Consider the following 230,686-nt stretch of genomic DNA (forward strand, 5'->3'; position numbering starts at 1 on the left):
GTATGCGGCATAGGTACCGCGATGGGCGTTTTCACACCTGGAAGTGCGGCCTATGTGGACTTCAGCGCAGTCCAGCAATCGCAGTGGGTACGTACCACTTCGATTTTGTTTCCTTGGGGGTTACCGACCTTCAGCTTGGCCGCAACGATCACTATCCTGGCCGCATATTTGGCGTCGATGATCGAATCTTTTGGCGACTATCACGCTTGCAAGAATATGGCGGGCGGAGGAGATCCTACTCCCAAAGAAATTTCACGAGGGTTGGGAATGGAAGGCATCGCTTGTGCGCTGACGGGTGTTTTCGGAGGTTTTAGTTCGACCAGTTATAGCGAGAATATCGGCTTGGTAGGTCTAACCAAAGTCGGCAGTCGGCTAGTGGTGCAGACCGGTGGCGTGATCTTGATTGTGCTTGGAATTATCGGCAAGTTCGGAGCATGTGCGGCCGCGATTCCTAAGCCTGTGGTCGGTGGTCTGTACTGCGTGCTCTTCGGTTTGATCGCTGCAGTAGGAGTGCGTCAGTTCTCCAAAGCGAATCTGTCCAGCGACCGAAATTTGCTGATCGGTGGCTTCGCGATTTTTATGGGTTTGAGTGTTCCCTATTACTTTAGCGCAGGGACTGGCAAATCTGACATCAGTTGGATGCCAGAACTATCACAGAATTTGCTGTTAGCCATTTGTTCGACCGGCATGGCGGTAGCCGCTATCATAGGTCTGTTACTAGATAACTTGATCGCAGGCACGCCAGAAGAGCGAGGTTTGCATGAATAAGCTTCGCATGATGGGTCAGCGGCGTGAGCAGATAAGCCTGCCATCTTCCGCTCACCTTCAAGCAATACATCGCTGCATGGGGCCGCAAACAAAGCGGACTATTGGCGGTTCAGTACGCAGTTCGCTACTCAGTCAACTTTTAGCATAAAGAGAGCTCTTGTATGGCATCTGTCAGTAATCCAATTACATTGCCGATTTGTGACCATCATCCGACCCCGTACAGCGGGCCAACGAAGTCGGAGGTCATTGCACTGCGCCATCAGTATGTCTCACCTGGCGTATTCACGATCTACAAAGAGCCATTGATGATCGTCGAAGGGCACATGCAGTATTTGTGGGACGAACAAGGGACTCGCTACTTGGACGCTTTTGCTGGGATCGTCACGATCAGCGTTGGCCACTGCCATCCCAAGGTCGCGGCCAAGGTGCAAGAGCAAGTTGGCAAGCTGCAACATACGACAACAATCTATTTGCATCCCACCATCGCTCAGTTCGCTGAGAAGCTCGCAAGCAAAATGCCTGAAGGCTTGAACCGAACTTACTTTACCAACAGTGGCAGCGAAGCGAACGAAGTTGCTATTCTTTCCTCGCGGGAGTTTACAGGAAACAGCGATGTCGTAGCGATGCGAAATGGCTATCATGGCGGCACATCCGCGACGATGGGAATCACATCCCATGGGACTTGGAAATTCAAATCCAATCCTCAGGTCGCTGTCTCCCACACGCATCCCGGATACTGTTATCGATGCCCGTACAATTTGTCGTATCCTTCTTGCGAGCTGAAGTGCGCACACGACATCAAAAATGTGATCCAGTACCAAACCTCCGGCGAGATCGCTTGTTATATCGGCGAGCCGATTCAGGGCGTGGGGGGGGCCGTCACGCCGCCTAAAGAATTTTTTGAAATTGTGTATGGCATTGTTCGTGCCCACGGTGGACTGTGTATTGCGGATGAAGTCCAAGGTGGATTTGGCCGCACAGGAACACACTACTGGGCTCACCAGAACTGGGGTGTTAAACCCGACATCATTACGATGGCCAAAGGTATCGGCAATGGAGCGCCACTGGGAGCAATGACGACGACCGAAGCGATCTCGCAGATGATGAAGCACCGCATCCACTTCAATACCTTTGGTGGGAATCCAATCAGTATGACGCAAGGACTGGCAACCCTGGAAGTGATTGACGAAGATGGCATTCAAGAGAACGCGAGAGTTGTTGGTGGCTACATGAAAGACCAACTGCTGGCGCTGATGGACAAGCACGCCATCATCGGCGAAGTGCGTGGCATGGGCTTGATGCTGGGTGTCGAACTAGTCACTGATCGCAAATCCAAACAACCAGCGACAGCGGCCGCCGCCAGCGTGATGGAACTGATGAAACAACGCCACGTATTGCTAGGCAAAGGTGGCTTGTTCGGCAATACCTTGCGTATCAAGCCGCCGATGTGCATAACAAAAGACGACGCATTTTATTTAGTTAGTATGTTAGATGAAGCTTTGACAGAGGTTAGCTGCAGCCATGCCCACACTTGAAACGACCGTTGATGGAATGAAATTGCCCAATCCGTTTGTGATTGGATCTGGTCCACCGGGTACCAATGCCAACGTGATATGTAAGGCTTTCGACGAAGGCTGGGGGGCGGTAATTTGCAAAACCGTTAGCCTCGATGCCTCGAAGGTCATCAATGTCCAACCGCGATATCATCGCTTGCGCAGTCGCGAGAGCGGAGAGATATACGGCTGGGAAAACATTGAACTGATTAGCGACCGTCCGTTTGAAACTTGGATCGAAGAATTCAAGATGATCAAAGACAAGCATCCGTCCGGTTGCTTGATTGCGTCGGTCATGGAAGAGTACAACAAGGACGCTTGGCAAGAGATGATCGGTCGCTGCGAAGAGGCCGGCGTGGATGCTTTTGAGCTGAATATGTCGTGCCCTCACGGCTTGCCAGAACGAAAGATGGGAGCCGCAATGGGGCAGAGTCCTGAGATCTTGCGCGAGGTTTGCGGCTGGGTCATGGAAGTTGCCAAAAAGCCGGTTTGGGCAAAGATGACGCCGAATGTAACGCACATTGAAGACCCTTCACGCGCGAGCTTGGAAGCAGGCTGCCAAGGGCTCGCGGCGATCAATACGATTCGCAGCGTCATCGGCGTTGATCTGGAAACCCTGCGGCCAGAGCCCAGCGTGGAAGGATACACCACGCCGGGTGGTTACTCCTGCCAAGCGGTTCGTCCCATCGCATTGCGGATGTGCATGGAAATATCCACGATGATTCGCAGCGAGTTCCCTGGACGCAGCTTAAGTGGCATTGGCGGTGTTGAAACGGGCGAAGACGCAGCTCAATTTATCTTATTGGGTTGCGATACCGTTCAAGTCTGCACCGGCGTCATGAAAATGGGATACCGCTGCGTTCAGGATATGTGCGAACAATTGCTCGGGTTCATGGAAAAGCATAAGTTTGAACGCTTGGAGGATTTCCGAGGCCACTCGCTGCAATTCTTTACCACGCATGCAGATTTGGTGCGTCGACAAGCAGAAGCGCGAGCAGCCAAGAAGGCCGCCTTTGAACGCAAAGCGATGATCAAAGCAGATGCGGAGTGGGACGGAGATGACTTCGTTGACCAAAGCGACGCACTGGCTCGCGGGTAATTATCTAAGTGTAGTTCGGCGTTGGCGGACGATAGTTGGTCAGATCGATTGAGCGGAACCACTCAATCGTTTTGGCCAACCCCACTTCCAGTGGAATCGTCGGTTGCCAACCAAGGTGCTTACGCGCCAATGTGATGTCCGGCTGGCGTCGAGTGGGATCGTCCGGTGGCAAAGGTCGCTTCTCTAGAACGCTCTTCGAACCAGTCAACTTCAAAACCTGCTGGGCAAGTTCACCAATCGTGAATTCGTCCGGATTGCCGATATTGACCGGCCCTATAAAACTATCGGGACCGTTCATCAACCGAATGAAACCCTCAATCAAATCATCGCGATAGCAGAATGAACGCGTCTGCTCTCCTTCACCGAAAATGGTAATCGGTTGATTCGTCAACGCTTGTCGAATAAAGGTAGAAACGACGCGACCATCGTAGGGGTGCATTCGCGGACCATAGGTATTGAAGATTCGCACAATGCGGATATTCACCTTGTTGGATCGGAAGTAATCCATGAACAACGTTTCGGCAACGCGTTTGCCTTCGTCGTAGCAAGAACGGATGCCGATAGGATTCACGTTGCCCCAGTAGGACTCCACCTGCGGATGCACTTGGGGGTCACCATAGATTTCGCTCGTGCTGGCCAGCAAGATCTTTGCACGGCAACGCTTCGCCATGCCGAGCATATTGATCGAGCCCTGGACCGAAGTCTTAATGGTCTTGATGGGATTGTATTGATAGTGACCTGGAGCTGCTGGACAAGCCAAATGATAGATTTGGTCGACTTCAAGAAAGATTGGCAACGTGACGTCGTGACGAATCAACTCAAAGTTCGGATACTTCAACAGGTGTTCGACGTTCGATTTTTGGCTGGTAAAGAAGTTATCAAGACAGATAACATCATGGCCTTGAGCAATGAGCCGTTCGCAAAGATGCGAACCTAAAAAACCTGCGCCACCGGTTACAACGATCCGTTCGATTCTTGCCATGCGAGAGCTCCTAAAGAATTTCTCGCCAGTCTAACGCAAACTAGACGATTGTCCTACGGCTAATGGAACGTAGAAAGGACGCTGATTGCGGACAATGTAAAACTTCGTGGTCGGCAAACGTTCGAGGTCGTTATTGGATAAAACCCAATTCAAGGCCTTCCAATTGGGCGTTTGCCAGTTCAAGATCCCGACGATGGTGTCACCAACGGCAAGCTTTTGCTGTGCTGCGGGGGAATTTGGGCGTATCTCTGTGATCCTTAAGCCACCCTGGTACGATTCAGAGGAGGTGCGGACCGCGTCTGCGTTGACCTCGACCAACCGCAAACCTAATTGCTTCCAGGCAAGTTCCGATTCAATGGCCATATTTTGTTTTGGCAAAACACTGGAACCGGTTTGAGTCAGCTCCACAGTCTCAGTGACAACTTTTCCATCACGCTGCAATCGCACTTCTAATCGATCGCCACTACTGCGGCCCAGCAACGCCAGTTCTAATGCTAAGCGAGCTGGAGCCTTGCTATCAGCCACCGCCAACAAAATATCCCCTCGATGGACATTGCTGTCCCCTGGTTGCTTGAGGCTGCTAGCGGTTTCCGTTCTGCGACTGGAGGTGAGTTGGACCTCGTTGAAGCGAACATTCTTAACTTTCCAGCGGACAGTATGTTCATCAAAGAAGCGTTCTAGTTCGATGCCGTGGTCGATTGGCTCATCACGATTGGCCGCAGCTAGTTTCGCCATCACTTCCACTGCTTGGTCGATAGGAATCGCGAAGCCGATCCCTTGGGCACCAACACGAACAGCCACGTTGATCCCGATAACCTCACCATTGACATTCAAAAGCGGGCCACCAGAGTTGCCGGGGTTAATGTCCGCGCTGGTTTGAATCAAGTCGCGATATTCCTGAGACCCATTCACTGGAACATCGCGATGCAGCGCCGAGACAACACCGACGGTGACTGTGTTTTGGTAACCGAACGGGTTACCAATCGCAATGACGGTCTCCCCGCGGTATAGATCGTGGCTGGTGCCGAATGGTATCACAGGTAAATCTTCGTTGGCATCGACTTTGATCAATGCTAAATCGGTATCGAGATCGTAATTCAACATCCGAGCGATCGACGACTTGCCATTGGGCAAAGTGACCTCGATCTTGGGGACATCCTGCACGACATGCAGGTTGGTGATGATGTATCCACGTGGGTCAATGATGACGCCCGTGCCCATCCCGCTGACTTCTTGTTTGACGGTCCCTGCACCAGTCGTGGTGGTGGAAATTGTTTTGTTGCCTTGAATGTTGACGACGGCCGCTTCAGCGCGTTCGATCGCCACTACAATGGGCGAGCGGCGGTGGGCTAATCGATCACTGCCCTCTAGATTTACCGAGTAGGGTAGAACTGGCAGCACATCTTGGCTGGAATTCGAAAAAACAAAATCGTCCGCACGGCTGGTCTGCGACAGTGTTGGTTGGACCGCTAAAATACTTGCGATCGCCATACCTACCGAGGGAAGAAGGCGTCGGACTTTTCCCTGGTCGCGTAGTGAACTCATGCGTGATAGGTCTTGTTCAGGGTTCAGCCATTTTCGACCGCAATATCTGCTCTGCATGAACCGGCCATTACGCTGGTTACACAAAGTCAAAGTGCGGTAACAACTGTCCTAGCATCGGCCAGTCCTTGCCTGACTCATGACCGCCGAAAATTGCGTGGGAATAAACGACCACTCTTGCCTATCCCCCCGAATCTGCAGCCTCGTATTGCGATAAGGGTAACTGCCGTAGCCTGAAAGCGTCAGGCTACTGCGGTGTTGTGCGAAATGGACAAACTTCCTGTGTGCTTTAATGGCAGGCCAATCGCGGCCGAGTATCTACTGTTTGCAGTCATTCGCACACTTGCGGTCATCCGCTTGGTGGGGTTGTGCGGCTTGTAGGAGGCAAGAATGGGAATCGAACTGCGATTTACCGAAATCGCTTTGCTAATTCGGAGCCTTGCGCTATGGTTTCGCATCGCCAAGTCGAATGCAGGCAAATCTGCTCACTCGCAGCGAGTTCAACCCAAACAACAATGGTTCTTGCAGGGAACTTAACTGGAGTTTTCACAGATGAAGATCATCAAACTATCATTCGCCAAAATCGCGCTTGCTTTGTTGGCGTTCAGCAACGTTGCCATGGCTGCGGATAACGATTCCCAGCAAAACACCGTGACTGTACCAGAGACACTTACCATCATTGCGCCGTCAGCGCAAACGATCACGCACGATGAGACCAGTGCGGCTCAAGCGTTTGCTCCTCAGGCGTGGCAGGTTTCCGCTAACGCCGCAGCGGGCGTCACGGTGACTTTCTCGACCGCGACAGCTTTCGTTCACTCAACCAACAACGCCTATAAGCGAGACGCTCGTCTAGACCTTGCGTTAGGTGCTACCTCCGGGCCGGGCCAATGGACCGTGACAACTGCCACTGACCAAACTGATTTCGCAAGTTCGGACGAAGAAGCGTCTGTGGTCGGCGCCTCCGATGATGCAGGCAATGCTACCTTCAATTTGACGGTCACCTTCATCACCGACGAGTACGGTGTCTTCGCTGCGGGCGACTATAATATGACCGTTGTCGGAACTGTTGTTGCAAACTAAATTGCAAGCTAACAGCCACTTCTTTAGCTGGCTAACTGTGCGCAAGTCCGTTAAATGAGCGGTTGTTCGGAATTCCGAAGATCTCTCTTGCGGACTTCCGATGCATTTGGATACAGGAGCCATATTCTTCCGCCATTTTAATCGGTTTTGCAAACTAACCCGATGCGGCGGAAGCGGTTCAAAATCAAGTCGCCGACACCGGTCACTTGGTTGGTGAGGTTGTTCCTTGATCCAGCGCGCGATTCACTGCTTGCTCATGCTTGCTTTATTAAGCGATTTAAGTGGGTGCGCGCGTCGACATGAAATACGCAAGCAATCGGTAGAAGAACTATACAGCGAAGCCGTACGCGCTTCGGCCAACCGTGAGTTCCGCAATGTTCAGTGCGATGAAATGGTCGGCTCTTCCGCCTCAATGATTCTCGACAAGCCGAACTCTAACACGGCTCCGGCGGCATTGTCCGAAGAGATGCTACCGGTCCCAGTCCCCTTGAACTTGCCACTGGGAACACGAGCTAGCATTACGGATCAGGTTGAGTTGGCTAACTTTCAACAGCCGGTGAATACCAACGCGCTGATATCGGAGCTTTTTGAGCAGACCGATATTCGAGAAGCGATTCAGATTCTTGCTTCGTATACCGGCGATTCGGTTGTCATTGACGACACCATTGGCGGAGTCACTTCGGCTCAGATTCAAAACGAGCCCTTCGAGCAAGCGCTGCAAAAAATCCTGCTGCCGCTGGGGCTGGAGTACGCGAAAAACGATGGTACTTATATCATCGCCCCTCCAAACCCTGACTCTCCACTGTTTCGATATATCAGCACTCGGACCAGCTACGCTCCGAAATACCATAAGGCGACCGAGTTGGTTGAATTGTTGCCTAGGCGCACGACGCGATACTTTCAAGTTTCCGATCATCGTAATTTGATTGTGATCGATGCTCCCAAGAATGCGAGCGAAGAGATATTGAATCGACTGCGTGAGTTGGATCAACCGGTACAGCAAGTCGAACTGGAGGCGATCGTTTGCGTAAGTGCGCCTGACAAAGGCTTTCGTTTCGGTGTTGATTGGAATCATGTTGTTCAAGTCGAAGGGCTCGATTCCATGCGTCTTGGCATCAGCGGGCTCGCCTTTTCGGGCAGTGGCAGCGGGCGAAGTGCTCAGAATGCCTTTTCCGATTTCGCAGTCACCAGCGCCTTCATTCGCTTGTTAGCACAGGAAGGTTACGTCTCGATTCGGGCAGCCCCGCGCGTGACGACTAAGGACAGTGAGAAAGCAACTATTTCTATCAATCGAGAGACGTTCTTTAGTCTTCAGCCATCCAATGCGAACGTGCTGTTTCGACAAGACGTACAAAAAGTCGAAGCAGGCATCAGCCTAGATATTACACCTCGCGTTCGTGGCAATCGCGTTTCGGTCGAGATTAGCAAGGCAGAGGTCAGCGAAGACATCCGTTCCAACGAAACGGCCAGCAATCTAGCGCTGAGTCCTTACCCGATCATCAACCGTCGCGTGGTCACAACCAATGTCGATGTCAACGACGGGCAGACGATTGTTATCGGCGGCTTGGTTCAGCGCCAAACGATTGATCGAGTAAACAAAGTCCCCTTCTTGGGCGACATTCCATTGGTCGGAAATCTCTTTCGAACCGTAGACCAACAAGAGCAAGAAGCCGAAGTGGCAATCTTCATTTCACCCCGAATTGTACCGCTTGAAATTAGCGAATAAACCTTTGGCAAATCGGATAAAGACGTAATGCAATCGACGATCACTCTCAATCGACAACTGTTTCTCTCCCTGCGTTGGCCAACGTGCCAAGTGCTGCTGTTGTTGATCCTGGTGGTGCTTCCGTATGAATCTCTGCGTGCGCAGGATTCCCGTATATCGGTGACGGTTCAAGAAACCTTCAAACCCTCTTTCCGGGTCGAACCTCTTGTCCAGCGCGTCTCGGGGCGTCGCGGCGAGGTTATCCCCTTCCGCTTTATGGTCGAATCCTCTAGCCGCGATGCGGACATTGAAATTCTGCCTATTACGCTCAAGCAAGACCTTGATGGCAAAGTCCTGCACGTGGAAGGTAAGCCAGACCAGGAAATATTACAGTTAAGTCGCACGGGGATGGAGCGTGTCAAAAGGGACACACCTTATTTTATCGAAGGGGTGATTCGCGTTCCCGGAGGCAACACCGATTTTTATTCCTTGGGCATCATGATTCGCGAACTGGGACAAGGAAGCAATGCCGGGGGGCAAACCGCCGCAAACCAAACCAAAGCTGGCATCCACTTTGTGACGCAGTACATCGTGAGAGTTGACTTGGACGTGCAAGGGGTACCCGGAGAAGCGGCCACGGTGCTTCAAATCGCCGATGTCAATATTGTCTCGATTGATGGCTTGCCGCGACTCATGGCCATCGTCAAAAATGATTCAACCTCTGCGTTTGAATTCTCTATCAATGCCAGGCTGTACAGTTCTCCCACCGATCGCTCCTTCAACCGTATGAAGCTGGTGATGCCCGTCCGTGCACCGTTGGGTGATGACAGCCGCTATGTAGGTCGACTGTTTCCGAAGTCTGCGGTTCGCATGGTGGCTCCTATTGATGAAGGTGTGCCTTCAGGAGAGTACAACGTGGACTTGGAATTGATGGTCAACAACCGCATGGTGCGGCGCATCACCGTCCCGATCCAAGTCGATTCCATGCGTTTCCCAGCTCAAGAGGTGAAGACTGCTTCAGTTGGCCAGCGACTCTCGCTATCGCCTGGTCAAATCGAACTTTCTCAAGTACGCGGTGGACAACGTCGCTCGATGTTGGAGTTCATCAACTCGGGCAACCGCGCTCAAACCATCACGGTCAGTGCCATAGATGACCAAGGCGCTCCGATACCTGATGTAATGATTCAGCCTGACACGTTTACTTTAGCTCCTAACAGTCGGCGTCGAATTTCATCTAGCTTGCGCAGCAACCGTGAACCGTCGTCCAAAGTGATTTATGGCAAGCTAGCTGTTGTCAGCCGCACGGATGGCGAAGCATTCGATCGCAGCGGGCATGTACCCCTGGCCGTTATCTACGAGAAATTAGAACAGCCTAAATTGCAACTTGAAGCCCTGCGCTGGGTCATGCAGCCAGATCGACCGATGTTTCGAACGACTGTACATAATCAAGGTGAATCGCATGTGCCCGTTAATGCGAAGCTCACTATCTTGTCGGAAGCAGGACAACGCTGGTCCATTGTCGCTGGATTTGGCCGCTGGCTGGAGCCCAATTCCTCTTTGGATTTGGACTTCCCATTGCAGCAAATGCTGCCACCTGGCAACTATGAACTACACTGCGAAGTCTTCGGTAGCGGCGAGCCGGTGAAGAATAAGCAACTGATCCAAGTCGGCGAGAATGCGCCAAGCATTCCTGTCAGCAAATAGCAAATCGCTTTCAGCCCAACTCAACGCTGCGCTGCGTGGCTCGCGTGACCGCTTCGATCAACGCCGAACGCACGCCTTGCGCTTCCAAGACTCGCAGTCCTGCAATAGTAGTGCCGCCGGGAGACGTGACTTGATCTTTTAAAACCGCAGGATGCAAATTGGATTGCTGTACCATTTGCGCTGTCCCCAAGACAGTCTGCACCGCTAAGGTAGTAGCTATATTGCGAGCGAGCCCGTTGGCGACACCGGCATCGATAAGGGCTTCGATGATCAACAAGATGTAAGCTGGGCCAGAACCTGACAAACCAGTCACTGCATCCATTTGAGCGTCGCTGACATGCACAACTTTGCCGACGGTTCCAAAGAGTCGCGAGGTGGCTTGCAACTCCGCATGATCCGCTGGTAAATCCGAAGCCAAAGCGCTGACGCCGCTCGCCACTTGTGCGGGCGTGTTGGGCATGACGCGGATCACGTTGGCAACACGAAACCAAGATTGAAGTTTGGCCAAGGAGATTCCCGCGGCTATCGAAATCAGCGTGTGTTCTTTGGTGAGAGCAGGAGCGATCTTCGCCGCGATACTAGGCAACACTTGCGGCTTAACAGCCAGCAAGATCCGTTTGCTGGCCGCGAACAGATCAGCCGCTTCGGATGTTACTTGGCAACCTGGAAACAGCTCGCGCATTTTTTGCAACTGCGCTGGCACGGGATCGCAAAAGCATAAATCGGAAGCATCGATCAACTGGCCCGAAACCGCTCCGGATGCCAATGCGGTTGCCATTTGGCCAGCGCCAAGAAATCCCAGTTTGTCGCTCATTTGTCGTTGGTTCTACTTCGATATCTAAGTTTGGTCATGTGTCACATCCCGCAGTGGTCGCATACCCTATATATACACCGCCCGGATGTTGATGGAACCAGAGGCCGCATCAGGAACGTGTGTTTATCTTGCATAATTCCATTCCGGTTGGACATATCGTGAATCTAATAATTGGACCGCTTTGGATTCCACTTGTGATTTGCTAGGAAATAAAGCCCAATCCTCATCAGCCGCAAAAGCGACCCGCAGTTGTCTGACTATTTCACCGCGGCTGACGGGAATGTTGGTGATGAAATCGCCGTGGCTGCGACCGTGGCGATACTCGGGCTGACGAGCGGGCTGACCGAGCAACTTTTCCACCAGCGCAATATCCATACTGTAGAGCAGCGTGCCATGATACAGCACCGCATGCCGCTTCAATCGCAACGCGTTCCCTGAGAACTTTTTACCTTCATAAGTCAGGTCGCAGATGCCTTCGCGTTTTGCTTCAACACCACAAGCGGTAGTGGCGACCAAGAGTTTGTCCATCACATAGTTATGCGCATTGTCAATCATGGCCAACTCTGGCCTGTGGTCGATCGACAGCACGGCGGAATACATTAAACAACCAGCACCCGCCAGGATGGTTGAGCCTCCAGAGCAGCGGCGAAGAATTGGAACATCAAATGCATCGCAGTTCGGTCGATTGGCTTCTTGGTCGGCCATCGACGAACGCCCAAGGATCACGCTGTAACATGGCATATCCCACACGCGCAGCGTTTCGCAAGCTGGGAAACCGCTATTCTCGGCCAGTTCTTCGACAACGTCCAGCATTGCTTCATCGTACGCCAGGTTTTTTGCGGCGTGATCGCTGGAGAAATTCCAAAAGTACATGAACTGTGGCCTTGCGTAGTGGGGCTGATGAATGCGGCGAAAACAAGTAAACTGATGCGGCGAAGAACCGATGTCCCACACCATTTAAGGATCAACATTATGAAGGCTGCATTTATCAAGGAAACCGGCGGTCCTGAAAAGATCAACTTCGGAGAACTTCCCGATCCCATCCTCGGTGCCCAACAGGTTTTGGTGCGTGTTCGCAAAGTCGCAATCAATCCGATTGACACTTATATTCGCAACGGCGCCAACTATTGGCCACTCACATTCCCATTCATCATAGGTTCGGATTTCGCAGGCGAAGTGGTCCAAGTCGGCGAGGGAGTAGATCAAAATAAATTTGGCTTCTTGCAACCTGGAGTCCGTGTTTGGGGCAGCAACCAAGGGCTCATGGGCCGCCAAGGTGCATTTGCGGAACTGATTGCCGTCGACGCCGACTGGCTGTATGCAACCCCCGACAACGTCAGCGATGAAGAGGTCGCGGCCTGCGCGCTAGTGGGCATTACCGCTCAGCTCGGGTTATTCGAGCATGCCATGTTGCAGCCCGATGAGAGCATCTTTGTGCGCGGTGGTTCTGGCGGCGTAGGTTCGATGGTCGTGCAGATGGCTGCCGCAGCCGGTGCCCATGTGATCGCCTCCGCAGGCAGTCCAGAGAAAGCAGAAATATGCCAAGCGTTAGGTGCTGCGCATGTGATCCAGTACAAAAACGAAGACGTTGTCGCTGCCGTGCAAGCCGTTGCACCCGCCGGCGTAAACGTCTTTTGGGAAACTATGCGCACGCCGGACTTCGATCAAGCCGTTGCGATCATGAGCGAGCGAGGATGCATGGTCTTAATGGCTGGCAGAGATGCCCGCCCTGAATTCCCCGTCGGGCCGTTTTACGTCAAGGGATGTTCGCTGCTTGGGTTTGTCATGTTCAAGGCCAGTCCTGATGAGCAACGACGGTGTGCTGATCGCATCAACGAACTGCTGAGTACGAAACGTCTTCAAGCTCGCATTGACCGCGTTTTGCCACTTAGCCAAGCGGCCGAGGGCCATCGCTTGCAGCAAGCGTCAACCGTTGGTCTGACCAATGAGCTGTCAGGCAAGATTGTGCTTTCGGTCTAGCGTTTCGGCTCTGGCCAAACCTGCCGGTTCTACTGGGGCCAAGCCAATTGAGGAGCAAAATTTTCGCTTTGGACCCATCTCAGCGTAGTTCGGCGGCTCCTTTGCCGCTACAATAGGGGCTCCCGCCATCAACGGCCTGGAATCGCGATCCAGGCTTTTCTGTCCCTTCCTCTTGCGAAATCACCAACGCTCCATGAAGCTTGCAATCTTGCACTTGTTCAGCCTTGTGGTTTTGCTGCCAGCACTCGCCGCTTGCGCTTGCGCCGACGACAACGAGGCTGACTCTACAGAACTTCGTTTATCACACAAGCTGCAACAGTATTGTTCGGATTGCCACGTAGGCAGCCAAGCGTCCGGGGATTTCGACCTTGCTCAACTGCCCCAATTGGATTCTTCATCCCCTGTCGACACGACCGCTTGGGAAAAGATTATCAAACGCTTGCAAGCTCGTCAGATGCCACCAGTGGATGCAACGCGGCCGACGGAAGCGGAGTACCAGCAGTTCATCAGCGGTCTGGACCAAGAGCTCGATCAACTCGCCCAGCGCTTCCCCAACCCTGGCCGTACACCTACTCTCCGACGCTTGACCAGAACCGAGTACCGTCGCACCATCGCAGATTTGCTCGGCATCGATTTCGATGTCGCCCAATGGCTGCCCGAAGATCAAAGCAGCCATGGGTTTGACAACATCACCGTCGGTGGACTGTCACCGACGTTGATCAATCGTTATTTGACAGCCGCTCAACAGATTTCGCGCCATGCGGTGGCCAGCGTCCAGCGGGTCCCCTTCGGCTTAAACGTGCGGGTGCCAGCCGATCAAACGCAAGAGGAGCATGTGGCCGGACTGCCTCTGGGGACGCGTGGCGGTGTTCTGGTCAAACAGTATTTCACGCTTGCAGGTAAGTATGAATTCCAAATCAAGTTGGCTCGCGACCGCGATGAAATGGTCGAAGGGCTCACTCGCAAGCACGAGATCCATCTTTTGGTCGATCGCCAAATCAAGCATCGTTTTGTAGTCGAGCCTCCGAAAATCAAAGATGACTACACGCTGGTCGATGCAAACTTGATTGTGCGTTTAGACATCCCAGCCGGCTTGCACGAGATTGGCGTTACCTTTCCCAATACTTCCAATGCTTTGCTGGAAATCAAACGCCAGCCGTTTGACGCGAGCTTTAATCGACATCGACACCCTCGCCAATCACCAGCCATCTTCGAATTATCGATGGTAGGGCCATTTGAGCCAGTTCCCGGTAGCAACGCCGAGAGTCATCGGCGCATATTCGGTGATATCGTGAACACTGAAGCGATAGAACACGCCGATGCGCCGAAAGTGGCTCGACAGATTCTGTCCCGTTTGATGCGAATCGCCTACCGTCGCCCTATCCTGGAAGCGGACTTGCAACAGCCATTGAAGTTCTTTCAGGAAGCCTACGGAAGCCAGCACAACTTCGAAGCAGGGCTCGAAGCCGCACTAACGGCGATCCTGGTTAATCCAAATTTCTTGTTCCGCATTGAAAAAGAAAGCCAATCTACAGCAGACAGCACGGTCGCATCGATCAGCGATCTGGAGCTTGCCTCACGGCTTTCATTCTTCTTGTGGAGCAGTTTGCCTGACGATGAATTGCTGCAGTTTGCCGAAGCGAAATCTTTGCGTGACCAAGAGGTGCTCAACCAGCAAATCACAAGAATGCTGCAGGATCCGAGAGCCTCTGCATTGACAGAAAACTTCGCATCACAATGGCTGTACCTAAAGAATTTGGATTCGATTCAGCCGGATATGCGTCTGTTTCCAGACTTCGACCATAACCTACGCGAAGCGTTTCGAAAGGAGACTTTGTTGGCCTTCGAAGCGATGATACGAGAAGATCGCAGTGTAGTGGATTTGCTTAGTTCAAAAACGACCTACTTGAACCAGCGACTGGCCAAGCACTATGGCATTCCAGGGGTGCTAGGCAGTCATTTTCGCGAAGTTGCGTTGGCCCCTTCCATGCATCGCGGAGGCTTACTGCGGCATGGCAGCATACTGACGGTAACTTCTTATGCAACGCGAACTTCTCCAACCATTCGCGGCAACTGGATCTTGGAAAACATCCTTGGCACGCCCCCCCCTCCGCCTCCTCCGAATGTGCCCGCTTTGAAAGAAAAGCAAGACGCAGAATCGCTTTCGGTTCGCGAACGCTTGGCCGTCCACCGTGAAAACGAAGCTTGTGCGGTTTGTCATGACCTGATGGACCCGATTGGCTTTGCCTTGGAGAACTATGATGCAATCGGCCGTTGGCGTGTCTACGAGGACGAGTTGGCGATCGATGCGACGGGAGTTTTGCCGGATGGGACCCCTGTTGCGTCGGTGGATGATTTGGAGGCGGCTATCCTTCATCATCAAACGCTGTTCGTCACGACGCTGGCTGAAAAATTGCTGACCTTTGCCTTGGGCCGTGGCGTGGAAGCCCACGATGGCCCAGCCATTCGCAAGATCGTTCGTCAATCGGAACGGCAAAACCATCGTTTCTCTGCTTTGATTCAAGCCATCGTCTACAGTGAACCTTTCCAAATGCGATCCTTACTCCCCTACCCCCACGAGGCCCAATGATGTTTGGAACTCCAAAAGCATTACCACGTCGTACGTTGTTACGAGGAGCAGGTGTCGCGTTTGCGTTGCCGCTGCTCAATGCCATGGTGCCAGCTATGACGGCTACCGCCAAGACGGTTGCCGATCCGTCGCGACTCAAACGGTTAGGCTATGTTTATGTACCGATGGGCTTTAATCCTGCAACGTGGACGCCCAGCCAAGATTCGCTGGAGCAATTGCCCTTTGCACTGAATTCCTTGGAGCCGGTCAAGCGGCAGGTGACTGTCATTTCGGGGATGGAATTGCAGAATGCCTATCCCGGTTCCCACGCGACCTCGAACGCTGCGTTCTTAAGTGCTGCACGAGCGAAAAGGACGGAGAGTTCTGATTACTTTCTGGGTGTGACCGTTGACCAAATAGCCGCCAAGCATCTAGGGAAAGATTGCCAAGTGCCCTCGCTGGAGTTAGCGATGGATCTACTAACAACCGTTGGCCAGTGCGATAACGGCTACGCTTGTGTATATCAGAACAACTTATCGTGGGCTTCACCCACCACACCGTTGCCATCGGAAGCGCACCCGCGTTTGGTATTCGAAACGCTGTTTGGCGAAGGCGGGTCAAATCAGGACCGTCGACAGGCGATGCAAGCGCGAGCCAGCTTGCTGGATAGCGTCACGGAAGAATTGAAGCGACTGTCCATTGACTTAGGTGCCGACGATCGCAATCGATTGGACGATTATTTTGAAAGTATCCGAGAGGTCGAACGTCGCATACAAGCTGCGGAAGCGAACATTGACGCCAACCCGTTGCCTGATCTCGATCGACCGGTGGGAGTGCCTGCGGCATATGCCGACCATGCGCGGCTGATGTTCGACTTGCAAGCGATTGCATTCCAAGGGGACATTACACGCGTCGTGACTTTCCAATTGGCGCGAGAGGCGAGCACGCGAACTTATCCGGAAATTGGAGTTCCCGACCCACATCATCCCATCACGCACCACGGCGGCAGCAAAGAGAAACTGGAGAAGGTCGCTAAGATCAACCAGTTCCATGTTTCGCTGTTTGCAGACTTCTTGAAAAAGCTAGACTCCATTCCAGAAGCAGGTGGAACACTGCTGGATCACTCTCTGTATATGTACGGCAGTGGCATGGGCGATGGCGACGCACATGACCACACGAACTTGCCAATTCTGGTCGCTGGCGGGGCCGCTGGAAACATGAATGGCGGTCGCCATTTGCGATTTGATGAAGTCACACCATTGGCTAACTTGCACTTAACGCTGTTGAACAAGATCGGGATGCAACTTGACTCGTTCGCGGACAGCGATGGAGAGGTCGCGGCGTTGTTCAATGAAGTCTAACTTACACCAGCGGGCTCAAGCGATGATTCATTCAAGCTGGCTTACAACTTTCGGGCGCATCGCGGTGTTCTGCTGGTGCTGTATCATGCTGGAGCGATCGCCAGCGCAGCAGGTGTCGCCTTCGACAACCCACGCCAGCGACATTTTGAAGCTGGCGGAAAGTGGTCAGTGGCCGCAAGTTGCTACGATGTTGGCAGCCGACCCCGGCTTGACCCAATTGCGCGGCCCCGACGGCATGACCGTGCTGCACTGGGCCTGTTATCGCGATAGCTTGAAGGTGGTAAAGCTGTGTTTGCAAACGGGAGCGATTCCCGATGCAGAAACGGAATACGGGATCACGCCTTTAGCGATTGCTTGCGCCAGCGGACTTACCGAGACGGCGAGAGTTCTCTTGAAATCGCAGGCCGCAGTCAATAAGAAAATTGGTAGCGGTGAAACACCTTTGATGATTGCCTCGCGGTTGGGAAAGCCGGATTTGGTAGAACTGTTGCTCGCGAGTTCTGCTGACCCCAACGCTGCGGATGGCAAGGGGCAAACCGCGCTGATGTGGGCCGCGGCCGCTGGGCACAGTGAGGTAGTTAATCAACTTCTAGCGGCAGGAGCTGACCGAGATAAGACTCTACCCTCGGGTTACAATGCACTTCGATTTGCTGCTCGCGAAGGCCAGATCAATGCCGCTATGGCGTTGATCGATGCTGGTGCGGCGATTGACGAAGCGATGGAGCCTCGCAATACATCGGGCCGAGCTCCTCGCAAGGGCATGACCGCTTTGATGTTGGCTGTCGAGAGTGCACATTTTGAATTAGCAGTGAAGCTTGTGCAGCGAGGAGCCGATCCGAATGACCAACGCAGCGGTTATACTCCTCTGCATGCATTGTCTTGGGTGCGACGAGCCGCCTTGGGAGACGGCGTGGACGGCGACCCTGAACCGCGCGGCAGCGGCCACCTTACCAGCCTGCAGTTTGTCGAAGAGATGGTTCGAGCCGGTGCAAATGTGAACTGCCAATTGACGTCCGGCTCAGGTGGGCAAGCGAAGGTGAATCCCGCAGGTGCGACGCCTTTTCTGTTTGCGTCGAAAACGGCCGACCTTCCGCTGATGAAAACGCTGCTCAAGATGGGAGCCGACCCGACCATCGTCAATGACGATGGCACCAATGCAATAATCGCTTGTGCTGGCACCGGTGTGTTGGCAGTTGGCGAAGAACCCGGCGATGAAGCGGAAGTGCAAGCCGCGATCCGGCTGCTGCTTTCCTTGGGGTTGGATATCAATGCCAAAGATAAGAACGGTGAAACAGCGATGCATGGTGCCGCTTATCGTAACTACCCTGAAACGGTGGCATTCATCGCACAGCAAGGTGCTGATCCAGAGATTTGGAATCAACCCAACCGCTGGGGAAGGACTCCAATTCACATCGCCCAGGGCAAGCGACCTGGCTCGTTCAAGCCGTCCCCGGAAACGATCGCCGCCCTCGAACAAGCTTTGCAGGGCAACCGCTCACATCCATAGATATACTTGATCTCAACAACGCTTTTTCTGTTCCGCCTTGGTCCTTCAACCCCTTGAGACTGATTGATGGTTTTTCGAATCTCTGCTGCGATCTTTTTATCGATTCAGCTAACGGCCCTTTCCCTTGCGCAGTTGCCACCAGCCATTTCCTTAGTCACAGGCAGTGACCTGCCCAGTGGCGATGGGCTCGCGGCCAAGTTTCCTGGCGATGACAAGATCGAAAGTCATCCGGCGGTGATCTTTGCGGATAACTTTGAATCCGGAGCGATGGGGAAGAAGTGGGATGAGACCGGCAATCCAGGAGGCGAAGTGCTCTCGCTGGTCGATGAATCAGCGGCCCTCGATCGGCTTGGCAAACATTCGCTGAAAGTAACAGCCACGCTTGAGAAAAATACTGGCGGCGGTTTCACTAAGTGGTTTGAGTCATCGGACAAGCTCTTTATCCGTTTCTATACCAAGTTCGATGCCAATTGCGATTACGTGCACCACTTCTGCACTCTGCGAGCCAACAAATCGTTGCAGGGCAGCGAGCGTTGGAGCGGCTTTGGCGGCGCGGGCTTATTGCCTAAAGGCGACGAGCGGTTCTCAACTGCCATCGAGCCTTGGGGGAATTGGGGCCAGTGGACGCCGCCGGGACAATGGAACTTTTATAGTTATTGGCACACCATGAATGCCAGCCCCGACGGTAAGTACTGGGGCAACGGCTTTCGTCCTGAATCCCAGCCCAACATTGAACGTGACAAGTGGATTTGTGTCGAAATGATGATCATCCACAATACGCCTGGCCAAGACGACGGGCAGCAAGCGTACTGGATTGACGGTGAGTTGCGAGGGCATTGGACCGGTATCAATTGGCGCACGAGCCCTACGCTCTTTGCCAATGCCTTTACACTCGAAAGCTACATTACCGATCGTTGGACCAAGCAAAGTGTCGGTATCGTTTACTTTGACAATGTCGTAATCGCCAAAGAGTACATTGGTCCATAAGCTTCTGACTGTCCGCTGGCCTTGCATTACCAATGCTTTTTAATCGCTTTTACGAGTCGTTCATCATGAAGTGTCCCTGTGCAGTTTTTTTTGCAGCCATGTTTGTCACTGCTTTCCCTGCTCTGACAAAATGTTTGGCGGATGGTCCTGCTGATAATCAAGTCGCATCCGTACGACCCATTCCACCGCCCGGTATGGCGATCACTCAAGCGGAACGAGACTCATTACAAGCGGACTTATCGCAGTTGAAAGCCAAGCTGACGGAGTTACGCAAGCTGGGTAATCGGCCCCTGATCGAAGCTTACGGGCCTGATGTTGAGATCTTTGTCAAAGCCGTTGAGATAGCTTTAAACGAAGACGGCTTTTACGAGTCTCGCGATTTAGACCGTGCCAAAATGTTGCTGAGCGAAGGGCTGTATCGAGCGAACGAGCTCGCCGAAGGCAACCATCCTTGGACCGCTTTAACACAAAACAGTATGACGGTCCGAGGCTTTCGATCGAACCTAGACGGTTCGATCCAACCGTACGGCATTGTCATGGGGAATAATTTGCAAAGTTCTCGATCGAAACAAGTGGAAGCCAGTCAAGATAAGTTGCTTCGAGCCGACGTGTGGTGTCGTGGCCGCAGTGAGAAGGGGTTGGAACTGCAGTTCCTGGCAACTCGCATGACCAACGCTGAGCCGGTGCCTGAGCCTGGCGTGATGATGATTCATCCGTTTGGTAGGTACTGCAATGCGAACAAGCTGGCAGGCGAAGTCGATACACTGGAGGTTATTGATCATGCAATGCGGCAATACCCCATTGATCCACAACGGATTGCCATTCGCGGTTTCTCCATGGGGGGGGCTGCCGCTTGGCATTTGGCGGTTCATTATCCGGATCGATGGTTCGCTGCGAATCCTGGAGCGGGCTTTTCTGAAACGCCCGAATTCCTGCGGGTCTTTCAAACAGAAGATTTAAAGCCAGCGTGGTACGAGCAAAAATTGTGGCAGATGTATGACTGTCCGCACTGGGTTCGTAACTTGCGAATGCTGCCAACGGTTGCCTACAGCGGCGAGATTGATCGTCAGAAGCAAGCAGCCGATGTAATGGCCGCTGCGAGCTGGAACTTGCCCGAAGACGAGCGCTTTGAGCTAACGCATGTCATCGCACCCAACGTCGCGCACAAATTTGATCCGACTGCGAGAGTGGAAGTCGAGCGTCGTTTGGCCGCCGCGGATGCAGCCGGTGCAAATCGGGGCTTTCAAAGTAAACTGACCTTTACCACCAGTACATTGAAGTACAACTCAGCTCATTGGTTGACGCTCAACGGCCTGGGGGAACACTGGTCGCCAGCGACGGTTCGAGCGGAAGTGAATTCGGATCAGACTTGGTTGAAGCTAGCTGCTAGCAACGTGACCGATTTAACGATTGACATTCCGGCAGATCAAGTGCCCTTTACGCTTAGAACGCTCTATGTCTTCAATGAAGACAGCACAGAAGGCTTCACTGCTTGGTATCCACCCCATCATGGTACCAATGGTCTAACAAAGTTCTCGCCCCTCCCTCGTTCGGATGGTTCGTGGGGAGTTCGTTTGCGTCGAGTCGGCGACGCGTGGGAACAAGTATCACCAATCGAGGTCGTGTCGAGCGAGCTTGCCAAGCGGCACAATTTGCAAGGGCCAATCGATGATGCACTCATGACGCCATTCCTTTTCGTTAAACCAAGTATGGCCGGCGCACATCCCGAAGTCGACCGCTGGGTGGATTCGGAAATGCAACGCGCGGTGAAGCAGTGGCATCTTCAAATGCGTGGCGATGTGAGGGTGAAAGCATCCGAAGACCTGAAACCCGAGGATATCGCCAATTACAATTTGATCTTGTGGGGAGATCCACAAAGCAACCCTACGTTGGGCAAGATCGCCGACCAACTGCCGATCAAGTGGCAAGCTGACCAGATCTTGGTGGGAGACCGTAAGTTTGCTTCAAAGTCACACGCACCGGTGATGATTTATCCCAATCCACTGAATCCGCGTCGCTACGTGGTGCTCAATAGCAGTTTTACTTATCGCGAGTACGACTATTTGAACAACGCCAGGCAAGTCCCGAAACTACCGGATTGGGCCATTGTCGACTTGACGGTTGCTCCCGACAGCAAGTGGCCCGGCCGAATTGCTGATGCCGACTTTTTCGATGAGAAATGGAACTTGAAACCAGCGGCTCAACTGGAGTAGGTTTTCAACGGCTATTTCCATGGAAAAGTAGCGATGATTTGCGATCCTTTAGCGGCGAAGGAGCAATCTTTGTCCGTATTTTGAAATTATCGGTGGCTGTCACGAGGTCGTTTTCGGTTAGAATGAAAGGACGTTTTGTGGCTATCGGATAGCCCTTAAGCTGCTTCTTTTCATTATTCCGAACCCATGTTCCAAAGACTACTGTGCTTGCCGCTGTTGTGCGTCGCGTTTCAAGTCGCAAAGGCTCAATCTGTTGACTTCAACCGCGATATCCGCCCAATCTTGAATCTGCATTGTGTTGCTTGTCATGGTGGAGTGAAACAGGCGGGCGACGTGAGCTTTGTGTACCGTGATCAAGCGATTGCGACCATCGAACCGGGTAGCCCAGAGGATTCCTATCTTCTGGAGCGAGTCACCACGCCGGATGAAGAAGAACGCATGCCGCCGCCTGAGCATGGCCGCCGCTTGAACGAAAAAGAGATCGCTCTGATCACCCAATGGATCGAAGCAGGAGCGGAGTGGGGCGAGCATTGGGCTTTCGTACGTCCTCAAAAATCACAACCTCCGCAGATCGAAAATGACCAGTGGAGCCGCACTCGGATCGATCCGTTCATCTTGGAGCAATTGCGGCTAGCGAAGCTTTCGCCTGCGAAAGAAGCGACCGCAGAGCAATGGCTGCGACGTGTGACAATCGACTTGATTGGCGTTCCCCCAACCTTGGATGAGCGAACTGAGTTCCTTGCCGATATTCAGCAAGACAAAGAGGCGGCTTATGCAGTAGTCGTCGATCGGCTGCTAGCTTCAAAACATTTTGGCGAACGCTGGGCCAGCATGTGGTTGGATGCGGTTCGATACGCTGACTCTCGTGGCTTGGGGCAAGATGGTCGACGCGATATGTGGAAATACCGCGACTGGGTCATCAAAGCATTTAACGAGGACATGCCATACGACGAATTTACCGTCAAGCAATTAGCTGGAGATCTGTTGCCTGACCCATCCTTGGATGATTTAGTCGCAACGGCCTGCCATCGATTGACGCAGACCAATGAAGAAGGAGGTACCGATGATGAACAGTTTCGTGTCGAAGCGGTATTGGATCGAGTGAACACGACTTGGCAGACATGGCAAGGTCTCACGTTCGGTTGCGTACAATGCCATTCGCATCCTTATGATCCAATTCAACACGACGAGTACTATAAATCGGTCGCGTTCTTCAATAACACGGACGATTGGGATCTGACCGATGATGCGCCGTTCATTCGCGTCCCGATTGACGAGAAAGATTATCCCGCGGCGACTGAACTGACCAAGCAATTGGAGCAATGGAATCGCGAGGATTGGGCTTCGTCCCAACCGCTCCTGAGAGACAACAGCAAATGGAAACCGCTGCAAGGCATTGCCGTCAACTCGTCCAATTCGACCAAGTATGTGGTAGCACAAACCGATGGCGTTGATGAGTTTAGAACCGAGGGAACCGTCGCTCGCGATACCAAATTGACCGTGACGGCGGCGGTGCCTGCTGGAGTTAGCACATTGACGGCCGTTCGATTTACCGGCTTACCACAAGACATTGAGAAAGCACTTCTGGATTCCGAAGTAGGTTTTGTGATTTCTTACTTTGAAGGGCTATTGTTGCCTGAGGAAGGGGAGCCGATCGCTTTGCAGTTCGCTTATGTGATTGGCGACGAGTTGTCCCCGCCGATGGATCCTCAATCAAGCTTAAATGCTCGATCGCAAAGTGGCTTTGGGGCATTTGCGAGAATGAACCATCCACGCAGTGCCGCTTTCGTTTTGGCTCAACCGGTCGTCGTTCCCGAGCACGCGAGGTTGGAAATTTCTATCAGCCAGAACGTGTTTGATTTGGATTCGTTTCCTCTGGTGGCCAATCGTGGTCGAATCGACATCAGTGACGATACGCAGTTTACTCAGTGGTGGGAATCATCGGAACGAGTCGATCGACACGCAAAAATCAAAGAACTAAAAGAACGCTTTCGACAGATCAAAACAGTTACGCTTCCCGTCATGCGCCAGCGACCTACCGACCTAGCGAGACCGACTGCAGTTTTCGATCGCGGGGATTTTCTGGCGAAATCGGATTTGGTGCAACCGAACACTCCTCAATTTATGCCACCGTTGAAGTGCGATACGACGCCGAGTCGATTGGATTTTGCCAAATGGATCGGCAGTGCGGAAAATCCACTGACTGCGAGGGTGGCAGTAAATCGTTTTTGGGCACAATTGTTTGGCGTCGGCTTGGTGGAAACTCAAGAGGACTTTGGTTCCTCAGGTGAGACGCCTAGCCATCCGATGTTATTGGACGATCTTTCGGCGCGGTTTGCCGAGGAGATGCGTTGGAGTGTCAAATCGTTGCTGCGAGAGTTGGTATTGAGTGCGACTTATCGCCAATCGTCGTATGCATCGCAGGAACTGTTAGAGATCGATGCAAGCAATCGCTTGCTCGCGCGAGGACCACGCGTTCGTTTGCCCGCGGAGACCGTTCGCGACCAAGCTCTCGCTATTTCGGGGTTGCTAAGCGAACGAATGTATGGAACGCCAAGCCATCCGCCACTACCTGAAGGTGTGTGGCAACCTTTCCAGGGCGGTGAACCTTGGAAGACACCTCCCAAAGGTGATCCCGATCGCTATCGCCGCACGATATACAGTTACACCAAACGTTCGATTCCGCTGCCGGTGATGGCCTCCTTTGATGCGCCGTCCCGTGAGTTTTGCTCGTCGCGCCGACTTCGTTCCAACACACCGTTGCAGGCGCTGATGACTTTAAACGACACGACGTTCGTCGAAGCTTCGGAAGCACTAGCGAGTCGCATGCTAAGCAGCGCGACTGAATTGAGCCAACAGATCAAGATTGGATTCATCATGGCCACGTGCCGCGAGCCGTCGGAGTTGGAATTGCAAGAGTTGATGAAGCTACATCAACTTGGATCAAGTGCTAACGTAGATGATGTAACGCAGTCGGAAGCCACTGCTGCTGCCGCGAAAGCTCAACAACAAACAGCGATGGAGTCGGTGGCTATAGTGCTGCTGAATCTCGACGAAATTTTCACGAATTAAGACTAGGATTGCTACCCATGTTTCAAACATTGCAACAACGAATTCAGTACGAAGCACTCCAGTATCAAACACGGCGGCATTTTTTATCGGGATGCACGACCGCTCTGGGCTCGATCTGGCTTGCCTCGCAATCTTCGCTGGGAAAAGAAGCCGGTCATACGCCAAGCTTACCAGCGGGAACGACCGGGTTGCATATTCCTGCGAAAGTGAAACGCGTCATCTTCCTGCATATGCTAGGAGCCCCCAGCCAGTTGGAATTGTTCGACTACAGACCCGTGCTGGAGAAGTACAACGGCCAAGAGTGTCCGCAATCGTACTTGGACGGCGAACGGTTTGCTTTTATCAAAGGCGTTCCTCGCATGCTGGGACCGCAATACCCTTTCAAGCAGTATGGGGAAAGCGGAGCATGGGTCTCTGACCGTTTGCCTCATTTCAGTGAAGTGGTCGACAAAGTGTGTTTCATTAAGACACTGCAAACCGACCAATTCAACCATGGACCTGCGGAGTTGATGGTGCATTGTGGACAAGCTCGCATTGGCTATCCCAGTATTGGATCGTGGGTGACTTGGGGACTTGGCACTGAGAATGAAGACCTACCTGGTTACATAGTACTGCTCTCGGGTGGACGCCCCCCCCGCGTCGGTAATGCGCTCAACAGCAGCGGCTTCTTGCCCTCAGTTTACCAAGGCGTTCAATGTCGTTCCAAAGGCGACCCAGTACTGAATGTCGCGAATCCCGCGGGCGTCAGCGCTAATGATCGTCGAGCGGCACTGGACACCTTGAAACGATTGAATCAGATCAATTACGATTCGTTTGGCGATCCCGAAACGCTCACTCGGATTTCGCAGTACGAGATGGCCTTCCGAATGCAGACGGCAGTGCCCGAGGCGATGGATATCAACCAAGAACCAGAGTCGATTCATGAGCTGTATGGTACCAAGCCTGGCGAGACGAGCTTTGCGAACAATTGCTTGTTGGCACGTCGATTAGCCGAGCGCGGCGTGCGGTACATCCAGTTATTCGACTGGGGCTGGGACTCGCACGGAGCAGACAAGAACGAAGCGTTGAACTTAGGCTTTAAAGATAAATGCGCCGAGATCGACAAGCCGATGGCCGCCTTGGTTAAAGATCTGGATCAACGCGGGATGTTGGAAGACACGTTAGTCATTTGGGGCGGAGAGTTTGGCCGCACGAGTATGGCCGAGAATCGCGGTGGAACAACCATGCGAAATATCGGACGAGATCATAACCCGCACGCGTTCACCTTCTGGATGGCGGGGGCAGGTGTGAAGCCCGGCTTTACCTTCGGCGAGACCGATGAGATGGGGTACAAGCCTGCCGAGAATCCCGTGCAGTTGCGTGACTTTCATGCGACGCTCTTGCACTTGCTGGGCATTGACCATCACAAGCATTCGTTCCCTTACCAAGGACTGAATCAGCGACTGACTGGAGTGAAACCAGCCAAGGTGATCACGGATATTTTGGTTTAGGATGGCTTTGATTGGTCGTTTTTCGTAGGCTCCGTCAAGCTGCTTTGCTATGCGGTTTGAAGTCTGGGACGCTGAGGTTGAACAGTCCGAAGATTTCCTTTTGGCTTAGCTTAAGATCTCGCGGAGTGCCAGCTTGGGAAAACAGTTCGTTGAAAAGTTCGCGCTTGGCTTCGAGTACTGCGTGAATGCGTTGCTCGATGGTGTTTAAGGTCAGCATGCGAGTCACAGTTACGTGGCTCTTGACGCCGAGGCGGTGAGCTCTATTAATCGCTTGATCTTCGACTGCTGGGTTCCACCAGCGATCAAACAAGAAAACGTAGTGGCAGAATTGCAGATTCAAGCCGACTGCGCCTGCGCCATAGCTCATTAGGATAACTGATTTGGATGGATCCGATTTGAATTGATCGATCACCTTGTCGCGATGTTTGGATGGGATGCGACCGTGATATTCCAGCGGCCCGAATCGCATAATTTTGGATTTAATGCGGTCGAGTGTGTCGACCCACTGACTGAAGACGATAGCTTTCTGACCGCTTGCGACAACTTCTTCCAAGTCGGCTTCCAGGCGCTCCAGTTTGCTGCTGGAACCAGTTTGGGGATCGAAATTGCAGATCTGCTTGAGGCGGAGTACCAATTCGAAGACGTGCTGGATGGTTAGTTCTTCCTTCATGTCCGCGAGTTGGACGACGCCTTCATCTTCCGCGATTTTGTAGCTGGCCCATTGGTCGGAGGTGAGATCGAGCTCCGCGTCGCGATACATTTTGGGAGGCATTTCCGTGAGCACTTTATCTTTCGTGCGTCGCAGAATGTAGTCGGCGGTGGCTTTGCCAAGGCTCTTCAAGTGCATGTCGTCTCGCAGGTAGCCTGGCGCAAGGAACTCGAAGATACTGACGAGGTCTTCGATGGAGTTCTCGATGGGGGTGCCGGTCAATGCCCAAGAGCGTTGGCGTGGAATTGCCCGAACAATCTCGCTGGTTGAGCTGTTACGATTCTTGATGCGTTGAGCTTCATCAAGCACGACGAGGTCGAATTCCATGTTGCCTTCATCTAGCAGATGATGGTCACGCATCAACAGTTCGTAGTTCGCGATTCGAACAGGAGCGGTTGGGTGTTGCCAGCCCAGCGACCGTTTCGCTTGGTCACCCTCGATTACGGCGACTGGAATTTCAGGAGCCCATTGCGTGAACTCACGGACCCAGTTGGTAACTAAAGGCTTAGGGCAGATCAGCAGTACACGGTTGATTTCGCCAGCGAGCAGTAGCATGCGAATCGTAGTGATCGCTTGCATGGTTTTGCCTAGGCCCATTTCGTCTGCCAGGATCGCGGCAGCGCGAGGGAAGAGGAATGCGATGCCTTCCATTTGGTAGGGGAAGGGCTGGAATGGGAAGGTTAGCTTTGCGGTGGCTACGATCGATTCCAGCGGCGGTTGCAGCACATAGAACAATCGGTCTTCGAGGCGTACTAAGTCGCCGGGAGGGCGCATGCGGGTTAAATTTGATGCTGTTTTGGGAGCGATCGGAACACGAGGTTGCACCGGGTTGGAACTAGGGGTGCTGGCGGCCTCTGACGCGATAGCCGCATCATGTCCTGGACCGCTGGAGGCTTGTGCAGACGAATTGGGGGGGGCGTTGTTCGGAGCATGCTGCTGCTCTGCGTGTGCGGCATTGCCTGGGCAGGAGTTTGCGGAGGGAGTGTTGGAGGACTCTTTACTCGGCTCAGTTTTGTTCGATGAACGCCATGAGGAAGCTGCCGCGAATTGGAAGCTCACGCATTTCGGCAATTGAGAACTAATGGCAATGGGAAGCACTCGCAAGGTTCCGTGATGGAGCCAGTGCGACAATTCGTTGACTTCGACTTCGTAGCTTGACTCGACAGCCACTGCGTTCACGATCACCGGTTGGTTCGAAGACAGTGGTTCTTGCGGCGAGAGGGACTGGTTATCCATAAGGTGCTCGCGATCGATGAGGAGTACTTAGGCCGCTTTGCTGACGGGATTGGCTTCACGGAGGGCTTCGACGATTCGCAAGAAGGGTTCGTGCAAATTGAATTGTGGTGAGCAAGACTGCCAAATATTCTGCAGTGTTGATATGTCTTTTTGGAACTCGCACAAAACGGCTAGACGAGAATCGCCGAGTTCAAATCGTTGGGTGGCTGGGGACAACGAACTGGTAGGCTTGTTTAGGACGATTGCATTGCTCGTTGTGTTGGAAGCGAGTTTTGCTTGGTCAGCGTCCTCGAGCACACAGGCCATTGGTATGGAGCATACTTGGCGCAAAGGTAAAGCTGCGAGGAGATCGGTGAAGATCAGTTTGGGGGCATTGCGAATCTTGCTGACAATCGCGTACGAAATTTGCTCGCCGACTAAGAAGTCGTTCAGCGTATCGCCGTAAAGAATGGTCTGTGCTCGTGAAGGTTTGATAGGTAATGAGCAATGGAATTCGACAGGTCGACCGAGTGCATTGATAGTAAGTAGCCCGCCAAAGAATCCGACCGAATCGATGTGTCGAACCGATAAAAAGGCGAAGCAATCTTGCGTTTTCTCTTGGCTCATAGCTGTGCAAAGTGGATGAAGTAGCCCGGGATACACGTGTCTTCGGTCCAAAGGTGTGTTGGGATTGATAGGATTTGCCGGTGGTAGCGAATATGCCCCCTCTAGCCCACTTCGCGCAGATGGCCTATTTTCCACAACCCTCGACGGGCTAGTTAGTTTGACTATACTGGCGTAATCATTTGAAGCCGCGATAAACATTCGTAAGACAAAAGGATACTCCCGTGGGGCACGATTCTTCTCAGTTTTCTCCGATGTTCAGCATTGACGTTGCGGCTCAACCATCCAGCGGGGGGGCTCAAACCACCGATGTGAATTTGGCGATGGTCGCAATTTTGCGTCAAATGCTGCAGAGCCAAGAGCGTCAGAACAAATTGTTGGAGCAGATTGTGGCCGCTAATCAAGCGGCACAGAAGCAACGCAACCAAGAGTTACAGCAATGGAGAGACGCCAATCCATATTTGGCAAAGTCGTGTCGTCGCGCCGCTGAATCGTTATCTCGTGTGCAGTCCGCATTCCTTGAGCAGATCACTTCACAGATTGAAGAGAGCGAAGAGGACTTGATGGACGGCGAGTTTGTGTTGAGCGAGTTCGTGGATCGATATGGTCCAAGGTTAGCTCACTTAAATGGCGTATTGCAAGTGCTTGCCCAGTTGAGCAGCACGAATGCGACTCCCGTACAGCAATAGTTGACGCGATGATTTGGCCCAACGTAAGCTGTTACTTTTGTTTGTTAGTTGTGTTCGCGCAGCCGGCTGATTGGTCTGAGCTGATTTTTGCGGCCGAGCGAGTGGTCATAGACGACCAACCATTGGTGAAAGTGCAACTGGAGCGTGCTTTGGAGGCGGCTCAAGTGCTGGTGGGTCGACAGCCAGATTCAGCGAATGCTTACATCGATCGAGGAATGGCTTATTTTTCTCGAGGGCAGATTGTTGAATCGGTAGCTGATTTTGATAAAGCCATTGAATTGAACAAGGGCATTGAGCCGCAATTGTGGCAACGTGGAATCGCTTTATATTACCTTGGTCGATTTGCTGAGGCGGCCGCACAATTCAAAGTTCACCACGACGTCAATCCGGACGATGTGGAGAATTCTGCTTGGTATTTTTTATGTTTGGCTAAAGCCGAGGGTCTGCAAGCTGCGGAGCAAACGGTAATACCGTCGCGAGGAGATGCGAGGGCTCCGATGATGGATGTGTTGGCTATGTACAAGGGTGAGTTGACGGCCGAGCAACTTGCGACCAAGGTCGAGGCCAGAGATGCCACGACCAAATTCTATGCATATTTGTATATCGGTCTTTACCAGGAAGCTCACGGTCGGTTGGAATCTGCCGAGGGATACGTGGTAAAGGCAGTCGAGCAAGACCGCGGCGGCTACATGCTTCGAGTTGCGAAGATCGACTTAGCGATACGTCGTTCGAAGTGAGTTTTTGTAGGCGACCGCCTCGAGTCAACTTCAGGGTCTGCGAATTGATTTCAGGCGGGTATTCGCAGGTCAGTTGTTCGCGGTTGCGGTTGCGGATGCAGCGGCAGCATTGTCCGCTGCGATTTGAGCAGCGGTGCGTCGGCGGCGTCGAGTTTTGATATTTGCCCATTCTTTAGTCATAGCTTCGAAGACTTCGGGCGATTCGTATCGGACGATGTTCTTGCCTTCGGGAATGGGTCCGATTAAGCCGCGGAAGACGGGCATGCCGCGTAAATCGAGATCGGTGCTACTATCCTCGATACCGATTTGGTTATGCATCGCGATGAGGGGTTCAGCGGAGTGGAAATCGCGAATCTTCAGACTACCGTTTTCTGCACGCGTCACGATGCGAAAAGTGTCTTTTTTTGCCATGGATGAAGTTCCTATACGTTTTGGGGGGTCGATTCCCGTACGTTGGAAGATGGGGAATCGTCGACGGTGTTCAGAGATTGGCAAGCAAAGTTCACTCAAAAATTGTGAGTGAGGCCGGTTTGGAGCGGGCTTACCGTTTAGTCATCATTCGGATTTAGCCAGCACTTCCCTTCGCCAAATTGCTCCATGTCGTTACAACAGCGCCCTTCCCGCCTCCTTGCCTGACCGTCCCATCCCCAATAGGTGTCAGGCACGAATTGCATCTCCGATAGGTGCCAGGCACCTATTGTGTTGGTGAACGGGGGCTGGTACAATTTCGATCACAAGGAGACTCAACATGCCCAGACCACCTCGCGCTGAAACGTTCGAACCTAACGAAATCGCTATCGTTCATTGTGTTCAACGATGTGTCTAGCCCCGATAGGTGCCAGGCACCTATTGTGTTGGTGAACGAGGGCTGGTACAATTTCGATCACAAGGAGACTCAACATGCCCAGACCACCTCGCGCTGAAACGTTCGAACCTAACGAAATCGCTATCGTTCATTGTGTTCAACGATGTGTCCGACGCGCTTTTCTCGCCGGATTTGATGCCACCAGCGGGATTAACTACGACTTTCGACGCGAATGGATTCGCCGGAGACTCGAATTGCTTGCCAGCGTCTTTGGCGTCGATGTTTTGACCTATGCCATACTTTCTAACCATCTACACGTGGTTACCAGAACGCGGCCCGACGTCGTCGCCGCTTGGCCTGACCGCGAAGTCGCCATCCGTTGGCTGCGCGTCTTCCCCGGCAGAAGGCTTGACGAACAACTCGCTGAGCCCACTTCCAACGATGTCGACACCCTAGTCAACGACAAGAAACGCTTGGCCGAAATTCGCTTGCGATTATCGGATTTGTCTTGGTTTATGAAGGCGCTTTGCGAACCTATTGCAAGGATGGCCAACAAGTTCGACCAGTGCACAGGCCATTTCTGGGAAGGTCGCTTCAAAGCACAGAGGATCGCTGACGAAGCGGGCTTGCTGGCTTGCAGCATGTATGTCGATCTCAATCCTGTTCGTGCAGCAATTGCTCAAGGGCCTGAAGAAGCTTTGCATACTTCTGCCTACGATCGACTCAAAGCGATGCAGGGCGAGCATATCGAATCAGCGGCGGCAGACTTGGCGGTCATTGAGCATGAGGAGGCCGGACGCCAGATTCGTCAAACACCGGTGGCGGAGTTGAAGGCCCAGCGGGCTCAGAAGCATAGGGGGCTGAGCGGTCGGCGGATTCTACGTGATGGTTGGCTGGCTCCGTTAACAATCGATGGTCGCCAGGAGTTGGGTGCCAACGTGAGTAAGTCTGGTGTGCGAGCCAGCGATAAGGGCTTTTTATCGTTGAAGCTAGCGGACTATCTTTCGCTTTTGAAGTGGACTGCCAAGCAGGGGCGGGCTGATTGTCGGGAGGAGTTGCCCAAGGATCTGCGGTCGATGCTGCAAAACTTAGGGATTGACGCTTCAATGTGGTGCGATTTGGTGTGGAACTTCAAGCGTTATTTTGGCAAGAGTGCTGGTCGTCCGCAGAGCATGCAGCAGGAGGCCCAGCGTAGCGGTCGAGCTTGGCGTCGTGGCCAGCGATTGGCGGCGAGCTGTTTCGTCGGCGGTTAACGCCTGGTATTGCAAGCGGACTACCAAACTGCGACAGCCGCCGAAAAAATGACAGCCGCTGCAGAAGAGCTCCACAGGGTAAAACTCAGCAAATCCTAGACGCCAATGGAAGTGAGCGTCTGTGACGGTGTGTTGCGGACGGTGTGTTGCCATGCACCTATTGGGAGCATCACGCGGCCATTTCCCAGCTTGCAACCTGCATAGAACCTCCGCTGCTCGCGCCAGCAAACGCCGCCACCTTGCTAGCAAATCCCCAGCCAAGATCGGCCACTCGCTCCGGAAGGTGCCTGGCACCTATTTTCTTCATCCCCAGCCAAGGTCAGCATAAAAGGTGCCTGGCACCGATTGAGTCGATTGAGTCGCACTAGACGGGATTGGCTGGGCTGCTAAGTTGAGAAACTCGCGCCGCTGAAAACGGCTACCGAGTGCAATTTCCCAAACCAAATGCCACCCGCTCTTCCAATTACGAAAGGATCTGACCTATGTTGCACCTACAAAGCGAAACGGATTCGCGGTGGTTGACACAGGTCGACTCCAATCTCGAAGCAATCTTGATCGATCATGCTCACTGTGAACACAAAGCTGCCGCGACGGCGATGAGCCTGCTGGGCAGCTACATTTGTGATGCGGAACTGACGAAGGATATGACTGAAATCATCGAAGAGGAATTGGAACACTTCCATTTGGTGCTCGATTTGCTCAATCGTCGCAACATCCAGTTCAAGCTGCAACAACCGGGCAGCTATGGCCGCTTGCTGAACAATTTAGTGCGTCCGAACGAACCCCAGCGTGCCGTCGATCGCTTGCTGATTGCCGGTCTGATCGAAGCTCGCTCCTGCGAGAGATTTCGTATGCTGGCCGACCATGTCCAAGACTCTGAGTTGTCTGAGTTCTACCGCAGCTTGTTTGAGTCTGAGGCTCGTCACCATTCAACTTACACTCGTTTGGCGCGGAAGTATCAACCGTTAGATTTAGTGAACCAGCGACTCGAGGAGTTGGCTGCGAAAGAAGCAGAAATCATTTCAGCCGGCTGTGAACTGCCGCGCATGCATTCATAGACTACTTGGGCAAAGGTACCTCACGATGCAAACGAACCTGGAATTCTTGGACCAACGTCAATGGCTAATCCGAATCGGACATGATTTTTGGAATCGTGGTTGGTCTCGTGGAACGAGCAGCAATTTCAGTTGCATAGTCAATCGATCTCCGACGCAGTTGTTGATCACCGCTAGCGGCAAAGACAAAGGGGCACTCACGCAAGAGGACTTTGCCGTCGTCGACGAAACTGGAAACGGAATCGATTCTGAACAACCAAAATCCAGTGCGGAAACGCTGTTGCATACATGGGCCGCAACGCATTGCGGTGCAGGTGCGGTCCTCCACACTCACAGCGTTTGGTCAACCATTCTTAGTATGAAGTTCCAGAACCAAGGTGGCATTTGGTTGGAAGGCTACGAAATGCTCAAAGGTATCGAAGGCATTGCCACCCATGAATCGCGAATTTGGCTTCCTATTTTCGCAAACTCGCAGAACATGACCGCGTTGCAGAACCAAGTCGAGCGTCATTGGCAAGACCAAGATCATCAGCATGTCCCCGGCTATCTGATTGCCGGTCATGGCATGTACGCTTGGGGAGCGGATATTCCGTCCGCCGTTCGGCACGTGGAAGTATTTGAGTTTCTGCTGGAGTGCACCGCTCGCACGATGATGATGCGTTAGCGAGAAGTCTGACTTTCTAAACGGGATTGGCCTCGACGCTGCTCACAGTTTTCTGTATTGACGAGCCCAGGGAATTGTTCTGCCAAGGTTGCCAAAGGACCGGTCCAAAATGAAAATCAACTTGCGCTCTGTGCTGAGTTCGTCGCGCCAAATGGCCTGGCTCACCAGTTCCATCTGCTTGGTGGCAGCGGGTTGCGCTGGCGGTCCCTACGATGCCGGCTATGGATACGCTCCTAATGGTTATCCTTATGGCTACCCAAACCAGCAACCCAATGGCCAGTTCATTCCACAGCCCGGGGCGGTCGCTACGCCTAATGGACTTGCGCCGCCCAATGTGACCATCCCACAAGGCTCTGTGTTGCCGCCTGGTAGCGTTCTGCCACCTGGCAGCGTGCTGCCTCAGGGAACCTATGCACCGCCAGCGAGTGGCACCGTTCTGCCCCAAGGCGTCTCGGCCCCGCCTTCTAGCCAGGGCTTACCCTTCGGATATCCAATCGGGACCGATTTGTCGACGGTTGCGCCAGGTTTGCCTGCTGCCGGAGCCGCTCCCACCATCGCCACCCCCGTTGCAACCAGCCCCCAGTTCGCTTCGCCCCAGCCGACAGCTTACACTGCGGGAGTTCCGCTGAATCAGCTTTACCACACCAAGCCTGTGTTTAATCTCCGTTAAACCAAGGTTTGCTCCCGTAATAAATACCGTCTAAACGCTACTGGATGAATTGCATTAGCGCAGGCATAATGACGCCACCTTATGCCGCTGTTGAATTCCTCCTGTAGTCGCTCATGTTTCTTAGCGATCATGTGCGATGTACAGTTGATTCAACAAGGCTGCCGATAGCCGTTTCGTGTGTTTAGTGATTGGAAGGTTGTTTTTATCCCGTGCGAGTACTACTTAGTGAAAAACAGTTGCAAGCGGGCGTTGCTGAATTAGCGGCGAAACTGCAGAACGACTACCAAGACCAACCGATTACTATCATTGCGATCATGACCGGATCGTTGATCTTTCTGGCCGACCTTATTCGGCACCTCGATATGCCAATAAGGATCAGTTTGATCCAGGCCAGTTCCTATCGCGGAGGAACCAGCAGTGGCGATCTCCATATCTCGCAATCGATGATGTTAGATATCGCAGGACGTGACTGCCTGCTGGTTGATGACATTTTCGACACCGGCAAGACGATACAAGAAGTTGGGGCCTGCTTGCAATTATTGAATCCAGCGTCGCTACGGTCAGCAGTGCTGCTGCACAAAGTGGGGCAAAGCAAGGTTGACATGCTGCCGGATTATATAGCCTTCTCGATCCCTAACGAGTTTGTCGTTGGTTATGGCTTGGATTATGAAGACCACTATCGCAATCTTCCATACGTTGGGGTGATGGAAGAAAGTGATCTCGCTGGATAATCGTTTTCTATGTCGCAGCTCCTGATTGCTTGTCGACATTTCTGGCCGGTATGTAACGAGGCCGCGTATCGGCTTGCCTGCCTCGCTCGGTTCCTGCAGCAGCAAAGGCTAAAACCTGAGATTGTCACCACACGCTGGCATTCTCGCTGGCCTGCCACTTCTGAATTTGCAGAGGTTCCGCTAACGCGCATCTTGCCAGCGGCGACGTCTCCCTGGAGCGAAGGATTCTTTATCCGCAACTTGTGGAATTGGATTGAACGAAGTTCGGATCACTTCCAAGCTTGCTATTTCGATTCGTTGAACCTGGTTGCAAATGCCAAACTGAGCAGCGCGCTCAAACAGAAACGTTTCATCATACGGTTTGATGCGCACAACCCTCTGGATCGCGATGCCATTGCCAAACCATCTGGGACGATGCAATGGATGGGGGGAGCTGGTATTGCGAAATTCTTAGTATCCAACGCTCAAGATCATCGGACGCTAGTCGGAGCGGGCATCGATCCCAATTTTGTGTTGCGGGTTGAGCCGACGGTCGAATTGCTGCCAAGTGGGCAGCCAGTCTCACCGATGGCCACGCGTGCCATTTTGAAAAGCTTAAGCTTGGACTTTGTAGTCCCGCCAGACATGCCGCTGGTAATCGCATTGTTCACCGGCGAAGACTACGATGCAGAGAATCAAGTCTTGCGAATGTTTGCCCACGAATTTGAACGCGACAAACCCTTTCGCGCTTGGGTGTTTGGGGCCAACGATTTGGTGCGTCGTCATTACAGCTTTCTGCGCGATCGCAGCTTGCATCACGACATCCTGCTGCACAGCCCTTTCGACGATTTCCATTTACTCATGAATGCAGCGGATCTGGTGGTTTGTCCTCCGAACCGTACAGGCAGGGCGTTCTACTATCCGCAGGCGATAGCGACGGGCACGCCGACTCTTTATTCTTGTGGGAACGATCCAAGCATCCAATCGGCGGCATCAGGCTCATTTGGCGAATACTTGGCAACGATCTATGCGGACGATGCTTCTTTACCGGATCGATTTGCTCAGTTCCTGAACAATCCAGATTCCTTTCGTCAAAGTGCGATTAGAATTCAGAAATCTTTCGCTTGGAATTCGATCATCCAGAAGTCCGCTGAAACGTGGCAGCGATTGATTTCAGACACATAGATTTGCTATATTGAACTGTTTGCCTTTACCCATCTCAAGCGAAATTCCATGGATGATTCTCAACCGACGCGGCCAGTGAGTACCGCTGGGAAGGACATGCTGCGTCGCGGGCCAATTCCAATTGCATGGATCATTCCGACCTTGGATCAAGGTGGGGCGGAAAAGCAATTGGTCACGTTAGCGACTCGTATTGACCGGGTTAGGTTTTCGCCGCACGTCATCACGCTGACCAGAACGGGCCCTTATCTCAGGGAACTCCAGGCGGCTCAGGTGCCCGTCTTTGAAGTTGCTAAACGAGTGAAGTTCGATCCGTTTGCATTCCATCGACTAGGAAAAATACTCGAACAGATCCAGCCGGAGATTGTGCATACCTGGATCTTTGCCGCCAATGCGTATGGTCGATACATGGCGCTGCGAAAGTCGGTGCCCGTCATCATTGCAGGTGAACGCTGTGTTGATCCTTGGAAACGCGGTTGGCAACTCTTGATCGACCGTTACCTGGCGAACAAGACCAAACGCATACTAACCAATAGCAGTGGCATTCAGGCGTTTTATGCTTCCAAGGGGATCGATGCGGGGTATTTTACGGTAATCCCCAACGGAATCTCAGCTCAGGCGGCTTCGACCATTCCACGCGCCGAAGCACTCGCTCGCTTGGGGCTGCCTTCCGAGGCTCGCGTTGTCGGTTCCGTCGGGCGATTGTGGCCGCAGAAAGGGTATAAAGATTTGATATGGGCCGCTGGCATGCTGAATGTTGTACGTCCAAACTATCATTATGTGATACTAGGCGACGGGCCACAATTGCCTCTGCTTGAGCAGTTCCGTGATTCAACGGGGTCGGCAGGGTTCGTCCATTTTGCAGGCCATCGAGCGGATGCCGCAGATTTGCTACCTCACTTTGATATGCTTTGGAATGGCAGTTTATACGAAGGCCAGTCCAATTCGATCTTAGAGGCCATGCGAGCAGGAGTCCCTGTTTTTGCGACGGATATACCAGGCAACCGTGACTTGATTGAATCGATGCAAAGCGGAATCTTGTATCCGGTTGGCAGCGTCGATCAATTGTTGCGGATGGTCACGCGCGTGATCGAGGAGTCCGACTTGCGTGCCAGCCTAATCGCCAATGCACAACGTCGGGTAATAGAATGCTTCAGCGTCGATCAGATGGTTACCGCCCACGAAAAGTACTATCATGAAGCTTTAGAAAACTCGGATCGCTATCGTAGCAAGTAGCACCACACGAAACCAGTCAAGTGGATATGAACACCAACCGTCGCCAATTTTTGCAATCGATGAAGTCCCTTAGCTTGGGTGCATCGTTTTGTTCTGGCCTGTCGGCCTTGTCGATCTTTGCTGGATGTACCAAGTCAAGCGATGGACAATCGCTGAACTCGGATCTTGTTTTTGGACGACTGGGATTAAGTGATGGCCGATTTCAAAAGCCACGCGCTATAACGATCGATCCTCAGAATTTAATCTACGTTGCCGATAAGACAGGCCGCATTCAAGTCTTCAACACCAAGGGCGAGTTCTTGCGGGGTTGGCGCACGCCGGAGATAGCCAATGGAAAACCGACTGGCTTAAGCGTTGACAATAATGGCCATCTGATGGTAGCTGACACTCATTACTTTCGCATTCTCTTTTACACTTCGACTGGCGAACTAATTCCCGAGAAGACATTGGGAGGATCGTTCGGCCCAAACGCAGGACAGATGGCGTTTGTTACCGACTGTGTTCAACGTCCTGACGGGGTTTACTATGTTTCCGAATATGGTGCTTTTGATCGAATTCAAAAGTACTCGCCCGATGGCGAGTTTTTGCGTTGGTTTGGTGAGCATGGTGACGCTCAGCAGCAGTTTTCGCGTCCACAGAATCTGGCTTTGGATGAAGAAGGCTTGCTCTGGATCGCCGACTCATGCAATCATCGTATTCAAGTCTATGATTGGCGGGACGAGCAACCGAGGTTCGTAATGGGCTTTGGACAAAATGGCACGCAACCGGGCGAGTTTCGTTACCCTTACGGTATTTGGCTGGGTATGGATTGCGTCTACGTTGCCGAGTATGGAGGGCACCGCATCCAGAAATTGTCGCGAGACGGCGAGTTTATTACAAGCTGGGGAAGCCCTGGAGCTGCGGTGGGGCAACTGAATGCCCCGTGGTCGATCGTACTAGATTCGCAAGGGCTTTTGTACGCTGTGGACAGTGGGAACAACCGCATCCAACGGTTTTCAGTCTCGACGCATTCTGCATAATGACAATCCGGTGGTCACCGGTTATCCTATGCCCTTCCATTCCTCAAGCACTCAAACGGAATAGTTATGGCGGTTAAGACTCAATCTCACATGCGTTTCAGCCAATTGGATACGATTACAGAAATCGTACCTGGCAAATTCATTCGCGCGGAACGCAAAGTGGTCGCGGGGGAAGATTTCTTACGTGATCACTTTCCTCTGTTTGCCGTGCTGCCGGGCGTATTGATGTTGGAGTCGTTGTATCAGGCCTCTTGCTGGCTGATCGGTGAGTCGACGAACTACGCTTGCAGTATCCTGCATTTGGCGGAAGCCAAGAACGTGAAGTTCGCGGATTTCGTGGGGCCGGACGAAGTATTGCAGATCGAGTGTGAACTCATGAAGCAGGAAGGCGATCGGTTCTCGCTGAAGTGCCAGGGGACCAAGGGTGGTTCGACCGCTGTTTCGGCGCGTTTGGTCGTGGTGGCCTCGCAAAGTGACTATGGTGGCGATGAACAACGCAACCATGACCGTTTTATCGCTGCCGCGCGCCGTGAGCAATTCCAAGCTATGTTTGCTGCCAATGGGCAATGAGCGACGAGGTTCCAATTCAAACCGCTCAATCCATCTCCGGGAGGGAAGGGGCAGCTTAAAAACTATGTTCTACGGCCAGTATGCTTCATGGCTCAGGTCATCCAGCTTGGCGAACTTTGACTCCTTACGCGCGGCCTCTTCCAGCAGTCGATCACCGGTTGCTTGATATACAGCATCGGCGCTATAGAGCTTAAGGAACACGCCGCGCGACGCGACGTCAACCGCTTGATTTGCGTCCAAGTCCTGATTCAGAATCGCCAGAATCAAATCCGGCGGAAGCCTGCTTTTCGAGTACGTGGTGTTCTGTCCTTTGATACGAAACGTGAGCTCTTCGCCTTTATCCTCAATGAAGCTAATCACGTCGTTTTCCACGCTCAGGGCAACGCCCGAACGAAGCGACTTGATGCTGGTCTGAAAACTGCTCACGCCAAACTGATAGAGTTGCCCGGTACGGTCGATGGCGTTTCGTAGGTCAATCAGCGAAGCATTGTTGGTTTGCACCGCCAGCAAATCAGGAATCTTTTTCTCGAACGCTTCGAAATCTTTTGACGCAATGCTGGACCGAATTTCGGCCACCAAACGGTCCCAAGTCGCCTTGTCGAATTCGGTTTGCATGACTTCCATGGGTTTGGCCGGTGTGTTGGCCTGGTTCATGGCACCATTGTCCTTCATCCCATTGTTTGCGTCCATTTCAGTCGGGCTGTCGCTGAAAAAAGACTCGGTCCCACCGCCCAGTCGCTCGCCCAGTCTCGCGTCAAAGCCTGGCAGCTCGAAAGCGTTCCTGGTAGGTCGTGGCGACGCATCGCCGGGTGCATCTGCGGCAGCCATGTCACTGGCCTCTTGAGTGGTCGTAGTTTGCGATGCAGAGGAAATGGGCTGTGTCACCTGTGCGGTTCGACTGGATTTGCCCCTATTCATGAATTGATAGGCAGCCGTGCCCAGCAGCCCAATGGAGACCAGCGTCAACCCGCCCAGCGTCAATGAATTTTGGATCGCTCGTTTGCGGCGAATACGCTGTTGGATGCTGGCTGCCGAACGCGGCGCATCGGTCCTGGCGGCAAGATTGGTTTGGCTCAACGATACACTGCTAGAGTTTGGCTTGCGAAGCTGCGTGGATGTTCCTTGCTTAAGCAATTCAATTTCCTGCAGTCGCGATTCAACCGATTCGATTTCTGGTAATGGCGGCGCGGAGTTCAAGTAAGCTCGCATCGAAAATTCTTCATTGGGATCGCCCGCCGGCAGAAGCTCAGCGAGTGGATCGATCACTTCGGGGATAATCGGTGGGAGGCTGGCCGTCGGTCTGGTAGCCACTTCAGGTGGAACATGGGCGAGTGATTTCGTGGACTTGGGTGCATCGGTTTGTACCGGGACTGCGTTGGCCAAACGCTGTTTGAGCTGTCGATCGTAAGCAGTCTTTTTCTCGACGCTCATCAACACGGAATTGCACTGCGTCAGAATCTTCTTCACGGAATCGACTGCTTCGGGGGCCTGATTCTTGGCGGCGCTGCGCAGTTTGCTGACCGCTTTCTGCAAGGCCTCTTTAATAGCCGTGGGATCGGAGGTAAACGCCGGAATTCCTAGCAAAGAATAGTAGTTCAGTTCGCTGTCATCCAAGGTCAGCCCAAGGACCTGACAGACTGTTTCATTCACATTTGCCATAGAAAGTCGCCTATTGTAACCGCGCTAGTTTGCGAACAAGTTCTTTTTGCAGCGCCAGAATATCATCACCAAAATGCTGCTGGAACATCGTGATACGGCGTTTTGGGTCGGTCGGTGCAAAAGGTTGTTCCTGCCCGATTTCCTTCATGTAAGCTGCAAATTCTTTCGAGCGGGATTTGATCAGAAAATAGGTTAAAGCCCAGCTTTGTGCGTAAGCCAGGTTCACTGTCGCCCCATCAGTAAACAGGGCATCATCTTGAACCAGCGGCGTAATCCAATCGCGCGCTTGAAGATCGCTGCTCAAACTCTTTAAAGCGATCAGTTGATATTGATTGACGTTTCCAATCCCGCTCCAACCTCGTGAGGAGTTGAGGTCGGGTGATTCAAAGTACATGGCGATGCCTTCACTGAGCCAAAGTGGATTATCCGCCAAACGAACTTGCAGCCCGCTGTTGTACGCAAGTTGGTGCACACTTTCGTGAACAATGGTCGCGACGGTGCGTTCCCAACCAGGTTTGGAGCGGATGATGTTTAATAAAGTACTCTTGCCAACATTTTGGACGCCGGGCATCTGCTGCGATTCGGTCAAATCGTAAGAAACGGTTTGATTGGTGTGCAGGTGGTAGTAACCGATCATGGAGTTCGCGGCGTCCAAGCGATCACGTTCGGCTTGCATCAAGTATCCATTCTTGTTCGAAAACACGTTGACCACTAACGGGAATTCAGGCTCTTGCAGTTCGATTCCCAACCCCTTCCAGTAGCTGTAGAAACCTCGATAGAGTCGTTCGTACATGCCGATAATCCACTGGGCGTAAGCTGGGGAGCCGCGATAGAGCACGACATAGTGGTCGGACGTTAAAGCCTTGATTTCGGACTGTGCGGGCGCGAGCTGCTTGGCCAAATCTTGTACGCTCAACGGTTGGAATGGCTCGGAGGTTTGGTTCGCACTGGCGACTTCCGTCCACGTAACCCACTTCAAGGCCCCTTGGGGATTTTGGATCAGGCAACCTGAGTCGCGGTCGATGGCCAGTACGCGACCGCTGACTTCGCGTGGGTGGCTATCACTGGTCTTGCCGCCGGCATCGCTTGCAGATTTCAATACGAGGGTCGTAAGAGCTTTATTCGTCCAATCGCCGGTGTCGATCTCTTGAGCCAGCAGGCCCGTGGGCAGCGCACAAGCAAACGAAGCTAACCCAAAAGCGGCAGTGATCCAATCTTTGCCGAGTCTCCACATCGTTAAAAATCCTATCACAATGGCTGCTTGGGGGAATTTCTGCCAGGGAACTCTCTGGCCGAGCCGACCGCTTCGTCTCTTCTTCTACTATAGCACAAATCGCCGCAGGACCATAAAGCTTAGCCCACTGCCCAGCAAGCACAGCATGACTAACAATCCCGACTCCCGGTAGCGAACCGCGTAATGCAGCAGGTCAAAAATCCGCATCGACAACGTCGTCACGCCCGGTGGAAGCACTAGTAAATAGCAGCTTAGCTCACCGACAGCGACTGCACCGGCCACCAGGGCAGCCACCATCGCCGGTTTATAAATTCCCGGAAAAATACCTCGCATCCAAAGCGATCGCCAATTTTGAAAATCGACCTTCCAAGCATCGCCGTAGCGAGATTTCAACGCCAGCCAACTGGGCCACAGGACTAATAATGTTACGGGCACTAATCGGAACTGCAGACAAAAAACGCAAACGGCCAACGTATCACTGTAGATAAAACTCAGCCACGGTCCCTCGCGATTGAATAGATAGGTCGCGAGCCGATTGATAATTGGCCCTGGCAGGGACATCGCGACAAATGCGGCTAACGCGATAGCCGCACCGACCATGGGGACTCGGTAATGTTTGGCATAATCGGCTACAACCATGAGCATCGCCGACAAAGCGATCGCCGTTGCAGTTGCCCACAACGAAAGTTCGATCGTCCAGCCAAACTCCTCTCGAAACTCAATGGGCGAACTTAGGATGCTGGTCAAAGATCTAGTGAAATCAAACGACCAGGAACGCGCTGATTCGCCTGCTTTCAAAGCGTAACCACTTTTGTAGATCAAATTCCAGGCAGGCATTGCGACAAAGATGACCAATAGGAATGCCGCCAAAACGCCCGAGAGCATGCGTTGCGTGGGCTGCGGACTGGCGAATTGCCACCATGAGGCCGCGCCACTTTGAGATCGCCGCAGCACCGGCCAGCTTTTCCGTATCGCGACCATAGCCAGCGACGCTAACACAAAACAGTAGATGATGCTGATCGTCGTGACTTGTTCATGCGGCAAGCCCAGTAGCGAATTCAAGTAAACTTTTTCGGTTAACGTTTCGACTTGATACAAGTTCGAAATCACCATATCGCTGTGAATTAAAAGCATGCAAGCGGTCCAAAGGAAGCAGATCCAGGGCAGAAGCAACGGCAGCAGGATCCGAGTGACCGTTCGAAGCCAGCCGCGTTCCAGCAGCGATTGCTCCAGCAATTGGCGTCCAAGTCGATGGACGGCGATCGTCAACGCCAAAACTGCCAGCGGCATTTTGGCAACCGCATGAATCCACGCAACCGCGAAGATGGATTTCCATTCCGAGCCCGCAACGTCCACCGGGCTGATCGACCACCACGGGCCTGCCGTGCCGCTGCTGCTCCACGCGCCAGCCAGAGCGTACGTTGGAACCAGTAGAAAAGCGGAACTGGCGTAGATCAGAGAGCGTCCCAAGCGGCCGCCTACGATCAAGCTGGCGGTGACGAAAAGCAGCGCGGCCCCGACAGCCCAACTTGCGCCCAACCCGCCAACTAGCAGCGAGTTGCGAATTAAAACCACTTCATAAGATAGCTCGGCCATAGGATGCGTAATTGGCAGAAAAAGGTCTCGTGGTTATCTTAGGGCGTTTCCAATGGCGTGCGTCGCCTTCCGGCTACGCAGATTTTACATCCACCAAATATAGTTCACTTTCACTTACGGAGTCATGCTAGTATGTCGCGACCGGTAACTCTTTTCACTGGCCAATGGGCGGATAATGGTATCAATGAGATGGTCAAGATGGTACGCGATTTCGGCTATGACGGAATCGAGTTGGCCTGCTGGGGGGACCATTTCGAGGTCGACCGAGCGAACAAAGAGGCTAACTATTGCGATGATCGTCGCAAACTATTGGAAGATCACGGGCTGCAATGCCATGCGATCAGCGCTCACTTAGCCGGGCAAGCTGTTTGCGACATTATCGACGCGCGGCACAAAGCGATTCTGCCTCCGTATGTTTGGGGCGATGGAAATCCCAAAGGCGTCAACGAGCGCGCGATCGAGGAACTGAAGAACACTGCGCGAGCAGCCAAAAAATTCGGAGTCGAAGTCGTCAACGGATTCACCGGCTCAAGCATTTGGCACTTGCTGTATTCCTTCCCGCCAGTACCTCAATCGATGATTGATGACGGCTACAAGTTGTTTGCCGAGCGTTTCAATCCCATCTTGGATGTGTTCGCTGAGTGCGGCGTTCGATTCGCATTGGAAGTGCATCCAACTGAGATTGCTTTCGATATTTATTCAGCGCAAGCGGCACTCGATGCGCTCGATAATCGTCCTGAGTTCGGATTCAACTTTGATCCTAGCCATTTGATTTGGCAAGGCGTTGACCCAGTAGAGTTCATTCGAGCGTTCCCAGACCGCATCTATCACGTACACGTCAAAGATGCGGCCACCACATTGAACGGTCGCTCGGGAATCCTTTCCAGCCACTTGAATTTTGGTGATCCTCGCCGCGGCTGGGACTTCCGTTCGCCAGGTCGTGGCAATGTGAATTTTGAAGAGATCATTCGTGCGCTGAACGTGATCAACTATCAAGGACCGCTGAGTGTTGAATGGGAAGACAGCGGCATGGAGCGTTGCTTTGGCGCTCGTGAGGCCGCCGCGTTTGTAAAGCGTATGGATTTTGCGCCCAGCGGACGTGCGTTCGATTCTGCTTTCGAAAAAGCGTAGTTGTTGATCTCAAACTGACAAAAAAGAATTGCTTATGGCCTCTGGATTGTTCTTGCTACTCGACGACATCACCTCCGTGTTAGATGATGTCGCTACACTGACCAAAGTTGCGGTCAAGAAAACATCCGGAGTTCTGGGCGATGATTTGGCGCTAAATGCTCAACAAGTCTCAGGCGTTGAAGCTAACCGAGAATTGCCCATTGTTTGGGCAGTCGCCAAAGGTTCCTTGGTCAACAAAATGATCTTGGTTCCGTCAGCGTTAGTTCTGAGCACTTTCGTTCCATGGGCAATCACGCCGCTGCTGATCATCGGCGGCGGCTTTCTGTGCTACGAGGGCTTTGAAAAGATTGTCCATAAATTCCTCCATTCCAAACACGAAGAGGAAGAACACCTGCAAGCACATAAAGCGGCCATCCAGACACCGGAAATTGATGTGGTCAAGGTGGAGAAGGATAAGATCAAAGGAGCAGTCCGGACCGACTTTATTCTTTCCGCTGAGATCATCGTCATTTCGTTGGATGTTGTCGCTAGCGAACCTTTCTGGACCAAGTTGGTGGTGCTTTCTGCGATCGGGCTGCTGATGACCATCGGCGTGTATGGCTTAGTCGCTGGGATTGTGAAGCTGGATGATCTAGGCACGTTTATGGCTCGCGGTAGAGGCATGGTGAAGTCAACTGGTCTCTTCATCTTGCAAGCTGCCCCCTATCTCATGAAGTTTTTGTCGGTTGCCGGCACGGCTGCCATGTTCTTAGTTGGCGGTGGAATCCTCGCGCATAAAATTCCGCTGCTGCATCATTGGACGGACGCGATTGTCCGCAGCTTGGCTGCCATACCCAAGTTTGTGACCGAGATGGGTTTCCATGGACTGGTCGGTTTAGCGGCCGGTGCACTGGTGGTGGTCATTGTGCAGTTGATCAAACGAAGTCGCGTTCAGTTAAGCCGGAGTCATGCTTCGTAGCGCTGCGGTTGGTGCGACACCACGAACACAGGCGGCCAACCACACAAAAGCCGGTCGTGGAATGGTTGAATCGGGCCTCGCTGGATGCTCCGGCAGCCGCACTTAGGCAACCTAGGCAACCTGTGCTCAATTTTCCGCGTTTGCTGGATATTCCGCTTGTTTCGTTTGAAGCAACTTGTCCTCTTTTACCGATGAAGACGATCGAAGGGCGGCGCTCGATGGGCACCGCATTAGGAATTACGGACCTTGCAAAAGATAGGCAAGGACCTCTCGGCTCGTAAATGAGGTGGGCGAACGTGCTGCGTTTATTACATCAAGCTAAGAAAACAGCCTTCTTAGTGGGGCTGCTAGCGTCGACATTCGCCAGTGGTGCGCCGGCGCTGCATGCGCAGGGCCAAGGCGGCCCAATCGTAACCCCTCAAGCTCCTCTGCAAGTCAGCGAGAACATCTCGTTGCCACCGGTGGGCGCGACGCTTCGCACCTACAACCTTCCGCCGGAAATGGTCGGAACGGTGGGTGCTACCCTTCGAGTGAAATTCGCGGAGGTGCCGGGCATTTCGATCACGACTGAACCGGGCACGGATCGCCTGATGGTGATGGCACCTGAAGCGATTCAGCGTGAGGTCGCTGACGCGGTCCGACGCGTTAACTCGGAAGTGGGACTGCAAGTCAACCCCACGGGTGGTCCCGCAGTCGCTCCGGTGGAAACGCAGCGAATCTATCAGCTTCGCAATGCCACCTGGGAAAGCTTTGAAAAATCGCTCCAGCAAGCTGGTGCGCGCTTGCTATCCGAATACAAAACCACGCAAGGCGTGATAGCAGATTATCGCTTGGACACGCCTCATAAATTAGGCGGCGAGTTGCGAGTGGATCGGCGTAACAATAGTGTGTTGCTGCAAGGTTCCAGCAAAGACGTGGCAGCTTGGCAGCGAGCCATCGCGGCCATCGACAATGGCTTGGCGCGCGGTGCAGCGCCAGCTCAGATTATCTCTTTGGATCGAGCCAAACCCGAAAATGTGCAACGAGCAATTAACTTGGTCCGCACGGTCGCCTTCCAAAACAATGCCCAAGTCGACGAACTGGGCGTGGTGCAGTTGCCCGCTAACGGTGATGACGAAGCTGCGACTGCGATTGCCAGCCCGGACAGCTTGAACCAAGAGAGCGGATTGTTTGGCGACGTGCAGATCGAGTTCTTGCCTGAACTAGGTTTGGTCATCGTCCGCGGAAGCAAGCGAGATGTGCAACGCGTCTTGGAAGTCATTGACCAGATCAAGAAGCAAAGCGAAGGCACTCAGCCGGTAATCAACGTCGTTCAACTAAAACACGTCGACTCGATTGCGCTTTCGACTACCTTGTCCGATCTTTACACAGCCAACTTCGCTCAGCGTCAAGGCACCGTCAGTATCACTGGCCTTGGGCAGCCCAATGCGATCTTGTTAATTGGTCGTGAAGAAGCGATGGTCTCAATCCTTGAACTGATCGACAAACTTGACCAGCCGCTGGACCCATCCAGCCAGTTGAAGGTTTTCAAACTAATTCACACCTCGGCCGTTGATTTACAAACGATCGTACGAGACTTCTTCGTTACACGAGCTTCGGTTGAAACAACGCCACGGCCAGGATTGGGCGTTCGCGTCAGCGTCATCGCGGACTATCGCACCAATGCTTTGATCGTACAAGCTAGTCCTCGCGACCTGTTGGAAGTAGCCAAACTGATTGATGAAATCGATGTGCCGTCCACGCAGGCTGAGAGCGAGATTCGCATCTTCCCGTTGCGTAACGCATTGTCGGACACAGTTCAGCCTGTTCTGCAAGAGGCGATTAACGCACCTGCCACCGGGGGTGGGACCGATTCCGCTCGAACACCCAGCAGCAAGGTATCGATTGTTGCGCGTTTGGATGGTCAAACAGAAACGCGTTTGAATGCAGGCATCCTGGCAGGTGTCATTGTGACATCCAACCCTAGCATCAATGCATTGGTGGTCCGCGCTCCAGCCAAGAGCATGGATTTGATCGACGCTCTGATCAAGCAGTTGGACCAACCACCAAGCTTGGAATCGCAGATCAAGGTCTTTCCAGTTGAGAATAATGATGCAACCGCGTTGGCTCAAGTCATTCAGCAGTTGTTTGGCCTTCCGGTTACTGCGGGTGTTGCCACAGGTGGTGTCGGCGCGGCCTTTAACCAAAACACCGCACAAGGAACGGGCAATGACATCCTGGTACCTCTGCGGGTCTCGGTTGATACACGCAGCAACAGCATCATCGTCAGTGGTTCGCGTGGCGACTTGGAAGTCGTTGAAGTGTTGCTGTGGCGTTTAGATGAAGAAGGTGTTCAAACGCGTAAGACAGAAGTTGTCTGGCTGCGAAACAGCAATGCTAACGACGTCGCGACTGCCATCACCACTTTCCTGACAACCCAGCGACAAACCATCCAGCAACAGTTGCTGACTGGCCAAGCAATCAGCATCTTCGAACAAATTGATCGCGAAGTCATCGTGGTGGCCGAGCCGACCACCAACTCGTTGATCATCAGTGCCACACCTCGTTACTACGAACAGATCGTGGACGTGATCGATCGTTTGGATCGTCGACCGCCATTGATCATGGTGCAACTGCTGCTGGCTGAAGTAAACTTAGATGATACGTTTGAGTTGGGTGCGGAGTTTGGTCTGCAAGACTCTCTGATGTTCGATCGCAACACAGCAACCGGCGGTACGTTGAATAGCCCAGCGTTCAACTTGACCAACCCCTTGGCCGTTTCCAATCCTAATGCGGTTGGTCGATCCAACGGGCTGGCCGGCCAGGGCTTTTCCGGATTCGGTTTGACTAGATCAAACTCGACCCTTGGTTACGGTGGGCTGGTGTTGTCGGCGGCCAGTGAGTCGGTCAACATCCTTGTGCGTGCACTGCAAGATGCAAATCGCTTGCAGATCCTGTCGCGACCTCAAGTCATGACGCTGGATACCATCGAAGCGTTCGTCCAAGTCGGTCAAAACGTTCCCCGCGTGCAAAGTGTGTCGGCTGGAAACGGTTTGACTCCACCACTGGTTCAAACGGTTGATACTCCCGTTGGTTTGATCATGCGTATTCAACCACGGACCAACCAAGACGGACTGATCTTGTTGGATGTGCAAATTGAACGCTCATCGGTCGGTCCTGAAGCGACTGGGATTCCAGTTGGCTTCGGAGCGAACGGAGAAGTCATTCGATCTCCGATCATCAACACCACGCGAGCACAAACCCGTGTGAGTGCTTACGACGGTCAGACAGTTGTCTTTGCAGGTCTGATTCAGAAGACTCGCAGTTCGCGATCACGCCGAGTGCCTTGGCTGGCGGATATTCCGTTGGTTGGAAACCTATTCAAGTACGAAACCGAGCAAGAATCGCGTTCCGAGTTGCTAGTCATCATGACACCACGCATCGTTCACAGCGAGCAAGACGTTGAGATGATCAACCAACTGGAAACCGCTCGCATGAGCTGGTGTTTGGCTGACGTGGTCAATATCAACGGCGTAACCAATCTTTCCAGCGGGAATGGTTTGTGGGGGCCAGCTTGCTCACCAGTCATCTATCCTGACGTAACGCCATGCGTTGATCACGCAATTCCGTTGCAGCCAGGCGAAGTGATTATCAACGACGGCGTGATCCCCTTCTCGCCGACCGAGTTGACTCCGTCATCATCTTTCCCGGTGACTCCGGTACAGCCCGCAGTCGATCCAGCTTTGCTGCCGCAAGCGAACTTTCAGCAAATGCAAATGCAAAGCATGAATCCTAATGGCATTCAACCTGCAAACTACAACCGGTAGCCAAACGGGTGGTGGGTCAGAATCAGCACGAAGCATCGATAATTAAGCACAATGCACAATCAGAGCAATCCTATGAACGATCAGTCAAGCAATCCACTTACCGAGAGCTCCATACTGGCTTCTGTCGGCAGTCGCGCAACGCGTCGAGCGTTCGTGGCGAGTCTGTTGGCCGCGGTCCTCGTTGCTCCAGGTTGCAGCAGTTTATCCAGTGGTACTTCGAAGAAGGATTCCAAGTGGTCGCTGTTCAAGAAGAAGAGCTACCAAGAGCCTAAGTCGCTGGTAGCGATTTGGACCGAAGACAAACTGGTGATGGCAGGCAAGCCGGTAACTCGGGGTTTCGGCGGTCGAATCTACTTCTATAACGATCGCTCGCAGGCAGTGCCGGTCGATGGTGAATTGGTCGTGTACGGTTTTGACGATACCTCACGCGGAATGTCGTCGCTGGTGAAGCAGGAAGCGGATCGCAGGTTTCGATTCACTCCGGAACAATTCACCGAGCATTTCTCGCAGGGGGATCTGGGCGCATCGTACAGTATTTGGTTGCCATGGGATGCCGATGGTGAGCCCCAGCGAGAGATCACGCTGTTTCCAACCTTTATTACCAAGTCAGGCCAGTTGATCCGCGGGGAATCAGCCAAGGTTACCTTGACTGGCCCGAAGGTGTTGGATGCCAATGGAATGCCGATGCAAATGCAAGTCAACGCCGCCCAGCGAAAGCTGCCGCCGATGTTAGGTTCGCAACAACCAACCAACCAAGTCCAAACAGCGTCGGCGGTGATGCCGACCAATGAAGTTGGCTCGATTCCGAACTTCGCGGATTCGGGCAGCAGCCTTGCGGAGTCGTTGAATAGTCATCGTCAACGTTCGACGACCATTCAGATCCCGCAGCAGTCAGCCTTTAATCGCAAGTGATCCGCATTCTAGTGTGCGGACTCAGTGGGCCGAATTGGGTTTAATGCGACGAGTATCCTCCGACTGGAGCTCCAATGCTTTCTCCGGGATTGCTCGGCGGGGCAAAATCAAAATCGCTCGACATCCGCAATCGTCAGCGTTCTCCAATCGCAATGTCCCGCCGTGCGATTCGACCAGTCGACGTGCAATGGGCAACCCCAAGCCCGTTCCACGAGAACGTGTCGTAAAGAACGGTTCAAAAATGCGATCGATATATTCTTTAGGCAGTCCCTTGCCATGATCGCGGACCAAGACTTCAATCGCTTCGTTGGCTCCGATCCAGTGGTTGCGTAATGTTACGTCGATCGAAGACTGGGCTTCGCTGGCCTGAGCCGCATTTTCCAGCAAGTTGCGCAGCACTTGTTCGATAGCAAACGGGTCGGCAAGTATCTCATCATTGCTGGTTTCATCTACCACGTTTAACCGAACGCCGTTGGCATTGCCTGTCTGCAAGATATAGCTCCACGTTTGCTGTACGTGCCCTTCCAATCGCACCGATTGCAATTCCAAGCGGACTGGGCGCGCAAACTGCAAGACCTCTTCATACAGATGCAACAGATGGTCATGAGCCCGTTGAATGCGTTCGATCAATTGAATCGCGGCCGGTCGCCCTTCTAGCTCCAAGAGCAAGGTTTCCAGCGACGCTTGGCTGCGCTGGAAAGCATTTCGACTCTCATGGGCAAGCCCTGTCATGGTCTGTCCTATGGCCGCTAAACGTTCTTGGCGAACCAGCGATCGTTGGGCTTCGCGCAGATCGGTAATATCCTGCCCAACACATAGGACCATGCGCTGTAAATGATTTTCTCGAGCTAGCAGGAGCGAGCTGCTGTCTGCTACACTCGATGGTTCCTTATCGGCGTCGAAATAAGGGCTTGTGTCCCGTTGGAACGTGTTCGCCAAGAATGCCTTGGCCAACCAGCGTACACTGCGCATTTGTCCGTTGCGCAGTCGCAACTGCGTTTCCAAAGGTTTGACATTCATGCCATTGGACGCATTTTGCAAGTACAGTCGCACTTGCAAGTGTTGATCGCTGGGAATCATGGAAAAGATATTCAATGAACCGCCGTCAAATTTATGAGTCGCATAAGCTTGCGTGGTCGCGATGGGACGGTCGACAGAGACCAGATCATCAAGGAAGGCGTTGCTGCGAATCACTTCGCCTTCCAATGTCACGACCATGACGATCGCTTGCGCTGTTTCGATAACGCCTTCTGCAAAGTCGCGTTCTTGCGAAATTTGCTGCGCGACACTTTCCGCGTGATAAGCGTCCTCAATGAGTGCCAAGTCAAGATCCATCATGCGACGAATCGCCGACGCAGCCTCGGTGTATTGCTCGTCGCCGCGATTCCAATTGTGACGCAATTGCTTGAGCAAACCTTCTCGCAACCGCGTCATCGCGGCTGTAACCCAGATATGCGATAGCCCAATTTCCACGTGGCGATAGCCGACCAGCCAGCGCCGGTAAACAAATCGTTCGTCGTAGGTGCCTGCGAAAAGGTCTTTGACCCAAGTGATCAGCGTTCGCTTGAGTCGGCCGACTTGCTCTTCGCCAGACAAGATGCGGCGAGTCTCTTCATGTCGCAGAATTTCGCCATAGAAATCATCGACTAGATTGTCGACGGTCGGCTCAATCAAACTCCAACATTGCACGGCGCTGTGAATATCTGCGTCGGTCAAGTTAACATAGCTGCGAAGCTGTTGGTATCGCCTGAGCAGTTCTGCAGGCGGTGGGGAAACGGTGGGAGGCACGGTATTGTTTTTATTGTTCAAAGGAGGAATCCTTAGAAAAGGTTTGCAACATCGTGCCTCAGGCCTGCGACAGTTTAGCACTTTTGCGCAGTTGGCCAGCCAGCGCGTTCAATTTGTGGCACACAAGCAGAGCATTTTTTTTGTGAATAACCGCAAGAACGGATTCTCGAATCGATTCGCCGCGTTTGGCACTGTGTGCAAGTCGGAAATGCGTGCGGCGTAGCACAAACGATGTGTGGCGATATGGCACGCAGCGATAGGATTCGTTATAACGGACACCTTGAACTCAGGCCTCATTCATGGAAGTCTTTTTCGCTGAAACACTGGCAAATTCGAGTTGCAGAGACCTGCGACAGTCTGTTCGGCAAAGTTTCGTAGCGCTTTGGCACTAAAGATGATTAGAGGGTGAGGCTCAACTCAGGAACGCATTGCCATCGGAACTAGCTTCTGGCTGCCATGTGTTAGTTTAGCTCGTTTCGAATAACCAACCAAAGTCACGATGGCGACAGTCACCACCGAACTGAATTCGGATCTTACCGTAGATAGAAACCAAGACTCACGATCGGAAGACAAGTCAAAACTGGAATACTTCAGTTACGACGACAAGATCGTCAGATATTTTGCAACAGCGACGCTGTTGTGGGCGTTTGTGGGCACGGCGGCCGGTTTGCTGGTTGCCATTCTCTTGGTCCTGCCGCAATTGTTTGGGCCAATCCCTCTGATTACCCAATATTTGTCTTTTGGCCGCCTTCGTCCGCTGCATACCAATGCAGCGATCTTCGCGTTCGCTGGCAACGCAGTTTTTGCTGCGGTGTATTACAGTACGCAGCGTTTATGCAAAGCGAGGATGTGGAGCGACGCCTTAAGCTGGCTTCATTTCTGGGGTTGGCAATTAATTATTGTCGCTGCAGCGGTCACCTTGCCGTTGGGAATCACGCAAGGGAAAGAGTATGCGGAGCTTGAGTGGCCGATTGATATTGCCATTGCCGTTGTGTGGTTGGTGTTCTTTGGTGGCAACTTCTTCATGACGTTGATCAAGCGTCGTGAACGTCACATGTATGTGGCTTTGTGGTTCTACATCGCGACGATCGTAACGGTAACGGTACTGCATGTTTTCAATAGCTTGGTAATTCCGATCGACGCTACCAAGAGCTATTCGGTTTATGCGGGTGTGCAAGATGCGTTTATGCAGTGGTGGTATGGTCACAACGCAGTGGCCTTCTTTTTGACCACGCCTTTCTTGGGGATGATGTATTACTTTTTGCCCAAGGCAGCAGAGCGACCCGTCTTTAGCTACAAGTTATCGATTCTTCACTTCTGGTCCTTGGTCTTCATTTACATTTGGGCGGGCCCTCACCACTTGCACTACACGGCGCTACCTGAGTGGGCAAGCACCTTAGGCATGCTCTTCAGTGTGATGCTGTGGATGCCGTCTTGGGGCGGGATGATCAACGGCTTGCTCACGTTGCGTGGAGCTTGGAATAAGGTCAGTGTCGATCCCGTGTTGAAGTTCTTCGTCGTAGGCATCACGTTCTATGGGATGAGTACATTCGAAGGGCCGCTGTTGAGCATCAAAGCGGTGAACTCGCTGAGTCACTACACGGACTGGACGATTGCCCACGTACACTCTGGTGCACTCGGCTGGAACGGTATGATGACCTTCGGAATGATTTACTGGCTGCTGCCGCGTTTGTTCCAGACGAAACTGTGGAGCGAGAAGCTTGCGACTTGGCACTTCTGGTTGGGTACATTGGGAATCTTGATGTATATCCTGCCGATCTACGCTGCTGGGATTACGCAAGGCCTGATGTGGCGAGCGATGGATAGCACTGGACAATTGGTCTATCCAGATTTTGTAGAGACCGTTCAATCGATTGTTCCGCTGTGGTGGGTGCGTATCCTGGGCGGTGCGATGTATGTCGGTGGTGTTGTGGCGTTGGTGATCAACTACACGATGACTTGGACCACACGGCCTAAGGTTTACGAGGTGCCTGTCCACGCCGCCATGCCACTGAAGTATACCGAAATTGCAGAAGAAGCTGCGGAGCAAAGCGCTCTGAAGGACGCTCCTGTACTCGATGTTGCGAAGAAGTTGGATGTTTGGACGAAGATGGGTTGGCATCGCCGCTGGGAGCGATTGCCGGTTCGATTTACGGTTTGGGTAACAGTCGCCGTGGTTGTTGCGACGTTGTTTGAAGTAATCCCAACGTTCTTGATTCGTTCGAACGTGCCCACGATCGACAGCGTGCAACCCTACACGCCGTTGGAGCTAGCTGGCCGTGATATTTACATTGCAGAAGGATGCTACAACTGCCACAGCCAGATGATTCGTCCCATGATTGCTGAAACAAAACGCTATGGGCAATACAGCAAGCCAGGCGAATCGGTTTACGATCATCCGTTCCAGTGGGGCAGTCGCCGCATCGGACCCGATTTGGCTCGTGAGGGCGGCCGTCAAAGCAGTTTATGGCAGTGGCGGCACTTGGAAAATCCTGGTGCATTGTCGCCTGGCAGTGTGATGCCTTCCTACATTCACTTGTTAACCGAATCGATTGACTTCAAGAAAACGAGCGATCGAGTTTGGGCGGCCAGTCTGCTGGGTGCAAAGTATGGCGACGAACTGACCAATGCTCCAGAGATTGCTAAGAAGCAAGCCATGGAAATCGCAGCGGAGATCGTTTCGCAAGGTGGGCCAATTGCGGTTGAAAGAATTGGCAAGAGTGAGCTGCCGGTTTATGAGACGCAGGCTGTGGCTTTGATCGCCTACCTGCAACGTATCGGCGTCGATTTGTTCAGGCCAGCTCCGTCGGAGGAAGTACCCTCCGAATCGACGCCAGCCGAAGAACCAGCGCCTGTGGCCACCGACGCACCTGCCGCGACGGTCGCAAGCGTATCGGTCCAGTAAATTTGAAGTGTATGTTTTTCCAATTGGGTTAATTCAATGTTAAAAGATGTCATACGTGCGTTGGACTATAGCCTCAGTGCCGAATGGGCGCTGATCTTGTTTTGCTTCGCATTTGGGATGATGGTTTATGGTGTGATTCGGCTGAAACCGAGCAGCGCGAAACGATTTGCGTCGATTCCGTTGTCAGACCACGTAGTGGAGGATCCTCGAGATGAGTAGTGCGACTGAAAACAATGTCCAAGAGAATGAGTCTGTGTTGGTCCGCGGTTTTTCGGGCCCCGTCACGGATGAGTTGACGACGCATTGCTACGATGGCATCCAAGAGTATGACAACCCGCTGCCAGGTTGGTGGAAGTGGTTGTTCATCGGCACGGTCTTATTCGCGTTTCCTTACGTCGTCTATTACCACGGTGCGGAAGCTCCGACACAAGCGGATCGCTACTCAGCCGAAGTGGCAGAGACCGCGAAGCTTGCCTTTGCTGAGATCGGTGAGTTGTCTGGTGATGAAGCAACCATGGCAAAGTACTTGAATGAACCCACATGGTTGGCATACGGTGAAAGCGTTTACAAAGCGAACTGCGTTTCATGCCACGGTGCAACCGGCGGTGGATTGGTCGGCCCGAATTTGACTGACGAAGAATACCTGCACATCAATAACCTCGAAGATATCTATAAGATCATCAACGAAGGAGCTAACCGCGGAGCGATGCCCGCATGGTTAAACCGTTTAGAACAAAACGACCGAGTGCTTGTCTCTGTTTATGCCGCCAAGCTTCGCGGCACCAACCCAGGCGGCAATGCCAAAGGTCCGCAAGGGAAAGTCATTCCGCCTTGGCCCACAGCGCCAAAAGCGGATCCTACAAACTAACGCGTTGCGAGGCGCGATCATGTCTCAATCGATTTCCAACAATTCCAATGGCAATGGCGAATTTGCTTTGCCGCTGGTCAAAATCTGCAAGACGTCTGGCAAAGAATGCTGCGGCATCTGTCACAACAAGGCTAGCGACCACGCAGACCACGCGGTAGAGTCGGCTTCCACCGTTGCTGCGACGACCGTCCAAGCGACCGGACTTGAGCCGTCTTCAAAGCCTGACCAACACTCCGCTTTGCTGGAAGCCCCCGAACTGGTGCTCAGTACGCTGCGACGTGATGGCTCGCGGCGCTGGCTGCGCCCCAAACTGTCGATGGGTAAGTTTTGGCATCAGAGACGAATCGTCGCCTACGCACTCGTTGCTTTTTTTGTGACATTGCCTCACTTGCGTATGGGCGGCAAGCCGGTGGTCTTGTTTGATATTCCGGCCCGCGAATTCACAATCCTTGGTCACACGTTTCTGCCGACAGACACTCCGCTGCTAGCGTTCGGCATTATTGCCGTGTTTCTGACAGTGGCGTTTGTCACGTCGCTTTCGGGGCGATTGTGGTGCGGTTGGGGGTGCCCTCAAACGGTCTACATGGAATACTTCTTTCGCCCGATCGATCGTTTCTTTGAAGGGACGGTTGGCAAAGGGGGAGAAGGTAAAAAGTCGATGTCGCTGGCGATGCATGCGGCGAGATTCGCTGTGTACCTGATCTTGTCCATGTTTCTTGCACATACGTTTCTGGCGTATTTTGTCGGTACCGATCGGCTCGCATTATGGTTGCAAAGTTCACCGGTCAAACATCCATTTGCTTTCTTGGTTATGGGTGGAACAACCATTGCCATGCTGTATGACTTTATGTTCTTCCGAGAACAGATGTGCTTAATCGCGTGTCCTTATGGACGATTCCAATCAGTGATGTTGGATCGCCAGAGTTTGATTGTCGGCTACGACACCAAGCGAGGCGAACCTCGTGGAAAGAAAACCAAACAAGCAGTCGAGGGAGCAACCGTCGCTGGCGATTGCGTTGATTGTGGACGCTGCGTTACGACTTGTCCGACAGGAATTGACATCCGAAATGGCTTGCAGATGGAATGCATCAACTGCACGCAGTGTATTGATGCATGCGACGACGTCATGACCAGACTTGGTCGTCCAACAGGATTAATCCGGTATACTTCGCAAGATGAAGTGGCTGGCAAGCCACGCCAGATTGTGCGAGCGCGTCCCTTCGTGTATGCCGCTTTGCTGACAATTGTCTTGGCCGCGTTCTTCACCGTGCTTTCCACCAAGTATGCGTTTGACGCGAGACTGCTGCGAGCGGGCGGCAACCCTTATACTTACAGCCAAAGCGGTGAACTGCGGAATTCGATGCGAGTTCGCTTGGTCAATCGCTCCAATACAACACAACAGTATGCGATCGAAGCGACCAAGCCAACGGGGCTGCGAATCGAGGTATTGGACGAAGCCAAAATGACGTTGGCTCCCGGCGGGACTGCAATTGTTCCAGTGCTGATTGAAGTGCCACGCGAAATGGCCAGCAACATCAGCAGCACTCCGGCGGAACTGATCATCAAAGATCAGTCAGGTAATGTCCGTAAACTGGAGTACCGTTTGTTGGGACCTGGTCATTGATTTCAATCAATACCTGAGTTTCGTCCTGAGCCTAGATACAACCGAGCAAATTAAATGAGCATAGCACTAACCGAAGAATCCAAACGAGCGAATCGCAAGGCCGCTTATTTCTGGGTCACTGTAATCGTAGGACTGCTGGCCAGCCAAATGGCCGTGGGAGTTGTATCGGTGATTCTCGCCACGAACGACCCCTCTTTTGCGGTGGTGCCCGATTACCACGAGAAGGCTTTGAAATGGGACCAAGCCGTTGCGGCTAAACGAGCCAGCGATGAATTGGGATGGTCGATTCGTGTCGACGTATCGCCAGCCGCCGACAAGTTGGGACAACGAACGGTGGTCGTCAGCTTGGCCGACCAAGCGACCGAAGGTATTACCGATGCCCAAGTGAACTTGCGGATCTATCATCACGCTCGGGCTGGCGAGGCGCACGAGTATGCTTTGCGTCACCTGGACAACGGACACTATGTCGGACAACTTCCCATGCAACGCGAGGGGCTGTGGGAGCTGGAATTGATCGCTTTGCGAAATGGCAACGAGCGCTTTGAATGGACCAATACCATTGACACGCAGGCACTGCCGCGATGAACGGTATCTCGATAACCATTGAGCTGTTGGTGGCTGCCACAGTGGCGAGCTTCTTGGGAAGTTTGCATTGCGTAGGCATGTGTGGGCCATTTGCGCTGATGGCCACGGGCACTTCGGCTTCCAAAACACAAACCGCTTGGCGATTGAGCTTGTATCACCTCGGGCGATTGACCACTTATTTGGCAGCCGGCGCTATCGTCGGTTTGGCTGGAACATTGGTAGCCACCGGAGGTCAATGGTTTGGGTTGCAAGCGGCCGCAGCGCGACTAGCGGGAGGTTTGATGATCGCGATGGGGATCTACAAGCTGGTGCAGTACGCACGCAGCGGCAAATCGCATTTCCATCATTTGCATGGCATCTCGCAGTGGATTAGTGCAAGACTTGCTGCATTGCGTCCCATGATGGCCAAGCTACCTGCTGCGGGACGAGCCTATGCGGCTGGCGGATTGACCACGCTGTTACCCTGCGGCTGGTTGTACATCTTTTTGCTGGTCGCCGCTGGTACTGGTGCCATTACAACAGCGATGTTATTCATGGCGGCGTTTTGGATCGGTACTTTACCTGCACTTAGTAGTTTGATTTTTAGCGTCCGACAACTTGCACCGCGCATGCGAGGGTTGCTGCCCCTGGCGGGTGGCTTGTTTCTGGTACTGACAGGTTGTTACACCGCGTTGGGACGAGCGGCCGCAGACTTCAGTACGCTGACCGAGAAGGCTGCTTTAACCAAAGTGTCTGTCAGAGGCAGTAGTGACGCAACAACACACGCCAACTCGATGGAATCACAGCAAGCGATGTCTCGCTTGGAATTGCTGAAGAAGGAACCGTTGCCTTGCTGCCAGTTGCCACTGCAAACTAGTGATCGAAAGGAAGTTGCCGAAGATGTCAGCAACCCTTGATCCCCAGACGCCGGAGCGAGCGTTTGAAACAACCTGCATACATTGTGGCTTGCCTAGCCCACCAGCAGCGACCGGTGAACTCGCCTTCTGTTGCGCTGGCTGTCGCGGCGCCTACCAATTGATCCATGCGTGGGGATTGGACGATTACTATGCTCTGCGCGATCAATTAGGCACCACGAAACCCGGCGAACGTGCAGAAGAAAACGCCCAGTTTTCAGAACTGGATGACGTGGCGAATTTTGGCCAGCATCCTCCCAAGCCATTGGGCGGCGGCATGATCAGTTGTCGTTTGGCAGTGCAAGGCCTGCACTGTGCCGCGTGCGCTTGGTTGATCGAGCGAGCGTCGACGCAGAAGGCGGGCGTACTAGCTGCTCAGGTTCGCATGAATGACCAGAGCTTGGATGTGGTCTTTGACCCGGCTCAGATCCGCTTAAGTGAGATCGGTCGTTTTCTCGCTCGGCTTGGATATCGGCTGGCGCCGATGACGGCCTCTAGTGCCAAGAAAATGGTTGACCAAGAAAATCGCCAACAGCTCATCGGGATCGCGATCGCGGGTTTCTGTATGGCCAATGCGATGTGGATTGCGGTTGCGATCTACGCAGGCCATTTCAGCGGCATGAACTCAGATCACTACCGTATCTTGCATTTCGCGGGTGTTCTACTGAGTGTCATCAGCGTCGCGTTCCCAGGTCGAGTCTTCTTTCGTGGAGCGCTGGCCGCGATTCGAACACGAACGCCGCATATGGATCTGCCCATCGCCATTGGCCTAGGGGTGGGAGCAATCGCTGGATTGGTGGTTGCGATCACTGGTCGCGGCGAAGCCTACTTTGATTCGGTTGCAATGCTGGTCTTTCTGCTGCTGGTCGGACGTTGGATACAGTTTCGGCAGCAGCGCAAAGCGATTGATTCGATCGCCATGCTGATGCGACTGACTCCACGATACGCCAATCGCATTTTAGATAATGGCTCAACTCAAAAAGTGTTGGCTGATTTGCTCGAGCCTAACGATCACATTCGAGTCTTGCCTGGTGAAACGTTTCCTGCAGATGGTACGATCGTACGTGGGTCGACCGAGGTCGATCGATCGTTGGTGACCGGTGAAAGCGTGCCCGTCCAGCGAGCGGAACATGACGCGATTGAAGCCGGTAGCTGCAACATTGCGTCGATTGTAGATGTCTGCGTGATCGCAGGTGGTAACCAAACGCGGATTGGAAAGCTAGCGGGGCTGATCGAAGAAGCCGCGGTCCAGCGGGCTCCGATGGTGCAACTGGCGGATGCGATTGGTGGGCGATTTGTCATTGGAGTGCTTCTCATTTCGTTGGCGACGTTCACCTATTGGTCGTTTTACGATCTCCAAATGGCGGTGAGTAATACCGTCTCGCTGTTGATTGTTGCTTGCCCTTGCGCACTAGCCCTGGCAACGCCGCTGGCTGTCTCAATCGCTGTCGGACGCAGTGCCAAACGCGGGATCCTGATTCGCGGCGGTGATTCGCTGGAGCGGGTCGACCGAGCAGGAGTGATCTGGTTTGACAAAACAGGTACGTTAACGCAGGGTCGGATGTTGGTTCGGCATTGGATGGGCTCGCAAGATTTGCTGGCTGATGTGGCGGCATTGGAGCGTGACTCTGAACATGCGATCGCCCGAGCTCTAGTCAACTACGCCGAGCTGGAGAACGTTCCCAAGCCAACTGCCGTGGATGTCAAACGCATACCAGGGGGGGGCGTGCAAGGCTACGTCGATGGGCATTTTGTTCAGATCGGCAACTTAGAGTACTTTATCAAATCAGGCGTCGAAGTCTCTGAAGGAATTCGCCTCAAGTACCAACAGATTGCAGATTCGGGAGCGACACCCATCGTCGTGGCCCGCGACCAGTTGGCTCAAGGGATCGTAGCACTGGGCGATGCATTACGGCCGGAGTCCAAAGGGTTGATCGAACGCTTGACAGTCGCTGGCTGGCAAGTCGGCTTGCTTTCCGGTGATCATCCGCAAACAGTTGCCAAAATTGCTCGCGAACTGGGGATGGATTCGCGGCAGGCCATTGGAGGCGCATCGCCTGAACGCAAGTTGCGCGTGATCGAGGAATCGAAGGCGTCGGGGTTGCCGGTCTTGATGGTTGGTGACGGCGTGAATGACGCTGCGGCATTGGCCGCCGCGGACATTGGAATGGCGATTCGTGGTGGAGCAGCGGCAAGTTTGGATGCCGCACCGGTTTACCTTTCGGGTGGTCAATTGCAACTGGTGGAAGATTTCTTGGACGCGTCTGTTAGAACTCGGCGAACGATTCGACGTAATTTCAAGATATCGTTAAGCTACAATGCGATTGCGGTGACGTTGGCCGCCACCGGTTGGATCAATCCACTGATCGCTGCGATCATCATGCCGATTAGTTCGCTAACGGTCCTTTCAGTTATCTTGTCAAGCAGGACATTTCGATGAGCGTTTTATATGTGGCCCTCCCGATTGCCTTGTTGCTCGGCGGTTCAGCTCTTTATGCTTGCATCCGCTGTATTCGAGGTGGGCAGTTTGATGACTTGGAAACACCTGCCGTTCGCATTTTGATCGACGACGAATGACGCGGTTGACCTAGAAAATCTCGCCGTGGTGCGGTGTTGGAAGTGAATAGCTTTCTTGTGCCGCAACTGTCATTTTGCGCAGTTTCCAAACTGCAAATAGAAGCGCTGCGGAGATCGTTAGAAGCGTTATGCCAAGTAGCGGGCGCACGGCAATCCACGAAATGCCGATCGTGCAAAACGAAATGAAACTTGCGAGCAATAGGGAAGCCAGAAACGAAGCGCTTTTCGTGAGTGTCCCCAACACGGGAACGAAACTGAGCATCGCTCCCAGGGGGCTCAGTATCATTGTCATCCCTAGGGTACACAAAACAAACCCGACGCCGCGCAGAACCCAAGCAAGGACGGTATTTTGCGTCCGCAAACGCTGAATGATTTGATTACTAGTCAGTGTGCCCATGAATAAGTTTTCAATACGTTGGCCATTGCTCGTACGAAACTCGGTTAGCCCGCTGCCTTGTTGTTTGGCCAAAATGCTAACTGCCGCTGGCACGACTTCTTCGAAGCGAATGCGAACATCGCCCACTTGCGGTTGTGCAAAATCGGGCTGCACAAGATTCGGCTGAGCAGTAGCGATGTAGATCTCGTTGGGACTCACTCGGTGAAGCTGGCGGCGCGATGGAGGGATACTTTCCAGGATCGCCTCGACAGGCAAATCGATCGCTTGCCAAGCATTCATGTCATCGCGAAGAGACTCGCTCAACTGATACTTTCCGACTCGCACGTCGGCGGCAGATAGCTTACGACCTCGGATTGGCATCTCGGGATTCTGGTGACCAACGGTGTGTCGAAACCGCGAACTGTCGATTGGCGATATGGACCATTTTGTGGAATAGTCAAACGTCTCTCGGCGGCTGCCACCAGCACCGGTCTCCTTGCGATGCTCCTCCCATTGGTACATCTCAACGATCCTCTGAAGATGAATCGACGGGCGAGCTAAAAAGAATTCGGTGTCTCGCAAAATTTCTTCGGTAACTGCAACACCGGTCACATGCACTAGTTTTTGGTGATGCTCAGGACTCAGCACACTGGCATCTAGAACAGGGTGGACAATCCGTTCAGCTTCCGCCAACCCTCGAGTTCGCTGGACAGTTCGATATTCGTTCCAAGCGTGCAGGCCCACAGCAGCAGGTACCATAAGAAACCCCAGCAACATGCCGGCGAAGGAATCTCGTACACGTCTTGCATATCCGAACATTTGAATACCCTTCAGAAGTGGGCTTACTGGGGCAAAACTATCGCTCTATGATACTAGGTCGCGAAGCAATTGTGGTAGCACATTCCACGTGTCCATATAGGTCGCTTCGAGCGGGACATTGACATAGTAATCTTTGTGAAGAAATAAAGGCATATCGGGGATCGATTTGCCTACACAATAGGGTTCAACATAGGCTGTCTTGATTGGTGCTACCTGATACGCCGCGAGGGTGAGTTGGCGATCGTGGGGCAATTGAAATGGTTCGTCCGAAATCTCATCCCAGATCGCTTTGTGGATGCCTTGCGGATCTCTTGGACTTGGCGGAAATGGATCGATCACCAAGACATTGATGTTGTCATAGAGTAAATCGACGGTTTTCTCCACGAACGAACGCAACGCATGCCGCGAGTTCTTATTTCCCGGAGAGACCAATTCGACCACGGCCACTACTTTTCCCAACGAGTGTCGCACCACGACGCGATTGGGCTTCGCAGCATAACGCTCGATTTCGACGGGAATCACAAATTGCGTCTTTGGTTTAGGCAGCGTTTCGGTCATGGTCGCGACTGCACCTCCATCTCCGCCGAAAGCGATGTCATTCTGTTGCAGCGTTACTACGTCGGGCTCAGGTCCCCCAATGACCTGTTCCGCCATCGCAATCATCCCCTGCGGCAAGAGTCCTGCATTGAGACGATTAGTAATCGCGGACACCCAGAGGACGTGAAAATTATGATAGGTCCCGGATTGGACGCGGGACCAGTCGTGCATTGGCATGTTCAGTTCCTCGTGCGATGTGGATTGCTGCGAACAGCACTTTTTCTGCTTGAATCCAAGTGAGTTTACCAGGGGCCAGGCCCTTGGCCAACGCGGATTAAATTGGGAGCAGGGCAAGTCATTGTTTGAATCCAAGTCAATCAGCCGTTGAGCTGACGGTTTCCAAGAGAACCGATGCTAACGCATTCCGGCTAATCGCGCAGACTGAAAAACTGATTAGCCCTTGGACTGGGAGGCTTTGGGTCGATTGCAAATCTCCAAACTGTGTATTTCGCCAAAAGTCACATTGCCGCAGCGTTTCTATTCCTGCTAAAAGCGACGCTTCCCTCCCCCTGGAAACGCAACGAAATCCTGCTTTAACCCTCGGTCTGCGTTGTAAAACGCGATTATTTGCGGTTAAAGGTTGTGAGTTCGGCATAAAATTGGCTTTAAAGCAAATTGATTTGTCTTTACTGGCAATTAACGTAGAGTTGTGTCAGGGAATTTGACGAGTTGTGGTAAATCGCAATTCAGGCCCACCAAGATCAGCTAGAAACGGAGAAAAGCAATGTTCGCAGTAACTTTGCTGGCGATTTCATCCTTGTTTACGAGCAACGAAGCGGCTTTTTTAGACCGCGTGGACGCTTTGCGCCATACCGATGGACTTTTCTTAGATCGCAGTTCGGACCCAACGACTGTCAGTTCGGCAGCGACTGGCTTCGGCGTTTTGGCGTTAGCCGAAGGAGCCGCGCGAGGGCTGCGAAATCCCGCAGATATTGCGACGATCGCTCGGAATGCCTTTGAAAAAACAACTCAAGCCAATCCGGCGAAGAACCGAGGTTGGTTAGCTCACTTCACCGATACCGCGGGCATTCCTAAGTTACATTCGGAGGTGTCCACGATCGACACCGCGATCTTCTACGCCGGGATGTTGCGAGCCGCTGAACTGCTCCGCGATGATAGCTTTAAGCAAGCCATCCAGGCGAAACTGTCGGCTATTGACCTGAATTTGGTTCTGCGAGATGGAGTCTTTTTGCACGGTTTCTATTGGCCTGATGCGGCTTGCAGCGGCGAAGACACGAGCGATCCCGCTGCACAGTGCAAACCCGATCTCATTCCCTACACTTGGAATGATTCCTCTGAAGGGTTGATTCTGTACAAGCTGTTCAACTTGCCGTTTCCGATGCACATCACTCGTTTAGATTATCCGTTGTTCGTTTACGCTTATCCGTTGGTCTTTTTCGATGTCCCAGAATACGAAAGTTTGTTGCAAGATGCGATTCGTCAGCAGATCGACAAGTATGGATACTGGGGCGTGACGTCAACCGACGGGCCGACTGGATATGTGAGTTATAATGCGGATGTCATTTCGCCAGTTTTGATCGGCGCGATTTCGACGAAGTATCCGCAATACCTAGACCCGATCAAAACGATCGCTATAAAAGCATCTGTTGTCTCGATGCATATTCCTACCGGTTGGACGTCGGACGACGAGTTGACGATTGACTTAGCGAGCGCTTACATCCTGTATGCCAAGTGGTCGACCGAGTTCCACGCCGTACAACTCGCCTCGGAGATGACGCCGATCGTTCAGTAGCCGGGATTACTTAGTCGAACTTGCGAATGCAAAAACCGATTGTTGAACTGCGTTGCCGCCCTTTGTTTGAGGGCGCAACGGTTTCGTTTCGTGTCTGGGCTCCTCGAGCAAAATCCGTTCGCTTAATGTTCGTTCGGAGTGACGACGACGCGAACGAACTCTGGTATGAAATGCAGCCAGAAGGGGACGGCTATTACGCTTGCAAGGTGAATGCGGCCATCTCGGGCGACCGCTATGGTTACAGTTTAGACGGCGGTCCCGTGCGGCCAGACCCTTGTTCCGTTTGGCAATCGGAAGGCGTTCACAAGCTGTCCACCTTGTATGACACTTGCTTGTTTGCTTGGACCGACCGGAATTGGAAAAGCATACCTCGCGAGCGTTTCAGCTTCTACGAATTGCACGTGGGGACCTTTACGCCCGCAGGAACATTTGACGCCGCGATTGCGAGATTGCCTGAACTAGTGGAGCTAGGTATCACGGCCGTGGAAGTCATGCCTGTAGCTCAGTTTCCCGGAGAGCGCAACTGGGGTTACGACGGTGTGCATCTTTTTGCAACGCAGAACACTTATGGCGGCCCGGAAGCTTTTCAACGTTTCGTCAATGCGGCGCATGATGCAGGTTTGGCTGTTATTCTAGATGTCGTTTTAAATCACTTCGGACCTGAGGGCAATTATGTTTCTGAGTATGGTCCCTACTACTCGCACCGTTACGCAACGCCCTGGGGACCAGCCTTCAATTTTGACGATCGCTTCAGCGACCATGTGCGGCGATTTACATTAGAAAGCATCGAACATTGGATCGCCGACTTTCATTTGGATGGTCTGCGATTGGACGCTGTGCATGCGATGTTTGACATCAGCCCAAAACATATCCTGGCTGAGATCAAAGAAGTAGCCGACTTGGCTGCTGCAACCAATGGGCAAAAGGCGACTATCATTGCTGAGAGCTTGATGAATGATGTGCGTATGGTGCGTTCACCAAGTGTCGGTGGGTATGGGTTGGACGCAGAATGGAACGAAGATTTCCATCATGCCTGGTTGGCTTATATGATTGGTGAGCAACATGGCAAGTATATGGACTTTGGCGATCCCACCTCCTTGCCCAAAGTACTTGAGAAAACGTTTTGCCTCAGCGGGCGTTTCAGCCGATTCCGCGGGCGTCGTTGGGGCGCTGATGCTACCGGCTTGAGCGGTGACCATTTTGTGGTTGGAATGCAGAACCATGACCATGCTGGAAACCGAGCGTTGGGGGAACGCACCGGGCAGTTATTGACGCCCGCTCTGCAGCGACTGTCGGCGGCCTTTATGCTCCTGAGCCCTTACCTGCCACTAATCTTCATGGGGGAAGAGTATGGCGAAGACCGACCGTTTCTTTTCTTCTGTTCTTTTGAAGATAAAGGGCTGATCCAGAACGTTCGTTCGGGCCGCAGGCGGGACTATGATTTGGTTGGCGAACTGCCTGATCCCCAAGCGGTGGATTCCTATTCACGTTCAAAGATATCGTGGAGTTGGCCTGAAGGCACCTATCGATGCGGTTTGCGTAACCTCTATCGCGATCTGCTGCATGCGAGAAAAGACTGGGTTGGCTTGCAAGATTTTGTGAACCGATCGGCGCGGTTAGAACCGACTCAGTCAATGCCCCAATTGTTGTACTTTACGCGTGGCGTAGCGGAGCACCAAGTCCAAGCGATCTTCAATCTGACCGATGAAGTCATTCGATTGGAACAACCGATGCCAGTGGATCGCATAATGCTGCAAACGGAATCTGCGCGATATGCCCCCGACCAGTCGACTTCGTGCGAGACGACGATGATCGATGGCGTGTCGCACATCGTCGCGATCCGACCTTACGAATGTATCGTTAGCCAAGCATCCTCTGTCGCTCTGCATCCAACGCCTTGATCCATGGTCCGATGTAGTGACCGTGGTCGTGGTAAGTGCGTCCGCTGAACATGTGGCGGTCGATCACACATGGCTCGTTGACATAGATACCACCACAAACCTCTAGATCGAACTTGCATTTGGCAACGGTTGCCATGCGCAGTCCTTTGACGATGCCTGCGCGAGCTGGAATCTCCACGCCGTGACAAACACTGGCGCAAGGCTTGCCTTGTTCCCAGAACCATCGCGTGATTCGCAGCAAGTCTTCATCTTCGCGGATATACTCCGGAGCGCGGCCGCCACTGAAGAAGATACCTACGTACTCCTGTGGTTTGATCTCGGCAAACGTGACATCCGCGTCGATCGTATAGCCTTCCCACTCTTTGGTAATCGTCCAACCCGGTTTGACTTCATGCAGTACCATTTGGTAGCGACGCTTCTCAGGTGCGGCTACCACTGGCTGATAGCCACCTTCGATCAATCGATAGTAAGGGTACAGGGTATCCACGGTTTCGGTAGCATCGCCGACGATAATCAATACTTTGTTCTGAGCCATGAGAGTTTCCTGTTGGGAAGAATTGGATTGGTTAGTTGATGTCGAGATTTGCCCGCTGACCGCGTTGGCTGCCAAAGCAATCGCGGAAGCGGTCGTTGTCGTTTGGATAAAACTGCGTCGATCCATAGCATGTCCTGTTGGTGTGTTAAGTGAATTTAAGCGACTTCAAAACCACTGCGTTGCTCACGAGTGAGCCACCGATTGGCCTCAGTGTCAGTAGGGAATTGTTCTAAACTCGCATCCCATTGCAGTGCTCTGCCAAGTCGCATCGAAATGTTGGTCAGATGGCAAGTGGAAACGCTGCGATGCTGTGACTCGATATCCGAAATTGGCAACTTGCGGCTTTGAACACAATCAAAAAAGTTGCCCATATGATTCACGATTGCATCTAATTTCCCCATGCGAGCAGGACGGTCGAGATTGTCGTTGTCGTACAGACTCCACTGCTCTCGATCCAGCGGATTACCGGCAAGCGATTCGACTGGCGCTCCGGTCAATCGGCCCCGATTGACAAAGATCCGGCCTTGATCGCCGGTAAATAAAATTCCGTTGTCGCCGTGGTCTTTGATAGTCATCACGACATCATTGGCGTACGTTACCGTGGCCTCAAAATCGGTCGCAACATTATAGGCATTGGGCACGCTAGGCAGCTTGCAGCGGCTTTCAAATTTGACCGGCATCGCGTGGATAGCCCACTGTGCAATATCGATATGGTGAGCTCCCCAATCCGTCATCTGGCCACCCGAGTATTCATACCACCAGCGAAAAGTATAATGCGAGCGTTGCTCGATGTACGGTGTGTCTGGCGTTTGGCCTTGCCATAAATCCCAGTTCAAATGAGCAGGAACCGGTGTCGGCGTAAAGGAATCGCTGGTTTCATTTTTGCCCAAAACGACTTCGACGGATTGCAACTTTCCTATCCGACCAGAACGTACCATTTCAACCGCTAGGCGAAAGCGATGGTCGCTGCGCTGCCACGAGCCAACTTGGACGACTTGGTTACTCTGTTGAACGACTTTGCGAATAATTTTGCCTTCATCGACTGTCAGCGTCAGAGGTTTCTCACAATAGACGTCTTTCTTTGCTCGACAAGCGTCGATCACCATCTTGCTGTGCCAATGATCAGGAGTCCCGATCGTAACGACGTCAACGTCCGACCGCTTCAGCAAATCGCGATAATCTTCGCAGCTAAAGGGCGTGCTGCCAAAAGCCGCTCTGGCTTGGTCGCGAACGTTCTTGTCAACATCGCAAACTGCCACGATATCACCATGCTCTCTCGCTTTGTCGGCAACCACGCTGCCTTGATATCGCAAGCCGATGGCACCGATACCTGGTCTTGAGAGAGCCGACTGGAATGCAGCGACTGGTGTCGTCGCCATATGGTAGCCGACGGTTGCGAGGGTAGCTAAAGAAGAACTTGTTCGCAGAAACGTACGTCGATTGGGAGGCTGTTTTTGTGCAGTCATAATTGATGTGGGATGGTAAGGGGTGGGGCGGGAGAGAGGATTATGGCTTCGATGGCGTTTTGGAAGGGTTAGGGGTTTTGAAGGTACTCCAGCAGATCGCTCATCGCTTGCGGGTCCAATTCACGGTGCAAGCCTTCTGGCATTAACGACAAGCCAGTGCTCTTGATCGCTTCGATATTGTCTCGAGTCAAACTGACGAAGGCACCATTGGGTTGAGCGATCGTGATGGAGTTCCCAATCTCTTGGGCAATGGCTCCCGTGATCGTTTCATCCTGCGTCGTCAAAATAGTGTAGTTGCGGTACTGAGGGTCTACAGCACGATTGGGATCGAGAATTGCCGTCAGGAGGGCGGGCGCACTGCGATCGGTCAAATTCTTTAAATTGGGCCCCGCCGATCGGCCCGACGGGTCAGGTTCATGGCAATTGGCACACAATTTCTTGAAGTGGATTTCGCCTTGTTCGCGACTGCGGCTTTTGACCAATCGATCGAGGTAATTTTGAATCAGGGCACTGCGGTCAAGGTCCACTTCTGCCGCCAGCAAGCGGCTTGCGCGAACACGCAGCGATTGGTTGCCTGTTTGCAGTAACTGCTGAGTTGCAGCGGCTGAGATTTCGTTGCGATGGATATGGCCCTTTTCCAGTTGGTCCAAAAGCATGCTTACGCGGACGTTGTAGCGTAGCATTTGGTTAACCACGTGCGCTCGAACCGGCTCAGTTAGGCTAGGCCAGATTGCAAGGACCTTCTCGAATGCTTTATTGTCGCAATGACGACTGATCTGCTGCAACGCTTTGCTTTGAATCTCCGGTGCAAATCGCGGCGAGAGAAGCGACAGTAGTTTGGCCAAGTCATTGTCGCTCTTGTTAAAGTCTCGAGCGAGCAGTTCGATGGCTTGCAGTTTCTTATCTATAGGTTCCTCTGCGTTATCCAGTATCGCCAGTGATTGCCGATAGATCGATTCGATGGCGGAGTTCAGGTGGCTGGGCTGAGTCGACGATATGGTATGTAAATCAGCGTCCAAACAAACAGCGGCGAGCATCAGCGACAATGAACTGTTGGGCGGTACCGCTTGCAGTGTATTTGCTAGAGTTTGCGCCGTCTCAGCTCGATTTGAGCTGCCGACTTTCAGTAGGTCGTCAACTAACGCGAGTTTCTCTGATTGAGTCGTCGTGAGAGCTTCACCGTCAACTCGCAAGCATTCGGCCAGTAAGACGCCGACATGATTACTGGAAGAAGTGAGAATCGCTTGCTGGACCCATGGGTCGCTGCCGGATTGGGCGAGCACGGCGACCAGAGCTTTTCCGATTTTGTATTGCAGTTCGTTATCCTCCACAGGCAAGCTACCTAAGGAAAGGGCCGTTTGTAGATTCAACTGCGGCGAGTTTTGGTGCGCAACTGCATCTAAGAATTCGCTCATTGCCAACGGGTCTAATGGCCTGCGTTCTGCGATCTGAAGTGCATTACAAACGACGCCAGGGTGTGGATCTTGAAAGGCCATCTTCCACTCCGGTGCATTGATTTGTTCTAAGTAAGCGAGTGACCACAGGGCTTGCAGTCGAGTCTGCGGTCGATTGTCAGAAGCCAACAGACCTCGCAGCGCAACGCTAGCGTCGCCACGGCCCGGGTGATTCAGCAACGTTTGCTGCGCAAGGTCACGCAGAGCGCCGCTGTCATGCTGCAGAACTCTTGCTAATTCGACGGGGCTGGAATCATGCAGTTGCGGCAGTGCAGCGGGTTTGCGAATCGGTTTATCGCTCGCTTTAGGAACGATACGATAGATGCGTCCTCGATCGGCCCCGGCGCGCAAATCCAATTGAGACTGCCAAGCGGTAGGAATCCATTCAGGATGCTCGATGACTTGGCGATACATATCGACGATCCACAGCATGCCATCGGTTCCCTCGATCGCGCGGACCGGGCGAAACCACAGGTCGGTTGATGCGAGAAATTCGGCTGCGGCATCCTCGGCAAATCGTTCGGCGCGGTACGTCGATCCCGTCGCAACGAGTTTCGCGTTGTGGACTAGATTGTGAACCGGTTCGCAGACAAAAGCCGAACCGTTTCTTTCTGCGCCCAACGTCGAAGATCGAAAGACGATCGCACTGCAAGCCGAAGTGAATCGGTTGCTTGCGAAGAGATCATTGAATCGCTCCGTCGTTTGGCTGCGTGGAAAAACGGGCGGGGCTACCGGTGGATCGAAAAGCTGTTCGGAGTTCCGATCGAACCGGATGGCGTTGACGCGTCGTGCATAGCGTTCTTCGATCGGATAATGGAACATGGGACGACTGTTATCGCTGCCAAACCACTCACCCCAGTCGTTTTGGCTGCGAATGTATTGGCTGCGACCGCTGACAACTTCCAAGCGTCCCTGTTCGGGAAAGATTTTGACGTCACACCCCGATGCGTTGACCTTTTCTTGGCTCGCGTTGACCGTTAGCTCGCCAAGATTGTCGCCGCTGGCAAGGTGCAACGAGTGATCGAAACCGTAAGCAAAACCGTTGATGCGATGTTGAGGGTTCGCTAAATCAAAGCCGCTGAACCAAGGCGTGATGCGATCCGCAAGGCCGTCGGCATCGGTGTCTTCTGCATATAGGATGTCGGGGGCGGCTGAAATGATGGCACCATTTTTCCAAGGATGTACGGCGGTGGGAAACGCGATGCCTTCAGCGAAAAGCGTAGCAGTATCAAATTGGCCATCTTGATTGGTATCGGTAAGGTACTTTATCCTTCCGATTGGCTTACCATCCTCTGTTCCGTTGGGATAATCGCCCATTTCCACAACCCATAGTTTGCCGTCAGCTCCAAACGCGATGTTGATGGGATCGACTACCAACGGTTCAGCGGCCACTAGTTGCACTTCGAAATCCGTGTGCACTTGGATGGTCTTCAGGGCTTCGTCGGGCGATAGGGGGCTCTTTCGCGATTGCTTGTTTAAGACTTCTTGAACGCGACGAATGAGCAGATCTTCGGTTCCGCTGGCCCAAGGTCCGGGCAAGTTGTAGAAGATCGCTGATTCGCGAAACTCATAGCCCGCTTCTTGACGCATGCGTTGACTGCAGACGTACCCCATGACGTCATTGGCATACGCGGTCACCCATAGCTTGGGGTCCTGCAATTCCTTCTTCAGTCGCAGGGCATAATCGACCACGACTTCGCCGCCCAGAAAGATCATACTGAGCTGATCGCCGAAACGCCAAGTCTGGACGGGCACTGGATAAGTCGCTGGCAATCGACCCTCGCGAGCATAGACTTCCAACAGATGCTGAGCGTTTCGTAGGGCAGCGCCGGTCGCGGTTTTAGCACGCTCTTCCAGTTCATTCTTGGAAGGCAGATCGAATGGCAAGCCAGCATAATCGAATTGCGAGTTGATAGGTGCTTCGATTGACTGCATCGGTTCGGAAAGCAAACGTCGCACCTCGCCGACAATCGCTTGGCTATGTTCTTGCACAAACTCAACGCTACCACGCGGCAATGGATTTGCATCTCCTCCACAGCCAATTGTCGAAAGTGCGATTGCGTTTGGGTACTCTGCTTCTATGGCATCTGCAGCCACGCCAGCCCAGTCAGAATGAATGTTGTAGTAATCTCCGCCCAGCGTGGTGCAGTGGCAGGCGTAGTTAAAGAGGATGCCTTTTACGTCATCATTCAAATCTCGAATGGCAAGTAGGGGCAAGCTGTGATCGACTGGTCCATCGCTTTGTACTCCGAAGCCTTTCCAACGACCGTTCTCGATCAGTCGACGATTCGCAGCAAAGCCTACGGAACCTTGAGCCCAGGCGAGTGTCACTGGCTGGAGGGATTCGATCGCTTCTTTTGTGGCGCGGTGGATGGCTGCTTCCAATTGTTGACGATAAGCGAATATCGATTTTTGATCATCGGTGAAGGTCGCTGGATCTTTGGGTAAGTCACGTCCCAGCCCGGGGGCGCAATGGGTGTGGGTATTGCAGAACACGATCTGCTGGCGTTGAAGCTGGAAATCGTTTTTTAAGCGATCGGCGACGGCGGCCGTCATGTCGCCGGGCAGACCGAGCGAATCGATGGAGACGATTACATGAACGGGAGCCGAGGCGTGCTGGAGAGCCGCCGCGCGGACGTGCAATTGGGTTGCGATGCCTTGACTGGGTTGGTTCCTGGCGTCGTAGCCAGCAAGCCACATACGATCGGCGGGTGTCACATCAACTCGGGAAAAACCCGCCTTCCAAGTCACCGCAGGCGGGGTCTGCGCGTGCAAGTGTCCGTTCGTAGCTGGGACAAACCAAAAGCTGATGCAGTTGGCCAATATTAAGCCGACGGCCCAGGCGATGAATCTCATAAAAAACATGCGAACCCTCGCAGCAAAATGCGGTCTAGGGAGACGGGAAGGGAAGCGATCACGCCAGAGGTTAGCGTTTTGGGTGGGCGCAAAGGGCAGAATCGGTCACTTCTTACCCTTAGCGTGAACTTGATTGTACTCCTTTTTTACTCAGATTGCAGCACTTCGCTGTGACATTTGAAGCTTTCATGAAATCCGAAATTCATGGCACTTCGATCGAAAACTGTCCACTCGAGCCCTTGGATGTTTGCTAAAATGAGCGGGGACTCGACCACAGACGGTCGGGATGCGAACTGATTTCGTGATACGCTATGGAGATCGTGCATGGCCGGTGGCTTGCTGCTTGATAGTAGTGTGTTGGTATTAAATCGTTTTTACATGGCAGTCCGCGTTGTTGACGTGCGACGGGCGATGACGTTGTTGTATCGCGGCTGTGCCGAGGTCATCACGATCGATAACGATTTGTACTCAAACTATGATTTTGAATCGTGGTGTGAGATCTCGGAACTGCATGCCTTGGATCGTCAGGAGCATGAGGAGTTTTTGCGAACTCCGACTTCCGAATTATTGCTTCCACGCATCATTCGATTGACGCTGTATGACAAGGTCCCTAAGTCGACGGTGCGTTTCAACCGCAAGAATCTTTTTGCGAGAGATGGCTTTGCTTGCCAATACTGCGGCCAGCGTAAACCGGTCGCCCAGTTAAGCATCGATCACGTTCTGCCGCGCAGCCAAGGCGGCAAGACAACTTGGGAAAATGTTGTATGTTCATGCATGCAATGCAATGGTCGCAAAGGCGGAAGAACGCCGCATCAAGCCAACATGAAGTTGCTCAGCAATCCGGTTCGGCCTCACGCCAACCCGGCCGTGACTGCGACACTCAACGACCCTCGCTATGAGTCATGGAAAACCTTCTTGCCCAAGGTGGCTGCCGTCTAGCCCATCTCACTAGCTGTTGACCTCTGTTTCCAGTCGGGCAAGCCGACTGGGGACAAGTCGGATTCCCCGACCGGTGAGCAAGGGCAGAAGCTAGCCTTATTCCGAGCCTAGCGGTACGGCGGCGACCGATTTGGTTGCTCCGGAGGTCGACTTACTGATCCGCCAGTCGACAATATGCATTTCGACGCGTTTATAGCCGTTGAACTCATTAATGATGGGGCGAAAAGCGATATCGAGCGGCTGATTGGCGTCCTTCATTTGCTGCACCCATTCGGCTTGACCAAACGCTACACCGCGCATCGAAGCGTTGTTCTGTTTGAAGCGCCCGCCAAAATGGCGATCGCCATTGCCCATCGTTTTTGGTTCTTCTGCTAGTTCAACCCCTGTCGCCGCTAGGATCGGACGCGGGTTGCTTGAACCAAATGGGGCCATTTGATCAATCTTTTGAACGGTATCGAGATCGACCGATTGGAATTGGACTTGGGCATCAATTTTGACTTCTGGCTGAATTGATTTGCCTGACGTTTGCGCCGAGACATACTCGCAGAACGCGGCTCGAAACGCGGGCACATTCTGCTCGGTAATTCTCAAACCAGCAGCGGCCGCATGCCCACCACAAGACACCAGCAAATCGCGGCACGACATCAAGCCTTCGTGCAAATTCACAAAGCCCGGTGATCTTGCCGAACCACTCCCCGGCTTTTGTCCCATCGCATCCAGCGCGATGATGACCACCGGTCGATGGTACTTTTCTGACAAACGTCCCGATACGACGCCGATGATTCCGGCATGCCAACCCGGCGCTGCCAGCACGAACGCGGGATCGTTGTCTTCGTCGAAATGATCCTTAATCTGTTTGTTAGCCGCCAGCACCATGCTGCGCTCTAATGTTTCGCGATCGCCGTTCAGCTTTTGCAAGTAGGCTGCAAGCGCTTCGGCACGCGAGGAATTGTCGGTGGTCAAAAGTTCGACCGCCAGTTGAGCTTGCCCCAATCGTCCAGCAGCATTGAGTCGCGGAGCTAGGGTGAAGGCGATGTCTTCGGTCGCCAGCGAGCTTTTCCGCATCAAGTTCGTCGCATCCAACAGCTTTAAGATGCCGACTGTAGGCTTCGAACGCAACGTGTTCAAGCCATGTCGCACAAGAGCCCGATTCTCGTCGATCAACGGTACGACGTCGGCAATCGTACCGATGGCTGCCAGCGACAGCGCCTCTAGCAAAAACTCACGTAGGGCAGGGAGCACGCGGTTGGAGTTGCTGACTTTTTGACAGAGCCCCCAAGCTAATTTGTAGGCCACGCCGGCACCGCACAATCCAGCGAATGGGTAATTATGACCAGGCAAACTCGGGTGGACGATGGCGGCTGCATTAGGAAGCTGGTCCAACATTTGATGATGATCGGTAATGATCAGTTCAATATTCAATGACCGGCACAATTCCGCTTCTGCGATTGAGCAAATGCCGCAATCGACCGTGACGATCATCTCGCGTCCGCGTTTGTGCAACGCTTCAATTGCCTCGCAGCTTAAACCATAACCGTCTTCCAATCGATTTGGCACAAAGTACGTGACGTCGGCCGACAATAGCTTCAAGCAGTTAACCAAGATCGATGTCGAGGTCATGCCATCGGCATCGTAATCGCCATAGATCACGATTTTTTTGTTCGCGCGAATCGCCGCGTAAATACGCTCGACGGCTTCATTCAAGCCCGGCAGCAAGCCCGGTTCTCGCAGGTCGGTCAGCTTGGGTTCGAGAAAGGCGCGGATGTTGTCTGGATTGTGAATTCCCCGGGCGGCTAGCAACTGAGCGATAACGGGAGAGACGCCCGTGGATTTGATAATGTCGTGTATGATCGCTGTGTCCGCAGCAATCCAGCGCCAAATTTTCTCCATTGAGCCAGTCCATCGTAAGCGAGTTTCTTCTGTTCTATTCCGGCTCGATTGTACCGCAAGCTCGTCAATTGAACACCTCCAAGCTATACTTCACCGAATGAAACGCCGTGTCGCTCTAGTTATTGAAACATCGAGTAGCTATGGTCGTGGCTTGTTAGCCGGAATCATTCGGTTCATGCGGATGCACGATGAATGGTCGGTTTATTTGGAGCAACGCGATCTGGCGAGAAAACCGCCCGCTTGGCTAGCCAAGTGGAAAGGCGACGGCATTATTTCTCGCGCGACCACGCCACAACTTCTGAAAGCGGTCAGTGCGACGGGCGTGCCGATTGTCGAATTGACCGACCGCAATGACGATAGTGCACTGTACACCGTTCGCTCGGACGACCAAGCAATCGGGCAATTGGCCGCGGAGTATCTGCTCGAACGTGGTTTTCGTCGATTCGGCTTTTGCGGATTCAAGCAGGAAGCATGGTCAAAGCGTCGCGAGCAAGCTTTCATCGCCGGCGTAGCTACGCAGCAATGCTCATGCAACGTGTATAACTCGGTGTGGCAGGGCTCCGGCGCACGGAGCTGGGAAGATGAACAGCGTCGAATCGTCGATTGGTTGAAGTCGATTCCAAGACCGTTTGGCATTTTGGCATGCAATGACCTGCGGGGGCAACAAGTCGTCGACGCCTGCTCCAAAGCGGGGTTTGCTGTACCAGAAGAAGTCGCCGTCTTGGGGGTGGATAACGATGAATTGATTTGCCGCGTTTGCGACCCACCTTTGTCCAGCGTGATCGCCAACCCCGAACAGGTCGGATATTCCGCTGCGGAGAAACTATCTCTGCTCATGAATGGACAGCGGCCCGACCAACAAGTCGCCTTGGTCCGACCGCTAGGCATTGCCGCTCGCCAATCAACCGATGTGATTGCGATCGACGACCAAGATCTCGTCGTAGCCATGCAATACATTCGCCAGCATGCGTGCCGGGGAATCAGCGTTGACGATCTAACCAGAGATCTCGCTATCTCGCGAAGTTCGCTGGAGCGTAAGTTGCGCAAATACCTGGGCCGCACTCCCCAGCAGGCGATTCGCCAAGTCCAAGTCAAGCGAGCGTGCGAACTATTGACGACTACCGACATTCCCGCAGAAAAGATTGCCCATCTCTGCGGATTCTCGCATCCCGAGTATTTATATGTGGTCTTCAAACGCGAATTGGGAATCACACCGGGCGACTATCGCAACAAAATGGCTCCCCGCACGAAATAAATAATTGAGCAAAACTTTTACCGGCTTCCAAGATCGCAAATCCGAGTGCGAATGACCATCTATCGCAACGTTTCCAGAAGGCTTATCAAATCCGCTTTCCCGGCCGTTGCCGACACAAATTATTCGTCAATCGCTCAGCATTCATCTCTTCTAAAGGGGGAAGTAAACTATGCTCAAGAAGCTCTTATTAGGCAGCGCTCTGGTCGGTGGTGGGACCGTCGCGGTCCTCGGCACCTCGGCCTTCAGCTATGTTCGCACCGGCGTCAACACGCTTCGGCAGGAAGTCAAAAACCAAATTCCTGTCGATGTCGAGATTCAACGCTGCCGCGACATGATCACGCAAATTGATCCTGAAATCGCCAACAACCTGCACACGATCGCTCGAGAAGAAGTCGAAATTGAACGGCTGCAACGCGAGGTGGCCGCCAAAAAGGCCAAACTCGATACGGCCAAAAGACAGATCATGAAATTGCGAGATGACCTCGGCGAAAACCGCTCGCAGTACGTGTACGCTAGCCGTAAATTCACTCCGGACCAAGTCCGATCGGATCTATCAACTCGTTTTGAACACTACAAATCGCAAGAGGTTAACGTTGATCAACTGGACAAAATGCTAATCGCTCGCGAGCAGAAGTTGCAAGCGGCTCGCCACAACTTGGATCAAATGCTCGCTGCGAAGCGCAACCTCGAAGTTGAACTCGAGAACTTAGAAGCCCGTCACACCATGGTGCAGGTCGCCGCAAGCAGCACCAAACTGTCGCTGGACGCCAGCCAACTCAGCCGTACGCGGAAGTTGATTGAAGAAATCGAAACGCGTATTGACGTCGCTGAAAAAATGGCCGCTAGCGATGGCATTCCGTTGGGAGCAATCCCAGTGGACGAGCCTGTCAGCGGTGATGTTCTTTTGGACATCTCGGCCTACTTTGACCAGCAGCCAAGCGGCCGAAGTGTGAAAGCGGAAACGGTTCAAGACTCGGAATTGCGAGATCTGTAAAGTTTGCGTCCAACCCACTCAGATGGCAACGATTGACCTCGGAGAGCGCAGCGGTTCGAATATGGTAGCTATGAACCCAAATTTGGTACAAGAAGACATTTGCCTATGGATCGACGGCGTCGGCGGATACGCTTTGTGTGCCGCTGACGTTTTTCGATTCGGGTCCGCGGCTGCCGAGGATGCTGACGCGTCGGTGTTTGCTGATATCCCTGCCAATTCGTTTGTGATTTCGACGATGCAAGAATCTAGTATTCTGGAACCGTTGGCTGCGGGTATTACGATCAATGGTCGAGCGGTGGAACGGGCCAGTATCCTCAAATCGAACGATCGGATTGAAGTATTGGGACAAGTGTCTTTGTTGTATCGACGCCCCAATCCCTTCAGTCGCTCCTCGGTATTGACGCTGCTATCGCGACACCGCTGGAATCATCACGTGGACGCAGTGATCATGATGAGCCATTGCTGTATGATTGGAAATACGACGCATGCTCATATTTTCAATCCGCAATCTGATAAGGAGTGGATGATAACTCGGCAGTCAGATGCTTGGTCGATCTCCAGTCGCCCTCCGCAATGGAACGGGCGGTCATCGCACCGATTGGACAAGCAAGTGTTGACGCCAATGCGACGCTTCAAAGACGATGGAATCCAACTGACTTTGGCGGTCGAGGCGCGTAAGCCTTAAAAAATTGCTACTTTCGCATGCTTCGCTCTAATACAATGGGGCGGGGCTACCTTGTTCGCAGATCGAACCCCAAGCCCGGTGCCAATGAGTTTCACCAGGCGACTAGTACAGCCAAAGGACTCGCTATGATTATCACAAATGACTTGCGCAAAGATCCGTCCAGCAGCAATTCGGGTTTCGCTTGGTCCGCTGGTGATTGTCCTCTCGAAGGCTACACGATTAAACGCGGGCTAGGTATCGGTGGATTTGGCGAAGTGTACTTTGCGACCACAGAGGCTGGCAAGGAAGTTGCCATCAAACGCATTGTACGCAACGCTCAAATCGAAGTCCGCGGAACACGTCACTGCTTGAACTTGCGTCATCCCAACTTGGTGCAGTTGTATGACGTTCGCCAAGTCGACGAAAATCAAGCTTACATCGTGATGGAATACATCGCTGGCAACAACCTGCGTGATGTGATCGATGCCAATGCCAACGGACTGCCCGCCGATCAAGCGATGGAACTCTTTAGCCAAATCGCATCGGGTGTTGCGTACTTGCATTCACAAGGCATTGTTCACCGCGATATGAAGCCTGCCAATATCTTCTTGGAAGATGGCTTCGTTAAAATCGGGGACTACGGCTTATCGAAGTTCATCTCGGCATCGCGTAAAGCGGGACATACCGATAGCGTCGGCACATTCCACTACATGGCGCCCGAAATCTCGCGAGGGAACTATGGCAAGGAAATCGACATCTACGCATTGGGCGTTATCTTGTATGAAATGCTCAGCGGCCGCGTACCCTTTGAAGGACAAAGTGTGCAGGAGATCGTCGTTAAACATATGACGGCCAGCCCTGACATGACTGGTTTTAAGTCACCGTATCGGGAAGTGATCGAACGAGCGATGGCCAAAGACCCTGCTCAGCGTTACAGCGATGTGACCGATATGATCAAGGATCTAGGCATCCAACTGGCCAGTGTACGCCAATTCGCAGCCGCGCCAGTGCAGGCCTCCGATAACGGATCTGCAAAGACACCGCCCAACAAGCCTTTTGTAACACCACCAGCGTATGAACCAGCGCGAGCGTCTTACCCAGTCTTTGACGAACCGATTGCTGCGGCTGTAATCAAGACGTCGACTGACGTATTGAACTGGTGGAAAGGGCTACGTAGTCCATTTGCACAAGTTGCGATGTTACTGGCCGTCGCCTTTTTGATGTTTCGGTCGGCTGGTTTCTTCGCAGGCATTGCATACTGGGTCGCACTGGTCTATCCAGCGTACTACTGCGTTCGATTCTTAATCAACCGCAATCAGACTTCGACTCAGCCCCCCCCGCTGCAACCTGTGGCAGGTCGATATGGCTCACCGCCTGCCCAACCGCCGGGGTTTGTTGCGACTTCAGCCAACAATCAGTCGGCTCATCTTTCAGACCAAATGAGATATGCGGTCGATCCAGCGATGGCGACGGCTTCCTACCCAAAGCCCCCAGCGCAGCCTGTGCGATTGCCTTTCAAGCAATGGCAGGCTGCGCAGAGAATCGCTTTGGCTCAACGATCCACCACCGCGCGACTGCGTGAGTGGACCGGCAGCGCCGTGACGTCGGGCATCGCATGCAGCGTTATGGCGGTCATCGTGAGCATGGTGGTCATCGGAACCAATACGATGCCGATGGCTGTGTTTTTGCCGATTGCGATTTGGCTGACAGCAATCGTCTGGACCACCAGCGTGGTCCTGCTGGGATTAAACAAGGTGTGGGAAGGCCACTCCGAAGATGGTTTGCTGTATCGCGTCCAACAAATGGCCGTGGGCCTAGGCATCGGCCTTTTGGCTTGGAGTCTCGATGGTTACCTTTCGCTGCCCTGGCACGATGCATATCGTTCATTGGTAATGCATGACGCTGGTGCGTCGCCGCAAGCGATTGCCAAATACGTTCAGGAACATTATCGTGCGCCGTCGCAGTTCTATGACGCTGGGCGACCGCTGCTGCCTGCTTACTTGAGCTTCTTTGCGTTACTTTTAGGAGGGATCCGTTGGTGGCGATTGGGCGAACGCGTGCGTAAACACCGACTGAGCTTGGCGTCCGTGGTGTTTGCCGTGATCCTTGGATTCTTCTTTACCCACTTTTTGTACTTCCCGACCCATTTCGCCTTGGCTTTCGCAGGCGGCCTCGCCATTGCAATGCAGTTGTCAGCATATTGGACCAGTTGGAATCGTAATCCGGTCATGCCGCAAAACAACGGCGTATCGAACTAACCTAAGCGGGAACTTCACCATGCAAAATTTATCTCGTCTCGTAATCGTCGCCCTGCCATGTTTTCTGCTCGGTTGCAATGCCGATTCACCGGTCACGTATTCCGATGCCAAGTTAACTTCAGTTGCTTACACGCAGCAAGCCATTTCACTGGATGAAGAGCAAGCAGACGAAGCCGAAGCCGAAGTTTCCGATGCCGACTTCGATACGGTAGAGCAGGCCGTAGAGAACGCACTCGAGAGCGAGAAGCTACTGCCGGCTCAGCGGCCCGATTGGGTTGCTGCGGAAGATGAGCTAACCGGAGATCTGCACACGTTGATCATAACGACGTTGCCTTGCCGGTCGATGGACGAATGCGAACAGAAACTGCCTGAGATCGCTTTTCAGCGTTTTATGACCTATGCACAAAAGCAATTGGGAGTTGACATCAAAGCATTGCGTGGCGTCGATGCCCAGTGGGTCATGAATCGCTTGACAAATGATCGTGACCGTTTCTACGTAGAACGCCAAGTCGACGGGGTGATGACTTATTCCGCTTGGGTTAAAATGCAAGTTGATCCCATGACACGTGCGGAGTTGGTTGAAATGAACCAGCAATCGCAATGGCTACCACGATCGATTCGAGTCGCCAGCATGATGCTCAGTGCCATCGCGGTTTTTGGCTTGATGCATCTGGGGTTTTCCATGAAGTGTTGCAACAAAAAATGATGTTGGCCGCGGACGAGCGGTTACGAAAAGGATAATTGGATGTCGGATTCAACTGCATCGCCAGAAGCGGCTCAAAAATTTCGAACCGCCGAAGGTGTCTGGCTGCAACAGATTCGCGACGGCGATGACGCTGCATGGCAGTTGCTGATCGACCAATATGAGGGTCGCTTGTTGGCCTTTGCAACGGCCCGCGTCAACGATCGATCGACGGCAGAAGATATTGTTCAAGAAGCTTTCGTCGGCTTCTATCGCAGCCTCCCCAACTTTGATGGATCAAGGTCAATCGAAGCATACCTCTATCAGATCTGTTCGTACAAGATCACTGACCATTTGCGACGTTGCGGTAGACGCAAACTCATCTCGTTTGAAAACTCCACCAATGACCATTCCAGTGGTATGCGGCATGAACCCGCAGCCACGCAGAGGATGGCCTCGTCGATTATGCGGAGCAACGAACGAACGTTTGCTGAGCAACACGCAGTGATTGGTGCTCTGCGCGATCAAGTCGACAAATGGAAGTCGAAGCAAGACTACCAGAAGCTGATGTGTATCGAAATGCTGATCGTGTTGGGGGCTGCAAACAAAGAGGTCGCAACTCGATTGCACATGACCGAGCAGCAGGTTGCGAACTATAAAGCGGATTTTCTTAGCCGCACTCGAACGTTGCTCTCGCGCATGAATCTTTCTCGCGAGTTGTTCCCCGATCTATTTGATGATTGAGCATTCGAGTAGCCGAATGAGCCGAGTGGGATTTGGACCACGCCGCGGCGCAATCACCAACGCGAAGTTGGGCCTTGTGCCCAGTCTCCGCAACAGGATTGGTAGGCTAACGCATTAAGCTGAGTGATAGCGTGTTGCGGCTGATTAATGCAACAAGACCAGCCTATAAATAAAGACTGGTCTTGGGCATTTACTGTCAGTAGGCAGGGCGTGTGATGCTGCTAAGCGTACTCGGCATCTGGCTCGGTATTGTCATAGGAGCGAGGCCTCATTTCTTCCCGCCTGGCACAAGCGATACACATCGTAGCGTGCGGGATTGCTTGAAGACGAGCTAACGGAATCGGCTTCTCACACGATTCGCAGTTCCCAAAGTTCCCATCACGCATACGCCCGAGAGCGTCTTCGATCGACCCTAGCTCGCGGCTTTCCACTTCAGCCAACTGGCTGCTGAGCTCTTCTTGGGTCGCATCCATCGCGTAATCGGCGGAATCACCGCCGTCTTTGGAAATCTGCTGGAGGAGTGTGAGGTCGCCATTGAGTGCATTTCGAATGGCATCGCGTCGGCGGAGGAGAACGTCGCGAAGTTTCGCGAGCGCGGTTTGGCGGGACATAGTAAACCTCTTTCTACAAGAAATGGGTCTGGCCAACTGGAGGGACCGTTTCAACTGCTCCAGGAGTTTGGCTTGAGACCGCAGTCGTACTATATTACGCAACTTCGTGGGTTATGTTCTGAAAAACTATCCGCTTCGCGATTTTCTCTCAAATTTTCGTTTGTCCGAACTCTGCAAGTCGCACTTGTCTAACCTAACCACTGATTAAGTGTGATTCTACGCCGCATTATTTCGGAATCTGCCCCATTGGCCGAAGGAAGCCCTCACGAACGGAAATGTCCACCAGCGACTATCGAAAGTCATGTGCCAAACAGACTTTCTTGAGAAATTATCGAGCTAGGACGCATTTTGCTCGTCCGTTGGCCGATAGAGAGACCAAGGACCGTAAATCGTGGAAACTTGCGCGCTGCGGCTGGCCGCAACTTGCAATTCGATGTGCAGGTCCAAGTCCGGCGGCATCTGCAATCGTACCTGGGTGCGAACTTGATCGAGAAGAATGGCAACGCGAACTCACGTCAATTCGAAAATTAGCCCAGACGTCGCTCGGCAGCCGGCTCTTACCAAGGTCTACGGAAGAATCGAAGTGTTGGGCAACGATTCTGACTCCACAGGCGCTGGGTCGTGGAACATCGAGTCCCAGACTTGCCTGATTGGTTCATCTTCCGCAGATTCGGTCCGCATCGAAAATCTGCGCCCTGGCCATCTGTCCGTTGTCTTCGGACGACGCAACACGCTGGTGAAATGCCATCATGGGCAAATGTCCATTAGCGACCGCTGGGTTCGCGAATGGTTGATCGACCAACCCACCACGATCGCGGTGGGCGAAGTCCGGGTTGTAGTCCATCCAACCGCCTATGTGCGCCAGCCCGTCTACCAATCTGTCGCAGACGAGATATCGACTCCAGCAACCTCTGCCGACGCTTCGCATGACGTGGAACTGGCACCGACCGCTGAAACAATTGATCCTGCGATGGCCCCTGCGAGCGCGGCGAATGCCACGGCCGCGATCAGCGAGCAGAAATTGCAAGAATTAGTGGTGAGCAGCACGGTCCAAGCGATCAGCCTGTCCTTGGCTCCGTTGCAATCTTCGCTGGAGACTTTGTCGAAAAAGTGGGAAAGCTTCGTTCCCCCCGTCGCCACCGCAACTACCGCCCAAACGGCAGAGATCGAACAGCGTTTCGAGCAGCTTGAACGCCAATTGCCAGCCCTGAGCGCGGAAGTTGAACAACTGAATGCTCGCGTGATCCAAGCCCTAGAGGCCAGCGACTCGTCGATGCATCAGATGGCTCAAGATATGCGCCAACAGTTCGAAGCGATCGCGATGCGTTTTGACGAATCAACGCAGACACGCGAGAATGCCGTGGAAAACTCGCTCGCGTTACTCACCGAACAACTTGCGTTGCTTCAAGACCGCTTGCTCCATCCGCCTGAGCCAGAATTGCCCGTGGAATACGGATACGGAGCAGCCGTCGCCGTGCCATCACTGCCTTACGAGCAACAGGGCGTTGAATACCAACAGAGCGTTGAATACCAACAGGATAGTGCGTATCAACAAAGCGTTGAGTACCAGTCCGAAGCAGAGTACCAGCCAACTCGCCAAACGACGGACTACAATCCTTACGCCAGTTTGGGCTCGCTCGATCCGCAGCCAGCGTTGCCTCCCGAGCTCGATCCGCAAGTGCAAGCGGAATACGCGTCGACTGAATATCCTCAGTCGGATGAAGAAGTAGTTCACGCCGATCAGCCGCTGAATTATTTTGAAGGCCTCGAGCAAGTTTGGCGCGACGAAACAGACGAGCCAACGCCGTCGTTGCAGGATGCCGTCGATTCGGTCGTTGAGGATGAATCATCCGACTTGGTGAACGCAGCAACCAACGAGAGCCAATCGTTTGCCAATCGCGCGCCAGAGTACGATGCAGGGTATGAGCACACTGATGACGAAAGCGATGATTCACACTTTGATCACGAGCAGTCCAAACCGCTGACGGCCAGCTATTCTCCGATCCAACGCACAACTCGTGATTCTGAAGTTATACAAGCCAGCGACGATGCAGATGCGATAGACTCGAAATGGCAGACTTCGTATCGCTCGGATGATCCACCCAACCAACGCGAAGACTCGTTTCCCGCTAGCAGTCAAGCGCCGGCACTGCCCGCTTGGTTTACCGACGACGTCGACGACGATACCGATTCAATACGCAATGGTGGCGATCGATATAATGAGACCGTCGAACGATTGGGACAACTAGCATCGCGCACCTATTATGAGGCGGAGTCCGAGGTTGAATCTGAGGAGCCCGCTGCTGAAGATCGGCTGGATGCTGAAGTTGAGGTCCGGTATGAAGCAGACTTCGATCAAGAGCCCTATGCAAGCGACAGCCGCTTGGACTCGGCAGTCTATACGCCTGTCCGCGACTCGCAAAGCGCGTTTTTATCTCAGGCTAAAGCGGAGCAAGATGAGTTGGTCATCGAAGACGAGCAAGGCGCATCCTACACCAGCAGACCATCGGAGCTTCGTCGCGACTCGAGCTTAGCTCACTTGTCTGATGTGGCCGATGGCGGCGATGAGACCGGAGACTACCACCAGTCCGAAGATTACAACGACGAAGGGCTAAGTCGTGAGGCTGGCGAAGCGGAACAGGTTCGGCTTCAATCTCAACTATCCTCCGAGGTTCAGTCAACCGTTGGAAAGCTTTCCTCTAGCCAGGCATCGGAGCCCGCTCAAGACGACGAGGAAGAGTCGGTCGAAGAGTACATGCAGCGGTTGCTAGCTCGAGTCAAAGGGGACTCCAACGGCACCTCAGTCCCGCCGCCGATTCGAACCGCGCCGGCTCCCAAGCCAGTCGAAACCAAGGTTCAGGAGACGCTGCCGCCTACCAGTACCGTGCTGAAGTCGAAACTGGAGAAACTCGCCTTCGATTCCTCGACCCTGACTGCGGAAGATTACACGCCTCGTTCGGCTGTGCCAGAGAAAGCGGTAAATCTGGAAGCGATGCGACAATTGGCCAATGAAACGGCGAGAACTGCGATTGCCAAGAGCAATACCACCAAAGCGGCTACCCCCAGCAAGCAAAGCAATATGGGTAAGCTCGGTATTTCGGCCTTCGGTTTCGTTATTGGAACCGCCATCTTGCTGCTTAACGGCCTAGCGATGAACGTGGCATTTTTGGGAATGATTTGCGGTTACCTCATCTTTTTGATTTGGGGATTTGAGGCGACACAAAACACGGGCCTTACTTCAAAGCGTTCGTAAAAACGATTACACTAACGCAGATCAATGGTTGGAAGTATCGCAACGAACAATTATCTATATGAAACTGCGCATTGGTTTGGTTGGCCAGAGTCGCGATTGGAAAACAGTTTACGGCCCTTTGCTGATGCAGATGCGCGATCGTTTCGAAGTACGGTCGGTCTACAATTCGGTGTCGGCGCTCGCCGATCAAGTTGCACATCAGTTCGACGCAGATAGCGAATCTAGTTTCCGCTCCATGGTCGCTCGACCAGATATCGACGCCATCATTGCTTTGGAGTCTGATTGGTATGGACCGCTGCCGATTTATGCGGCTTGCGAAGCAGGAAAAGCAATCTTTTGCGGATCGGATGTGCATCTGGACCCGGTTACGATGGACGAGATCCGTCAGCGGGTAACGGCCTCAGGGGTCGCTTTTCTATCCGAACTACCTCGTCGATTCGCGCCGGCCACTATTCGATTAAAGGAACTAATCGCCACTCGTTTAGGCGCACCGCGGCTGCTGTTTTGCCATCGCCGACTGCCGAATGACTCAGTGGAGATTGAAAAATCTGCCAACGCTCTGCATGGCAGAGCGCAGCGGGAACTAGTCGAACTGGTCGATTGGTGTCGCTATTTGGTGGACGAGGAGCCCACTTGGGTACAAGCGATCCGCCATCCATTCGTCCAAAACCCGGCGGTTTCTGACTATCAAGTGGTTTCGCTAGGCTTTGGCGATCCTGAGCGCCGGAGCGATTCGGTTTTAGCTCAAATCTCCTGTGGGGCCTACATTCCGGCGCAGTGGCATGAAGCGATCGCGTTTCGTCCGCCAGCGGCCATTCAAGTATGCTGTACAAACGGGCTGGCGTTTGTCGATCTGCCTAGCAGTTTAGTCTGGTTCGACTCAGCCGGTCGCCACCAAGAAAGCCTGGAGCACGAGCCGTCGGGCTGTCAAATGTTGTTGCAGCAGTTTCACCGCTGTGTCACAAGCCCGCTTCAACGCGTGGAAAATCTCAACGACATGTATACGGCGATCAACATCGTTGCACTGGCCAGAGAAAGTATGATTGCTGCTCAGCGCATGCATCTGCCAGGATAACAGCACTAGGCGACGGCCGCCCAAAATCGCCGAAAACGCCGCTTAGAACTGGTCGGCAAAACTGCGATATAGAAACGAAAAAAGCCGCCGTCCGACCAAGATCCACAATTGAAGGGTCCTCTCCCTCCCCTCAACTGTGCAATACAAGGTACAGAGCTGGCGGCTCTAATCACTGATGCGTCAAACAATCCGGGTAGTGAGACTGAATGACGCTAGTGGTTTTTTGTTAGCTCCTTATGAACAAGCGGGTTTCATTCATCATCAGAACTGATAAGACCTAAATGCAGGTGGTGTACCATAGGTGAATCCAAAACTTGCCGCGACCGCGCCTAGGGGACTTTAGAGGCCTGCAAGGGTGCCGTCCTGGCAAAAACCGACGCGATTAGGGCGCGGATTTCGGAATTAGTCTTTGTCCGAAATTTAATGAAATCTTCGGATCGAATTCGACGTGCCCCCACCGATTGCGTTAGGTGCCTAATAAATCAGCACCCCATGCCCCAGTTTTCGTCAGTCGGTCGAACGGCAAGGGGTCCTACCGGTCTAAAGTACAGAGCCTAGAGCATCCCAATGCCGTCGTTTTTGGGACCGGAAATCTGCTTGGCCGCCTCGAATAAGAACTTGAGGCTCATCCCACCAATAGCGCTGCATGGAGCTACTGTTCGGGTGGTCAGCGGAAAACTGGGAGAATGGTATTCCATCATGACAAGGAATTTCGCTACCCTGGCCCGGCAGTGCTTACGACCATTGACATCATTTGCGGCAAGGATGGCCGATGATTCAAACTCTTTTATGTTGGCGTTACCTTCGAACACGTTGGATCGCTATTGCTTCGATCGTCTCGGTAACTCTCGGGGTCGCCACGCTCATTGTCGTCAATAGTGTGATGGACGGCTTTACCGAGGAGATGCATAACCGGATTCACGGGATCCTATCGGACATTGTCATTGAAAGTCGATCGTCCAATGGAATTTCGAATCCTCGCTTCTTCGAAGACCAAGTTCGTCGAGCTTTGGGGGACCAAGTCGAAGGCATGACGACCGTTGTGGCGGTGCCAGCAATGCTGACGTTCCAGGTACGCGGCCAATCGCATACTCAGCAGATCAATTTGATTGGGATCGATCGCGAAACCTACGCTTCGGTCAGCGATTTTAGCCAATATCTTGTTCATCCGAAGAATCGCCAAGGCATCGACTTTATTTTACGCGAAGGCGATTATGAGACGAATCGTCCAGCTTTGTTGGGTTCAGGCTGGGAACATCGTCGTCGCCGTGCACAATTAGAAAAAGAGCTTCGACGTGAGCAGCAGCATGCTCAACAATTACGCGACAACTTGAAGAGAAACTCGGGGACCGAAGTGATCTCCAGCGGAGGCACCTTCGAGTTCACTCCGCCCACATCCTTGACCGCTATGGATGCAAACTCGTCGTCCGATACGTCGATCGTCAATCCGATGGCCGCAACGGAATTTAATCCGGCCGCTGGGCCAAGTTTCGCCGCGTCAAATCCAGCCGAATCTGCGCATGTGTTTGATTCTGAGTTTGACACGCACACTGGGATTGTATTGGGAATAGGTTTGGGTAGCGTTCGCACACGTGATGAACTGGGGGACGTGATTGATTATCACTATTTGGTGCCTGGAGACGATGTCACAGTTGCCATGCCCAACGCAGGGACTCCTCCTAGGGCTTTGGACGAACGATTTACTATCGTTGACTTTTACGAAAGTCAGATGAGCGAATACGACTCGACATTCGCATTCGTGCCGATCGAGAAGCTGCAGCAAGTCCGCGGCATGATTGATCCATCCAGCGGCAGTCGAGCCGTAAGCAGCATCCAAATCAAACTGAAGCCGGGTGTGGATTTGGCTTCCGCCAGAGATCGATTACAAGCGTTGTTTCCTGCCGAGTCGATGTTTGTGCAAGTGAGTACTTGGCGTGATTCCCAGGGGCCACTTTTAGCGGCCGTTCAGATGGAAACCACGATTCTGAATATCTTGTTGTTCATGATCATTGCCGTCGCTGGCTTTGGCATCCTGGCAACATTCTTTATGATCGTGGTTGAAAAGACACGAGACATTGGCATTTTAAAAAGCCTCGGTGCTTCGGGGCAAACCGTTGCTGGCATCTTCCTGTTGTACGGACTTTTGCTGGGCATCACCGGATCGGGTGTTGGAGCGATCCTAGGCCTGTTGTTCGTAAAATACATCAACGACATCGCTGCGATATTAGAGCGTGTTACCGGACGCGAGGTGTTCGACCCGACCGTCTATTACTTTACAAAGATACCGACGATCGTTCACCCGAGCATGATCGGCTGGGTAATTTTCGGTTCAGTCGCAATCGCGGTGCTAGCCAGCGTGCTGCCATCGATTCGCGCCGCCCGCATGCATCCAGTGGAGGCACTACGCTATGAATAACGTTATCGTGAATGACCAAGAGCCAACCTTGCTTGCGGCGACTGAGGTTCCCGTACCGGGCCGAGCGGGTCGCCCCGCAGTCTTGCGATTGCATCGTATCCCTGAGCATGAGCCAGAAACTGCGGGCAGCCTATTGCACGCAACAAACTTGCATAAATCTTATCGACGCGGGCCGCTGACGGTGCCGGTGCTGAAGGGAGTCGACTTCTCAGCGAAAATCGGCGCGATGACAGCAATCATCGGCCAGAGCGGTAGCGGCAAAAGCACGCTGCTACATTTACTGGCCACGCTGGATCGGCCTGATGAAGGTGAAGTCCACTTTGATGGCAAGCGAATCGACAACATTTCACGTGCGCAGCGTGACCAGCTACGCAATCAAGACATCGGAATGATTTTTCAGTTCTATCACTTGTTGCCAGAACTGACGATGCTCGAGAACGTTTTGATGCCATCCATGATTGGTTATTCAATGTTCCGGTACATGCGTTATCGCAAAGAGTTGAAGCGTCGCGCAGAAGAAATACTTGACTTGGTCGGATTATCGCATCGCATCCACCATCGTCCGCGAGAGCTCTCGGGAGGCGAAATGCAACGCACGGCGATCGCGCGGGCACTGGTTGGCAAGCCGCGTTTGTTATTGGCCGATGAACCCACAGGTAACTTGGATCAAGAAACCGGCGAAGGCATTATGCAGTTGCTTGAGCATTTGAATAAGAAGCACGATCTCACCATCGTCATGGTAACACATGACGAAAAAATTGCTCGCCGATGCAACAATATCGTGCGGTTGGTCCACGGCCGCGTGGAAGATGCCAGCTAGATCCAATTCGTCAACCTCATGGGCTTGTCACTGGACAGCGGCCAGTTGATATGGGATTCTAGACGTCTGATCTTTACGCACTTCAGTGCCGTAGTTGGCTACGGCGTCGAAATGCGTTTGCTTTTGATTGTGACCGATGTTTCCGCTGCACGACAATATTCCGCCACGCACGAGCCCTTTCGTTACTTATGGGCTGATCGTCGCCTGCTCGGTGGTTTTTGCGATCCAGTTGTTTGCTCAAGATCGCGTGAATGAGATTGTAGAACGTTGGGGAATGGTGCCAGCGCGAGTCGTAAACGACGATGCTGGTGATCAAACGCTGCAGCGCATGGACGTTGTCCTTGTGCAGACTCCCCTGGGTTACAAGCAAGCGGCAGTCCAGCGAGCCTTGTTGCCGGCAGCGGTCCACGATTGGTTAACGCTGGTGACTTGCATCTTTCTGCATGGAGGCTGGTTGCATTTCGCTGGCAACATGTGGTTCCTGCATATCTTCGGCGACAATGTCGAAGATCGCTTAGGGCACGTTATGTTTCTTTTGCTCTACCTTGCTGGCGGTGTGTTAGCCTGTGCAGCGCAGATCGCAGTGGATCCGGCGTCCACTGTGCCGACGATTGGTGCCAGCGGCGCGATCGCGGCGGTGATGGGTGCGTACGTCATGTTGTATCCCAAAGCGGTTGTGGAGACGTTGATTCCGCTGCCGATCTTGTTTACCACTTTTCCGATACCTGCTCCCATCTTTTTAGGAGTCTGGTTCATTATCCAAGTGTACAATGGGCTCAACAGTCAAATAGCAGGTGCTGCAGGTGTGGCTTGGTGGGCCCATATCGGTGGGTTCGTTGCTGGCTTCGTCGTGGCCCTGGCAATGAACGCTGCCCATTGGGCCTCGCCTCCCGTCCCGGAAGAGCAGCGTCATCGTCATGGTTTCTTAGGTCTTTAAAATGTCGGAAGTGTTTCGTATCTCGAATCAGTCAGGTTCAGACTTAGCCGTACTACTAGATCAAGCTTGCGATCAAATGGAGGCCAACTACCGTGGGGGAAGGTACTCCAAGGTTACCGTGCTGCGACATTGGTCTAGGCATAACCCCACCATCACTGGCAAGATCGCTCGCCCAACCGCCTATCGATGGTACTTGCGCCGCGAGCTTTACAAGCTGGCTGTGAAAGGCGCTGAGATCGAAATCACGCCTTCGCAGGAACGCGTCGACCTTTCGTCCCCCAGTTTGATCAGCAGTATCGACGAATCGAACTTTGATCAAACGCGGAAAAAAGTATTCTTGTTCGGGCCCGAACGCGTCGAACTGTCTCTGGAACGATTAGAACATTACACCGGCACTCGCGCCGAAGATTTCCAACGTTATGTGCTTCTGACCAACTACCAGATGCACATGACGGCATTCCAACAGTTGCATCCCGATGCGGTGGTCTCCAATCGCATCGATGTCCAAATGCCGACCATGCACCATCTGGCATCTGATAACAATGGATTAACCATCATCAATATCGGCGTTGGACCTTCGAATGCCAAGAATCTGACGGACCATCTGGCGGTCCTTCGCCCCGATGCCATGCTGATGGTTGGACACTGCGCCGGTATCCGCAACCATCAAGAGATTGGCGACTTTGTCTTAGCGTCCAGTTATATGCGTGATGATCATGTCTTGGACGATGCATTGCCCAGATCCGTGCCGGTAACTCCTAGCTTTTTGTTGAACCGCAATCTTGCTCGTGTACTCGAAGAGCGCAGTTTGCCTTATCGCATCGGTGTCGTGTATACGACGGCCGATCGGAATTGGGAATTGGCCATTAGCCGCAAGATGGCTGACTTGAAAGCCAGTCGCAGCATTGGAGTGGACATGGAATCGGCAACGGTTGCTGCCAATGGCTTCCGATATCGAATCCCATCAGCATCCTTGCTTTGCATTTCCGATAAACCCCTGCATGGCAGTCCGAAATTGCCCAAGTCAGCCAATGAGTTTTATCAAGCGACCAAAAGCCAACATCTTCAAATCGCCGAAGCCGCGCTGAGCTATGTGCGGGCTTCTTATCCAGATGGCTTGCCGACCAGCGATTTGCGAGCGATGGATGAACCGCTATTGGGTGGTCCTGAAGATTAGTCGATCCTGCAAGCACTTGTTTTCCTTTGGATACATGTAAATGTTGCCTCAAACATTCGTCATTGCGAGCCGTGCGCTGGCCAAGAATAAAATGCGAGCAACGCTCACGATCCTAGGGGTCGTGATTGGGATTGCTGCCGTCACCGCAATGGTGTCCATCGGATTGTCTGCCAGCCAGCTAGTGCAATCGGAGTTTCAAAACTTGGGCACCAACGTCATTGTGATTCTGCCCGGTAATCAGCAAAATCGCGGCGCAGCTCAGGGAAAAACGCCGACCTTGACCGCAGATGACGTCACGGCGATCTCGCGAGAATGCCCGAGTGTTTTGGCCGCATCGCCGATCGTCGGCGCATCGGCTCAAGTCGTTTTCGGCAATACGAATGTTGCACCACGCGAAATGTTAGGTGTTGGAGAAGACTTTTTGTTGGTTCGCAACTGGCAAGTCCGACGTGGAAGTTATTTCAGTAGTCGAGACATTTCCAACTACAACAAAGTCTGTGTTATTGGCCAGTCGGTGGCGAAGAAGCTTTTCCAGACCAGCAACCCTATTGGAGCCACCGTGCGAATCAATCAAATACCTTTTGAAGTCGTCGGTGTCTTGGAAGAGAAAGGAGCCAACATCGTTGGCGAAGACCAAGACGACATCTTGTTGATGCCGTATACGACGGTTCAAAAAAGACTGCGACGCATGAACTTTAATAATATCGATGTTGCCTTGGCGTCGGCTCGCAGCATCAATGTCATGCAAGTCGCTCAACGCGAGATCGAATCGTTAATGCTAGATCGTCATAAGATTGCGATCGGACAACCGCCTGATTTCGAAGTTGCCAACACGACGGAGATCGCGGGAGTTTTTGGCATGATCACTGGCACGCTCACCGCGATGTTGTCGGCAATTGCAGGCATCTCGTTGTTGGTTGGTGGCGTTGGGATTATGAACATTATGTTGGTGTCGGTCACGGAAAGAACACGCGAGATTGGGATTCGCATGGCAGTCGGGGCAACTTCCATGAACATCCTAATGCAATTTCTGGTGGAATCGATCTTGCTCAGTGTCTTTGGCGGGTTGATCGGACTGGCGCTGGGAATCGGAGCATCCATCGGCCTGATCCATTTCATCAATACGATTTCTTCCGGTCGCGATTGGCCGATTATTGTCAGCCTGCCTGCCGCGGCCGGAGCCATCTTGTTTTCGGCTGCTGTGGGCGTCGGGTTTGGCTACTACCCCGCCTGGCGAGCTAGCCGTTTAGACCCCATCGATGCCCTGCGATACGAGTAGCAACCGCTTGCCATGAAGCGCTGCTTATTGCGCTGCGTTGAACCAATCGGTATGCTCCCACTTCGTGTTGGCTTCATCAATGACAGTAGCGGTGAATTTGAGTTGATCTCGAACATCCGAAGAGCTGTACGTGTAGGTGTGCTCGACACGATTACCGTAAAAGCGATGCTCAAGCGAGACATCGGGCGGTGGTTGAACGGTCCACGCTACCAGTTGCGGCTGGTCGAAACGTTCGACGAGAGTCACGCTGCCTTTGTTGTAGTCAGGATTGAACGAAGCAGATACCTTTACGTTGGGACTCAATGCGATTTCATCGTTCAGTTCACTGAGCGTATAGCTTTGCAGGTCTTCAAGTTCCTTACGCAGCCAAATTCTAGCAACCAACCGTTGGCGGTCGCGAGATTGTCGATCGAGGTCGGGAAAGACGCGGTTCCGATCGATGGGGATCGAGAAGACGGGTACTAAAAAGTCGCGATCCCATTGCACATCGCCGGTCCAAGCGATCGGTTTGTTTTTGGATTCGTCCAGCGCCAATTCGACTAAGATTTGTTCTGGTCGACGAGACTGCGCATAGCGATCATTGTTCTCAATAGCGACTCGCATGCGAGACTTTAACGCCATGTTGAAAATGGCCGCATCGATCTGCGTTGGTCCTTGCAACTTGGGTGGGGTTGGCACAGGCAAAATGTCAACCGCATACGTCCAATTGCCGTTGATAATTTCAACATCCTGTCGCTCACGAAAGGATTGAAACCGAAAACGACGACCGCTACGTTCGTCGCGGTCATATTCGATTTCAATCAATTCACCACCAAAAAGGGTCAAAGGAAGTTCGCCTTCGCCACCTGTTTCGCTGACCTTGATAACAAAATTGCCGGGAAGTAGACCGGGTTGGTTTCGCCCGATATCCAAAACCGGAAGTGTAAAATCAACTGGACCGAGATTGATTGAATTCCGCATTGCCAAACCCGTCTTGTCATCGACTCGGTAGACGTTGTACGAGTCGCTGTTAAGGGATTTGCGCAGAACTCGCTCAAGAGCTTCACCATCGTCCGCATTCTCTGAAATGGAGATGCGATTGTCGGAGTCCTTTAACTTCAAGAAGTCGCTCGGGAAATCCTCTCTGTTCCTATACTTGATTATGTCTAGCCGAAAAGAATCCCTCGGCAAGGCATTTTTTATACTTTGCGCCGACAGAACGAACCGTTGGTCGACCCACTCGGAAATCGGCTTATTTGTTCCGGCTTCCCTGGGAATAACATCGTCGACTCCGTCGGTGACCGCAATAATCTGCAGGTTCCCAGAGAAATTGGAGTCGGCCTGAAGCAGTTTGCAGGCTTCCAGAATGGAAAGATATAACGGTGTGCGTCCCCACGACTTTAAAGCCTCAAAATCCCTTCTTAAATCCGCATGAACGATGCCGTCGTCGATAGCTCGTTTTGAAAAATCGAAAATCACTTCTACATCGTTGTACGGACGACGACTATTCACTGGAGCGCGATTGGTACGAGTAAACCAATCGCTCTCCCGATCAGAATCCTTCTTGCTCCAATCCTTGGAGTGCCCAAATACGATCACTGCAATTTCAGTCTGAGGTTCGTTCAATTTGGAAATCACTTCAAGTAGTTTATCGCGAGCAGGTTCAAAGTATCCTCCCATTGAAGATGAGCAGTCCAAGATAAAGACGATGCGTCGAGGCTTTGCTTTCGCTTTCACAAGAATCGAAGATGCTGCTTGCTTTTCAATGTTCCAAGCCAAGACCCGCGGTGCTTCGGACTTGGGGGGCGGGAAATTAAATTGCGCCACATGACCGCGATAGGTTGCGGCCAACTGATGATAGTCGTAACTGCCCTCCGGGACGGAAACCGCTTCTCGTTCAACCGTCTGCCGCTGACGTAGCCGTGAGCCAACATCCAATTCGACATTCACTTCCGGAAGCAGTTCCCGATCCTTTAATTTCACTGGCTGCTCTGGATTGGTTCCCACATAGAAATTTAAGCGAGCTTGACCGGCAGGAAACTGCCTGGCATTCCAATTCAACTTGATCCGATATGAATCCGACGTTATCGGTGCCTGTTCATCGCTTTCGAGCATGGTCATCCAACCGGCAGCATACGCTTGATAAGTGCTCGTTTTCTGAATCGCAAGCTTTTGAGCGCCCGTTTGCGATCCTCCAAATCCCAGCATGTCCAGTCGACCTGCAGCGTCGATCCATGAACGAGCCGCTTGGTCAAAGTACCAGGAGTTCTGGTCGATTCGGGGAGTGGCCCAGAAGTCATCAAATAATCGATTGGCTTGCCACAACAGACTTTGCTGCTCAGCAATCATGCGGGCTGACACTGAAGGTGATTGAGCATGTTTTTGCAAGAGTTCACTCGGTACGAGATTGGCCGCCAAACGCGATTGCTCGTCCTTCTGCAAGAAATCAGCGACCGCGGCCTTAAACTCCAGCGGCTCTTGCGATTGGATCCGCTGGTTGGGGCGAGCTAAATCAACCAATCGTCCTTCGTGCTCGTTTAACTTCTCTCTAACCAATCCGCCATAGACGCTGGCTTGCAGTCTGAGGTCATCTGAAACCTCAGGCAGCTCCAATGATTCAGCACCAGACAATTGAAGCACAGAATTGATGTACGCAGCGTGCTCCAACAGGCTGCTGCGTCCAACTTCGGCATAAGCTCGATCCGGCGCAGGACTGGCCGAGTTGATATATTCTTGCAGCGAGTTCTCGCCATCTATCTCGTCAAAAAGTTTTTGGAGCTTGGCTTCGGTCTGCTTCACCAATTCCAGTTGATTATTATCCAGCGGCCGCAAAGCTGCTAACAGTTGCTGGTCGCCTAGATTCCTGATCGCATTGGTTTGGACATTGGTGCCTACAGGTCGTTCGTCGCGGAACTGCTTAGTCAACTGATCCAACATGTTTCTTGCAGCAGCAATGTCTGCCGCAGTTGGTACTTTGCCTTCAATCAACTTGCTCACTAAATTGTCTTGCCACGCCTCTCGCAGTTGCTTCAGTTCACTACCATTTTGATCCTGCAGATTCTTACCTGCCAATCGTAAGGGGCTATTCTGCCAGTTCCAAAGCAGAGGCATACTGAAGGCGATGGAGTCGGAAAGCTGCCAAGCTTCTTGCAATTGATCTCGTTGGACAGCCACGCGGGGAATGAGTTGTGCCACGCGTTCTAGTTGTTTGTTCGCGGCATCCACAGTGGCTGGAGAATCCGCGTTGTAGAAATAGTCGAGCATCAGGCGATACTCGTCACTCAGTTCCTGCGAAATGCTCTCGAGTGCAAAACTGGCGCGATTGTCATGCAACGTTAAAGCCATTTCATATTGCTCATGAATGTCTAGCAGCGACTTCCACGTGATGGGAGCAATTTGGTCGTTGACGCCGATCTTGCCAGCAGAAAGCCACGTATCCCGCAGTTTGATATGTTGATAAATGTTTCTTAGCAGCGCCTCTTCTTTCGTCATATCGACCAGATCGCTGGGCGGAGTCAACAGGCCTTCGACAATGTAACCAAGATCCGTGACATTAAATCGCTGTGGGCTCTGACGCAGCCATCGCAAAGCATGATAGACAACGTACAAGCGATCGTTTCGCGGATCCAATTTCGGTGCCGCTAAAGGCTTGATGGCGAATTCGGGGATCGACCGATCATGTTCCAACCAGTTGGCAATCGCATCTGCCAAAAGATAAAAACCTTTCGCATCAGTCTCCAGTTTGGGTTGGGCCGTGGCAACGCTAGCAGACTTTGATTCTGTCAAAGCTTGGTCGCCTGCGGGAGGGGGGGCTGCGACTTCGGGCGGATAATACTCGACATAGACTTTTGCGTCTGGAGCAAAGCTGCCAAGGACCATTTGTTGGTGAAGCGAATATCCAATGGTGCCACGCAGCATCGCATTGGTGCTCGGAAAGCTCGGCTGCAACCGGTCAAGCTTCGATTTATATTCCGGACCTGCCCAAGCCAATTGTTGTCGCTGATGCAATCGAGACAATAATTCCGCGTCGCGCCACGGATCGGTGCGTACTCCATTGTTGAACGCGTACTTGCTCCATTCTATCGGTTCGAAACTAGGCCTTTGAACAGGCTTGAACTTTCGTTTGCTAACCTTGGATAGTTCAAAATCTCTGCCAGCTCTACTCGCCCAACACAACACTGGCGTCTGCAACTGCCCTCGGGACTTGGCGACATAAAGTTTTGTTTGTTGGGTCACATAGTCACTTAACTCTTGCACCGTGATGCGATCATTGCCACTTTTATCCGCGGCGCCTTGCAGTCCTCGCAGCACATTGATGCCAAATACCGTTCCCCCCAGTTCAGGTGCTGTCCAAGCCACTTGATTCTCGTCTGTCGCCAGGAGCACAGCCAGATTATCGCGTTGCAGTCCCTCAATCTCCCTTTTGGCTTCCTTGGAAAATCCGAGGGTAAACAATCCCAGTCTCGCATCGGGCAGTTGTCGCGAGCAGTCCAGCAGCACCAACGCCTTGACGGGAGCTTTGTAAGCCGAGCAACGGTCACTGACTTTCAGCAGCACGTCTTTCAGCGGTACCCAAGTCGAATCATCCAGCGGGTCTGATTCTTCCAGCAGCAAGCAAGGCTGGCCTGCCTTATTTAGAACTCCATGTGTACTCAGATGAATGACCACGGCGGAATACTTGCGAAATACAAATCGTTCGCCCGGCCCACCCGGTTTGATACGCAGCGTTTCATCCGCCAGAGGATCACGGTCCGAAGTCAGTGCCCTACCAATCAAGTCTTCCAGCGCCCGGCGACTATTGACTGTTTCAGGACGCAGTTTGACATAAGCCGGATCAAAGCCACTTGATTTGTCCTTAAATATCTTTTGCTCTTCGATAGCCCAACCATTGGGCAGCAGCGGTTCTTTGAACTCGCTAACCACTATCGAGAGATAAGGGACCGGTTCGTCAGTCCGCATAAATTGCCATGAAATCAGCACCACTCCGGCGCAAAGTATCAGCAGTGCGATGAAAAGTTTTTTGACATTGCGCGGGATCAGCGATTTGGACTTGCCGCCGGTCGCCCAGTAACTGCCACTCGCGGTCGTTGCGTTCACTCCTTTTCGCCAAGAACGCTTGGGTTTTGTTCCCGAATCCACCGCGGGGGGTGGCGGAACATTTGTTGCTTCAGCCTTTGCGGCTGGCCGCGATGAGCTTGGTTTTTTCTTACCTCTCCAACCCGACATGGGACGTTATCCTCTAAAACTGGCAGTCAGTCCGATTATCCGACCCACCCTGAATAATTCGTCGTTCAGCAAAACGTGGTTGGTGGTCGAAGCTCTTCAGCGTAGAGTATATCTTTAAATCGATCCTCCATTAACCGGCTTCCAAAAAACAACCTATGCCCCGGTTCGCCCGTCTGCTACCCGTTGAAGGTCCTGCTGTTGAACATGACGCCGTCATGATTTCCAGCGATCGTGCTGTTCGTATTGGTCGGGGGGCTGACGCTGATTTTCCCGTTCCGGTCGACCTGCAGATATCCACGATCCATTTATCCCTCTCGGTCAACGATGACGGGCTGCTGGCGATTGATCTAGGAAGCACTAATGGCACGTTCGTGAACGGCAAACGCATCCAAAAAAAGGTGCTCTACGACGGAGACGAACTGCGTTTAGGTCAATCGATCTGGCAGGTGGCCATCGAACAATCCGTGAACTATGCTGCTCCTGCTCAAGAGCCTGCTGCGGAGGCGCCTTGGTCACAACCAGCCAGTCCCAGTCCAGATATTTATAATGCTCCCCCCAGCTCGCCGACACCTGCTGCTTACCCAGCTCCGGTGCCACACAACTATGCTGCAGCGCCCAAAACGGATTACTCCAGCCCGCCCTATGAACCCTCCAGCGGCATACAGCTTGAGTTAAGCACAGGCCAACAGCGTTTGCTCATCAAACCCACGGAGCGAGTCACGGTAGGTCGCACGCATGCGGCGATGATTCAGTTTGCCGATCTGTTGATGTCCAGTTGCCATTTCGCTGTCTATCACAAGTCGGGGCTATGGATCGCGGAAGATCAAAAAAGTACCAATGGGTTTTATTGCAACGAATTGCGAATCGACCAAGTGGCCCTCAAGGATGACGACATCTTGCGAGCTGGCCAAACCGAATTCACCGTCAAGCTGCTGAAGCCAAGCGTTGCACCGACTCAGTCTAGCCCCCCCCTTGACCAACCGCAGCCAGCATCACGACGTGAACCAACGCCGGTCGCTGAGGCCCACTGGGGCTCGCCGTCGGCGACGCCGCTAGAAAGCACACCGGAAAATGTGCCACCGCCCAGTCCATCGGCCGTGCCAACCGTTCCTCGTCGCAAGCTAGAAATCAATCCCACTGCGATTTCAGACCTCAAATCGCCGCCAATCCAAGCCCCCCCCTCCGTCGGGATCCGTCAATCGGTCCAGCGCAAACTTCCATCGGTCGCCCCCGACCTAAGCGCCGCCGATGCAGTCCTTGTCCAACTTACTGGCAACGGTTACACATTCCCTTTGCAAAATGAGCGAAGCGTCATCGCAGGTTCGGCTGCTGATGCAGCCGTGCGAATCCCGAACGATCCGGGGATTGCTGAGCGGCATGTTTCTATCCTGCTGACCTCCGGCATGCTTGTGCTGGAGGACCTACAGTCTTCCTCAGGTACTTACGTCGACAGCGAACGGATCACGCGTGCTTTGGTTCAAGATGGCTCCGTCATTCAAATCGGTGATTGCAAGTTGCTGTTTACCAACTCTGTGCCGCAATCGACTTCTACTCCGCTCGAATCACCGGCCCTAGCTTCCCAACCGGCTACCAAACCTGCATCGGTGCCTAATTCCACGCTTGAACCTAATCCATTACTTGAGCCTAAATCTGAGCCCGGGCCAAGTGTCATGCCACCTGTTCCCACACCGTTAGCATCTCCACCTGAAAATCCTGCAGCAGCCATTGAACCTGCAGCGGCCGCAAAGCCCACCGCGAAGGATTTTATTCCAATTGATGTGGCCGCTTTGCAATCCAAGAACGTCCCGTTGGATGAAACCATACGCTACCAAGCGTTTCATGCACGAAGCGGTCTCAAGCTGTATCGCGGTTGCTACAAGAATTTCGATCCAATCGAGATATGCCGTCGACTGCTATTTGCTGTTCCAGGTTATCTTGTCGATGTGGAAACCATTGAAAACTGGTTGGCAGAAGCGCGTCAGTCATCGGCCAAGGAACCTGACGAATGGTTATGTGCCGCCAATCCCGATGACGCTTCGTGGATGTTGCCAATGCTTGGGAAATGGTCGCATGATGCCACCTTTCTTGCGTTCAGTCGCAGCGATGCAGTGACTGTGAAACGATCATTGCTTAAGTTTCGATCTACTGAAGAAGCTAGTCGTGGATTGAATTCTCTCAAGCCCTCTGAACTGGTGAATTTTCTAACCAACGGCAAGGCGGAAGATGTCGCAGAGTTCTTTGAACCAATCGATGCAATATTCATTGAAGTGAACTCGGCCGAACTCTGGGGCATTTATGCTAGGCCCGGATTCAGCGAAGTGCTCAAACTCTTGAAATTCGCCAGACAAAGCAAATGGTGAGTATTGTCGGCACCATGCGCAGCGCCAACTTAATATCCGCATGGTCAACCTTCGATGACGCAATTCTATAGTCGTTGAATGGTACGCGCTGACAGACGCTGAATTAGCTTTCGCATCTGCAGCACACTGATGGTCGCCAGCACTTGGGAAATGGGCAGCCCACTCTTTGCCATAACTTCATCGATGTCCGTAGGCTCGGTTTGAATCGCCTGCAGCACTTTGGTTTCCGCATCATTTAGCAACATTTCTGCTGGGTGGCGAACCGTCGTTTCGTCATCCAATTGGGTTTGCTGGAAGAGGGGGCCTAAATGGTCCAAAACATCGCTGGGGTCTTGTACCAAAATCGCGCCATCGCGAATCAAACGATTGCAACCGCGCGAGGTTCGCGACTGGATGGAGCCCGGTATAGCAAAGACATCGCGTCCTTGTTCGCCAGCATGCGAGGCGGTGATCAATGCGCCCGAGCGTTCAGCGGCCTCCACGATAATCACGCCTAGGCTCAGGCCGCTGATCAACCGATTGCGTTGTGGGAATACGCCCGGTTTAGTCCTGGCGAAAGGAGGCGTTTCGCTGACAACGGCTCCGTGTTTAGCAATCTCCAGGGCTAGGTCTTTGTTTTCGGCTGGATAAATATCAGTCACACTGCTGCCCAGAAAAGCGATCGTACGACCGCCTGCTTCGAGTGCGGCGCGATGAGCCGCTGTATCGATGCCTCTAGCAAGCCCACTGACAATGGTTAATCCGGCTCGAGCAAGTCCGCGACTAAATAATTCCGCCGCCTTGCGCCCATACAGCGATGCGTGTCGCGTCCCCACAATGCCGATCGACAGTTCGTCGGCTACTTCAAATCTTCCAAGCACGTACAGCACCGGCGGCGCGTCAGGCAATTCCAACAGCAACGGCGGTATCTCGTCATCTTCCTCCGTCACAATCCTGACTTGATGCTGCTGGCAATGCTCCCACACCCGATCGACCATGTCATCTTGTCGAGAAGACTGAATTGAAGCAGCCAGTTGAGGCCCGACGTATTCGACTTCCGCCAGTTCCCTCAGAGATGCGCCCAAGACAGCTTGTGCATTGCCGAAGTGTTGTAGCAAACGTCGAAATATACGGGGCCCAACTCCATGGATTAGGCTCAACTGCACCAGAGCTCTGCGGTGTTCTTTAAAGTGCTCATTTGGAGTGATGGCAGCCTGCGGGGCTTCGATTGGTGATGGGTCCATGGCGGCGGAACAAGGGCGAAGAATGTGTGCGGTGTACACCTCTGACCAGTTGTTTCAGTCTAGCAGAAATGGGAAAAGATCGCTGTACGGTCCGCGGGCGATGTCAAACATTACCATCTGGGCAGTCTGCAGCAATCGCACTTGACCGGCACGATTGCAGTCGCCGACTATCGCTGTAGTTTCTTCGACTGGTAGCCCGATCGTAATAGCGGAGCCTATCATGTTTTCTTGCCCCGTCCCTTGACTGGATGGAGAGCGTTTCCTTGTGAAGTTCGCTTCCAAGGCTTAGCCAATGGCATCGCAACAAGCGTACAGCAATGACCGATATTTGGATCGGCGAACAGCCCTGCGCTCGCTGCTGCGCTCTAGCCTGCTGACCGGAGGAATCTTGGCTGCCTTCTTTGGCACCTCCGAATTTGCGCTGGCGCAAAAGTTTACCTATGATATGCCCACAAGATCTGGGGTAAAGAGTTTACCTGACCTGCGAATTTCGCCGCCGCCTGAACTATTGGCTCCACCTCAAGTTCAAGCCCCAGCGACAATTGCCGTCTCTGAAGCCCCCGCGCTAGCGTCGGGCGCGGAGAACCATCCGAGCCCCTTTTCGCTGCCACCTACGGATGTACCGCTGCAAGTTCCCAGCGAGTCAGGGCTGGCCGCGCCGCAACCGCAAATCGAAACCTCCTCCGAACCAACCTGGAACGGTTGGTCTGCTGGCCCCAAGTACGTGTCCAGCAACGCCGTAGACTCGCTGCCACAACCTATCCAAGCTGTTCCCCATTCGCCGGTGGAATCGATTCAGATCGACCCTTGGTGGAATGACAAAGTGCAAGAGCCATTAAGGCAAGACGGGACTCCCAGTTATCCTGTTGACCTGGATTCGATGATCTGGCTCGCGTTAGCCAACTCGCCGCAAATTCAATCGATCCTGACAACGCCCCAAATTCGCGAAGCAGAAATCAACGAGGCGTCTGGCATCTTTGATCGCAATCGGTTTGTGGAGTCGGTATTTAATGATACTTCTGATCCCGTTGGTAACCTGCTGACCACAGGCGGAGCTCCTCGCTTAAATGAACACTTCCTAGACAACAAACTAGGAGTCCGAGGAATGAACCGCTTTGGTGGCCAATCGGAACTGGCACAAGAACTAGGACTGCGAAACAACAACTCTCAGTTTTTCGAGCCCAAGCAGCAGGCGGAATCCAGAATGGTTGTGCGGTACACACATCCATTGCGACGCGGTGCTGGAACGTTTTACAACTACTCCAGCATTGCCATTGCACAGGTTGCCGCTGGCATCAGTCACTCCGAAGCCAATCGACAAATCCAAGACCAAGTTTTTGACGTCTGCCAAAGCTATTGGACCGTCTTTTATAACCGAGCCATATTGCTGCAAGGCCGAGAAGCCCTTGCGCGCCTTACCACCATTTCTGACAACATTGCTGCGAGGGCGGAAGTCGACGGCACACAAAGTCAAGCAGCACGCGCTCGTGCCGCAGTTTCCAATCAACGAGCCAGAGTCCAGCGAGCCGCCGCTGAATTGGCAAAAGCCGAAGCGCAATTGCAAAGTTTGGTTGGGGCTCAAGAACTTCGTCAAGCGGGCAACGTCGAATTGATTCCAACGGGAATGCCTCTTAATGATAAAGTCGAAAGTGACCTCAGCTACGAGTTGGGGCTCGCTCTTCAGCAACGCCCAGAAGTCATTGCCTTGCGTGATCAAATTCGAGGCAGCCGCATTCAACAGCAAATCGCCGAGAACGAACTGCGACCCACTTTGAATCTTGTTACCGAAGCCTACGTGCGTGGCTTGAACGGTGAGTATGCTGCGGCGGACTCGTTCGCTGATCAGTTTGCGCGAGGACGCCCCAGCTATAACGCTGGCGTGATCTATCAACGTCCCAGGAACAATACCGCCGCTCAAGCAATCATGCGTCAGCGCAATTTGCAAATGCGCCAGTTGCTTTTTGATCTGGATCAACAACTGTTATTCGTTTCGGCCGAAGTCGCTTCTGCAGCCGCCGAACTAAGTGCTTCCTTCGCGGAGTATGTTGCGGCAGTCGATTCGACTTTGGCGACTAACCAGGAAGTGCAGTATCTAGTTGATCGCTGGAAGAGCAATCCATTTGTTGAAAACTCCAACACGTCGTTGTTGCTGGACCAAGTCCTAGACGCCGAGTCGCGTCTGATCCAATCGGAAAGCAGTTGGGCGCTGGCACAAAGCAACTACATGATCGCCATTGCAAAAGCGAAACTCGCGACGGGCTCTTTGATCAGCCTCGACCGGGCCAGTCTCTCTTCGCTGCCTCTCGAGGTAGGTGATGCTGCGAGGCCCGAAGCCGCAAACTCAGTACTCGAAAACGCAGATCAGACGCAGCCATAAAGAAAGCGGGCTCTTACTTGCAAATAAGAGCCCGCCCATCGTATTCAAAGTAATCGTCTTGCTGGCGACAAGTGCCTTACACACCGCGCCAACGATCACGGTGACTCGTTACGAACAACCCAATGAGTTACCGCAATTGTGACACAGATAGCAATTCCCGTTGCGAACCGTGATCGAGCCACAATTATCGCAGCTTGGGGCGTCGCTTTGGAACTTCGCAAACTGACTATCGCGCTGATTGTCGCTTTGTGTCTGTGCGCTTTGTGTCGGAACGTTAGTCGATGCGTAACCGTTTGATGAAGCGGTTGGCGTCGCTAGCTTCGGAGCTCCTTGAAGCCCAACAAAACGTGCTTGCGTATAAGTGTCTGTGCCCGGCTTGGAACTCGCAATCGCGGAATCATTCCCATCGACTTTCGCGTTCGGCTTGGAATTCGGATTGGTCGCAACCGCGATCGGATGCTCGTGCGAACTGCTCAGGAACGTCAATCCCATCCAGCGGAAGATATAATCAATCACACTCTTGGCGATTCGAATATCTGGGTTGGTGGTATAACCCATTGGCTCAAAGCGAGTATGACTGAACTTGTTGACCAGCACTTCCAAAGGCACGCCGTATTGCAATGCCAAAGAAATCGCGGTCCCAAAACTGTCCATAATACCGCCGATGGTACTGCCCTCTTTGGCCATCGTGATGAACAACTCACCAGGACGTCCATCCGGGTACAAGCCCACGTTCAAGTAACCTTCGTGGCCCGCAATGCTGAACTTGTGCGTGACGGAACTTCGGGTATCTTGCAATCGCTCGCGACGCGGTTGAGAGATGATCTTCTCGATCACTCGCTCTTTGTCTTTTTCTTTTTGGTTTTCGGACTTGGTGTTCAGCGGTTGCGACTGCTTGGAACCATCGCGATAAATCGCAATCGCCTTCAAGCCCAACTCCCAACCCCAGAAGTAGGCATCGGAGATATCTTGGACCGTGACATCCGTAGGCATGTTGACTGTCTTGCTGATTGCACCGGACAAGAACGGCTGAGCGGCCGCCATCATCTGCACGTGAGCTCGCCAACCAATGCTGCGTGTCCCCTTAGCAGGCTTAAACGCACAATCAAATACCGGCAAATGCTCGTCTTTGAGCTGTGGAGCGCCTTCGATCGTATCGTTCTCGTTGATATACGCTGCGATCGAAGCAACCGTATCGTCGTCGTAACCTAAGGTGCTCAAGCCCAGCGATACCGAGCGGTTGAGGATCTTCAACATGCCACCGCCAGCCAACTGCTTGTACTTGACCAACGCAATGTCAGGCTCAATCCCGGTCGTATCGCAGTCCATCATGAAACTGATTGTCCCCGTTGGGGCCAACACGGTCGCTTGAGCGTTGCGGAAGCCATGCTTCTTGCCGCTTTCCAAAACCTTGTCCCACAATTCTCGAGCTGCGTCCTTGAGCGGTTGAGGACCTTCATTCGCGATATGTTCTACCGCATTGCGATGCATCTGCATCACACGCAACATCGGCTCGCTGTTGTACTTGTACTCGGCAAATGGACCAACAACACCGGCGATTTCGGCCGACGCAAGATTCGCCGCTCCGTGAAGCAACGCGGTGATCGATCCACACATTCCACGGGCTGCATCCGAATCATAGGGCAGGCCGCTGGTCATGATCAACGAACCTAAGTTTGAGTACCCAAGCCCCAGCGGACGGAACAGGTGACTGTTGTGCGCAATTCGCTCGGTTGGATAACTTGCATGATCCACCAAGATCTCTTGAGCGATAAAGAACAATCTCGCCGCCGCAGTAAATCCACCGACGTCAAAGGTTCCATCAGCTTGACGAAACTTCATCAAGTTAATGGAGGACAGATTGCATGCCGTGTTGTCCAAGAACATATATTCCGAACAAGGGTTACTCGCATTGATGCGACCGCTGTTGGGACATGTGTGCCAATTATTGATCGTGGTATCGTACTGGACCCCAGGGTCACCGCAGTGCCATGCGCAATCCGACATGCGTCGCAGAATGTCGGCCGCTTCATAAGTCGGCGCGTCTTGGTCGCACTTGCCACTGACCCATTTGGTCTGCCATGGCAGCTTCTTGGCGACCGCATTCATAAACTCGTCGGTAACACGCACCGATAGATTCGCATTTTGGAACATGACCGAAGAGTACGCTTCACCATTGAAGTTCGACTCGTAACCTTCACGAATCAAAGCGTGCGCTTTCTGCTCTTCCTTCCACTTGCATTCGATGAATTCCATGATGTCTGGATGCCAAACCTTTAGCGATTGCATCTTGGCCGCACGGCGCGTCTTGCCACCTGATTTAACAACCGCCGCGATTTGATCGTAGACTCGCATAAACGACAAAGGACCGCTGGGCTTGCCGCCGCCAGTTAACTTCTCACGGCTTGATCGAATCGTAGAAAGGTCAGTGCCCGTACCTGAACCAAATTTGAAGAGCATCGCTTCACTGGTGGCTAACCGCATGATGTCTTCCATGTTGTCGCCCACGCTTTGAATAAAGCAGGCTGACCCTTGCGGATACTCATAAGGGTTCTCTGGCTGTTCGACGACGCCCGTTTCGACGTTGTAATGCCAATTGCACTTCGTACCTTCGACTCCGTATTGATTGAACAAGCCGACATTGAACCAGACCGGCGAATTGAAGGCACCCACTTGATGTAGGCACAACCAAGTCAGCTCGCGGTAAAATCGTTCGCCGTCCTCGACGGTATCAAAATAGCCATCGGCAATCCCCCAGTCCGCGATCGTTCGCGTGACGCGATGAATCAGTTGCCGCACGCTGCGTTCGCGTTCGCCGACATTGCTGGGATCGCCATAAAAGTACTTGCTGACCACCACGTTGGTCGCTAATTGAGACCAACTGGCTGGGATCTCGCAATCCTTCTGCTCGAACAAAGCTTGCCCACTTTCGTCCTTGATCTTCGCACTGCGCAGTTCCCACTGCACGGTATCAAAGGGATCGGAGACATTCTCCGGACAAAAACGATTCTCGATTCGAATACCTGCTCGGTCGCCGCGAAACTCCTTGGTAGTGACGCTTCGCTCACGACGTTCACGCCCCATTTCGACTGTAGCCATCTTGGAAGACTCCTAAAGAACTCAAAGTTCGTATCCCGGAGAACTGCATGCCCGTAGGGGTCAAACGTTCAATCCGGGAACTCCTTTAAAAAGAATAAACGTTACTGCATGTCAGCCTAACGAGCAGAAATGACTAGTTTGGTCCAACGTCGAATGAAATCCTTCGCCGACCAGAGATTCTCCGCTGACTTGCTTTTACCAAAGCAAAAGCACTACGTATAGTGCATTTGGTCGCAGCGGCCACTACATATTGAGTCTGACAGTTTGGAATGATAGCGAATTGAGCTTCCCAGTCAATGGAATTTGGGCCTCATTTTTGGATTCTTGCCTGCGACAGCCCGAACCAAAAACTCGCCTCTCCGGAAAAGCCAGCATAAACCTAAATCTCCAATTCGCTCGTGCCGGTACAGCTTCAGGAAGCAGACTATCCGATACATGAGTTGCAATTGGAAGAATCGTTAAATTCGGCGCAAGCAGAACGCCGATACCGTTCAAGGGTGCAAAGCCCCTTTGTCCACCAACACCCGGCCCGATCGACCTTCATCGATCGTCCCAGCTATCGCGTAGGATTTCCCAATGAGCAGTCAAGCGAATCTCGCAGCAGATGATCATGCGGTGCTAACACCCATGGCGCAGCGTCGTAGGCATCTGCTCCAAAGACTCCTGGTTACCAGTTGCATTTGGATGCCCGTGGCCACCACGCCCTGGAACGTATCGGCTCAGGATACAAGCAGCAGATCGGGCGCGATTGTCGTTCCTGTGGCTGAACCAGTGGACCTCATGCTCACTAGAGTGCAAGGAGCGGCCCCGCCCAACTCCAGCCAAGGGCTTTCCACCAAGCTCAACTCCGAAACAACGCAACCCACTCGTGCTCGCTTGACCTCCACCAACAGTCGCCCGGCCGAGGTCTTCAAACGACCAGTAATCCGCGTCGGGGAAGGTGCCAGCACGCCGCCAACGCCCGCGAGTGAATCGACTGCGTACCACCACGATGCGCAAATGCCGCAAGCACCACACGCGGCAACTCAACGACCGACACCAACGACAGGCGTGGTGGCCGCGGAACCTATTGAGTTTGCCTTCGGAATACAACCGGTTCCCAAGACATTCGCCGTGCCAGCCCCCAACGCAGTCGAGATACCAAACAACTATCAGGCGAATCTAGCTGTTCCTGCTTCGACGGCGAATCATTCACCAGTAGCCATGCCAAGCCCAGCGATACCGGAGCTTCCTCCAACCATGCTGGCTCCAGGAACTGATACCCATGCGGTCGTGCTGAATGAGTACGCTTCACCTGCATTCAGCTTGGATGAAACCGAAGTCACTTCCGAGTCGTCAACGACCCTTCCAACGCTTAGCAGCGAACGTCTAACGCTTTCGGACAAGGACATCAATGTCTATCGTCGCAAAATGACTTCGCGTACCTTTGACAAACCCATCGCATCAGCCACAACGCAAGATGAGAAGGTCTGCAAGGTCTTCATGATTGACGCTCGCAATGTCGCTTTGCTGGGCACCAATAACGGCCAGACACGATTGGACTTGGTCTTTGCCGATGGATCGCAGATCAGTCATCTCATCAACGTCAATAGCGTGCTGGCGCAAACCGAATTCGCCCGCGATGATAACAAAGTCGAACGCATCAATCAGACGCTCAGCGAATTGTATCCCAACGCAGGCATCGAAATCGCACCTAACTCCAACGGAGGAATTGTGGTGCGTGGAAACCTGCGAAATGAAACAGACGCTCGAGATGTCATGACACTTGTGCGACAAGTGTTCCTGGTTCCGATTCAAGACAAACTAGTTGTACGCCATCGTTAACGCAGGAATACCTCGAAGAAGTATGCCCGCTTAGAAGACTCCTTTACCCAGTAGTAGATTGCCACCTGTCATAGGGTTACCAGTATGCGATTCAAAATTAACCGTTCAGTGCCAAATCTCATCTCGAAGCGAAGCCGCCATTCGCTCAGTGCATTTGCATTGACCAGCAGCTTACTGGGAGCCATGCTTGCCGGCGCGAACGCGGCCGCTCAAGAACTCCCCAGTCCCATTCGAATCCATACACCTTCTGCTACGCCGACGCCGCTGCCGTTCGGCAACTCGCAATGGCCAGTCCAACAAGCCAGCGGCTTACTCGCACCGGCCAACGAACTTAATTTGGATCCTGCGGATTCATCGACGGTGCAAGCGGCGTTTGCTGAGGACTTCAGCGTTCCTTCGGCAGCCAGCTTGCCTCCGGTCCCCGCTTTCAACAGCGCGGCCGCCAAAGCACCGGAAGACACCGCAACGAAATCGCACTCGCCTTTCCAAACGGTTTCCAATACGACTCAGTTGGGCATGCAAAACGCTCCGATGGTCATCTCTTCGGAACCGATGATGATGGGCTCCGAGTTCATTGTTGATGGAGGATATCCGATGATGTCCGATCCGATGATGATGGATGGCGGTTACTACCCTTCGCCGATGCCACAAAATTTTGGAATGGCCAAACGCGGACCGAATATTGGCTATGACCCGATGGCGATGGGCGGATGTGCTCCAGCAGACTGCCGGATCTATTACGTCAATGCGGAAGCCCTGTACTGGAAACAAGAGGAAGACCAATCCTTGACCTATTCACAAGGTCGTCGTCTGCCAGACAACGACTTCAAGTTCGGAGGACGTGTCACCATCGGTGAAATGTTTGACTGTGTCAACGGCATCGAGTTTGTTTATACAGGTCCTTTCGAGTGGAATCGTTCTCGGCTTGATACCACAGGCAACTTGAATGCAACCTTCCGCACCGTAGATCCGTTTCTGCCAGCTCCAGTTTCGCTAGATACGTTCTTCAATTCCCAGTTGCACTCGCAATCCTTGGAAACAAATCTCAGCACCTATGAGATCAATCGCCGCTGGTTCGCTAGCGATTTGTTCAGCACGCTGCTAGGACTGCGATTCATTGACTACGATGAAAAATATGGATTCGATGCGATCGCCAACGATGGCGGTATCGGTAGCATGCGCAACAACATCGACAACTTTCTCGTCGGAGCTCAATTCGGTGTCAACATGTACCGGCCGCTGACTCAACGTCTGTCCTTCGGTGGCTGGACCAAGTTGGGCGTGTATGCGAACTTTGCCAAGAACCGCACCAGCTTGACCAATCGAGCTGACATCCTAGTGGACACAGAACGATCGGATACTTCAATCGCTGGATCGGTACAGGGCGGAGTAGGTATGCGGTATCAGATTTTGCCAAGACTGATGCTGACCGGCGGTTATGAGTACATGTGCATCGGTGGTGTAGCAACCGTCGCTGACCAGCGTACGTTCCCGCTATCAACCACCAGTGCTGACAACGTGGAACAGAAAGACAATGTCTTCTTCCACGGATTGAACGCTGGTGTTGAGTTCAGTTACTGAGCCACATCTCTTCTCTAGTGGGATTAGGCTCAAGCTCTCCGGTTTGAGTCAAAATCAAAACGCCGGCCACCGAGTGCCTCTTCGTTGAACAGCACCAACGTTCAGTAGCGTGGCAGATGTGATTCATGCTCCCGCCTTTAGGCGACTGCTCGTCATCCCGCCCGTAGTAGCATTGGTATCTACGCAAGTATGGGTGACGCGGAAGCAGATCTTAGTTTGTTTTGCTACGTGAGACTGCAGGGTTTCGTTTAACGGCGTAGGCATCGCCCCGCGTTTGTTGTGTCTTTAGCAATATCGCGGCCCGTTGGGCACGCGGTTAAACGACATTTACCCGATTTCGCCTGCGAATCAAACGTAAAGATGTGTAGATACCAATGCCTTTAGTAGGCGTTTGTGCCCGCTAAGAAATGGAGAGTAATTCCGCCTGAAGGCGGGACTACGAACAGAACCGTTCCAGCCGCGGCGAATTCCAAGCCCCTCTCTTCTATTTGGGCTGTCACAACCGGCCATAAGCCCCGACGACAGTCGGCAGGGTTTGGATTATGATAAGCAACTGCAAATTCGGAATCGCCGCGATTTGTCGCCCATGAACTTGCCTGTTTAGATTCCTGCCTCCGACTCCAACTCCTTTACCACCTGCCAAATCTAATGAGCGAAAAGCAAAACCCGAGTGACGCTACGCCAGGAAGCGGACTTGAAGCCCTTGTCGAAATGAACCAGTCATGGTGGAAATACCTGACGCCTTATCACTGGTTCGTCTTTGCCATGGCGTCCGCATCGTGGGTTTTCGACTGCTTAGACCAACAGCTTTTTATACTCGCTCGCAATGATGCCTTAAAAGCATTGATGCCGAACACGGATGCGAAAGTCATCTTTCAGTACGGCGACTATGCAACCATGATCTTCATGTTTGGATGGGCAACCGGCGGTTTGATCTTTGGTTCGGTCGGTGATCGCATTGGAAGGGCCAGGACGCTGACCATTACCGTGTTGCTCTACTCACTTTCCACAGGTTTGTCGGCTTTCTCGCAAGGCTGGCTGGACTTTGCAGCCTACCGATTCCTTACCGGTTTAGGCGTCGGCGGTGTGTTTGGATTGGCTGTCGCTTTGGTCGCAGATACATTGCCCGACCGCGCTCGAACACCGGCGCTGGGAACGCTACAAGCTCTTTCGGCCTTCGGCAACATTACCGCGGGCCTTGTGTCGATGCTATTTGGGTACTTGGGGCGAGTGGAAGTCATCAACGGTGCGGACGCGTGGAAGTACATGTTCCTGGTCGGGGCCATTCCTGCTTTTCTGTGCGTGCTGATTCAAGTGCGATTAAAAGAGCCTGAGAAGTGGGTCAACGCTCGCGCCGAAGGCAAGAAGACTGGGGTCAAGTTCGGTTCGTACGCGGATCTTTTTTCCACGCCGCTGCTGCGTAAGCATGCGTTGCTGGGCATGATGTTATGCGTCGCGGGCATTATCGGCGTCTGGGGCATCGGGTTTTTCTCTCCGGAGCTAGTCGACGGCGTCATCAAGCAGTCGCTGCGTGCTGAACGAATCCCAGATCCAACCGCTTTCAGCACCGAACAACTAGCTGCGATCGAAGCACAAATCCAAAGCGAAGCGACTTATTGGAAAGGCATCAACTCGATCATTCAAAACATCGGGGCCTTCTTTGGCATGATGTTCTTCACGATGCTAGCGCAGAAGTTTGGCCGCAAGCCTACCTTTATTGCTGGTTTTCTCGCGGCGGGCTTAGTCACTATCTTCTACTTCCAAGCCTTCCGAAGTTTGGCATTGTTGCCTCTGAGCGCCTTGATGGGAGGCTGCCAACTCGGCCTCTTTGCGGGCTATGCTATTTACTTGCCTGAACTCTTTCCGCTGCGATTGCGCAGCACTGGCACGAGCTTTTGTTACAACGTCGGACGTTATATTGCAGCCTTGGCTTTGCCAGTGAAGGCATATCTGTTGGCCTATTTTGCGGCAGGAGCGACGGGACAAGCAGAAACACTCGACGCCTATCGAACGGCAGTGTCAGTCATGTGTACGACATTTCTGGTCGGCGTCGTCGTGATTCTGTTCTTGCCTGAAACCAAGGGGAAACCACTGCCAGAATAGCAAGTTGACCCCGTGCCCCCAACCGCCCGTTTACTTCCACATGCAGCGTAAACCTGTCATCGCCCTGGTTGCATGGCAAGCGATCTCGGCTGCGATTCCCCACACCGGTCGTCCCATTGGTGGCCTTGAGCTAGCCGCATGGAGTTGTGCGAAATACCTCGCCGCAGAGCGATCTTATGCACCACGCTTCGTGGTTCGATCGCCAGTTCGTTTGCCCCAGCAAACCATCGACGGGGTGGACGTACTACCGCTGCACGATCCATTCCTAGATCGCAGACGCCGGTTTTCAGCGTATCGAACGTTGCCATCCGCCAAACGCACTTTCCTGGATCACTGGCGAATGGTTTGCGATGTGGGAATCCTGGCAGCCACCTGGCCTTTCCGTCATCGCGATGCCTTGCCCATGCAGCCCGATTGGAGATTGCTGAAACTTGCCAAACCCGATCTTTGGATCGGTATGGGAACCAACCGCGATAGCGCAGCGGTCATCGCGACGGCTCGGCAACAATCGGTGCCCTCCATCCTGATGATCCAAAGCAACATGGATGTTGATCCACAACTCTTGCAACCCGGATTTGTGACGCGATACGGGGACCTTGGAACGTGGTGTGAGTTTGCTTTGCGTAACGCCAGCGCGGTGATCTGCCAGTCCCAAACACAATGCAATATGCTGCGGCAGCACTTTGATATCGGCGCTTACTTGGTCCGCAATCCCATCGAGATCGAACTTTGGAACCAAGCCTGCCCAACGCCACAACAGAAACGGCATCTACCGGTGCTATGGATCGGCCGTTTCGACGACTTCCATAAGCGGATTGATCTGGCAATGGAGATTGCAAAACGGTTACCGGACGTCCCATTTCGCTTGATCGCAAGACCGTTTGATGACGCCATCGAACGAACTGTTCGAGCTAATTTGCCGGAGAATGTTGAGCTGATCGATAGCGTCACCTTTGCAGAGATGCCGCAGCAATTCCATCGTTGCGGCGCTTTGTTAGTTACCGGCACAGCTCGGTACGAAGGCTTCCCCAACGTGCTATTGCAAGCGGTCGCTAGCCGCACGCCGATCGTATCGCTAGAAGATTTTGATGGCTACATGGCCAGCAGCGGTGGTGGCGTTGTTTGCAATGGTGATATCGACAACGCTTGCGAGAAACTGCAACACTTGCGGTCAGCCACGCTAACGCTCGACTATGATTCCGCGCAAAATCATCTGTGTGCGAACTACAGTCCCAAACAGGTAACCGCTGACTTGCATAACGCGATCAAGCAGACATTACTACAGCCCCACTCAAGTTGACCCACTCGCTTTGCCCCCTAAGGAACAAGAAGATGAACATGGCTCGAATCCTGCTAGCAACATGCATGTGCCTTTGGGCAATCGCTTACACTGGGAACAATGCCTACAGCGACGAACCGCTATTCCAGCACGAACCAGGCATGGTCTCCTACACATACCGCAATGAGTTCGCCAAAGACTTCGCTGGCACGCTAGACCGAATCTTGGCACTGGGCATAACCAATATCGAGTTCTCGAATTTGTTTGGCCAGTCGGCAGATGACATTCGAGCCATGCTTGATCAACGTGGCATGCGCTGCACCTCTTTTGGCGTCAGTTACGTTGACCTTCGGACCAAGATGGACGAAGTGGTTCGAAACGCCAAGACGCTTGGCGCGAGCTTTGTGCGTGTTGCTTGGCTGCCAGATCGCCAACCCTTTACGCTGCCGCTGGCGCAGCAAACTACGCAAGAGTTCAACGAGATTGGGCGGCGATTGCGCAAAGAGCATGGGCTCCTCTTTTGTTACCACAATCATGGCTATGAATTTGTGGAACACGACGGAGGAACGCTGTTCGATTACCTGATGGCCAACACGAACCCAGAAGATGTGTTTATCGAGTTAGACATATTGTGGGCCTATTTTCCAGGCGCGAACCCGGTCGAGATCCTGGAAAAGTACGGTGACAGAATCAAGCTGATGCATTTAAAAGACCTTAAAAAGGGTGTCGCCGGTGACTTGTCGGGCAAGACATCGACGGAAAACGATGTCGCATTAGGCGAAGGGCAATTGGATATCCCTGCCATTATCGCTGCCGCCCAAAAGGCTGGCGTCGAACATTTCTATATTGAAGACGAAAGCTCACGGACGGCTACCCAGGTCCCTCAATCGATCGCGTATCTGAAGTCGCTCAAGGCCGCGCAGGAGTAGTTCCTCCATCCCCTGTCAGCCTAGGCTCTGGAAGATCCTTGAGGCTTGCCTTCGGAGAGAGCTTGCCCCATTGCCGCCCGACAGATTTGCGCTTTGTAGCACTATAAAACATGTCGCTTGACGTCTTCTGTCGATTATATATAATACGATTAGTTTTGTGTATCAATCTAGGACACCTCCGACGTGACTAAAACAACTCAAAGCACTCACGGTGACAAGCGAGAACATGTCGTTGCGGCCATTGTCGATCGCATCGTCCGAGGGGATCTGCAAGGGGGCGATCGCTTGGTCACCCAAGAAATAGCCGATTCGTTAGGCGTTAGTTTGACGCCGGTTCGCGAAGCATTGGCGGAACTAGCAGGTGTCGGCATCGTCGACTTGTTGCCCAATCGCGGCGCAACCATCCATGCGTTTTCTGCAAAGGAAATTCGTGAAGTTTGCCGCGTCCGTCGCGCTTTGGAGTGCGAAGCGGTCCGCGGTGCTATTGGAAGGATTCCACCAAGCCAGCTTCAAGAACTGAATTCGCAGTTTGCGGCGTTGGCCAAAGCTCCCGTCAAGGGGCAACGCATGGTTCGCAGGGCTCGGCAACTAGATTCGAATCTGCATGACCTGATCGCATTGCACTGCGGTAATTCCTTCCTCTCCAAAGAACTCGCTCGGCTTTCGCGACTATTTCGTTCGCTGCGAGATGCGTCGTGGGTGGATTCCCAGTCGCGTGACGATTGCATGCGACTGGCAGAGGAAGCCCTTGAGCATCACCACATTACCAAAGCGATGCTCAAACGCGACAAAGTGGCTGCCTCGCGAGCGATGAGCCAACATATTGCCGCGTCCGCTCGTTACTGGTCACGCGGTTGCGCAAGTTCGTAACCCAACTTACTTTGCTTTAAATTTTCCGATTACCCGAAAGGCAGTGACGATGAAATCATTTGCAATCGTACCCACCGAATCCGAACTGCAGTCGCTGGAGCGTGACTTGCACTTCTATCCGACCAGCAACGACACACCGAAGTATCTCAGCAAAGCTCAAGTCAATCACTTTAATCAACGCGGCTATGTTACTCCGCTGCAGATTTACGAGAGCGAAGAGATCTTGGCCATACGCAAGTACTTCGATGATCTGTTGGGCCGCGTGATGCAAGCGGGTGGTGACAGTTATTCGATCAGTTCGGCTCACATGAAATATGGGCCGGTGCATGACATTTTAAGCAACCCAACGATTGTAAACTATGTCAGCGATTTGCTTGGAGATAATGTCATTGGCTGGGGCTCGCATTTCTTCTGCAAGATGCCTGGCGACGGCAAATCGGTCGCGTGGCATCAAGACGCCAGCTACTGGCCTTTGTCGCCATCGAAAGCAGTTACTGTGTGGCTGGCTATTGATGACGCGGATGAAGACAACGCCTGCATGAAGTTCATCGCGGGCAGCCACCATCATGGTCACATGACATATCGTCCCAGCGATTCGTCCGACCACAATGTCTTGAATCAAACTATCGATAACCCAGAGCAGTATGGCGAAGTGGTCTGGAACCCGCTGCCGGCTGGGGCCGCGTCCATCCACGCAGATTTGCTGTTGCACGGCTCCGATGTCAATCGTTCCCACCGTCGACGCTGCGCATTAACCTTGCGATATTGCGCAGCCGAAGTCCATGCGGCGCTGGGCTGGAATGAGAAAGGCGTACAAGTACGTGGGCAGGATCCCCGCGGCCACTGGGCGAACGTCCCACGACCTACAGGCTCCTAGTGCAGCGACGAGGGCGATCCCGATAGTCGCGCTTTTTCTCAGTGAAATCCGATGCGATCGCTGCTATTTGTTGCCGATGCAATACAGCGACGAATCGGTCCGAATGAAGATCTGATTGCCTACGATAGCCAAGGAAGAGTCAATCGGTTCGCCCAGAGAATTGCTGGCCAAGATTTCCAAATCCGAGCCCGCTTTGATAACGACCGTCGTACCATTGCGGCCAGTAAAGTAGACGCGGTCGGCGGCGGCGACCGGAGAAGAATAAATCGTATCCAACCCATTCACTCGTGTCGGCTTCATGACTGTCTCGCCGGTCTTGGCATCGACGGCGGCGACCAGTGCGTTGTTCTGTTTGCAAAAATATAAAACGCCTTTATACAGTGCTGGCGAAGGGACATAGGGAGCAGCGTCGTTTCTGGTCCACGCAACCTTGGATGAGCCTGTCACATCGCCTTGGGAGTCCAGTGATATCGACTGAATCATATCGCCTCGATAGCCGGTCATGCAGATCACATGGTCCCCGAATAAGACGGGCGAAGGGATTGGGTTTTGGACTTGGCCACCCGCTTCCCAGATCAGCGAACCATCTTTAAGGTCATAACTGCGGACACGCGTGCCGTTGGTGATCACTTGCACGACACCCTTGTGTTCGACGATCAGCGGCGTGGCCCAAGTCGTCGGTTCATCGCGATTGACACGCCATTTTTCGCTGCCTGTTTTGGCGTCCAAAGCCACGATCATGGATTGACCTTCATGATCCCAAGGAATGATCAGCGTGTCATCGTGGAGTGCTGGTGTAGACCCTTCGCCAAATGCATTGCGAGTTTGCATTTTGCCCAATTTGGCGTCCCAGACCAGCTTGCCGTCCATGTCATAGCAGTAGATGCCTCGCGAGCCGAAGTCTGCATAGACGAATTTGCCATCGGTAAGTGCAGAAGAAGACGCAAAGGTGTTCGTCTGATGGCCAGCTTCGTGCGGCACTTCTTCGGCAGCAATCTGGCTCCATAGCATGTTGCCGCTGGAGCGATCGTAGCACAGGACCATGAATTGATAGGGCTGGGTGGGGGCGGGACCGCCGAAGCCACCGAATCCGCCGCCGCGTCGTCGCCCGCCGCCATCCGCCGGTGGTGCTGCATCCGCCGGTGGTGTTGCATCGGTGGCAGCACCGCTGGCGTCGCCCTTTTGGACCGCTGTGAGAATAAAGATTTTGTCGCCCCAAATGATTGGGGTGGAAGAACCTTTACCAGGCACATCCGCTTTCCAAATCACGTTCTCAGTGGTGCTCCAAGTCAGCGGCAGATCGGTTGCAGAGGACGCGCCGCTGCCATCGGGGCCGCGCCATGGATTCCAGTTTTCAGCTCGAGCCCAGTCGCCGCTGGTGATACAACTCAATAACAGTGCTACAATGCTCAAATAACGCATGGCATCTCCTTTGGGATTTGCTGTAGAAGCATAAAATGTCGACTCAAAAGGCGGTTGGGACGTTGTCGCAATTGCCGACGCAGAACCAAGCAGTATAACTTTTTTGAGCGATCTTGTTACGACTGTCCTCATTCGCATGACGCTAGGTCCATCGTTTCCAAACCCATGACAGCAGTAAAACTCCCGGTTGCCGTTCTAATTTCTGGTGGAGGTTCGACGCTGAAAAACTTGCTAGACCGGACGCAAAGCGGACAACTTGCGGTCGATATACGCTTGGTCATCTCGTCGCGGGCCGAGGCGGGTGGTTTAGCGTATGCAAGCCAAGCTGGAATTCGCTCCGAAGTGATACGCCGCAAGGATTTTGCAAGCGCAGAAGCTTTTCGAGATGCTAATTTCGCATCGATCCGTCAGGCCGAATGTGAGCTAGTGGTCATGGGCGGCTATCTGCAGCACTTACTTATTCCGGATGACTACAATAACCGCGTGATCAATATCCATCCGTCGCTGATACCTGCTTTTTGCGGTCAGGGCTACTATGGGTTGGCGGTGCACCAAGCAGCCGTGAATTATGGAGTTAAAGTGAGTGGATGTACCGTGCACTTTGTCGATAATCAGTTTGATCATGGGCCGATTATTGCCCAGGCCGTGTGCCAGGTAAGCAGCAGCGACTCTGCAGACGAATTGCAACAACGAGTGGGGCAGCTTGAACGAGAATTATTGCCGCAAGTCGTACAAGCCATCAGCCTGGGACACATTGCCGTCAGCGCGGGGTCGCGCATGGTGCAGTGGTCTGGCAAGGAGTTAACTTAGACTGGGAGATCTACGCATGGGACGACGCCGAAAATCGAGCTCCGCAGGCTCTACATCCCTTTTGCTACCGCTGATTTTTTTGTCGCTGTTCTTCTGTGCTGGCGCCGCCTTTTTTGTCACGCTGTTTGCATTACCAGTCTGGCGGATGCAACAATCCAGCGGCTGGAAACAAACGACAGCGGTGATTGACCAATCGGAAATTCGCAGCAAAAGGGGCGATAAATCGGTAACCTATGCGCCGGTGGTCAAGTACCGATACTTTGTCGATGGCCAGCAGTTTACTGGCGACCAGTTGTGGTTTCGCATGGCGAACGTGAACAGCCGCAAGGAGCTGTCGGAAGTGATGCGTCCCTACAAAAAAGGGGCGGAAGTTGATTGCTTTTACGACCCCGACCAACCAGCCAAAAGCGTATTGCTCCGCACCGCCTCCCCGGGTTGGCCGGCTATCCTATTGCCGGGTATGTTCATGGGAATTCCAATTCTGATAGGCTGGAGCTTGTTAGCTGCGCGAGCCAAGCAACATTCAACTTCGCAAACTGGTCGCGCAACGCAACGCCCCACTCCTCAAACCGAGGCTTTTTCAATGAACGCATTTCGTGATGGCTTTGGCGGTACGAGCGGCCCTGCTCAACCCTCGCAAGTCTTTGAGTCACGTTTTTGTGCAACGGAAGCAAATGACCCTTTCGGAGACCAGCCGCATTTGCTGAAGTCGCAATCGGGCAGGGTATCGACTTTCGCCATCTTGATGTTTGTGGCGTTGTTTTGGAACGGTATTACTTTCGCGGTCATGTTTGGATTCCTCAGCGCAGGCAAAGTGGCGTATTTTGCATTGCTGATCTTGATCCCATTTGTCTTGATTGGACTGGGGCTATTGCTTGCTGCGGGCTACTACTTCTTGAAGATCTTCAATCCTAAACCTGCGGTCGTTTGTTCACAAAGCTTGATTTATCCGGGCAGCGAATTTGAATTGAGCTGGACGTTCTCGGGACGAAGCGGATCGTTGCGTGGCGTGAAAGTCAAACTGTCTGGCGTAGAGACGGTCACTTACCGCATGGGGACTTCCACACGCACGGAAACCAACCAGTTTCATGACCAGGAATTGATCACCACCAGCGATCAACAGGAGATTTCCGAAGGCTTTGTACTGGCCAAAATCCCCGATAACACGATGCATACTTTCACAGCCAAGAACAATAAAGTCCAATGGTATGCAGAGATTATCGGCGAAATTAAGAACTGGCCCGACGTACATGAAAAGTACGAGCTAACGATCTATCCTCCACGCATTCCTTCATAATCCTTGCTGCGGACCCATTCAAATGTTGCACCTCCAAAATCGCAAACCAATCGTTACGAAACAACCTGCCACCCGCGCGCGATTAAAGGCTTTATCAGCCGCAGCCAACACAGAATTGACGATCACCGATTCGCCGGTCGGACTATTACGCATCAAGACACAGGGGGGGGCGTTGGTTGAATTAAGCTTTCTCGGCTTTGAAAGCCACGACACCTTAGACGCTCAAGCGACGCAATCGATCAGTGCAGAGAGCGCCGTCAATCGATCGCAAACGCTGAAGGATGTCCAGGCATTTTTGGCGGCTTATTGGGCAGGCGATCACCGTGCGTTTGCAGGCACCATGGATTTGTCGTGTGGTACCGAATTCCAGCAGCAAGTTTGGCGGGAACTGTCCAAGATACCCTTTGCTCGCACCACGACTTATCGTCAGGTTGCGGTAGCCATTGGGCGTCCGACGGCCGTCCGTGCGGTAGCCAATGCGATTGGCAGGAACCCAATCGTCATCATCGTTCCGTGCCATCGAGTCATTGGCAGCGATGGATCATTGACAGGATTTGCGGGAGGGCTGGCGTGCAAGGCCGCGCTGCTGCAACATGAGCGACCCTCGCAATTGTTCTAGCAGGTCGCTTTCCCTCGACGATCGCTTAACTCTTGGCGTGACTGAAGGCGGCTGCAGCAAACCCCAGCAAGTCGCCAATCTCTTTGGATCGCACCTTCATCGGTTCAAAGTTATGAGCCAGCGAGCTCAGCTCTAGCAAGGATGGCGCGATCCCCATCGGCCGCAAACCTTGAGGCATACGCTTGAGCAGTTCTTGCAAGGCCTCGTCGTATCGTCCGATGCGAGCCAATAGATCAACGTACGTTTCAATCGCAATGGTGCCAACTTCGTCCGTCGGCAACTCTTCTGCTTTGCGCAAAAACAGTTGCAAACCTTGATCCACTTTATCGCCCAGCAGCGCACGAAAAAATGCGATAGACATTGGGTATAAAGGCTCAAAGGGCTCTTCGCTGTTGTACTGATATTGCTGGTGCAAATGCCTGCCATAGACCGCTAGATCCAAAGCAAGCTTCAGCGTATCTGGATCGTCCAGTACGCGTGCGAATCGAACGGTGGAAGCGATATGCGTTGTATCCAGGTGGTACGCTCCCCCTTGAAGCAAGCTTGGCCTGGCGATCAAGATCGACTCCAGGTCCAATTCGCTTGGCAGATTCCCTTCGCGGCGCTTGATGTCCTCGATCACGTTTTGAAGCACTTCGCGGTGCACCTGTTTGACCAGCACGCCCACGGCTGCTTGCTGGTCCGTTCGCCCGCGCATGGCAACGACGGCATCCATCATCGTGATCGTGTTGCAGGTACCGCGATGTTGTAAGCTGATTTCAGTGCCGCGACCTGGATCGATACCTTCTTGCACCAGCAGAGCCAGCATCGTGTCGAGGTTGTCGTCGGTGACGGCCACGTCCTGCAGAGCTTCGGCCGCGGCAGGCATATCTGCGACGGCTCGCATGTACATCCAGCCTTCTTCCAGTCTGCCTTGGCGCAGCATTTTAGCACCGACTTCGCGACATGCTTCTAGCAGCCCGCGCTCCAGCGCATCGTTTTGTTCTGAAGTTCCTGGCGACTCGCTTTCGGCAGCCACCGGTGACAATCCTAGCTGGATGCGGAGTCGCATTTTGATGGCTTCGAAGAGTTCGGTGAGTTGATTTGTTTTGCGATAGTGCTCCACCAGCCAATCGGCAGCCGCGAGGGGGCCCAGGTCGGCGGTGATTTGCTCAATCGTCTCAACAGGCGAACTGTTCATGGGGATGCTGCTGTTTTCGTAAAGGAAGCTTGGCTTTTCGGCCAAGTGTCGTGGGGGTTGATGATCGTGATATGGAAGTCGTAGAATCTTACGCGGTTTTCATCCATTCGACGAGCTTAGGCCGAGGGCATTTATGAGCAACGTACACAGAAAACTTCACTTTGACACCCTAGAGCAAGCGATGGCCGAAGCGGAGCGATTGGCCGCAATCGAAACCACGACCTCGGGCAGCTATTCCTTTGGCCAAATCGCTGAACATCTCGCCAGAACGCTGGATGTCGTAACAGGCACCACGGGTGGGCCGCCGGTGCCGTGGTTTGTCAAAACCCTGGCTGGTTTGATAAAAAACTCGGTCATCAACAAACCAGCCAAGCCTGGATTCAAGCTACCCAAGGGGGCTCAATCCTTCTTGTGGCCCGACCAGGAAGTAACCCAAGAAGCTGGCATGACTCATTTGCGTCAAGCGTATCAGCGATTTATGGCCACCAAGGAGTTTCCGAAGCATCCGATTTTCGGGAGCATGACTTTCCAGCAGCATCACCAATTGCAATGCCGGCACTTCGAGCTGCATCTGGGATTTGTATGCCCCAAATAGCAGTTTCCCTTGGTTTTTGAGCGACGCTACACGATTGCGATTAAGGGTAAGAGCTGCGAGGACAGGAAAACTTTATCGATCCTCGCGAAGATTCACGCATTAGCTGGCATTGCGATTAGGAAAATGTTTTTCGAAAGCAGTTTTTCCCCATTGACTAGATGGGGGCCCGTTCGTATCCTCTTCCGCTCTTGCAAAGCGAGTTGTCGCGGTCTCCCGTCATTACAGACGGGGGCGTTTCCTGGATGAGTCCTTGGGAGCTGGCAAGGCTTTTGAGTTTGTTCGCATTTTTGAAGGTAGATTTAACGTGTCTGCAGGTTCGCACGAAGTGATTCGAATTCGGATGGAAGCTTATGACCATGCCGTATTGGATCAAAGCGCTCTTGAGATCGTTGAGACCGCAAAACGCACTCACTCGGAAGTCCATGGCCCGATCCCATTGCCAACGCGTATCGAAAGATACACGGTTCTCTCCGGTCCAAACATCGACAAAAAAGCTCGTCAGCAATTTGAAATTCGCACTCACAAACGATTGATTGATATCAAGCAAGCGACGGCTCGAACGATCGAGGCGCTGAACAAGTTGAGCTTGCCTGCAGGGGTTGACATTAAGATTAAAGCAACCTCGCGCTAGATCCCGTTTGTAAGTGATTTTTTGGTTCCCGACTTCCAGTTAAATTAAACAATATGGCGTGGAAGTCTGGTGGGTAACCCTCCAGTGCCTATCGAATTAACTTCTCGATGGGGCATCGATGGAAAAGCGGCGTGTTCGTCGTTGTGTCTGTCGTTGTAAAGCATTGGTTAGGTCCCGCTAGGCAATGCGATCGACAGGATTACTGACGATGACAAAAGGTATACTCGGCCGTAAGGTCGGCATGACGCAAATATATTTAGAGGACGGTTCTGCCGTTCCTGTCACCGTTATCAAGGCTGGTCCTTGCAGTGTTTTGCAGGTCCGTACTGTTGATCGTGATGGTTACTCCGCCGTGCAGCTAGGCTTTGAGGATCTTCCTCGCCGGCTTGCCAGTCGAGCTCAGCGTGGCCATGTGGCTGCGATTGGTTCGAAGCGATCTTCTAGGAATTCTGGCGTTGAGGCTCCCGCGAAAGCTGGTTGTGAGCCCAAGCGTTTTATTCGCGAATTGCGTACCGAGTCGCCTGAAGTGGCGGTAGGTGCGGAGGTCAAGGTTGACGTTTTGGCGGGTGTCAAGGCGGTTGACGTGACTGGCATCACCAAGGGCTGCGGTTACAGCGGTGTCATGAAGCGGCATAATTTCGCTGGTCAGCGAGCAACGCACGGTGTCAAGAAGGTGCATCGTCATCCAGGGGGTACTCAAGCGGGTACGTATCCAGGGCGAACGATCAAAGGTCGCAAGATGGCCGGTCGTTATGGTGGTGATCAGATGACAGCTCGTAACCTAAAGGTGGTGCGAGTTGACGCCGAAAACAATTTGTTGCTGGTGCATGGTGCTGTGCCTGGTGCTGCTGGTGGGTTTGTGATTGTTCGCGAGACGAATAAGGTTGGTTAATCCAAAATGGTAACGCTTCCAATTTTTGATATGGCGGGAACGCAGGTTGGTGACGTGGATGTTGATCCTCGCCAAATTGCACCGAAGGTAACAAAGCAGTTGATGCACGACGCGGTGGTGATGTACTTGGCGAATCAACGCCAGGGTGGCAACAAGACCAAGACGCGTGGTGAGGTATCTGGCTCGACAAAGAAGATGTATCGACAGAAGGGCACCGGTAATGCGCGTGCTGGCTCAAAGCGTAGCCCTGTTCGTCGAGGTGGTGGTCATGCGAATGCACGGCAGCCGCGGTCGTATTATTATCGATTGCCTCGCAAGGCCGTTCAGGCCGCTACGCGAATGGCGATAGCATCGAAAATTGAGAGCGGTGCGGTGGTGTTGGTCGACAAGTTGTCGTTCGATGCTCCCAAGTGCAAAACAATGTTTGCTGCGATGCAGGCCCTTGGCGTTGCTGGAAGCACAGCGACCGTCGCGACTGCTTCGCTGGATCGAAATGTTTATTTGAGTGGCCGGAATATACCGGGCGTGACAGTTTCGCCGGTGTCCGATCTGAACGCGTTGAATGTCTTGCGTCCTCGCAAGTTGGTTTTGACTCGCGACGCTTTGGATGCGTTGTTGGCCAGATCGACCGCGAAGGCTGATGCGAAGGAGAATGGCTAGTCATGGCTGCGAAGGTACAGAGAAAGCCCTTGCCGGGCTACGAGTTGACGTTGCACCAAGTGGTGATTCGTCCGTTGGTGACCGAGAAGGGTGTGCATAAAGCATCTCGATTCAATCGATATGCTTTTGAGGTTCATCCTGCAGCGACCAAAGATCAGATCAAAGCGGCTATTGAAGAGTTGTTCAATGTGCGGGTGAAGGGTGTTGCAACCCAGAACCGGCTTGGCAAGTCTCGCCGTTACAAGATGAAGCAAGGCATGACGAAAGCTTGGAAGAAGGCGATTGTCAAACTGCATGAAGAAAGCAAATTGGAGTTCTTCTAAGCCTTACGGAATAAGTACAGCTAGTAGTTTAGTGCTGCTTTTGGGAATAAGACGATGGGTATTCGAGTTTACAAACCAACTTCACCAGGTCGCCGCAATGCGAGTGTCAGCGATTTTGCTGAATTAACTCCGGGCGCAAAGCCAGAGAAGTCGTTGATGAAGCGACTGAAGCGGCATGGTGGGCGGAACAACCAAGGTAAGATTACGGTTCGACACCGCGGCGGTGGTCACAAGCAATTGTACCGCATGATCGATTTCCATCGAACAAAAGATGGGATTGAGGCCAAAGTGGATTCCGTGCAGTACGATCCAAACCGATCGGCTCGGATTGCGTTGCTGGTGTACCAAGACGGTGAGAAGCGATATGTGATCGCACCGGACGGTATGAAGGCTGGGCAAGTAGTCCAAAACGGGGCGGATGTCGCTCCTGTGGCTGGTAACTGCATGCCTATGAAGAATATCCCACCGGGGACAGAAATTTGCTGTATCGAGATTCAGCCAGGGCGCGGTGCGATGCTGTGTCGATCGGCTGGGACATCGGCAGTGTTAATGGCTCGCGAAGGCACTTGGGCTCAGTTGCAATTGCCAAGCGGCGAAGTGCGACGCGTGCCTAATCGTTGCCGAGCGACGATTGGCAAGGTAAGCAATCCCGATCACGATGCAGTAGTTATTGGTAAAGCGGGACGTAATCGCTGGAAGGGTATCCGACCAACGGTTCGCGGTACTGCGATGAATCCGCATGACCATCCGCACGGTGGTGGTGAGGGTCGAACCAAGGGTGGTCGTCATCCTGTGAGTCCGACCGGCAAGCCAGCCAAGGGTGGTGCGACTCGTCGTCCACGCAAGCCATCGAATAGTTCGATCATTCGTCGCCGCAAGTCGGTACGCTATGGTCAGTTGATTTTGAAGTAATTTTCCGAAATGGCCTGTGGTCAACGCAGGCGGTAGTTGTTAATCGCGAGATACGAGTTCATACATGGGACGTTCAACCAAAAAAGGGCCGTTTGTTGATCCGAAGTTGTTTGCCAAGTTTAGCAAGATTGGCAATACCGCTCCGATCACCACGTGGGCTCGCCGTTGCACGATAGTGCCAGAGTTTGTTGGAGCTACTTTTATGGTGCACAACGGACGACAGCATGTGAAAGTGTTGGTTACGGAAGATATGGTTGGGCACAAGCTGGGTGAGTTTGCCCCGACGCGGACGTTCCGTGGTCATGGTGGCAAGGGCGGTAAGAAGTAGTTGTCCGACGTGAGTTGGGCTGCGGCTGATTGGTTGTTGATTGATTTTTGATTTACTGATGGGAATTTAGGGGCAAGGTAATCATGGCGTTCAAAGCGACGCATCGTTACGCTCGAATTAGTGCACGCAAGGTGCGGCCGTTGGCCAATCTGGTGCGTGGCAAGTTCGCAGATGAAGCGATCGAGATCCTGCGTTATCAACCACATCGTGGCGCACGCATGTTGGAAAAAGTGTTGCTGAGTGCAATTGGCAATGCTCAAGATCCGGATCAGAACAATGGACAGTCGTTCGCGGCTAGAGATCTGGTCGTGACCGAAGCGCATATCGATGGCGGACCGATGTTCAAGCGTTTTCAGCCACATGCACGTGGTCAGGCGTTTGGCATTTTGAAGCGTACGGCGCACATTACGGTCAGCTTGAATTTATTGGATGAAGGCGCATAGGTAAAAGTAACCATGGGACAAAAAGTAAATCCAATCAGTTTTCGCACCGGTATCGTCACTGGCTGGAAAAGCCGCTGGTATGCTGGGAAGAAGGATTTTGCGGAGCTTCTGATTGAAGACCATAAGATTCGCAACTTCATCAAGAATCACCCTACGAAACAAAATTATCGTCAGGCGGGAATCGATCGTATTGAGATCGAGCGAACTCGCGACGAAGTCCGAGTGATCTTGTTTGTGGCCAAGCCAGGCTTGATCATCGGCAAGAAGGGTACGGAAGTCGAAGTTCTGCAGGAAGAGTTGCAGAATTTGATTGGCCGACGCGTCAACTTGAAGATTGAAGAGCTGTCGCGGCCCGAAATTTATGCACAGTTGATTGCGGAAGACATTGCCAACCAGTTGGTCCGTCGCAGCAGTTTCCGTCGCACGATGAAGCGAGCGATTGAAACGACGATGGATGCTGGGGCTAAGGGCATCAAGATTCAAATGTCGGGACGTTTGGGTGGAGCAGAAATGGCTCGTTGCGAAAAAGGCAACGCAGGCGCTCTGCCGCTCAGCACGATTCAGGCGAAGATCGACTATGGTTTCGCTGAGGCTTCCACGCCTCAGGGGAACATTGGTATTCAGGTATGGGTTAATCAAGGTTCTTACGCGGGAGACGCTAACGATGGCGCTGATGCCCAAACGGGTCAAGCATCGAAAAAGCCAAAGAGGACGTATAAAAGGTAACGCAACCCGCGGTAACACGGTTGTCTTCGGTGAGTGGGGTCTGCAAAGCGAGCAAGCAGGCTGGATCAAAGCGACGACAATTGAAGCGGGACGCATTGCGGCTAACCAATACGTACGTGGCGAAGGTAAACTTTATATTCGAATTTTTCCTGATAAGCCGGTTTCATCGAAGCCGCTGGAAACTCGAATGGGTAAAGGTAAAGGCGAGCCAGATTACTGGGTGGCTGTGGTTCGGCCAGGAACGGTCTTGTACGAATTAGGTGGTGTCAGTGAGCAACAAGCGAAAGTTTGCTTTGCCCGTCTGGCAGCCAAAATGCCGATCAAGGTCCGTTTGGTTCGACGACGCCCTATGTAATCGCGGTGTGCTTGGTGCATGCTGTCAGTTCAGCATGATAAAGGTTTGAGAGAAGATGAATATTCGAGAATTGCGAGAGATGAGCGACGAGCAGTTGGAAGCAACTGCTAAAGAGGCCGCGGAAAATATTTTCCGAATGCGTATTCAAGCGCAGACGGAACGTAACGATGCGACCAATCAAGTTCGAAAGAACCGTCGACTGATCGCCAAGGTACGAACGCTGCAAAATGAGCGCACGAAGGTCTAGAGCCTCAAACGTTGCGATCATTGGTAGCAAGCCAATTGATAATTTTGATACCCGCCGAGACGGGCTTGTTGAAGTCGACAAGCTGCGTGCTGCGGGACGCGGAGTTCGCTCTGCTAGAGTTACTGTTAAGTTTTTGTTGAAGTAGACAACACTATGCCACGTCGAATTTTAGAAGGGATTGTGACCAGCGATCGCGCGAGCAAAACGCGTCGAGTGGAGATCCCTCGTTTGGTTCGTCACCGTCAGTATTCCAAGACGATCAGTCGCAAGACTGTTTGCCATGTACATGATGAGAACAACGAATCAGCGGTAGGTGATCGCGTTCGGATCGAAGAGTCCCGACCGCTTTCCAAGTTGAAGCGTTGGACACTGGTCGAAGTGCTTGAAAAGAGCAAGGCCGTGGACGTGGCAGCGTTGCGACTCGCACGAGCTCAGAAATATGACGCCAGTGACGTCACGATGGGCGAATTGAAAAACAGCGATCAACCCACACAAGAGTAAGGTCGGAGTAAAAGATTAGCCATGATCCAACAAGAATCAAGATTAGCGGTTGCTGACAATACGGGTGCACGAGAAGTAATGTGCATCAAGGTATTGGGTGGCACGCGACGCCGATACGCAAGTATTGGCGATACGATTATTTGCTCCGTCAAGAGCGTAATCCCAGGTAGTGAAATCAAGAAGAAGGCTGTCGTACGAGCGGTAATCGTGCGGACCAAGCAGCCTTGCCGTCGCGCCGATGGAAGCTACATCCGCTTCGATTCCAACGCAGTAGTGTTGATCGACAAGGACAGCAACCCGCGTGGCACGCGTATTTTCGGTGCAGTTGCTCGCGAATTGCGTGAGCGATCTTTCACCAAAATCGTCTCTCTAGCCAGCGAGGTGGTTTAAGCATGTTATTTCGAGTCAATGATACGGTCAGGGTCATCGCAGGTCGCGATCGAGGCCAGACTGGCAAGATTTTGAAGGTAGACCGCGAGAAGAATCGCGTGGTTGTCGAAGGTGTTGCGAAGACTTACAAGCACGTGAAGAAGTCGCAACGCAACCCGCAAGGGGGACGCCTGTCCCGCGAGTCAGCCATCGATGCATCCAATGTGATGTTCGTCGAAGAGGCGACTGGCACTCCGGTTCGTCTGGGTGTGCGTTACTTGGCTGATGGCAGCAAAGAGCGTTTTTCAAAGAAGAGCGGCAAGACGGTTGATACGATCGCTCCACCGCGATCGCGATACGCCAAAAGTTCATAAGTTTATTAACAATTAAGTGACATGTCGGTGGCGTGTTGAACGACACCGACCGCTGTTGTGTTTACAGGTTCTCCGATGGCACCTCGATTACAAGAACGTTACGAAAAAGAGATTCGCAGTGCACTGCAGGCGCAGTTGGGTATTGTAAACCCAATGGCGATCCCGCGCATTTCGAAGATTGTTGTCAACATGGGTGTTGGCGAAGCGATGCAGGATAAGAAGTACCTGGAAGTTGCAATCGATGCAATGGCGGAGATCACCGGTCAAAAACCTTTGACCACGATCGCTCGCAATTCGATTGCCGGCTTCAAGTTACGTGAAGGAGCTGCGATTGGTTGTAAAGTAACCCTTCGCGGGGCACGGATGTACGAGTTCCTTGACCGGTTGATTGCGGTGGTTTTGCCTCGAGTGCGTGACTTCCGTGGAATATCGCGGACGGCCTTCGATGGTCGTGGAAATTATTCACTAGGGTTGTCCGAGCAATTGGTTTTCCCCGAGTTGAATCCTGATAAGTACACTCGTCAGCAAGGCATGAATATCACAATCGTGACGACCGCCAAATCGAATGCTGATGCGTTTGCATTGTTAGAGATGGTAGGACTTCCATTCCGAGCCCCGCGTGTCAAAGCGGCCTCGTAGTGGCGGATGTTGGTAGACCATGTTTGGTCTGTTTAAATTGTTTATTTTGTTGTTACTCCTAACCTAATCGGATAATAGAAGTCGTGGCCAGCAAGAGTAAAATTGCGAAAGCGAATCGTCAGCCGAAGTTTTCGACACGACGGGAAAACCGTTGTAAATTGTGTGGTCGACCAAGAGCGGTTTATCGCAAGTTTGGCATTTGCCGAATCTGCTTCCGCAACTTGGCAGACAAAGGTCTGATTCCGGGTGTACGTAAGGCTAGCTGGTAACGTAGGAGCATTGAAAACCGATGATGACTGACCCTGTTGCGGACATGTTAACCCGCATTCGAAACGCAGTTCGAGTTGAACGCCCCTACGTTGATATGCCAGTTTCTCGCATTCGACGGGGTGTAGCAGAAGTGCTCAAGCGCGAAGGCTACATTTGGGATTACGCTGAAGTAGAAGCGACACCTGTCAAGCAACTTCGCATTGAATTGAAATACGGCCCTAACGGTGAGCGTATTATTCAGTCGGTACGCCGAGTGAGCAAACCGGGACGTCGGGTTTACACCAAGTGTGCAGACTTGCGACCCGTAATGAATGGACTAGGAATCTCCATCGTGAGTACCTCACGCGGAGTATTCAGCGATCGCGAAGCTCGACAACATAAGCTTGGCGGTGAAGTGTTGTGTGAGATCAGCTAGCCAAAAAGTCGTATTGTGCGATTGGCAGCTTGGTGGTCGAATTTCCAAGTTGGATAGACTTGCAACGTTTGTAGTAAGAAGTTTGGAATCATGTCCCGTATCGGAAAAAAACCAGTAGCGGTTCTGGATGGCGTTAAAGTAAGCGTCGCCAATCGCGTTATCAACGTGGAAGGGCCTTTAGGCACGCTGAGCTTTGAGCATCGGCCTGAGGTTCAAGTTGCAGTCGAGGAGGATGGCAAATCCGTGGTGGTGAGCCGCGAATCCGACTTGCGAACACCGCGTGAATTGCATGGATTGACCCGTGCGTTGATCAACAACATGATCGTCGGTGTCAAGAATGGTTACGAGAAGAAACTTGAAATCATCGGTGTCGGTTATTTGGCGGCCATCAAGGGTAAGGTTCTGCAGTTGCGAGTTGGTTTCGCCAACGAGCTGGAACGCGATATCCCTGAAGGTTTGCAAGTAACTTGTCCAGACCAAACACACGTGGTGATCAAAGGTGTTGACAAGCAATTGGTCGGCCAGTTTGCAGCCGAAATTCGATCGTTGCGTAAGCCAGAGCCATACAAGGGCAAGGGCGTTCGCTATCAGGGCGAAGTTGTCAAGTTGAAGGCTGGTAAGAGCGCGACCTAGTCGGGCTAGTTTCCTTATTTTTTATTGTAGTATTCGACGGTTGAAATCATGGATTATCGCAAGACGCTAGGTGCACAACGGCAGCGCCGCAAGTTTCGCGTCCGTAACAAAATTTGCGGCAGCGCAGAACGTCCCCGCATGGCTGTATATCGTTCACTGGCGAATTTGACAGTGCAAATCATCGATGACGCACAGGGCAAAACATTGGTCTCCGCGAGCACGCGAGAAAAGGCATTGCGTGACCAGTTGGGATACGGTGGCAATTGCAAGGCCGCTGAGCAACTGGGCAAGATCGTCGCTGAGCGAGCTGTTGCAGCGGGAATCAAGGCTGTTGCGTTCGACCGAGGCTCAAGCCGCTATCACGGTCGTTTGGCAGCACTGGCAGAAGCCGCTCGGGCTAGTGGTTTAGACTTCTAATTTTGATTTAGCATAGGTATTCGGAATGAGTGCAGCAGTATCCACAGAAAATAACCAAGGCGACTTGATCGACCGCGTGCTGAAGATCAAGCGATGCGCGGCAGTCGTTAAAGGCGGTCGTCGGTTCAGCTTCGCTGCACTGGTGGTCGTCGGTGATGGTAAAGGGCGCGTTGGACATGGCTACGGCAAGGCCAACGAAGTTCCCCCCAGCGTTGCGAAGGCTCAAAAGCAAGCGTCACGCGAAATGATTTCGATTCCAATCGTCAATGGCACGATCCCACACGCAGTCAAGGGACGCTACGGCGCTGCCTTGGTTCTGTTGCTACCGGCCAGCCCTGGTACTGGGATCATTGCCGGTCCAGCAGTGCGATCGGTTTGTGAAGCTGCCGGTATCCACGATATTTTGACTAAGAGCTTCCGCTCCAACAATCCAACCATCCTGGTCAAGGCGACTTTCGATGCCTTGCAAAAACTGAGAACTCGCGAAGATATCGCTCGATTACGAGGAGTTAGCTTGTAATGAATGAACACGAAGTACACGACGGCATTTTAGCCAATAAGAAACGCAAGCGAATTGGACGTGGGGTCGGTTCCGGAATCGGTAAGACTTCCGGTCGCGGACGCGATGGTCACAAGTCTCGTAGCGGTTACTCACGCCATCCAATTTTCAATGGCGGCGATTTGCCGATGGTTCGCCGGATTCCAAAACGTGGTTTTCACAACCGATTTGCGTCGACTGTGTTCGCCATTAATGTTGGCGAATTGAACGACGCGTTCGACGGTACCCAAGAGATCAATGCCAAACTGATCCGCAGCAGCGGGTTGGTGAAGGTAGTAAGCGACGAGATCAAGATTCTCGGCGAAGGGGAAGTTACCAAGCCGCTGAATGTGGTCGTCACTCAGATTTCCGAATCTGCCAAGCAGAAGATCGAGCAAGCAGGTGGCACGGTGAAAGTCGTCGCTGCCAGGAAGAGCATTCGTCAGCGAATGTTGGCGAAGAAAGCTAAGCAACAGCAAGCGTAGTGTTCCGCAGTGCCAAAGTGCTGCAGAAAACTCCACCCGTCTACGCCATTCTCTAAGGATGGCAATTGACAGCTAGCGAGTCGGCAGCTTAGCTTAACGGCTCTTGGTTGCTGCAACGCTCGCCATTAGGATTTTTGTAGTCTTCGGATAGGCACTTGCCCATGTTAGAAAAATTGCGGGTCGTTTTCACGATTCCAGAACTTCGTAAGAAGATCTTCTTGACGCTTGCACTGCTAGCGGTGTATCGCGTTGGTTACCAAATTCGGTTGCCAATCCTTAGCCCGACCATGGCCGATAACGGCAGTGATTTGGCTTCGTTTCTCGATCGCGTCGCCGTTTTCGCCGCGGTAGATCTGCGAACCTTGACCATTTTCGGTCTCGGGATTATGCCATACATCTCCGCGAGCATTATTTTCCAGTTGTTAGGCACCGTTTGGAAGCCGATTGAACAACTGAGGAAAGAAGGCCCTGCGGGCATGAAGAAGATCAACAATTACACTCGCTACCTGACGGTGGTGATTTGCCTAGTGCAAAGCTGGGTTTACTTGGGCATTATGACCCAAACCGGTGGTGGTGCACGCGTATCGGAACAATTCTTTTCCGGCAGCAGCCTGTCCTTGGGCTGGCAGATCACCAGTGTCGCCATCATGACGTGCGGAACGATGTTCCTGATGTGGTTGGGCGAACAGATAGACGAATACGGGATCGGCAACGGAATAAGTCTGCTGATCATGGCAGGGATTTTGGCTCAAATGCCGAAAGCGCTTTGGGATCTCCGCAGCAACATGTCATTCAACCTGAGCGGGATGAGCAGCGGCCAAATTGGCCCCGACGTTTTGATCGTTCTTGGAATCTTGTTTGTGGTAGTGGTCTTTGCCGTGGTCTTTATCACAATGGCCCAGCGGCGGATTCCTACGCAGTCGGCTAAGCATGTGCGTGGTCGCCGCGTGTATGGTGGCACAAAGCAGTACTTGCCACTCCGCATCAACCAGGCAGGGGTGATGCCGATCATTTTCGCGAGCAGCTTGCTGCTGATTCCAAGTGCACTGTTAGGCTTCTTGGCCAACAGCATGTATAGTGATACCGGATTTTTGGCTACATTGTCCGGCTTCTTCCGCGCTGGTGCCAACTCGCTTCAGAACCAATCCAGTTTAGCGTACAACGTATTGTTCGTTGCTTTGATTTTCTTCTTCTGCTTCTTCTGGACCAGCATTACGTTCAATCCAAAGGAAATCACCGAGAACTTGAAAGACCACGGAACGTTTATTCCGGGGTACCGACCGGGTAAGAGAACGGCCGATTATTTGGAAAAAGTAATGGTTCGCATTACCTATGTCGGCGCGTCGTTCCTCGCGCTGGTTGCGATTGTTCCGACGTTGATTACGGGACAGTTTAATGTCACGTACAACGTTGCGGCTTTCTATGGTGGAACTGGTTTGCTGATCGCAGTCAGCGTCGCATTTGATCTGATCCAAAAGATCGATTCGCACCTGTTGATGCGTAACTACCGTGGTCTGCTGGAATCCTGATCGCTTGCGATAGAAGGGCCGCCTTGGGATGCGGATCATATTCATCGGGCCTCCTGGGGCTGGCAAAGGCACGCAATGCAAGCGACTGATTGAAAAGTTTGGCATTCCGCATTTGTCGACGGGCGAGATGCTGCGAGAAGTCCGCCAGCAGGATACCGCTTTAGCGCGGTGGATCGCTTCTTATATTGACGCAGGGCGGTTAGCTCCCGACCATTTGGTAATGAGAATCGTCGCCAATCGGATCAAGCGAGACGACTGTGCGAAAGGAGCATTGTTTGACGGAATGCCAAGGACTCTGATTCAGGCCCAGATGCTGGATGATTTGTTGGCCGAGCAGAACTGGAAAATCGATGTAGCCGTCGAACTTGCGGTTGATGAAACCGAATTGATCAATCGTTTGCTCAAGCGGGCGGAGATTGAAGGCCGGCATGATGATACGTACGACACGATACGTGAACGTTTGCATGTCTTTTACACGCAAACCGCTCCCTTGACCGACTTTTACGCTCGGCAAGGAAAACTGGTCAAAATTAATGGGATGAATGATCCTGACACAGTTTTTAATGACATTCTGGCTGGAGTTCAGCCTTTTCAGGGCTAGCGAACACCTAAGTCCTTTTCATTAGGCGAGTTGCGTCTTTGCCTCTAGCCAAAAAATGAATGCAATTGCCGTTCCTCTGGACGATTAATCTATATTAAGGTGTGAGAAGTCCACGGATAAAGGAACTTCTGCGGCCCCCCTGCGTCCAAGTTTGCGTGAGGGCAGCCCAAGATTGGCAGTTCCCTTTCGTAGGTCCCCCCCGTCTCCTGTTCGCGTTTCCTTTTTTCTGCTTGTTGTGTTTCCATGAGTTCGCCCCCTACTGATATCGAAGAGCTGCTCACCGGCTTGCTGGACGGTCAGTTAAGCGATGCCGAGCGGGCGGACATCGAGAGGCGTTTGGCTGACGATAGCGAATTGCGTGACAGGTTCTCTGTGTTACGAGCCAATAGGGACTGGCTAATGGGAGCTCCCTCGGTGCCGTCACCGCGATTTCATACATCCATTGTTGCCCAAGCGCGAGCTCGCGGGGAATCCGAGGGTGAACTGCCTGTCTGGTTGGCGGTAGCCAAATCGCAGCGAACCGCATTGCCCAAGGCAACCGAGCGGCCGTCTCGCATGACTATTTTTGCAGTGGCTGCAAGCCTGCTGTGTTTGTTGGCCGGCGGTTTGGTTTACTGGCAAGCCACTCGGTCAGGTCAGCAAGGCTCGATGCAATTGGCGAGCGATCAGACTAGCGACCAACCATTGCCGAAAAGTGTTGACTCTAATGCCGCCGACCAGCTTCGTCAGCCACAGAGTAGTGTCGCGGTACAAGAGCCTGTCCCTCAGCAACGGCAAACAGTGCCTGCGCGAGAGCCAGAGCCATCCGTTTTGCCTGACCCATTGGATTGGCCGCTTGTTCCGAAGGCTCAGGATGCTGTAGTGTCCAATTCGCCAGAAGTCGACCGCCCTGATGTGCCAATGGAGGACGCTTGGGCTGGCACAGGCGAACTGATGTTGATTGTTGATATCACGACGTCATCCCAGACAGACTCGCTTGATATTCTGAATGAGATCTTGGTGCGGTACGACATTGCCACGGGCGAAGATTTGAATGTCGATACGTCGGTGGTAGCTGCTCTTGAAAAAAGCCGCTTAGTCGAAAGCACTGTCAGCGAGTTGCGTAGACAAGTCCCCGTCGATTCGACTTCGTTTGTCTTTGTGAAGGCTCGAGCGACCCGCATTGATGCTGCGATCTTCGACATCATCCGAGACGTGGAAGCGTTTCCCGAGTTTTCGTTTGATGTAGCCTTTGATGCGCCTGCCATTGACCTGTTTGATGAGTTGCGTTTGATTCAAGAGGCGGAATTGAGTCAGGACCAGCGTCAAGAGATTGCATCCAGCGTCGCAAGTCCGCTGCGGGCGAGCCAGTTCGGCAGATCCTTTGCAGGGGCAACACGTCGCCAACCGTCGATGCCGCCATCGGCGAGGGCGGAAGCAGCAGGCTCTGGACTAGGGATGTTAACCGGCGAAGCCTCTAATCCAGTATCATACGTTTTGTTTGTAGTACGCACGCCTAAATAGCTTGCCTCAATCAACGTATTGTCAGTTGGATTAATTCAGAATGCTTCCATTGCCCAAACCCTTACGCATCTTTCGTGAATGGATGCGTGACCCGAAAAACCCAGCCAAGCGTCTAGAGACGCTAACCAAGCTGGGTGAAATTTTGGTACCCGGCTATCGATTTGCTTGGCCACATTCGGATTGGTGGCAGAGCCCTAAGTTCAATGCATACTTGCAAAAGTACTCTGAGGATACAGGATATAACACCCAGCGACGTTGGATGATGGCGCAGTTGCTAAGGATGATTTGTCACGTGCAAGGGGACACAGCCGAATGTGGAGTCTATCGGGGGGCCGGTTCGCAGTTAATCTTGGAGGCCAATGCGCAAGTAGCACATCCTCGTATGCATCATTTGTTCGATTCCTTTGAGGGCATCTCGGAGCCCAATGCTGCGGATGGTACGTATTGGGAGAAGGGCGACTTAACGGCAGCTCAAGAAATTGCCGAAGCCAATCTCGCCGCATTTGCCGCTAAACGTTGCTACCCCGGATGGATACCGGAGCGATTTCCTGAAGTCGCCCATTGCAGGTTCTGCTTTGTGCACGTGGACGTCGATCTTTACCAACCGACAAAAGACTGCATCGAGTTTTTTTACCAGCGCCTGGAAATTGGCGGGATCTTCTTATGCGATGATTATGGGATGCAGTTTTGTCCCGGAGCGACACAAGCGTGCGATGAATACTTGGCTGACAAACCGGAAAAGATGTTAGCCATGCCCGACGGCAGCGGCTACTTCATCAAAGGTCAGCCGATTGGCCCCGAGTTGTATCCGTCACAATAACTTGCGGTGGCTTTGGCGCGACTTGCAGCCTGATTCCATTCCCCTCTAGTGGTCTGGGACAACTAAAAATTAGGGTTTGTCCGTAGTGGGATTCGCCAGAATTCCCCGAGTGAGAGGAATTCTGGCGAATCCCACTACCCTAAAATTAAGATGGAACAGACCACTAGCGAGTCTCGGTCTGGGCCTCAGGCGTAATTTGGCATATTTCATCCCCTTCTTTCAATGTCTTGCCACCGTAAAGTTCAGCCAATCGAGTGATGACACCGTCGATCGGCGCGCGGATCTCAAGGCGTGTCAATTCATTCAGCTTGTTCTGAATTTCAGCGCCCTCTTCTCTTAAGTTGCGTAATTCCTGTTGAGCCATCGTCAATGCGGACCGGACTCGGACCACATCGGCTTCGGCTTTCTTCCAAGCCACCACAGCGGCATCCAAGTCAGCCTGCGATTTAAGTACTCTTGCTTTTTGCTCATCTAGTCTTAAGACTCGCTCTTCTTCGGCCGTTCGGACGGACGCTTTAGCCATCTCGATATTGAGCTCTAGCTGGGCGACCTTTTGCTCCGACTCACGGAGTTCATTAGTGGAGAGTCGCCCCGTTGCGTGGAGTTCTTTCTTTCCCTTGAGTTCGGCTAGTACTGGCTTCAATTGAGCTTCGACAGCGGCCAGCATTTTTTGCTTGTCTTGCAGATTGTTCTCGGCGGAGAGCATGACTTGCCGCTCGGCGTCTACGACCTGCTGCTTGGCTGCTTCCAGAGTCTTAACTTGCGACTCGACGGCTGCAGCAATCTGCATCGCCGCCTCGAGATCATTTTCCGCGGCTACAATTTTCTCAAACGTCGCTTGCGATTGCCGCTCCAATGCGGCCAATTGCGATTGGCCTTGCGCTGCGGAGTCTGCCTTCGCCTCCTCGATGACTGCGATCGGATCCCCTTTCTTAACCTGAGCATTCAGTTTGATTCCGTCGGCCACTTTGTGTAAGACCCCTTTGGTTGGCGAGGTAATGCTCAATGAACGCACCGGAGCAAGCGGCTTATCGACGGCTTCGGACGCAGGCTGCCAAGCGAACTCGCGCAAGCGGGGAACGCCGGGCTCAACCTGCGAATCCGGATCCACCGACACAGCACCTCGCAGCAACCCGTTCTCGCCGACTCGCAATGTAATCTGCCCAGCTTCGGCTTCGCCCACTTTCCAGCGACCGTTATAACGCCGTTGCAACCGCGACCACTCCAGTCGCACTGCCCCTCGACGACCGGCAGCATCAACGAAAGACCCCGTGTACCAGTCGTTCGCCTCTTCGACCGATGTCAGGGTGACTTGCGGCCAGTCCTCTCCGGTCCAATTGCCGGCGATGTCCGCCGGTTGGGTCAACTGCATGGCTAGAATGCCCAGTAGACCAGACATTAAGATCGTGCCTGTCATTATCAACCCTCGTTTCGAAAAAAGTGTTTGTGGCAAACGCTGTTGTTGAGCTTGTTGAAGTTGCTGTTCATCTCGGTTGAGTTCAAGGGCCGGCGGCGGGCTGGTGTCGTCAACCGACGGCTGACAGCGCAGCGATTGAGGCAATTCGACTTGAAGCGGTTGCTGCAGGTGTGCCAAACAACCGTCCAGTAGCTCGACCAATTCCCCTGCGCTTTCAAAACGATCGGCAGGATGCTTGGCCAGCAGGCGAGCGATGATGAGGCACAGCCACTGCGGAATCTCTGAGTTGATTTCGCGAATCGGGCGCGGGTCGGAGTCGGTGATGCGGCGGAGGATGCCATAAGCGGCTTCGGAGCGAAATGGCGGGCGGCCGGTGCAGGCCGTGTACAGCACGCTCCCCAAGCTGAATAGATCGCTGCGATGATCGACCGTCTCGCCCCGCGCCTGCTCAGGCGACATGTACTGCGGAGTCCCCGCGATGACTCCAGTCTGGGTCATCGACGCATCATCCATGGCTCGCGCCACCCCAAAGTCGGTGATCCACAGCCGCTCGATCCCATCGCTCAGCAAAATGTTCGCCGGTTTGATGTCGCGATGCACGAGCCCCTGTTCGTGAGCTGCCGCCAAGCCGGCCGCTATCTGTCGTCCGATCCGCACCACCTCGACCACCCCTAGCGGCCCACCTTCGTCGATCCGCTTTTGCAGCGAGGGTCCCCGGGCATAAGGCATGACCAAGTAGGGCAAGCCTGCCGCTTCGGAAACAGCATAGATATCGATCACATTGTCGTGAGTGATCGCGGCTGCCGCTCTGGCCTCGCGTTGAAACCGCGTCCGAGCCGAGCCCGAGTGAGCCAGATGCGGAGCCATGATTTTGATCGCCACCACGCGTCGCAACGATTTATCAAAACCCTTCAACACCGCCCCCATGCCCCCCACACCGATCACGCCACTGATTTCATAGTCGCCGACGCGACCGAGCATTTCGGGATCGTCGGTGGGGGTGAGCGAATCCAGGACACTGGTGACGTACCGCTCACGCTTGGCGCTACTTGCCTCAGCGGTTGCCTCTTCGCCTGACGCGCGGCCATCGCTCTCGAGCCAGCGGGCACTTCCAATGCCGGTATCGACTCCCAGCAACGCGACTGCGGCACGCCAGACCTCCGGTTCAGCCGAACGCTTTTGCAACTCACTGCGGCAGCGTTCGCAGTCGCACAGATGCCGCTCGAACTCGCTGGCCAACACTTCGCTGAGTCGTTCGTCGAGATAATCATCGATCCTCTGGGGATTACAGATTGGCTCAGTCGGCTTCATCACACGTTTCCTCCTGGGAATCAGACTCTTCCAGTCTCCTGACGATGTTTCGAATGCGCCGCATCACGCGACTGCGAGCCGCGTAGACGCTGCCGGTCGAGAGCTCCAGTAGCGTCGCTGTTCGCTCAACGGATGCTTGCTGCAAAGCGGTCATCTCAAAGGCCAGCCACGTCGCCTCCTGCAGCTCGCCACGCACTTGCTGGGCAGCCCGCTGAAACAACTCCCGTCGATACTCAAAGTTGATCAAGGCATCCGTCTCTGGATCTGCCGCCGGGACCCCCGACAGGACATCCAACACGTCGGTGCCACCTCCCGCACGATCGCGAGGTTGCCGCGACAGTGCCTTGAGAATCGCATGGCGAGTGACTCGACTCAGCCAATTGCGAAACCGCGAACCGTCGCGTTGCTTCTCAAAGCGTTCGATGGCCGACGCTACCGAAATCAAAACCTGCTGAACCAAGTCGAGCGCATCGGCATGTTGCAGCCCTTTCGCCCGAGCGATACGAAAAATCACCGGACGATAAAGTTGTTCAAACTGTTCCCAAGCAGCCCGATTCGACGGATCTCGAACCTGGACAATCAGGCTTTCGCTGGTTTCGGGGAAATCTGGCAAGATAGGCTCCACTTGGGTCTATCTTACTTAATCCAAGCCGTGCGCGTTTCTGACACGAGAAATTAGCAAAAACGCTGAATACCCATCATTCTCACTGAACGCCACCTGAAAAAAGGCAAGCACAGAAACGCCCCTACAGCTTACTCTACGAGACGATTACGATAATCGATCTTGTCCTCAGTGATCTCTGCTGCTTTAAGAGCCGCCAGCAATTCTCGTTCTGCTTGAGCCGTCGCGTTTGCAGTGCGCCATATCCGGACATGGATTCCCGTTGCATCACCAGGTAGCTCGCGTGCCAAACGTATCACCTCGTATAGGGCCACTTGTTGGCGATCGCTGGCCGCTTGTGCGTCTCCCGGCGACGCCACGGGTGCTGTCAGCAACAAGTAATTGTCTCCGTCAATCAGTACATCGGCCAGTGGAACTCCAACGTAGGAATTGGCTGTCGTATCAGGCTTGGCTGGGCGAGGTGTGCCTGCCAACGTTTCGACAAACTTATCTCCCGTATCGCTGATCGCGTCGGCCGCTTGTTCGACTTTGTCTGCTACTTGCTTATCCAGTGGCGTGTTGGGGTCTCGAAGACCGACATTGAACGTCAAAAATTGACTGGCTATCAGCAGCAAGGCACCGCCAGCGACCACAACGGGAACTGTTTTCTTCATGAGTGAGTTCTTTGCAATAGTTAAGGTGTGTTCTGTGCGGGATCGTTGGTGGGTCCCAACACGGTATATTCAAATCGAATCAGGGAAGCATCTGCCCGCATGCGATCAATGGCCCGAGGCAACCCATCAATCATACCTTGATACACACCAGCGGTTGCTCGAAGATCGTAAGAAGCGAGGATAATCACCAAGCCTTTTGGTTGTCGAATCTGTTTGTACGTACCAAACAGCCGTTCGGCAAATTCGCTGGCCCTTTCGGTTTGCCGCGTCGCTTCCAGGCGAAACGATTTATTTTCTTCTCCGGCGACCAGCACGATTTCCCCTGAGTTACGAGCATGTAGCAGCCACACTTCGGCGCGCTTGAGCAATTCATCATAGCCAGTGAAGAAGCGGACAATCTTCTCCGGGCTGGCCATTGCCAAGTCCTCCAGTCGACTCTCCATATCGCGGCGGTCATCGGTGGCCGAAGTTACCGTCGCCATACTTTGCAACGCAACACGCACGGCTTTGGTGAATTGCTGCATCTGGGCTTGTTGGTCGTTCAGCGCCAACTTTGATTCTTCTAACTTTGAATTGGAATCTTCCAATGCATCTCGCAACACGACATTGGCTGCTTGCAATCGCTCGCGGCGGTCCTCGAAGTCTTGCTGCAAGTTTGCCACCGCAGCTTGTTGCCTGGCCTCTGAATCGTCTTGTCGTTGACGCAGTTCTAGGAACTGAGCGAAAACAATGATCAGCAGCAGGTCGACCAATGCCGTAAGCTGGAAGCGAAGATTGCGTTGGTTGGAGATGTATCGAAGCATTCGCGCTGATGAGTCCCTGTAAGCTAACCTGTGGTTACGTGGGAAGGCGAAGCTGGCGTTGAATCAGAACGCTCCGGCTCAGATGCTAATTCGCGTTTTGCTCGAGCAACCGTTTCACGGACATGAAACCGATTCTCAGCCAAACGGCTAAAGCCTGGCTCAAGTAGACTGTTGATAAACATCAACACAATGGCGGCGACCAAGCCAGCGAACGTGCTCCAGATCGCATCGCCAAAGCGGCTCACGATCGCCGTGACCGTGCCTCCATCCGGCCCACCCAATGCAGCTCCAATGGCACAGATAGTTCCCAGCACACCGGCTAAAGGATACGCTTCAATCATGTTACGAGCAACATTCCAGAACGTCTCGAAGCGTAAAGATTGAAGATAGTCGCGCCGTTCATCCAAAATCTTCATTCGATCATACAACTGCTTCCGCTCGTTCGTAAGCTTTGGATTATTCAGGACGTCGTTGATGTCGGCCAGAAAGCCCTCAATCTGATCAGATAAATGTGCATGCCAATCCAAGTCGCTGCGATTGGGCAAGCCATCGGTAAATCGCTTGAGTGTCTGTGCAATGGTCGCACGCTCGCGATTGGACCACCAACGCAAGACAAAGAAGCCGATAAGATGGCCAATCGCAGCTAGTGCGATAGCGGTGGTCGAGAATCGTGAGACTTGCTCAAGCATCAGTAGTCAATCAATGGATGATGGTGGGACGTTTCTTCAAGTCTAATCCGTTAGGCAGTTGAACAAAACAGGAGTTTGCGACATAGTGAGGCCTTCGACTCTACTTTCTCGACGGATGTGACGGTGGCAGATGAAGCCCGAAGTTGTCGTTTTTGATGCGGTAGGCACGTTGCTCCATCTCGCACAACCGGTCGCTCATACCTATCGCCAAGCGTTTGCAAGTGCGGGCATAGTCGCTGACGAAACTGCTCTAGAGCGACAATTCCGGCAAGCCTTTTTCGATCATTTCGAAGATGCCAAGCGAATCTACATGCCCCGAAAGAACGACTTGGTCACCTCCGCCGAGGCAACTCAGGCACTACGGACCCTGGCCAGCGGTGGATCGAAGTGCGATGACACTTCGACAGATCAAGGTACAAGCCACATGCTCCAGCGCCTTCGAAGCACTTCTTCGCCCACAGACGAGGCGCACCAACGACGCTCATGGCAAAATACCGTTGCAGCTTGCATTCAGTTTTTTGAACCAATGGCCTCCGATGCACTCAAAGATCAAGTGTTCCACAACCTGTGGCACTCCTTCACACAGCCCGATGCTTGGACGATCGATCCAGCAGCAACCAAGATGTTCCAATCGCTGCAGCACCACCGTATCCCCTGGGCGATCGCTTCGAACTTCGATTCGCGATTGCAAGCGATCGTTGCTGCATTCCCAGAGCTCAACAGTTGCAACCGTGTTTACGATTCGGCTGCCGTTGGAGCAGCCAAGCCCAGCTCTGACTTCTACGAAAGAATCGAATTGGACTTCCAGCTCTCGCCGCCGCAGATCCTTATGATCGGGGACGACTGGCTTTCTGATTTCGTCGCGCCAGTTTGCAGAGGCTGGCAAGCCATTTGGATCGATCAGGCCAGCGCTAACAACTTATCACCGTTCCGTGTGCGAACGCTGAAGGATGCAATGCAAGAGTTAGCTCGGCGTTTGAGCCACAAATGAAAAAACGCCCGCGAACAAGCTGGGCGTTGAATGTAAATTTTTATTTTTTGCCACTGGCAACTATCAGACCGGCAGACCACCGGCAGACCCGTAGCAAACTAGTTCGTCAATTCGCTCTCAAAGCCTTCAGCCTTCAACGCTTCGATTGCCTTGGCTGCGTTAAACGAACTGGTGGTTGCGATGTAGACGACTGGGTTATCAATCGTGTTTGGGTCTTTCTGCTCGGCCAACGTCACGCCTTCTACGCCAGCTTCTTTTTCTAGTGCTTCCTTGACGGCTGGATAGCAACCATGTGGACAGTGCATCGACACCTTCATGCTGACCAATTGAGTTGATTTGTCGATGGAAGGCAACGCGGCAGATGTCGAGCCACTGCTTGTTTCTGCACCACCGGTGGCAGGTGGAGTTACCGGTGCCATCTCATCGCTAGCTGGAGGCGTGCAACCAACGGCAAAAAGACTCAAACCAAGAACAAACAGACCTAAAATTCGCATCTCAAAGCTCTCATGCATTAAGGAAACCTATGGATGGCACATCCACCCGTACATATAGTGCGACTACCGCACCTCAGCTTATTATAGCCCACGGCCACCCCTGCGGACAACCTATTAAGCAAATCAAATTTCGTTTCGAGCGCAACTGGCGTTACCCGTGTAAGATTTGACGCCGCTTTTCAAACCGTTGCAAATAAAGTTCGATAAACTCGCCAAGCTCCTGAATACTGGAAAGATCTTCGATTTTCTCTGGGATTGCAAGTCGTATGCGATCCGTCAGGCTAATCAAGCTTTCATCCAATTCGACCACTTCACGAAGCTTTTGAGCATCGACAACGTTTTTACCAAACCAACCGCTATATCCCTCGTAAGCCGCCAAAGTCTTCTGTTGGGCAACGTCCAGCTCTCCATGCAAACGATCGATAATGGACAACAAGTCGAAACTGTTCTGGTTCTTCAATGCCTTCATACGAGTGGACAGATCCGATTTGCACTCGCCTAATCGCTGAGCCAGAAGTTTGCGGATTTCGCGATCTTGCGACCGACGTTGCTCGTTCTCGGCATACCCGCTGTAACCAGGAACTAATGTGGACAGAGTCCTCACCAAAGCGTTGGGCGAATCGTTTGACATAATAGGTTCCAACTTCTCTACTTGGATCGAAGGCTGCCCTAGTGGCCAGCAGGGTTTGATCATCGCTCAATCTGCCTACAAACGCAACACCCTGACCAGTCCCACATCGTTACCTCGCACGACATTGGCCCGGACCGCAACGTTGCTGCGGTTCATCACAAGCACTTGGAGCCTGTCCCAAAACCCGAGAACAGGAATGAGATTCCAGCCCGTTGAGGTTTTTGGGATAGGCACTTAATGACAACCTGTCGGCTATCCAGCCAACTATCGGCCTTTGGGCTTCTCGCCAGCATTCATGAGATAAGCGAGCAAGTCCTTGAGCTCATCAGCGCTGAGGGACTCGATCAGTCCGGTGGGCATCTGAGAAACTTTAGATGCTGTAATCTCCTCGACATCATCCTTCTTGACGACAACTGGCTTCAATTCCGAATCGACCGTGTAGACATAGTACTCATCGCCAATTTCCACGGCGCGACCGACGAGCACCTTTCCATCCGCAGTCAAGATTTGCTGCGAACCGTATTGATCGGAAATCGCCTTGCTCGGTTCGATGATCGCGTCAAGCATATCTGCGACCGAAAACTTCTTCGCAGCCGTCGATAGATCCGGTCCAATTGCGCCGCCCTCACCAGCGATGCGATGGCACTTGGCACAACTGGTCGCATGGTAAAGATTCTTGCCCGATTCGAAGTTGCGATTCTTCAAGTCCGATCCGACGGCGGCGAGCGCTTCGGCAGAAGTCCACTTGCGACCTGGACCTTTGGGTGGCGTCGACTGGAAGGGGGCCGCCAGCAAAGATTTGCCGGTTATCGGCTCAAGAACAACTCGCTCCGCCGGAGTGCAGGTTTGCAACGCATCTTCACGGAACTGCATCAAGAATTTCCCAAAGCTATTTCCGCCGGGGTGATTGGCCGCCACCGGGAAAAATTCAAAGTAACGTTTCCGCAGGTCCATCGTCCAGCCCACGGTGGCGTTGCGAAGCATGAACGCAAAGTGAATCGCTCGTACAGGTGGCATGTCGGCGAGCATCTTACCAACCGTTCCGCCGTAACCTGCATTGCGAGTCACCAGGTAACCCCAATCCGGAATCGGCTCCGCGCCCAGGTTATCCATGATCGCTAGCGTCTTGGTCACCACGTTGGGCGACTTCAGATAAACAAGCAACTGCACCAACTCAGCATTCACTTCATAAGTCGAAGCGGGGTAGCTGGCGTCGAGCCGCGTAGCGAGCTTCGTGCGCCACGCATCCGAAGGTTCACCGTGCCGCGCAAAAGCAACTTGCAGCGTTCGCAGATACGCCAACTGCTCGTCTTGTGCCATCGATTCGTAGTTCAGCTTCGCTAAGCTCTCAAGCAACGGATCGAGAGCCTTCGCGGAACCTTGTCGAGCGACAGCCAGCATGGCAGTGATGACTGGGCGAGTTTCCTTCAGTCCGAATGCGCGGTCGCGCCAAGAGGTGAAGGGTTGGCTTTCGAGAGCGATACGAGCCGCGTAGCGAATGAAGCGATCTTCGTGTCCAAGATTGGCAAGAATCAGATCCAAGTCGCCGTTGGTTTGCCCGTGGAAGGCCTCCAAGCGATCACGAAGTGCACGCTGTTCCGCTCCCGAGTTGTCGACGGGTGCTGGAGCCGTTGATTCCTTACCGACATAGCTGACCCGATAGAGCGACGACTGCGTACCACGTCCACCGGCCGCAAAGTACAACGCGCCATCATTACCAACGACTGCATCGGTAACAGGGAGTGGCGAACCGGTCACAAAGTCCGACTTGACGCCGCGATAGCTCGAACCTTCGGGGGTCAACTCGATCGAGTAGATGGTGCTGTAAGTCCAATCGAGGATGAAGAGCGAGCGTTGATACTTGGCAGGAAACCTTGCTCCCGTTCCGAACACGATGCCAGTCGGAGAACCAGGACCGATGTCGACCGCAGCGGGTAGCGAGTCTTCATAGTAGGCGGGCCATTTTCCGGTTCCACTCCGCCAGCCGAATTCGCTGCCGCTAGTCGCATGACAGACACGTGTGGGGCGATACCAGGGGGAACCAAAGTCCCACTCCATGTCCGCATCGTAAGTGAACAGTTCACCGACAGGGTTAAAGGCGATGTCATATTGGTTGCGGTATCCCATGCTGAAGACCGTCCATTGCTTGCCACTTGGATCGACATTACAAATCCATCCACCCGGGGCAAGAATACCGGCAGCATGTCCGTTTGCATCCCAACGACGTGGCAGCAAATGATCTTCGTTCCAGTTTTGAGGGATCTTACTACCAACAACTGCATCGGGGAGTTTGGTGTGATTGCCTGCGCATATAAAGAGCGATTTTCCGTCAGGGCTGAGGATGACCGCGTGGGGACCGTGTTCGCCGCCACCGGGAACAAACATGACATGTTCGCCGCTATCCACTTTGCCATCGCCATCGGAATCGCGAAGGCGATGCAAACCCGACTTGTCGCCGCCATTGACAACTGCATAGAGCGAATCGAAGGCCCACAACAGCCCTTGGGCACCGCTGAGATCCACCGGTAACTTCTCCACCGTCGTAGCTCGTGTCGCATCGCCGGGTGTGATCAGGAACAAACCGGCTCCGGCTTGGTCGCTGGCAATTAGTCTCCCTTGGGGATCGGTTGTCAGTGCGACCCACGAACCCATCGCTTTGGGAACATTGAAGATCTTTTCAATTTTAAAACCTTCAGGAACTTGAGCATTCTCAGCAACTACCGGTAGGAACTCGCCCCCTTCGTTGCTGCCGAAGGCGTTGAGCAATGCATCGCGATCGACGTTCGCCCAAGGCAGATTGCCGGCGCCGATCTTGCCAAGTTCACGCGCTGCGGCCCATTTCGAGTCGTCGAAATCAGCAGCGCGCCATTTGCCTTTGGCATCGCTGGCTACTTTCCAACTTGCATCCGTTGCAATGTCCTGTTTACCCGAATCAGTAACGATATGCAGAACTGCAATAGCACCCGCAGCACCGCCATCGTTGCGAGCTGACACGGCGATGACGTTCTTTCCCGCCTTGACGTTGCGAGTTACTTCAGCGGTTGCAAAGGCAGCCCAGTCGTCGGACGATGCAACTTTCCGGTCGTTGATGAACACTTCGCAGTGATTGTCCGCAGTCGCTGCTACAAAGGCTTGTTTGATCGTCCCTTCGACAGTGAACTCGCGGCGCAGGGAAATCCGCTCACCATCCTTCGGTTCGCCCAGCCAGACCCAGCTCGGAACCGCAGTGATCGCGGGCGCTTTCTTGGCTGCGTCTGTAGGGGGTTGGGCTGAGACGGGACACAGTCCGCAGCACAAAATCGTGAGAGAGATGCAGAGTAGCGTTGTCGTCTTGTTCACTGAAAAGCTCCGAGGTCGGTGGGGTGAGTTGCATCTCGTCGCTTGACTAAATTGCGAGAGGTGACAAACGGGGTGTGCTGGTGTGTGGAATCGTAGAATCGAGGACTAAAGTGCTGCTACTTTAGCCCCACTTGCAAGGCGGGTGGTGTCTTATCGCTGAAGGAAATTTCCATAAGTGCTCGTCTCGTAGTTTCGACTGGTATTTCCATTCCACGAGCTCGAACGACTTAGCAGGGAATCTACGACGACACCGCACTTAGTGTAATCAAATTTCACTAGCATGGACATCGGAGTTTCGATTGCTGCGGGCTTTGTCACCGGTGGAGCGACCATTGGTGCTTGCAGTGCCAACCTTGCCAGAATCGGAGTCACCGCAGCTCGTGTGTTCAACGCGGCAAGTATGATCGGTGGAGCGGGTAGTGCGGTGGGTAGGATTCAGGACATGAGCAAGAATGGATTCACCGCTGGTGGCATTGCGGGTGTGGCGCTGGACATTCTTCCATTCGCCTCAGCGGGCGTCGGTAAGGTCGCCAAGATGGCGGGCAAAGCTCAGTGGCTGAACTTCGGCGGCTGCTTTGTGGCCGGAACGCTCGTTCGAGTGGAGGCTTCAGGGCTCAGGCTTCAGGCGACAGACGGAGAAATGATAGCGGCACAGCGCGAGCTGTCCGGTGTCATGATCGCTACAGAACGTTTGGCGTCACTCAACGAGCGTTTGACGTTGGCGACGGTTTCTTCAGACCTGGAACTGAAACACGGAGCCACCGAGTTCACAGAGTTTGACTCAAGCACCATTGACACAACTCTGGCTCCCTTCGCCCCTGTCTTCAGGGGAGAAGGGCTGGGGATGAGGGGCGGCGAGAAGTTTGAATTCGGAAGTGGGAAGTTTGAAAGCTCGGCCCTCGATCAAGCGTTAATGGATTACGAAGCGGATGCTATCGAAGACTTCCTCCTCACGTCTCAAGCCTCCAACCTCCTACCTATCGAAGCTGTTCCACTCGGTGCTCGCATTGCAACGAAGAATCCCAAGCCGTGGGAGATTGATGATAGCTTCGCCGAACCAGATGCATCATGGCTGAAGATTGGCATGACGGTTGTCAAAGCCAACGGGTCTGTCGTCGATGTTGAATTGCTACGACCAAGTGATTGGCTGGGTGAGTTTGCACTGATAGAGGGTGCAAGGGTTGACCTGAAGATCACTGAACTTGATGTGGATGGATCTGCGACAATAACATCGGTCGAACCATGTCCGCCGATTGCAGAAGGTGAAGGTAGTGTTGTTATCGGTCGCTTTGCAACGCGACGAGTCGACGAGATCGTCACGCTTGTTCTAAGAAGCGAATCGGGGCGTGAAGAGGAGCTTAGCGGTACTTCGATTCACCCGATCTGGTCGATGCATCGCAACGACTGGGTTCCGATGGGAGAACTCGACGTTGGCGAAGTGTTGCTTGGTCATGATGAATCCGTCACGATCATCGCCAAACGTATCATCCAGCGACCCACGCCCGTTTACAACATCGAAGTCTTCGGCGAACATGTGTATGAAGTCGCCTCGCTCGGAGTGCTGGTGCATAATGCAGCTGATGATTGTATAAAGTTATCTTCAAGAAATCCAGTTCCAAAGCAGATCCGTGAAGCTTACGAAGAAATCAAACTTGGACGAGGTGTTCCTCGTGTAGATAGTAATACCGGACTGCAGAAAATATTTCAAGCGAATGAATTGAAGCAAGTAAGTGGTTCGGCTCGAAATCGTTGGGCTGGAAGTAAAGAGTGGGATGTTCCTGGAACTGACCACCGAATTCTGGAGCGTTTGGATGGAGTCTTTGGTTATGTCGTCCATCATCAATACCGTACACCAAGGGTGTTTCCAAAACCTTGGTACCCCGACGGTTATTAACACTACTACATGATAAGATTAACATTTGAATTTAGTTATAGGAAGAACGACGCAGAGAGCAATTTCATCGTTGAGCTTGATGTTCGCGAACATGCACATCTTGTTGTTGATGATCCACTTCGCGAAGAGTGGTGCTTTGCAATATTACAGGATGTAATAGAGGGACTTGAAACAGAAGAAGGACTCAGAGAAGAGCGAATTGCAATTCGCATCGTAGATTCGGATGGAAAGATTTATGTCGACACTTTATCGAACAACAAATAGCAGATCGATCCCCCACTTGGTTCTCGCATCGCGACGAAGAATCCGCGTGATTGGGAAGTTCAGCCAAGTGTTGGAGTGGCTGGTGAAGATTGGTACGAGATCCACGCGACGATCGTTCGGACTGATGGCAATCGCGTCGAATTTGAGCTTCTGCGGCCGGAGTCTTGGGTTCAAGAGCAAGGGCTGGCGCTGGGTGGCGAGCTGCGGCTGCACCTGGCGGAACTGAATGTCGATGGCTTGGCGGTGATCGCCAAGCTGGATCGGCGCGATGAGATTGATGCGAGCAATATTGAACTTGGTAATCTAGTCACGGGGCGCTTCAAGACGCTTGGGTCGATGAATGTCGTCAAGGCGATCTTTCGTGACGACACTAACATTGTATCTTTATCGCGGTCACAGCTATGCGCGACTCCGTAGCTGGCTGCGAAGATCGGCGGTCATCTTCTGCAACTGCTCCAGCGATTGTCCTTGTAAAGCAGTTTCGTCGCTCAATGGAACGCCAAGTATTTCCTGTAGTGTTCGAATCAACTTGATCTCGCCCTGTATGGTACCTTCCAGCCGCCCAAGATCCCTGCCTTCCTCGCGAGCATCGATCAGGCCGGATTCGAAATCGAGTGCAGCTTTTTCTCTTGAATCGTACATGTGCTTCTCCACCGTTACTTGATTGATCTCCGTCAACTGCCGCGTCGCTTGCAAGAACTCTAAGCCTTCAGCGTAAACGGATTAAGGAATTCCACGGACTGAATCGGATTGGGTAATTTGAGGATCGAATTGAGCAAACTGATGAGGCATATTTCGTTGCCTGGCTTGCCGAAAATTTTCTTAAATGCGAAATCAATCCAAGCTCGAATGCCAATCTTCATGGACACAATTTCGCTCCTCGCAGATGTCGAACTAAGGCAAAGTTGCAGTCATTGCCTGACGGACCTGGATTGTATCGCTAGTTGGGGAGGTTGCTAGTGAGGCGCTGGCCATTCTTCCATTCGCCTCAGCGGCCGCTGGTAAGGTCGCCAAGATGGCGGGCAAAGCTCAGTGGCTGAACTTCGGCGGCTGCTTTGTGGCCGGAACGCCCGTGAGAGTCGAGGCTTCAGGAGTCAGCAGTCAGGTATCAGGCTTCAGGTATCAGGCGTCCAAAGGAGAAATTGTAGGTGCCCTACACGAGCAGTCAGGTCTTGTTCAGGAGTCCGGATGGTCTGCTTCATCCGCTATGCATACAACTCTGGCTCCCTTCGCCCCTGTCTTCAGGGGAGAAGGGCTGGGGATGAGGGGCGATGGGAAGTTTGAAGTCGGAAGTGGGAAGTTTGAAAGCTCGGCCCTCGATCAAGCTTTGATGGATTACGAAGCTGATTCGTTCGAAGACTTCCTCCTCACGTCTCATGCCTCCAACCTCCCGCCTATCGAAGCTGTTCCACTTGGTGCTCGCATTGCAACGAAGAATCCCAAGCCGTGGGAGTTCGATGATAGCTTCAACGAGCCAGATGCATCATGGTTCAAGATTGGCATGACGGTTGTCAAAGCGAACGGGTCTGTCGTCGATGTTGAATTGCTACGACCAAGTGATTGGTTGGGTGAGTTTGCACTACAAGAGGGTGCAAGGATTGACCTGAAGATCACTGAACTTGATGTGGATGGATCTGCGACAATAACATCGGTCGAACCATGTCCGCTGATTGCAGAAGGTGAAGGTAGTGTTGTTATCGGTCGCTTTGCAACGCGACGAGTCGACGAGATCGTCACGCTTGTTCTGCGAAGTGAATCGGGCCGCGAAGAAGAGCTCAGCGGCACATCGATTCATCCGATCTGGTCGATGCATCGAAACGACTGGGTTCCGATGGGAGAACTCGACGTTGGTGAAGTGTTGCTTGGTCATGATGAATCGGTCACTGTCGTCGCCAAACGCACTACCCAGCGTCCTACTCCCGTGTACAACATCGAAGTCCACGGCGAGCATGTCTATGAAGTTGCCGCGGTGGGTGTGTTGGCGCATAATGCGGCTTTAGCTTGTGTACAAACTGGAAAAATTGGAGAATTAGTTGCAGGAATATCGGGTGCCAAAAAAGGAATTGCATCTCTTCTGCGGCCTGGCACTATCCGGTTTCCCGATAAACTAACGAAATCGTACTTACGCGAGGTAAAGAATGTAAAGTATCAGCACTTGTCCACCCAGCTACGAGATTACATGCAAATTGCAGCTGAAACGAATCGCAAGATGATTCTTATCGTGCGCCACAATACTGTCTTATCCTCGAATCTTCAACAGTACGTCGATGATGGAATCATTCATTTAATTAGAAAGCGGTCACTGTGAAACCCGGAATACTAATAGCAAAATTATTCTCTACAAAATCAGTTGGCTCCGCAGACTGCGCCCGAACTATACATTCTGTGTTAGATGAATCGAGCCTTCGGCCGGAAAAAATCTGCACGGATGACACAAGTAGCTTTCCTTTTGAAGACATATCGAGGTTTGAACGTGTTTGGAACACAGAAACATCTTTACCCTTTGGATCAATTTTTTCCTCCCGACAAAAGTCACCAAAAGTACGTGGGTTAGTTCTACTGTTCAACACGACGCACAAAGCATGTAAAACGCAAATATCAATATCAGAGTATCCACTAAGTCTAAAATATCGCCCAGCGCTTCAGTCCTTCCTGGAATCGCTTATGTGCGAACTGCCTCTTGAGTATGGGTTTATGTGCCAAAGCGATGAGTTTATGGAAAAAAACATGAAGTTCAATGTGAGGTTATCGAAGCAGTACACCCAAGACGTGCAAGTCAAAGGGATGGACTGGCCAAAGCAATTTCCAGGAATCTATTGGATCAATTACTTCAGCAAATCGTACTTGCGCCAGCATTTTCCCAATATCAAATTACACTCTAAGCAAATGACCGATATCGGAAAATGCGTGCGCTATGGACCGCTGCTAGACTGTTACGAATGGGCTTGTCAAGCTCGATTAGAACTAGACGCAGAATTAACTGCATCGTTTGGTGATGAATCGTTCTACAGGCCGAAATCAGGTGCTCGTCGAAATGCCAGTAGCGATTAAAATTCGTATTCGAGGTTAAAACAGTCATCGTGGGGCGACAATCGTTCGCACCGATGGCAATCGCGTCGAAGTCGAACTTCTGCGGCCCGAGTCGTGGGTTCGGAAGGAGGCGATCGAGGTCGGTCAGACTCTACGGCTGCATCTGGCGGAACTGAATGTCGATGGCTTGGCGGCGATCACCAAGCTGGAACGTCGCGATGATATTGACGCGAGCGATGTAGACCTTGGCAATCTAGTCACCGGTCGCTTCAAGACGCTGGGGGCGATGAATGTCGTCCAGGCGATCTTCAGTGATGGGACTGAGATTGTTGGTACCGACATTCACCCGGTGTGGAGCGTAGATCGTCAAGATTGGATCGCACTGGGTGAGTTGCAGGAATACGAGCGTGTGCAGACTCGCTCCGGTGCGATCCATCTGTTATCATTGCAACAAGCACTACCCGCTGACGTCTTCAACATCGAAGTCGATTGTCACCACGTCTACGAAGTCGGCAACGCTGGCGTGCTGGTGCATAATGCGTACCACCATGTGGTCTCGCATTATTCGAACGCCCGACGCGGGTGGACTCGGAATTGGAGTGCGGAAGCAAGAGACATACTCAAGAACGCAGATATTAAACTGCACGGCAAGATCAATCTCCGCGATATAAAAGACCATACCGGCCCGCATCCTGAACTCTATCATAAGCGCGTCTTTCAACGGCTTGAACAGGCAGTTGAGGATTTAACGCCTCACACTCCAGAGTACACAAAAGCAGCAACCGACGAAATCAATCGCATAGTATCAATCTTGAAGACTAACCCCAGAGACGCATTGAAAGGTATCGGTTTATGATGAAGTATTCATTTGCAGAATGGATTCCTGCTTTCCCGCCGCATGACAAGGGTGAACCGTGGAGCGCTCGCTTTGGTGTCGTCAACTTCAATGGATATCGGATGCGAGAGGGAAAGGCTTTGCCATCATGGGATCCTCAAACCCGCGCTTATACTCCGGATGGCCCTGATGTGTCCTTGGATTTTATGTTTGCGGATCATGCATGGCCGCTCTTCTCGTCGAAGTTGCGAAAGTTGCTTGAGAAAGTTTGCCCAGACGCTTTTCAGTTTTTACCGATTGTCTTTGGACCAAAGAATGATGCGTATCTAAATAGGGATTTTTCACTTGGCCAGGCCTTGCATTTGATCGACGGCTTGGATCGCGTTAATACGAAAGTTGATAATGGTGATTGGACGCCCAGGCCAAACGGTTCGTTCTATACTCAATACCCTTACTACGTCCACTACGAACGAGTTAAGGACTATCCAGTCTTTCGGCTACTAGGTAGTTCTGTTCAACTCTTCATTCGCAGCGACATTCAAAAGGCGATTGAGGATTCGGGTTACACGGGAAGTCGATTTGATCGTGACCACCCCATTTGCACATGAGAGAAGACAATGAGCGAAGAAGAGGATTTAGCCGCGCAGCAGTGGTATGACACTAAGGCACAGACGCTAGAAAAACTACTTGGCAAGCAGCACGAGATGGTGATGCACGCGGTCATTCCGTACGAAGGCGGTGGTGCGCTAGATCTATACTATTTCGAACAATCACCAACCGGTACCGCAATTGCAACGCTTGAGCTTGCCGATTCGCCTGACAGTGGGCCATCAAACGACGCGTTCGTGTCTTATGAGATGGCCATGTTCACGAAAGCAAAGCTCAACCTAGATGATGCGCACGAACCAACGACACCGTTCGGCAAGGCGCATGAGCGGATCAATGCTTTGTTAAACACGCTCGGACCATATTCGATGGAAGCAATGCTGAACCGATTCGACACGTGTGAGTTTCCGGCAGAGTTCGAGGAGATCGGTGGTTGTTGCTTGATCTTCGATGCGCTCGGTGCGCAGGACGAGCAATGCGAGTTTGGACTCATGGTACCGATCGAAATCCACCGATCCGAAATGGAATACGCGCGAAACGAAGGGGGCGGTGCATTGATCGAGAAGTTGAAGGCTGCTGGGTATCATCCGTTTTCAGATTTAGATAGAGAGCCTGTGGTGTAAGTCATTCGAGAAGCATCAAATTTGCTTTGCGAAGCGTGTTGAAGCTGAACTGTATCGACACGATGGAATCGTATTGACCGGTGAGTTGGTTGGCTTGCAAATATCACGAGAGTTAATCGGGCGGATGCAGGCCTAGTCCTGACCATAAGAATCGAAGGTCAACTAGTTGAGTACGATTCATGCGTAACAACTTGATCGTAACCAGGGCGATGTCCGTAAGCCCAACGATCAACGTACCGTTGACTGACCAATCAAAATGTTCCTTCCATCCGTCTAGCTGTGGATGGAATAATCGAGTCTCCAACCCATTATCCGCATTTCCGCTTACCCGATTTGCCTTATGCCGATTGCACATTGGGCACGCAAGACAAAGATTACTGAATTCGGTCAGGCCACCAAGAGACCTTGGAAGGATATGCTCAACTTCAAAGGTAACAACTGTCAGCGACTCGCTGGTTTGGCAGTAAGCGCATCGAGTCCGGAAATGGCGGCGGACCGTCCGCCTGAGTTCGACCGGAACGTATTCGCTCAAAGCTATTCCTCTGAGTTGATTTGGTGCAACAGCATAGCAGCGCGCGCTTTGACGAGATTGAGTTCGTCAATATTCCTCAGCAGTAGATCCAACTCTTCCGTCTCGTTTGCAGAAAGGGACCCTTCCTTGCTCCTTTGAAGGAGTTGGTCCAAACGGAACTGATTCTTCGGCGCGATTGCCATCTCTGCTAGGGCAGACAGTCCATCAGCAGTTAAGGGCAAGCTCACTTCACTGGACATACCAATTTCCTCTTGCAAGTTAGAATTTCCACCGTTGAAGGATAGCATGAAACAATCTGAGAATCCATCTCGATGTACATGGGAAATTGAGCTGAACCAGGCTTCCAGGCGTCCTGCTTTTAGGCAGAAGGCTAGCTAAGCGTCAACATTGGCAGGTCTGCACGCAAATTCAATTGCCCGACGACAGTTAAACTTTCTGGTTATGGCAGCAATGCTGGAACCTGGGATCTGAAGCTTACTTCGGCCATCCGGCGCTTACGGAGTACAACTGACCGGATTCTCCGGGTCAACGACTGTCAACCGTCAACTGCAGAATGTCTACCAGTGGACTAAGACCGGCTACTACCAAGACCCTTACTCCCCGTCCTCGGGCACCGCTACCGATACCAAGGGCTTTAAGCTAAACAACGGCACGTATAGCTTGAACTCTGCTTCCGGGAGCGTGACCTTCAGCGGGACGCGTGGCTTTTACGCCAGCGGGGGCGCGTGGGGCAACTCCAACAATACCAACACCGCCTTCAGCGAACAGGTGATGGTGAATCTTGAACCTTATGCGTACATCGGCGTCACGCAGATGGTTGTGAATGCCGCCATGGACATCTATCAGTGGATGAACGATGCGGTCACGGATTTCTTGAACTCGATGTTGCAGGACAACTCCGATCCGGGTGGTTTAGCTCAATACAATGAATGGCTAACCATGGATGCCAAAGCGGAGTTCCGCAGTAAAGTCCGAGGCTTCGTCGATGGCTTTACGGAAGGAACCGGTTTGAGTTTCTTCGTCGGCAAGTATGGTCCGGTGGCTGGTCACGAACAAGCTTACTCCAAAGGCTACGTGGCAGGGATGGTGACGGGCATTGGAGTTTCGATTGCTGCGGGCTTTGTCACCGGTGGAGCGACCATTGGTGCTTGCAGTGCCAACCTTGCCAGAATCGGAGTCACCGCTGCTCGTGTGTTCAACGCGGCAAGTATGATCGGTGGAGCGGGTAGTGCGGTGGGTAGGATCCAGGACATGAGCAAGAATGGATTCACCGCTGGTGGCATTGCGGGTGTGGCGCTGGACATTCTTCCATTCGCCTCAGCGGGCGTCGGTAAGGTCGCCAAGATGGCGGGCAAAGCCCAGTGGCTGAACTTCGGCGGCTGCTTTGTGGCCGGAACGCTCGTTCGAGTCGAGGCTTCAGGAGTCAGCAGTCAGGTATCAGGCTTCAGGTATCAGGCGTCCAAAGGAGAAATTGTAGGTGCCCTACACGAGCAGTCTGGTCTTGTTCAGGAGTCCGGATGGTCTGCTTCATCCGAGATGAATACAACTCTGGCTCCCTTCGCCCCTGTCTTCAGGGGAGAAGGGCTGGGGATGAGGGGCGATGGGAAGTTTGAATTCGGAAGTGGGAAGTTTGAAAGCTCGGCCCTCGATCAAGCGTTGATGGATTATGACGCTGACGCTATCGAAGACTTCCTCTTCACGTCTCAAGCTTCCAACCTCCTGCCTATCGAAGCCGTTCCACTTGCATCTCGCATTGCGACGAAGAATCCGCGAGATTGGGAAGTCCGGCCAAGTGTTGCGGTGGCCGGTGAAGCTTGGTACGAGATCCATGCAACGATCGTGCGGACCGATGGCAATCGCGTCGAAGTTGAACTACTACGGCCGGAGTCGTGGGTTCGGGATGAAGGCATTGAGCTGGGTGGCGAGCTGCGGCTGCACCTGGCGGAACTGAATGTCGATGGCTTGGCGGTGATCACCAAGCTGGATCGGCGCGATGATATTGACCAGTGCGATATTGAGCTTGGCAATCTAGTCACAGGTCGCTTCAAGACGCTGGGGGCGATGAATGTCGTCAAGGCGATCTTCAGTGATGGGACTGAGATTGTTGGTACCGACATTCACCCGGTGTGGAGCGTAGATCGTCAAGATTGGATCGCACTGGGTGAGTTGCAGGAATACGAGCGTGTGCAGACTCGCTCCGGTGCGATCCATCTGTTATCATTGCAACAAGCACTACCCGCTGACGTCTTCAACATCGAAGTCGATTGTCACCACGTCTACGAAGTCGGCGACATTGGCGTGCTGGTGCATAATGCGTGTGCTCCCTTGCGTGCTGAATTGATTAGCAAGTGGGGCGATAAGTTTATGGATGGCATGCAGGCGGCTCACATCATCCCAAAGAACGGTTGGAGTTGGGCTGATAAAGATCTTAAAAAGATCATCGGCCGCGTTACGAAGATGGGTTTGATCGATGATGTGGCAAACGGATTTGCGTCAACCGCCGGACATGCAGGAACGCATACCATGGCTTATGTCGATGATTTGATTGAAGTTATGAAAGATCTCAAAACCGTGGACGAAATCAAGGCAGGCATCAACATCCTTTGGTCACGTATCAAGGCTGGTAAATACGTTGATTATGCATTGGATGTCGTGGGCTAGCGGCATATGGACTTTGTTACCTGACCTACATACCCGATTGGATCTACGCCAAAGATGAAACAGACTTCAACCGTTTATGTTCTGAAGCCGAATCTTACAGACCCGAAGCTCAATGGTTTCGTCTACGCGGCTTACACGCCCTCGTGCATTGGTTTCGATGACGCGTGCGATGATTTTCATGTAGATGATGGAGAATCTCTGGATTGGAAACCGTACTCTCTGAAGAAGACATGGAAGCCTATCAACGTTGAAGGGCCCACCAAACCATTCAATGATTATCCTTGTCTTGAACTTTCTACACCCGTATTCAGCCGCCGCGCAGTCGAAGCTCTAGGGGAAATGCTAACGGATAATGGAGAATTGCTTCCACTTAAGAATGATGTCGGTGATTATTTCGCTTACGTTGTAATGACAAAACTCGATGTACTTAACATTAGCAAGTGCGTGATACATCGAACGAGTAGAGAGAAAAGAGCAATTGCAATCGACTACTTTGATTTCAAGAAGTCCAAGCTTGCAGGTGCATCGATATTCAGAGTTCGTGAGCATCCCAATATCTTCCTTGTGACAGAGCAATTTAAGGAAAGGGCGGAAGAGGCAGCACTCAACGGGTTGAACTTTATCAAGGTATGGCCATTGCCCGAAGGTAGCGATTGGGGAATGGACGAAGCGGTCCGGCGACGAACCAATAAGATCGTTACCTTAGTCGGAGAAGGATTGACCATTTGCTTTTCGCTAAAAAAGGATAAGCCAAATGCATCCGAGAAAGAGGTTGCCGGTACGCTTGTAAATTCGCTGCGAGCGAAGTTACTTCCAGCATCGGTCGAGCATAAGTATTGGGGCTCAGTTGAAAAAGCAGAGTTTGCTGATGGAGAGTTTCGACTCATCTGCAGTTGTCCAAGTTGCGATACGTTGTTTGATTACATTTCCGATTGGGTTAGCAAGTCTGGCTGGCCGAATGAAGTTACTGCGATCAAACGGTATGGCAATCTTTATTTTGGTCGACCGAAAGAGAAGCGTGTCAAGTTCGGTAGCTAGGACGGAATTGCCCGTATTCCGAAAGCTCAACGGATGAGCAAATTTTTCATTTCAATAACGATGTAAAGGTATGGCAGGCTAATGGCGAAGTATTCGGCGGAATTGATCGATTCAGACCTCCTGAAGCAATTTACAGAGTCTTCGAAGGAAGCGATGAAGATCCTGCGGCTTGATAAAAAAGCAGATTCCCGCAGCATTGTGGAAGCGATCGATCAATTCGTCTATAAATGGCAGCGAGGCACACGACCAAAGATCCCTTGTGAAGTTGACGACTTGCCTTACTACTTAGGAAGTTTATGGGGAGATCAAATCGTTCGTGAATTTGGGTGGGCTTGGCATGCGGTCACATTTCACGAGTACGATGATTCGATCGCACCGGGGGTAGTGTCTCCGGATAACTCGATGGTGATCTACCCAATCCATTTCATCATTGGTTGTTTGCAGGACGAAACGGTCGATGCAACCATTCTGCTTAGCTACAACATGTTGCATGAAGGCACGATTGCATTGGGAGCAAACGAAGCTTACATGAACGTGATGGATCACGTCTTTCGAATTGTTCCTCGCTAGAGTAGCAATCGCGTCGAAGTTGAACTACTGCGGCCGGAGTCGTGGGTGCGGGAGGAAGGCATTGATCTGGGTGGCGAGCTGCGGCGGCATCTGGCGGAACTGAATCTCGATGGCTTGGCGGTGATCACCAAGCTGGATCGTCGGGATGATATTGATGCGAGCGATATTGAGCTTGGCAATCTAGTCACAGGTCGCTTCAAGACGCTGGGGGCGATGAATGTCGTCAAAGCAATCTTCAGTGATGGGACTGAGATTGTTGGTACCGACATTCATCCATTCTGGAGCGTAGATCGTCAAGATTGGATTGCACTGGGTGAGTTGCAGGAATACGAGCGAGTCCAGACTCGCTCTGGTACGATCCATCTGTTATCATTGGAGCGAGCACTACCCGCCGACGTCTTCAACATCGAAGTCGATTGTCACCACGTCTACGAAGTCGGCGACGTGGGCGTCCTGGTGCATAATGCATACAATGCCCCAAGAGGGGCGGTACAGTCTCGGCACTTTTCAACATCTGCGCAAGGTAGAGCACTTCACGAGACAGCTCAGTCATACCGAGAGGCCGCCAAGTTGGGGCCATATCGCAATGTTGCAACGGCGGATGTCACGGTAAATGGTGTTCGAAAGTCCGTCCGATTCAAGAATGATCCGGACGGTATGCACTCAGAACAACGGCTTGTTGCTTGGTACAAAGTTATGATGGAACGCGGCAAGAGAATCGATGTACATGGAGTTTATAGCGAAAGGCCGCCATGCGGGCCGATGAGTGCGAACTGTCGTGAGACACTTGGTAATTTCTTCGGTCAATACTTGGACGTTTGGCACGGAAACAGGTAACCCATAATGACAACCGATACCTCCCAACAGATGCTCGAGTTTGTGGAAGTTGCTATTGCCAACTTAGTGCGGATTGAAAGAAATCTACTCGAACTTGGCTATAAATTTGCGTCTAAAAATGGAGCGATTAAGCAAATACGACCAAATACAAATTCGGAGTTGGAAAAGCTACGACAAAAGTATGAAGTGATTCCTTGCTTGTTTAACTTGTGGTACGAGCGCGTTGAAGTATTGGATTTTAGCCAAGACGAAAGTCAGCTCACAGAAGCTAGTGAGAGCCCGGTGGCGGGACTTGGGTTGAACTGTACTCTCGTCTTCGAATCCTTGTCGACAATACAGAATCGGCAGTCAATCCTAGAAGAGACAGGGTTCAAGTGTAATACGTTAGAAGGAAATGAGTTTATTCCATTGGGCACTTACGCGTCGAACTCAATTCCGAAAGGTATTTGGCTTCCGAACACTATGAATGACCCGATTATCTACGATGCCGGGGCCGGGCCTGTATCGATGGCGAATGAGATTACTCGATCGATTCGCGCTGGCGGCTTTCCGTTCTGGCAGTGGATGTTTGCAAAAAGACGCTTTAGCTCTCCGATTTCGAACACCCCCAGGTATCGCGAACTTCTGCCCATTTTGTTAGATGGAGTTGTCACTATGTAGTTTTAAAGGGTCGCTTAAGCTGAATGGTATCGACGTCGTGGCGTAACAAGCGCGGACCGATGGCAATCGCGTCGAAGTCGAACTACTGCGGCCGGAGTCTTGGGTGCGGGAGCAAGGGCTGGAGCTGGGTGGCGAGCTGCGGCTGCATCTGGCGGAACTGAATCTCGATGGCTTGGCGGTGATCACCAAGCTGGATCGTGGCGATGATATCGAAGCGAGCGATATTGAGCTTGGCAATCTAGTCACTGGTCGCTTCAAGACGCTGGGGGCGATGAATGTCGTCAAGGCGATCTTCAGTGATGGGTCCGAGATCATTGGTACCGACATCCACCCGGTTTGGAGCGTTGATCGACAGGATTGGATTGCACTGGGTGAGTTGCAGGAATACGAGCGAGTCCAGACTCGCTCGGGTACGATCCATCTGTTATCATTGGAGCGAGCACTACCCGCTGACGTCTTCAACATCGAAGTCGATTGCGAGCATGTGTATAACGTTGGCGACGTTGGCGTGCTGGTGCATAACGCGTGTGGCAAAGCTTTGGGTGAAGCAATGTCGGGCGTCAAAGGTGCTCGACGCATGTGGGACCAAGGCAAGGAAGCTCACCACTTGATTGCGGTCGGTTTGAAGGGTGGTAGGTGGGATGATCTTCGTGGCCTAATGACAAAACATGGCGTTGGACTTGATGATGCTGCCAACGGAATGTGGCTGTGGGGCGCGAAGGGCAAGGGAAGATTAGCACAGCTTGTTCATCGAGGTAACAACTATCATTCGCACGCGATGTCAAATCAATTATATGAACGTTTATGGGATGCTAGATCCCAGCGGGAATTCTTGAACAGGTTGGAAGGTATCAAGAAAGACATTGCCGCCGGAACGTGGTGGGTTTAGAAGAATGACAATTGTTTACAAGCTATCTCCGTCGCTACTGTATCCGGGCGTTCGACTCAAAGCGTTTGATGATTTGTTCGAAGTTCGTGATATTCTCTTTGAGAAGAAACCAATCAAGGCTGCCTGGACGCCTCCCCTGTGTCGTTATGACACGATGGATGACTTTCACGATTCAACGACGAGAACGAAGAAGGAGTCGCAAAAGTTGTTTGACCAAGGCGTCGCTGATTTGGCAACGGGTTTTGTGACAACCTTTTCCGCAAAAGCTCGCGAACTGCTGAGCAGTACAATGGAACCGTATGGTGAATTCCTTCCAATCGATGTCGAGGGCGCCCGCGATTCATTCTTTATCTATCATTGCACGAATATGGCAGATGTCGTTGACTTGAGTAAGAGTGAGGGTGCGTTCTATGAAGACGGAGAGCTGTTCTCCATTTATAGGCCTGCATTCTTTAAATCCAAAGTCAATCTCAATCCTGTCTTTCGGATAAAGGAAGTAGCGTATGAATCTAGATACTACATCAACGACCGATTGAAGAAGCAAATCGAGGTTCTGCCTTTGAAAGGCCTTGAGTTCAAAGAAGTTTGGCGTAGTTCTGATGAGCCACCACTGCCGACAAAGAAGAAAGGAACTTCTCGTGGACGATAGACAATCAGCGATGGAGGGATTGATGTATGGCAATTAATAATGCTTTTGATCGCATGCTCACACCAGACGATGATGTGATCGTTTCCACGGAGGCACTAAGCAACGAAGAAGACTTTCGCTTAGTTGAATCGAATGCGGCCTTTGTCGAAATGATGCTTCAGCGATTGGTTATGCCGGAAGAGATTTCTGCCGATGCTCTCCGCTGCTATTGTGTTTCTGAGTTTGCATTCCAACTTGATAACGGTCGCTTCTTGCAGTACGTCTATAATTCCGAGCTTGATCCGCTAGCCGTCGAGCGGTTGACAGAAGGGTTAGGACAAATTGGCGCAACGAATACTCTCCAAGCCTACTTAGCTGGGCTTGAGCAATGGGAGAAACTGCCGTTGGACCAGCAAGAGGCCTTTCTACAAGGTGACTTCTTTGGTGACGACTCGCTGGGTGATCAATTTGAAGAGGTTAACCAAGCTTTAGAGAAAGCCCGAGACGAGGAAGACCTCATCGATCTTGCAGCTCAATGGCTCAAGGAACTACCCAACTTGAAACCCGTGAGCGAGCGATCGTTTACAGGCGAAGTCAAGAAGCGGGTTTCGAAGATTGATAATCTGGAAGAACGCAAGCTGCAACGCAAACTGAATCGTGAGCCGTGAATTGAGCGGGCGTCGAAGAATCGACTGCATTTCCACACCCTCATAAAATCAATTTCGCTTTAACGAAGTAGGCGGAGCTAAGGACAAGCAGCACTACACGCCGCACTTAACAAGCAAGTATGGTCCGGTGGCTGGTCACGAACAAGCTTACTCCAAAGGCTACGTGGCAGGGATGGTGACAGGCATCGGAGTTTCGATTGCTGCGGGCTTTGTCACCGGTGGAGCGACCATTGGTGCTTGCAGTGCCAACCTTGCCAGAATCGGAGTCACCGCAGCTCGTGTGTTCAACGCGGCAAGTATGATCGGTGGAGCGGGTAGTGCGGTGGGTAGGATTCAGGACATGAGCAAGAATGGATTCACCGCTGGTGGCATTGCGGGTGTGGCGCTGGACATTCTTCCATTCGCCTCAGCGGGCGTCGGTAAGGTCGCCAAGATGGCGGGCAAAGCTCAGTGGCTGAACTTCGGCGGCTGCTTTGTGGCCGGAACGCCCGTGAGAGTCGAGGCTTCAGGAGTCAGCAGTCAGGTATCAGGCGTCCAAAGGAGAAATTGTAGGTGCCCTACACGAGCAGTCTGGTCTTGTTCAGGAGTCCGGATGGTCTGCTTCATCCGCTATGAATACAACTCTGGCTCCCTTCGCCCCTGTCTTCAGGGGAGAAGATCATCACCATACTTTGGCTCCCTTCGCCCCGCTTCGGGGAGAAGGGCTGGGGATGAGGGGCAGCGAGAAGTTTGAATTCGGAAGTGGGAAGTTTGAAAGCTCGGCCCTCGATCTAGCGTTGATGGATTATGAAGCTGATGCTTTCGAAGACTTCCTCTTCACGTCTCAAGCCTCCAACCTCCTACCTATCGAAGCCGTTCCACTTGGTTCTCGTATTGCAACGAAGAATCCGAAGCCGTGGGAGTTTGACGATAGCTTCGCTGAACCAGACGCATCATGGCTAAAGATTGGCATGACGGTTGTCAAAGCCAACGGGTCTGTCGTCGATGTTGAATTGCTACGACCAAGTGATTGGCTAGGTGAGTTTGCACTGATAGAGGGTGCAAGGATTGACCTGAAGATCACTGAACTTGATGTGGATGGATCTGCGACAATAACATCGGTCGAACCATGTCCGCCGATTGCAGAAGGTGAAGGTAGTGTTGTTATCGGTCGCTTTGCAACGCGACGAGTCGACGAGATCGTCACGCTTGTTCTAAGAAGCGAATCGGGGCGTGAAGAGGAGCTTAGCGGCACTTCGATTCACCCGATCTGGTCGATGCATCGAAACGACTGGGTTCCGATGGGAGAACTCGACGTTGGCGAAGTCTTGCTTGGTCATGATGAATCCGTCACGATCATCGCCAAACATACCATCCAGCGACCCACGCCCGTTTACAACATCGAAGTCTTCGGCGAACATGTGTATGAAGTCGCTTCGTTAGGCGTGCTGGTGCATAATGCTCATCCATTTTGTCCCGGTGGCGCACAGAGCAGGCGTCTTGGACCTGAAACATATCGCCGAGCAAATCCCGAATTTAGGGCCACACATGAGATCCATCACGCGAAAGAATGGAATTTGCAGGACCGCTTCCCTGGTCTTTACAGTCCTGCAGAACTTAATGACCTATCGAATATGCGGCCAATTCGTTACGGGCAGATTTGGAACGGTGAAAAAGTACATAGAACAATAATTCGTCAGAGCTGGGATGAATTTGAAGCAGTCTTCAAAGAACGATACCTTGAGGGAAAAATTACTCCCGAGAAAATGAGAGTTCTGATTGAGCGACATGTTGCATTCATTGATCGCATGTATCTGGGAGGTTGATATATGAGTTACTTTAAATTGAAGTTTCGAGTTTCGCCTGCGCAACTAGGCAGCGGCACTGAATACGTAACGAGACTGTTATGTGTTGGCTGTAATCGTAGAACGTTACGTTTTCTGAGCAATTATCCTGTGCCAGAAGACGAGATCATCACGCTTGCCTTAGACTGTGACGCCGAGATGCTCACACCATTATTTGAGGCGAGCGGATTACTAATTGTAAATGAAGTTACTGCTAGCGGATTGAAGGACGCACGGGTCACAGGGATAACCGAGGGAAATGTAATTCTGCGTGATATTGATACTGGTCAATTCATCAATGGTTTCAAGTGGATGAAGATTAGTGGTCGATGCAGTTTGCTACCTATTTGGAACACTATTATCGGGACTTGTCCAGTCTGCGGGGTCCCCATCACCGAGCCATTTGCATCTACTGTTAGAACCACTGTCATAACTTCTCCGAAGCCGACCATGGACTTCGTGCGGGGACGCGAAAGGCCTGCTGGCGTTCTTGTCAGTCATCAAGGAGTAAATGCATTAAGGGCTGTGGTACCTGATTTCGATTCATATGCACAAGTTTCGATTGTGGAAGAAAGAGAGATCTAGTATTGCAGTAGTATGCAACGATCGTGCGGACCGATGGCAATCGGGTCGAAGTCGAACTTCTGCGGCCCGAGTCGTGGGTGCAGGAGGAGGCGATCGAGGTTGGTCTGACTCTGCGGCTGCATCTGGCGGAACTGAATGTCGATGGCTTGGATAGGCGCGGGAGTCTCGCAGCGGTTGATCAAATTACAACTTCTGTGTATTCTATTTTTAGATAATTGCTTCATAGGCAATCAACGCAAAATGGAAAACAGCATGTCCGGCAAACTGGGAACCCTGGAAACTCAACTGCTCGCACTCAGTCAAATGAGAGGCAGGTCGGCGATCCGCTCGGAAGAAGTCATCGAGGCGATTGGGCTTACTGCTGTCCAGACGCGAGAACTTTTAAGCCGAATGGCTCGCCGCGGCTTGATCGCTCGAGTGCGGCGTGGACTTTATCTAGTACCACCGCGACTTCCGCCAGGTGGCAAATGGACTCCCAGCGAGTTCTTGTCACTGGATACTCTTATCAAAGACCGAGGAGGCGTTTATCAGATCTGTGGTCCTTCAGCGTTCTTGCGTTATGGCTTTGACGATCAAGTGCCCAATCGAGTCTATGCATATAACAATGTGCTCTCAGGACAGCGAAAAATTGGATCAGCCTCATTCACATTAATTAAGGTAGATGGCTCCCGTTTGGGCGACACCGACACCTTTACAACTCCTGAGGGAATTAAGGTGGCCTACTCATCTCGAGCACGGACGCTCGTTGATGCGGTCTATGACTGGTCGCGGTTTGGAAGCCTGCCGCGTGCCTTCGATTGGATTCGCGATGAATTGAAACGGAACCCAGAGGCAGCCAAGCTGATCGCATCTGCGGCCATCCGCTTTAGCAATATCAGCACGCTACGTCGGTTGGGCAAATTGTTGGCGCTGGAGGGAGTTGAAGATCCATTGCTCCGCAAACTCGAACGCGAGTTGCCGAAAAGATTGGCAGAGATCCCATGGTGTCCGACACGGGCGAAGCGGGGAGTTGTCGACAGGCGGTGGGGAGTGATTTTCAATGGCTGAGATTCGAATTGAATATCATCGGGATACTGAATTGTTCCGCGCAGCACTGACCTTCACGGCGGCCCGAACAGGATTCAGTGAGCGATTGATCGAGAAAGATTATTTTTGCTCCGTTGCACTTGCAGATCTCTGTACCTCAGATGCAACAGAAATTGTCTTCAAGGGCGGCACGTGTTTAAGCAAGGTCCACGCAGACTTCTTCCGACTTAGCGAAGATCTTGACTTTTCACTTTCCGCGCCGATCCATGCAACGCGCAGCCAGCGGAGTCGAAGAATCGATGATTTCAAGCGCCATTTCAATGCAATCGCCGAGCGGAACGATTGCTTTGGAATTGATCAGGCCCTTCGAGGGTTCAATAACTCACTCCAATACGGTGCCCGCCTGACATATCGCTCCATTGTTTCGGGCCAAGATGAGTTTCTTAAGGTAGAAATCAGTGTCCGCGAACTGATCGTCGAGCCGCATGTGATGCAACCGGCCCGCACCATGCTACTTAATCCATTTCGAGCGGTCGCAGCCATCGAACCGTTTGCTGTTCGCGTTCTCAGCATGCGTGAGGCATATTCCGAGAAGCTGCGTGCAGCGCTTAGTCGCCGCCAGCCCGCAATTCGAGATTTTTTTGATCTGAATCATGCGTTCACGGTCGGAACGATTAGCGAGAATGATCCTGTCCTTGTCCAATTGTTGAAGGACAAGCTGGCAATACCTGGAAACGAGCCAGTGGACGTTTCTGACAATAAATTGTTGCTCTTGAAGAGGCAACTCGAGACTGACCTTCGCCCAGTAATTCGCGATGACGATTTTCGCCGATTTGAACTGGAACGTGTCTTCCAACGGATCGCTGATTTGGCAGCGAAACTTTCATTGTGCTGAATAAAATGGTTTGCTCGCTCAGCCAAATTATTCAGCAGAACGTCCGGGGAAAGGTGTCAGGACTGGTTGATTGACCCAGGAACCGTTCTTGAAATTCGGGATAAGACGCGGAGGAAGTGTGAAGTTTGAAGTGCGAAACGTTTCAAACTTCAAACTTCATTCTTCTGTTATCATTGCAGCGAGCACTACCCGCTGACGTCTTCAACATCGAAGTCGACTGCCACCACGTCTACGAAGTCGGCCACGCCGGTGTGCTGGTGCATAACCAGTATCACCATGTCGTCTCAAAGTACTCCAATGCTGGTCGTGGTTGGACCAGGAACTGGAGCGCTGATGCTCGTCAGATTCTGAGCAACGGCGACATCAAGTTAAACGGCAGGATCAATCGACAATTTGTCAAAGACCATACTGGGCCACATCCAGAACTGTATCATCAACGTGTGTTTGAACGACTTGAAGAAGCCGTTGATACTCTAATACCGCATACGCCGGAGTACAATAAAGGGTTCTTCGTGGAATTTAGTGATTAAGGGATTTCCAAGTCGAGGTTGAGTTTACCGCAAAAGAACAGGATCCGAGTACGGTAGTTGTCGAAGTTGCGAAATCCGCGAGCTGAACTTTTGATGGATTGGATACGACTGTTGAAGCCTTCGCTGATCGCGTTGGTTATTCGATGGTCTATGTAGGCCATAAGACCCTCATAGTGCCTCTTGAGCATCTTGGCGACTTTCACCATCGGTTTGATTTGGCAGCGTGTGGCCCATCCGTACCAGCCAGCGAACGTCATCTCAGCAGTGTCTCGATCGGTACATTCCCAGAAGTGCCTGAAATTCTCCTTAAGCGACCATGCTCGACCTGTTTTGATGTCCGAATGCTGCAACTGGTAGAGATAGTTTCGATCCGCCTCCGACAATTTCTCACGTGCAAATAGCAGTAGTTGCCTAGTGCCCTTGAGTCGCTCATCACCTCTCTCGGCAAGCAATCGACTCTCCTGGCGGCGGACAAGATCAACTGCTTCTCCAAGGTACTTACTGACGTGGAATTTGTCGTGCACAATAGCAGCGTTTGGATACACTTCCCTGATGGCAGCTAGGAATGCCTTCCACATATCAGCGGCAACCGCTTTGATCTTCGCTCTTTGTGGTTCGGGCAAGGTTTTTAATAGCTTTTCTGCAGACTGCTGCGTCCGCTGAGGAACAACTTCTAGCACGCGGTGCTGATCCAAGTCGGTCAAGACCGAAACGTAATCCTGCCCTTTACCAAAGTTCTTTTCATCGATACCAACATGCTCAATTTCGTCCATGTTTCGGCGTTGGAGCCCACGCTCCACCGCACGCTGCATGATGCCATTAGTTGCCGCCCAATCTATTCCCAGTAGCTTAGCGGCCGCTGAGAGCGATGAGCAAGCTTGAATGACTTCAATGGCAACTTGTTCAAACATAAGCGTAAAACGTCCGTGCCTTTGGGCCCATGGAATCGCTATGGTCAACACGCCGCACTGAGAGCATTTGCTTCTGGGAACCAAGGCGTGGATGCGAGTCACAAATTGCATCGTATCCAAATGCCTCCAAGTTCGCTCAGGGGCAAGATCGGCTTGTGAGCAGGCGGCATCACAGCGAGGACAACGCAGAGTTGTTCCGGTATGATTGATGTGAATGTCTACGGCCTTCTCAGCAGGGCGAAAATCAACCGATTGCACGCTCCAGTTGTCGTCCAAACCAAGTAACGCATGATAGTGAGTAGTAGTTGCTTCTTTCATAGACAAAGAATACGCTAACGGCCAAATCTACGCACCTACCCACTAAATTCCACGAAGAACCCAATAAAGCAGTTACCGACGCAATTGATCTTATCGTATCAATCTTACGTACCAACCCCCGAGATGCACTGAGAGGTATTGGATTATGATGAAGTATTCATTTGCTCAGTGGATCCCTGCTTTCCCGCCGCATTATAAGGGTGAACCGTGGAGCGCTCGCTTTGGTGTCATCAACTTCAATGGCTATCGAATGCGAGAGGGAAAGGCTTTGCCATCATGGGATCCTAAAACCCGTGCTTATACTCCGGATGGTCCAGATGTATCGTTGGACTTTATGTTTGCGGATCATGCATGGCCGCTCTTTTCATCGAGGTTGCAAAAGCTGCTGGAGGAAGTTTGTCCAGATGCTTTTCAGTTTTTGCCGATTGTCTTCGGGCCGAAGAATGATGCTTATCTAAATAGGGATTTTTCACTTGGCCAGGCCTTGCATTTGATCGACGGCTTGGATCGCGTTAATACGAAAGTTGATAATGGTGATTGGACGCCCAGGCCAAACGGTTCGTTCTATACTCAATACCCTTACTACGTCCACTACGAACGAGTTAAGGACTATCCAGTCTTTCGGCTACTAGGTAGTTCTGTTCAACTCTTCATTCGCAGCGACATTCAAAAGGCGATTGAGGATTCGGGTTACACCGGAAGTCGATTTGATCGTGACCACCCCATTTGCACATGAGAGAAGACAATGAGCGAAGAAGAGGATTTAGCCGCGCAGCAGTGGTATGACGCTAAGGCACAGACGCTAGAGAAATTGCTTGGCAAGCAGCACGAGATGGTGATGCATGCGATCATCCCGTATGCAGTCGGTGGCGGGCTCGATCTATACTATTTCGAACAATCACCAACCGGTACCGCAATTGCAACGCTTGAGCTTGCCGATTCGCCTGACAGTGGGCCATCAAACGACGCGTTCATGTCTTATGAGATGGCCATGTTCACGAAAGCTAAGCTAAATCTGGATGATGCGCACGAACCAACGACACCGTTCGGCAAGGCGCATGAGCGGATCAATGCTTTGTTAAACACGCTCGGACCATATTCGATGGAAGCAACGCTGAACCGATTCGACACGTGTGAGTTTCCGGAAGAGTTCGAGGAGATCGGTGGTTGTTGCTTGATATTCGATGCACTCGGTGCGCAGGACGAGAAATGCGAATTTGGACTCATGGTGCCGATCGAAATTCATCGATCGGAGATGGAATACGCACGTAGCGAAGGTGGTCAAGAATTGATTGTGAAGTTGAAGGCTGCCGGGCATCATCCGTTCTCAGATTTAGGTAGAGAGCCAGTGGTATAAGTTATTCGAGAAGCATCAAGTTCGCCTGGCGAAGCGTGTAACTATAATGATCGGTGAGTTAGTTGGCTTGCAAATTTCACGAGAGTTAATCGGGCGGATGCAGGCCTAGTCCTGACCATAAGAATCGAAGGTCAACTACTTGAGCACGATTCATGCGTAACAACTTGATCGTAACCAGGGCGATGTCCGTAAGCCCAACGATCAACGTACCATTGACTGACCAATCAGAATGTTCCTTCCATCTGTCCGGGTGTGGGTGAAACAATCGAGTCTCCCGCCCACTATCCGCATTTCCGCTTACCCGATTTGCTTTGGGCCGATTGCACATTGGGCACGCAAGACAAAGGTTGTTGAATTCCGTCAAGCCACCAAGAGACCTTGGAAGGATATGCTCAACTTCAAAAGTAACAACTGTCAGCGACTCGTTGGTTTGGCAGTAAGCGCATCGATTCCGGAAATGGCGGCGGACCGTCCGTCTGAGTTCGACCGGAACGTATTCACTCAAAGCTATTCCTCTGCGTTGATTTGGTGAAGCAACATAGCAGCACGCGCTTTGACGAGACTGAGTTCATCAATATTCTTCAGCAGCAGATCCAATTCTTCCGTCTCGGTTACAGAAAGGGACCCTTCCTTGCTCCTTTGAAGGAGTTGGTCCAAACGGAACTGATTCTTCGGCGCGATTGCCATTTCTGCTAGGGCAGACAATACGTCAGCAGTTAAGGGCAAGCTCACTTCACTGGACATACCAATTTCCTCTTGTAAGTTAGAAATCCCATCGTTGAAGGATAACACGAAACAACCTGGGAATCCATCTCGCTGTACATGGGAAATTGAGCTGAGCCAGGCTTCAAGGCGTCCTACTTTTGTGCAGAAGGCTAGCTAAGTATCCACATTGGCAGGTCTGCACCCAAATTCAATTGCCCGACGACAGTTAAACTTTCTGACTATGGCAGCAATTCTGGGACTTGGGATCTGAAGCTTACTTCGGCCATCCGGCGCTGTCGGAGTGCAACTGACCGGATTCTCCGGGTCAACGACTGTCAACCGTCAACTGCAGAAGTGAAACATTCAGTGCCACTCATGAAGTCTCTCGCAATGCGTCCCCATGCGGCCCACTCCCTTAACATATTCACACCGCTAGAGATCAGAGAACCGCAGAAGGATCTATGATCAACTATTTTCAAGACAACTCTTGCGTTACACCCATCTTTGGCGGTGTAAACCTCTCAACCAAGTTTCGCGGGTCGCTTCGCGCTGTGCTCCCGCAATGTGCCCCCATGCGGCCCTCTCCCTTAACATATTCACACCGCTAGAGATCAGAGAACTGCAAGAAAATCTGTGATCAACTGTTTTCAAGACAACTCTTGCGTCACTCCCATCTCTGGCGGTGTAAACCTATCAACCAAGTTTCGCGGGTCGCCTCGCGCTGTGCCCCATGCGGCCCTCTCCCTCCATGTCAATTGACGCTTGAAACATTACAGGTCGTTTGCGCTTCAAACGGCACCATTTTCTGTTGTGGGTCCATCCAGCGTTGTACTGGTAGTGCTTGATACTTTACTCTTCGACCGCAGAGCCGATTGGCGCTTTGGTACTGTTTGAACTTTTTTCAGTTTTATCCAAGCAGTAACCTTTACCCGTGATCTGGATCAGCGCGGCCAGTCGTCGTCTCGTTCAAAGACAGCGGATAGGCTATAATCCGTATTTGCGCGCCGGCTTATGACGTTTTTGGAAAAGCTAGATGGCCTCAACTTCGATCAAATTGATCGCTCAGCTTCGCAGCCCTTCGGCCAGTGATGCTTGGGAGCGATTTATCGAGATCTATACTCCGCTGATATACCATTGGTCACGTCAACGAGGTTTAGATGGGGCTGATGCAGCAGATTTAGTCCAAGACGTCCTGATGACGCTTGTACAGAGACTTGGTGAGTTCGATCCTGACGGCCCGGGACGCTTTCGTGGCTGGCTGCGGACCATTACTGCCAACCGAGTGACTGATTTTTATCGCCGCCAGAATAATCGGCGCGAAACCGAAGGCGGTTCGGCACTTTCGATGATTGCCGATGTCTCGGAAGCCGATCTGTGGGACGATCGCGAGTATCAACTCTATATGGTTGGTCGAACGCTAGAGTTGTTGCGTTCGGAGTTTCAAGAAACTACGTGGCGTGCCGGCTTTGCTCAACTTGTCGAAGGCCGTACGGCAATTGAGGTTGGTCAATCGTTTGGGATCACTCTAAATGCCGCTTACATTGCCAAATCGCGTATCTTGGCCCGATTGCGCGACGAATTGGATGGACTTCTGGACTAATCGCAAAGAAATTTCTGCAAAATCTGACAGATTCCGCTGTGGTATGCGTGGTACGTAGTAAACAAGCATCGCAGCAAGTGTAAAGTTGCACGTGCCTATACGGATAGTACACCATGAAAACAAAAACCTGCCCCAACTCTCAGACGCTCCAAAGCTATCTGCTAGGTATATTGCCCGTTATTCAGCGAGGACCGATCGAGGACCATCTGCAGAGTTGTGACCAATGCATTGCCAATGCGGAAACGTTGACCACAGATGACGATTTGACGCGGCTTATGCGCTCTGCCGTTTTATCGCCTGACAACACATCGGAAGTCGTTACGTCCTTGATCGATCGCATCAAATCTGTGAGGAAGGAAAGTGAAACGTTGCGGCTGGAAGGCTTGGAAGAAACGCTTGCAGGAAGCCAGGCTTGCAGCGGAGGCCGCGCATCTGCCGAAAGTCGAATGCCTATGCTCAGCTTTTTGGCCCCAGCTCAGTTGCCCGACGAACTTGGCAGATTGGGCGACTATCGGGTGCTCGAAGTCTTGGGTGTTGGCGGCATGGGGATGGTCCTGCGAGCTGAAGACACGAAGCTTCGTCGCCAAGTTGCGCTCAAGATAATGAAGCCTTCTATTGCAGAAAGTCATGGTGCCAAAGAGCGCTTTATGCGCGAGGCCCAAGCGACTGCTGCTCTTGAGCATGATCACATCGTCTCGATATATCAAGTCGGCGAAGAGCGTGGTGTGCCATTTATTGCGATGCAGTATCTCAAGGGCCAATCGTTGAAAACGCGCCTGGATCAAGCGGTTCGACTCACTGCTATCGAAGTTGTTCGTATTGGTAAAGAAGTCGCGATGGGACTGGCCAAAGCGCACGAGCGTGGCATGATCCATCGCGACATCAAACCCGATAACATTTGGCTTGAGGAGAATTCCGACCGCGCTAAAATTTTGGACTTCGGATTGGTCCGTGCCACTGTGGAAGACGAAGCTTTAACGCATTCAGGCACTGTGTTGGGGACGCCGAAATACATGGCCCCTGAACAAGCCATCGCCCAACCAGTTGATCATCGCAGCGACTTGTTCAGCCTGGGCAGTGTACTTTATCAAGCAGCATCAGGAAGTTGTCCATTCGAATGCAGTAGCTTTACTTCGACACTAATCGCCGTCGTACATCAAGCGCCAATCGAACTCACAAGTGCAGTTCCTGACCTGGATGTTGAAGTGGCAAACTGCATCATGAAGCTGCTTGAGAAAGACGCTAACCAGCGACCGCAGTCTGCTAACGAGGTTGCAAAGCAGTTCGCCGACTTGGAGCAGAAGCTGCAGCAAGGTTCGGACACGGAAGCGACCCGAGTCAATATCGTTCCACAGCTCAAACAAACGTCGTCCGAGGGCGGTCACCTTCCGCCTCGTCGCCGCTGGCCGCTAGTGGCTGGAGCAGGTGGCGTCGCAGCCATGCTCTTAGGCATTCTTGTTATCACATTCCGTGATCAAAATGGAATGGAAACAATCGTACGCGTGCCAAGCGGTGTCGAAGTCGACATTGATGCGCAGCCAGGCAGCAAGATAACGATTCGAGAGGAAGCGGCAGCCGGGATGGCAACTACTTCGGTCGACACAATGTTGAATAGCAAAGCGTCTCTAGCGCTCGATGCCGAAGTCGCTGACGCTCATGCAAGTCCATCCAAAATGGAATCTGTTACTAGCGAAACGGCAACGGAAACGCAATCGGTTGCGCAACGCACGTTGCCAATCGATTTTGATACCGAACGCAAGATCGGTCAACGCTTGTTGAGGTTAGGCAAAGGAAGGTTTGTGCTAGGCGATCAAGACCAGAAGCCTGCCCCTCAATTGGCTCTTCACCCTTTACTTCTTTCGCCTTTCTGTATTCTCGAAGCAGACCTTTCCGGAACCGAGCTGACAAATGACGAGCTTGTCGCGTTAAAGGGCTGCCAAACGCTAAGGAAATTGAATGTCAGTGGGAATCCTGCCCTCACGCAGAGTGGATTTGACCGTCTCGGAGCCATCCCGACGCTGACCGATATCGATGTTAGCCAAACCGGTGTCATGAACAAATTTGTTGGCTGGCTGACAAGTAGCCCGAAACTTGAGTCCATTGATTTGGACAGCACCAGTGTCGAAGCGGGAGTTATGGAAGCTTTCCCGTCGCTTCAATCACTGCATATTCTGCGACTCCCAAATACAGTCAGCTTGGATGATTTAAGTTTGCTGGGTGAGCGTGCGCCAAACTTGCGAGAGTTGGATGTCATGATAACTGACCCCAAATTAGTTGATTCGCTGACTGGCTGGCCGCAACTTGTCAAACTTGGGATGTCTGGTGCTGCGTTGACACCCCAGACAGTCAAAACGCTGCAAGGCATGCCACATTTGGAATCATGCATCTTGTACCAGCCAACGTTTGAGTCGTTGTCATTGCTGAGTCAACTTGATCCGAAGCTGGTATCGCTTGAGCTGGTTCAACGAGGCGACGTCAGTGAAATGACCGCCAGCGATTTTAAACCGCTAGCGACACTGAAGCATCTGGTGAATTTGACTGTGCGAGGAGGGCTGCTTGTCGAGAAAGGTTCGCTTGACGTGATTGCAACCATGCCATGGTTGCGCTCACTTACCATCGATCACGTCAGCGAAGACGATCTAATGGCATTTCGAAATCAGCGTCCGGAGATCAACCTGTTTGCGGCCGACCGGATAATTCGCGGGCTCTATGATTGGCCTGGCAAGTCCGCTGGTGAGAAATCAATTGTCGCCTGGGATTTGCCCGCTGACGCTCCACCGCCAGCAATCGCTCCATTCTCAAAAGAGCAATCGATTGAACATCAAACCGCGTGGGCTCAATATCTGAATCTTCCAGTCGCATCCGAAAACTCAATCGGTATGAAATTTCGGTTGATCCCCCCCGGCGAGATTACGCATTACAGCTACCCCCACGTACCGCAGTTGCCGTTAGCCGCTCTACTCCGCATACCGTATGCGGTGGAAATGGCGACTACGGAGGTGACGGTTCAGCAATTTGAGGAATTTGTCAAAGCGACGGGCTATGTTACGCATGCAGAAAGAGTTGGCAGCGGTGGCGGTTGGTCTCAGTTAGATGGTGCATGGGCAAAGCGACCTGAAGCCAACTGGAGGTCGCCGGGTTATGAAGTTCAACCCACGATGCCCGTCACGTTGGTGTCAACAACTGACGCCCTCGCGTTTTGCGACTGGCTGTCAAAGTTGGACGGTAAGCATTATCGACTGCCAACGGCGGATGAGCGGAAGCACGCTTCCATAGCAGGCGTTGAATTTGGTTTGATTTATGGGGATGTGGACTACGACTGGTTCGCGGAAAATCTTCCACCCGGGGCGCATTGTCCGCAACCCGTAGGCTCTAAGCCAGATAACCCATTTGGGCTCTATGACATGCTGGGCAACGTGTGCGAGCTTGTTGGGGATGGAGCTAGCGGATACGGACGGCGAGGGCACGGTTGGTCCCATCAGGCTGTGGAGGATGAAGAATCGGTCAATGCGAAATTCTCGGGCCCCTCAGCAGATACCGGGTTTCGCGTGATTCGAACGAAGGCAATTCCCGTCGATGACCGCAAAGTAGTATTAGCGGCGCGCTACCAGCCACTTTCACCTACAGCCACCGTGACGCAACCGACACCAATCACAGGCATAAGAAGTTGGTCTGTCGAACGTATCTCGTTCGATCGAGAGGCCATTGGAATTGAGTGGAGTCCGCGAGGTGACATGATCGCTGTCTGCGCAAACGACTACTCTGTTCGCTTGTGGAATTCAGACGGAACGTTTCGGTCCTTTCTGATGGGACACACCGGCCCTGTAAGTAGCGTGTCATTTTCCAACGACGGACAGTACTTGGCAAGTATTAGCATGGCCACGGACTACCGACGTCCAGCCCCACAACTTCGAGTTTGGGATATCGATTCCGGAAAGTGCGTTTTCCAGTGGGCTCATACGCTATTTTGGCCACGCATCGCTTTCAGTCCAGATGGGCGTCAGATCGTCGCGTCAGGTCTATTGGGTGGAGTGGCTACCACATATCTGTTTGATTTGGATAATGCTATGCAACATCCGATATCGATCTCAGAAGCCATCGCATGGGAGCAAGACGGAAAGTCGCTGTTTGGATTCAACAACGACAAGCTGGTACAAGTCCGAATCGATGACAACGCTATACTCCGTGAGTTTACATTTGATGCCTCAGACGAGGAGTTGAGGCAAGCTAGGAAACTCTCCGTGTCAGCGGATGGGTCTGCGATGGCGTTGGTAACCGGGCAAACGTTGCACTTGATCGACACGAACGAATCAAATAAGGCAACCAAAATTCCGCTCAACTTCCAGTCCATCATGGAAGTACGTTGGTCGCCAGATGCGACTCGGTTGCTTGTCGTGGGCAATAATAGCGAGCGAAATAACATACAGATTCTTGATGCAGCAAGTGGGAAGGTCTTGCAACGCGTGTGCTGCTACTACGATGAGTCAATGGCATGGTCGCCCGATGGCGCAGAGATTGCAATGTATGAACGTATTCAGAACAACGTTGTCATTATCGATACAGTTGTAGGCAAAGTCAAACGACAATCGAAACCTTTGCGTGGTAGCTTAAGTCGACCGCAGAGCATGCTAGTTCCATCGGCGAATAGGGTGATATCTGACAGTAATGAGTTTGATGCTGATAGCGGTAAGTTCATTCAAACGACGAAGGCACTTCCTGGGACGCTCAAGTTGGTCGCACCAAACGATCAATGGCGCGCTTACCAGCGGAATGAAAACGAATTGGTTGTTGTGCCACGCAGTCTTGACCGCGACGAAGTCTCGCTATCGGTAAATTCGATCGGAGGCACGTGGCGTTCCAGCCCGTCGGGGGATTTGATTGCCCAAGTAAATCAACAAGAAATCGAGATCTGGAACACTGCAACTGGAGGCAAGATGGAATCCTTAAATCATCCTGCAGATGTTTGGTCATTCGAATGGAGTGCCGATGGAAAGCAAATCGCGTCGATCGCGAAGGATCAAAGCGTAAGAATTTGGGATTCACATACGTTGCAACTTATAAACAAGTTTGCATCACTGCCGTCAGGTCTTGACCCATTTTACTCCGTACGAACAGGTGCCTCAGTTTTGCAGTGGACAGCCGACGGTCAGTTTCTTTGGATACCCCAGGGCGGAGGCTGGGCTCGCTTAAATGCGAAAACCGGTGTCGTGGATCGCAGTGGCAGCAAAGGATTAAATCTATGTGCCGCTATCGCACTGGCGCCGAATGCTGAGCGATTACTCTTTCGAGAAGGCGATAATTGGACAGATTTAGTGACAGCAGCAGGCGACCAAAATGCTCTAGCGGAGCGAATTGGTTATTCGTTCCAATGGCATCCCGATTCGCGACGCGTTATTGGATCAGATTACAATGGCTTGATAGCTTATGACGTGGCCGGCCAGCGACGTTTGGGAACGTTATGGCCAGCAATGCCAGACGGGCATTGGATGTGCGTTGGTCCGACCGGACATTGTCGCGGCAGTACTGGGGTGGCGGAGCATATTGTGTATGTCGCGCAGTTGGATGATGGCAGCAACGTTACGTTAACGCCGCAAGAATTCGCCAAACGCTTTGGCTGGAAGAACGATCCCGATCAGGCCATGTTGATGGGCTATACGGAATAGACGCTAAGCACCATACTGCTCAACAAGTTGTAGTGGAGATTCTTCGAAATTCTTCATTGATGAAACAGTCTGGATAATGTGGAATTTCGAATATGAGGTCTTGGCTTACGGAAATTCATCGGCAGCTTGCTGTACCACTTGGCGCATCGGCCCTTAGCCCCATTGGGAAGATTTGTAGAACCGGTGATTCAATGCGTTTGGGATGTAGGGCTTGTATTTGGGGACCAAAGCAGCGAAACTAGAAGGTCCTACCCCACCTTTGACGTTGATATCCGTTCAAGTATGCGTTGCATACGTTTCCCGCCTTACGGAGAGCTTGCTGTATGCCCCGATCTAGCTGTTTCGGCCCGAGTTGGTGTTTCATGGGCAATCTCCTTTGCTTGTGCGGTTTTTTATTTCAAACGGCCGCTGGTCAAGACAGGCTCTTCAATCAACAAGCAACCGCGTTTCTCGAAAAGAACTGCTTGGATTGCCACGCCGGTGATGCGTCCGAAGCGGGCTTGGATCTGCAACGATTACTGAGCAGCAACATCGATGACTTGTCGTTGACAGCCTGGGCGAAAGTTCACGATCGAGTTGCAGCAGGCGAGATGCCACCCGATGATTCAGTGACGCATGAACAAAGAGCGGCGTTTGCGAAAGCGATCTTCCCGCAACTGGTTGCGGTGGATCAAGCGATCGTGGCTCAAAGTGGCCGAGCGGTCTGGCGTCGCATGAATCGATACGAATACGAAAATGCTGTGCGTGATTTGCTCGGCGCGCCTTGGCTGCAAGTAAAGTCGATGTTGCCCGAGGACGGAGAGTTGCAGCGGTTCAATAAGATCGGTGAAGCGCTGGACGTTTCGCACGTCAACTTAGCTAGATACATGCAGGCGGCCGAGTATGCTTTGTCCGAAGTAGTGGCGAAAAAGTATCAGCCACCGCAATCCACCATTGCTCGGTATTACGCAAGGGAACAACCAGCGTTTCATCGTAAGGTGCATTACACGGTCTTCAACCGCAGCCCAGAACGAGCGACGTTCCCTCTCATTGACTACGACGCCGATCTGGCGGTGCTGGGCGACGAGCAGCGTCCTTTCACTGTTGGTCAATCAGATCCAGAACTGCGTGAACGAGAAGCGTTTGGAGTCGTTGCAAGCAGTTACGAACCTATTGAAGTTCGCTTTAGTCAATTCAAAGCGTCTGAGTCAGGGCGTTACAAACTGCGTTTCAAAGGATATACGTTTTGGGCTGCTGGCGAAGAGAAACGTTGGTGGCGACCAGATCGAGAGAAGACGTCTATCGGCCGACGGTCAGAACCGGTGGTGATCTATTCTGTCTCGCCACCACGACAACTGCGGCGATTGGGGGACTTTGACTTTCAAATTGAACCGACCGTCCAAGAGCTGGATGTGTATCTGTTGCGCGGCGAGTCGATTCAGCCCGATGCCGTTCGACTATTCCGTTCGCGACCATCCAACTGGCACAATCCTTTGGCGGAAGCTGACGGGATGCCTGGGGTCGCATTCAATTATCTTGAGGTAGAAGGGCCTATCTATGATCAGTGGCCAACGGCAGCGCAGCAGCTTTTGTTCGGCGATCTACCGTTAAGGAAAACCAGCGACGGCTGGGAAGTTTTCTCCAAGCAACCTTTGGCAGATGCCTCGCGGCTATTAGGACAATTTTTGGAGCAAGCCTATCGTCGCGGTGCAAACCAAGACGAGCTTGCCATGCTCATGGGTATCGTGCAGCGGGCGCTGGATGCCAACTACAGTTTCCAGCAGGCGATGATGGCCGCGTATACTGCGGTGCTTTGCTCCCCGGCGTTTGTTTGTTTGGAAGAGCCTCAAGGTGTGTTGGATCAAGCAGCTATTGCAACTCGATTAAGCCTTTTTCTGTGGAACTCTCCCCCCGACCCGCAGCTCCAGCAGTTGGCGGCTGAAAGCAAACTGAACGATCCTGATGTTTTGCGAAGCCAAGTGCAACGCATGTTGGATGATGAGCGTTCGCAGCGTTTTATCGACGCGTTTTTGTCGTACTGGTTAGACCTGCGGAAGATTAACGATACTTCGCCAGATGAAGTGCTCTACCCTGATTACTATTTGGACGACGCTCTGGTCGACGCCGCTTTGGCTGAAACGCAGTTGTTCTTTGCGGAGTTGATCGGTGAAAATATGCCGATCCGCCATCTTGTGTCGTCAGACTTCACCTATGCGAACGAACGACTGGCGCTGCACTATGGGCTGCCAGCATTTGAAGGGGGGGCGATGCGCAAAGTGCTCCTGCCAGCCGATAGCCCACGCGGCGGGCTGTTGACGCAAGCCAGTGTGCTAAAGGTCACCGCCAACGGGACGACGACTTCACCAGTCGTTCGCGGAGCCTGGATTAACGAGCGACTTCTGGGCAACAAGATTCCTTTGCCGCCCAAGAGTGTACCGGCCATTGAGCCCGACACACGCGGTGCGACCACGATTCGTCAACAATTGGAGCTTCATCGGGCCGACCCAAGCTGTGCGGGTTGTCACGCGAAGCTCGATCCGGTCGGATTTGCTCTAGAAAGTTTTGACGTGGCGGGTGGTTGGCGACAGAACTATCGCAGCCTAGGTGACAAAGGAGAAAAGATCGAAGGCTATGGTAAGAATGGCCAACCGTTTACATTTCGAAATGGGCCGCCGGTAGATCCATCCGGTCAGTTAGAAACCGGTGAGACGTTTGCTGATATTGTCGAATTGAAAAGGTTGCTCTCCGGCCAGGATCGGGCGCTAGCGAAAAACCTTTTGAGCCAATTTTTGGTATACTCCACAGGGGCACAGCTACGCTTCAGCGACCGCATCGAGATAGACCGTATTCTAGATAAATTGTCTGCGGAACATTATCCAGTACGTGCGATGATAGAAGAAGTTGTCTGCAGCCCCTTGTTCCTCGTAAAATAGCTTGATGGCAACGCTGCGTTCGTGCTCAGCGTTGCTGTTGCGACGTGTGGACAAGCGACCTTGCGTACCAGCGTCGGCCACCCGCCTCAAACCTACTTGCCTTACCCTTCAAACGCTCCCGCCCCAGAGGATTGCTCGATGCCCACCTATTTCCAGAACAAATCGTTACACCGAAGAACTTTCTTGCGTGGCATGGGCGTTGGACTTTCGCTGCCGCTACTAGACGCGATGCAACCAGCCGTCGCGAGAGCGAAGGAGACGATGGCGGGGGACGCCGATCATCCGCCGCGGAGGATGTTGGGGATCTGCAACAACTTGGGCTTATTGCCCGAGTATTTTTTCCCGAGCGAGCCGGGTGCGAATTATACTCTGTCCCCCTATTTGAAAACGCTGGAGAAGCATCGCGAGGATTTTACCGTTCTCAGCGGAGTGTGGCACCCGGATGTTGATGGAGGGCATCCGGCGGATATCTGTTTTTTGACTGCAGCGCCGCATCCGGGCAGTGGAGGTTTTCGCAATACGATTTCACTGGATCAATTGATCGCCGAACAGATCGGTCACCTCACACGTTTTCCATCATTGACCTTGGGAGTCAATGTGCAGCAAGGACAACGTAGTTTGTCATGGACCGGAGCGGGAGTGCTGATTCCTTGTGAAGAAAAGCCGTCGACGGTTTATCGGCAATTGTTCTTGCAAGGCAACGCAGCAGAAGTCGACGCGCAAGTAAGACGCTTGGAGCTTGGCAAAAGTATCATGGATGCGGTCGCTGGCCAAACCAAGTCGCTAGTCAAGAAGCTTGGCCCGCGAGATCGACAGCGTGTGGACCAATACTTGACGGGTGTGCGGGAATTGGAGCAGCGTTTGATCGCGGCCAAGGAATGGGAACGTGTGCCCAAACCGATAACAACCGCGCCAGCTCCGCTGGACCCCAGCGATCCCAAGGAGTACATGGAGAAAGTCCGGCTGATGTATGACATGGCGAGGCTAGCACTGGAGACCGATTCCACGCGTGCCATCACTTTGATGCTCGATAGTGTGAATTCACCGGCGATCGACGTCGAGGGAATCGACATTACCGATGGCTATCACAATCTGTCGCACCATGGAAAGAACGACGAAAAAATCAAGCAACTCGAAGCCATCGATCAGTGGCACATGCGATTGTTGGGGGACATGTTTGATGCGATGAAGTCCGTCAAGGAGGGGGATGCGAGCCTGTTGGATTCCACCATGGTTGTGTACGGAAGTAACCTTGGTAATGCCAATACGCATGTGACGACCAACCTGCCGGTGTTGCTGGCTGGAGGAGGATTTCGGCATGGTCAACATTTGGCATTCGACACCCAAGACAATTACCCGCTGCCCAATATGTTTGTTTCCATGTTGCAACGGATGGGCTTGGGCGTTGACCGATTTGCGACCTCGACCGGGACGATGCGCGGGCTGGAATTCGCGTAGGCTGCCATATTAATTAGGCGTTGATTCCAAACACATCGCAGGGGCTGGTCTTCGACGACGGTTTTATTTCCGTCGAGTCCTGTTTATTTGGACTTGGTGCCGTTAAATTCTGCCGTAAGCGTGTGCAGTTCGCTAGGCTTCGCCTATGAATCCATACGACCCATAGCTTTGCTCAATGGAAGATGAAGATCGCTTCTGGCGACTTAAGGCGCGTTTAGTTCACTGGCGAGTTGCATTGCTGGGAGCCAGGGGCAGCGGCTTGGTTGAGTCGCTGCCGTTTGGTTAAACCAAATTTAAAGGTTGTCGTACTAGATTGGCACGCGGATTCATCTTCCAACAGCAGTCGATCAACCGTTAGATTAGGGGAAACTAGAGCGGTTTCCAAATAGTAAGACACAATGAATCCCTTTGCATCAACCACGCAACTCCAAACAGACAGTGATCGCATATTTGAGGCTTTGCGGCGTGTTGGACTGACGCTGCACGTTCCAGTGGACCGCAGCATCGTCAACTTCGGAGACGATTCGGATTCGACCGATACCGAATCGATAGATCGCATGCTGGTAGTCGCCAACCAAGTCGGTATTTTCGTCAAGGAGACGAACTTGAATGGCGAAGAGATCATGCAGGCTCTGCTTGAGGGCTTTCCGGTCATTATCGCGGAGTCGCCAAAGTCGATTTATGTTTGTGAAAGCCTTCATGGCAAGAAGATTGAGATCAGTCACATTGCCGAGCAAGTTTCGCTGAGGCAGATGCGGAAGTATGAGATCAATGAGATCTTGGCTCGCAGTGAAGCGACGCGCACTTTTTTGACCAAGCATGAGCTGGAGTGTGATGAGTTATCGGCCGCGGGAGATCCGCATGATCGCCACCTGTTTCAGCAGCGACGAATAAAGCCGCTGCATCGATTTATTGGATTGCTGCGTTTTGACCAACGAGATATTTGGACGATTCTCATTTTTGGTGTGGTGGCAGGAATTCTTGGACTGGCTACTCCTTTGGCGGTCGACGCTTTGGTGAGTGTGGTAAGTTGGGGCACGTTTTTGCAACCGCTGGTGGTGCTGTCGGCGATGCTCTTTGTGTGCTTGGGGATGGCCGCATTCTTGCGGATACTTCAATACATTACGGTGGAAATGATCCAGCGTCGGCAGATGGTCCGAATTGTGGGCGATCTGTCGCATCGCTTCCCTAGAGCCGCTCGCGATTCGTTACATGGGGCATATCCGCGGGAGTTGGCCAACCGTATTTTTGACATTGTGACCATTCAGAAGGCGAGTGCGGTATTGTTGGTCGATGGTCTGACTGTCGTTCTGACAACGTTGATGGGCTTGATTCTGCTTGGTTTCTATCATCCATTCCTGTTGGGCTTCGACATTGTCTTAGTCTTTACCATGGTATCGATCACATGGTTGTTAGGCCGAGGGGGGATAACGAGTGCGATCAATGAGTCACTGGCCAAGTACCGCATTGCGCATTGGCTGCAAGACGTATTGGCTTCTCCGGGTGCGTTCAAGGTCAACGGGGGCGAGCTATTAGCGGTGGAGCGGTCCAATCGTTTGATGACGGCGTACTTGGTTGCAAGGCACCAGCAATTTCGAGTTGTCTTGCGACAGATTGCATTTGCAGGGGCATTGCAGGTGGTTTTTTCGACTGCACTGTTGGGTTTGGGCGGTTACCTGGTAATTCGCCAACAGATTACCCTTGGGCAGTTGGTCGCTAGCGAACTGATTCTTGGCGTGGTTTTGGGTGCGTTTTTCAAAGCAGGAAAATCGCTGGAAACCTTTTACGATGTGATGGCCGGAATTGAAAAAGTAGGGCATTTGATTGATATTTCGGTGGATGCCAGACACGAGGCACCTGTCCAGGAGCGGGGCCCGGCCAGTTTGCGTTGGAATGACTTGACGTTCCATGACCATGCGACGTCTGGGCACAAACATGTGGATTCTCAAACGATAGCGCCAGGCAGTCGGGTGGCAGTCACAGGGACAGATCGACAAGCCATAGAAATGTTGCTGCATTCGATGGTAGGAATCGTGCGGCCGGAGACAGGCATGGCTGAAATCTCGGGTATGGCTGCCGAACAAGCCTCGCTGGCTGGGGCAGGCCGCATTGTTGGCTTTGCTGGCAAAGAAGAGCTTTTTCACGGCACAGTGCAAGAGAATGTTGATCTAGGTCGAATTGACGTAACTCAAAATCGCGTTCGCGAATCCTTGAGGCAGGTCGGCTTGTGGGAGAAAATCCTAAAGTTGCCCAAGGGGATCCGCGCATCGATACAAACCGGTGGAGCGCCATTGGCTGAATCGGAGCAGGCGTTACTTCTCATTGCGAGAGCGATTGCTACTCGACCTCGGCTGCTCATTATCGATGGGCTTTTGGACGTATTGCCAGAAGCACATCGCAAACAAGTTTGGACTGCATTGTCAGGCGATTCGATTTGGACATTAATCGTGGCTACCAATAGTGCCGAAATTATTTCTGAGGTAGATCAAGTCATCGTCGTTGACGAACATGACCTAGACGGAGAAGGCGATAGTCACCAATGATAGAGCCGCAAAAAAACCTTTGGGCAGATTTCCCAGCACTGCATCTGGTGCGCACAGGGCGTCTAATACGCTTTGTGGGTAGGATCACGCTTGTGCTTTTCATCGTATCGATTGTCTCCATGATTTTCGTGCCGTGGCAACAGACGGCTCCCGGTGTCGGAGTCGTCGTGGCTTTTGACCCGCAAGAACGCGCTCAGCCAGTCCTCAGTCCATCCAAAGGCGTCATCAGTTGGGTCAAAGAAGGGCTGATGGAAGGCAGTTACGTTGAGAGGGATGAGCCAGTGTTGAAACTGACTCCCTTCGCCGCTGATGGGGTCTCGCAAGTGGAGAATCAGTTGAAGGCGATCGAAGCGAAATTCGAAACCACAAAATCCATTTGGGATAACGCTCAATTAAACGAAGCTTTGCAGCGCACCAGCGGCCAAGCGGTTATCACTGCGGCCGAACAAGAGTTGGATGCGGCTCGCAAAAAGTGGGAACAAACCAAAAACGAAGTCGCTTCATTACAAGCGGACTTGGAAGACAAACGAAACAAGCTGCGAATCGCCGAAGAGATTGCTCCGCGAGGGATTATTCCTCAAGAAGAACTGATCACCAAACGTCGCGAAGCTGAAGCTGCGTTTGCGAAAGTCGCGAAGGCCGAGAATGCGGTGGATGAAGCTTTTTCGATGGTGCTCGCCAAAGAAAACGACGTTGAAGCCAAACGACAGGATGTAGACATCAAAAACCGCGAGGCTCAGCAGAAGGTCTTCGCGGAATATAACAAGCTTCGGGATATCGAAAAAGAAATGCTCGATCTCGCCAACAAGCGAGGCGAGTTCGATCGGCTGGAAGTCCGTGCCCCACGCTCGGGATACATTCAACAATGGAATGGATTGGAAGGCAGCGATACCATCAAGGAAGGGGACCAACTGTTTGTCATCGTTCCCAAAGCAACCGAACTGTGTGTGGAGATGAAAGTCAGTGGCAATGATATGCCGCTGATTAGCGAAGGCGATCGAGTTCGTCTGCAGTTCGAAGGTTGGCCAGCTATTCAGTTCGTGGGATGGCCTTCGATAGCAATCGGTACATTTGGCGGCAAAGTCACCCGAACTTTCCCAACTGATGATGGCTTCGGCTATTTTAAGATACTTGTCACCGTAGATAGTCATTTTGAGGGCGAGAAAGGCTGGCCGGATGACCGATATTTAAGACAAGGTGTGCGTGCAAATGGCTGGGTTTTGTTAAGACAAGTCTCCCTCGGTTACGAAATATGGCGTCAGCTAAACGGCTTCCCTCCAATCATCTCGGATCAGGAACCAACAGGCAAAAAAGACGACAAGGGCAGCAAAATAAAGTTGCCCAAAACCTAGCTGCACGACGTTTGCCATTGTTTGCTAGCATAGTTTCTAGCTATGTGATGCTGGTCTCGCTGGCCGATCCAGCGCAAGCTCAATTCCGATTTCGCACGGCCTCTTTTCAAGCGGACAATAGCAGCTCTGGACAAACGGCTCCGGCTGCCGAGCCGACCAGTCCGCCAAACGAGCAACGAGCCAACGCGGCGACTGGCCCGCTGCAAGCCACTTTACCTGAAGTCAATTCTGCCTCGCAGATCAACGCCGCAAGCAGTGGCACGGAGATCGTCCAACCCGCGCCGGTAAATCCTGCAGAACTGGGAACCGAAGATGTCACGCTGGAGATCATTCGCAGCGAAGACCTGGAACTGGCCGACGTAATTGCCAGCGTCTACCAATCCTTTCCAGTGATCCAGCAAGCAAGACTGGAACGCGCTCGAGCCCAAGGCTTAATCACGGAAGCTTTCGGCGCGTATGATACGAAACTGGAAGCCTATACGTTGAATGAACCGATTGGCTTCTACCAGAATTACCGTCACGGCGTCGGTGTTGCTCGCCAAACTTGGTGGGGCACTTATCTGTCGGCTGGTTATCGGATTGGGCGTGGAATTTACGAACCTTGGTATCTGGAACGCGAAACCAATAGAGGCGGTGAATTCAAGTTAGCGATGGGCGTCCCCTTGCTGCAAGGCCGCGCGATTGATCCGCAACGTGTCGCCGTGTTCCAAGCGAACTTGGACCGTCAAGCGGCCGAACCGCAAATCCAACAAGCTCTGCTAGATGTTTCTCGCGACGCGACGCGACATTACTGGGATTGGGTTGCTGCCGGCGCTGTGCTAATCGCTCAAAAAGAATTGCTGGATCTGGCAATAGCCCGTGGAGAACAGTTTGAGATTGGCTACAGGGCAGGCAAGTTCGCTGAGATCGATTTGATCTTCAACAATCAATTGATTGCCGAACGACAGGCCTACTATTTCGAGATCCAGCAGAAGTTCATGGAGACCGCTTTCAAGCTATCGATCTTCTTGCGCAATGAGTTGGGTCAACCTCTGATTGCCCCTGACTCATGGCTACCTGATCATTTCCCAAACATAGAACCTATCACGCCGGGCGACCTACTACGCGATATTGCCGACGCTTCCACACGTAGACCTGAGCCACGTTTGTTGCAACTGGAAATAAGACGCTTGCAATATGACCTGCAACTGGCGAACAACAATCTGTTGCCACGAGTGGACTTCGTTACCGACGGTTCGCAGGATATGGGCGAGCCCACTTCCAGCAAGAACGACAAAGGGCAATTTGAGTTGAATGTCGGCTTGATGGGTGAGGTGCCTATCCAGCGACGTAAGGCCTACGGTAAGATTCAGTCGACATCCGCTAAGATTGCACAGACAACGGAAAAACTGAGGCTCCAGCAAGACAAGATTGGTATCGAACTGCGGACCGCGTTCAATGCCTTGCAGCTAACGGCCCAGCGCGTCGAACAATCCGAGCTTGCATTGCGTGCAGCGTTTGACACTCTCGAAAGATATCGCTTCGCATTCGATCGCGGCAAAGCGGACTTGATCTATATCAACCTGCTGGAAACCAAGGCTAACGAAACCGAGATCAAATTGCTGGCCGCTCAGCGAGACTGGTTCGTCGCTTTATCGGACATGCAAGCCGCCTTGGGACTTGATCCTCTGGACCAAGCGGTTCAAGTGTCGGCGTTGCCTAAATCCAAGCGACCGGGGCCCAGCAATTTGCCGGAACCTCCGAAATTGGACCCTGCTCAATTCCAAGAGGACTGGCAGCGACACCAGTTAGACAATTAAGCCGATCACCGCATTGGCTTGCTGTGCGTTCACACGCTGGCCGCGGCTTGGGCTATAATCTGTAGGCATGAAACGAAAAACTCTTGCCCATATCGTGATCCGGTCGATGTCGCTGGCATCAGCAATTGCTGCCGTGTGCCTTCTGCATTCGGTAACTGCTTACGCCCGGCCCAATGTGCTGGTTCTGATCGCGGACGACCAGCGTAGCGACACCATCGCCGCTTTGGGGAATCCGGATGTCGAGACGCCGAATCTTGACCAACTCGCTGAACGTGGTTTCCATGTGCAATCGATGTATTGCTTGGGCTCCAATTCCGGAGCGGTTTGCCAACCCAGTCGCAACATGATGCTATCGGGAAAGACTTATTTCCGTTGGTCGGCGCCTGGCTCCACCGCGGCAACCTTTGCACCTGCCGACGAAAGCACTTTGCCAGCGACCTTTCGTCGAGCTGGATATGAAACTTATCATCATGGCAAGCGAGAGAACACAGCAAAGCTGATCCATGAACAATTCGATCACTCACATTATCTAGACGATTTCGCGGTTCGTTGGTCGATGGAGGCGGGCAAGGTTGTTGTCGATGACGCGCTGGAGTTCTTGGACCAACGGCAGACAACGAAGCCTTGGCTGATGTGGCTTGAGTTCGCGATGCCGCACGACCCGCGCAGCGCGTCTGCAGCCGCCCTGGCAAGATACCAAGACCGCTCGCTGGCTCTACCACGCAATGTTCTGCCGGCTCATCCCTTTGACAATGGAGCCGTCCTGGTTCGCGACGAATGGACTGCCATGTGGCCACGGACGGAACAAGTATTGATGGACCAATGGCGCGATTACTATGCGTGCATCAGCACGTTGGATTTTAACATGGGACGATTATTCCATGAGCTTCAAACATCAGGCCAGCTAGACAATACGATCGTGGTGTTCACGTCCGATCATGGTTTATCGATGGGCAGCCATGGTTTGATGGGGAAACAAAATGTGTATGAGCATGGCTACAAAGCCCCCTGCTTGATCGCTGGCCCTGGAGTACTCAAGGGACACCACCGTGATCCCGTGTATCTGATGGACTTGTATCCCACCTTGTGTGATCTAACAGGCGTTGATAAACCACAGGGTCTAGACGGATTAAGTTTCGCGCCGATGCTCGTTGATCTTCAGCCAGGCCCGCGAGATGCGGTAATGTTAAGTTACCAGGATTCGCAACGCGCAGTTCGTGAGGGTCATTGGAAACTGATCGTCTATCCGAAAGCTCAACGAATACAGTTGTACGATTTGAACACGGACCCCGACGAACTAAATGACCTAAGTAGCGATCCGATTCAAGCTGAGCGCATCAAGGCCCTACGAGACAGATTGTCTAAGTTGCAAGTTGCGCATGGAGACACGCTGCAGTTCGAGTTGGACGCGGCAGGTGAAGGAGGTTTCGTCCCGCCGCAATGGCAAGCGGTGCAGCTAGATGAGCAGTCCGTCAACGACGAGTTGCTGGCGGCGCAAGGCCTGACGAAGGCCGCGACTTTTGGTGCGGGCAATCGCGAAGACTCCAAAGCATTTCGCTTGGTTTTGGCTGACGACGAAAGCCTAGCTGGTGTTGCCGTGGGATATTTGCGGCAGAGTCCCAACGTAGTCACTAGTTTACGATTCGACACTATCAAGCCCGGGAAAGGCGATGGCAGCCGTAGGACGTTTATTGTGGGTTCGACAGATTGTCGATGGGCACCATTGTTGGATGGGCTGCAGCCGCGATTGCAACCGATTGGATTGCATGGCAGCCACGATTCTCGGCTACAGAGCCTGGGTTTTGTCATGAACAACGGTGCTTGCACGCCTGCATTTGGCGGCCGGGGTGGGACCAATCCATTTGACGTGTCACGCGACCTGACACTGCAAGTAACAACGGAGCCATTGGCGGGTTTTTACGGGACGGCCGCGATGTATGAGGAAGTGCTGTCGATTGAAACCCTGGGAATGCTTTGGCGAAGGCAGGATTAGGCTTTAGAAACAAAGCTTACTTCGTTTTTCGCGCTTCCGAGCCAACGCGATTGCAGCTAAAATCCGGAGCTTGCTGGTTGATACGAAGCACATAATTAGGGTTAACAAATCGTCATGTCGAATGAAACAATCGCTAAAAAGCATCTTTACATTGAGACAGTCGGCTGTCAGATGAATGTCTTGGACAGCGAAATGGTTGTCGCTGCACTGCGCAAAAGAGGTTATGAACTCACGCAGCAACCCGAACAAGCGGACGCGATTCTGTTCAACACATGCAGCGTTCGCGAGCACGCCGAAGAGAAAGCGTATCACAATTTGTTTCGGCTCAAACAATTGAAGCTCGAGCATCCCGAGAAGGTCATTGGTGTGATGGGCTGCATGGCGCAGAAAGACCAACGCCATGTTTTTGAGCGAGCTCCATTCGTCGATTTAGTCGTTGGCCCTGGGCAACTGCATCGCATTCCTGACTTGATGGAACGCGTGCAATCTGGGGATGGCCAGCAACTGGCTGTGAGTTTGTCTCGCAAAGATGGGACGCAGGAGGACATTCGCCGCAGTCACGAGACATTCGACCCGCTGCGTGATCCAGAAATGCGTCCAACCCCTTTTCAAGCTTATCTGCGTATCCAAATTGGCTGCGACAAGTTCTGTACGTATTGCATCGTACCCATGACGCGCGGGCCTGAACAAGGCCGGCCTCCCGAGCAAATCATTGCGGAAGCTCAAACGTTGGCCGAACAAGGGTGCAAAGAAATCGTGCTGCTGGGGCAAACTGTCAACTCTTATCGTTACCGACAAGGAGAAAAGACGACTCGGCTCGCCGATTTGCTGAATGCACTTCATCCGATTGAAGGCATCGAACGGATCAAGTTCGTCACCAACTATCCCAAAGATATGACGGAAGATTTGCTTAAGACCGTTCGAGACTTGCCTAAATGCTCGCCGTACCTCCACGTGCCTGCACAGAGCGGGAGTGACGCGGTGTTACAACGTATGAAACGTGGCTACACGACTGCCGATTACTACGAGATGATGGATCGAATCTACACGATCATGCCCGAAGCCTCGGTCGCCAGCGATTTTATCGTTGGCTTCTGTGGCGAAACCGACGAAGACTTCCAACAGACAATGCAGATGATCGAGCGTTGTCGATTTAAGAATTCGTTCATCTTCCAATACAGCGTGCGACCGGGGACAAAGGCCGCTGGCTTGCTGCCCGACGATGTGCCTGAAGCTGTTAAGCAAGAGCGTAACCATGCGTTGCTGGAAGTCCAAAACCGCGTCTGCTTGCAAGAGAACATGAAACTGTTGGGCCGCCACGTCGAAGTGCTGGTAGAAGGGCCAAGCAAGTGGTCGGTGCGAAAGAAAGAAGAAGGACCAATTCGACAAATGACTGGCCGCACTCCTTGCGATCGTATTGTCGTTTGGGAAGGCAATGAGCGGCAAGCTGGACAATTATTGCCGATTGCCATCCACGATGTTTCCCCCTTCACGCTTTTTGGTTCCGTAGTCACCGTGGACGAAAGTCCTGAGGTGGTGCCTTTGATGCTAAGCCGTTAGTCGAGCGGCTTAACCGGTTTCCAGCAGACTGATGCCGCCGTTGCGTGTCACAATGATGTGATCCAGCACTTCGATCCCAACCATTTTTCCGACTTCCATCAGCCGCGTCGTCACTTGACGATCCTCGCGACTGGGAGTCGAATCCCCGCTGGGATGGTTATGTACCAACAACATCGCGCTGGCCGCATCGCGAATCGCTGGGCGAAAGACTTCGCGTGGATGAACCAGGCTTGCGTCCAACGTTCCAACCGTGATGCGGTGAGTGCGAATGGGCTTGTGTTTGGTATCCAGCGTCACGATATGGAATTCTTCTTGCACGCCTTCGGTCGCCAGAAAGTGGAAGGCGTCCATGCAGTATTGAACGGCCGAGGCACTGCCCGTGATTTTGAAATTCGCTCGCTTCTGACGCGATTCGGCAGCCGCAATCCGACGCCCTAACTCGATCCCGGCCATAATCTGCGCGTAACTAGCGCGATTGACCGCTTTACTGATCTGCCGCAACTCGGCCACCGATTGTTGACGCAAATGCGGCAACGATTCGGCAAAGTAATTTGCAATCTTGCGACCCGATTCAATTGCTGATTCGCCGCGAATACCAACTCGGATCAAGATCGCCAACAGTTCGGCGGTGGTTAAATGCGAAGGCCCATCGCGAAGCATTCTTTCGCGGGGCCGTTCGTCCAGCGGTGTTTGGGTGACTTGTCCGCCGCGAATCTGGCTTTGGACCCAAGTGGCAATGACTTCTTCGGTGGGAGCCGCCTTCCAAACAAAGGTCGTGTCGTCTTCCGTGTTATACGCTTGCAGGATTCCGTCTTTGACTAGCTGATTCAACGTTTCGCGAACAAAGCGTTTGGTCAGTCCATTACACCGCTCGGCCGCCTCGCCTATGGAAAACCGGTCACTTGAGCGAAGCAATCCCAAGACCGAGTGCAGTTTCGATTCGCGATCAGACATGCCAGCAAGTTCTTACGGTTTAACCTCGATTTGTACAATTTCTTGGCCACGTTGTACCAACAGGTTAAAGCTATCATTTCGATTGACGGTCGCCAACATCTCTCGCAACGTTTTTTGTGAATCGATTCGTTGATTATTTAACAGCAAGACCAAATCGTTGGGCAGCAAACCGCTCCGCTCGGCGATCGAACCCCGTTGGACTTGGTCGATAAACGATGGCGTTTTCGCCAGGACATTCGGGACCAGCGTGATGCCTAAGGCGGGTAAGGTGTGAGGGTCGCTGGCGGGTTGCAGTTGCTTGTTTCGTTCAGCCAAGACGACTTCTCCGGAGAGGATGCGTTTGACAGACCCTGCCAAGACACTGGCGGGCAAAGCAAAATTCATATAGATCCCAGCTCCTTCGTCACGCAGTTCTTTGCCTAATAGGCCGACAGCGCGGCCTTGCAGATCGACGACTACGCCGCCAGTAGCACCCGGATTATTAGTCATCGCATCCAGAACGAGCACAGGCCCTTGATAGATGGTCTTCAAGCGTCCTCGCCGCGCAGACAACTGCGTGGTGGCCATCACGATCCCTTTTTGAATGCTCACGGGTTCACGCCCCGCTGCGATATTGAAAAGGTTGCTGCAAGCGAACACGCGCGTGCCTGGAGTCACGGGTACCGATTCATCGATCTTAAAGTACTCGTTGCCCTCTAATCCGATCTTGAGGACAGCCAGTTCGGTGCTTGGATCGCTGCCGACAATCGTAGCATCATGACGCCGGCCATCTGAAGTGACGACACGCACAACCGAGACGTCCAATACTGTGCTCCAGGAGGTCAAGATGTGGCCCTGATCGCTGATGAAGAACCCCGACTGATAACTTTCCAACCCGCCAAATCCACCAGCGCCGTAGATTTTCACTAGCTTGGGTTGTACCAATTTGGCCATCGCGCTGGACTGATTCATAGCGACATCCACGGCCAACACTTGCGGAAGCAATATGGACCAAGCAACGATCGCTCCTAGCATTTTGCATAGTCCCATGGCAGACCTCAACATCATCGCAGGGGGGGGTAGGGTTGGGGCCGAGTGCTTGCGGAATGTGTCGCAGGTCGTTGAATTGCGAGCCCAAGTTCTTAAACACGTTGGGTGGCGATGCGCACTCATAGATTTGCCTCAGCCTTCTCAGTTTCCTCGGAATCGGTCAGCATCAGGGTCGAAAATTCCGCGGGGAGCAAGTTTTCCAAACCGTATCCGATACGAACCAATTTCGGGAACTCTTTGCCATCGATAGTCTGATAGGATTCGATGTAGAACTCGAAACGTTCATCTCGCCAGTCGGTTGCCAGTTCGATCAGTCGAATACGGCCATCAGAGTTGTTGGTGTAGATAAATGCTTCATAGTCACTGGTCGTAATCTGCGTGAGATCCAAGGGTTCTTCCTCGCCGATCACTACCCCACCGCCGATGTAAGCGGTAGCACCGATCTCTTGGGGTTTCTTTGTCTGCCACTGTCGCCACGTGTGAATTGCAAGTCCGATGGCTTGTAGGTTGCGGGCCTCTAACCAACGACTGCCGCCGGTTCGAGCTTGGGTCACCAGCGATTTGTCGCCGATGGTTGCTTTGATGGTTTGTCCCGAATGGTTGATGGAAAAGGTTGTCGATTCGGCGAGAAATTTGCCTGTGGTTTCCAAGCGGTTAGGCGAGCTTTGCCATGCCTGTCGGCTTGGATTGAGCGCACTGATGCGATCCAGTTCAAAGGTATTGAAATAATAGTTGCTGTAGCCAGGTCGCTGGGCATACTTCTGGAAAGTGGGGTGTTTCGCCAGCTCTTCCGCTTTTTCTTTTGCGTCTTTTTCCAGCTTGGGCGCATCCTCTTGTTCTGCCTCTTTCGGTGCATCCGGTTTCTTGCGTGGCGGCGGTTGGTCCGCAGCTTGTTCGCCTTTCACAATAGCCAATAACTCTTCTTCGGAATGCAAGGCTTGCAAGCGAATCCAAGTGTCGATGATCTTGCCGTTATGATTGAAGCGGATAGGGACACGGTATCGAGCGGGAAAAATGCCCAACAGATTCTTCAGTTCATTGACGGACTGCACATCTTTCCCGGCAAAGCTCAAGATCTGGTCGTCGTATCGCAAGCCGCGGCGATAAGCATCACTGGACTCGAGGATATTGGACACGAGCACTTTTCCTTGGCTATCGCTGACCACGGTGAAACCCAGAGTTGCGTGGTCGACGATGCGGCCAGACTTCAAGTCCTTTAAGAACAACTTGGCCTGATTGATCGAGATCGCGTAACCAACACCGACGTTGACTCGTCCACGTTTCTCGAACGAGCATCGGCCATTGATGCCAATCAAGTGCCCCTCGGCGTTGTACAAAGGACCGCCTGAATTGCCAGGGTTAATCGCCGCGTCGGTCTGAATACAATCGGTATACTCCAAGATCGACTGAGCCGGGTACTGATATCGATGCACCCCAGAGACGATTCCCCACGTCACGGTCGGCTCCAGATTGGTTGCAAGCACAAAAGGATTGCCCGCCGCGAAACACCAATCCCCTTGCATGACCGTATCGCTGTCGGCCATGATGGCCGCAGGGAATTCGATCGGTTCAAACATTTTTAGCAGCGCAAGATCGCCCGTTGGATCGATACCACAAACGATCGCATCGAACATACGACCATCGCTCAGCCCGCATCGCATCTGATGGCCAAACGGCGAGGAGACGTGAAAGTTGGTCAGCACATATCCATCGCTGGAAATGATTACGCCGCTGCCCCCCCCTTCGCCTTGATCGCTGAAAACGCCGACAGTGGATTGCGTTGCAAGTTGGATAGCCGCAATTCGTTTGGCTTGTTGGGCGAGCACTTGCGAGTGGCCGACTTTTGGTTGTGCATCTTCCGCAGTTGCCCAGTCTGCCAGTAAAAACGACAGCCAGCACACGGTCATCCAGCACGTCAATCCTTGGAACACCAAACGGTTGATGCCTGAACGCCGTAGAGTTTTGAAGTTATCCAGCATACGATCCGTCTTCCGTTTACGGCAGCAAGCGAGGCTGCTCAAAAGTTGTGTGGGAACCAAATGGCATGGGAACATCTGATTGTACGATGATCTCACAACGTTTGTTGGGTTCAATCTGCGTTTCCAACTCAGTTCTCATTGCATCTCCTTCGAATCGATGGCTCCAAACCTCCTTGCCGTCAGATTTGATGCTTACGACCACTGGAGTCAGGACCGTCGCGTTGCGATTCCGCTGTACGACAGCCATTAGTCGAGTGTATCCGTCGGGAACGCGAAATACAAATCTTCCGGGCCCCCCGAACACCAGATTAGCGTGCTCGGAAACAACGTCTGCTTCTCCCGAAATCGCTTTTCCGAGGAACTTTGGAGCAAGCAGTTTATTTCGCGACGTTTCCAATATACCCGGGTGCGAGTTGGACTGGGACACGCTTTCGATCACTTCCAATTGATCTAACCATTGCAAGTTAGCGGTCGAGTAATCGATACGCTGGAGGGCGGCCAAGGGGATTGAAATCTTCACGCCGGAAACCATTTCGGCTTCGACGAACTTTTGATTGCCCGAAACCGTCAGTTGCAGTTTACTGACACGCAAGCGAGAGTTATCCAAGCCGACTAGCTCTACAGCCTGGGCAACATTGTTTTGGTTGCGTCGCAGCCAAATTAGCCCAGCGACTTTTGCTAGCGGAGCCGGTATTAGCTGGCCATCTAACTCAAACTCCACGGCGTCCGAAGTAATCCGCACGATCGCACCATTGAGCGACTCGAGATCATCGTTACGCAGGACAGCCAGCACATCCGCGGCGCGTTCGCTGGCCAGCAATTCTTTCCAAGTGCTTGCGGCGGCTTCTTTCAGTTCGACAAACTGGACCGATGAGACTACTTCTGCGGGCAGCATCAGTTCATTATTGGCAGCCAACGCGGTCTTGATGCGCCAACCTTTATCGACACTTTCGATGGTGGCTACCTGCAGTTGCGAACCATCGGTCAATTGAACTTTTACTGGTTCGAGTTTGGTGGCGCTGGTTGACGAAGGTTCGTTCAATTGCAACCGCGATAACTCACTGGCCGAAAGCTCGATGGGACCATTGGCCGTGGCGAGCACAACCATGTCACTGGACAGTTGGAGCAGGTCGCCCCGCTTTTCCGAGCCAGCCAGGTCCGACGTGCTAACGCTTTGCGCCCACCCAGGGTTGCAAGCAAGCGAGGCCACTGCAAGCCCCAAGGCGACGGACAGGCTACGGTAGCGTTTGACCGTTGGAATGAGCTGAGCTGGGCGAGAAAGCTTCATCGTGTTTCTATTCTGAAGGGGGCGGAGGCTGGTCCGTGCAATTGGGCAACGCAAGCGTGGCGCGCGATCGTCGGAGGCCACGTTGGATGCACCAAATTCTAGCCTACTGACCATTAAAACCCATAGAAGCGGACCGAAAGTTTAAGAAACAGCAAAACATTCCTCGAAAAGCTCAAGCCTGCCTACTAACTAGGCAGGCCCGCTCAACAAATAGGGCCGAGGGTTAAATGCTAACAAAATAATTAAACCGCAAGTCTATACACAGAATGAGCTTACGAAAATACGTCAGGTCGGCTGCAGGGGTTTGGCGCGCAAAGTGTTAAGGCTGAAACAGTGAGCACCGGACCGATCGGAGTCGACTTACGATTTTGATCGCAAGGCCCAGGCAGGGGTCGACGAGGAAAATTGGTTTAGGTGATCGGATGCAAATATTTTTGCGGATACGCAGGCGCTGAAAAACACTGAAAAAGTTGCTTGGCACCTGTTTCTGCACGTTTCTAACTTTTGATAGTACGGGAGAGCCAGCATGACGAGGATTACCTCGCGGACAACTACTCTGTGGAGCGTAATGGCGCTAATTGCCTTCACTTTTTTATCATTTACCGATCTAACGACGCTTGCGACATTTGCGCAAGATGCCGCAGAAGCAACCGCTGAGGTTGCGGCGGAAGCGACCGAGACGCCTGCCGAAACGCCGGCAGAAGAGGCAGAGGAAGATTTGGGCGTTGGATATGCGCTCGACAATGCATTCCTGTTCATTGCTGCAATTCTGGTGTTTTTGATGCAGGCTGGCTTTGCGATGGTTGAAGCAGGTTTCAACTCGTCGAAGAATGCAGTGAACATTCTGTTTAAAAATTCGATGGACATCTGCATCGGCATCCTACTCTACTTCATCATTGGCTTTGGATTGATGTATCCAGGCAGCTACACCGGAGCGGAGCCGTCGCCCTACTTTGGGTTTGGCGGATTTGGCTTGGGGGGTTATGAAGCGGCACCCGATCGTACTTTCAGCCCCAAGGTTGATTGGCTGTTCCAAGCCGTTTTCGCTGCGACGGCAGCGACGATCGTGTCTGGTGCTGTTGCCGGGCGCATGAAAGTCGGTGGCTATTTGGTGTACAGCGCCGTGCTAACGGCAATCATTTATCCGATCAGCGGTTACTGGAAGTGGGGTTCGGGCTGGCTAACACAGTTCGGTACGCCTAACGCAGATGGAGAGTTCCCAATTGCGTTCCAAGATTTTGCAGGTTCGGCAGTGGTGCACGGCGTGGGAGGCTTCGCCGCTTTGGCAGGCGCTTTGATCCTCGGTCCTCGCATCGGGAGATTTGTTAACGGGCGCAGTATTCCAATGCCCGGTCATAGTTTGCCAATTGCTGCGCTAGGTGTTTTTATCCTGTGGTTTGGCTGGTACGGATTCAATCCTGGTAGCCAACTGGCCTTCCAAGGCACAGCCGATATCGATGCGACCATGCATATTGCCGTGACAACAAGTCTGGCGGCCGCTGCCGGTGGTTTGATGGCCACGCTGTTGAGTTGGGGAATCTTCGGCAAGCCTGACTTGTCGATGGGGCTGAACGGCATCCTGGGTGGCCTAGTGGGAATCACCGCTTGCTGCGACTGTATGAGCACCGAGATGGCGATTGTTGTCGGGGTCGTTTCTGGTTGCTTGATCTTGGGCGGCGTTGTTCTGCTGGACAAGCTGAAAATTGACGACCCGGTAGGTGCGTTTCCGGTACACGGCATCTGTGGTGTATGGGGTTGTATGGCAATTGGTATTCTGCCCAACACTCATCTGGCAAGCGGATCAACTACTTTTATGACTCAGTTGATCGGAACCGTTTCGATTTGCGGTTGGTCGTTTGTCACCATGGCAGCACTATTTGGTATTTTGAAAGTCATCGGCTTGTTGCGGGTCAGCCCGGAAGAAGAACAACGAGGCTTGGATATTTCGGAGCATGGCATGCACGCTTACACAAGCGAAGGCACTCCTATGTAGTCGGCAACTATGTTGCTGGGGGTACGCAAAGCCACATGCTTTGCGCTCCCACACATTGATACCGCGGTTCATTTCGGCTCTTGCCTGGGCCGAATGACGCCCCAATGGCCCGTAGCAGAGACTGCGCCTCAACTGCTACGGGTCGGGGTGTTTGCGGACTGCATGTTGCCAGCGCCAACGAAGCTTAGTGCGGCAATCTGTTATTGTTGTTGAGTTTGTCGACCGCTCGTGCAAGGAAGCGGTCTTGGTTGTTTGTAGTGCCCAGCGGTAGTGACTTGGCCTGTTGGATGCACGGCTAACCTGCGTCTACCTCGCTTCGGCGGCAAAGCATACGTAAAGTTTAAAGATGTGTGGATATCCAAGACGCAAGAGAGCGTTTTGGAACGAGTGAAATAATGAGCTTGTAGTCGACAATTCAGGTTGATCGATCATAAACCGCGTATTGATGTTGCTCACCACCCCATTAACCAAACACGTACGCTTCGAAAGCAATTGCAATCAATCTTGCATTGCCTGTTGCGTTGAATTACAAGCCATCGCGTCATGATGTTGGCAGTCGCAAGTGGCGGTTTGAGTTGCATGAAATAGAACTCCTCTCAATTTTATCGCCTCTTCGCTTTTGGGTGATGACAACTATTCCTTTGCGCCTACAATACCTGAGAAGACTTTGTGAAAGTTTTCACAAAGTGAGGGATTCACTTTCCATTTAGACGAGCGAGTCGTGCCGAGCCATTTACCGATACTGATATATCTTGTTGCTGTCATTGGATTTGCCCTGGTATCGTTAGGCTTGCCTCATTTGGTTGCACCGCGTCGTCCGACTCGCGTTAAGGATATGCCTTACGAGTCGGGTATGGATCCGGTCGGTGATGCGAGAAAGCCGTTGGATATCAAGTTTTACTTGATGGCAATTTTGTTTTTGATCTTTGACGTGGAACTGCTGTTTCTTTATCCCTGGGCGGTTTCGTTGCGAAATCCGGAAGGGGTGCCACCCGCGTTTCACATTCCCGTATTTTGTGTTTTGCTGATTCTCCTGGTGACGCTCGTGCTGGCTTATTTGGTAGCGGTACGGAAAGGGGTATTTGAATGGCGACGAAAGTAAACAAACAGCTTGGCGACAATTTTTTCCTGACTCGGTTAGATGCTGCAGCTTCGTGGGCTCGCGCTAACAGTCTGTGGCCGATGCCTTTCGCAACCGCTTGCTGCGGGATCGAACTGATGTCCGCTTCTGCGTCGCGGCATGACTTGTCGCGTTTTGGTAGTGAAGTCATGCGGTTCTCGCCGCGGCAATGCGACTTGCTGATTGTGGCTGGTCGAGTTGTGATGAAGATGCTGCCGGTCATGCAACGTATTTGGTTGCAGATGCCTGAGCCAAAGTGGTGTATCTCCATGGGTGCATGTGCTTGTTCTGGCGGGGTGTTCGATACGTATGCAGTTGTTCAAGGTATCGATCGCTTCATCCCTGTGGATATGTATATCCCAGGTTGTCCGCCGCGACCGGAGCAACTGATTCGAGCAATCATTGACTTGCAGGAAAAGATCAAGCAAACGGGAACGATCAACGCGAGAGAGTTCCAGAATCGCGATACCCCTGAGGGTCCGGGTCGATTCGACGAGGATGAGTTGTTGCGAATCCGAGAACGCAACACGTTGAAACTGCAGGACCCAGACTACGATCCTGTGCACTAAGACCAACGCAGCGAGCGAGTGTGTCAGTGCGGCAATGAGCAAATGGTTGTAATCAAGCGAACTAAAGTATGACGTTTTCAGAAAAGATCAAGGCAAAGTTTCCTGGCGTAGAACTGGCTTGGTCCGAATTTCGTGGACAGCAGCGAGTGATCGTGCCTGCCGCGAAGGTTTGGGAGGTGTTGCGATTTTGTCGGGACGAATTGCACTTGAATCAGCTTACCGACATTACGGCAGTCGATCACTTGGAAACCTCTGATGCGGTTGATCGTTTTGAAGTGATCTACCTGCTGCTGGATGTGGATGGTGGTGCACGGCTGACGGTGCGAACTTTTCTGAACGAGCCCGACTTGCTATTGCCCACGGTGACGGACATTTGGTTTGGAGCAGATTGGCTTGAACGAGAATGCTATGACATGTTCGGTATTGTCTTCAAGGGCCATCCCAACTTCAAGCGATTGCTGTTACCACAGGAGTTTGCTTCCTTTCCTTTGCGAAAGGATTACCCGCAGCAGGGGCGTGGCGAACGTCACAATTTCCCAGTCATTACTCGCGCGGAAGGCTAATCGGCGTTTAACATGGCACTAGAGCTACTTGATAATACAGAACTGGACCGGCAAAAGCGGGAAGGCCTGTGGACATTGAATTTTGGTCCGCAGCATCCGGCAACTCACACAACGTTGCGATTGGTTTTGCAATTGGACGGTGAGACTGTTGTCGATGCGGAGCCGGATATCGGTTTTTTGCATAGCGGTTTTGAGAAGTTGGGCGAATCGCTGGACTTTAATCAGTACGTCACGATCGTCGACCGCATGAACTATATTTCTCCGATGGCCAATGAGATTGCTTGGCATCACGCGGTAGAACATCTGATTGGGCTGGAGCTAACGCCGCGTTGCAAATATATCCGGACGATCTTCGCAGAACTGATGCGTATCCATGATCACTTGCTGTGCTTGGGTGCTTGCGTGTTGGACTTGGGCGGCGTGACCGCTTTCATGTATGCGTTTAACGAGCGTGAGAAGATCTACGAGATTTGCGAACGGGCTTCGGGGCAGCGTTTCCATACGTCTTATACGCGTGTGGGTGGGTTGTTGTATGACGTGACCGATGACTGGATTCAGATGGTTCGTGATTTCACCAAGTCATTTCCAAGGGCGTACAACGATTTCGCTGGACTGGTGATGAAGAACCGGATCTTCATTGAGCGAACTCGCGGTGTCGGATTGCTAACACGCGAACAAGCGATTGCTGGTAGTGCGACTGGCCCGATCGCACGCGCCAGCGGTGTGGAGCGGGACTTGCGTGTCGATGAGCCGTATCTGGCTTATAACGACTTTGATTTTAATATTTGCTGTTCGACTGCTGGCGATTGTTATGCTCGATTCCAGGTCCGCATGATGGAGATGCTGGAGTCGATGAAGATTATTGAACAAGCGATCGAGAACTTGCCATCGGGACCGATCTTTGTCGAGGAGAACGGTAAAGCGGGTTTGCCTGAGAAGGCCGAAGTTTATCGCAGCATCGAGGGCTTGATTCACCACTTCGAAAACATCATGCCCAATCGCCAAATGGATGTGCCATCGGAGTCGATCTATGCGGCGACCGAATCGCCCAATGGCGAGTTGGGCTACTACATTGTCGGTGACGGTTCCTTCCGTGCGTATCGAGCGAGAACGCGTCCACCATCTTTAGTACATTTTGCACTTTTCCCACTGATGATTCGCGGATGTATGCTCAGCGACGTAGTGGCAGTTCTAGGTAGCATCAACATTATTGCTGCGGAGTTGGATCGATGAGCGAGCTAAGCGAAGAAGTCAAGCAGAAGATTCGTGAAATGTTTGAACGTTATCCGACCAAGCAAGCGATCACCTTGCCTGCGTTGCATATGGTTCATGATGCCAAGCGATGCGTATCCAACAAAGCGATCGAAGAGATTGCGGAACTGCTGGAACTGTCGCCCGCTCAAGTTCACGATACGTTGTCATTTTACGGCTACTTCAGAACGCAAGAAAATCCCATTGGCAAGAAGCGGGTGTGGATCTGCCGCTCATTGCCCTGCATGTTGCGTGGTGGCGAGGAATTGCTCAAAGAGCTTTGCGATCGCTGGGGTTTGGCACCAGGAGAAACCTCCGCCGATGGAACGGTTACCATCGAGTATGCCGAGTGTCTGGGAGCCTGCGACGGCGCTCCGTGCATCTTGGTAGACGATGAACTGTCGTTGAATATGACCGCTGATAAAGTCGAAGCGGACCTAGCGGAGATCTTGAAATGAGCATGTCCAATTTTGAGCCTGTCTTACTAAAGCGCATCAATGCCAATTGCCAGTCGCTGGCCGCTTACAAAGCGGACGGGGGCTACCAAGCCATGCGCAAAGCGTTGGCGATGAAGCCAGAAGAAGTGATTGAAGTGGTCAAGTCTTCTGGCCTGCGAGGGCGCGGCGGGGCGGGATTCCCAACCGGTCTGAAGTGGACGTTCTTGCCAAAGAACATCCAAGGCCCGATCTACATGTGTATCAATGGTGATGAGAGCGAACCTGGCACGTTTAACAATCGCATCTTGATCGAAGAAGACCCGCATCAGGTCCTTGAAGGCATCGTGATCGGTTCGTATGCCACCAAAGCGACGACGGCTTATTTTTACTTGCGATACGAGTATGGCCGTTGCTATCGGACACTGCAAAAAGCGGTCGATGAAATGTATGCTGACGGTTTGTTGGGCAAAAACATCCTGGGCACCGGCTACGACCTCGACATTTACTTACACCGCGGTGCTTGTGCGTATATTTGCGGTGAAGAGACGGGCTTGATTGAGTCTCTGGAAGGCAAGCGAGCGTGGCCGCGAATCAAGCCCCCGTTTCCTGCGATCGAGGGTGCTTTCCGTCGTCCCACGGTGGTCAACAACGTCGAGACGATGGCTTGCGTCACGCACATTTTAGACAAAGGCCCTGAATGGTTTCAGAGTATCGGCATTCCCAAAGATGCGAACAATCCTCGCGATGCGGGATCGTATGGGCCGAAGCTGTACTGTATTTCGGGGCATGTCAATCGCCCTGGTCTGTATGAATTGCCGCTGGGTGTCACCGCTCGCGAGTTGATCGATGTATACGCAGGCGGCGTTTGGAAAGGGCGAAACGTGAAAGCGGTCGTCCCTGGTGGTATCAGCATGGGCTTTATGTCGGCCAGTGAACTGGATACCAAGTTAGATTTTGCGGGGCCAGGCAGCGTCGGTTGCTTGGGCCTCGGTACCGCGGCGGTCATTGTTTTGGATGATCACCAATGTATGGTCGATGCGCTTTACAACGCGTGTCGGTTCTTTGCTCATGAATCGTGCGGACAGTGTACGCCTTGCCGCGAAGGCACCGCTTGGTCGACCAAAATTTTGGAACGCATTCGCGCTGGACATGGCAAGCTATCGGATCTTGACACGCTGCTTGAGATCTCCAGTTCGATTGGTACGATTCCAGGCACCACCATTTGCGGGTTGGCCGATGGTGCTGCGTGGCCGATCAAGACCGCGCTGAAGAAGTTCCGCGGTGAGTTCGAGGACTATATCAAGTCTGGAAAGAAGTCGAGCGCACCTGCTTTGGCTGCCGCTCACTAGTGATACGCATATCGATGATGGTTCGTGACAAATTAACCCCTTTTAAATAAGCACTCATCCATGCCGACGGTAATCGTCAATGATGTCGAAGTTGAAGTAGGCTCGAAAGACAATGTGATCCAAGCTGCGCGACGCGCAGGGGTCGAGATTCCCCATTATTGCTGGCACCATGAACTGTCAGTGGTTGCTTCGTGTCGCATGTGCTTGGTAGAAGTGGGCGAGCGCAAGGAAGATGGCTCGGTCGTGATGGGCCCCAAACTGGTCCCCGCTTGCCAAACGCCAATCAAAGACAACACGGTCATCAAGACGGATTCGCCAAAGGTAAAGCAAAGCCAGGAAATGACGCTGGAGTTCTTGCTGCTCAACCATCCGCTGGATTGCTCCATCTGCGATCAAGCGGGCGAATGTTATCTGCAAGACTATACATACAAGTTTGGTAAAGCCCACAGCCGATTGGACGAACCGAAAGTCCAGCGAATGGACAAGTATCATATTGGCGAGCAGATCGCGCTCTTTACCGACCGTTGCGTGATGTGTACTCGCTGTGTTCGCTTTACGCGTGAGATCAGTGGCACTGCGGAATTGCAAGTTGTTTCGCGTGGCAGTATCGAAGAGATCGATGTTTTCCCTGACCAGCCTTGCAATAACAAGCTAGCAGGGAACGTGGTCGATCTGTGCCCGGTCGGTGCTTTGTGTAGCAAGGATTTCTTGTACAAGAAACGTGTGTGGTGGTTGAAATCTCAGGACTCGGTTTGCGCCGGCTGCTCCACTGGTTGCAGCATCGAAGCGGATCAGAATGAAAACAAAGTCTATCGTCTGCGACCTCGCGAAAATCCAAAAGCGCAAGGCAGCTTCATGTGCGATGAAGGTCGATTTGGATTCAAGTATACGCAAGATGAAAACCGTCTAACGCGTCCATGTCTATCGGAAAAAGCAAAGTCCATGTTGCCTGGGATGGTGTCCAGCAACGGCGCTGCTAATGGCAAAGGCACCCCCGACCTTGCTTATGCGGACCCTTGGATCGACGTGCTATCGGCTACGCGGCGATTAATTGCACAAGCGGCGGCCAAGAATGCGGCAGGTTTTGTGGCACTACTTTCACCGATGATGACAGTGGAAGAGGCCTACTTGTTGGCTTCATATCTAAAGTCGGTCCATAAAGGCGTTCGCTTGGCGATGGGGCCAGTGATCGACACCGGTGCTGATGACGTTTATCCGAAGAATCCTGATGGTTCGGCGGTCCCTCGAGAAAAGGCTCGCTTCATCATCCGTTCAGAGAAAGCGCCCAATCGCAAGGGAGTTGAAGCGGTCCTCAAACACTTCGAGGGCAAAGTAGTTTCCTTCCAAGACATCTTGAAGATGGGCAAGGCCGAAACATTGTATGTTGTCGGAGGATACCCACCCGGTTGGGTTAATAAAGACCTGATGTACTTGGCCAACGCGGCGAGCTTGCTGATTGTGCAAGACATCTTGGCCTCTTCACTCAGCGAGCAAGCGGATATCCTGTTGGCGGGTGGTACTTTCCTGGAACGCGATGGCACTTTTGTGAATTACAGCGGGTTGGCCCAAGCGATCCGACCCGCCATTCGCTGCCCAGGAGATGCTCGAGCCGACGGCCGATTTTTGTCGGAACTCAGCGAACGCAAAGGTTTGTTCAACGCCAAACTATTGCGACAAGAAATCGCGGACAAGATTCCTTCGCTGGCGGGCTTATCCGTCGGTGATTTAGGAGCCGAAGGCGTAGTGCTGGGCCCACTTGCCCCCAAAAAACTTGAGACGGTGGGAGTTTAATGCGTCGAACTTCGACCTTTTGCTCCGAGTGTTTTTGTACGAAGAATTAGTCCTTAACTAACAACAGCTTTATGTTTTCAGAACTGTGGCCTACCTTATGGCCAACACTTGCTGCAATAGCCGTCATCTTGGCGGTGGTGCCAGTGCTTGGCTTATACATGACCTTTGTGGAACGTAAGCTTTCGGCCGCAGTTCAAGATCGGTTGGGTCCCAATCGTGTCGGCCCGTTTGGATTGTTCCAAGCGATCGCCGATGGGATCAAAATCTTTTTGAAGGAACAAGTGGTACCGCAGCATGTGCACACGTTTCTTTATTTTCTAGCCCCGACATTCAGTCTGATGACCGCCATGTTCGCTTTGGTCGTCATGCCATTTGGGCCTGTGCCAGCGGAATACCTTGAAGGTTTCCGCTTCATCGTTGCACCTGGAATCGACATCAGTTTGCTGTTCATGTTTGCGATCAGCAGTTTGTCCGCATACGGAATCATTTTGGGCGGTTGGGCTTCGAACAATAAGTATTCGTTGTATGGAGCGATCCGATCTTGTGCTCAGTTCATTAGCTACGAAATTCCGCTTGGGCTTTCGATCATAGGCATTGTGGCATGGACTGGTTCAATGAACATCGAGCAAATTGTAGCAGCCCAAGGCGATGGCATTGCGAATTGGAATTGCTGGTGGCAACCGCTGGCCCTGCTGTTGTTTTTCACCAGCGCATTGGCTGAGACCAATCGTTTGCCATTCGACTTGCCTGAATGCGAGCAAGAGTTGGTGGGGGGCTTCCATACCGAGTACGGCGGGATCAAGTTCGTATTGTTCTTCTTGGCCGAATACACCCACGTGGTGACTGTCAGCTTCTTGACCGCACTGCTGTTTTTAGGCGGCTGGCATTTCCCTGGTTTGGTGGGAGCTGGCGACAATTCGCTCACGGCCAACATGCTGCGGCTATTGGTATTGCTGACCAAGGTCGGTGGGGTGGTGGCGCTGATCATGCTTTTGCGTTGGGCTCTGCCACGTTTCCGGTTTGATCAGTTGATGAATCTGGCTTGGAAAGGTTTGATTCCATTGGGATTGATCAACTTGTTCGCCGTTGCAATCACGATGACGTTCGATTTACCTCGCTGGCCTTTGGCGATTGTGTCGCTGCTAGCCTTGTTGGCCGGCGGCATGATTAACGTAAGCCAACTGAAACGAAAGATTCGCGAGACCTCCAAGAGTGCTGCTTCCGAACCTGCTATTGCGTAAGTTCCTGGATCATTTGTCCTAGATTATTGAGTTACCTATGAGCTCTGTGCCTGCAGAAAACTTGACTGGCTCTCCTGAAGAGTCGCCGGTCAAGAAAAAGAAGAAAGTTAGCTACGCAGTAGATCCGCAAATGACGCTTGCCGAAGCGCTCTACCTGCCTGCGATTGCGGCTGGCATCGGCACTGCACTGAAGCACGCGTTTTCATTTAACAAGCGTCAAACGCGGCAGTACCCTGAAGTCGAACCGGAAATTCCACCGAACTACCGTGGTGTCCATCGCTTGAATCGCGATGATAAAGGCCGCGTGAAATGCGTCGCATGCTTTTTGTGCCAAACTGCCTGTCCCGCTAACTGTATTGAGATTGAAGCGGCCACGGATGCGAAAGACGATCCTAATTGGTCTGACCGCGACAAGTACCCCGCAAAGTTTGTCATAGACGAGTTGCGTTGTATTTACTGCGGCATGTGCGAAGAAGCCTGCCCGGTAGATGCCATCGAGCTGACGAGCATTTACGATTTGACGGGGATGAGCCGCGAGCAGATGATGTTCGACAAAGAGAAGCTGTTGCAGGTCTACGACGAAACCAAAGATGCTGGTAAGGACCCAATCCGAACCCATCGCGGATTACTTGGACCGGCATCGGAGTCCGCGGATACAGCAAAGAACGCTCCGCCACCTCCAGGTCGCGGCAAGCACGGCTAGTTACGGTGCCACACAACTAATAAAACCAATCCAAAACAATGTTTTCCTTCATTCAAATCATCGCTCAAACCAGCAATAGTCCAGGTTTTTTGGAGCGTTTTCCGCTGGGATATTTGTGCATCGCGGTAGGTGCCTTGGGTTATTTCGCGTTGCAGTACGGAGTCTGGAAGAACCGAGCTGTCGCGACGGTTGGAGCGGTCTTGCTGGCGGTCGCTGCGTTAACGGCAGCATCGCGACAGATCACTTCTTTGGAGACTTTGGTTCTATTGATGTTCATGGGACTGGCTGCTTTGGGATGCACCTGTTTTGTAACGCTGCGTGAACCAGTCCATTCTGCCCTTGGATTCGCAACTGCGGTCTTATCAAGCTGCGGAGTCCTGTTTATGCAACATGCATACTTTGTCTCTGCGGCAACCATGATTGTCTACGCGGGAGCAACCATTATCATCTTCTTGTTCGTGCTCATGTTCGCTCAACGAGAGTACTTGCAGACCTATGATTTACGATTGAACACGCCTTGGGCTGCGGTCATCGCTGCTAGCTGCGTTTTGGGGCTCATCTATTTTGGCATTACCAATACCGAATTGGTTCCTGCGACAGAAGAAACCCTCCAGACACGACAATTAACAGCAGTCTTGGCTGACGGAATTGCACCATCAAAAACCGCTGAACTGGGACGCAGCCTTTATACGGACTATCTGTTTACCGTTGAGATCGCAGGGGCGCTTTTGCTAGTTGCAACCATTGGCGCTATTGGCGTCGCGTCGCGAACATTAGAATCGGATACACCATGAACGAACCCACCAATATTGCTTTGACACAAGACCTATTGGCGTTTGGGGGCCTGCTGTTCGCATTTGGTATGCTCAGCTTCCTGACACGGCGCTCGATGATCTTGATGTTTCTATCGTTGGAGTTGATGCTGGCGGGAGTTAGCATGAACATGATCGCTTTTTCGCGGTTGCATCACAACTATCAAGGCCAAGTCTTCACCATCATGATTTTGACGGTCGCGGCTTGCGAAGCGGCCTTGGCTTTGGCCTTGGTGACGACTTTGTTCCGGCGTAAAGCAACTCTTGATATCGGTGTTTGGAGCCGTCTCAATGACCTGATGGCACCTCCGGAAGCAGAGAAAGCGGAAATGGTGATTGATGCAGAAACGGAATTCCCAACGTTGACACCTGCAGGGTTGGATCCCGGGGTGCAGCCATTGCCAGCCCGAGGTCCTGAAGGTTGGAACCGCCCCTATTCGGACGATGAGAAGGTAGAAGAGGTAGCTGGTCGTGCTTGATTTTTTTGCTTGGTTAGTCCCACTTGCACCACTTTTGGGTGCAATCGTTTGTACGGTGTTGTGCCTGCGTGGCGATCGTGAGCTATCGCACTTGCCTGCGATCTTGGCACTGTCGCTGTCCGCTTTATCTTCGCTATGTCTGCTGGTGTTTTACACGCCCAGCGAACAGGCTCGCATATTTGAGGGTTATCAGTTCCTGCAGATCGGTAGCGAGTCACTCAGCGTTTCGCTGCGAATCGACACTCTGACGCTAACCCTGCTAACCATAGTGACAACGGTAAGCACTTTGGTCTGTATCTACTCGCGTGAGTACATGAAGGGTGACCCTGGCTACGCTCGTTACTTCGCCGTCTTCAGCGCGTTCGTGTTCGCGATGACGATGCTTGTACTGGCGAGCAATTTATTACTGCTGTATGCGTTTTGGGAGGGCGTCGGTACCTGCAGTTACCTGTTGATCGGATTCTGGTTTCGAAAGCCTTCCGCAGCAGCAGCGGCGACGAAGGCCTTCTTGGTCAATCGCTTGGCGGACGTGGCTTTCTTCATCGGCATCTTGTTGATCGGATTTGCGGTAGGCCAAACTTCACTGGCGGCTGAGGCGAACATCCTGACTCGCTACGAATTCGATACTATCTTCCGAGCGGCTGAAGAGATCTCAAGAACCCAGCCAGCGCTTTTGTATTGGATCGGCCTGTGCTTTATCGTGGGAGCGATCGGTAAGTCCGCCCAGTTCCCATTCCATGTTTGGTTGCCAGATGCAATGGAAGGCCCGACTCCTGTCAGCGCGTTGATCCACGCGGCAACGATGGTGACCGCGGGAGTGTATTTGACAGCTCGTATGGCTCCAGTGTTAATCTACGTTCCAGATGTTTTGGTCTTAGTCGGCTACTTGGGAGCGATTACCTCCGTGATCGCCGCGGTCATGGCCCTTTTCCAAGACGACCTCAAACGAGTACTGGCTTATTCCACTGTGAGCCAATTGGGATACTTGTTTATGGCTCTGGGGACAGGCTGCAACCGAGATATCATGTCGCTGGCGATCGGTGCGGCGATGTTCCATTTGGTGACTCACGCATTTTTCAAAGCCTTGTTGTTTTTGTCGGCCGGTTCGGTGATGCATGCGATGGGCGATGTCATTGATATGCGAAAGTTCTCCGGACTGCGAAAAGTCTTGCCACGAACACATTGGATGTTTCTGATTGGTGCTGCGACACTTGCCGGTGTCCCACTGTTGTCCGCGTTCTTCAGTAAGGAAGCGATCCTTGGTCTATTGGTCGAAGCTGGCCAACTGGGTGAATATGGTCAGCAGTTCAAGTTCATCGCCGTGATGGGTTTTGCTACGGCTTTCATGACTGCCATTTACACCAGCAAGGCATACTTCCGAACTTTCTGGGGCGTTGAGAAATTGCCTGCAGAAGCAGGGCACCATCCGCATGATGCGGGCAACGCGATGTTTATCCCAATGGTCGTCCTAGCAGTTGGGAGCGTGATTGCAGGTTTCATTTTAGGTTACTTTGGTATCCTTCAGCATTACCTCGATAAGACGCCGCTGCCGATTGCCACTACGGTTGAACATCACGGCGAACCGCTGCGGCTGGTTATCTTGTCGACCTTGCTTGCAATTTCGGGGATCGGAATTGGTTACGTTTGGTCCACGATGATCAGTGATGCTCCACCAATCAAAACGCAAGAAAATTGGTTGGTGGCGTTTGCTCGCGAAAGGCTATACATCGATTGGCTGTACCACAAAGTGCTAGTCCTACCGATGCAGATGTTTGCATCGGCTGTCGGTTGGTTCGACGATGTGATTGTTAATGGATTGGCGACGATGGTTGGACTAAGCCCCGCTGGTTTTGGGCATTCAATCAAACGGTTGCAATCGGGTAAAGTCACGTCGTATGCTACGTATACAGCAATTGGAATTGCCGCTCTGGCGGTTTACTTAATCGCCTTCTGAGACCAACATAAAACATGAACAACGTACTTCCTTATCTGATTCTGCTTCCGTTAGCGGCTGGTATTTTCATCAGCGTATGGGGCAACAAGCTTGGCACATCGGCTGCCAAGATTGGCATCGCCGCTTTGTTAGGCTCACTGGTGCTATCGATCTTTGCCGTTGGCAGTATGGCTCAGTTGGCAGATACCGCGACGTCCGTGGGCACAATCCATCCTAAGCTGCTGTACAACTACTTTACGTTTGATTTCCCGTTCCGTATGAAGGGGCATCCGGTTAGCTGGCAACTGGCATTGGGGCTGGACGGCATCGGCGGCTTGATGGTTTTGTTGACTACCATCGTATCGACCTGCGTCGGTCTTGCGGCACTTAAGCAAGTCACCGACCGACTCCATGTTTATCTTGGCTTGTTGCTGGTTACGCAAGCGATGCTGCTGGGTGTCTTCCTGGCGATGGACGTGCTGACATTTTATATGTTTTTTGAAGCGGTTTTGTTGCCAGTGATTTTGATGATCTACATTTGGGGCGACTCACAGACATCCGCCAAGGCGGCCCGACGATTCCTACTTTTCACGCTAGCGGGATCGATTCCAATGATTGTAGGATTGATCGGCATGATTCTGTATGCCACCACGCCTGAGAAGCCATCGATAGTCTTGCTGCCCGAATTGTCTGCTGCGATCTCAAGTCTTGATCAAAGCTTGGCCTCAGCGGGCGCTGTTAGCAATGATGTTCGCTTAGACTGGGTGCTGTACGTTTTGCTTTTGGGCTTCGGCATCAAGATGGCCATTGTGCCACTGCATTCGTGGTTGCCGACGACATACGAGTCCGCTCACCCGAACACCACCGCCCTCATTGCGGCCGTGGTTGGTAAGCTTGGCTTGTTCGGCATCCTGCGTTTGGTCTTACCGATGATGCCCAACACGATGTCGGCTACGGCGCAATGGATCTTCGCGATCGCTGGCTCGATTGCCATTGTTTACGGTGCCCTTTGTGCTTTATCCCAACGTGATCCACGTCGATTGTTTGCATACAGTTCGATTTCGCACCTCGGCTTTATCACTGTGGGACTGATGTCATTTAAAGAGTTTGGTTTACAGGGTGCGATCCTGCAAATGTGCAATCACGGGATCATTGTCGCGGCGGTCTTTTTGCTCATCGCTGCATTAGAGCATCGCTATGGAAGGCAGCGAGTGCTGGAAAGCTATCAAGGGATGGCATCCAATACGCCGGCACTTGCCAGCTTCTTTATCTTCTTCTTGCTGGCGGGCGCGGGTCTGCCTGGACTCAATAGTTTCGTCGGCGAATTCATGACGATTGGAGCTATGATGCAAGTGAACATTCCGATCGCATGTTTTGCGGCCCTAGGTATCCTGTTCGGAGCTTGGTATTCGCTGCGTTTTGTGCAGTACATGTTTTTCGGAAAAGCGATCGAGCAAACCGACAAGCACGCCAAACCAACCGTCGACTTATACGCGTCCGAGAAATTGGCATTGATACCACTCGCTGGCCTCTGCGTTATTTTGGGTGTGCTTCCTATGACAGCCATCAAGCTATATCAAAACGACGCTTCCAACATTGTCAAAGGCCTGCCGGTTGCCGCAGCGGCCAACGATACCGCGTCAACTGCCGTTGCAATGGACACTCACAGCAAAACACCACGCTAAGTCAACTAATCGAGAATTGAATGAATCCTGATACCTCCTACCTGATCGAATCCTTTAAGTGGCTGGGACCGGCGTTTATGCTGATTCTGGCCGGATGCTTGGTGCTGTCTGGTTCGCTGTTCACCCGCAAGGAGCTACCGCGGGACATCACCGAACGCCGCAATGGATTTGCAGCAGCAGCATTTGGCTTGTTGGTTATTGCGTTTGTGTGGCACTGGTTTCGCCAAACTCCTGCCGACATAAAAATTTTCGGTCTCTTCATTTGGGACCACACAGCGATTGCAGCCGAACGACTTGCTTTGATTGGTGGGATGATCCTGGCGCTGATTGGTTGGTCGTCGGCCCCCCGCGCTTATTTGGCGGAATTCTTCGGTTGCTTGGTCATCATTATCGGTGCCGTGTCGTTGGTGGGAGCTTGCGATGATTTAATCGCGTTGTTCTTGGTCTTGGAACTGGTCAGTATCCCTACTTATGTCATGTTAGGGACGGTCCGCCAGTCGAATGATTCTCTCGAAGCAGCCATCAAGTACTTTTTGCTGAGTGCATTTTCCTCAGCATTCTTTTTACTTGGGTGCAGTTATTTGTACGGTGTTACAGGCACGACTGACCTTGAGCTGATATTGAAAAAGCTTTCTAGTACAGAGACCAATTTCCTGGCACTCATGGGCATGATCTTTGTCACATGCGGGTTGACGTTCCGCATCACGGCCATTCCGTTTCATTTCTACGGACCGGATGTTTTTGAGGGCACGAATATCTCGATGGCTGCGATGATGAGCTACATCCCGAAGGTCACTGGTTTTTTAGTCTTTGTTCGATTCTATTCCGCGATCCCGGCCGAATCGTATGTCGCGGGCAAGCTCATTCCGCTGATTCTATTCCTGGCGATTGCGACGATGACCATTGGAAATGCGATGGCAGCCGCTCAAGAGAACTTGAGGCGAATGCTTGGCTACTCCAGCGTCGCGCACAGTGGTTACATCTTGTTGGGCATCGCAGCCTTGATGTTGGGAAGCGCCGATACCAGCGTGATTTTCATCTATCTTCTGGTGTATGCGATGATGACCTTAGGAGTCTTTGCATTCTTGGCGGAAGCGGAGGCAGCCGGCGGTCGCAACCAACTGGTCAGCGATTTGTCTGGAATGTTTTATCGCAGACCGGCCGCATCCGTCGCTGCGGTTGTGTGCCTGATTTCTTTGATCGGTTTGCCGTTGACTGCTGGCTTCTGGGCCAAGTTTCAGGTGATGACCGCTGGCATCGGTGTCGGAAGAACGGAGATGCTAATTGGCGTATTGGTGATGGCGATCAATGCCGCGATTGCGGCCGGTTATTATTGGAGAATTTTGGCCAAGCTATTCGATCGCTCGGCGAATCTGCCACCGCTGCCGATCTGGCGTCCGACGCTGTTTCTGGCCTACAGTGTTTGTGCCGTGCTGACGCTGGTCTGGTTCTTTGTCCCGAGCGGAATCTAAATGCTACTTGGCTAGCATTTGAAAATCTTGAACCGATTGTTGCGAGACGTGGATATCAGCCGGATTTGATATTCCACTGCGGCTCGCTGCGCTGTACATCCTAAGTATCTGTCGCGTCGGAAGTGAGGGCGAGCAAGCAATTTTGATCAAGGAGTGATCTGACATGAAGCGTTTTTCTGCGGTAACCGCTGTCGGTTTAGGGCTATGGGTCGGCCTTCTGGGTAACGAGTGTCGCTCTCAAGAAAAGGACCCTTTGCGTGTGGCGGCCTGTTGCCAAGAGGCGGCTGATTGCCAAGCGGCTTGCACGCAGCTTATGAAGTTTTCCTGCCAGCCAAATGTTTCAGAATCGCCCGTGAGCCAACTAATGCGATTTTCCGCTTTGTTGCTTAACGGAGGTGTTGAGAAGCCTTTGAAGTTTGCTGTGCATACGCCAAACATCAACGACGATACGGTCGAACGATTCGCGATTACCTTGTGTGGACATGTCTGCGACGGCAATGCTTGCTACGTGGAGGACGAGTCTAGCAATGCAGCAACGCCAGAAATCAAAGTGGACTCCATCACGGTCCATGACGGTGCGCCGCCCATGCCAATGCTCTCGATTTCCCGCGTGCCCAAGCAAGTCGGAGCGGCTAGCAAGGACAACAATGCAGAGGTCGCCTTATGCGCTCCGGTTGCCAATGAAGCCCCTGTGCCTTTAGCAATCGAGAATGCGATTTTGAAATCCAAAGTCGACGCGCTGCAGCGTGAGATGGAGCTTCGCCAACAACATGAACAAGAGATCCGCGAATTGATGGCAGCAAACACAGAACTCGCAGTCCAAGTGGCTGAGCTTTCTGCCAACCAGAATTCGGCCGACGCGTTGATAAGTTTATTGGTTGAGAAAAGCGAACTGACCGCCGAACTGCATGCGGCCAAAGAATGGATTAGCCGGGAAGTGGCAAAGTCAGAACCCATTCCAGCTCCACTCAGCATCGGTGAACTTGTCGCGTTGATTGAAGAGTTACGTTTAGAGTTGCGACAGCTTGCTTCCAAACCTGCCTACGAAGCAAAGAAGGCCAGTGTGCCAGTCCCTTTTGCTCGTAGCACTTACGTCCCGGTTTACACGGAACTGCAGTCGAAAGCCGGTGCGACTTCCCCGAGCGATTGTTCTAATTTGGAATGTGAAGCGTGCGTTGCCGAAGGAACAAGCGACTGCTCTACAAGCAAGTAAGTATGCGAAGATCGATCCTGTCCTATTTCAGTATGCTGCTAGCAGTGGTGGCTGGCCAGAGCCACTGCGAGTCAGCTTATGCGCAAAGCGGTGTTCGTCAAAGTTCGCTGGATGTGCTGGATGACGACTTCTTTTCTGCGACGACATCGATCGAGAATAACACTGAGGTTGCAGGGAATTCGGACTTTGTAGATGAAGGCGAACGCCCGAAGCCGCCGGTCTTGCAGTTGCCCCATACTTTGCAAGAAGTTCCGATCACACCATCGCAAAGTTTATCGCCGGAATTACAAGCGTGGGTCCGCTGGCTGGCGTTAAAAAATTTACCACCGGTGTACGAGGACAATCGCAAATGGGGCAGGACCGAAGAAGTCTACAACGGCTTTCGTTTCCGCCGCGAAGGCGCAAGGGTGGAAACCTACACGAAGTATCGCACCGTCAAACAAGGGACTTGGAGCAGATACTTTATTGAATTTGTTGATCCAGAGAATCGCTTAGACATCTCAATCGACGAGATCCGACCGATGGCTTCGGATCGATTTCAATTTCGAATCCATGTACGAACGCCATTGAAACTTTTTGGTCGTATCACTCAATGGCAACGCGATGTCCAACTCATTTCGTTATCGACCAACGCCGATGCAACCGTCGCGCTTTCGATTCACTGCGAATGCGGTGTGTCAATGAACTCTCTGGCATTTCCACCTGACATACGATTTCAACCGCGGGCTACGCGAGCCAACATCGTGATCGAGGAATTTGATGTCCACCGAATCTCGCAATTGCGGGGTCCGCTGGCAGAACAATTGGGGAAGGGGATCCAATGGGTTCTCGAAGACAAGTTGGAAAAGTACAATGACAAGCTAGTCGAAAAAATCAATCGTCAGCTCGTCAAACAAGAAGACAAGCTTACGATCAAGCTTCAAGACCGATTGAATGAAGCTCTCAAAAGCTGGACCACTCCGACCGCGACAACGCCGGCGTCACCAAGTGGCTCTTGACAGTTATATTGCCCGCACCGATCAAGCCGAAGGCAAATGCTTCTTGACCACGGACATGGATGAGGCTTGCAATTGTTGAACTCGCTGTTGGGCTGCCTGCGTCCTGGCGATCGCCGTATCGCGATGAGTTGCCATCTCTAGCACTGTTTGCGGCAATCGCTGGCGGTCGGCGGGAATGTCCAAATCAAATAACCAATCCTCCAAGCCGATATCTTTCCACATGTAGCCTTTACTGGTTTGTTCTTCGAATCGGCATACGATTGCTGGCACGCCGTTCCCAAGCGCCATGATAGGTGAATGCATTTCACTGCCGAAGACTCCGGCGCTGCGAGTGTAGACACTGAGCGCTTCATCGGTCAGCCAAAAGTGTTCTCGCCACACGACTCGCGATTGGACGTCTGCAGGTAGCTTGTCAAAGAGCAACTCTTTGCCAACCGCCATTTGTGTTTGATCTTCGGGGCACAACAAGACCTTCATGCCGCTGTTGCGAATCACTTGCACAATTGCTTCGCGGATTGGAGCATGGTCTTGCTCTTTCATCTCTTCATTGCGAGCATGACGCTGAAGATTGATCGGTTGCTTTTTGGCTGGCAGCGTCCAATATGGCGTGTAACGCAAGCGAGACAAGCAGCACAGAAACTGTCCGGGTTCCAAGCCATTGGCGGCGAGGAATGCATCCGCTTTTTCCTCATCGCGCAGGTCACAAGCGAAGGCACCATCAGGAGCGAACTCCATGATCGGACTACTTACACCTTGCTTCTTCGCTGTTTCCAGTGATACCGAATCACGAAAGAAAACAAACTTTGCCTTCGATAGAAGTTCATTATCGTCGCCCGACAGAAAAGAGCCATGCGTTATGCCATAAACGCCAAATGGTTTCTGTGTGTGATGGACAAAAGCGGCGACGTCTTTGGCAGCTACCAGGGAGGGCCCTGATCCATGCAGTAGGAAGTCGGACCATTCGATTGCCTGCTGCAATGCATCGTTGGAGGCCTTTCCATCATCACCAATGGAACCTTTTACGATTTGTAAGTTTGCAAATCGGTTATGTTCCATATCCGCAACTTCGGACGTAAGATCCGCAGAAGCCCACAAGATGACTTCTGCCTCGGGAATGTAGCGTTCGATCAACGCCAGTACGCCGGGTGTATGCGCGATATCGCCAATGTTGACCACTTGCCACGAGGAACGCAACAAGATGTGAGGGACTCTGCCCTGCGCTTTGGCGGTGGCACCTGCAATCGCGGCAAGAGCAAAGGCTTGAAGGGCGTCTCTTCGGTTGATCATCATGGGCTCCTGAAACTGAATTGGTCAATAAATAAATGCTACGATGCCACAGAGGTCAGATTCCATTGGCTGAGCACATCGGCGATCTCACTGGGTTGTTCAAATAGTTTCAGCGGAACCTGTCCGAGTGATGGTTTAGCCTCCTGAATCCGCTGGGGGCTAAGCGGGCAAGGAGGTAGATTGCGAATCAGTACGCCTGCAACGCTTTGCGGATGCTTAGCGGCGAGCCCAGCGTAGATTTCTAGGTCATGTTCACCGGAATCGCCGATCAAGACAAACTTTCGAGCGGGCATGCGTTTGATCAAGGTTCGAATCATGCTGCCTTTCTTGCGTCCCTTACGGGTCAATCGCCACTTCTTCAGTAGTTCTTCACGCAGTGTGAACCAGCGCAAATGAATACTCCCAGCCGGAAATTTGAATTCATCCAGGAATGATTCGAGAGGGGAATAGAGTTGCCATGGACTGGATGAGACATAGTGAAACAACGCATGATAACGTTCGCTCCACGTTTGATACAATTCGCTCATACCATTAACGGGTTGAAAGGGATCGACAAAGGTACGCGTAAGCATCCGCCGTCGATCGGTTACGTCTGTCTGCTTTATTGTGTCGTCGATATCCGAAACAATGCTTAGGCCCTGCCGCTCGGCGATAAACAATCGCGTGGCAGCCGGTTGAGCTGGGGCATCGCTGTGGATTATCGCTTGCTGGCCTTCAGTGCAAGTGGTTCCGAATCGCTCACAGGTATCGAAGAAGTTGGATGGTAATGTAACGCGACCACCGAACATGCCGCCCTTGCGAGTGCGCCGCCGAATAACAAACGCTTGGTCGTTGATTTTCAAACGGACCTTGTGTCCTGATTCTGCATTGACGAGAAATCCCGACACGCGGCTTTGAAAGCCTGGGTCCAACAAGACTTGGCTGCCATTCTCCAGCCGCTTCAACAATCCTCGCAGCATCAAGCGTTTGGCAAGATTGAGGTGCGTAGGAATATTGTACGCACGTCGACCTTGAACCACTACCTTCCACTTACCTGATTTGAAATGTTGGTATGCGTAGGAGCGGAACAAGACCGTTTGCATCGCGGCTGTTTCCGATAGGAAAACGTTACTGACAACTTCCGTCATCGTATTCCTTGAATGAATAGGCCAAACCAAAAGACAGCGCTCGCTGAATCGGTCCCGACGCTATGAGAACGTGTTAGGCGATCTTGCGCACAAAATGGGAGCTGTGTCCGCAGAGATATCATAGCCCCACCGGCGTCGATCATGAACTGCGGAATCGAGAATTTTCCGTTAGACTTCCGGCTTTAAGCGACAACGCGAAAGGCGCCTTGCAGCGGAATTCTCGCTTGCAGCCAAGACTTCAGCATTTTCTGCTGCGCTCGATCCATCGGGACGCGTCCATCCATTGCAGTGAACACCATTTCACAGTGTCGGAGCAACTCGCGAAAAGCGAGCAAATCTGCGCTACCAATGTAGAAACCCAGCCAACTGAATTCGCTTTCAAGCAGACTTAGCAGCCGACAAAGCTCACTTTCATCGCCCCGTAAGATCAGTTCGCCTAACTCTCGCTCCATCACGCTTAGTCGATCAGCAGACCATTGTCCTTGACGCTTTCCGCCTGCCAACCGCATCGGTGACGGAGCCGACATCTGAAGCTTGGCGCTTGGCCCCACCGAATCCGACATGTCCAATACACACCACAATCCTGGGGCCGACATTCGCATCGCGACCGCATCCAACAACGGCCAAGCATGGAGCGGCCTGGCGACCTCTGCTGTCGATTGCAACGCTTGCCAGGGCCAAGCTATTTGACTGTCCGCAATTGACCATTCGGCAATGGCGAAGACGCGTCTTGGCGTTGAGAGCAATCGTCGCGCAAGTTGATTTGATAAGGAGTCGAGCTGAGTGCTCAAGTCCGGGCCGCTACGATCGGATGGCATAAATCCCTTTCGCTGATCGAGAAGATGTCTATCCACGCAGATCGCTAAAGATCTTCGAGTAGGACTGCAATAATGCGTTTGCCACAGGCGTGCTGGCCGGAGCGGAACTTGTCTCGAGCTCTGCTTCTATATCCTCTTCGACGATGATGATATCTCGGTCATCGAATGGAACGTCATTGTCGTCATCCTCTAACATCGAAATCGACAAAGCGCCAGACTCTCGGCGTTTGATGGATGCAATGTCTTCCAACTCTCGTAAACGCTCCTGCAATGCAGCAGGTTCCGCTTCATCCTCTGCAACGATATCCAACCTATCTGACGAGATGGAGTGGACTTCTACATAATCATTGTCGTTGGCGACGATATCGCTGAAGAACGAATTGGGCGATGATGTGACATCTACGAAGCTACCATATGCGGTGCTTTCGGAGTGAAACGAGTTGTTGGATTGTACAGGCCCCTGCAATGACTCTTTCGAGGTTCTGCCCTCGATCTGCTGGACGTCAAAGAACGGGTCGATCGAGATGGACTCCAGATTGATGTTCGAGATCATCTCGAACAAGTCCTCTTCGATATCTTTGCCCGGCGTTGGAGCCGAAGGTTGTAGGTCAAAGGGATGTTGATCTTGAGCTGCCTGCCCGTATGCCACACTCACTGCAGCCAGCTCTTCCACGTGCAGGTACTCTTGCGGTTGGGGATCGATGGGCGATTCCGCCGAACCAACTACTTCTGCGTGCGTTAAGTTGGAAACCTGTTCGTCATAGGCCGTCTTGTGAATCGCCTCAGTAACAGACTGGCGATCAAACAAGTTCAGTGATTGCTCGTAGGAGCTAACAATGTCCAGCGAATCCGAATCTTGCTCGCGAGGCAACACGGAACTCAAACCCATGCCCGCCGATGGCGGCGTACCTCGCCACTGCGTTTTCGAGTAGTTATCCTGCTGAGATTCGCTGCTCGAGGCTGGCTGCGACGAGGCATCTGTGTTTCTCAGTTTCAGCGAGAAGCCCTGATCCTCTACTGACCAAGGGCTGACTTCATCGTTCGCCAACACGTTTTCCGCTTCCGCCACGCATTGCGATACGCAGTCATCTTGTGCCACCGAGGGTTCGAAGAAGGAAGTGGAATTGGGCACTCCCTCGCTATCGGTCCAGAACGGTGTTGCTTGTTGACTGGACTGCCAAGCGCGTTCGATTTCGTGAGCATTGATCGGCGATTGTCTGCGATAGTCATCCAATGTCAGCGCTCGATCTGCGATTTGATCGATTAGTCGAGGAATCCCGTTGCTCACTAAAAAGATGGCGTCGACGGCGGAATCATCAAAGACTTGATCTGCCACAACGCCCGCTAGTTCTACGCGGTGACGAATGTACTCGGCGCATTCTTGATGATTCAGCGGCCGCAGAAAATGCCTTGCCGTGATGCGTTGTTGCAATGACTCCAACTGAGCATGACAAAGCATGTCTTCCAGCTTCAGAGAACCACACAAGACCAAGGACAGACAAGACTGTCCGTTGGAAGTCAAATTGGTTAACAACCGCAATTCTTCCAACAACCTTGGCGATAAAGCTTGGGCTTCATCCACAACCAGGACCACCTTATCGACGTTGCGTCCCTTGCGATGCTGCAGACGCTCAATCAAGCTTAGCCGCAGCTCGCCATCGAACAGACCACGGTATGGCATCCGCAGTTCGAAGAGCAAGGACTTCAACAAATCCGCGCGACTGGCAATCTGCGAACTGGATAAGAAAATGGTTTCCGCAAATTGCGCACAAGATTGAACGACGCGCATACACGTCATGGTCTTACCCAATCCAGCACCACCTAAGATGACGGAAGGACCTGCGTTGCGTCGTATCGCGTCGATACATTGCTTGCGTATCGAATCGCTATTTCCAACATCGACATATTGTTCGATTCGCGGCAACGCGGGAAATGGTTGATGGGAAAAGGCAAACCGTGACTCGTTCATCCTTGAACTTTCTTGCTATCAGTGTGCAAGGTAAATCAAAGCGTCGACGTGACGCAGACCATTACGGAATTTAGGCTAATCTAGTATTCGGTCGCGAATACTCTGCGCCTAAAGAACAATCGGCACAATACGATTATTTTTACAAACAGTAGTAGAAGCCGCTGTCAGCCCAAGACACCTAAACCACCTAGGTTCTTACGCAGATGCCCGCATCCCTCATAAACTGCTTGGTTTGACTGATCGAGTATTCACCAAAATGAAAGATACTAGCGGCCAAAACAGCGCTGGCACCGCCTTGAACAATGGCATCCACCAAATGCTGTGGGCAGCCGGCCCCTCCACTGGCGACCACTGGCACGCGGACCGCAGAACTGACCGCTGCGGTAATCGGCAGATCATATCCGTCCTTGGTGCCATCGCAGTCCATGCTGGTCAGAACGATTTCGCCTGCCCCGAGATCTTCGACTTCTTGCGCCCACGCGACGGCCTCTAAACCTGTGGGTTGACGGCCACCTTGGATGTGTACTTCCCAAAACTCTCGCCCATCTTTCTGAACGCGTTTAGGATCGATATTCACGACGATGCACTGCGAACCAAAACGCTCGGCAGCTTGGCGCACAAGCTCAGGAGTCTTGCAAGCCGCTGAATTGATCGATACTTTATCGCAACCAGCTTGCAACAACATGCGAATGTCTTCAATGGTGCGTACGCCGCCACCCACGGTCAATGGCATGAAAACTTGTTCTGCCGTTCGTCGTACCACGTCCAGCAGAATCGCTCTTTCCTCATGCGAAGCCGTGATGTCCAGAAACACCAGTTCATCGGCTCCTTCTGCTTCGTAGCGAGACGCAACCTGAACAGGATCACCCGCATCTCGCAAGTTTACAAAATTGGTCCCTTTGACCACTCGCCCACCATGAACATCAAGGCAAGGTATGACTCGAGCCGCTAGCATAGATTCGAACTCATTTCTAGGTACATCCAACAATTTGCAATGGCATCAACTGGGGTCATATCCAGGCTCTGCTTCAAAGCCCCGTCGAGGAAAGTATTTACACAGCGCGATCCCTAGATAATACAAGCCGACTAAGGGGACCCCCATGCCAATCATCGAAGTGACCTCCGCTGGCGTTAGCAACATGGAAATAAAGGTGATCACCAAAATTGCTGTGCGCCATTGCGAGATGTAAGTTCCCACGGAAATCAGCCCCAATCGCTCGATGACAAACATCACTAACGGCAACTGAAATGCAACACCAAAACCAATCGGCAGGAACAAAGCGAACGACATGTAGTCAGTCAATCGCGGCGAAGCTCCAATGCCAAGGCTAGCGTTAAAGGTCAGCAAGAATTGAATGACCAACTCGAAGATTACGAAGAAAGCCAAACAAACGCCCGACAAAAACAAGAACACGGCAAATGGCAGAAAGAAGTAGACATACTTACGTTCGTGAGGGTACAGTCCCGCCGCCACGAAATTCCACATGGAATAGAAAATACCCGGGCTTGCTATCACCAAGCCAACGACCAATCCTGCCTTTAACCAGATCATAAACGGTTCTTGCAGTCCCAATGCATCGGTATTGGCAGGCGTTTCTTGAATCAGCCATTGAGGTCTCAGGCTGTTGAGCTCGGGCATGATGTATTGCCCAGCATCAGGATTTAACTTCTCAGCCAACTCTTCCGGCTTTGCTACTTCGGCCTGTTCAACGCCGATGGTCTGAGTGGGAGCCAGATATACCAGTGACGCCGTCAATCCATTATCAATCAAGAATTGTTTGAAGTCCGGCGTGATCTTCCCACCCGCTTTCGCTTCCACAAGCCTCTCTGATTTGTCGGCGTAATAATCTGCCAACGCGCGTTCCAGGGGCGTTTGCACATAGTTGACAACCCCTTTGGCAAAAAACAGACCAATACAGGTCCCCGCGACCAGCCAAGTTACCGCATACAGCAAGCACTTACGCAGTTCTTCCAGATGAGCACCAAAGCTCATCGAACTCTTTTCAAATAGATCATCGGCCTTTTTAAAGGGCAAACCCGATTTCAACATGGCTGACGCATTCATTTATTACCTCGATTCTCGGCCATGTTGTACCAGTTTGCTTCAAAACGAAGCAGGCCAAAATCAATTCGCATCACTTGGTTTCCTTAAGTACTGGATCAAATCTGCCAGTTGCTGGGCGGTTAGAACTTCGCCAAAGTTTTCCGGCATCAGCGACAGCCCCGAAGTCTTTTCCGACTCAATATCGTCAATGCTCACCGTTCGCTCTTCACCCTTTGCATCGGCAATGACCACCTTGGTCGCATCGCGTTGACGAACCAGCCCGGTCAACACCTCGCCATCGGTCGTCAGAATCGCAGCGGTATGAAAGGCGTGATCGACGTTTTGGTTAGGCAGTAGTATGTCTTCACATAATCGCAGCAAGCCACGACCTCCCACACCTTCCAATTGTGGCCCGACAACTTTACCTTGGCCCGCGAACTGATGGCAAGCGGCGCACTGCTGCGTAAAGACTAGCTTGCCGGCGGTCGCATCGCCGGCCTTGGCTTCAATTTGTTCGCGCAAGGCAACAAACTTCTCTGTGCGTTGTCGCGCTTCCTCTGTCGCACTAGGCTTCAATGACTCTAACTGGGCAATCAGTGGCTTGCTGGAGTTGGCTTGCCACCAAGTGCTGGATAAAGCATTTAAAGCTTGAGGCGAAATCCAACCTTGCGTCACGCTCGTTAACAATGCGTCGTGCCAGTGGGCTTGCGAGGCCAGCATCTCGACCAACTGTTGCTGGGTCCTGCTGTCGCTCTGCTGAGCAACTCGCTGTAACCGCAACATACCGTCTGCTTTAGTCTCCGGAGCGCGTTGACTGGCAAGTAATTCTGCGGCCAACGCGAACTGGCGATTCTTAAACGCCCATGCTGCCAAAGCCGTATCCAGATTGACGGGCCGCGAGGCCGCAAGCTGCCAACGCAAACGATAGTAATCGTCCAGTTCATCCGTTTGCAATTCCTGATAAGCCGATGGCATGCCGCCAACAACATCTAACAAACCGTACAACATCGTAACTTCGTCGCGACGTCCGCTAGGGGACAACCCTTCGGGCTCAAAGCCACCGACCGCAATCCACGCATAGGCACCTCCATTGTCTTCATCGACAACCTGCAGTGCAAACGAATTTGTTTTCAGCGAACGAACGTCCCACACGATATGCTGCAAAGTATCGCTGCGTGGTGGATAGGCTACCATCAATACTTCATGAGTCGTTGCGTCAATCAGTTCCACTCGATTCTTTTGCAAGTCAGGTTCGGCAGGCGGACCGTTGTGTCCACAAACGTAAAAGCTAATTGATTCCTTGGCCTCAAACGGCGCACTGACAACCTTGCCCGTGTATTGTTCTCCCAAGGTGAACGAGCTAAAAACCGCTAGCTTTCGAGATTCATCCGAGGTCGACATCGCTCGCTCTTCAATCATCCAAGCTGAATCCGCTGGCTTGCCAACGCCATCAAAACCGAACCAACTCATCAATGTAGCTGCGTTTCTTTTCGTCGCAGGTCGAGCGGTCACTTGATCCGCGAGATGACTATGAGAAGGTATCTTTTGGCTGACCCACCCCTCGATAAATTTCGACAATACACCTTTGGCATCATCTTGAAGTTTGCCTTGGTCTTGCAATAGCTTGGCTGTCATCGAAAGCTTGTTCAAATGTTCGCGCGGTGTCTGGGAGTATCGCGTCTCCAAGAAGCAGAACAGTTTGGAGGCATCTTGCGGAGCAATCGCCGATACCAATGCCGATAATAAGTCTTGAGACAAGTCTTGCTTCTCGCTGCTCTGACTCAAGTAAGCTAAGCCTGCTTCAAAGGGAAAGCTGCCCGATGGCAACGCAATCAGCACTTGAAACAACTCTCGCCCTTGCGGGCTGTCCATTGCAACCAGCGCGGGCGTTGCATCTGCTGCAGGCTTCCCATCTGGCTCATTGGCACAAGCGGTATTGGCCACCCACCCCTGCACAATCGCCTTCTTTACTTCATCCCGCTTTAATAACTCCCGCAAAGAGATTCGCAACGACGCATAGAGCATCGGATCGGGTTGACGGCTGGCGACCGCGGCATCTAGTAAAGCCATCGCATCGGCGACGTCTCCGTAGCTAGCAAGCAGTTTGGCCGCTTGATAAGCCGCCTGGGGCTGCGTTTTCCATCGCTCCAACACGCGTTGCCCGCGCTCTGCGACAATGGACTTCGCCGCGCTGTCAACTCCACGCGCTACTCGCAAAGAGACCGCTTGCAAGGCTTGGGAAGCGACGAGATCTTCGTTACTTTCACACAGTTGCAGCAGTTGATCGTCAAGCTGGCTGGGACGTTGTAGTAACTCGTTGGCCCAAATGTTCGCTGCCACGTGACTTGGCTTGGCCGATGCATCTAAAGCAGGACCTGCAGCGACAGCCCTCTCACTGGCAGATAGCTCCTCAATCCGCTGCAGTGCCAATCGCACGACCGTAGGGTTGTTGTCACTTAAGGCTGCCACGCATTGCGAGACGTCACCAAGCTCTGGCATCATGAACTTATCGCTTGGAGCTTGGGTTGCCGACCCGATTCGCCAGATACGACCACGAAAACGATCACGACCTTCATGAGTCAACGGCACTTCGTAATGACCGATAATGCGATTATAGAAATCCGCTACGTACAGCCAGCCATCGGGACCAAGCCGGATATCCACAGGTCGAAACCAAGGGTCATCACTGGTCAATAAGTCCGACTGCTCGACCGCAGTGCACGTGAGCCCTTGCCGCACCAGTTCGTTGCGATTGATTCGACTGGTCATCACATTGCCACTAACCAAATGCGATTCAAGCTCAGCAGGCAGATTGCTCCCGCGACAGCTTTCCAGACCGGCGATGGCGGTCGAACCATGCAAGTGAGTCATGATGTCGGGAACAAAACCTAAACCATCGTGTGGACGACCAAAGCTCTCATAGCACCCACCTTGTAAAACTTGCGAAATCGGTTTGCTGTGGCAATCGGCCGTAAAGATTGAACCATATTCGTCGACAGTCATACCAAACGGATTGACCTGCCCTTGGGCATACAGTTCCACCGATGACCCGTCTGGACGAAACCGAAACACATTGCCGCTGGTCAACGTCACTTTCTTGCCATCGTGACCACTGACCACAGATTGGTTATTGAACCCATGGTTGGCCATGATCCAACCATCGGGCATCCAACGCAACGAATTGATCATGCCGTGCGTGTCCCGAGTCGTGTCGAACGGCCCCAGAATTACTTCTTGTTGATCGCAGACCGAGTCGCCGTTGGTATCGCGGAGGAAGACCAAATTGGGAATGTTGAAACAAATCACGCCGTCGCGATAGGGCAACAAACCCATAGGAATGTTCAATTTGTCGGCAAACGTGGTGACCTTTTCTCGATAGCCGTCGCCGTCTTCGTCTTCCAGGATCACAATCGAATCGCGAGGCCCAACGCCAGCCGGGTCCTTGGCCGGATCATAAGGGTAGGGGTATTCATACGTTTGAGTTACCCACAATCGTCCCTTCCAATCAAATGCCATATTCAAAGGTTTGGCAATAGCGGGCTCGCTGGCAACCAATTCGACGGTCAAGCCATCCAAAACGTGGAAACCATCACGCTCGCTTTGTGGCGTACGAGGCTCGGTTGTCCGTACACCACGACCGTATTCCTCTGGGTCGGTTGCAGGTTCCTGTATCGATAATTTGATAAGCTGGGTGCGTTCGTCGGAAAACCCGACTGAGGACGTGCTCGCGGCTAATACGCTCAGCGAAATGGGTA

191 protein-coding genes (2 of these 191 only partly in view) are annotated in these 230,686 nt (G+C 52.5%); 142 read left to right on the forward strand and 49 right to left on the reverse strand.

Annotated features, from left to right (window positions below):
- The 3 genes from SH302x_RS22415 to preA form a co-directional block, all read left to right on the forward strand.
- A protein-coding gene (locus SH302x_RS22415) for a uracil-xanthine permease family protein (RefSeq protein WP_479364988.1) crosses the window boundary here: on the forward strand, positions 1-768 show its end. The gene continues 783 nt to the left of window position 1, outside the view; the window shows 768 of its 1,551 coding nt (coding positions 784-1,551); its start codon lies off the left edge, out of view; the stop codon is at positions 766-768.
- A gap of 161 nt (positions 769-929) precedes the next feature.
- Entirely contained in the window at positions 930-2,303 is a 1,374-nt protein-coding gene (locus tag SH302x_RS22420; protein WP_479364990.1) for an aspartate aminotransferase family protein, read from the forward strand.
- Positions 2,290-3,420, forward strand: coding sequence for an NAD-dependent dihydropyrimidine dehydrogenase subunit PreA (gene preA, locus SH302x_RS22425; RefSeq protein ID WP_479364992.1), 1,131 nt, complete (start codon positions 2,290-2,292; stop codon positions 3,418-3,420). Before SH302x_RS22420 ends, preA begins: the two co-directional genes overlap by 14 nt.
- A gap of 4 nt (positions 3,421-3,424) precedes the next feature.
- Here preA and SH302x_RS22430 read toward each other — a convergent pair whose 3' ends face one another.
- The gene (locus tag SH302x_RS22430) at positions 3,425-4,402 is read right to left on the reverse strand and encodes a UDP-glucuronic acid decarboxylase family protein (protein WP_479364993.1); all 978 of its coding nucleotides are present in this window, start codon (positions 4,400-4,402) and stop codon (positions 3,425-3,427) included.
- A 30-nt stretch (positions 4,403-4,432) separates the two neighbouring features.
- Complete coding sequence (locus SH302x_RS22435; protein ID WP_479364994.1) at positions 4,433-5,947, reverse strand: trypsin-like peptidase domain-containing protein; 1,515 nt, start codon at positions 5,945-5,947, stop codon at positions 4,433-4,435.
- A 387-nt stretch (positions 5,948-6,334) separates the two neighbouring features.
- On the opposite strand from SH302x_RS22435, the gene SH302x_RS22440 reads away from it, so the two are divergent.
- From SH302x_RS22440 to SH302x_RS22455, 4 genes are all read left to right on the forward strand, one after another.
- The gene (locus SH302x_RS22440; RefSeq protein ID WP_479364995.1) at positions 6,335-6,481 is read left to right on the forward strand and encodes a hypothetical protein; all 147 of its coding nucleotides are present in this window, start codon (positions 6,335-6,337) and stop codon (positions 6,479-6,481) included.
- Between the two features lie 15 nt (positions 6,482-6,496).
- Positions 6,497-7,024, forward strand: a complete 528-nt coding sequence (locus tag SH302x_RS22445; RefSeq protein WP_479364996.1) for a hypothetical protein — start codon at positions 6,497-6,499, stop codon at positions 7,022-7,024.
- A gap of 256 nt (positions 7,025-7,280) precedes the next feature.
- Positions 7,281-8,750 (forward strand): secretin GspD/PilQ domain-containing protein, encoded by a 1,470-nt coding sequence (locus tag SH302x_RS22450; protein ID WP_479364997.1) that lies wholly within the window; start codon positions 7,281-7,283, stop codon positions 8,748-8,750.
- Positions 8,751-8,777: 27 nt separating this feature from the next.
- Positions 8,778-10,433: a hypothetical protein gene (locus tag SH302x_RS22455; protein ID WP_479364999.1), complete on the forward strand. Its 1,656-nt coding sequence runs from the start codon at positions 8,778-8,780 to the stop codon at positions 10,431-10,433.
- Positions 10,434-10,443: 10 nt separating this feature from the next.
- Here SH302x_RS22455 and proC read toward each other — a convergent pair whose 3' ends face one another.
- Positions 10,444-11,247, reverse strand: a complete 804-nt coding sequence (gene proC / locus SH302x_RS22460) for a pyrroline-5-carboxylate reductase (protein ID WP_479365001.1) — start codon at positions 11,245-11,247, stop codon at positions 10,444-10,446.
- Between the two features lie 123 nt (positions 11,248-11,370).
- Positions 11,371-12,120, reverse strand: a complete 750-nt coding sequence (locus SH302x_RS22465) for a lipoate--protein ligase family protein (RefSeq protein ID WP_479365002.1) — start codon at positions 12,118-12,120, stop codon at positions 11,371-11,373.
- A gap of 99 nt (positions 12,121-12,219) precedes the next feature.
- Here SH302x_RS22465 and SH302x_RS22470 point away from each other — a divergent pair, with 99 nt between their 5' ends.
- From SH302x_RS22470 to SH302x_RS22505, 8 genes are all read left to right on the forward strand, one after another.
- Complete coding sequence (locus SH302x_RS22470) at positions 12,220-13,227, forward strand: NADPH:quinone reductase (RefSeq protein ID WP_479365003.1); 1,008 nt, start codon at positions 12,220-12,222, stop codon at positions 13,225-13,227.
- A 193-nt stretch (positions 13,228-13,420) separates the two neighbouring features.
- On the forward strand, positions 13,421-15,817 hold the full coding sequence (locus SH302x_RS22475; RefSeq protein ID WP_479365004.1) for a DUF1592 domain-containing protein: 2,397 nt from the start codon (positions 13,421-13,423) through the stop codon (positions 15,815-15,817).
- Positions 15,814-17,157, forward strand: a complete 1,344-nt coding sequence (locus SH302x_RS22480) for a DUF1552 domain-containing protein (protein ID WP_479365006.1) — start codon at positions 15,814-15,816, stop codon at positions 17,155-17,157. Before SH302x_RS22475 ends, SH302x_RS22480 begins: the two co-directional genes overlap by 4 nt.
- Complete coding sequence (locus tag SH302x_RS22485; protein WP_479365007.1) at positions 17,147-18,664, forward strand: ankyrin repeat domain-containing protein; 1,518 nt, start codon at positions 17,147-17,149, stop codon at positions 18,662-18,664. The genes SH302x_RS22480 and SH302x_RS22485 overlap by 11 nt, the downstream gene beginning before the upstream one ends.
- 66 nt (positions 18,665-18,730) lie before the next feature.
- The gene (locus SH302x_RS22490; protein WP_479365008.1) at positions 18,731-19,651 is read left to right on the forward strand and encodes a hypothetical protein; all 921 of its coding nucleotides are present in this window, start codon (positions 18,731-18,733) and stop codon (positions 19,649-19,651) included.
- A 65-nt stretch (positions 19,652-19,716) separates the two neighbouring features.
- Entirely contained in the window at positions 19,717-21,864 is a 2,148-nt protein-coding gene (locus SH302x_RS22495) for an alpha/beta hydrolase family protein (protein ID WP_479365009.1), read from the forward strand.
- 186 nt (positions 21,865-22,050) lie between these two features.
- Positions 22,051-24,936, forward strand: a complete 2,886-nt coding sequence (locus tag SH302x_RS22500; protein WP_479365011.1) for a PSD1 and planctomycete cytochrome C domain-containing protein — start codon at positions 22,051-22,053, stop codon at positions 24,934-24,936.
- Positions 24,937-24,953: 17 nt separating this feature from the next.
- Positions 24,954-26,426 carry a DUF1501 domain-containing protein gene (locus SH302x_RS22505; protein ID WP_479365012.1) on the forward strand — a complete coding sequence of 491 codons (1,473 nt, stop codon included), beginning with the start codon at positions 24,954-24,956 and terminating at the stop codon, positions 26,424-26,426.
- Between the two features lie 34 nt (positions 26,427-26,460).
- Here the strand turns inward: SH302x_RS22505 and SH302x_RS22510 are convergent, their stop codons facing one another.
- Both SH302x_RS22510 and SH302x_RS22515 read right to left on the reverse strand, forming a co-directional pair.
- A complete protein-coding gene (locus SH302x_RS22510) occupies positions 26,461-28,371 on the reverse strand; it encodes a DEAD/DEAH box helicase (RefSeq protein WP_479365013.1) in 1,911 nt (636 codons plus the stop codon).
- 27 nt (positions 28,372-28,398) lie between these two features.
- On the reverse strand, positions 28,399-28,977 hold the full coding sequence (locus SH302x_RS22515; protein ID WP_479365015.1) for a hypothetical protein: 579 nt from the start codon (positions 28,975-28,977) through the stop codon (positions 28,399-28,401).
- A gap of 251 nt (positions 28,978-29,228) precedes the next feature.
- Between SH302x_RS22515 and SH302x_RS22520 the strand changes: the two genes are divergently transcribed.
- Both SH302x_RS22520 and SH302x_RS22525 read left to right on the forward strand, forming a co-directional pair.
- Complete coding sequence (locus tag SH302x_RS22520; protein WP_479365016.1) at positions 29,229-29,663, forward strand: hypothetical protein; 435 nt, start codon at positions 29,229-29,231, stop codon at positions 29,661-29,663.
- 8 nt (positions 29,664-29,671) lie between these two features.
- Positions 29,672-30,400 (forward strand): tetratricopeptide repeat protein, encoded by a 729-nt coding sequence (locus SH302x_RS22525; RefSeq protein WP_479365017.1) that lies wholly within the window; start codon positions 29,672-29,674, stop codon positions 30,398-30,400.
- A 69-nt stretch (positions 30,401-30,469) separates the two neighbouring features.
- Here the strand turns inward: SH302x_RS22525 and SH302x_RS22530 are convergent, their stop codons facing one another.
- The gene (locus tag SH302x_RS22530; protein WP_479365019.1) at positions 30,470-30,811 is read right to left on the reverse strand and encodes a hypothetical protein; all 342 of its coding nucleotides are present in this window, start codon (positions 30,809-30,811) and stop codon (positions 30,470-30,472) included.
- 489 nt (positions 30,812-31,300) lie between these two features.
- Here SH302x_RS22530 and SH302x_RS22535 point away from each other — a divergent pair, with 489 nt between their 5' ends.
- From SH302x_RS22535 to SH302x_RS22575, 9 genes are all read left to right on the forward strand, one after another.
- The gene (locus tag SH302x_RS22535) at positions 31,301-32,458 is read left to right on the forward strand and encodes a transposase (protein ID WP_479365020.1); all 1,158 of its coding nucleotides are present in this window, start codon (positions 31,301-31,303) and stop codon (positions 32,456-32,458) included.
- Between the two features lie 482 nt (positions 32,459-32,940).
- Positions 32,941-33,516 carry a MiaE family protein gene (locus SH302x_RS22540; RefSeq protein ID WP_479365022.1) on the forward strand — a complete coding sequence of 192 codons (576 nt, stop codon included), beginning with the start codon at positions 32,941-32,943 and terminating at the stop codon, positions 33,514-33,516.
- Between the two features lie 25 nt (positions 33,517-33,541).
- Positions 33,542-34,177: a methylthioribulose 1-phosphate dehydratase gene (gene mtnB, locus SH302x_RS22545; RefSeq protein WP_479365024.1), complete on the forward strand. Its 636-nt coding sequence runs from the start codon at positions 33,542-33,544 to the stop codon at positions 34,175-34,177.
- A gap of 109 nt (positions 34,178-34,286) precedes the next feature.
- The gene (locus tag SH302x_RS22550) at positions 34,287-34,847 is read left to right on the forward strand and encodes a hypothetical protein (protein ID WP_479365025.1); all 561 of its coding nucleotides are present in this window, start codon (positions 34,287-34,289) and stop codon (positions 34,845-34,847) included.
- 209 nt (positions 34,848-35,056) lie between these two features.
- Positions 35,057-35,578: a hypoxanthine phosphoribosyltransferase gene (gene hpt / locus SH302x_RS22555; RefSeq protein ID WP_479365027.1), complete on the forward strand. Its 522-nt coding sequence runs from the start codon at positions 35,057-35,059 to the stop codon at positions 35,576-35,578.
- A 9-nt stretch (positions 35,579-35,587) separates the two neighbouring features.
- The gene (locus tag SH302x_RS22560) at positions 35,588-36,742 is read left to right on the forward strand and encodes a hypothetical protein (RefSeq protein WP_479365028.1); all 1,155 of its coding nucleotides are present in this window, start codon (positions 35,588-35,590) and stop codon (positions 36,740-36,742) included.
- Between the two features lie 48 nt (positions 36,743-36,790).
- The gene (locus tag SH302x_RS22565) at positions 36,791-37,975 is read left to right on the forward strand and encodes a glycosyltransferase (protein WP_479365029.1); all 1,185 of its coding nucleotides are present in this window, start codon (positions 36,791-36,793) and stop codon (positions 37,973-37,975) included.
- Between the two features lie 26 nt (positions 37,976-38,001).
- Complete coding sequence (locus tag SH302x_RS22570; protein WP_479365030.1) at positions 38,002-38,994, forward strand: NHL repeat-containing protein; 993 nt, start codon at positions 38,002-38,004, stop codon at positions 38,992-38,994.
- A 66-nt stretch (positions 38,995-39,060) separates the two neighbouring features.
- Positions 39,061-39,564 carry an ApeI family dehydratase gene (locus SH302x_RS22575; RefSeq protein WP_479365031.1) on the forward strand — a complete coding sequence of 168 codons (504 nt, stop codon included), beginning with the start codon at positions 39,061-39,063 and terminating at the stop codon, positions 39,562-39,564.
- A 69-nt stretch (positions 39,565-39,633) separates the two neighbouring features.
- Here the strand turns inward: SH302x_RS22575 and SH302x_RS22580 are convergent, their stop codons facing one another.
- The 3 genes from SH302x_RS22580 to SH302x_RS22590 form a co-directional block, all read right to left on the reverse strand.
- Complete coding sequence (locus SH302x_RS22580; RefSeq protein ID WP_479365033.1) at positions 39,634-41,223, reverse strand: hypothetical protein; 1,590 nt, start codon at positions 41,221-41,223, stop codon at positions 39,634-39,636.
- Between the two features lie 10 nt (positions 41,224-41,233).
- On the reverse strand, positions 41,234-42,457 hold the full coding sequence (locus SH302x_RS22585; protein ID WP_479365035.1) for a DUF1570 domain-containing protein: 1,224 nt from the start codon (positions 42,455-42,457) through the stop codon (positions 41,234-41,236).
- An 87-nt stretch (positions 42,458-42,544) separates the two neighbouring features.
- Complete coding sequence (locus SH302x_RS22590) at positions 42,545-44,053, reverse strand: ABC transporter permease family protein (RefSeq protein WP_479365036.1); 1,509 nt, start codon at positions 44,051-44,053, stop codon at positions 42,545-42,547.
- Between the two features lie 132 nt (positions 44,054-44,185).
- Between SH302x_RS22590 and SH302x_RS22595 the strand changes: the two genes are divergently transcribed.
- The 4 genes from SH302x_RS22595 (at position 44,186) to SH302x_RS22610 (ending at position 50,860) form a co-directional block, all read left to right on the forward strand.
- Positions 44,186-45,184: a sugar phosphate isomerase/epimerase family protein gene (locus SH302x_RS22595; protein WP_479365038.1), complete on the forward strand. Its 999-nt coding sequence runs from the start codon at positions 44,186-44,188 to the stop codon at positions 45,182-45,184.
- A 34-nt stretch (positions 45,185-45,218) separates the two neighbouring features.
- Positions 45,219-46,142 (forward strand): DUF808 domain-containing protein, encoded by a 924-nt coding sequence (locus SH302x_RS22600; protein WP_479365040.1) that lies wholly within the window; start codon positions 45,219-45,221, stop codon positions 46,140-46,142.
- A 296-nt stretch (positions 46,143-46,438) separates the two neighbouring features.
- Positions 46,439-49,948 (forward strand): secretin N-terminal domain-containing protein, encoded by a 3,510-nt coding sequence (locus SH302x_RS22605; RefSeq protein WP_479365041.1) that lies wholly within the window; start codon positions 46,439-46,441, stop codon positions 49,946-49,948.
- Between the two features lie 72 nt (positions 49,949-50,020).
- Entirely contained in the window at positions 50,021-50,860 is an 840-nt protein-coding gene (locus SH302x_RS22610) for a hypothetical protein (RefSeq protein ID WP_479365042.1), read from the forward strand.
- 21 nt (positions 50,861-50,881) lie between these two features.
- Here SH302x_RS22610 and SH302x_RS22615 read toward each other — a convergent pair whose 3' ends face one another.
- Positions 50,882-52,669, reverse strand: coding sequence for a protoglobin domain-containing protein (locus SH302x_RS22615; RefSeq protein ID WP_479365044.1), 1,788 nt, complete (start codon positions 52,667-52,669; stop codon positions 50,882-50,884).
- Positions 52,670-53,147: 478 nt separating this feature from the next.
- On the opposite strand from SH302x_RS22615, the gene ccoN reads away from it, so the two are divergent.
- From ccoN to ccoS, 8 genes are read left to right on the forward strand one after another with little or no spacing between them, the layout of a single operon-like run.
- Positions 53,148-55,553, forward strand: a complete 2,406-nt coding sequence (gene ccoN, locus SH302x_RS22620; RefSeq protein ID WP_479365046.1) for a cytochrome-c oxidase, cbb3-type subunit I — start codon at positions 53,148-53,150, stop codon at positions 55,551-55,553.
- Between the two features lie 36 nt (positions 55,554-55,589).
- On the forward strand, positions 55,590-55,772 hold the full coding sequence (locus tag SH302x_RS22625) for a hypothetical protein (RefSeq protein ID WP_479365047.1): 183 nt from the start codon (positions 55,590-55,592) through the stop codon (positions 55,770-55,772).
- Entirely contained in the window at positions 55,765-56,421 is a 657-nt protein-coding gene (locus tag SH302x_RS22630; protein WP_479365048.1) for a cbb3-type cytochrome c oxidase N-terminal domain-containing protein, read from the forward strand. The genes SH302x_RS22625 and SH302x_RS22630 overlap by 8 nt, the downstream gene beginning before the upstream one ends.
- A 19-nt stretch (positions 56,422-56,440) precedes the next feature.
- Entirely contained in the window at positions 56,441-58,045 is a 1,605-nt protein-coding gene (ccoG, locus tag SH302x_RS22635; protein WP_479365049.1) for a cytochrome c oxidase accessory protein CcoG, read from the forward strand.
- 54 nt (positions 58,046-58,099) lie between these two features.
- Complete coding sequence (locus SH302x_RS22640; RefSeq protein WP_479365051.1) at positions 58,100-58,630, forward strand: FixH family protein; 531 nt, start codon at positions 58,100-58,102, stop codon at positions 58,628-58,630.
- Positions 58,627-59,526, forward strand: a complete 900-nt coding sequence (locus SH302x_RS22645) for a sulfite exporter TauE/SafE family protein (protein WP_479365053.1) — start codon at positions 58,627-58,629, stop codon at positions 59,524-59,526. The genes SH302x_RS22640 and SH302x_RS22645 overlap by 4 nt, the downstream gene beginning before the upstream one ends.
- Positions 59,510-61,963, forward strand: a complete 2,454-nt coding sequence (locus SH302x_RS22650) for a heavy metal translocating P-type ATPase (protein WP_479365054.1) — start codon at positions 59,510-59,512, stop codon at positions 61,961-61,963. Before SH302x_RS22645 ends, SH302x_RS22650 begins: the two co-directional genes overlap by 17 nt.
- Positions 61,960-62,100, forward strand: coding sequence for a cbb3-type cytochrome oxidase assembly protein CcoS (ccoS, locus tag SH302x_RS22655; protein WP_479365056.1), 141 nt, complete (start codon positions 61,960-61,962; stop codon positions 62,098-62,100). The genes SH302x_RS22650 and ccoS overlap by 4 nt, the downstream gene beginning before the upstream one ends.
- A gap of 10 nt (positions 62,101-62,110) precedes the next feature.
- On the opposite strand, the gene SH302x_RS22660 is transcribed toward ccoS, so the two are convergent.
- Positions 62,111-63,295 (reverse strand): TMEM43 family protein, encoded by a 1,185-nt coding sequence (locus SH302x_RS22660; RefSeq protein ID WP_479365057.1) that lies wholly within the window; start codon positions 63,293-63,295, stop codon positions 62,111-62,113.
- 45 nt (positions 63,296-63,340) lie between these two features.
- On the reverse strand, positions 63,341-64,069 hold the full coding sequence (locus tag SH302x_RS22665) for a DUF4058 family protein (protein ID WP_479365059.1): 729 nt from the start codon (positions 64,067-64,069) through the stop codon (positions 63,341-63,343).
- Between the two features lie 547 nt (positions 64,070-64,616).
- Between SH302x_RS22665 and SH302x_RS22670 the strand changes: the two genes are divergently transcribed.
- Positions 64,617-65,645 carry a hypothetical protein gene (locus SH302x_RS22670; protein ID WP_479365060.1) on the forward strand — a complete coding sequence of 343 codons (1,029 nt, stop codon included), beginning with the start codon at positions 64,617-64,619 and terminating at the stop codon, positions 65,643-65,645.
- Between the two features lie 26 nt (positions 65,646-65,671).
- A complete protein-coding gene (gene treZ, locus SH302x_RS22675) occupies positions 65,672-67,546 on the forward strand; it encodes a malto-oligosyltrehalose trehalohydrolase (protein WP_479365061.1) in 1,875 nt (624 codons plus the stop codon).
- On the opposite strand, the gene SH302x_RS22680 is transcribed toward treZ, so the two are convergent.
- From SH302x_RS22680 to SH302x_RS22690, 3 genes are all read right to left on the reverse strand, one after another.
- Entirely contained in the window at positions 67,506-68,081 is a 576-nt protein-coding gene (locus SH302x_RS22680) for a DJ-1/PfpI family protein (protein ID WP_479369305.1), read from the reverse strand. The genes treZ and SH302x_RS22680 overlap by 41 nt on opposite strands.
- 155 nt (positions 68,082-68,236) lie before the next feature.
- On the reverse strand, positions 68,237-69,547 hold the full coding sequence (locus tag SH302x_RS22685) for a Gfo/Idh/MocA family protein (protein ID WP_479365062.1): 1,311 nt from the start codon (positions 69,545-69,547) through the stop codon (positions 68,237-68,239).
- Between the two features lie 68 nt (positions 69,548-69,615).
- On the reverse strand, positions 69,616-73,857 hold the full coding sequence (locus SH302x_RS22690) for a neutral/alkaline non-lysosomal ceramidase N-terminal domain-containing protein (protein ID WP_479365063.1): 4,242 nt from the start codon (positions 73,855-73,857) through the stop codon (positions 69,616-69,618).
- Positions 73,858-74,181: 324 nt separating this feature from the next.
- Here SH302x_RS22690 and SH302x_RS22695 point away from each other — a divergent pair, with 324 nt between their 5' ends.
- On the forward strand, positions 74,182-74,796 hold the full coding sequence (locus SH302x_RS22695; protein WP_479365064.1) for an HNH endonuclease: 615 nt from the start codon (positions 74,182-74,184) through the stop codon (positions 74,794-74,796).
- A gap of 96 nt (positions 74,797-74,892) precedes the next feature.
- Here SH302x_RS22695 and recJ read toward each other — a convergent pair whose 3' ends face one another.
- Positions 74,893-76,686: a single-stranded-DNA-specific exonuclease RecJ gene (gene recJ, locus SH302x_RS22700; protein WP_479365065.1), complete on the reverse strand. Its 1,794-nt coding sequence runs from the start codon at positions 76,684-76,686 to the stop codon at positions 74,893-74,895.
- A 97-nt stretch (positions 76,687-76,783) separates the two neighbouring features.
- Here recJ and SH302x_RS22705 point away from each other — a divergent pair, with 97 nt between their 5' ends.
- From SH302x_RS22705 to SH302x_RS22730, 6 genes are all read left to right on the forward strand, one after another.
- A complete protein-coding gene (locus tag SH302x_RS22705) occupies positions 76,784-77,941 on the forward strand; it encodes an AraC family transcriptional regulator (RefSeq protein WP_479365067.1) in 1,158 nt (385 codons plus the stop codon).
- A 169-nt stretch (positions 77,942-78,110) separates the two neighbouring features.
- On the forward strand, positions 78,111-78,935 hold the full coding sequence (locus tag SH302x_RS22710; protein ID WP_479365069.1) for a hypothetical protein: 825 nt from the start codon (positions 78,111-78,113) through the stop codon (positions 78,933-78,935).
- Positions 78,936-78,957: 22 nt separating this feature from the next.
- Positions 78,958-79,620: a hypothetical protein gene (locus SH302x_RS22715; RefSeq protein WP_479365071.1), complete on the forward strand. Its 663-nt coding sequence runs from the start codon at positions 78,958-78,960 to the stop codon at positions 79,618-79,620.
- 125 nt (positions 79,621-79,745) lie between these two features.
- Positions 79,746-81,857 (forward strand): serine/threonine-protein kinase, encoded by a 2,112-nt coding sequence (locus SH302x_RS22720; protein ID WP_479365072.1) that lies wholly within the window; start codon positions 79,746-79,748, stop codon positions 81,855-81,857.
- A 19-nt stretch (positions 81,858-81,876) separates the two neighbouring features.
- Positions 81,877-82,563 carry a hypothetical protein gene (locus SH302x_RS22725; RefSeq protein ID WP_479365073.1) on the forward strand — a complete coding sequence of 229 codons (687 nt, stop codon included), beginning with the start codon at positions 81,877-81,879 and terminating at the stop codon, positions 82,561-82,563.
- Between the two features lie 39 nt (positions 82,564-82,602).
- Positions 82,603-83,283, forward strand: coding sequence for an RNA polymerase sigma factor (locus tag SH302x_RS22730; protein ID WP_479365075.1), 681 nt, complete (start codon positions 82,603-82,605; stop codon positions 83,281-83,283).
- Between the two features lie 221 nt (positions 83,284-83,504).
- On the opposite strand, the gene SH302x_RS22735 is transcribed toward SH302x_RS22730, so the two are convergent.
- Positions 83,505-83,894 carry a TraR/DksA family transcriptional regulator gene (locus SH302x_RS22735; protein WP_479365076.1) on the reverse strand — a complete coding sequence of 130 codons (390 nt, stop codon included), beginning with the start codon at positions 83,892-83,894 and terminating at the stop codon, positions 83,505-83,507.
- A 496-nt stretch (positions 83,895-84,390) separates the two neighbouring features.
- Here SH302x_RS22735 and SH302x_RS22740 point away from each other — a divergent pair, with 496 nt between their 5' ends.
- The 7 genes from SH302x_RS22740 to SH302x_RS22770 all read left to right on the forward strand — a co-directional run bounded on the left by SH302x_RS22740 (position 84,391) and on the right by SH302x_RS22770 (position 94,851).
- Positions 84,391-87,147: an AAA family ATPase gene (locus SH302x_RS22740; protein WP_479365077.1), complete on the forward strand. Its 2,757-nt coding sequence runs from the start codon at positions 84,391-84,393 to the stop codon at positions 87,145-87,147.
- Between the two features lie 58 nt (positions 87,148-87,205).
- The gene (locus SH302x_RS22745; protein ID WP_479365079.1) at positions 87,206-88,222 is read left to right on the forward strand and encodes a Gfo/Idh/MocA family protein; all 1,017 of its coding nucleotides are present in this window, start codon (positions 87,206-87,208) and stop codon (positions 88,220-88,222) included.
- 772 nt (positions 88,223-88,994) lie between these two features.
- Positions 88,995-90,638 (forward strand): ABC transporter permease, encoded by a 1,644-nt coding sequence (locus tag SH302x_RS22750; RefSeq protein ID WP_479365081.1) that lies wholly within the window; start codon positions 88,995-88,997, stop codon positions 90,636-90,638.
- Positions 90,631-91,458 (forward strand): ABC transporter ATP-binding protein, encoded by an 828-nt coding sequence (locus SH302x_RS22755; protein WP_479365082.1) that lies wholly within the window; start codon positions 90,631-90,633, stop codon positions 91,456-91,458. Before SH302x_RS22750 ends, SH302x_RS22755 begins: the two co-directional genes overlap by 8 nt.
- A gap of 136 nt (positions 91,459-91,594) precedes the next feature.
- Positions 91,595-92,395, forward strand: coding sequence for a rhomboid family intramembrane serine protease (locus SH302x_RS22760; protein ID WP_479365083.1), 801 nt, complete (start codon positions 91,595-91,597; stop codon positions 92,393-92,395).
- 1 nt (position 92,396) lies between these two features.
- On the forward strand, positions 92,397-93,572 hold the full coding sequence (locus SH302x_RS22765) for a phosphorylase family protein (protein ID WP_479365085.1): 1,176 nt from the start codon (positions 92,397-92,399) through the stop codon (positions 93,570-93,572).
- Positions 93,573-93,612: 40 nt separating this feature from the next.
- Complete coding sequence (locus tag SH302x_RS22770) at positions 93,613-94,851, forward strand: ABC transporter permease (RefSeq protein WP_479365086.1); 1,239 nt, start codon at positions 93,613-93,615, stop codon at positions 94,849-94,851.
- Positions 94,852-94,875: 24 nt separating this feature from the next.
- Here SH302x_RS22770 and SH302x_RS22775 read toward each other — a convergent pair whose 3' ends face one another.
- Complete coding sequence (locus SH302x_RS22775) at positions 94,876-100,056, reverse strand: vWA domain-containing protein (RefSeq protein WP_479365087.1); 5,181 nt, start codon at positions 100,054-100,056, stop codon at positions 94,876-94,878.
- 155 nt (positions 100,057-100,211) lie between these two features.
- Here SH302x_RS22775 and SH302x_RS22780 point away from each other — a divergent pair, with 155 nt between their 5' ends.
- The gene (locus SH302x_RS22780; RefSeq protein ID WP_479365088.1) at positions 100,212-102,416 is read left to right on the forward strand and encodes an FHA domain-containing protein; all 2,205 of its coding nucleotides are present in this window, start codon (positions 100,212-100,214) and stop codon (positions 102,414-102,416) included.
- Between the two features lie 65 nt (positions 102,417-102,481).
- On the opposite strand, the gene dprA is transcribed toward SH302x_RS22780, so the two are convergent.
- Positions 102,482-103,639: a DNA-processing protein DprA gene (gene dprA / locus SH302x_RS22785; RefSeq protein ID WP_479365089.1), complete on the reverse strand. Its 1,158-nt coding sequence runs from the start codon at positions 103,637-103,639 to the stop codon at positions 102,482-102,484.
- Positions 103,640-103,931: 292 nt separating this feature from the next.
- On the opposite strand from dprA, the gene SH302x_RS22790 reads away from it, so the two are divergent.
- A complete protein-coding gene (locus SH302x_RS22790) occupies positions 103,932-106,016 on the forward strand; it encodes a TolC family protein (protein WP_479365091.1) in 2,085 nt (694 codons plus the stop codon).
- A 108-nt stretch (positions 106,017-106,124) separates the two neighbouring features.
- Here SH302x_RS22790 and SH302x_RS22795 read toward each other — a convergent pair whose 3' ends face one another.
- Positions 106,125-109,115, reverse strand: coding sequence for a vitamin B12-dependent ribonucleotide reductase (locus SH302x_RS22795; RefSeq protein WP_479365093.1), 2,991 nt, complete (start codon positions 109,113-109,115; stop codon positions 106,125-106,127).
- Between the two features lie 576 nt (positions 109,116-109,691).
- Here SH302x_RS22795 and SH302x_RS22800 point away from each other — a divergent pair.
- The 7 genes from SH302x_RS22800 to SH302x_RS22830 all read left to right on the forward strand — a co-directional run bounded on the left by SH302x_RS22800 (position 109,692) and on the right by SH302x_RS22830 (position 118,578).
- The gene (locus tag SH302x_RS22800; RefSeq protein WP_479365094.1) at positions 109,692-110,939 is read left to right on the forward strand and encodes a pilus assembly protein N-terminal domain-containing protein; all 1,248 of its coding nucleotides are present in this window, start codon (positions 109,692-109,694) and stop codon (positions 110,937-110,939) included.
- 84 nt (positions 110,940-111,023) lie between these two features.
- Positions 111,024-112,520 carry a hypothetical protein gene (locus tag SH302x_RS22805; protein ID WP_479365095.1) on the forward strand — a complete coding sequence of 499 codons (1,497 nt, stop codon included), beginning with the start codon at positions 111,024-111,026 and terminating at the stop codon, positions 112,518-112,520.
- Between the two features lie 648 nt (positions 112,521-113,168).
- Positions 113,169-114,623, forward strand: coding sequence for an MFS transporter (locus tag SH302x_RS22810; RefSeq protein ID WP_479365097.1), 1,455 nt, complete (start codon positions 113,169-113,171; stop codon positions 114,621-114,623).
- Between the two features lie 40 nt (positions 114,624-114,663).
- Complete coding sequence (locus SH302x_RS22815) at positions 114,664-115,923, forward strand: glycosyltransferase (protein ID WP_479365098.1); 1,260 nt, start codon at positions 114,664-114,666, stop codon at positions 115,921-115,923.
- A 32-nt stretch (positions 115,924-115,955) separates the two neighbouring features.
- On the forward strand, positions 115,956-116,831 hold the full coding sequence (locus tag SH302x_RS22820) for a sugar phosphate isomerase/epimerase family protein (RefSeq protein ID WP_479365100.1): 876 nt from the start codon (positions 115,956-115,958) through the stop codon (positions 116,829-116,831).
- Positions 116,832-117,014: 183 nt separating this feature from the next.
- Positions 117,015-117,701, forward strand: a complete 687-nt coding sequence (locus SH302x_RS22825) for a GntR family transcriptional regulator (protein WP_479365101.1) — start codon at positions 117,015-117,017, stop codon at positions 117,699-117,701.
- Between the two features lie 49 nt (positions 117,702-117,750).
- Positions 117,751-118,578 carry a phytanoyl-CoA dioxygenase family protein gene (locus SH302x_RS22830; protein ID WP_479365102.1) on the forward strand — a complete coding sequence of 276 codons (828 nt, stop codon included), beginning with the start codon at positions 117,751-117,753 and terminating at the stop codon, positions 118,576-118,578.
- Between the two features lie 63 nt (positions 118,579-118,641).
- Here SH302x_RS22830 and SH302x_RS22835 read toward each other — a convergent pair whose 3' ends face one another.
- Positions 118,642-120,000 (reverse strand): outer membrane protein assembly factor BamB family protein, encoded by a 1,359-nt coding sequence (locus SH302x_RS22835; protein ID WP_479365104.1) that lies wholly within the window; start codon positions 119,998-120,000, stop codon positions 118,642-118,644.
- A 165-nt stretch (positions 120,001-120,165) separates the two neighbouring features.
- On the opposite strand from SH302x_RS22835, the gene purN reads away from it, so the two are divergent.
- Genes purN through SH302x_RS22850 form a run of 3 tightly spaced genes read left to right on the forward strand, consistent with a single transcriptional unit; the run spans position 120,166 to position 122,726 of the window.
- Complete coding sequence (gene purN, locus SH302x_RS22840) at positions 120,166-120,810, forward strand: phosphoribosylglycinamide formyltransferase (protein WP_479365105.1); 645 nt, start codon at positions 120,166-120,168, stop codon at positions 120,808-120,810.
- A gap of 16 nt (positions 120,811-120,826) precedes the next feature.
- A complete protein-coding gene (locus SH302x_RS22845) occupies positions 120,827-122,107 on the forward strand; it encodes a DUF3592 domain-containing protein (protein WP_479365107.1) in 1,281 nt (426 codons plus the stop codon).
- 22 nt (positions 122,108-122,129) lie between these two features.
- Positions 122,130-122,726, forward strand: a complete 597-nt coding sequence (locus SH302x_RS22850) for a methylated-DNA--[protein]-cysteine S-methyltransferase (RefSeq protein ID WP_479365108.1) — start codon at positions 122,130-122,132, stop codon at positions 122,724-122,726.
- Between the two features lie 25 nt (positions 122,727-122,751).
- Here SH302x_RS22850 and SH302x_RS22855 read toward each other — a convergent pair whose 3' ends face one another.
- A complete protein-coding gene (locus SH302x_RS22855) occupies positions 122,752-123,906 on the reverse strand; it encodes a hypothetical protein (RefSeq protein ID WP_479365110.1) in 1,155 nt (384 codons plus the stop codon).
- A gap of 133 nt (positions 123,907-124,039) precedes the next feature.
- On the opposite strand from SH302x_RS22855, the gene SH302x_RS22860 reads away from it, so the two are divergent.
- The 25 genes from SH302x_RS22860 to SH302x_RS22980 all read left to right on the forward strand — a co-directional run bounded on the left by SH302x_RS22860 (position 124,040) and on the right by SH302x_RS22980 (position 139,112).
- Positions 124,040-124,501, forward strand: coding sequence for a DUF1569 domain-containing protein (locus tag SH302x_RS22860; protein ID WP_479365112.1), 462 nt, complete (start codon positions 124,040-124,042; stop codon positions 124,499-124,501).
- A gap of 304 nt (positions 124,502-124,805) precedes the next feature.
- Positions 124,806-125,132, forward strand: a complete 327-nt coding sequence (gene rpsJ, locus SH302x_RS22865) for a 30S ribosomal protein S10 (RefSeq protein WP_479360407.1) — start codon at positions 124,806-124,808, stop codon at positions 125,130-125,132.
- Positions 125,133-125,373: 241 nt separating this feature from the next.
- Positions 125,374-126,024 carry a 50S ribosomal protein L3 gene (gene rplC, locus SH302x_RS22870; protein WP_479369306.1) on the forward strand — a complete coding sequence of 217 codons (651 nt, stop codon included), beginning with the start codon at positions 125,374-125,376 and terminating at the stop codon, positions 126,022-126,024.
- Positions 126,025-126,030: 6 nt separating this feature from the next.
- The gene (rplD, locus tag SH302x_RS22875; protein ID WP_479365114.1) at positions 126,031-126,684 is read left to right on the forward strand and encodes a 50S ribosomal protein L4; all 654 of its coding nucleotides are present in this window, start codon (positions 126,031-126,033) and stop codon (positions 126,682-126,684) included.
- A 2-nt stretch (positions 126,685-126,686) separates the two neighbouring features.
- Positions 126,687-127,007 (forward strand): 50S ribosomal protein L23, encoded by a 321-nt coding sequence (rplW, locus tag SH302x_RS22880; RefSeq protein WP_479365115.1) that lies wholly within the window; start codon positions 126,687-126,689, stop codon positions 127,005-127,007.
- A 54-nt stretch (positions 127,008-127,061) separates the two neighbouring features.
- Positions 127,062-127,919, forward strand: a complete 858-nt coding sequence (gene rplB / locus SH302x_RS22885) for a 50S ribosomal protein L2 (RefSeq protein WP_479365116.1) — start codon at positions 127,062-127,064, stop codon at positions 127,917-127,919.
- A gap of 64 nt (positions 127,920-127,983) precedes the next feature.
- A complete protein-coding gene (gene rpsS, locus SH302x_RS22890) occupies positions 127,984-128,247 on the forward strand; it encodes a 30S ribosomal protein S19 (RefSeq protein WP_479365117.1) in 264 nt (87 codons plus the stop codon).
- Between the two features lie 83 nt (positions 128,248-128,330).
- Positions 128,331-128,690: a 50S ribosomal protein L22 gene (rplV, locus tag SH302x_RS22895; RefSeq protein ID WP_479365119.1), complete on the forward strand. Its 360-nt coding sequence runs from the start codon at positions 128,331-128,333 to the stop codon at positions 128,688-128,690.
- A 12-nt stretch (positions 128,691-128,702) separates the two neighbouring features.
- Entirely contained in the window at positions 128,703-129,416 is a 714-nt protein-coding gene (gene rpsC, locus SH302x_RS22900; protein WP_479365120.1) for a 30S ribosomal protein S3, read from the forward strand.
- Positions 129,364-129,771: a 50S ribosomal protein L16 gene (gene rplP / locus SH302x_RS22905; protein ID WP_479365122.1), complete on the forward strand. Its 408-nt coding sequence runs from the start codon at positions 129,364-129,366 to the stop codon at positions 129,769-129,771. The genes rpsC and rplP overlap by 53 nt, the downstream gene beginning before the upstream one ends.
- A 55-nt stretch (positions 129,772-129,826) precedes the next feature.
- Positions 129,827-130,018 (forward strand): 50S ribosomal protein L29, encoded by a 192-nt coding sequence (gene rpmC, locus SH302x_RS22910; RefSeq protein WP_479365124.1) that lies wholly within the window; start codon positions 129,827-129,829, stop codon positions 130,016-130,018.
- Between the two features lie 153 nt (positions 130,019-130,171).
- Entirely contained in the window at positions 130,172-130,519 is a 348-nt protein-coding gene (gene rpsQ, locus SH302x_RS22915) for a 30S ribosomal protein S17 (protein ID WP_479365125.1), read from the forward strand.
- A 21-nt stretch (positions 130,520-130,540) separates the two neighbouring features.
- Complete coding sequence (gene rplN, locus SH302x_RS22920; RefSeq protein WP_479365127.1) at positions 130,541-130,909, forward strand: 50S ribosomal protein L14; 369 nt, start codon at positions 130,541-130,543, stop codon at positions 130,907-130,909.
- 2 nt (positions 130,910-130,911) lie between these two features.
- Positions 130,912-131,262, forward strand: coding sequence for a 50S ribosomal protein L24 (gene rplX / locus SH302x_RS22925; protein ID WP_479365128.1), 351 nt, complete (start codon positions 130,912-130,914; stop codon positions 131,260-131,262).
- Positions 131,263-131,337: 75 nt separating this feature from the next.
- Positions 131,338-131,901, forward strand: a complete 564-nt coding sequence (gene rplE, locus SH302x_RS22930; protein WP_479365130.1) for a 50S ribosomal protein L5 — start codon at positions 131,338-131,340, stop codon at positions 131,899-131,901.
- 83 nt (positions 131,902-131,984) lie between these two features.
- Entirely contained in the window at positions 131,985-132,170 is a 186-nt protein-coding gene (locus SH302x_RS22935; protein WP_479365132.1) for a type Z 30S ribosomal protein S14, read from the forward strand.
- Positions 132,171-132,190: 20 nt separating this feature from the next.
- On the forward strand, positions 132,191-132,586 hold the full coding sequence (gene rpsH / locus SH302x_RS22940) for a 30S ribosomal protein S8 (protein WP_479365134.1): 396 nt from the start codon (positions 132,191-132,193) through the stop codon (positions 132,584-132,586).
- A 90-nt stretch (positions 132,587-132,676) separates the two neighbouring features.
- A complete protein-coding gene (rplF, locus tag SH302x_RS22945; protein WP_479365136.1) occupies positions 132,677-133,219 on the forward strand; it encodes a 50S ribosomal protein L6 in 543 nt (180 codons plus the stop codon).
- 48 nt (positions 133,220-133,267) lie between these two features.
- Positions 133,268-133,636 carry a 50S ribosomal protein L18 gene (gene rplR, locus SH302x_RS22950; protein WP_479365137.1) on the forward strand — a complete coding sequence of 123 codons (369 nt, stop codon included), beginning with the start codon at positions 133,268-133,270 and terminating at the stop codon, positions 133,634-133,636.
- A gap of 25 nt (positions 133,637-133,661) precedes the next feature.
- Positions 133,662-134,156: a 30S ribosomal protein S5 gene (rpsE, locus tag SH302x_RS22955; RefSeq protein ID WP_479365139.1), complete on the forward strand. Its 495-nt coding sequence runs from the start codon at positions 133,662-133,664 to the stop codon at positions 134,154-134,156.
- The gene (rplO, locus tag SH302x_RS22960) at positions 134,156-134,659 is read left to right on the forward strand and encodes a 50S ribosomal protein L15 (RefSeq protein ID WP_479365141.1); all 504 of its coding nucleotides are present in this window, start codon (positions 134,156-134,158) and stop codon (positions 134,657-134,659) included. The genes rpsE and rplO overlap by 1 nt, the downstream gene beginning before the upstream one ends.
- Before the next feature lie 161 nt (positions 134,660-134,820).
- The gene (gene secY, locus SH302x_RS22965) at positions 134,821-136,188 is read left to right on the forward strand and encodes a preprotein translocase subunit SecY (RefSeq protein WP_479365142.1); all 1,368 of its coding nucleotides are present in this window, start codon (positions 134,821-134,823) and stop codon (positions 136,186-136,188) included.
- Positions 136,189-136,216: 28 nt separating this feature from the next.
- Entirely contained in the window at positions 136,217-136,789 is a 573-nt protein-coding gene (locus tag SH302x_RS22970; RefSeq protein WP_479365144.1) for an adenylate kinase, read from the forward strand.
- A gap of 243 nt (positions 136,790-137,032) precedes the next feature.
- Positions 137,033-138,292: an anti-sigma factor family protein gene (locus SH302x_RS22975; protein ID WP_479365146.1), complete on the forward strand. Its 1,260-nt coding sequence runs from the start codon at positions 137,033-137,035 to the stop codon at positions 138,290-138,292.
- Between the two features lie 40 nt (positions 138,293-138,332).
- Positions 138,333-139,112, forward strand: coding sequence for a TylF/MycF/NovP-related O-methyltransferase (locus tag SH302x_RS22980; protein ID WP_479365148.1), 780 nt, complete (start codon positions 138,333-138,335; stop codon positions 139,110-139,112).
- Between the two features lie 163 nt (positions 139,113-139,275).
- On the opposite strand, the gene SH302x_RS22985 is transcribed toward SH302x_RS22980, so the two are convergent.
- The 5 genes from SH302x_RS22985 to SH302x_RS23005 form a co-directional block, all read right to left on the reverse strand.
- Entirely contained in the window at positions 139,276-141,840 is a 2,565-nt protein-coding gene (locus SH302x_RS22985) for a protein kinase domain-containing protein (RefSeq protein WP_479369307.1), read from the reverse strand.
- Positions 141,827-142,453 (reverse strand): RNA polymerase sigma factor, encoded by a 627-nt coding sequence (locus tag SH302x_RS22990; RefSeq protein WP_479365150.1) that lies wholly within the window; start codon positions 142,451-142,453, stop codon positions 141,827-141,829. The genes SH302x_RS22985 and SH302x_RS22990 overlap by 14 nt, the downstream gene beginning before the upstream one ends.
- Before the next feature lie 140 nt (positions 142,454-142,593).
- Positions 142,594-143,115: a hypothetical protein gene (locus SH302x_RS22995; RefSeq protein ID WP_479365152.1), complete on the reverse strand. Its 522-nt coding sequence runs from the start codon at positions 143,113-143,115 to the stop codon at positions 142,594-142,596.
- A gap of 20 nt (positions 143,116-143,135) precedes the next feature.
- Positions 143,136-143,918, reverse strand: coding sequence for an HlyD family secretion protein (locus tag SH302x_RS23000; protein WP_479365153.1), 783 nt, complete (start codon positions 143,916-143,918; stop codon positions 143,136-143,138).
- A gap of 23 nt (positions 143,919-143,941) precedes the next feature.
- Positions 143,942-144,607 (reverse strand): MotA/TolQ/ExbB proton channel family protein, encoded by a 666-nt coding sequence (locus SH302x_RS23005; RefSeq protein ID WP_479365155.1) that lies wholly within the window; start codon positions 144,605-144,607, stop codon positions 143,942-143,944.
- Positions 144,608-144,737: 130 nt separating this feature from the next.
- Between SH302x_RS23005 and SH302x_RS23010 the strand changes: the two genes are divergently transcribed.
- A complete protein-coding gene (locus tag SH302x_RS23010; protein WP_479365156.1) occupies positions 144,738-145,598 on the forward strand; it encodes an HAD-IA family hydrolase in 861 nt (286 codons plus the stop codon).
- Between the two features lie 98 nt (positions 145,599-145,696).
- Here the strand turns inward: SH302x_RS23010 and SH302x_RS23015 are convergent, their stop codons facing one another.
- The 3 genes from SH302x_RS23015 to SH302x_RS23025 all read right to left on the reverse strand — a co-directional run bounded on the left by SH302x_RS23015 (position 145,697) and on the right by SH302x_RS23025 (position 150,062).
- On the reverse strand, positions 145,697-146,110 hold the full coding sequence (locus tag SH302x_RS23015; protein WP_479365158.1) for a heavy-metal-associated domain-containing protein: 414 nt from the start codon (positions 146,108-146,110) through the stop codon (positions 145,697-145,699).
- Between the two features lie 133 nt (positions 146,111-146,243).
- The gene (locus SH302x_RS23020) at positions 146,244-146,723 is read right to left on the reverse strand and encodes a hypothetical protein (protein WP_479365159.1); all 480 of its coding nucleotides are present in this window, start codon (positions 146,721-146,723) and stop codon (positions 146,244-146,246) included.
- 264 nt (positions 146,724-146,987) lie between these two features.
- A complete protein-coding gene (locus tag SH302x_RS23025) occupies positions 146,988-150,062 on the reverse strand; it encodes a c-type cytochrome (protein WP_479365160.1) in 3,075 nt (1,024 codons plus the stop codon).
- Between the two features lie 280 nt (positions 150,063-150,342).
- Here SH302x_RS23025 and SH302x_RS23030 point away from each other — a divergent pair, with 280 nt between their 5' ends.
- The 3 genes from SH302x_RS23030 to SH302x_RS23040 all read left to right on the forward strand — a co-directional run bounded on the left by SH302x_RS23030 (position 150,343) and on the right by SH302x_RS23040 (position 152,637).
- Positions 150,343-151,956, forward strand: coding sequence for a polymorphic toxin-type HINT domain-containing protein (locus SH302x_RS23030; protein WP_479365162.1), 1,614 nt, complete (start codon positions 150,343-150,345; stop codon positions 151,954-151,956).
- Between the two features lie 9 nt (positions 151,957-151,965).
- On the forward strand, positions 151,966-152,220 hold the full coding sequence (locus tag SH302x_RS23035; RefSeq protein ID WP_479365164.1) for a hypothetical protein: 255 nt from the start codon (positions 151,966-151,968) through the stop codon (positions 152,218-152,220).
- A gap of 75 nt (positions 152,221-152,295) precedes the next feature.
- Entirely contained in the window at positions 152,296-152,637 is a 342-nt protein-coding gene (locus SH302x_RS23040) for a hypothetical protein (RefSeq protein ID WP_479365166.1), read from the forward strand.
- On the opposite strand, the gene SH302x_RS23045 is transcribed toward SH302x_RS23040, so the two are convergent.
- Together SH302x_RS23045 and SH302x_RS23050 are read right to left on the reverse strand one after the other, a co-directional pair.
- Positions 152,620-152,862 (reverse strand): hypothetical protein, encoded by a 243-nt coding sequence (locus tag SH302x_RS23045; protein ID WP_479365168.1) that lies wholly within the window; start codon positions 152,860-152,862, stop codon positions 152,620-152,622. The two genes, SH302x_RS23040 and SH302x_RS23045, sit on opposite strands and share 18 nt — an antisense overlap.
- A 59-nt stretch (positions 152,863-152,921) precedes the next feature.
- Positions 152,922-153,083, reverse strand: a complete 162-nt coding sequence (locus SH302x_RS23050) for a PD-(D/E)XK nuclease family transposase (protein ID WP_479369308.1) — start codon at positions 153,081-153,083, stop codon at positions 152,922-152,924.
- 152 nt (positions 153,084-153,235) lie between these two features.
- On the opposite strand from SH302x_RS23050, the gene SH302x_RS23055 reads away from it, so the two are divergent.
- From SH302x_RS23055 to SH302x_RS23075, 5 genes are all read left to right on the forward strand, one after another.
- The gene (locus tag SH302x_RS23055) at positions 153,236-154,528 is read left to right on the forward strand and encodes a putative toxin (protein ID WP_479365170.1); all 1,293 of its coding nucleotides are present in this window, start codon (positions 153,236-153,238) and stop codon (positions 154,526-154,528) included.
- A gap of 356 nt (positions 154,529-154,884) precedes the next feature.
- Complete coding sequence (locus tag SH302x_RS23060) at positions 154,885-155,271, forward strand: hypothetical protein (RefSeq protein ID WP_479365171.1); 387 nt, start codon at positions 154,885-154,887, stop codon at positions 155,269-155,271.
- A gap of 166 nt (positions 155,272-155,437) precedes the next feature.
- Positions 155,438-156,106 carry an AHH domain-containing protein gene (locus tag SH302x_RS23065; RefSeq protein WP_479365173.1) on the forward strand — a complete coding sequence of 223 codons (669 nt, stop codon included), beginning with the start codon at positions 155,438-155,440 and terminating at the stop codon, positions 156,104-156,106.
- A complete protein-coding gene (locus SH302x_RS23070; protein ID WP_479365175.1) occupies positions 156,103-156,693 on the forward strand; it encodes an imm11 family protein in 591 nt (196 codons plus the stop codon). Before SH302x_RS23065 ends, SH302x_RS23070 begins: the two co-directional genes overlap by 4 nt.
- Before the next feature lie 9 nt (positions 156,694-156,702).
- On the forward strand, positions 156,703-157,314 hold the full coding sequence (locus tag SH302x_RS23075; RefSeq protein WP_479365176.1) for a suppressor of fused domain protein: 612 nt from the start codon (positions 156,703-156,705) through the stop codon (positions 157,312-157,314).
- Positions 157,315-157,426: 112 nt separating this feature from the next.
- Here SH302x_RS23075 and SH302x_RS23080 read toward each other — a convergent pair whose 3' ends face one another.
- A complete protein-coding gene (locus SH302x_RS23080; RefSeq protein ID WP_479365178.1) occupies positions 157,427-157,846 on the reverse strand; it encodes an HNH endonuclease in 420 nt (139 codons plus the stop codon).
- A gap of 2 nt (positions 157,847-157,848) precedes the next feature.
- The gene (locus SH302x_RS23085; RefSeq protein ID WP_479365180.1) at positions 157,849-158,085 is read right to left on the reverse strand and encodes a hypothetical protein; all 237 of its coding nucleotides are present in this window, start codon (positions 158,083-158,085) and stop codon (positions 157,849-157,851) included.
- A 421-nt stretch (positions 158,086-158,506) separates the two neighbouring features.
- On the opposite strand from SH302x_RS23085, the gene SH302x_RS23090 reads away from it, so the two are divergent.
- From SH302x_RS23090 to SH302x_RS23155, 14 genes are all read left to right on the forward strand, one after another.
- A complete protein-coding gene (locus SH302x_RS23090) occupies positions 158,507-160,507 on the forward strand; it encodes a hypothetical protein (protein ID WP_479365181.1) in 2,001 nt (666 codons plus the stop codon).
- A gap of 54 nt (positions 160,508-160,561) precedes the next feature.
- Positions 160,562-161,545 (forward strand): hypothetical protein, encoded by a 984-nt coding sequence (locus SH302x_RS23095; protein ID WP_479365182.1) that lies wholly within the window; start codon positions 160,562-160,564, stop codon positions 161,543-161,545.
- 81 nt (positions 161,546-161,626) lie between these two features.
- Entirely contained in the window at positions 161,627-162,115 is a 489-nt protein-coding gene (locus tag SH302x_RS23100; RefSeq protein WP_479365183.1) for a hypothetical protein, read from the forward strand.
- 45 nt (positions 162,116-162,160) lie between these two features.
- On the forward strand, positions 162,161-162,952 hold the full coding sequence (locus SH302x_RS23105; protein ID WP_479365185.1) for a polymorphic toxin-type HINT domain-containing protein: 792 nt from the start codon (positions 162,161-162,163) through the stop codon (positions 162,950-162,952).
- Positions 162,953-162,958: 6 nt separating this feature from the next.
- Positions 162,959-163,612, forward strand: a complete 654-nt coding sequence (locus tag SH302x_RS23110; RefSeq protein ID WP_479365186.1) for a hypothetical protein — start codon at positions 162,959-162,961, stop codon at positions 163,610-163,612.
- A 103-nt stretch (positions 163,613-163,715) separates the two neighbouring features.
- Complete coding sequence (locus SH302x_RS23115) at positions 163,716-164,501, forward strand: AHH domain-containing protein (RefSeq protein ID WP_479365187.1); 786 nt, start codon at positions 163,716-163,718, stop codon at positions 164,499-164,501.
- A 4-nt stretch (positions 164,502-164,505) separates the two neighbouring features.
- Positions 164,506-165,150, forward strand: a complete 645-nt coding sequence (locus SH302x_RS23120) for a hypothetical protein (protein WP_479365189.1) — start codon at positions 164,506-164,508, stop codon at positions 165,148-165,150.
- Positions 165,151-165,176: 26 nt separating this feature from the next.
- Positions 165,177-165,797 (forward strand): DMP19 family protein, encoded by a 621-nt coding sequence (locus SH302x_RS23125; protein WP_479365190.1) that lies wholly within the window; start codon positions 165,177-165,179, stop codon positions 165,795-165,797.
- A 127-nt stretch (positions 165,798-165,924) separates the two neighbouring features.
- Positions 165,925-166,530 carry a hypothetical protein gene (locus tag SH302x_RS23130; RefSeq protein WP_479365191.1) on the forward strand — a complete coding sequence of 202 codons (606 nt, stop codon included), beginning with the start codon at positions 165,925-165,927 and terminating at the stop codon, positions 166,528-166,530.
- Positions 166,508-167,602: a polymorphic toxin-type HINT domain-containing protein gene (locus SH302x_RS23135; RefSeq protein WP_479365193.1), complete on the forward strand. Its 1,095-nt coding sequence runs from the start codon at positions 166,508-166,510 to the stop codon at positions 167,600-167,602. Before SH302x_RS23130 ends, SH302x_RS23135 begins: the two co-directional genes overlap by 23 nt.
- Positions 167,603-167,605: 3 nt before the next feature.
- Complete coding sequence (locus SH302x_RS23140) at positions 167,606-168,205, forward strand: hypothetical protein (RefSeq protein ID WP_479365195.1); 600 nt, start codon at positions 167,606-167,608, stop codon at positions 168,203-168,205.
- Positions 168,206-168,457: 252 nt separating this feature from the next.
- Entirely contained in the window at positions 168,458-169,252 is a 795-nt protein-coding gene (locus SH302x_RS23145; protein WP_479365197.1) for a type IV toxin-antitoxin system AbiEi family antitoxin domain-containing protein, read from the forward strand.
- The gene (locus tag SH302x_RS23150) at positions 169,245-170,126 is read left to right on the forward strand and encodes a nucleotidyl transferase AbiEii/AbiGii toxin family protein (protein ID WP_479365198.1); all 882 of its coding nucleotides are present in this window, start codon (positions 169,245-169,247) and stop codon (positions 170,124-170,126) included. Before SH302x_RS23145 ends, SH302x_RS23150 begins: the two co-directional genes overlap by 8 nt.
- Before the next feature lie 125 nt (positions 170,127-170,251).
- Positions 170,252-170,656 carry an AHH domain-containing protein gene (locus SH302x_RS23155; RefSeq protein WP_479365199.1) on the forward strand — a complete coding sequence of 135 codons (405 nt, stop codon included), beginning with the start codon at positions 170,252-170,254 and terminating at the stop codon, positions 170,654-170,656.
- Here the strand turns inward: SH302x_RS23155 and SH302x_RS23160 are convergent.
- The gene (locus tag SH302x_RS23160) at positions 170,653-171,885 is read right to left on the reverse strand and encodes an ISL3 family transposase (protein WP_479363897.1); all 1,233 of its coding nucleotides are present in this window, start codon (positions 171,883-171,885) and stop codon (positions 170,653-170,655) included. The genes SH302x_RS23155 and SH302x_RS23160 overlap by 4 nt on opposite strands.
- Positions 171,886-172,030: 145 nt before the next feature.
- On the opposite strand from SH302x_RS23160, the gene SH302x_RS23165 reads away from it, so the two are divergent.
- On the forward strand, positions 172,031-172,621 hold the full coding sequence (locus SH302x_RS23165) for an imm11 family protein (protein ID WP_479365200.1): 591 nt from the start codon (positions 172,031-172,033) through the stop codon (positions 172,619-172,621).
- Positions 172,622-172,630: 9 nt separating this feature from the next.
- Positions 172,631-173,242, forward strand: coding sequence for a suppressor of fused domain protein (locus SH302x_RS23170; RefSeq protein WP_479365201.1), 612 nt, complete (start codon positions 172,631-172,633; stop codon positions 173,240-173,242).
- A gap of 85 nt (positions 173,243-173,327) precedes the next feature.
- Here the strand turns inward: SH302x_RS23170 and SH302x_RS23175 are convergent, their stop codons facing one another.
- Together SH302x_RS23175 and SH302x_RS23180 are read right to left on the reverse strand one after the other, a co-directional pair.
- Positions 173,328-173,747, reverse strand: coding sequence for an HNH endonuclease (locus tag SH302x_RS23175; RefSeq protein WP_479365202.1), 420 nt, complete (start codon positions 173,745-173,747; stop codon positions 173,328-173,330).
- 2 nt (positions 173,748-173,749) lie between these two features.
- Positions 173,750-174,034: a hypothetical protein gene (locus SH302x_RS23180; protein ID WP_479365204.1), complete on the reverse strand. Its 285-nt coding sequence runs from the start codon at positions 174,032-174,034 to the stop codon at positions 173,750-173,752.
- A gap of 946 nt (positions 174,035-174,980) precedes the next feature.
- On the opposite strand from SH302x_RS23180, the gene SH302x_RS23185 reads away from it, so the two are divergent.
- From SH302x_RS23185 to miaB, 9 genes are all read left to right on the forward strand, one after another.
- Positions 174,981-175,547 carry an RNA polymerase sigma factor gene (locus SH302x_RS23185; RefSeq protein WP_479365205.1) on the forward strand — a complete coding sequence of 189 codons (567 nt, stop codon included), beginning with the start codon at positions 174,981-174,983 and terminating at the stop codon, positions 175,545-175,547.
- 113 nt (positions 175,548-175,660) lie between these two features.
- Positions 175,661-181,210, forward strand: a complete 5,550-nt coding sequence (locus SH302x_RS23190) for a protein kinase domain-containing protein (RefSeq protein ID WP_479365206.1) — start codon at positions 175,661-175,663, stop codon at positions 181,208-181,210.
- Between the two features lie 362 nt (positions 181,211-181,572).
- Complete coding sequence (locus tag SH302x_RS23195; protein ID WP_479365208.1) at positions 181,573-184,122, forward strand: DUF1592 domain-containing protein; 2,550 nt, start codon at positions 181,573-181,575, stop codon at positions 184,120-184,122.
- A gap of 138 nt (positions 184,123-184,260) precedes the next feature.
- Positions 184,261-185,580 (forward strand): DUF1552 domain-containing protein, encoded by a 1,320-nt coding sequence (locus SH302x_RS23200; protein WP_479365209.1) that lies wholly within the window; start codon positions 184,261-184,263, stop codon positions 185,578-185,580.
- Positions 185,581-185,978: 398 nt separating this feature from the next.
- Complete coding sequence (locus tag SH302x_RS23205) at positions 185,979-188,123, forward strand: ATP-binding cassette domain-containing protein (RefSeq protein ID WP_479365210.1); 2,145 nt, start codon at positions 185,979-185,981, stop codon at positions 188,121-188,123.
- 92 nt (positions 188,124-188,215) lie between these two features.
- The gene (locus tag SH302x_RS23210; RefSeq protein ID WP_479365211.1) at positions 188,216-189,475 is read left to right on the forward strand and encodes an HlyD family secretion protein; all 1,260 of its coding nucleotides are present in this window, start codon (positions 188,216-188,218) and stop codon (positions 189,473-189,475) included.
- Positions 189,476-189,492: 17 nt separating this feature from the next.
- Positions 189,493-191,274 carry a TolC family protein gene (locus SH302x_RS23215; protein ID WP_479365213.1) on the forward strand — a complete coding sequence of 594 codons (1,782 nt, stop codon included), beginning with the start codon at positions 189,493-189,495 and terminating at the stop codon, positions 191,272-191,274.
- 67 nt (positions 191,275-191,341) lie between these two features.
- On the forward strand, positions 191,342-193,267 hold the full coding sequence (locus SH302x_RS23220; RefSeq protein ID WP_479365214.1) for a sulfatase-like hydrolase/transferase: 1,926 nt from the start codon (positions 191,342-191,344) through the stop codon (positions 193,265-193,267).
- Positions 193,268-193,381: 114 nt separating this feature from the next.
- Positions 193,382-194,827, forward strand: a complete 1,446-nt coding sequence (gene miaB, locus SH302x_RS23225; protein WP_479365215.1) for a tRNA (N6-isopentenyl adenosine(37)-C2)-methylthiotransferase MiaB — start codon at positions 193,382-193,384, stop codon at positions 194,825-194,827.
- A 9-nt stretch (positions 194,828-194,836) separates the two neighbouring features.
- Here miaB and radC read toward each other — a convergent pair whose 3' ends face one another.
- The 4 genes from radC to SH302x_RS23245 all read right to left on the reverse strand — a co-directional run bounded on the left by radC (position 194,837) and on the right by SH302x_RS23245 (position 200,077).
- On the reverse strand, positions 194,837-195,781 hold the full coding sequence (radC, locus tag SH302x_RS23230) for a RadC family protein (RefSeq protein WP_479365216.1): 945 nt from the start codon (positions 195,779-195,781) through the stop codon (positions 194,837-194,839).
- 12 nt (positions 195,782-195,793) lie between these two features.
- Positions 195,794-196,810, reverse strand: coding sequence for a S1C family serine protease (locus SH302x_RS23235; protein ID WP_479365218.1), 1,017 nt, complete (start codon positions 196,808-196,810; stop codon positions 195,794-195,796).
- Positions 196,811-196,929: 119 nt separating this feature from the next.
- The gene (locus SH302x_RS23240) at positions 196,930-198,789 is read right to left on the reverse strand and encodes a S1C family serine protease (protein ID WP_479365220.1); all 1,860 of its coding nucleotides are present in this window, start codon (positions 198,787-198,789) and stop codon (positions 196,930-196,932) included.
- 16 nt (positions 198,790-198,805) lie between these two features.
- Positions 198,806-200,077 (reverse strand): hypothetical protein, encoded by a 1,272-nt coding sequence (locus SH302x_RS23245; RefSeq protein ID WP_479365221.1) that lies wholly within the window; start codon positions 200,075-200,077, stop codon positions 198,806-198,808.
- Between the two features lie 568 nt (positions 200,078-200,645).
- On the opposite strand from SH302x_RS23245, the gene SH302x_RS23250 reads away from it, so the two are divergent.
- The 17 genes from SH302x_RS23250 (at position 200,646) to SH302x_RS23330 (ending at position 219,686) form a co-directional block, all read left to right on the forward strand.
- A complete protein-coding gene (locus SH302x_RS23250) occupies positions 200,646-202,070 on the forward strand; it encodes an ammonium transporter (RefSeq protein WP_479369309.1) in 1,425 nt (474 codons plus the stop codon).
- A 721-nt stretch (positions 202,071-202,791) separates the two neighbouring features.
- Complete coding sequence (locus SH302x_RS23255; RefSeq protein ID WP_479365223.1) at positions 202,792-203,172, forward strand: NADH-quinone oxidoreductase subunit A; 381 nt, start codon at positions 202,792-202,794, stop codon at positions 203,170-203,172.
- A complete protein-coding gene (locus SH302x_RS23260; protein ID WP_479365225.1) occupies positions 203,157-203,759 on the forward strand; it encodes an NADH-quinone oxidoreductase subunit B in 603 nt (200 codons plus the stop codon). The genes SH302x_RS23255 and SH302x_RS23260 overlap by 16 nt, the downstream gene beginning before the upstream one ends.
- A gap of 68 nt (positions 203,760-203,827) precedes the next feature.
- Positions 203,828-204,322, forward strand: a complete 495-nt coding sequence (locus tag SH302x_RS23265) for an NADH-quinone oxidoreductase subunit C (protein ID WP_479365227.1) — start codon at positions 203,828-203,830, stop codon at positions 204,320-204,322.
- Positions 204,323-204,334: 12 nt separating this feature from the next.
- Positions 204,335-205,555, forward strand: a complete 1,221-nt coding sequence (locus tag SH302x_RS23270) for an NADH-quinone oxidoreductase subunit D (RefSeq protein WP_479365228.1) — start codon at positions 204,335-204,337, stop codon at positions 205,553-205,555.
- Positions 205,552-206,031: an NADH-quinone oxidoreductase subunit NuoE family protein gene (locus SH302x_RS23275; protein WP_479365230.1), complete on the forward strand. Its 480-nt coding sequence runs from the start codon at positions 205,552-205,554 to the stop codon at positions 206,029-206,031. Before SH302x_RS23270 ends, SH302x_RS23275 begins: the two co-directional genes overlap by 4 nt.
- Positions 206,028-207,359 carry an NADH-quinone oxidoreductase subunit NuoF gene (gene nuoF, locus SH302x_RS23280; protein ID WP_479365232.1) on the forward strand — a complete coding sequence of 444 codons (1,332 nt, stop codon included), beginning with the start codon at positions 206,028-206,030 and terminating at the stop codon, positions 207,357-207,359. The genes SH302x_RS23275 and nuoF overlap by 4 nt, the downstream gene beginning before the upstream one ends.
- Before the next feature lie 60 nt (positions 207,360-207,419).
- Positions 207,420-209,150: an NADH-quinone oxidoreductase subunit G gene (locus SH302x_RS23285; RefSeq protein ID WP_479365233.1), complete on the forward strand. Its 1,731-nt coding sequence runs from the start codon at positions 207,420-207,422 to the stop codon at positions 209,148-209,150.
- Between the two features lie 71 nt (positions 209,151-209,221).
- Entirely contained in the window at positions 209,222-210,391 is a 1,170-nt protein-coding gene (nuoH, locus tag SH302x_RS23290; protein WP_479365235.1) for an NADH-quinone oxidoreductase subunit NuoH, read from the forward strand.
- Positions 210,392-210,428: 37 nt separating this feature from the next.
- Positions 210,429-211,094 carry a NuoI/complex I 23 kDa subunit family protein gene (locus SH302x_RS23295; protein WP_479365237.1) on the forward strand — a complete coding sequence of 222 codons (666 nt, stop codon included), beginning with the start codon at positions 210,429-210,431 and terminating at the stop codon, positions 211,092-211,094.
- 38 nt (positions 211,095-211,132) lie between these two features.
- On the forward strand, positions 211,133-211,888 hold the full coding sequence (locus tag SH302x_RS23300) for an NADH-quinone oxidoreductase subunit J family protein (protein WP_479365238.1): 756 nt from the start codon (positions 211,133-211,135) through the stop codon (positions 211,886-211,888).
- Complete coding sequence (nuoK, locus tag SH302x_RS23305; RefSeq protein ID WP_479365240.1) at positions 211,885-212,385, forward strand: NADH-quinone oxidoreductase subunit NuoK; 501 nt, start codon at positions 211,885-211,887, stop codon at positions 212,383-212,385. The genes SH302x_RS23300 and nuoK overlap by 4 nt, the downstream gene beginning before the upstream one ends.
- A complete protein-coding gene (gene nuoL, locus SH302x_RS23310) occupies positions 212,378-214,339 on the forward strand; it encodes an NADH-quinone oxidoreductase subunit L (RefSeq protein ID WP_479365241.1) in 1,962 nt (653 codons plus the stop codon). The genes nuoK and nuoL overlap by 8 nt, the downstream gene beginning before the upstream one ends.
- A 14-nt stretch (positions 214,340-214,353) precedes the next feature.
- The gene (locus tag SH302x_RS23315; RefSeq protein ID WP_479365243.1) at positions 214,354-216,003 is read left to right on the forward strand and encodes a complex I subunit 4 family protein; all 1,650 of its coding nucleotides are present in this window, start codon (positions 214,354-214,356) and stop codon (positions 216,001-216,003) included.
- A gap of 20 nt (positions 216,004-216,023) precedes the next feature.
- Positions 216,024-217,475 carry an NADH-quinone oxidoreductase subunit N gene (locus SH302x_RS23320; protein ID WP_479365244.1) on the forward strand — a complete coding sequence of 484 codons (1,452 nt, stop codon included), beginning with the start codon at positions 216,024-216,026 and terminating at the stop codon, positions 217,473-217,475.
- Between the two features lie 163 nt (positions 217,476-217,638).
- Entirely contained in the window at positions 217,639-218,688 is a 1,050-nt protein-coding gene (locus SH302x_RS23325) for a hypothetical protein (protein WP_479365246.1), read from the forward strand.
- A 2-nt stretch (positions 218,689-218,690) separates the two neighbouring features.
- A complete protein-coding gene (locus tag SH302x_RS23330) occupies positions 218,691-219,686 on the forward strand; it encodes a hypothetical protein (RefSeq protein WP_479365248.1) in 996 nt (331 codons plus the stop codon).
- Positions 219,687-219,707: 21 nt separating this feature from the next.
- Here SH302x_RS23330 and SH302x_RS23335 read toward each other — a convergent pair whose 3' ends face one another.
- The 7 genes from SH302x_RS23335 to SH302x_RS23365 all read right to left on the reverse strand — a co-directional run.
- A complete protein-coding gene (locus SH302x_RS23335) occupies positions 219,708-220,976 on the reverse strand; it encodes a polysaccharide pyruvyl transferase family protein (RefSeq protein WP_479365250.1) in 1,269 nt (422 codons plus the stop codon).
- A gap of 35 nt (positions 220,977-221,011) precedes the next feature.
- Complete coding sequence (locus SH302x_RS23340) at positions 221,012-222,100, reverse strand: App1 family protein (RefSeq protein WP_479365252.1); 1,089 nt, start codon at positions 222,098-222,100, stop codon at positions 221,012-221,014.
- 182 nt (positions 222,101-222,282) lie between these two features.
- Positions 222,283-222,918, reverse strand: a complete 636-nt coding sequence (locus SH302x_RS23345) for a hypothetical protein (protein ID WP_479365253.1) — start codon at positions 222,916-222,918, stop codon at positions 222,283-222,285.
- A 28-nt stretch (positions 222,919-222,946) separates the two neighbouring features.
- On the reverse strand, positions 222,947-224,887 hold the full coding sequence (locus tag SH302x_RS23350; protein WP_479365254.1) for an ExeA family protein: 1,941 nt from the start codon (positions 224,885-224,887) through the stop codon (positions 222,947-222,949).
- Positions 224,888-225,074: 187 nt separating this feature from the next.
- A complete protein-coding gene (gene hisF / locus SH302x_RS23355) occupies positions 225,075-225,842 on the reverse strand; it encodes an imidazole glycerol phosphate synthase subunit HisF (RefSeq protein ID WP_479365255.1) in 768 nt (255 codons plus the stop codon).
- Positions 225,843-225,887: 45 nt separating this feature from the next.
- Positions 225,888-226,952 (reverse strand): twin-arginine translocase subunit TatC, encoded by a 1,065-nt coding sequence (tatC, locus tag SH302x_RS23360; RefSeq protein WP_479365257.1) that lies wholly within the window; start codon positions 226,950-226,952, stop codon positions 225,888-225,890.
- Between the two features lie 60 nt (positions 226,953-227,012).
- On the reverse strand, positions 227,013-230,686 hold the 3' portion of the coding sequence (locus tag SH302x_RS23365) for a PVC-type heme-binding CxxCH protein (protein WP_479365258.1). Its footprint extends 31 nt past the window's final position; the window shows 3,674 of its 3,705 coding nt (coding positions 32-3,705); its start codon lies off the right edge, out of view; it ends in the stop codon at positions 227,013-227,015.

It is taken from the genome of Njordella calcicola (genome assembly GCF_056494125.1).

What these genes read in the sequence shown, in the direction of transcription:
- SH302x_RS22420 (WP_479364990.1), top strand. Translation starts at nt 930, where the DNA reads ATGGCATCTGTCAGTAATCCAATTACATTGCCGATTTGTGACCATCAT.
- preA (WP_479364992.1), top strand. Translation starts at nt 2,290, where the DNA reads ATGCCCACACTTGAAACGACCGTTGATGGAATGAAATTGCCCAATCCG.
- SH302x_RS22430 (WP_479364993.1), bottom strand. Translation starts at nt 4,402, where the DNA reads ATGGCAAGAATCGAACGGATCGTTGTAACCGGTGGCGCAGGTTTTTTA.
- SH302x_RS22435 (WP_479364994.1), bottom strand. Translation starts at nt 5,947, where the DNA reads ATGAGTTCACTACGCGACCAGGGAAAAGTCCGACGCCTTCTTCCCTCG.
- SH302x_RS22440 (WP_479364995.1), top strand. Translation starts at nt 6,335, where the DNA reads ATGGGAATCGAACTGCGATTTACCGAAATCGCTTTGCTAATTCGGAGC.
- SH302x_RS22445 (WP_479364996.1), top strand. Translation starts at nt 6,497, where the DNA reads ATGAAGATCATCAAACTATCATTCGCCAAAATCGCGCTTGCTTTGTTG.
- SH302x_RS22450 (WP_479364997.1), top strand. Translation starts at nt 7,281, where the DNA reads ATGCTTGCTTTATTAAGCGATTTAAGTGGGTGCGCGCGTCGACATGAA.
- SH302x_RS22455 (WP_479364999.1), top strand. Translation starts at nt 8,778, where the DNA reads ATGCAATCGACGATCACTCTCAATCGACAACTGTTTCTCTCCCTGCGT.
- proC (WP_479365001.1), bottom strand. Translation starts at nt 11,247, where the DNA reads ATGAGCGACAAACTGGGATTTCTTGGCGCTGGCCAAATGGCAACCGCA.
- SH302x_RS22465 (WP_479365002.1), bottom strand. Translation starts at nt 12,120, where the DNA reads ATGTACTTTTGGAATTTCTCCAGCGATCACGCCGCAAAAAACCTGGCG.
- SH302x_RS22470 (WP_479365003.1), top strand. Translation starts at nt 12,220, where the DNA reads ATGAAGGCTGCATTTATCAAGGAAACCGGCGGTCCTGAAAAGATCAAC.
- SH302x_RS22475 (WP_479365004.1), top strand. Translation starts at nt 13,421, where the DNA reads ATGAAGCTTGCAATCTTGCACTTGTTCAGCCTTGTGGTTTTGCTGCCA.
- SH302x_RS22480 (WP_479365006.1), top strand. Translation starts at nt 15,814, where the DNA reads ATGATGTTTGGAACTCCAAAAGCATTACCACGTCGTACGTTGTTACGA.
- SH302x_RS22485 (WP_479365007.1), top strand. Translation starts at nt 17,147, where the DNA reads ATGAAGTCTAACTTACACCAGCGGGCTCAAGCGATGATTCATTCAAGC.
- SH302x_RS22490 (WP_479365008.1), top strand. Translation starts at nt 18,731, where the DNA reads ATGGTTTTTCGAATCTCTGCTGCGATCTTTTTATCGATTCAGCTAACG.
- SH302x_RS22495 (WP_479365009.1), top strand. Translation starts at nt 19,717, where the DNA reads ATGAAGTGTCCCTGTGCAGTTTTTTTTGCAGCCATGTTTGTCACTGCT.
- SH302x_RS22500 (WP_479365011.1), top strand. Translation starts at nt 22,051, where the DNA reads ATGTTCCAAAGACTACTGTGCTTGCCGCTGTTGTGCGTCGCGTTTCAA.
- SH302x_RS22505 (WP_479365012.1), top strand. Translation starts at nt 24,954, where the DNA reads ATGTTTCAAACATTGCAACAACGAATTCAGTACGAAGCACTCCAGTAT.
- SH302x_RS22510 (WP_479365013.1), bottom strand. Translation starts at nt 28,371, where the DNA reads ATGGATAACCAGTCCCTCTCGCCGCAAGAACCACTGTCTTCGAACCAA.
- SH302x_RS22515 (WP_479365015.1), bottom strand. Translation starts at nt 28,977, where the DNA reads ATGAGCCAAGAGAAAACGCAAGATTGCTTCGCCTTTTTATCGGTTCGA.
- SH302x_RS22520 (WP_479365016.1), top strand. Translation starts at nt 29,229, where the DNA reads ATGTTCAGCATTGACGTTGCGGCTCAACCATCCAGCGGGGGGGCTCAA.
- SH302x_RS22525 (WP_479365017.1), top strand. Translation starts at nt 29,672, where the DNA reads ATGATTTGGCCCAACGTAAGCTGTTACTTTTGTTTGTTAGTTGTGTTC.
- SH302x_RS22530 (WP_479365019.1), bottom strand. Translation starts at nt 30,811, where the DNA reads ATGGCAAAAAAAGACACTTTTCGCATCGTGACGCGTGCAGAAAACGGT.
- SH302x_RS22535 (WP_479365020.1), top strand. Translation starts at nt 31,301, where the DNA reads ATGCCCAGACCACCTCGCGCTGAAACGTTCGAACCTAACGAAATCGCT.
- SH302x_RS22540 (WP_479365022.1), top strand. Translation starts at nt 32,941, where the DNA reads ATGTTGCACCTACAAAGCGAAACGGATTCGCGGTGGTTGACACAGGTC.
- mtnB (WP_479365024.1), top strand. Translation starts at nt 33,542, where the DNA reads ATGCAAACGAACCTGGAATTCTTGGACCAACGTCAATGGCTAATCCGA.
- SH302x_RS22550 (WP_479365025.1), top strand. Translation starts at nt 34,287, where the DNA reads ATGAAAATCAACTTGCGCTCTGTGCTGAGTTCGTCGCGCCAAATGGCC.
- SH302x_RS22560 (WP_479365028.1), top strand. Translation starts at nt 35,588, where the DNA reads ATGTCGCAGCTCCTGATTGCTTGTCGACATTTCTGGCCGGTATGTAAC.
- SH302x_RS22565 (WP_479365029.1), top strand. Translation starts at nt 36,791, where the DNA reads ATGGATGATTCTCAACCGACGCGGCCAGTGAGTACCGCTGGGAAGGAC.
- SH302x_RS22570 (WP_479365030.1), top strand. Translation starts at nt 38,002, where the DNA reads ATGAACACCAACCGTCGCCAATTTTTGCAATCGATGAAGTCCCTTAGC.
- SH302x_RS22575 (WP_479365031.1), top strand. Translation starts at nt 39,061, where the DNA reads ATGGCGGTTAAGACTCAATCTCACATGCGTTTCAGCCAATTGGATACG.
- SH302x_RS22580 (WP_479365033.1), bottom strand. Translation starts at nt 41,223, where the DNA reads ATGGCAAATGTGAATGAAACAGTCTGTCAGGTCCTTGGGCTGACCTTG.
- SH302x_RS22585 (WP_479365035.1), bottom strand. Translation starts at nt 42,457, where the DNA reads ATGTGGAGACTCGGCAAAGATTGGATCACTGCCGCTTTTGGGTTAGCT.
- SH302x_RS22590 (WP_479365036.1), bottom strand. Translation starts at nt 44,053, where the DNA reads ATGGCCGAGCTATCTTATGAAGTGGTTTTAATTCGCAACTCGCTGCTA.
- SH302x_RS22595 (WP_479365038.1), top strand. Translation starts at nt 44,186, where the DNA reads ATGTCGCGACCGGTAACTCTTTTCACTGGCCAATGGGCGGATAATGGT.
- SH302x_RS22600 (WP_479365040.1), top strand. Translation starts at nt 45,219, where the DNA reads ATGGCCTCTGGATTGTTCTTGCTACTCGACGACATCACCTCCGTGTTA.
- SH302x_RS22610 (WP_479365042.1), top strand. Translation starts at nt 50,021, where the DNA reads ATGAACGATCAGTCAAGCAATCCACTTACCGAGAGCTCCATACTGGCT.
- ccoN (WP_479365046.1), top strand. Translation starts at nt 53,148, where the DNA reads ATGGCGACAGTCACCACCGAACTGAATTCGGATCTTACCGTAGATAGA.
- SH302x_RS22625 (WP_479365047.1), top strand. Translation starts at nt 55,590, where the DNA reads ATGTTAAAAGATGTCATACGTGCGTTGGACTATAGCCTCAGTGCCGAA.
- SH302x_RS22630 (WP_479365048.1), top strand. Translation starts at nt 55,765, where the DNA reads ATGAGTAGTGCGACTGAAAACAATGTCCAAGAGAATGAGTCTGTGTTG.
- ccoG (WP_479365049.1), top strand. Translation starts at nt 56,441, where the DNA reads ATGTCTCAATCGATTTCCAACAATTCCAATGGCAATGGCGAATTTGCT.
- SH302x_RS22640 (WP_479365051.1), top strand. Translation starts at nt 58,100, where the DNA reads ATGAGCATAGCACTAACCGAAGAATCCAAACGAGCGAATCGCAAGGCC.
- SH302x_RS22645 (WP_479365053.1), top strand. Translation starts at nt 58,627, where the DNA reads ATGAACGGTATCTCGATAACCATTGAGCTGTTGGTGGCTGCCACAGTG.
- SH302x_RS22650 (WP_479365054.1), top strand. Translation starts at nt 59,510, where the DNA reads ATGTCAGCAACCCTTGATCCCCAGACGCCGGAGCGAGCGTTTGAAACA.
- ccoS (WP_479365056.1), top strand. Translation starts at nt 61,960, where the DNA reads ATGAGCGTTTTATATGTGGCCCTCCCGATTGCCTTGTTGCTCGGCGGT.
- SH302x_RS22660 (WP_479365057.1), bottom strand. Translation starts at nt 63,295, where the DNA reads ATGTTCGGATATGCAAGACGTGTACGAGATTCCTTCGCCGGCATGTTG.
- SH302x_RS22665 (WP_479365059.1), bottom strand. Translation starts at nt 64,069, where the DNA reads ATGCCAATGCACGACTGGTCCCGCGTCCAATCCGGGACCTATCATAAT.
- SH302x_RS22670 (WP_479365060.1), top strand. Translation starts at nt 64,617, where the DNA reads ATGTTCGCAGTAACTTTGCTGGCGATTTCATCCTTGTTTACGAGCAAC.
- treZ (WP_479365061.1), top strand. Translation starts at nt 65,672, where the DNA reads ATGCAAAAACCGATTGTTGAACTGCGTTGCCGCCCTTTGTTTGAGGGC.
- SH302x_RS22680 (WP_479369305.1), bottom strand. Translation starts at nt 68,081, where the DNA reads ATGGCTCAGAACAAAGTATTGATTATCGTCGGCGATGCTACCGAAACC.
- SH302x_RS22685 (WP_479365062.1), bottom strand. Translation starts at nt 69,547, where the DNA reads ATGACTGCACAAAAACAGCCTCCCAATCGACGTACGTTTCTGCGAACA.
- SH302x_RS22690 (WP_479365063.1), bottom strand. Translation starts at nt 73,857, where the DNA reads ATGAGATTCATCGCCTGGGCCGTCGGCTTAATATTGGCCAACTGCATC.
- SH302x_RS22695 (WP_479365064.1), top strand. Translation starts at nt 74,182, where the DNA reads ATGGCCGGTGGCTTGCTGCTTGATAGTAGTGTGTTGGTATTAAATCGT.
- recJ (WP_479365065.1), bottom strand. Translation starts at nt 76,686, where the DNA reads ATGGAGAAAATTTGGCGCTGGATTGCTGCGGACACAGCGATCATACAC.
- SH302x_RS22705 (WP_479365067.1), top strand. Translation starts at nt 76,784, where the DNA reads ATGAAACGCCGTGTCGCTCTAGTTATTGAAACATCGAGTAGCTATGGT.
- SH302x_RS22710 (WP_479365069.1), top strand. Translation starts at nt 78,111, where the DNA reads ATGCTCAAGAAGCTCTTATTAGGCAGCGCTCTGGTCGGTGGTGGGACC.
- SH302x_RS22715 (WP_479365071.1), top strand. Translation starts at nt 78,958, where the DNA reads ATGGCAACGATTGACCTCGGAGAGCGCAGCGGTTCGAATATGGTAGCT.
- SH302x_RS22720 (WP_479365072.1), top strand. Translation starts at nt 79,746, where the DNA reads ATGATTATCACAAATGACTTGCGCAAAGATCCGTCCAGCAGCAATTCG.
- SH302x_RS22725 (WP_479365073.1), top strand. Translation starts at nt 81,877, where the DNA reads ATGCAAAATTTATCTCGTCTCGTAATCGTCGCCCTGCCATGTTTTCTG.
- SH302x_RS22730 (WP_479365075.1), top strand. Translation starts at nt 82,603, where the DNA reads ATGTCGGATTCAACTGCATCGCCAGAAGCGGCTCAAAAATTTCGAACC.
- SH302x_RS22735 (WP_479365076.1), bottom strand. Translation starts at nt 83,894, where the DNA reads ATGTCCCGCCAAACCGCGCTCGCGAAACTTCGCGACGTTCTCCTCCGC.
- SH302x_RS22740 (WP_479365077.1), top strand. Translation starts at nt 84,391, where the DNA reads ATGGCAACGCGAACTCACGTCAATTCGAAAATTAGCCCAGACGTCGCT.
- SH302x_RS22745 (WP_479365079.1), top strand. Translation starts at nt 87,206, where the DNA reads ATGAAACTGCGCATTGGTTTGGTTGGCCAGAGTCGCGATTGGAAAACA.
- SH302x_RS22750 (WP_479365081.1), top strand. Translation starts at nt 88,995, where the DNA reads ATGATTCAAACTCTTTTATGTTGGCGTTACCTTCGAACACGTTGGATC.
- SH302x_RS22755 (WP_479365082.1), top strand. Translation starts at nt 90,631, where the DNA reads ATGAATAACGTTATCGTGAATGACCAAGAGCCAACCTTGCTTGCGGCG.
- SH302x_RS22760 (WP_479365083.1), top strand. Translation starts at nt 91,595, where the DNA reads ATGTTTCCGCTGCACGACAATATTCCGCCACGCACGAGCCCTTTCGTT.
- SH302x_RS22765 (WP_479365085.1), top strand. Translation starts at nt 92,397, where the DNA reads ATGTCGGAAGTGTTTCGTATCTCGAATCAGTCAGGTTCAGACTTAGCC.
- SH302x_RS22770 (WP_479365086.1), top strand. Translation starts at nt 93,613, where the DNA reads ATGTTGCCTCAAACATTCGTCATTGCGAGCCGTGCGCTGGCCAAGAAT.
- SH302x_RS22775 (WP_479365087.1), bottom strand. Translation starts at nt 100,056, where the DNA reads ATGTCGGGTTGGAGAGGTAAGAAAAAACCAAGCTCATCGCGGCCAGCC.
- SH302x_RS22780 (WP_479365088.1), top strand. Translation starts at nt 100,212, where the DNA reads ATGCCCCGGTTCGCCCGTCTGCTACCCGTTGAAGGTCCTGCTGTTGAA.
- dprA (WP_479365089.1), bottom strand. Translation starts at nt 103,639, where the DNA reads ATGGACCCATCACCAATCGAAGCCCCGCAGGCTGCCATCACTCCAAAT.
- SH302x_RS22790 (WP_479365091.1), top strand. Translation starts at nt 103,932, where the DNA reads ATGGCATCGCAACAAGCGTACAGCAATGACCGATATTTGGATCGGCGA.
- SH302x_RS22795 (WP_479365093.1), bottom strand. Translation starts at nt 109,115, where the DNA reads ATGGCTACAGTCGAAATGGGGCGTGAACGTCGTGAGCGAAGCGTCACT.
- SH302x_RS22800 (WP_479365094.1), top strand. Translation starts at nt 109,692, where the DNA reads ATGAGCAGTCAAGCGAATCTCGCAGCAGATGATCATGCGGTGCTAACA.
- SH302x_RS22805 (WP_479365095.1), top strand. Translation starts at nt 111,024, where the DNA reads ATGCGATTCAAAATTAACCGTTCAGTGCCAAATCTCATCTCGAAGCGA.
- SH302x_RS22810 (WP_479365097.1), top strand. Translation starts at nt 113,169, where the DNA reads ATGAGCGAAAAGCAAAACCCGAGTGACGCTACGCCAGGAAGCGGACTT.
- SH302x_RS22815 (WP_479365098.1), top strand. Translation starts at nt 114,664, where the DNA reads ATGCAGCGTAAACCTGTCATCGCCCTGGTTGCATGGCAAGCGATCTCG.
- SH302x_RS22820 (WP_479365100.1), top strand. Translation starts at nt 115,956, where the DNA reads ATGAACATGGCTCGAATCCTGCTAGCAACATGCATGTGCCTTTGGGCA.
- SH302x_RS22830 (WP_479365102.1), top strand. Translation starts at nt 117,751, where the DNA reads ATGAAATCATTTGCAATCGTACCCACCGAATCCGAACTGCAGTCGCTG.
- SH302x_RS22835 (WP_479365104.1), bottom strand. Translation starts at nt 120,000, where the DNA reads ATGCGTTATTTGAGCATTGTAGCACTGTTATTGAGTTGTATCACCAGC.
- purN (WP_479365105.1), top strand. Translation starts at nt 120,166, where the DNA reads ATGACAGCAGTAAAACTCCCGGTTGCCGTTCTAATTTCTGGTGGAGGT.
- SH302x_RS22845 (WP_479365107.1), top strand. Translation starts at nt 120,827, where the DNA reads ATGGGACGACGCCGAAAATCGAGCTCCGCAGGCTCTACATCCCTTTTG.
- SH302x_RS22850 (WP_479365108.1), top strand. Translation starts at nt 122,130, where the DNA reads ATGTTGCACCTCCAAAATCGCAAACCAATCGTTACGAAACAACCTGCC.
- SH302x_RS22855 (WP_479365110.1), bottom strand. Translation starts at nt 123,906, where the DNA reads ATGAACAGTTCGCCTGTTGAGACGATTGAGCAAATCACCGCCGACCTG.
- SH302x_RS22860 (WP_479365112.1), top strand. Translation starts at nt 124,040, where the DNA reads ATGAGCAACGTACACAGAAAACTTCACTTTGACACCCTAGAGCAAGCG.
- rplC (WP_479369306.1), top strand. Translation starts at nt 125,374, where the DNA reads ATGACGCAAATATATTTAGAGGACGGTTCTGCCGTTCCTGTCACCGTT.
- rplD (WP_479365114.1), top strand. Translation starts at nt 126,031, where the DNA reads ATGGTAACGCTTCCAATTTTTGATATGGCGGGAACGCAGGTTGGTGAC.
- rplW (WP_479365115.1), top strand. Translation starts at nt 126,687, where the DNA reads ATGGCTGCGAAGGTACAGAGAAAGCCCTTGCCGGGCTACGAGTTGACG.
- rplB (WP_479365116.1), top strand. Translation starts at nt 127,062, where the DNA reads ATGGGTATTCGAGTTTACAAACCAACTTCACCAGGTCGCCGCAATGCG.
- rpsS (WP_479365117.1), top strand. Translation starts at nt 127,984, where the DNA reads ATGGGACGTTCAACCAAAAAAGGGCCGTTTGTTGATCCGAAGTTGTTT.
- rplV (WP_479365119.1), top strand. Translation starts at nt 128,331, where the DNA reads ATGGCGTTCAAAGCGACGCATCGTTACGCTCGAATTAGTGCACGCAAG.
- rpsC (WP_479365120.1), top strand. Translation starts at nt 128,703, where the DNA reads ATGGGACAAAAAGTAAATCCAATCAGTTTTCGCACCGGTATCGTCACT.
- rplP (WP_479365122.1), top strand. Translation starts at nt 129,364, where the DNA reads ATGCCCAAACGGGTCAAGCATCGAAAAAGCCAAAGAGGACGTATAAAA.
- rpmC (WP_479365124.1), top strand. Translation starts at nt 129,827, where the DNA reads ATGAATATTCGAGAATTGCGAGAGATGAGCGACGAGCAGTTGGAAGCA.
- rpsQ (WP_479365125.1), top strand. Translation starts at nt 130,172, where the DNA reads ATGCCACGTCGAATTTTAGAAGGGATTGTGACCAGCGATCGCGCGAGC.
- rplN (WP_479365127.1), top strand. Translation starts at nt 130,541, where the DNA reads ATGATCCAACAAGAATCAAGATTAGCGGTTGCTGACAATACGGGTGCA.
- rplX (WP_479365128.1), top strand. Translation starts at nt 130,912, where the DNA reads ATGTTATTTCGAGTCAATGATACGGTCAGGGTCATCGCAGGTCGCGAT.
- rplE (WP_479365130.1), top strand. Translation starts at nt 131,338, where the DNA reads ATGGCACCTCGATTACAAGAACGTTACGAAAAAGAGATTCGCAGTGCA.
- rpsH (WP_479365134.1), top strand. Translation starts at nt 132,191, where the DNA reads ATGATGACTGACCCTGTTGCGGACATGTTAACCCGCATTCGAAACGCA.
- rplF (WP_479365136.1), top strand. Translation starts at nt 132,677, where the DNA reads ATGTCCCGTATCGGAAAAAAACCAGTAGCGGTTCTGGATGGCGTTAAA.
- rplR (WP_479365137.1), top strand. Translation starts at nt 133,268, where the DNA reads ATGGATTATCGCAAGACGCTAGGTGCACAACGGCAGCGCCGCAAGTTT.
- rpsE (WP_479365139.1), top strand. Translation starts at nt 133,662, where the DNA reads ATGAGTGCAGCAGTATCCACAGAAAATAACCAAGGCGACTTGATCGAC.
- rplO (WP_479365141.1), top strand. Translation starts at nt 134,156, where the DNA reads ATGAATGAACACGAAGTACACGACGGCATTTTAGCCAATAAGAAACGC.
- secY (WP_479365142.1), top strand. Translation starts at nt 134,821, where the DNA reads ATGTTAGAAAAATTGCGGGTCGTTTTCACGATTCCAGAACTTCGTAAG.
- SH302x_RS22970 (WP_479365144.1), top strand. Translation starts at nt 136,217, where the DNA reads ATGCGGATCATATTCATCGGGCCTCCTGGGGCTGGCAAAGGCACGCAA.
- SH302x_RS22975 (WP_479365146.1), top strand. Translation starts at nt 137,033, where the DNA reads ATGAGTTCGCCCCCTACTGATATCGAAGAGCTGCTCACCGGCTTGCTG.
- SH302x_RS22980 (WP_479365148.1), top strand. Translation starts at nt 138,333, where the DNA reads ATGCTTCCATTGCCCAAACCCTTACGCATCTTTCGTGAATGGATGCGT.
- SH302x_RS22985 (WP_479369307.1), bottom strand. Translation starts at nt 141,840, where the DNA reads ATGAAGCCGACTGAGCCAATCTGTAATCCCCAGAGGATCGATGATTAT.
- SH302x_RS22995 (WP_479365152.1), bottom strand. Translation starts at nt 143,115, where the DNA reads ATGAAGAAAACAGTTCCCGTTGTGGTCGCTGGCGGTGCCTTGCTGCTG.
- SH302x_RS23000 (WP_479365153.1), bottom strand. Translation starts at nt 143,918, where the DNA reads ATGCTTCGATACATCTCCAACCAACGCAATCTTCGCTTCCAGCTTACG.
- SH302x_RS23005 (WP_479365155.1), bottom strand. Translation starts at nt 144,607, where the DNA reads ATGCTTGAGCAAGTCTCACGATTCTCGACCACCGCTATCGCACTAGCT.
- SH302x_RS23010 (WP_479365156.1), top strand. Translation starts at nt 144,738, where the DNA reads ATGAAGCCCGAAGTTGTCGTTTTTGATGCGGTAGGCACGTTGCTCCAT.
- SH302x_RS23015 (WP_479365158.1), bottom strand. Translation starts at nt 146,110, where the DNA reads ATGCATGAGAGCTTTGAGATGCGAATTTTAGGTCTGTTTGTTCTTGGT.
- SH302x_RS23020 (WP_479365159.1), bottom strand. Translation starts at nt 146,723, where the DNA reads ATGTCAAACGATTCGCCCAACGCTTTGGTGAGGACTCTGTCCACATTA.
- SH302x_RS23030 (WP_479365162.1), top strand. Translation starts at nt 150,343, where the DNA reads ATGGACATCGGAGTTTCGATTGCTGCGGGCTTTGTCACCGGTGGAGCG.
- SH302x_RS23035 (WP_479365164.1), top strand. Translation starts at nt 151,966, where the DNA reads ATGATAAGATTAACATTTGAATTTAGTTATAGGAAGAACGACGCAGAG.
- SH302x_RS23045 (WP_479365168.1), bottom strand. Translation starts at nt 152,862, where the DNA reads ATGTACGATTCAAGAGAAAAAGCTGCACTCGATTTCGAATCCGGCCTG.
- SH302x_RS23050 (WP_479369308.1), bottom strand. Translation starts at nt 153,083, where the DNA reads ATGAAGATTGGCATTCGAGCTTGGATTGATTTCGCATTTAAGAAAATT.
- SH302x_RS23055 (WP_479365170.1), top strand. Translation starts at nt 153,236, where the DNA reads ATGGCGGGCAAAGCTCAGTGGCTGAACTTCGGCGGCTGCTTTGTGGCC.
- SH302x_RS23060 (WP_479365171.1), top strand. Translation starts at nt 154,885, where the DNA reads ATGTGCGAACTGCCTCTTGAGTATGGGTTTATGTGCCAAAGCGATGAG.
- SH302x_RS23070 (WP_479365175.1), top strand. Translation starts at nt 156,103, where the DNA reads ATGATGAAGTATTCATTTGCAGAATGGATTCCTGCTTTCCCGCCGCAT.
- SH302x_RS23075 (WP_479365176.1), top strand. Translation starts at nt 156,703, where the DNA reads ATGAGCGAAGAAGAGGATTTAGCCGCGCAGCAGTGGTATGACACTAAG.
- SH302x_RS23085 (WP_479365180.1), bottom strand. Translation starts at nt 158,085, where the DNA reads ATGTCCAGTGAAGTGAGCTTGCCCTTAACTGCTGATGGACTGTCTGCC.
- SH302x_RS23095 (WP_479365182.1), top strand. Translation starts at nt 160,562, where the DNA reads ATGAAACAGACTTCAACCGTTTATGTTCTGAAGCCGAATCTTACAGAC.
- SH302x_RS23100 (WP_479365183.1), top strand. Translation starts at nt 161,627, where the DNA reads ATGGCGAAGTATTCGGCGGAATTGATCGATTCAGACCTCCTGAAGCAA.
- SH302x_RS23110 (WP_479365186.1), top strand. Translation starts at nt 162,959, where the DNA reads ATGACAACCGATACCTCCCAACAGATGCTCGAGTTTGTGGAAGTTGCT.
- SH302x_RS23120 (WP_479365189.1), top strand. Translation starts at nt 164,506, where the DNA reads ATGACAATTGTTTACAAGCTATCTCCGTCGCTACTGTATCCGGGCGTT.
- SH302x_RS23125 (WP_479365190.1), top strand. Translation starts at nt 165,177, where the DNA reads ATGGCAATTAATAATGCTTTTGATCGCATGCTCACACCAGACGATGAT.
- SH302x_RS23135 (WP_479365193.1), top strand. Translation starts at nt 166,508, where the DNA reads ATGAGGGGCAGCGAGAAGTTTGAATTCGGAAGTGGGAAGTTTGAAAGC.
- SH302x_RS23140 (WP_479365195.1), top strand. Translation starts at nt 167,606, where the DNA reads ATGAGTTACTTTAAATTGAAGTTTCGAGTTTCGCCTGCGCAACTAGGC.
- SH302x_RS23145 (WP_479365197.1), top strand. Translation starts at nt 168,458, where the DNA reads ATGTCCGGCAAACTGGGAACCCTGGAAACTCAACTGCTCGCACTCAGT.
- SH302x_RS23150 (WP_479365198.1), top strand. Translation starts at nt 169,245, where the DNA reads ATGGCTGAGATTCGAATTGAATATCATCGGGATACTGAATTGTTCCGC.
- SH302x_RS23160 (WP_479363897.1), bottom strand. Translation starts at nt 171,885, where the DNA reads ATGAAAGAAGCAACTACTACTCACTATCATGCGTTACTTGGTTTGGAC.
- SH302x_RS23165 (WP_479365200.1), top strand. Translation starts at nt 172,031, where the DNA reads ATGATGAAGTATTCATTTGCTCAGTGGATCCCTGCTTTCCCGCCGCAT.
- SH302x_RS23170 (WP_479365201.1), top strand. Translation starts at nt 172,631, where the DNA reads ATGAGCGAAGAAGAGGATTTAGCCGCGCAGCAGTGGTATGACGCTAAG.
- SH302x_RS23185 (WP_479365205.1), top strand. Translation starts at nt 174,981, where the DNA reads ATGGCCTCAACTTCGATCAAATTGATCGCTCAGCTTCGCAGCCCTTCG.
- SH302x_RS23190 (WP_479365206.1), top strand. Translation starts at nt 175,661, where the DNA reads ATGAAAACAAAAACCTGCCCCAACTCTCAGACGCTCCAAAGCTATCTG.
- SH302x_RS23195 (WP_479365208.1), top strand. Translation starts at nt 181,573, where the DNA reads ATGGGCAATCTCCTTTGCTTGTGCGGTTTTTTATTTCAAACGGCCGCT.
- SH302x_RS23200 (WP_479365209.1), top strand. Translation starts at nt 184,261, where the DNA reads ATGCCCACCTATTTCCAGAACAAATCGTTACACCGAAGAACTTTCTTG.
- SH302x_RS23205 (WP_479365210.1), top strand. Translation starts at nt 185,979, where the DNA reads ATGAATCCCTTTGCATCAACCACGCAACTCCAAACAGACAGTGATCGC.
- SH302x_RS23220 (WP_479365214.1), top strand. Translation starts at nt 191,342, where the DNA reads ATGAAACGAAAAACTCTTGCCCATATCGTGATCCGGTCGATGTCGCTG.
- miaB (WP_479365215.1), top strand. Translation starts at nt 193,382, where the DNA reads ATGTCGAATGAAACAATCGCTAAAAAGCATCTTTACATTGAGACAGTC.
- radC (WP_479365216.1), bottom strand. Translation starts at nt 195,781, where the DNA reads ATGTCTGATCGCGAATCGAAACTGCACTCGGTCTTGGGATTGCTTCGC.
- SH302x_RS23235 (WP_479365218.1), bottom strand. Translation starts at nt 196,810, where the DNA reads ATGGGACTATGCAAAATGCTAGGAGCGATCGTTGCTTGGTCCATATTG.
- SH302x_RS23240 (WP_479365220.1), bottom strand. Translation starts at nt 198,789, where the DNA reads ATGCTGGATAACTTCAAAACTCTACGGCGTTCAGGCATCAACCGTTTG.
- SH302x_RS23245 (WP_479365221.1), bottom strand. Translation starts at nt 200,077, where the DNA reads ATGAAGCTTTCTCGCCCAGCTCAGCTCATTCCAACGGTCAAACGCTAC.
- SH302x_RS23250 (WP_479369309.1), top strand. Translation starts at nt 200,646, where the DNA reads ATGGCGCTAATTGCCTTCACTTTTTTATCATTTACCGATCTAACGACG.
- SH302x_RS23260 (WP_479365225.1), top strand. Translation starts at nt 203,157, where the DNA reads ATGGCGACGAAAGTAAACAAACAGCTTGGCGACAATTTTTTCCTGACT.
- SH302x_RS23265 (WP_479365227.1), top strand. Translation starts at nt 203,828, where the DNA reads ATGACGTTTTCAGAAAAGATCAAGGCAAAGTTTCCTGGCGTAGAACTG.
- SH302x_RS23270 (WP_479365228.1), top strand. Translation starts at nt 204,335, where the DNA reads ATGGCACTAGAGCTACTTGATAATACAGAACTGGACCGGCAAAAGCGG.
- SH302x_RS23275 (WP_479365230.1), top strand. Translation starts at nt 205,552, where the DNA reads ATGAGCGAGCTAAGCGAAGAAGTCAAGCAGAAGATTCGTGAAATGTTT.
- nuoF (WP_479365232.1), top strand. Translation starts at nt 206,028, where the DNA reads ATGAGCATGTCCAATTTTGAGCCTGTCTTACTAAAGCGCATCAATGCC.
- SH302x_RS23285 (WP_479365233.1), top strand. Translation starts at nt 207,420, where the DNA reads ATGCCGACGGTAATCGTCAATGATGTCGAAGTTGAAGTAGGCTCGAAA.
- nuoH (WP_479365235.1), top strand. Translation starts at nt 209,222, where the DNA reads ATGTTTTCAGAACTGTGGCCTACCTTATGGCCAACACTTGCTGCAATA.
- SH302x_RS23295 (WP_479365237.1), top strand. Translation starts at nt 210,429, where the DNA reads ATGAGCTCTGTGCCTGCAGAAAACTTGACTGGCTCTCCTGAAGAGTCG.
- SH302x_RS23300 (WP_479365238.1), top strand. Translation starts at nt 211,133, where the DNA reads ATGTTTTCCTTCATTCAAATCATCGCTCAAACCAGCAATAGTCCAGGT.
- nuoK (WP_479365240.1), top strand. Translation starts at nt 211,885, where the DNA reads ATGAACGAACCCACCAATATTGCTTTGACACAAGACCTATTGGCGTTT.
- SH302x_RS23315 (WP_479365243.1), top strand. Translation starts at nt 214,354, where the DNA reads ATGAACAACGTACTTCCTTATCTGATTCTGCTTCCGTTAGCGGCTGGT.
- SH302x_RS23320 (WP_479365244.1), top strand. Translation starts at nt 216,024, where the DNA reads ATGAATCCTGATACCTCCTACCTGATCGAATCCTTTAAGTGGCTGGGA.
- SH302x_RS23325 (WP_479365246.1), top strand. Translation starts at nt 217,639, where the DNA reads ATGAAGCGTTTTTCTGCGGTAACCGCTGTCGGTTTAGGGCTATGGGTC.
- SH302x_RS23330 (WP_479365248.1), top strand. Translation starts at nt 218,691, where the DNA reads ATGCGAAGATCGATCCTGTCCTATTTCAGTATGCTGCTAGCAGTGGTG.
- SH302x_RS23335 (WP_479365250.1), bottom strand. Translation starts at nt 220,976, where the DNA reads ATGATGATCAACCGAAGAGACGCCCTTCAAGCCTTTGCTCTTGCCGCG.
- SH302x_RS23340 (WP_479365252.1), bottom strand. Translation starts at nt 222,100, where the DNA reads ATGACGGAAGTTGTCAGTAACGTTTTCCTATCGGAAACAGCCGCGATG.
- SH302x_RS23345 (WP_479365253.1), bottom strand. Translation starts at nt 222,918, where the DNA reads ATGCCATCCGATCGTAGCGGCCCGGACTTGAGCACTCAGCTCGACTCC.
- SH302x_RS23350 (WP_479365254.1), bottom strand. Translation starts at nt 224,887, where the DNA reads ATGAACGAGTCACGGTTTGCCTTTTCCCATCAACCATTTCCCGCGTTG.
- hisF (WP_479365255.1), bottom strand. Translation starts at nt 225,842, where the DNA reads ATGCTAGCGGCTCGAGTCATACCTTGCCTTGATGTTCATGGTGGGCGA.
- tatC (WP_479365257.1), bottom strand. Translation starts at nt 226,952, where the DNA reads ATGAATGCGTCAGCCATGTTGAAATCGGGTTTGCCCTTTAAAAAGGCC.